234 protein-coding genes and 2 tRNA genes (1 of these 236 only partly in view) are annotated in these 230,686 nt (G+C 39.2%); 101 read left to right on the top strand and 135 right to left on the bottom strand.

Going from position 1 to position 230,686, the window contains the following annotated elements; genetic code table 11:
• The 6 genes from J4526_05455 to tadA all read left to right on the top strand — a co-directional run.
• Nucleotides 1-758, top strand: partial view of a M20 family metallopeptidase gene (locus tag J4526_05455; GenBank protein WFO74532.1) — the 3' portion only. The gene continues 463 nt to the left of window position 1, outside the view; 758 of the gene's 1,221 nt are visible here — the last part of the coding sequence; its start codon lies beyond the left edge, outside the window; it ends in the stop codon at nucleotides 756-758.
• A 30-nt stretch (nucleotides 759-788) separates the two neighbouring features.
• Nucleotides 789-1,508, top strand: coding sequence for a hypothetical protein (locus J4526_05450; GenBank protein ID WFO74531.1), 720 nt, complete (start codon nucleotides 789-791; stop codon nucleotides 1,506-1,508).
• A 127-nt stretch (nucleotides 1,509-1,635) separates the two neighbouring features.
• A complete protein-coding gene (locus J4526_05445) occupies nucleotides 1,636-3,165 on the top strand; it encodes an ATP-grasp domain-containing protein (GenBank protein ID WFO74530.1) in 1,530 nt (509 codons plus the stop codon).
• Between the two features lie 210 nt (nucleotides 3,166-3,375).
• Nucleotides 3,376-5,805, top strand: coding sequence for a phosphoenolpyruvate synthase (gene ppsA, locus J4526_05440; protein ID WFO74529.1), 2,430 nt, complete (start codon nucleotides 3,376-3,378; stop codon nucleotides 5,803-5,805).
• Between the two features lie 115 nt (nucleotides 5,806-5,920).
• Complete coding sequence (locus J4526_05435) at nucleotides 5,921-6,199, top strand: hypothetical protein (GenBank protein ID WFO74528.1); 279 nt, start codon at nucleotides 5,921-5,923, stop codon at nucleotides 6,197-6,199.
• 121 nt (nucleotides 6,200-6,320) lie between these two features.
• On the top strand, nucleotides 6,321-7,883 hold the full coding sequence (gene tadA / locus J4526_05430) for a Flp pilus assembly complex ATPase component TadA (protein WFO76346.1): 1,563 nt from the start codon (nucleotides 6,321-6,323) through the stop codon (nucleotides 7,881-7,883).
• A gap of 6 nt (nucleotides 7,884-7,889) precedes the next feature.
• Here tadA and J4526_05425 read toward each other — a convergent pair whose 3' ends face one another.
• Nucleotides 7,890-8,330, bottom strand: a complete 441-nt coding sequence (locus J4526_05425) for a Holliday junction resolvase (protein ID WFO74527.1) — start codon at nucleotides 8,328-8,330, stop codon at nucleotides 7,890-7,892.
• 178 nt (nucleotides 8,331-8,508) lie between these two features.
• On the opposite strand from J4526_05425, the gene J4526_05420 reads away from it, so the two are divergent.
• Nucleotides 8,509-9,348 (top strand): slipin family protein, encoded by an 840-nt coding sequence (locus J4526_05420; protein ID WFO74526.1) that lies wholly within the window; start codon nucleotides 8,509-8,511, stop codon nucleotides 9,346-9,348.
• Nucleotides 9,349-9,368: 20 nt separating this feature from the next.
• Entirely contained in the window at nucleotides 9,369-10,718 is a 1,350-nt protein-coding gene (locus tag J4526_05415; protein WFO74525.1) for a nodulation protein NfeD, read from the top strand.
• On the opposite strand, the gene J4526_05410 is transcribed toward J4526_05415, so the two are convergent.
• Nucleotides 10,693-11,286 (bottom strand): YfcE family phosphodiesterase, encoded by a 594-nt coding sequence (locus tag J4526_05410; GenBank protein WFO74524.1) that lies wholly within the window; start codon nucleotides 11,284-11,286, stop codon nucleotides 10,693-10,695. The genes J4526_05415 and J4526_05410 overlap by 26 nt on opposite strands.
• Nucleotides 11,287-11,367: 81 nt before the next feature.
• Nucleotides 11,368-11,982, bottom strand: a complete 615-nt coding sequence (locus J4526_05405) for a hypothetical protein (GenBank protein ID WFO74523.1) — start codon at nucleotides 11,980-11,982, stop codon at nucleotides 11,368-11,370.
• A gap of 314 nt (nucleotides 11,983-12,296) precedes the next feature.
• On the opposite strand from J4526_05405, the gene J4526_05400 reads away from it, so the two are divergent.
• Both J4526_05400 and J4526_05395 read left to right on the top strand, forming a co-directional pair.
• Entirely contained in the window at nucleotides 12,297-13,460 is a 1,164-nt protein-coding gene (locus tag J4526_05400; GenBank protein WFO76345.1) for a DUF763 domain-containing protein, read from the top strand.
• 87 nt (nucleotides 13,461-13,547) lie between these two features.
• Complete coding sequence (locus J4526_05395; GenBank protein WFO74522.1) at nucleotides 13,548-14,618, top strand: hypothetical protein; 1,071 nt, start codon at nucleotides 13,548-13,550, stop codon at nucleotides 14,616-14,618.
• A 107-nt stretch (nucleotides 14,619-14,725) separates the two neighbouring features.
• Here J4526_05395 and J4526_05390 read toward each other — a convergent pair whose 3' ends face one another.
• Nucleotides 14,726-15,706 carry an ROK family protein gene (locus J4526_05390; protein WFO74521.1) on the bottom strand — a complete coding sequence of 327 codons (981 nt, stop codon included), beginning with the start codon at nucleotides 15,704-15,706 and terminating at the stop codon, nucleotides 14,726-14,728.
• A 96-nt stretch (nucleotides 15,707-15,802) separates the two neighbouring features.
• Here J4526_05390 and J4526_05385 point away from each other — a divergent pair, with 96 nt between their 5' ends.
• The gene (locus J4526_05385; protein ID WFO76344.1) at nucleotides 15,803-16,675 is read left to right on the top strand and encodes an RsmD family RNA methyltransferase; all 873 of its coding nucleotides are present in this window, start codon (nucleotides 15,803-15,805) and stop codon (nucleotides 16,673-16,675) included.
• Here J4526_05385 and J4526_05380 read toward each other — a convergent pair.
• A complete protein-coding gene (locus J4526_05380; GenBank protein ID WFO74520.1) occupies nucleotides 16,672-17,034 on the bottom strand; it encodes a hypothetical protein in 363 nt (120 codons plus the stop codon). The genes J4526_05385 and J4526_05380 overlap by 4 nt on opposite strands.
• Nucleotides 17,022-17,999 carry an iron-sulfur cluster loop gene (locus J4526_05375; protein ID WFO74519.1) on the bottom strand — a complete coding sequence of 326 codons (978 nt, stop codon included), beginning with the start codon at nucleotides 17,997-17,999 and terminating at the stop codon, nucleotides 17,022-17,024. Before J4526_05375 ends, J4526_05380 begins: the two co-directional genes overlap by 13 nt.
• 75 nt (nucleotides 18,000-18,074) lie before the next feature.
• On the opposite strand from J4526_05375, the gene J4526_05370 reads away from it, so the two are divergent.
• The 3 genes from J4526_05370 (at nucleotide 18,075) to J4526_05360 (ending at nucleotide 20,478) form a co-directional block, all read left to right on the top strand.
• A complete protein-coding gene (locus tag J4526_05370; protein ID WFO74518.1) occupies nucleotides 18,075-18,605 on the top strand; it encodes a hypothetical protein in 531 nt (176 codons plus the stop codon).
• 345 nt (nucleotides 18,606-18,950) lie between these two features.
• Nucleotides 18,951-19,340 carry an adenosylmethionine decarboxylase gene (gene speD, locus J4526_05365; protein ID WFO74517.1) on the top strand — a complete coding sequence of 130 codons (390 nt, stop codon included), beginning with the start codon at nucleotides 18,951-18,953 and terminating at the stop codon, nucleotides 19,338-19,340.
• A gap of 4 nt (nucleotides 19,341-19,344) precedes the next feature.
• On the top strand, nucleotides 19,345-20,478 hold the full coding sequence (locus tag J4526_05360; GenBank protein ID WFO74516.1) for an NAD(P)/FAD-dependent oxidoreductase: 1,134 nt from the start codon (nucleotides 19,345-19,347) through the stop codon (nucleotides 20,476-20,478).
• On the opposite strand, the gene J4526_05355 is transcribed toward J4526_05360, so the two are convergent.
• Nucleotides 20,414-20,686 (bottom strand): 50S ribosomal protein L13e, encoded by a 273-nt coding sequence (locus J4526_05355; GenBank protein ID WFO74515.1) that lies wholly within the window; start codon nucleotides 20,684-20,686, stop codon nucleotides 20,414-20,416. The genes J4526_05360 and J4526_05355 overlap by 65 nt on opposite strands.
• A 138-nt stretch (nucleotides 20,687-20,824) precedes the next feature.
• Between J4526_05355 and J4526_05350 the strand changes: the two genes are divergently transcribed.
• Nucleotides 20,825-21,115: a DUF211 domain-containing protein gene (locus J4526_05350; protein ID WFO74514.1), complete on the top strand. Its 291-nt coding sequence runs from the start codon at nucleotides 20,825-20,827 to the stop codon at nucleotides 21,113-21,115.
• 161 nt (nucleotides 21,116-21,276) lie between these two features.
• Entirely contained in the window at nucleotides 21,277-22,014 is a 738-nt protein-coding gene (locus J4526_05345) for a hypothetical protein (GenBank protein WFO74513.1), read from the top strand.
• 11 nt (nucleotides 22,015-22,025) lie between these two features.
• On the opposite strand, the gene J4526_05340 is transcribed toward J4526_05345, so the two are convergent.
• The 8 genes from J4526_05340 to J4526_05305 form a co-directional block, all read right to left on the bottom strand.
• Nucleotides 22,026-22,859, bottom strand: a complete 834-nt coding sequence (locus tag J4526_05340; GenBank protein WFO74512.1) for a D-aminoacyl-tRNA deacylase — start codon at nucleotides 22,857-22,859, stop codon at nucleotides 22,026-22,028.
• A gap of 147 nt (nucleotides 22,860-23,006) precedes the next feature.
• Entirely contained in the window at nucleotides 23,007-23,642 is a 636-nt protein-coding gene (locus tag J4526_05335; protein ID WFO74511.1) for an HD domain-containing protein, read from the bottom strand.
• Complete coding sequence (locus tag J4526_05330; protein ID WFO74510.1) at nucleotides 23,605-23,853, bottom strand: hypothetical protein; 249 nt, start codon at nucleotides 23,851-23,853, stop codon at nucleotides 23,605-23,607. Before J4526_05330 ends, J4526_05335 begins: the two co-directional genes overlap by 38 nt.
• A gap of 5 nt (nucleotides 23,854-23,858) precedes the next feature.
• The gene (locus J4526_05325) at nucleotides 23,859-25,109 is read right to left on the bottom strand and encodes a hypothetical protein (GenBank protein ID WFO76249.1); all 1,251 of its coding nucleotides are present in this window, start codon (nucleotides 25,107-25,109) and stop codon (nucleotides 23,859-23,861) included.
• On the bottom strand, nucleotides 25,109-26,491 hold the full coding sequence (locus tag J4526_05320; GenBank protein ID WFO76248.1) for a DUF58 domain-containing protein: 1,383 nt from the start codon (nucleotides 26,489-26,491) through the stop codon (nucleotides 25,109-25,111). Before J4526_05320 ends, J4526_05325 begins: the two co-directional genes overlap by 1 nt.
• Nucleotides 26,492-26,503: 12 nt before the next feature.
• Nucleotides 26,504-27,454 carry a MoxR family ATPase gene (locus J4526_05315; GenBank protein ID WFO76343.1) on the bottom strand — a complete coding sequence of 317 codons (951 nt, stop codon included), beginning with the start codon at nucleotides 27,452-27,454 and terminating at the stop codon, nucleotides 26,504-26,506.
• A gap of 7 nt (nucleotides 27,455-27,461) precedes the next feature.
• The gene (locus J4526_05310; GenBank protein ID WFO76247.1) at nucleotides 27,462-28,991 is read right to left on the bottom strand and encodes a hypothetical protein; all 1,530 of its coding nucleotides are present in this window, start codon (nucleotides 28,989-28,991) and stop codon (nucleotides 27,462-27,464) included.
• Nucleotides 28,981-30,093, bottom strand: coding sequence for a hypothetical protein (locus J4526_05305; GenBank protein ID WFO76246.1), 1,113 nt, complete (start codon nucleotides 30,091-30,093; stop codon nucleotides 28,981-28,983). The genes J4526_05310 and J4526_05305 overlap by 11 nt, the downstream gene beginning before the upstream one ends.
• Nucleotides 30,094-30,183: 90 nt before the next feature.
• On the opposite strand from J4526_05305, the gene J4526_05300 reads away from it, so the two are divergent.
• Complete coding sequence (locus tag J4526_05300) at nucleotides 30,184-31,002, top strand: BtpA/SgcQ family protein (protein ID WFO76245.1); 819 nt, start codon at nucleotides 30,184-30,186, stop codon at nucleotides 31,000-31,002.
• A 57-nt stretch (nucleotides 31,003-31,059) separates the two neighbouring features.
• Here J4526_05300 and J4526_05295 read toward each other — a convergent pair whose 3' ends face one another.
• From J4526_05295 to thyX, 4 genes are all read right to left on the bottom strand, one after another.
• Entirely contained in the window at nucleotides 31,060-31,695 is a 636-nt protein-coding gene (locus J4526_05295) for a hypothetical protein (protein WFO76244.1), read from the bottom strand.
• Between the two features lie 41 nt (nucleotides 31,696-31,736).
• On the bottom strand, nucleotides 31,737-32,300 hold the full coding sequence (locus J4526_05290; GenBank protein ID WFO76342.1) for a YkgJ family cysteine cluster protein: 564 nt from the start codon (nucleotides 32,298-32,300) through the stop codon (nucleotides 31,737-31,739).
• Nucleotides 32,301-32,384: 84 nt separating this feature from the next.
• A complete protein-coding gene (locus tag J4526_05285; protein ID WFO76243.1) occupies nucleotides 32,385-32,921 on the bottom strand; it encodes a dCTP deaminase in 537 nt (178 codons plus the stop codon).
• A 17-nt stretch (nucleotides 32,922-32,938) separates the two neighbouring features.
• Entirely contained in the window at nucleotides 32,939-33,922 is a 984-nt protein-coding gene (thyX, locus tag J4526_05280) for an FAD-dependent thymidylate synthase (GenBank protein WFO76242.1), read from the bottom strand.
• A gap of 166 nt (nucleotides 33,923-34,088) precedes the next feature.
• Here thyX and J4526_05275 point away from each other — a divergent pair, with 166 nt between their 5' ends.
• The gene (locus J4526_05275) at nucleotides 34,089-35,372 is read left to right on the top strand and encodes a hypothetical protein (GenBank protein ID WFO76241.1); all 1,284 of its coding nucleotides are present in this window, start codon (nucleotides 34,089-34,091) and stop codon (nucleotides 35,370-35,372) included.
• On the opposite strand, the gene J4526_05270 is transcribed toward J4526_05275, so the two are convergent.
• Nucleotides 35,355-36,089 carry an anaerobic ribonucleoside-triphosphate reductase activating protein gene (locus J4526_05270; GenBank protein WFO76341.1) on the bottom strand — a complete coding sequence of 245 codons (735 nt, stop codon included), beginning with the start codon at nucleotides 36,087-36,089 and terminating at the stop codon, nucleotides 35,355-35,357. The two genes, J4526_05275 and J4526_05270, sit on opposite strands and share 18 nt — an antisense overlap.
• Nucleotides 36,090-36,239: 150 nt before the next feature.
• Entirely contained in the window at nucleotides 36,240-38,210 is a 1,971-nt protein-coding gene (locus J4526_05265) for an anaerobic ribonucleoside triphosphate reductase (GenBank protein ID WFO76240.1), read from the bottom strand.
• A 282-nt stretch (nucleotides 38,211-38,492) separates the two neighbouring features.
• Here J4526_05265 and J4526_05260 point away from each other — a divergent pair, with 282 nt between their 5' ends.
• Genes J4526_05260 through J4526_05250 form a run of 3 tightly spaced genes read left to right on the top strand, consistent with a single transcriptional unit; the run spans nucleotide 38,493 to nucleotide 41,457 of the window.
• Nucleotides 38,493-38,780 carry a hypothetical protein gene (locus tag J4526_05260; GenBank protein ID WFO76239.1) on the top strand — a complete coding sequence of 96 codons (288 nt, stop codon included), beginning with the start codon at nucleotides 38,493-38,495 and terminating at the stop codon, nucleotides 38,778-38,780.
• Between the two features lie 29 nt (nucleotides 38,781-38,809).
• Nucleotides 38,810-40,576, top strand: coding sequence for a 2-oxoacid:acceptor oxidoreductase subunit alpha (locus tag J4526_05255; protein ID WFO76238.1), 1,767 nt, complete (start codon nucleotides 38,810-38,812; stop codon nucleotides 40,574-40,576).
• Between the two features lie 2 nt (nucleotides 40,577-40,578).
• Entirely contained in the window at nucleotides 40,579-41,457 is an 879-nt protein-coding gene (locus J4526_05250; GenBank protein WFO76237.1) for a 2-oxoacid:ferredoxin oxidoreductase subunit beta, read from the top strand.
• A 121-nt stretch (nucleotides 41,458-41,578) separates the two neighbouring features.
• Here J4526_05250 and J4526_05245 read toward each other — a convergent pair whose 3' ends face one another.
• From J4526_05245 to J4526_05230, 4 genes are all read right to left on the bottom strand, one after another.
• Nucleotides 41,579-43,171, bottom strand: a complete 1,593-nt coding sequence (locus tag J4526_05245; protein ID WFO76236.1) for a radical SAM protein — start codon at nucleotides 43,169-43,171, stop codon at nucleotides 41,579-41,581.
• An 18-nt stretch (nucleotides 43,172-43,189) separates the two neighbouring features.
• Nucleotides 43,190-43,909, bottom strand: a complete 720-nt coding sequence (locus J4526_05240; protein ID WFO76235.1) for an HAD family hydrolase — start codon at nucleotides 43,907-43,909, stop codon at nucleotides 43,190-43,192.
• A 178-nt stretch (nucleotides 43,910-44,087) separates the two neighbouring features.
• Nucleotides 44,088-44,696, bottom strand: coding sequence for a 6-phospho-3-hexuloisomerase (hxlB, locus tag J4526_05235; protein WFO76234.1), 609 nt, complete (start codon nucleotides 44,694-44,696; stop codon nucleotides 44,088-44,090).
• Between the two features lie 169 nt (nucleotides 44,697-44,865).
• A complete protein-coding gene (locus J4526_05230) occupies nucleotides 44,866-46,932 on the bottom strand; it encodes a hypothetical protein (protein ID WFO76233.1) in 2,067 nt (688 codons plus the stop codon).
• 247 nt (nucleotides 46,933-47,179) lie between these two features.
• On the opposite strand from J4526_05230, the gene J4526_05225 reads away from it, so the two are divergent.
• From J4526_05225 to J4526_05210, 4 genes are all read left to right on the top strand, one after another.
• Nucleotides 47,180-50,341 (top strand): alpha-mannosidase, encoded by a 3,162-nt coding sequence (locus J4526_05225; GenBank protein ID WFO76232.1) that lies wholly within the window; start codon nucleotides 47,180-47,182, stop codon nucleotides 50,339-50,341.
• A gap of 303 nt (nucleotides 50,342-50,644) precedes the next feature.
• Nucleotides 50,645-52,423 carry an ABC transporter substrate-binding protein gene (locus J4526_05220; GenBank protein ID WFO76340.1) on the top strand — a complete coding sequence of 593 codons (1,779 nt, stop codon included), beginning with the start codon at nucleotides 50,645-50,647 and terminating at the stop codon, nucleotides 52,421-52,423.
• Between the two features lie 225 nt (nucleotides 52,424-52,648).
• On the top strand, nucleotides 52,649-54,889 hold the full coding sequence (locus J4526_05215) for an iron ABC transporter permease (protein ID WFO76231.1): 2,241 nt from the start codon (nucleotides 52,649-52,651) through the stop codon (nucleotides 54,887-54,889).
• 66 nt (nucleotides 54,890-54,955) lie between these two features.
• A complete protein-coding gene (locus J4526_05210; protein ID WFO76230.1) occupies nucleotides 54,956-56,023 on the top strand; it encodes an ABC transporter ATP-binding protein in 1,068 nt (355 codons plus the stop codon).
• Nucleotides 56,024-56,139: 116 nt separating this feature from the next.
• Here J4526_05210 and J4526_05205 read toward each other — a convergent pair whose 3' ends face one another.
• Nucleotides 56,140-58,557: a metallophosphoesterase gene (locus J4526_05205; protein WFO76229.1), complete on the bottom strand. Its 2,418-nt coding sequence runs from the start codon at nucleotides 58,555-58,557 to the stop codon at nucleotides 56,140-56,142.
• 256 nt (nucleotides 58,558-58,813) lie between these two features.
• Between J4526_05205 and J4526_05200 the strand changes: the two genes are divergently transcribed.
• Complete coding sequence (locus J4526_05200) at nucleotides 58,814-59,773, top strand: radical SAM protein (GenBank protein ID WFO76228.1); 960 nt, start codon at nucleotides 58,814-58,816, stop codon at nucleotides 59,771-59,773.
• Here J4526_05200 and J4526_05195 read toward each other — a convergent pair.
• Entirely contained in the window at nucleotides 59,750-60,115 is a 366-nt protein-coding gene (locus tag J4526_05195; protein ID WFO76227.1) for an MGMT family protein, read from the bottom strand. The genes J4526_05200 and J4526_05195 overlap by 24 nt on opposite strands.
• Nucleotides 60,116-60,328: 213 nt before the next feature.
• Here J4526_05195 and J4526_05190 point away from each other — a divergent pair, with 213 nt between their 5' ends.
• Entirely contained in the window at nucleotides 60,329-60,694 is a 366-nt protein-coding gene (locus tag J4526_05190; protein ID WFO76226.1) for a hypothetical protein, read from the top strand.
• On the opposite strand, the gene metG is transcribed toward J4526_05190, so the two are convergent.
• Nucleotides 60,681-61,025: a methionine--tRNA ligase subunit beta gene (metG, locus tag J4526_05185; GenBank protein ID WFO76225.1), complete on the bottom strand. Its 345-nt coding sequence runs from the start codon at nucleotides 61,023-61,025 to the stop codon at nucleotides 60,681-60,683. The genes J4526_05190 and metG overlap by 14 nt on opposite strands.
• A gap of 98 nt (nucleotides 61,026-61,123) precedes the next feature.
• Here metG and J4526_05180 point away from each other — a divergent pair, with 98 nt between their 5' ends.
• The 4 genes from J4526_05180 to J4526_05165 all read left to right on the top strand — a co-directional run bounded on the left by J4526_05180 (nucleotide 61,124) and on the right by J4526_05165 (nucleotide 64,830).
• Nucleotides 61,124-61,786, top strand: a complete 663-nt coding sequence (locus J4526_05180; GenBank protein ID WFO76224.1) for a hypothetical protein — start codon at nucleotides 61,124-61,126, stop codon at nucleotides 61,784-61,786.
• 152 nt (nucleotides 61,787-61,938) lie between these two features.
• Entirely contained in the window at nucleotides 61,939-63,252 is a 1,314-nt protein-coding gene (gene asnS / locus J4526_05175; protein WFO76223.1) for an asparagine--tRNA ligase, read from the top strand.
• 59 nt (nucleotides 63,253-63,311) lie between these two features.
• Nucleotides 63,312-63,959 (top strand): endonuclease III, encoded by a 648-nt coding sequence (locus J4526_05170; protein ID WFO76339.1) that lies wholly within the window; start codon nucleotides 63,312-63,314, stop codon nucleotides 63,957-63,959.
• A gap of 10 nt (nucleotides 63,960-63,969) precedes the next feature.
• Nucleotides 63,970-64,830, top strand: coding sequence for a class I SAM-dependent methyltransferase family protein (locus tag J4526_05165; GenBank protein WFO76222.1), 861 nt, complete (start codon nucleotides 63,970-63,972; stop codon nucleotides 64,828-64,830).
• On the opposite strand, the gene J4526_05160 is transcribed toward J4526_05165, so the two are convergent.
• The 3 genes from J4526_05160 to J4526_05150 all read right to left on the bottom strand — a co-directional run bounded on the left by J4526_05160 (nucleotide 64,831) and on the right by J4526_05150 (nucleotide 67,464).
• Nucleotides 64,831-65,979 (bottom strand): PhoH family protein, encoded by a 1,149-nt coding sequence (locus J4526_05160; GenBank protein ID WFO76221.1) that lies wholly within the window; start codon nucleotides 65,977-65,979, stop codon nucleotides 64,831-64,833.
• Nucleotides 65,980-66,072: 93 nt separating this feature from the next.
• The gene (locus J4526_05155) at nucleotides 66,073-66,699 is read right to left on the bottom strand and encodes a hypothetical protein (GenBank protein ID WFO76220.1); all 627 of its coding nucleotides are present in this window, start codon (nucleotides 66,697-66,699) and stop codon (nucleotides 66,073-66,075) included.
• A gap of 27 nt (nucleotides 66,700-66,726) precedes the next feature.
• Complete coding sequence (locus J4526_05150; protein WFO76338.1) at nucleotides 66,727-67,464, bottom strand: DNA polymerase sliding clamp; 738 nt, start codon at nucleotides 67,462-67,464, stop codon at nucleotides 66,727-66,729.
• 347 nt (nucleotides 67,465-67,811) lie between these two features.
• Between J4526_05150 and J4526_05145 the strand changes: the two genes are divergently transcribed.
• Both J4526_05145 and J4526_05140 read left to right on the top strand, forming a co-directional pair.
• A complete protein-coding gene (locus J4526_05145) occupies nucleotides 67,812-69,377 on the top strand; it encodes a sodium-dependent transporter (protein ID WFO76219.1) in 1,566 nt (521 codons plus the stop codon).
• Between the two features lie 118 nt (nucleotides 69,378-69,495).
• Nucleotides 69,496-70,230, top strand: a complete 735-nt coding sequence (locus J4526_05140) for a hypothetical protein (GenBank protein ID WFO76218.1) — start codon at nucleotides 69,496-69,498, stop codon at nucleotides 70,228-70,230.
• Here the strand turns inward: J4526_05140 and J4526_05135 are convergent.
• Nucleotides 70,227-70,928 carry a restriction endonuclease gene (locus J4526_05135; GenBank protein ID WFO76217.1) on the bottom strand — a complete coding sequence of 234 codons (702 nt, stop codon included), beginning with the start codon at nucleotides 70,926-70,928 and terminating at the stop codon, nucleotides 70,227-70,229. The genes J4526_05140 and J4526_05135 overlap by 4 nt on opposite strands.
• Nucleotides 70,929-71,040: 112 nt before the next feature.
• Between J4526_05135 and J4526_05130 the strand changes: the two genes are divergently transcribed.
• From J4526_05130 to J4526_05110, 5 genes are all read left to right on the top strand, one after another.
• Nucleotides 71,041-72,039 carry a deoxyhypusine synthase gene (locus tag J4526_05130; GenBank protein WFO76337.1) on the top strand — a complete coding sequence of 333 codons (999 nt, stop codon included), beginning with the start codon at nucleotides 71,041-71,043 and terminating at the stop codon, nucleotides 72,037-72,039.
• The gene (locus J4526_05125; protein WFO76216.1) at nucleotides 72,029-73,396 is read left to right on the top strand and encodes a DUF1743 domain-containing protein; all 1,368 of its coding nucleotides are present in this window, start codon (nucleotides 72,029-72,031) and stop codon (nucleotides 73,394-73,396) included. The genes J4526_05130 and J4526_05125 overlap by 11 nt, the downstream gene beginning before the upstream one ends.
• A gap of 109 nt (nucleotides 73,397-73,505) precedes the next feature.
• A complete protein-coding gene (locus J4526_05120) occupies nucleotides 73,506-76,808 on the top strand; it encodes a hypothetical protein (protein WFO76215.1) in 3,303 nt (1,100 codons plus the stop codon).
• Nucleotides 76,808-77,572, top strand: a complete 765-nt coding sequence (locus J4526_05115) for a hypothetical protein (protein ID WFO76214.1) — start codon at nucleotides 76,808-76,810, stop codon at nucleotides 77,570-77,572. Before J4526_05120 ends, J4526_05115 begins: the two co-directional genes overlap by 1 nt.
• A 231-nt stretch (nucleotides 77,573-77,803) precedes the next feature.
• A complete protein-coding gene (locus J4526_05110) occupies nucleotides 77,804-78,301 on the top strand; it encodes a metal-dependent hydrolase (GenBank protein WFO76213.1) in 498 nt (165 codons plus the stop codon).
• A gap of 39 nt (nucleotides 78,302-78,340) precedes the next feature.
• Here the strand turns inward: J4526_05110 and J4526_05105 are convergent, their stop codons facing one another.
• The gene (locus J4526_05105) at nucleotides 78,341-80,068 is read right to left on the bottom strand and encodes a hypothetical protein (GenBank protein WFO76212.1); all 1,728 of its coding nucleotides are present in this window, start codon (nucleotides 80,066-80,068) and stop codon (nucleotides 78,341-78,343) included.
• 145 nt (nucleotides 80,069-80,213) lie between these two features.
• Between J4526_05105 and J4526_05100 the strand changes: the two genes are divergently transcribed.
• The 10 genes from J4526_05100 to J4526_05055 all read left to right on the top strand — a co-directional run bounded on the left by J4526_05100 (nucleotide 80,214) and on the right by J4526_05055 (nucleotide 88,500).
• Nucleotides 80,214-81,095: an ATPase gene (locus tag J4526_05100; GenBank protein WFO76211.1), complete on the top strand. Its 882-nt coding sequence runs from the start codon at nucleotides 80,214-80,216 to the stop codon at nucleotides 81,093-81,095.
• Between the two features lie 60 nt (nucleotides 81,096-81,155).
• A complete protein-coding gene (locus J4526_05095) occupies nucleotides 81,156-82,142 on the top strand; it encodes an initiation factor 2B (GenBank protein ID WFO76210.1) in 987 nt (328 codons plus the stop codon).
• A 1-nt stretch (nucleotide 82,143) separates the two neighbouring features.
• Nucleotides 82,144-83,136: a ribose 1,5-bisphosphate isomerase gene (locus J4526_05090; protein ID WFO76209.1), complete on the top strand. Its 993-nt coding sequence runs from the start codon at nucleotides 82,144-82,146 to the stop codon at nucleotides 83,134-83,136.
• Between the two features lie 7 nt (nucleotides 83,137-83,143).
• A complete protein-coding gene (locus tag J4526_05085; protein WFO76208.1) occupies nucleotides 83,144-83,476 on the top strand; it encodes a hypothetical protein in 333 nt (110 codons plus the stop codon).
• A 61-nt stretch (nucleotides 83,477-83,537) separates the two neighbouring features.
• Complete coding sequence (locus J4526_05080) at nucleotides 83,538-84,875, top strand: serine hydroxymethyltransferase (GenBank protein WFO76207.1); 1,338 nt, start codon at nucleotides 83,538-83,540, stop codon at nucleotides 84,873-84,875.
• Nucleotides 84,876-85,053: 178 nt separating this feature from the next.
• A complete protein-coding gene (locus tag J4526_05075) occupies nucleotides 85,054-85,404 on the top strand; it encodes a DUF59 domain-containing protein (GenBank protein ID WFO76206.1) in 351 nt (116 codons plus the stop codon).
• Nucleotides 85,383-86,066: an HAD family hydrolase gene (locus J4526_05070; protein WFO76205.1), complete on the top strand. Its 684-nt coding sequence runs from the start codon at nucleotides 85,383-85,385 to the stop codon at nucleotides 86,064-86,066. Before J4526_05075 ends, J4526_05070 begins: the two co-directional genes overlap by 22 nt.
• 140 nt (nucleotides 86,067-86,206) lie before the next feature.
• Nucleotides 86,207-87,592, top strand: a complete 1,386-nt coding sequence (gene serS, locus J4526_05065) for a serine--tRNA ligase (GenBank protein ID WFO76204.1) — start codon at nucleotides 86,207-86,209, stop codon at nucleotides 87,590-87,592.
• A 215-nt stretch (nucleotides 87,593-87,807) separates the two neighbouring features.
• A complete protein-coding gene (locus J4526_05060; protein ID WFO76203.1) occupies nucleotides 87,808-88,020 on the top strand; it encodes a hypothetical protein in 213 nt (70 codons plus the stop codon).
• A 102-nt stretch (nucleotides 88,021-88,122) separates the two neighbouring features.
• The gene (locus tag J4526_05055) at nucleotides 88,123-88,500 is read left to right on the top strand and encodes a hypothetical protein (protein WFO76202.1); all 378 of its coding nucleotides are present in this window, start codon (nucleotides 88,123-88,125) and stop codon (nucleotides 88,498-88,500) included.
• Nucleotides 88,501-88,925: 425 nt separating this feature from the next.
• Here J4526_05055 and J4526_05050 read toward each other — a convergent pair whose 3' ends face one another.
• Together J4526_05050 and J4526_05045 are read right to left on the bottom strand one after the other, a co-directional pair.
• A complete protein-coding gene (locus tag J4526_05050) occupies nucleotides 88,926-89,777 on the bottom strand; it encodes a hypothetical protein (GenBank protein ID WFO76201.1) in 852 nt (283 codons plus the stop codon).
• Nucleotides 89,749-90,057 (bottom strand): hypothetical protein, encoded by a 309-nt coding sequence (locus J4526_05045; protein WFO76200.1) that lies wholly within the window; start codon nucleotides 90,055-90,057, stop codon nucleotides 89,749-89,751. The genes J4526_05050 and J4526_05045 overlap by 29 nt, the downstream gene beginning before the upstream one ends.
• A 355-nt stretch (nucleotides 90,058-90,412) precedes the next feature.
• On the opposite strand from J4526_05045, the gene J4526_05040 reads away from it, so the two are divergent.
• A complete protein-coding gene (locus J4526_05040; GenBank protein ID WFO76199.1) occupies nucleotides 90,413-91,150 on the top strand; it encodes a VTT domain-containing protein in 738 nt (245 codons plus the stop codon).
• Nucleotides 91,151-91,247: 97 nt separating this feature from the next.
• Here J4526_05040 and J4526_05035 read toward each other — a convergent pair whose 3' ends face one another.
• From J4526_05035 to J4526_05020, 4 genes are read right to left on the bottom strand one after another with little or no spacing between them, the layout of a single operon-like run.
• On the bottom strand, nucleotides 91,248-91,460 hold the full coding sequence (locus J4526_05035) for a hypothetical protein (GenBank protein ID WFO76198.1): 213 nt from the start codon (nucleotides 91,458-91,460) through the stop codon (nucleotides 91,248-91,250).
• A 36-nt stretch (nucleotides 91,461-91,496) separates the two neighbouring features.
• Nucleotides 91,497-92,150: an MBL fold metallo-hydrolase gene (locus tag J4526_05030; protein WFO76197.1), complete on the bottom strand. Its 654-nt coding sequence runs from the start codon at nucleotides 92,148-92,150 to the stop codon at nucleotides 91,497-91,499.
• A 42-nt stretch (nucleotides 92,151-92,192) separates the two neighbouring features.
• Entirely contained in the window at nucleotides 92,193-93,557 is a 1,365-nt protein-coding gene (locus J4526_05025) for a TldD/PmbA family protein (protein WFO76196.1), read from the bottom strand.
• Nucleotides 93,554-94,939, bottom strand: a complete 1,386-nt coding sequence (locus J4526_05020) for a TldD/PmbA family protein (GenBank protein WFO76195.1) — start codon at nucleotides 94,937-94,939, stop codon at nucleotides 93,554-93,556. Before J4526_05020 ends, J4526_05025 begins: the two co-directional genes overlap by 4 nt.
• 61 nt (nucleotides 94,940-95,000) lie before the next feature.
• Between J4526_05020 and J4526_05015 the strand changes: the two genes are divergently transcribed.
• Together J4526_05015 and J4526_05010 are read left to right on the top strand one after the other, a co-directional pair.
• Complete coding sequence (locus J4526_05015) at nucleotides 95,001-96,437, top strand: glycosyltransferase (protein WFO76194.1); 1,437 nt, start codon at nucleotides 95,001-95,003, stop codon at nucleotides 96,435-96,437.
• Nucleotides 96,438-96,526: 89 nt separating this feature from the next.
• Complete coding sequence (locus J4526_05010; GenBank protein ID WFO76193.1) at nucleotides 96,527-99,160, top strand: ATP-dependent helicase; 2,634 nt, start codon at nucleotides 96,527-96,529, stop codon at nucleotides 99,158-99,160.
• A gap of 18 nt (nucleotides 99,161-99,178) precedes the next feature.
• Here the strand turns inward: J4526_05010 and J4526_05005 are convergent, their stop codons facing one another.
• Nucleotides 99,179-99,907 carry a DUF2192 domain-containing protein gene (locus J4526_05005; protein ID WFO76192.1) on the bottom strand — a complete coding sequence of 243 codons (729 nt, stop codon included), beginning with the start codon at nucleotides 99,905-99,907 and terminating at the stop codon, nucleotides 99,179-99,181.
• The gene (locus tag J4526_05000) at nucleotides 99,882-100,172 is read right to left on the bottom strand and encodes a hypothetical protein (GenBank protein ID WFO76191.1); all 291 of its coding nucleotides are present in this window, start codon (nucleotides 100,170-100,172) and stop codon (nucleotides 99,882-99,884) included. Before J4526_05000 ends, J4526_05005 begins: the two co-directional genes overlap by 26 nt.
• 17 nt (nucleotides 100,173-100,189) lie before the next feature.
• Here J4526_05000 and J4526_04995 point away from each other — a divergent pair, with 17 nt between their 5' ends.
• Nucleotides 100,190-100,444: a hypothetical protein gene (locus tag J4526_04995; protein WFO76190.1), complete on the top strand. Its 255-nt coding sequence runs from the start codon at nucleotides 100,190-100,192 to the stop codon at nucleotides 100,442-100,444.
• Here J4526_04995 and J4526_04990 read toward each other — a convergent pair.
• Complete coding sequence (locus J4526_04990) at nucleotides 100,437-100,826, bottom strand: hypothetical protein (GenBank protein WFO76189.1); 390 nt, start codon at nucleotides 100,824-100,826, stop codon at nucleotides 100,437-100,439. The genes J4526_04995 and J4526_04990 overlap by 8 nt on opposite strands.
• Nucleotides 100,819-101,175, bottom strand: a complete 357-nt coding sequence (locus J4526_04985) for a DNA-binding protein (protein WFO76188.1) — start codon at nucleotides 101,173-101,175, stop codon at nucleotides 100,819-100,821. The genes J4526_04990 and J4526_04985 overlap by 8 nt, the downstream gene beginning before the upstream one ends.
• A gap of 69 nt (nucleotides 101,176-101,244) precedes the next feature.
• Here J4526_04985 and J4526_04980 point away from each other — a divergent pair, with 69 nt between their 5' ends.
• Nucleotides 101,245-102,153: a hypothetical protein gene (locus J4526_04980; GenBank protein WFO76187.1), complete on the top strand. Its 909-nt coding sequence runs from the start codon at nucleotides 101,245-101,247 to the stop codon at nucleotides 102,151-102,153.
• A gap of 14 nt (nucleotides 102,154-102,167) precedes the next feature.
• Here J4526_04980 and J4526_04975 read toward each other — a convergent pair whose 3' ends face one another.
• Entirely contained in the window at nucleotides 102,168-103,517 is a 1,350-nt protein-coding gene (locus J4526_04975; GenBank protein ID WFO76186.1) for a PLP-dependent aminotransferase family protein, read from the bottom strand.
• Between J4526_04975 and J4526_04970 the strand changes: the two genes are divergently transcribed.
• Nucleotides 103,502-105,019, top strand: coding sequence for a radical SAM protein (locus J4526_04970; protein WFO76336.1), 1,518 nt, complete (start codon nucleotides 103,502-103,504; stop codon nucleotides 105,017-105,019). The two genes, J4526_04975 and J4526_04970, sit on opposite strands and share 16 nt — an antisense overlap.
• 5 nt (nucleotides 105,020-105,024) lie before the next feature.
• Here the strand turns inward: J4526_04970 and hmgA are convergent, their stop codons facing one another.
• From hmgA to J4526_04945, 5 genes are all read right to left on the bottom strand, one after another.
• Nucleotides 105,025-106,275 carry a hydroxymethylglutaryl-CoA reductase (NADPH) gene (hmgA, locus tag J4526_04965; GenBank protein ID WFO76185.1) on the bottom strand — a complete coding sequence of 417 codons (1,251 nt, stop codon included), beginning with the start codon at nucleotides 106,273-106,275 and terminating at the stop codon, nucleotides 105,025-105,027.
• Nucleotides 106,276-106,281: 6 nt separating this feature from the next.
• On the bottom strand, nucleotides 106,282-106,695 hold the full coding sequence (locus J4526_04960; protein WFO76184.1) for a Zn-ribbon domain-containing OB-fold protein: 414 nt from the start codon (nucleotides 106,693-106,695) through the stop codon (nucleotides 106,282-106,284).
• A gap of 12 nt (nucleotides 106,696-106,707) precedes the next feature.
• Nucleotides 106,708-107,778, bottom strand: a complete 1,071-nt coding sequence (locus J4526_04955) for a hydroxymethylglutaryl-CoA synthase (protein WFO76183.1) — start codon at nucleotides 107,776-107,778, stop codon at nucleotides 106,708-106,710.
• 61 nt (nucleotides 107,779-107,839) lie between these two features.
• Nucleotides 107,840-108,958, bottom strand: a complete 1,119-nt coding sequence (locus J4526_04950) for an ABC transporter ATP-binding protein (protein ID WFO76182.1) — start codon at nucleotides 108,956-108,958, stop codon at nucleotides 107,840-107,842.
• A 17-nt stretch (nucleotides 108,959-108,975) separates the two neighbouring features.
• A complete protein-coding gene (locus J4526_04945) occupies nucleotides 108,976-109,944 on the bottom strand; it encodes an ABC transporter ATP-binding protein (protein ID WFO76181.1) in 969 nt (322 codons plus the stop codon).
• A gap of 132 nt (nucleotides 109,945-110,076) precedes the next feature.
• Between J4526_04945 and J4526_04940 the strand changes: the two genes are divergently transcribed.
• Both J4526_04940 and J4526_04935 read left to right on the top strand, forming a co-directional pair.
• On the top strand, nucleotides 110,077-110,628 hold the full coding sequence (locus J4526_04940) for a class I SAM-dependent methyltransferase (protein ID WFO76180.1): 552 nt from the start codon (nucleotides 110,077-110,079) through the stop codon (nucleotides 110,626-110,628).
• Nucleotides 110,610-111,677, top strand: coding sequence for a radical SAM protein (locus J4526_04935; GenBank protein ID WFO76179.1), 1,068 nt, complete (start codon nucleotides 110,610-110,612; stop codon nucleotides 111,675-111,677). Before J4526_04940 ends, J4526_04935 begins: the two co-directional genes overlap by 19 nt.
• A gap of 35 nt (nucleotides 111,678-111,712) precedes the next feature.
• On the opposite strand, the gene J4526_04930 is transcribed toward J4526_04935, so the two are convergent.
• The 4 genes from J4526_04930 to J4526_04915 all read right to left on the bottom strand — a co-directional run bounded on the left by J4526_04930 (nucleotide 111,713) and on the right by J4526_04915 (nucleotide 118,626).
• Nucleotides 111,713-113,269 carry an ABC transporter permease gene (locus tag J4526_04930; GenBank protein ID WFO76178.1) on the bottom strand — a complete coding sequence of 519 codons (1,557 nt, stop codon included), beginning with the start codon at nucleotides 113,267-113,269 and terminating at the stop codon, nucleotides 111,713-111,715.
• A 5-nt stretch (nucleotides 113,270-113,274) separates the two neighbouring features.
• Nucleotides 113,275-114,357 (bottom strand): ABC transporter permease, encoded by a 1,083-nt coding sequence (locus tag J4526_04925; protein ID WFO76177.1) that lies wholly within the window; start codon nucleotides 114,355-114,357, stop codon nucleotides 113,275-113,277.
• Between the two features lie 282 nt (nucleotides 114,358-114,639).
• Nucleotides 114,640-117,456 (bottom strand): ABC transporter substrate-binding protein, encoded by a 2,817-nt coding sequence (locus tag J4526_04920; GenBank protein ID WFO76176.1) that lies wholly within the window; start codon nucleotides 117,454-117,456, stop codon nucleotides 114,640-114,642.
• 198 nt (nucleotides 117,457-117,654) lie between these two features.
• Complete coding sequence (locus J4526_04915) at nucleotides 117,655-118,626, bottom strand: hypothetical protein (GenBank protein WFO76175.1); 972 nt, start codon at nucleotides 118,624-118,626, stop codon at nucleotides 117,655-117,657.
• Between the two features lie 104 nt (nucleotides 118,627-118,730).
• Between J4526_04915 and J4526_04910 the strand changes: the two genes are divergently transcribed.
• Nucleotides 118,731-119,246 (top strand): hypothetical protein, encoded by a 516-nt coding sequence (locus J4526_04910; GenBank protein ID WFO76174.1) that lies wholly within the window; start codon nucleotides 118,731-118,733, stop codon nucleotides 119,244-119,246.
• Nucleotides 119,247-119,286: 40 nt separating this feature from the next.
• Here the strand turns inward: J4526_04910 and J4526_04905 are convergent, their stop codons facing one another.
• The 6 genes from J4526_04905 to J4526_04880 all read right to left on the bottom strand — a co-directional run bounded on the left by J4526_04905 (nucleotide 119,287) and on the right by J4526_04880 (nucleotide 124,106).
• Nucleotides 119,287-119,757, bottom strand: coding sequence for a hypothetical protein (locus J4526_04905; protein WFO76173.1), 471 nt, complete (start codon nucleotides 119,755-119,757; stop codon nucleotides 119,287-119,289).
• A gap of 188 nt (nucleotides 119,758-119,945) precedes the next feature.
• A complete protein-coding gene (locus tag J4526_04900) occupies nucleotides 119,946-120,518 on the bottom strand; it encodes a TATA-box-binding protein (GenBank protein WFO76172.1) in 573 nt (190 codons plus the stop codon).
• 74 nt (nucleotides 120,519-120,592) lie between these two features.
• On the bottom strand, nucleotides 120,593-121,402 hold the full coding sequence (locus J4526_04895; protein WFO76171.1) for a metallophosphoesterase: 810 nt from the start codon (nucleotides 121,400-121,402) through the stop codon (nucleotides 120,593-120,595).
• 716 nt (nucleotides 121,403-122,118) lie between these two features.
• Nucleotides 122,119-122,325: a DUF5622 domain-containing protein gene (locus J4526_04890; GenBank protein WFO76170.1), complete on the bottom strand. Its 207-nt coding sequence runs from the start codon at nucleotides 122,323-122,325 to the stop codon at nucleotides 122,119-122,121.
• 78 nt (nucleotides 122,326-122,403) lie between these two features.
• The gene (locus tag J4526_04885) at nucleotides 122,404-123,132 is read right to left on the bottom strand and encodes a polyprenol monophosphomannose synthase (protein ID WFO76169.1); all 729 of its coding nucleotides are present in this window, start codon (nucleotides 123,130-123,132) and stop codon (nucleotides 122,404-122,406) included.
• Nucleotides 123,133-123,167: 35 nt separating this feature from the next.
• A complete protein-coding gene (locus J4526_04880) occupies nucleotides 123,168-124,106 on the bottom strand; it encodes a GtrA family protein (GenBank protein WFO76168.1) in 939 nt (312 codons plus the stop codon).
• Nucleotides 124,107-124,240: 134 nt separating this feature from the next.
• On the opposite strand from J4526_04880, the gene J4526_04875 reads away from it, so the two are divergent.
• Nucleotides 124,241-124,879 (top strand): uracil-DNA glycosylase, encoded by a 639-nt coding sequence (locus J4526_04875; protein WFO76167.1) that lies wholly within the window; start codon nucleotides 124,241-124,243, stop codon nucleotides 124,877-124,879.
• A gap of 28 nt (nucleotides 124,880-124,907) precedes the next feature.
• Here J4526_04875 and J4526_04870 read toward each other — a convergent pair whose 3' ends face one another.
• Complete coding sequence (locus tag J4526_04870; protein WFO76166.1) at nucleotides 124,908-126,701, bottom strand: hypothetical protein; 1,794 nt, start codon at nucleotides 126,699-126,701, stop codon at nucleotides 124,908-124,910.
• Nucleotides 126,702-126,847: 146 nt separating this feature from the next.
• Here J4526_04870 and J4526_04865 point away from each other — a divergent pair, with 146 nt between their 5' ends.
• Together J4526_04865 and J4526_04860 are read left to right on the top strand one after the other, a co-directional pair.
• Nucleotides 126,848-127,234, top strand: a complete 387-nt coding sequence (locus tag J4526_04865; protein WFO76165.1) for a hypothetical protein — start codon at nucleotides 126,848-126,850, stop codon at nucleotides 127,232-127,234.
• Nucleotides 127,235-127,461: 227 nt separating this feature from the next.
• Nucleotides 127,462-129,264 (top strand): ATP-dependent DNA ligase, encoded by a 1,803-nt coding sequence (locus J4526_04860; GenBank protein WFO76335.1) that lies wholly within the window; start codon nucleotides 127,462-127,464, stop codon nucleotides 129,262-129,264.
• Here J4526_04860 and J4526_04855 read toward each other — a convergent pair whose 3' ends face one another.
• Nucleotides 129,265-129,537, bottom strand: a complete 273-nt coding sequence (locus J4526_04855) for a 50S ribosomal protein L35ae (GenBank protein WFO76164.1) — start codon at nucleotides 129,535-129,537, stop codon at nucleotides 129,265-129,267.
• 86 nt (nucleotides 129,538-129,623) lie between these two features.
• On the opposite strand from J4526_04855, the gene J4526_04850 reads away from it, so the two are divergent.
• Nucleotides 129,624-130,400 (top strand): ATP/GTP-binding protein, encoded by a 777-nt coding sequence (locus tag J4526_04850; protein WFO76163.1) that lies wholly within the window; start codon nucleotides 129,624-129,626, stop codon nucleotides 130,398-130,400.
• Here J4526_04850 and J4526_04845 read toward each other — a convergent pair.
• The 8 genes from J4526_04845 to nucS all read right to left on the bottom strand — a co-directional run bounded on the left by J4526_04845 (nucleotide 130,392) and on the right by nucS (nucleotide 135,914).
• The gene (locus J4526_04845) at nucleotides 130,392-131,075 is read right to left on the bottom strand and encodes a TIGR00296 family protein (GenBank protein ID WFO76334.1); all 684 of its coding nucleotides are present in this window, start codon (nucleotides 131,073-131,075) and stop codon (nucleotides 130,392-130,394) included. The genes J4526_04850 and J4526_04845 overlap by 9 nt on opposite strands.
• Complete coding sequence (locus J4526_04840) at nucleotides 131,044-131,577, bottom strand: hypothetical protein (GenBank protein ID WFO76162.1); 534 nt, start codon at nucleotides 131,575-131,577, stop codon at nucleotides 131,044-131,046. Before J4526_04840 ends, J4526_04845 begins: the two co-directional genes overlap by 32 nt.
• A gap of 119 nt (nucleotides 131,578-131,696) precedes the next feature.
• Nucleotides 131,697-132,530 carry a CBS domain-containing protein gene (locus J4526_04835; GenBank protein ID WFO76161.1) on the bottom strand — a complete coding sequence of 278 codons (834 nt, stop codon included), beginning with the start codon at nucleotides 132,528-132,530 and terminating at the stop codon, nucleotides 131,697-131,699.
• Between the two features lie 84 nt (nucleotides 132,531-132,614).
• Nucleotides 132,615-133,568 carry a CBS domain-containing protein gene (locus tag J4526_04830; protein ID WFO76160.1) on the bottom strand — a complete coding sequence of 318 codons (954 nt, stop codon included), beginning with the start codon at nucleotides 133,566-133,568 and terminating at the stop codon, nucleotides 132,615-132,617.
• A gap of 109 nt (nucleotides 133,569-133,677) precedes the next feature.
• A complete protein-coding gene (locus tag J4526_04825) occupies nucleotides 133,678-134,088 on the bottom strand; it encodes a CBS domain-containing protein (GenBank protein ID WFO76159.1) in 411 nt (136 codons plus the stop codon).
• 80 nt (nucleotides 134,089-134,168) lie between these two features.
• The gene (locus tag J4526_04820; GenBank protein ID WFO76158.1) at nucleotides 134,169-134,459 is read right to left on the bottom strand and encodes a ribonucleoprotein; all 291 of its coding nucleotides are present in this window, start codon (nucleotides 134,457-134,459) and stop codon (nucleotides 134,169-134,171) included.
• A 104-nt stretch (nucleotides 134,460-134,563) separates the two neighbouring features.
• On the bottom strand, nucleotides 134,564-135,172 hold the full coding sequence (locus J4526_04815) for a class I SAM-dependent methyltransferase (protein ID WFO76157.1): 609 nt from the start codon (nucleotides 135,170-135,172) through the stop codon (nucleotides 134,564-134,566).
• Nucleotides 135,123-135,914 (bottom strand): endonuclease NucS, encoded by a 792-nt coding sequence (gene nucS, locus J4526_04810; protein ID WFO76156.1) that lies wholly within the window; start codon nucleotides 135,912-135,914, stop codon nucleotides 135,123-135,125. The genes J4526_04815 and nucS overlap by 50 nt, the downstream gene beginning before the upstream one ends.
• A 160-nt stretch (nucleotides 135,915-136,074) precedes the next feature.
• Here nucS and J4526_04805 point away from each other — a divergent pair, with 160 nt between their 5' ends.
• Entirely contained in the window at nucleotides 136,075-136,932 is an 858-nt protein-coding gene (locus tag J4526_04805; GenBank protein WFO76333.1) for an MBL fold metallo-hydrolase, read from the top strand.
• Nucleotides 136,911-137,531, top strand: a complete 621-nt coding sequence (locus J4526_04800; GenBank protein ID WFO76155.1) for a hypothetical protein — start codon at nucleotides 136,911-136,913, stop codon at nucleotides 137,529-137,531. Before J4526_04805 ends, J4526_04800 begins: the two co-directional genes overlap by 22 nt.
• Here the strand turns inward: J4526_04800 and J4526_04795 are convergent.
• Entirely contained in the window at nucleotides 137,520-137,849 is a 330-nt protein-coding gene (locus tag J4526_04795) for a hypothetical protein (protein ID WFO76154.1), read from the bottom strand. The genes J4526_04800 and J4526_04795 overlap by 12 nt on opposite strands.
• Before the next feature lie 194 nt (nucleotides 137,850-138,043).
• Nucleotides 138,044-138,820, bottom strand: coding sequence for a hypothetical protein (locus J4526_04790; protein ID WFO76153.1), 777 nt, complete (start codon nucleotides 138,818-138,820; stop codon nucleotides 138,044-138,046).
• Nucleotides 138,821-139,013: 193 nt separating this feature from the next.
• Here J4526_04790 and J4526_04785 point away from each other — a divergent pair, with 193 nt between their 5' ends.
• Both J4526_04785 and J4526_04780 read left to right on the top strand, forming a co-directional pair.
• Nucleotides 139,014-141,008: an NFACT family protein gene (locus J4526_04785; GenBank protein ID WFO76152.1), complete on the top strand. Its 1,995-nt coding sequence runs from the start codon at nucleotides 139,014-139,016 to the stop codon at nucleotides 141,006-141,008.
• Between the two features lie 123 nt (nucleotides 141,009-141,131).
• Entirely contained in the window at nucleotides 141,132-142,358 is a 1,227-nt protein-coding gene (locus J4526_04780) for a methionine adenosyltransferase (GenBank protein WFO76151.1), read from the top strand.
• Here J4526_04780 and J4526_04775 read toward each other — a convergent pair.
• The gene (locus J4526_04775; protein WFO76150.1) at nucleotides 142,355-144,415 is read right to left on the bottom strand and encodes a DUF460 domain-containing protein; all 2,061 of its coding nucleotides are present in this window, start codon (nucleotides 144,413-144,415) and stop codon (nucleotides 142,355-142,357) included. The two genes, J4526_04780 and J4526_04775, sit on opposite strands and share 4 nt — an antisense overlap.
• Nucleotides 144,384-145,277, bottom strand: coding sequence for a phosphotransferase (locus tag J4526_04770; GenBank protein WFO76149.1), 894 nt, complete (start codon nucleotides 145,275-145,277; stop codon nucleotides 144,384-144,386). The genes J4526_04775 and J4526_04770 overlap by 32 nt, the downstream gene beginning before the upstream one ends.
• A 261-nt stretch (nucleotides 145,278-145,538) precedes the next feature.
• Here J4526_04770 and J4526_04765 point away from each other — a divergent pair, with 261 nt between their 5' ends.
• The 3 genes from J4526_04765 to J4526_04755 all read left to right on the top strand — a co-directional run bounded on the left by J4526_04765 (nucleotide 145,539) and on the right by J4526_04755 (nucleotide 147,546).
• On the top strand, nucleotides 145,539-145,862 hold the full coding sequence (locus J4526_04765; protein WFO76148.1) for an ArsR family transcriptional regulator: 324 nt from the start codon (nucleotides 145,539-145,541) through the stop codon (nucleotides 145,860-145,862).
• A 161-nt stretch (nucleotides 145,863-146,023) separates the two neighbouring features.
• Nucleotides 146,024-146,284: a hypothetical protein gene (locus tag J4526_04760; protein WFO76147.1), complete on the top strand. Its 261-nt coding sequence runs from the start codon at nucleotides 146,024-146,026 to the stop codon at nucleotides 146,282-146,284.
• Between the two features lie 122 nt (nucleotides 146,285-146,406).
• Nucleotides 146,407-147,546 (top strand): hypothetical protein, encoded by a 1,140-nt coding sequence (locus J4526_04755; GenBank protein ID WFO76146.1) that lies wholly within the window; start codon nucleotides 146,407-146,409, stop codon nucleotides 147,544-147,546.
• A 7-nt stretch (nucleotides 147,547-147,553) separates the two neighbouring features.
• Here J4526_04755 and J4526_04750 read toward each other — a convergent pair whose 3' ends face one another.
• Nucleotides 147,554-148,915 (bottom strand): RuvB-like helicase, encoded by a 1,362-nt coding sequence (locus J4526_04750; GenBank protein WFO76145.1) that lies wholly within the window; start codon nucleotides 148,913-148,915, stop codon nucleotides 147,554-147,556.
• Between the two features lie 342 nt (nucleotides 148,916-149,257).
• Between J4526_04750 and J4526_04745 the strand changes: the two genes are divergently transcribed.
• Both J4526_04745 and J4526_04740 read left to right on the top strand, forming a co-directional pair.
• A complete protein-coding gene (locus J4526_04745; protein WFO76144.1) occupies nucleotides 149,258-150,175 on the top strand; it encodes a hypothetical protein in 918 nt (305 codons plus the stop codon).
• 17 nt (nucleotides 150,176-150,192) lie between these two features.
• Complete coding sequence (locus tag J4526_04740; GenBank protein ID WFO76143.1) at nucleotides 150,193-150,678, top strand: hypothetical protein; 486 nt, start codon at nucleotides 150,193-150,195, stop codon at nucleotides 150,676-150,678.
• A 139-nt stretch (nucleotides 150,679-150,817) separates the two neighbouring features.
• Here J4526_04740 and J4526_04735 read toward each other — a convergent pair whose 3' ends face one another.
• The 4 genes from J4526_04735 to J4526_04720 all read right to left on the bottom strand — a co-directional run bounded on the left by J4526_04735 (nucleotide 150,818) and on the right by J4526_04720 (nucleotide 153,443).
• On the bottom strand, nucleotides 150,818-151,198 hold the full coding sequence (locus J4526_04735) for a DUF2153 domain-containing protein (GenBank protein WFO76332.1): 381 nt from the start codon (nucleotides 151,196-151,198) through the stop codon (nucleotides 150,818-150,820).
• Nucleotides 151,199-151,282: 84 nt separating this feature from the next.
• On the bottom strand, nucleotides 151,283-151,672 hold the full coding sequence (locus tag J4526_04730; GenBank protein ID WFO76142.1) for a hypothetical protein: 390 nt from the start codon (nucleotides 151,670-151,672) through the stop codon (nucleotides 151,283-151,285).
• Nucleotides 151,669-153,036 carry a phosphoglucosamine mutase gene (gene glmM / locus J4526_04725; protein ID WFO76141.1) on the bottom strand — a complete coding sequence of 456 codons (1,368 nt, stop codon included), beginning with the start codon at nucleotides 153,034-153,036 and terminating at the stop codon, nucleotides 151,669-151,671. The genes J4526_04730 and glmM overlap by 4 nt, the downstream gene beginning before the upstream one ends.
• Nucleotides 153,037-153,047: 11 nt before the next feature.
• The gene (locus J4526_04720) at nucleotides 153,048-153,443 is read right to left on the bottom strand and encodes a hypothetical protein (protein ID WFO76140.1); all 396 of its coding nucleotides are present in this window, start codon (nucleotides 153,441-153,443) and stop codon (nucleotides 153,048-153,050) included.
• 114 nt (nucleotides 153,444-153,557) lie between these two features.
• Here J4526_04720 and J4526_04715 point away from each other — a divergent pair, with 114 nt between their 5' ends.
• From J4526_04715 to J4526_04700, 4 genes are all read left to right on the top strand, one after another.
• Nucleotides 153,558-154,007, top strand: coding sequence for a hypothetical protein (locus J4526_04715; GenBank protein WFO76139.1), 450 nt, complete (start codon nucleotides 153,558-153,560; stop codon nucleotides 154,005-154,007).
• A 1-nt stretch (nucleotide 154,008) separates the two neighbouring features.
• Nucleotides 154,009-154,890: a sugar phosphate isomerase/epimerase gene (locus J4526_04710; protein WFO76138.1), complete on the top strand. Its 882-nt coding sequence runs from the start codon at nucleotides 154,009-154,011 to the stop codon at nucleotides 154,888-154,890.
• Nucleotides 154,866-155,573, top strand: coding sequence for a ribonuclease HII (rnhB, locus tag J4526_04705; protein WFO76137.1), 708 nt, complete (start codon nucleotides 154,866-154,868; stop codon nucleotides 155,571-155,573). The genes J4526_04710 and rnhB overlap by 25 nt, the downstream gene beginning before the upstream one ends.
• A gap of 74 nt (nucleotides 155,574-155,647) precedes the next feature.
• Nucleotides 155,648-156,823 carry a TGS domain-containing protein gene (locus J4526_04700; protein WFO76136.1) on the top strand — a complete coding sequence of 392 codons (1,176 nt, stop codon included), beginning with the start codon at nucleotides 155,648-155,650 and terminating at the stop codon, nucleotides 156,821-156,823.
• A gap of 11 nt (nucleotides 156,824-156,834) precedes the next feature.
• Here the strand turns inward: J4526_04700 and J4526_04695 are convergent, their stop codons facing one another.
• Together J4526_04695 and J4526_04690 are read right to left on the bottom strand one after the other, a co-directional pair.
• Nucleotides 156,835-157,248: an Hsp20/alpha crystallin family protein gene (locus tag J4526_04695; protein ID WFO76135.1), complete on the bottom strand. Its 414-nt coding sequence runs from the start codon at nucleotides 157,246-157,248 to the stop codon at nucleotides 156,835-156,837.
• Nucleotides 157,249-157,261: 13 nt separating this feature from the next.
• On the bottom strand, nucleotides 157,262-158,050 hold the full coding sequence (locus J4526_04690; protein ID WFO76134.1) for a proteasome assembly chaperone family protein: 789 nt from the start codon (nucleotides 158,048-158,050) through the stop codon (nucleotides 157,262-157,264).
• A gap of 109 nt (nucleotides 158,051-158,159) precedes the next feature.
• Here J4526_04690 and J4526_04685 point away from each other — a divergent pair, with 109 nt between their 5' ends.
• Entirely contained in the window at nucleotides 158,160-159,773 is a 1,614-nt protein-coding gene (locus tag J4526_04685; GenBank protein WFO76133.1) for a hypothetical protein, read from the top strand.
• Between the two features lie 53 nt (nucleotides 159,774-159,826).
• Here the strand turns inward: J4526_04685 and J4526_04680 are convergent, their stop codons facing one another.
• From J4526_04680 to J4526_04670, 3 genes are all read right to left on the bottom strand, one after another.
• Nucleotides 159,827-160,978 carry an AAA family ATPase gene (locus J4526_04680; protein ID WFO76331.1) on the bottom strand — a complete coding sequence of 384 codons (1,152 nt, stop codon included), beginning with the start codon at nucleotides 160,976-160,978 and terminating at the stop codon, nucleotides 159,827-159,829.
• Between the two features lie 59 nt (nucleotides 160,979-161,037).
• Entirely contained in the window at nucleotides 161,038-161,859 is an 822-nt protein-coding gene (locus J4526_04675) for a hypothetical protein (GenBank protein ID WFO76132.1), read from the bottom strand.
• Nucleotides 161,860-161,961: 102 nt separating this feature from the next.
• Nucleotides 161,962-162,666, bottom strand: a complete 705-nt coding sequence (locus tag J4526_04670) for a CdvA-like protein (protein ID WFO76131.1) — start codon at nucleotides 162,664-162,666, stop codon at nucleotides 161,962-161,964.
• 253 nt (nucleotides 162,667-162,919) lie between these two features.
• Between J4526_04670 and J4526_04665 the strand changes: the two genes are divergently transcribed.
• Complete coding sequence (locus J4526_04665) at nucleotides 162,920-163,165, top strand: hypothetical protein (GenBank protein ID WFO76130.1); 246 nt, start codon at nucleotides 162,920-162,922, stop codon at nucleotides 163,163-163,165.
• A 59-nt stretch (nucleotides 163,166-163,224) separates the two neighbouring features.
• Here the strand turns inward: J4526_04665 and eno are convergent, their stop codons facing one another.
• Nucleotides 163,225-164,544 carry a phosphopyruvate hydratase gene (eno, locus tag J4526_04660; protein ID WFO76129.1) on the bottom strand — a complete coding sequence of 440 codons (1,320 nt, stop codon included), beginning with the start codon at nucleotides 164,542-164,544 and terminating at the stop codon, nucleotides 163,225-163,227.
• A gap of 38 nt (nucleotides 164,545-164,582) precedes the next feature.
• Between eno and J4526_04655 the strand changes: the two genes are divergently transcribed.
• From J4526_04655 to J4526_04645, 3 genes are all read left to right on the top strand, one after another.
• Complete coding sequence (locus tag J4526_04655; protein WFO76128.1) at nucleotides 164,583-164,945, top strand: hypothetical protein; 363 nt, start codon at nucleotides 164,583-164,585, stop codon at nucleotides 164,943-164,945.
• Between the two features lie 64 nt (nucleotides 164,946-165,009).
• Entirely contained in the window at nucleotides 165,010-165,321 is a 312-nt protein-coding gene (locus J4526_04650; GenBank protein ID WFO76127.1) for a chromatin protein Cren7, read from the top strand.
• 46 nt (nucleotides 165,322-165,367) lie between these two features.
• The gene (locus tag J4526_04645; protein ID WFO76330.1) at nucleotides 165,368-165,781 is read left to right on the top strand and encodes a signal peptidase I; all 414 of its coding nucleotides are present in this window, start codon (nucleotides 165,368-165,370) and stop codon (nucleotides 165,779-165,781) included.
• On the opposite strand, the gene J4526_04640 is transcribed toward J4526_04645, so the two are convergent.
• The 4 genes from J4526_04640 to J4526_04625 form a co-directional block, all read right to left on the bottom strand.
• Entirely contained in the window at nucleotides 165,782-167,923 is a 2,142-nt protein-coding gene (locus J4526_04640; GenBank protein WFO76126.1) for a DNA topoisomerase I, read from the bottom strand.
• A gap of 10 nt (nucleotides 167,924-167,933) precedes the next feature.
• Entirely contained in the window at nucleotides 167,934-169,115 is a 1,182-nt protein-coding gene (locus J4526_04635) for a site-2 protease family protein (protein ID WFO76125.1), read from the bottom strand.
• Nucleotides 169,024-169,326 carry a DNA-directed RNA polymerase subunit K gene (locus J4526_04630; protein WFO76124.1) on the bottom strand — a complete coding sequence of 101 codons (303 nt, stop codon included), beginning with the start codon at nucleotides 169,324-169,326 and terminating at the stop codon, nucleotides 169,024-169,026. Before J4526_04630 ends, J4526_04635 begins: the two co-directional genes overlap by 92 nt.
• Before the next feature lie 103 nt (nucleotides 169,327-169,429).
• Nucleotides 169,430-171,076, bottom strand: a complete 1,647-nt coding sequence (locus J4526_04625; GenBank protein ID WFO76123.1) for a TCP-1/cpn60 chaperonin family protein — start codon at nucleotides 171,074-171,076, stop codon at nucleotides 169,430-169,432.
• A gap of 239 nt (nucleotides 171,077-171,315) precedes the next feature.
• Here J4526_04625 and J4526_04620 point away from each other — a divergent pair, with 239 nt between their 5' ends.
• A complete protein-coding gene (locus tag J4526_04620; protein WFO76122.1) occupies nucleotides 171,316-171,654 on the top strand; it encodes a hypothetical protein in 339 nt (112 codons plus the stop codon).
• A gap of 21 nt (nucleotides 171,655-171,675) precedes the next feature.
• On the opposite strand, the gene J4526_04615 is transcribed toward J4526_04620, so the two are convergent.
• The 3 genes from J4526_04615 to J4526_04605 all read right to left on the bottom strand — a co-directional run bounded on the left by J4526_04615 (nucleotide 171,676) and on the right by J4526_04605 (nucleotide 173,417).
• The gene (locus tag J4526_04615) at nucleotides 171,676-172,026 is read right to left on the bottom strand and encodes a thioredoxin (protein WFO76121.1); all 351 of its coding nucleotides are present in this window, start codon (nucleotides 172,024-172,026) and stop codon (nucleotides 171,676-171,678) included.
• 136 nt (nucleotides 172,027-172,162) lie between these two features.
• A complete protein-coding gene (locus J4526_04610) occupies nucleotides 172,163-172,858 on the bottom strand; it encodes a hypothetical protein (GenBank protein WFO76120.1) in 696 nt (231 codons plus the stop codon).
• A 238-nt stretch (nucleotides 172,859-173,096) separates the two neighbouring features.
• A complete protein-coding gene (locus tag J4526_04605) occupies nucleotides 173,097-173,417 on the bottom strand; it encodes a hypothetical protein (GenBank protein ID WFO76119.1) in 321 nt (106 codons plus the stop codon).
• Between the two features lie 168 nt (nucleotides 173,418-173,585).
• Here J4526_04605 and J4526_04600 point away from each other — a divergent pair, with 168 nt between their 5' ends.
• On the top strand, nucleotides 173,586-173,876 hold the full coding sequence (locus J4526_04600; GenBank protein WFO76118.1) for a hypothetical protein: 291 nt from the start codon (nucleotides 173,586-173,588) through the stop codon (nucleotides 173,874-173,876).
• A 7-nt stretch (nucleotides 173,877-173,883) separates the two neighbouring features.
• Here J4526_04600 and J4526_04595 read toward each other — a convergent pair whose 3' ends face one another.
• From J4526_04595 to J4526_04565, 7 genes are all read right to left on the bottom strand, one after another.
• A complete protein-coding gene (locus tag J4526_04595) occupies nucleotides 173,884-174,810 on the bottom strand; it encodes a serine/threonine protein phosphatase (GenBank protein ID WFO76117.1) in 927 nt (308 codons plus the stop codon).
• On the bottom strand, nucleotides 174,807-176,087 hold the full coding sequence (locus J4526_04590) for a hypothetical protein (protein ID WFO76116.1): 1,281 nt from the start codon (nucleotides 176,085-176,087) through the stop codon (nucleotides 174,807-174,809). The genes J4526_04595 and J4526_04590 overlap by 4 nt, the downstream gene beginning before the upstream one ends.
• A 24-nt stretch (nucleotides 176,088-176,111) precedes the next feature.
• Nucleotides 176,112-177,026, bottom strand: a complete 915-nt coding sequence (locus J4526_04585) for a winged helix-turn-helix transcriptional regulator (GenBank protein ID WFO76115.1) — start codon at nucleotides 177,024-177,026, stop codon at nucleotides 176,112-176,114.
• A 51-nt stretch (nucleotides 177,027-177,077) separates the two neighbouring features.
• Entirely contained in the window at nucleotides 177,078-177,449 is a 372-nt protein-coding gene (locus J4526_04580; protein WFO76114.1) for a hypothetical protein, read from the bottom strand.
• A 345-nt stretch (nucleotides 177,450-177,794) separates the two neighbouring features.
• Nucleotides 177,795-179,729, bottom strand: coding sequence for a Glu-tRNA(Gln) amidotransferase subunit GatE (gene gatE / locus J4526_04575; protein ID WFO76113.1), 1,935 nt, complete (start codon nucleotides 179,727-179,729; stop codon nucleotides 177,795-177,797).
• Nucleotides 179,726-181,075: a Glu-tRNA(Gln) amidotransferase subunit GatD gene (gene gatD / locus J4526_04570; GenBank protein ID WFO76112.1), complete on the bottom strand. Its 1,350-nt coding sequence runs from the start codon at nucleotides 181,073-181,075 to the stop codon at nucleotides 179,726-179,728. The genes gatE and gatD overlap by 4 nt, the downstream gene beginning before the upstream one ends.
• 159 nt (nucleotides 181,076-181,234) lie before the next feature.
• On the bottom strand, nucleotides 181,235-181,405 hold the full coding sequence (locus J4526_04565) for a 30S ribosomal protein S30e (protein ID WFO76111.1): 171 nt from the start codon (nucleotides 181,403-181,405) through the stop codon (nucleotides 181,235-181,237).
• Between the two features lie 145 nt (nucleotides 181,406-181,550).
• On the opposite strand from J4526_04565, the gene J4526_04560 reads away from it, so the two are divergent.
• From J4526_04560 to J4526_04540, 5 genes are all read left to right on the top strand, one after another.
• The gene (locus J4526_04560; GenBank protein WFO76110.1) at nucleotides 181,551-182,789 is read left to right on the top strand and encodes a C/D box methylation guide ribonucleoprotein complex aNOP56 subunit; all 1,239 of its coding nucleotides are present in this window, start codon (nucleotides 181,551-181,553) and stop codon (nucleotides 182,787-182,789) included.
• 20 nt (nucleotides 182,790-182,809) lie between these two features.
• On the top strand, nucleotides 182,810-183,517 hold the full coding sequence (locus J4526_04555) for a fibrillarin-like rRNA/tRNA 2'-O-methyltransferase (protein ID WFO76109.1): 708 nt from the start codon (nucleotides 182,810-182,812) through the stop codon (nucleotides 183,515-183,517).
• A 74-nt stretch (nucleotides 183,518-183,591) separates the two neighbouring features.
• A complete protein-coding gene (locus J4526_04550; GenBank protein ID WFO76108.1) occupies nucleotides 183,592-184,488 on the top strand; it encodes a helix-turn-helix domain-containing protein in 897 nt (298 codons plus the stop codon).
• Nucleotides 184,489-184,567: 79 nt separating this feature from the next.
• Nucleotides 184,568-185,125 carry a nucleoside-triphosphatase gene (locus J4526_04545; GenBank protein WFO76107.1) on the top strand — a complete coding sequence of 186 codons (558 nt, stop codon included), beginning with the start codon at nucleotides 184,568-184,570 and terminating at the stop codon, nucleotides 185,123-185,125.
• A 5-nt stretch (nucleotides 185,126-185,130) separates the two neighbouring features.
• Entirely contained in the window at nucleotides 185,131-186,309 is a 1,179-nt protein-coding gene (locus J4526_04540) for a tRNA (guanine(10)-N(2))-dimethyltransferase (GenBank protein WFO76106.1), read from the top strand.
• Here the strand turns inward: J4526_04540 and J4526_04535 are convergent.
• The 6 genes from J4526_04535 to J4526_04510 form a co-directional block, all read right to left on the bottom strand.
• A complete protein-coding gene (locus tag J4526_04535; protein ID WFO76329.1) occupies nucleotides 186,306-186,701 on the bottom strand; it encodes a MarR family transcriptional regulator in 396 nt (131 codons plus the stop codon). The two genes, J4526_04540 and J4526_04535, sit on opposite strands and share 4 nt — an antisense overlap.
• Before the next feature lie 279 nt (nucleotides 186,702-186,980).
• Nucleotides 186,981-187,889: a transcription initiation factor IIB family protein gene (locus J4526_04530; GenBank protein ID WFO76105.1), complete on the bottom strand. Its 909-nt coding sequence runs from the start codon at nucleotides 187,887-187,889 to the stop codon at nucleotides 186,981-186,983.
• A gap of 18 nt (nucleotides 187,890-187,907) precedes the next feature.
• The gene (locus J4526_04525; GenBank protein WFO76104.1) at nucleotides 187,908-188,231 is read right to left on the bottom strand and encodes an RNA-binding protein; all 324 of its coding nucleotides are present in this window, start codon (nucleotides 188,229-188,231) and stop codon (nucleotides 187,908-187,910) included.
• A 191-nt stretch (nucleotides 188,232-188,422) separates the two neighbouring features.
• Entirely contained in the window at nucleotides 188,423-188,722 is a 300-nt protein-coding gene (locus J4526_04520) for a signal recognition particle protein Srp19 (protein ID WFO76103.1), read from the bottom strand.
• Nucleotides 188,723-188,807: 85 nt separating this feature from the next.
• Complete coding sequence (locus J4526_04515; GenBank protein ID WFO76102.1) at nucleotides 188,808-189,194, bottom strand: 30S ribosomal protein S8e; 387 nt, start codon at nucleotides 189,192-189,194, stop codon at nucleotides 188,808-188,810.
• A gap of 30 nt (nucleotides 189,195-189,224) precedes the next feature.
• Nucleotides 189,225-189,797 (bottom strand): DUF84 family protein, encoded by a 573-nt coding sequence (locus J4526_04510; GenBank protein WFO76101.1) that lies wholly within the window; start codon nucleotides 189,795-189,797, stop codon nucleotides 189,225-189,227.
• Nucleotides 189,798-189,911: 114 nt separating this feature from the next.
• Between J4526_04510 and uppS the strand changes: the two genes are divergently transcribed.
• Entirely contained in the window at nucleotides 189,912-190,727 is an 816-nt protein-coding gene (uppS, locus tag J4526_04505; GenBank protein ID WFO76100.1) for a di-trans,poly-cis-decaprenylcistransferase, read from the top strand.
• 9 nt (nucleotides 190,728-190,736) lie between these two features.
• On the opposite strand, the gene J4526_04500 is transcribed toward uppS, so the two are convergent.
• From J4526_04500 to amrS, 5 genes are all read right to left on the bottom strand, one after another.
• On the bottom strand, nucleotides 190,737-191,615 hold the full coding sequence (locus tag J4526_04500; protein WFO76328.1) for a hypothetical protein: 879 nt from the start codon (nucleotides 191,613-191,615) through the stop codon (nucleotides 190,737-190,739).
• 123 nt (nucleotides 191,616-191,738) lie between these two features.
• On the bottom strand, nucleotides 191,739-192,437 hold the full coding sequence (locus tag J4526_04495; protein ID WFO76099.1) for an acetate--CoA ligase family protein: 699 nt from the start codon (nucleotides 192,435-192,437) through the stop codon (nucleotides 191,739-191,741).
• Complete coding sequence (locus tag J4526_04490) at nucleotides 192,434-193,834, bottom strand: CoA-binding protein (protein ID WFO76098.1); 1,401 nt, start codon at nucleotides 193,832-193,834, stop codon at nucleotides 192,434-192,436. Before J4526_04490 ends, J4526_04495 begins: the two co-directional genes overlap by 4 nt.
• An 88-nt stretch (nucleotides 193,835-193,922) precedes the next feature.
• Complete coding sequence (locus J4526_04485; GenBank protein ID WFO76097.1) at nucleotides 193,923-194,708, bottom strand: ATP/GTP-binding protein; 786 nt, start codon at nucleotides 194,706-194,708, stop codon at nucleotides 193,923-193,925.
• Between the two features lie 76 nt (nucleotides 194,709-194,784).
• Nucleotides 194,785-195,864, bottom strand: a complete 1,080-nt coding sequence (gene amrS / locus J4526_04480; GenBank protein WFO76327.1) for an AmmeMemoRadiSam system radical SAM enzyme — start codon at nucleotides 195,862-195,864, stop codon at nucleotides 194,785-194,787.
• Nucleotides 195,865-195,987: 123 nt separating this feature from the next.
• Between amrS and J4526_04475 the strand changes: the two genes are divergently transcribed.
• Genes J4526_04475 through J4526_04465 form a run of 3 tightly spaced genes read left to right on the top strand, consistent with a single transcriptional unit; the run spans nucleotide 195,988 to nucleotide 198,700 of the window.
• The gene (locus J4526_04475; GenBank protein ID WFO76096.1) at nucleotides 195,988-196,899 is read left to right on the top strand and encodes a ribose-phosphate pyrophosphokinase; all 912 of its coding nucleotides are present in this window, start codon (nucleotides 195,988-195,990) and stop codon (nucleotides 196,897-196,899) included.
• Nucleotides 196,900-196,913: 14 nt separating this feature from the next.
• Nucleotides 196,914-197,948 carry an RNA methyltransferase gene (locus J4526_04470; protein ID WFO76095.1) on the top strand — a complete coding sequence of 345 codons (1,035 nt, stop codon included), beginning with the start codon at nucleotides 196,914-196,916 and terminating at the stop codon, nucleotides 197,946-197,948.
• Entirely contained in the window at nucleotides 197,945-198,700 is a 756-nt protein-coding gene (locus tag J4526_04465; GenBank protein ID WFO76094.1) for a ribonuclease Z, read from the top strand. The genes J4526_04470 and J4526_04465 overlap by 4 nt, the downstream gene beginning before the upstream one ends.
• Here J4526_04465 and J4526_04460 read toward each other — a convergent pair.
• Together J4526_04460 and fliE are read right to left on the bottom strand one after the other, a co-directional pair.
• Nucleotides 198,697-199,128 carry a hypothetical protein gene (locus tag J4526_04460; GenBank protein WFO76093.1) on the bottom strand — a complete coding sequence of 144 codons (432 nt, stop codon included), beginning with the start codon at nucleotides 199,126-199,128 and terminating at the stop codon, nucleotides 198,697-198,699. The two genes, J4526_04465 and J4526_04460, sit on opposite strands and share 4 nt — an antisense overlap.
• Nucleotides 199,106-199,669 carry a flagellar hook-basal body complex protein FliE gene (gene fliE, locus J4526_04455; GenBank protein WFO76092.1) on the bottom strand — a complete coding sequence of 188 codons (564 nt, stop codon included), beginning with the start codon at nucleotides 199,667-199,669 and terminating at the stop codon, nucleotides 199,106-199,108. The genes J4526_04460 and fliE overlap by 23 nt, the downstream gene beginning before the upstream one ends.
• A gap of 118 nt (nucleotides 199,670-199,787) precedes the next feature.
• Here fliE and thpR point away from each other — a divergent pair, with 118 nt between their 5' ends.
• From thpR to J4526_04435, 4 genes are all read left to right on the top strand, one after another.
• Nucleotides 199,788-200,357: an RNA 2',3'-cyclic phosphodiesterase gene (gene thpR / locus J4526_04450; protein ID WFO76326.1), complete on the top strand. Its 570-nt coding sequence runs from the start codon at nucleotides 199,788-199,790 to the stop codon at nucleotides 200,355-200,357.
• The gene (gene cca / locus J4526_04445) at nucleotides 200,357-201,790 is read left to right on the top strand and encodes a CCA tRNA nucleotidyltransferase (GenBank protein WFO76091.1); all 1,434 of its coding nucleotides are present in this window, start codon (nucleotides 200,357-200,359) and stop codon (nucleotides 201,788-201,790) included. The genes thpR and cca overlap by 1 nt, the downstream gene beginning before the upstream one ends.
• Nucleotides 201,733-202,542, top strand: coding sequence for a hypothetical protein (locus tag J4526_04440; GenBank protein ID WFO76090.1), 810 nt, complete (start codon nucleotides 201,733-201,735; stop codon nucleotides 202,540-202,542). The genes cca and J4526_04440 overlap by 58 nt, the downstream gene beginning before the upstream one ends.
• A gap of 489 nt (nucleotides 202,543-203,031) precedes the next feature.
• Nucleotides 203,032-203,136: transfer RNA gene (locus J4526_04435), tRNA-Pro, on the top strand.
• A gap of 128 nt (nucleotides 203,137-203,264) precedes the next feature.
• Here the strand turns inward: J4526_04435 and J4526_04430 are convergent.
• From J4526_04430 to J4526_04420, 3 genes are all read right to left on the bottom strand, one after another.
• Entirely contained in the window at nucleotides 203,265-203,525 is a 261-nt protein-coding gene (locus tag J4526_04430) for a hypothetical protein (protein WFO76089.1), read from the bottom strand.
• A gap of 166 nt (nucleotides 203,526-203,691) precedes the next feature.
• Nucleotides 203,692-205,797 carry a minichromosome maintenance protein MCM gene (locus J4526_04425; GenBank protein WFO76088.1) on the bottom strand — a complete coding sequence of 702 codons (2,106 nt, stop codon included), beginning with the start codon at nucleotides 205,795-205,797 and terminating at the stop codon, nucleotides 203,692-203,694.
• 46 nt (nucleotides 205,798-205,843) lie between these two features.
• On the bottom strand, nucleotides 205,844-206,440 hold the full coding sequence (locus tag J4526_04420; protein ID WFO76087.1) for a DNA replication complex GINS family protein: 597 nt from the start codon (nucleotides 206,438-206,440) through the stop codon (nucleotides 205,844-205,846).
• A gap of 92 nt (nucleotides 206,441-206,532) precedes the next feature.
• On the opposite strand from J4526_04420, the gene J4526_04415 reads away from it, so the two are divergent.
• Nucleotides 206,533-207,519: a replication factor C small subunit gene (locus J4526_04415; protein WFO76086.1), complete on the top strand. Its 987-nt coding sequence runs from the start codon at nucleotides 206,533-206,535 to the stop codon at nucleotides 207,517-207,519.
• A gap of 2 nt (nucleotides 207,520-207,521) precedes the next feature.
• Entirely contained in the window at nucleotides 207,522-208,802 is a 1,281-nt protein-coding gene (locus J4526_04410) for a replication factor C large subunit (GenBank protein WFO76085.1), read from the top strand.
• Here J4526_04410 and J4526_04405 read toward each other — a convergent pair.
• From J4526_04405 to J4526_04380, 6 genes are all read right to left on the bottom strand, one after another.
• Nucleotides 208,778-209,482 carry a hypothetical protein gene (locus tag J4526_04405; protein WFO76084.1) on the bottom strand — a complete coding sequence of 235 codons (705 nt, stop codon included), beginning with the start codon at nucleotides 209,480-209,482 and terminating at the stop codon, nucleotides 208,778-208,780. The two genes, J4526_04410 and J4526_04405, sit on opposite strands and share 25 nt — an antisense overlap.
• Entirely contained in the window at nucleotides 209,479-209,682 is a 204-nt protein-coding gene (locus tag J4526_04400; GenBank protein WFO76083.1) for a hypothetical protein, read from the bottom strand. Before J4526_04400 ends, J4526_04405 begins: the two co-directional genes overlap by 4 nt.
• 1 nt (nucleotide 209,683) lies before the next feature.
• Entirely contained in the window at nucleotides 209,684-210,919 is a 1,236-nt protein-coding gene (locus tag J4526_04395) for an ORC1-type DNA replication protein (protein WFO76082.1), read from the bottom strand.
• Nucleotides 210,920-211,004: 85 nt separating this feature from the next.
• Nucleotides 211,005-211,487: a hypothetical protein gene (locus J4526_04390; protein ID WFO76081.1), complete on the bottom strand. Its 483-nt coding sequence runs from the start codon at nucleotides 211,485-211,487 to the stop codon at nucleotides 211,005-211,007.
• Nucleotides 211,488-211,490: 3 nt separating this feature from the next.
• Nucleotides 211,491-211,754 carry a MoaD/ThiS family protein gene (locus J4526_04385; protein ID WFO76080.1) on the bottom strand — a complete coding sequence of 88 codons (264 nt, stop codon included), beginning with the start codon at nucleotides 211,752-211,754 and terminating at the stop codon, nucleotides 211,491-211,493.
• 42 nt (nucleotides 211,755-211,796) lie between these two features.
• Nucleotides 211,797-213,788 carry a hypothetical protein gene (locus J4526_04380; protein ID WFO76079.1) on the bottom strand — a complete coding sequence of 664 codons (1,992 nt, stop codon included), beginning with the start codon at nucleotides 213,786-213,788 and terminating at the stop codon, nucleotides 211,797-211,799.
• A gap of 155 nt (nucleotides 213,789-213,943) precedes the next feature.
• On the opposite strand from J4526_04380, the gene J4526_04375 reads away from it, so the two are divergent.
• The gene (locus tag J4526_04375; protein ID WFO76078.1) at nucleotides 213,944-214,315 is read left to right on the top strand and encodes a hypothetical protein; all 372 of its coding nucleotides are present in this window, start codon (nucleotides 213,944-213,946) and stop codon (nucleotides 214,313-214,315) included.
• A 44-nt stretch (nucleotides 214,316-214,359) separates the two neighbouring features.
• On the opposite strand, the gene J4526_04370 is transcribed toward J4526_04375, so the two are convergent.
• The 3 genes from J4526_04370 to J4526_04360 all read right to left on the bottom strand — a co-directional run bounded on the left by J4526_04370 (nucleotide 214,360) and on the right by J4526_04360 (nucleotide 216,694).
• The gene (locus J4526_04370; GenBank protein WFO76325.1) at nucleotides 214,360-214,806 is read right to left on the bottom strand and encodes a ferredoxin; all 447 of its coding nucleotides are present in this window, start codon (nucleotides 214,804-214,806) and stop codon (nucleotides 214,360-214,362) included.
• A gap of 124 nt (nucleotides 214,807-214,930) precedes the next feature.
• Nucleotides 214,931-215,671, bottom strand: coding sequence for a HesA/MoeB/ThiF family protein (locus tag J4526_04365; protein WFO76077.1), 741 nt, complete (start codon nucleotides 215,669-215,671; stop codon nucleotides 214,931-214,933).
• Nucleotides 215,672-215,797: 126 nt separating this feature from the next.
• Nucleotides 215,798-216,694, bottom strand: coding sequence for a winged helix-turn-helix transcriptional regulator (locus J4526_04360; protein WFO76076.1), 897 nt, complete (start codon nucleotides 216,692-216,694; stop codon nucleotides 215,798-215,800).
• 199 nt (nucleotides 216,695-216,893) lie between these two features.
• Here J4526_04360 and J4526_04355 point away from each other — a divergent pair, with 199 nt between their 5' ends.
• Nucleotides 216,894-219,326 carry a hypothetical protein gene (locus J4526_04355; GenBank protein WFO76075.1) on the top strand — a complete coding sequence of 811 codons (2,433 nt, stop codon included), beginning with the start codon at nucleotides 216,894-216,896 and terminating at the stop codon, nucleotides 219,324-219,326.
• A 22-nt stretch (nucleotides 219,327-219,348) separates the two neighbouring features.
• Here the strand turns inward: J4526_04355 and J4526_04350 are convergent, their stop codons facing one another.
• From J4526_04350 to J4526_04340, 3 genes are read right to left on the bottom strand one after another with little or no spacing between them, the layout of a single operon-like run.
• The gene (locus J4526_04350; GenBank protein ID WFO76074.1) at nucleotides 219,349-220,272 is read right to left on the bottom strand and encodes a PLP-dependent cysteine synthase family protein; all 924 of its coding nucleotides are present in this window, start codon (nucleotides 220,270-220,272) and stop codon (nucleotides 219,349-219,351) included.
• Nucleotides 220,273-220,332: 60 nt separating this feature from the next.
• Nucleotides 220,333-221,304, bottom strand: coding sequence for a TIGR00269 family protein (locus tag J4526_04345; GenBank protein ID WFO76073.1), 972 nt, complete (start codon nucleotides 221,302-221,304; stop codon nucleotides 220,333-220,335).
• Nucleotides 221,297-221,500 (bottom strand): MoaD/ThiS family protein, encoded by a 204-nt coding sequence (locus tag J4526_04340; protein WFO76072.1) that lies wholly within the window; start codon nucleotides 221,498-221,500, stop codon nucleotides 221,297-221,299. The genes J4526_04345 and J4526_04340 overlap by 8 nt, the downstream gene beginning before the upstream one ends.
• Nucleotides 221,501-221,585: 85 nt before the next feature.
• On the opposite strand from J4526_04340, the gene J4526_04335 reads away from it, so the two are divergent.
• Complete coding sequence (locus J4526_04335; protein WFO76071.1) at nucleotides 221,586-221,864, top strand: hypothetical protein; 279 nt, start codon at nucleotides 221,586-221,588, stop codon at nucleotides 221,862-221,864.
• 13 nt (nucleotides 221,865-221,877) lie between these two features.
• On the opposite strand, the gene J4526_04330 is transcribed toward J4526_04335, so the two are convergent.
• Genes J4526_04330 through J4526_04320 form a run of 3 tightly spaced genes read right to left on the bottom strand, consistent with a single transcriptional unit; the run spans nucleotide 221,878 to nucleotide 223,939 of the window.
• The gene (locus tag J4526_04330) at nucleotides 221,878-222,120 is read right to left on the bottom strand and encodes a sulfurtransferase TusA family protein (protein ID WFO76070.1); all 243 of its coding nucleotides are present in this window, start codon (nucleotides 222,118-222,120) and stop codon (nucleotides 221,878-221,880) included.
• Nucleotides 222,117-222,641 (bottom strand): iron-sulfur cluster assembly scaffold protein, encoded by a 525-nt coding sequence (locus tag J4526_04325; GenBank protein ID WFO76069.1) that lies wholly within the window; start codon nucleotides 222,639-222,641, stop codon nucleotides 222,117-222,119. The genes J4526_04330 and J4526_04325 overlap by 4 nt, the downstream gene beginning before the upstream one ends.
• 56 nt (nucleotides 222,642-222,697) lie before the next feature.
• Nucleotides 222,698-223,939, bottom strand: a complete 1,242-nt coding sequence (locus tag J4526_04320) for a cysteine desulfurase (protein ID WFO76068.1) — start codon at nucleotides 223,937-223,939, stop codon at nucleotides 222,698-222,700.
• A gap of 113 nt (nucleotides 223,940-224,052) precedes the next feature.
• Between J4526_04320 and J4526_04315 the strand changes: the two genes are divergently transcribed.
• Nucleotides 224,053-225,279 carry a cysteine desulfurase gene (locus tag J4526_04315; protein ID WFO76067.1) on the top strand — a complete coding sequence of 409 codons (1,227 nt, stop codon included), beginning with the start codon at nucleotides 224,053-224,055 and terminating at the stop codon, nucleotides 225,277-225,279.
• A gap of 13 nt (nucleotides 225,280-225,292) precedes the next feature.
• On the opposite strand, the gene cadA is transcribed toward J4526_04315, so the two are convergent.
• From cadA to J4526_04285, 6 genes are all read right to left on the bottom strand, one after another.
• The gene (cadA, locus tag J4526_04310) at nucleotides 225,293-227,248 is read right to left on the bottom strand and encodes a cadmium-translocating P-type ATPase (GenBank protein ID WFO76324.1); all 1,956 of its coding nucleotides are present in this window, start codon (nucleotides 227,246-227,248) and stop codon (nucleotides 225,293-225,295) included.
• Nucleotides 227,249-227,352: 104 nt separating this feature from the next.
• Entirely contained in the window at nucleotides 227,353-227,811 is a 459-nt protein-coding gene (locus J4526_04305; protein ID WFO76066.1) for a molybdenum cofactor biosynthesis protein MoaE, read from the bottom strand.
• Nucleotide 227,812: 1 nt separating this feature from the next.
• Nucleotides 227,813-228,064, bottom strand: coding sequence for a MoaD/ThiS family protein (locus J4526_04300; protein ID WFO76065.1), 252 nt, complete (start codon nucleotides 228,062-228,064; stop codon nucleotides 227,813-227,815).
• Nucleotides 228,065-228,123: 59 nt separating this feature from the next.
• The gene (locus J4526_04295) at nucleotides 228,124-228,483 is read right to left on the bottom strand and encodes a hypothetical protein (GenBank protein WFO76064.1); all 360 of its coding nucleotides are present in this window, start codon (nucleotides 228,481-228,483) and stop codon (nucleotides 228,124-228,126) included.
• A 151-nt stretch (nucleotides 228,484-228,634) separates the two neighbouring features.
• Nucleotides 228,635-229,291: a methyltransferase domain-containing protein gene (locus tag J4526_04290; protein ID WFO76063.1), complete on the bottom strand. Its 657-nt coding sequence runs from the start codon at nucleotides 229,289-229,291 to the stop codon at nucleotides 228,635-228,637.
• Nucleotides 229,292-229,469: 178 nt separating this feature from the next.
• The gene (locus J4526_04285; GenBank protein WFO76062.1) at nucleotides 229,470-230,180 is read right to left on the bottom strand and encodes a CPBP family intramembrane metalloprotease; all 711 of its coding nucleotides are present in this window, start codon (nucleotides 230,178-230,180) and stop codon (nucleotides 229,470-229,472) included.
• Between the two features lie 415 nt (nucleotides 230,181-230,595).
• Here J4526_04285 and J4526_04280 point away from each other — a divergent pair.
• Nucleotides 230,596-230,674: transfer RNA gene (locus J4526_04280), tRNA-Gly, on the top strand.
• Nucleotides 230,675-230,686 lie beyond the last annotated feature (12 nt).

The following is a 230,686-nucleotide window of genomic DNA, read 5'->3' as shown; positions in this document are numbered from 1 at the left end:
AGGAAATAGGTGGTGAAACTGGGACAGGATATCTTGTCGACAAGCTTGGCAGTAGACCAGACTGGGTCATCATAGCTGAGCCGAGTGGTATAGACACTATCTGGATAGGGCACAAGGGTGCCGTATGGGCTGAAGTAATAGTTAAAGGAAAACAAACACATGGCAGCACGCCTTGGCTAGGTATTAACGCGTTTGAGAAAATGGTCTATGTAGCCAAGTACCTGATAGAGGAAGTAAAACCTGTTGTCGAGTCAAGGAGAAGCAAATATACTTACGACATGCCGGAAAGCGCTAAGGCAACAATGAATCTAGGTGGTAAACTAACTGCTCCCGGAAGCATAAACATAGTACCAGGCCAGGTGTCATTCAGTATAGACAGGAGGGTTATTGTAGAGGAAAACGTTGATGATGTCGAGAAAGAGCTTATCTCTTACATTAAACAAGCTGCTTCCTATGCGAAAGCCGACGTAGATATCAAGATCGTTACAAAACTCGAGCCTGCCTTAACGGATCCCCAATCAACATTAACTAGAACACTCGAAAACACTATACAGAAAATACTCGGCAAACAACCACGGAAAGTTGTCTGTACAGGAGGACTAGATCTTCACTACTATACTTCGAAGGGAATACAAGCAGTCTCTTATGGGCCCGGTGATTCTGATGTTGCCCATCAAGTAGATGAGTATATCGTAGTAGATGACTTATACAAAGCCATAGAAGTCTATGTAGAGTTTTCTAAGAACAAACCCGGCTAAGCTTTGTTTCTAACTATGGTGAAGATGATATTGAGGGGTAAATACGATAAAGAACAAATAATTTTTGAAGACAATATTACTAAAACAATAGCCTTTTATTCAAGGCTTGTAAACTTTATTGAAGACGTTATAGACGATGCTTATTGTACAACTGTATACATTAATGAACTCGACAGCAACATGCCGTGGACAACAGAAATAGTCATAGAACCTATCAATTGTAAATATGATCCTTATGAAAGTGTCAGGATCTTCTCTGAGGAATGGAGTATTGACAATGTCGTAATAGGTAGGGGCATATATGAGTATGGGAAGCTCTATGAGATAATTGCTAGGAAATACATTGAAAGCCTTCACTATACTATGAAGTCTTATGCTAGTAGGACTCTCTTAACAAAAAGAGAGTACTACCTCGCTATATCATTCTATGGGAAAGCAGCTATTGTTGAGGGAGATCCCGAGAGAGTAAGAATTCCTGCTGTCAACCAGTGTTTCTCTGCCCATACACATCCCGCTACAAGAGCTTTCCCATCAATACAGGATATGATAACTATTTTCTCAATAATGCTGAATAGAGGCATAGGACATGCTATAGAGACAGTGGGGGACACAATGCTTTTCTATAGAACAGCGCCTTTGACTGAAGATGACATTGCTATTCTTCGTAAAATCGAGAGAGAGCATAATGCGGGAAGGGCATTTGAATTAATGAAAAGTATTCCACGGATAAAAGTAATTTATATGAGGTGATTACACTCTCATACTAAGGGTTTTTTCCATGAGAGGTAATTAATATAAGTGTCTAGGATACAGAGTACTTGTGGTCTAAGCTAAACCATGATATGAGATAATGGAACTAGCTGTATGAGGTCTTAATATGGGTAAGCGATGGAGGATATTAATCGCGAACCGTGGAGAAATAGCAATTAGAATAGCAAGAACCGTCAAAGAACTAGGGCACATACCTCTTGGAATTTACACTTCTATTGACAAAAAGAGTTTTCATAGACATTTCATGTCTGAAGACTATGAGGTTTCTAGTTACCTCAATATAAAGGATATCATAAAGGCGGCCGAGGAGCTTGGTGCTGATGCAATACATCCTGGTTATGGTTTCTTATCTGAGAATCCTGAGTTCGCGAAGAAAGTACGTGATAAAGGCTTTATCTTCATAGGGCCATCGCCTGAAGCAATGGAGCTCGCTGGAGATAAGGCGATGGCTAAGAAGAAGGCTGAAGAAGCTGATGTCCCCACACTGCCATGGGCTATAGTAAAGGATCCTGAAGATCTCAGAGATTTTGCAAGAACCCATGGCTATCCCGTGTTACTCAAGGCTGTTGCCGGCGGAGGAGGTATGGGTATAAGAATCATTAGAAGCGGGGATGATATTGAGTCGTTGTTTGAACAAGCACAAAAAGAAGCTGAGAACGCTTTTGGTGACAAGAGACTTTATGTAGAGAAGTACTTGGAGAATCCTAAACACATTGAGGTACAAATATTATCTGATGGAGATAAAGTTGTTCACCTATTCGAGAGGGATTGTAGTGTACAGAGAAGGCACCAAAAACTGCTTGAGGAGGCTCCAGCTCCTATTCTGACAAATAAAGAGAGAATGAATATAACCGAAGATGCAGTAAAGCTCATGAGATACATAGGCTATACTAATGCTGGCACCGTCGAAATGCTTTTCGACGTAAAGACACGTAAACACTATTTCATGGAAATTAATGCGAGACTTCAGGTCGAGCATCCAGTCACGGAGATGATTACTGGTATAGACATAGTTGCGAAACAAATAGAGATAGCTCTTGAAGGCAGCTTGGACTTAAAGCAAGATAATATAAGAATCAATGGACATGCTATTGAGGCTCGTGTAAATGCAGAAAATCCTCTCACAATGCTTCCAAGCCCTGGAACTATTGTAGATTATATTGAACCAAATGGGCCGGGCATAAGAGTTGACTCCGGAGTAAACAAGGGATCATTTATTCCTCCAGAGTACAACCCATTAATAGCAAAGGTTATTGCATGGGGTAGTAATAGAGAACAAGCGCTAAAAAGACTTGAGAGAGCCCTCCTGGAGTTTACTATAACAGGTGTTGAAACAAACATACTCCTACTACGTAAGATCATACAGCATCCGGTGTTTAGAAAAGGTATTCATACAACAAAGTTTATTGAGTATTATGGAAAAAGCATAACTGACAGCATACTTGAGGAAGAGAAGATACATGCCATAGCAATGGCCATAGTGACTATGAATTCCACAAATGGATTCAGAAGCGCTCTATCAAGCATCACATCTATTAACAACTCTATACTACATAGCCATAGAGTACAAGCACTTAAGAGAAGAGCTTGGGCTTACTGGACAATGCTTCGTTCAAGAGTTAAACGCCGTAAATGATGAGTGATGACGCATCTGAAAAGTGATGACGGGACTACTCTCTGAGCTCTTTCTTTTTAAACAACTCATTTTCCGCCTTGAATAATACTGGATTATATGAGCTGTTGAGACGACATTATATCCTCTGATTATAACCTAGTGGTATGGCAGCGAATTACTTATAAAGAGTATTTAACGTTAGGTTCTACCAAGAAGAGGGGTTGACCCGGTATGAGTGAAATCCCTAAAGAAAAACGGTTTATTCTATGGCTTGAAGAAGTAACTAAGGACGACGTCGTTCTTGTTGGAGGTAAAAACGCAAACCTTGGTGAAATGCTTAGAGCAGGAATACCCGTGCCACCAGGTTTTGCTGTAACAGCTTATGCCTACAAGTACTTCCTAGAAAAAACAGGGCTCGCAGAGAAAATCTACAGCATGCTTAGAGACCTTGATGTAAACAATACAGCTCTCCTACAGGAGACAACAGAGAAGATCAGGAAACTAATCAAAGAAACCCCCATGCCTCCAGAAATCGAAGCAGCTATAAGGAACGCTTACCGTGAGCTGTCCAAGAGACTTGGCATTGAGAACCCACGTGTAGCTGTTAGAAGCAGTGCTACAGCCGAGGACCTACCAGAGGCAAGCTTTGCTGGACAGCAGGAGACCTACTTGAACGTTTTTGGAGAAGACGCTGTTGTAAAGAGAGTCAAGGATTGTTGGGCTAGCCTATTCACAGCCAGAGCAGTATTCTACCGTGTACAACAAGGCATACCACACGAGAAAGCACTAATGAGCGTAACAGTACAGAAGATGGTCAACAGCAGAAGCGCTGGCGTAATGTTCACACTACACCCAGTCACAGGCGAGACCAACGTAGTAGTCATCGAGGGCGCATGGGGTCTTGGTGAAGCTGTTGTAGGAGGCAAGGTTACACCCGACGAGTGGGTTGTAGACAAGGAAACACTTGAGATCAAAGATAGAAGAATCAACAAGAAGAACATAGCCATAGTATTCAACCCAGAGAAGGGCGAAAACGAGACCATACAGCTACCAGACCCAAGGTTCCCACAGTTCCAGCCTGATGCACCATCACTAAACGATGAGGAAGTAAAGAAGCTAGCCGAACTAGGTGTTAAGATAGAGAAACACTACGGCAGAGCAATGGACATAGAGTGGGCTATCGACATGGACCTACCGTATCCACAGAACGTATTCATAGTGCAAGCCCGTGCAGAAACTGTCTGGAGCACAAAGAAGGCTAAGGAGGAAGAGAAGAAGGCCGAACTCAAAGGCTTCAAGAAAGTCGTCAAGATGAGTGAAGCAAAGGTACTAGTCAAGGGACTACCAGCAAGCCCAGGAGTAGGTGCTGGTGTAGCAAAAGTACTCTTCGACCCACACAGCAAGGAGGCCCAGGAGTTCAAGGAAGGTGAAGTACTAGTAACAAAGATGACCGACCCTGACTGGGTACCACTAATGAAGAAGGCTGCAGCCATCGTGACAGACGAAGGTGGTATGACAAGCCACGCAGCCATCGTAAGCCGTGAGCTAGGTATACCATGTATCGTTGGTACCGGAAATGCTACACAAGTCATCAAGACTGGTATGGAGGTAACCGTTGACGGCAGCAGAGGTGTAGTCTACGATGGTATTGTAGAAGAACTAGTCAAGCCTAAGGAGGAGGCAGCCAAAGCTGAAGTAGCTGTTGGTATTAGTCCAGAACAGCTACTCCCACTATACCCCGTAACAGCTACCAAGATCTACATGAACCTAGGTGAGCCAGACGCTATTGAGAAGTACAAGCACCTACCATTCGACGGTATTGGCCTAATGAGAATCGAGTTCATTATCACTGACTGGGTGCAATACCACCCACTATACTTGATCGAGCAGGGTAAGGGAGACTTCTTCGTAGACAAGCTAGCAGAGGGTATCGCCAAGGTAGCACAAGCAATCTATCCAAGACCAGTAGTAGTAAGGTTCAGTGACTTCAAGACCAACGAGTACAAGGGACTAAAAGGCGGCGAGAAGTACGAGCCCGACGAGAGGAACCCAATGATTGGATGGCGTGGTGTAAGCAGGTACATCCACCCGAAGTACGAGCCAGCATTCAGACTAGAAGTTAGAGCCATCAGGAAAGTAAGAGAAGAGATGGGTCTAACCAACGTATGGGTAATGTTCCCATTCGTCAGGACAATCTGGGAGCTAGAGAAGGCCATCAAGATCCTTGAGGAAGAGGGTCTAAAGAGGAGCAAAGACTTCAAAGTATGGGCTATGGCCGAGGTACCAAGCATAGTATTCCTAGCAGACAAGTTCGCTGAGTATGTAGACGGATTCAGCATTGGTAGCAACGACCTAACACAGCTAGTCCTAGGCGCAGACCGTGACAGCGGTCTACTAGCAGAACTAGGCTACTTCGACGAACGTGACCCAGCAGTACTAGCAGCCATAAAGATGCTAATCGAGAAAGCACACTCCAAGGGCGCAACAGTAAGTATCTGTGGACAAGCACCTAGCGTATATCCAGAGTTCACAGAATTCCTAGTAAGAGCTGGTATCGACAGCATCAGCGTTAACCCTGACGTAGTAATACAGACAAGGAGACTAGTCGCCAGCATTGAGAGAAAGGTAATGCTAGAAAAGCTAAGAGAGCTCGTAAAGTAAAGTCTCCTTCGAAATTTTTACTAAAACAAACAATGTTTTTAATAAACAAGATTTTTTACTCAATATCTACTAATCTTTCTTAATGAACTCAATAGAATACTGTAGGGAATGCTTATTGGAGCCGGCTTTTGAAAAAGAAAATATATTTGTCAAGGAGTTCCTCGGAGTAATGCTCATAATAATTGGTATAATGATTGTATTCATAGGTTTAACTATCTACGCACTAGGGTCAATTAATATCCCAGCAAATGGTACCACGATTATTATCGTACCACCATTTATTATAGTGCAAGGCGGCATCAGTCCATTGATACTACTTGCTATAATCATAGTCTTACTACTTCTACCTTTCATAATGTTCTATTGGTTTACCAGGAGTGTTGTTAACCGATAACAACTGTTATTTCTATTATTCATTGACAGCATGTTTCTTTAATAATGTAGGTTCTACATCTAGTTATATTAGGGAGTGAACCTATATTCTTGGGAGCACGACTGGGTGTATTGTGTTGGCTGTGAGTATAGGTGTTGCTGGAGAAGAAATCTATGTCCCGGACACTAGCGCGTTGATAGAGGGAGCTGTTAGTAGGCTTATTGAAGAAGGAAAGATCCGTGGTAGAATAATCATACATAAAGCCGTTCTGGCAGAACTAGAGCATCAAGCTAATCAGGGTAGAGCCACTGGTTATGCTGGTTTAAATGAGATTAAGAGAATCCGGAGCTACGCGGAGAAGGGACTCATATCAGTGGAAATTGCTGGAGAAAAGCCTCGCCCCTATGATATAAGAATGGCTGGCTTGGGAGCAATAGATGCTCTCATAAGAGACTATGCTTACGAGGTTGGTGGCACACTTATAACTGGAGACCGTGTACAAGCTCTTGTAGCCGAGGCTATGGGTTTAAAAGTAATATTCATACCACCCGAGAAAATCACTAGACTAAAGCTCGAAGAGTTCTTCGATGAGACGACAATGAGTATTCACTTAAAGGAGGACGTGCCACCCATAGCTAAGAAGGGTAGACCCGGCGATTGGGAGTATGTTGTCCTGGATAAAAGGCCTCTATCCAGAGAAGAGATTGAAGCTATTGCAAGAGAGATTATAGAAGAAGCACGTAGAAGACCTGATGGCTTCATAGAAATAGATCGTTCAGGATCAACTATAATTCAGCTTGGTAGATACAGAATAGTCATAACACGCCCACCGCTCAGCGATGGATGGGAAATCACTGCTGTCAGACCATTAAAGAAGCTTAGATTAGAAGATTACAACTTACCACCCAAACTATTAAAGAGACTTGAAGAAAAAGCCGAGGGAATACTTATTGCTGGAGCACCAGGTATGGGCAAAACCACGTTTGCCCAAGCACTAGCAGAATACTATATGGAGAAAGGAAAGATCGTTAAGACCATTGAGTCCCCTAGAGACATGCAGCTACCACCCAAAGTAACACAGTATAGTAAAAACTATGCAGACCTAGGAGAGCTCCATGACATACTCCTGCTAAGCAGACCCGATTACACAGTATTTGATGAAATGAGGAGTGACGAGGACTTCAAACTCTATGCCGATTTGAGACTAGCTGGCATAGGCATGATAGGTGTTGTACACGCTACAACACCTATAGACGCTATACAAAGATTTATAGGAAGAGTAGAACTAGGCATGATACCAAGTCTTATCGACACAGTTATTTTCATAAGAAACGGTCAAGTAGACAAAGTCTATGAAGTCAAGATGACAGTAAAGCTACCAACAGGTCTGCGTGAAGCAGACCTAGCTAGACCAGTAATAGAAGTAAGAGACTTCCTTACAGGTGAGCTCGAGTACGAGATCTATACGTTTGGTGAACAAACCGTAGTAGTGCCCGTCAAGAGGTTCAAGCCTACTGGAGCCAATGTAGATAAAGTAGCTACACTCATCCAGAAGATTCTCCCAGGAGCAGAGGTTAGCATTGAGGATTCAACAGTAGTAGTATTGATACCAAGAAACATGATAAAGTCATTTAACAAGAAAGTAAAGAGGATTAAGAAGCTGGAAGAGAAGTATGGTGTAGCCATAAAACTAAGGTTTATATAACATTACTTATATCCATTCAGTGATTTTTCTAGAGGAATCAGCCAACTTAATAAATCCTTTAAGATCGAGGGCATTGTCCAGCTCTTCTAAGGGAACTTTATAGTTTCCCCCGGGGGTCTCTACAAGTTTTTCTAATGGAATAAACCTCCATCCACGCCCATCCATTATCTTAACTGCTATGAATCCTTTTCCTCCAGCTCTTTCACTAAACTCTCTAACCTTGTCAATCTGGTGTTTCTCAATATAAATATGCCCAGGCTTGTCCTTAGTCTTAACCTCTATGACGAAAATATGCCCATTCTTCATAGCGACAATATCAGGGTACTTTACCCTCCTAGATTTCGCACCACTTGCCGGTGCTCTCATTACAGCGAATCCATGCTTCCATAGAGTTCTAACTAGTTCTCGTTCTCTACTGAACCCACGGCTCCTCCTAGTATTAGTCATTGTACCAACCCTATGTCTTCTAACCACTTACTATTTTTCCTTAAGGATAAAATATTGTTATAACATCTCGGCAAGCATTTAGAGCTGTTGTTTCAAGGTGATTAAGATTAAATATAATATCCTATAGTTACAATGATATATTTTAACGAACTAAAATGTGGGATAACTGGTGTAGAATATGAGTATAATAAACCTATTCTTAACAACACTTCTAGTTCTCCTGCAGATAACCGAGACTCTACCAGCAATCATAATCGTACTGATAATCGTACTGATATTCCTCTCGATGAGCATTAAAATTGTGAGAGAGTATGAGAGAGCAGTAATATTTAGACTTGGCAGGTTATTGGGGGCAAAAGGCCCCGGCTTATTCTTCATCATACCTTTCGCAGACAATTTCATTAAAATAGACTTACGTGTAACAGCAGTCGATGTCCCCGAGCAACAAGTTATAACCAAGGACAACGTCACAGTCAGTGTTGACGCTGTTGTTTATTACAGGGTTATAGATCCCATAAAAGCAGTGACTACCGTAGAGAACTACCACTACGCTGTATTGATGATGGCCCAGACTACTCTAAGAGATATCGTTGGCTCCGTTGAGCTAGACGACATACTTTCACGTAGAGAAGAAATCAACAAGAAAATACAGAAGATCCTAGATGAAATAACCGACCCATGGGGTATCAAGGTAACCGCTGTAACACTTAAACAAGTACGTCTTCCTGAGAGCATACTTCGAGCAATGGCTAAGCAGGCTGAGGCAGAGAGATGGAGAAGAAGCAGGATCATTGAAGCTGAAGGTGAGAAACAAGCCGCTTCAAGAATGGCTGAAGCAGCCGCCTTCTATGAGAGGCACCCAATGGCGTTGAAACTACGTGAGCTCCAGACCCTAGTCGAGGTCGCTAGAGAGAGAAACATGATCGTTATTGCACCAGTCACATTAGGGCACTTAGGAACAGATATAGGATTGGTAACAGCTTTATCTAAACAGCAAAGCAAGGGTGAGTCCAGTTAGTCTCGCAGGCGGTGACCTTGATGAAAAAGAAGTTCATATTTTTTATCACATTGCTATTTGTACTCTTATTGCTTTCAAGCACAACGTTGTCAACAACTCAACTCCAATACAATGCTAGGAAAACAAGTAATCACATCATAGTTGTTAACATAAGTGGCGGAATAGACTATGGTGTCCAGGAGCTTGTCCAAGAAGCTATTGCTAGAGCCGAAGAAGTAGACGGTATATTGATTATAGTACTTGATACCCCTGGGGGGCTTCTTGATGCAACATTCAACATTATATCATTAATAAGAACTAGTAAAGTCCCTGTTGTAGGATACGTGTACCCGCCAGGAAAAGGAGCTTGGAGTGCTGGTACACTAATATTACTGGCATGCCATGTAGCTGCTATGGCTCCCGGCACTATAATTGGATCGCTTCAACCAGTGTACTATAATCCTGCTACAGGAGAATACACTACTGTTAATGAAAGCAAGATAATAAACCCTGTACTAGAGATGGCTACTACGTTGGCGAAAGATCGTGGTAGAAATGTTTCTGCAGCACGAGCCTTTGTTTTAGAGAATCTTAATCTAGATGCGAATGATGCACTAAAATATAATGTTATAGAATTCGTTGCAAGATCTCTTGATGAGCTAATCCAAAAGTTAAATGGATATACTGTAACTTTAGATAACGGTGAAACCGTTGTATTGAATACTGAAAACGCTCACGTGGAATACTATAGTGGCAGTCTCAGAACACAAGTAATTCGTGTGTTCTCAGACCCTATAATTAATGGGCTTATAGGTACTCTTGGTATTCTGCTTCTAATAATAGGTGTCATAAGTGGGCACTACGTTATCTTACCTCTTGCCATAGGATTAATAATATTGAGTCTTCTAGGTGCTGGATATAACGCCAACTATATTAGCTTAACACTTATGCTGATAGGTGCCATAGCTTTAGCTATAGAGCTTGTTACACCCAGATTCGGTATACTCGGCTTCAGCGGCATAATACTTATAGCCTTGGGGATAGCGTTAATGCCCTACCTTAATCCATCATGGTTCGTCTCGCCAGAGTACCAAAGAATGCTCTTCTGGACAGGCATAACAACAGGAATAGTACTAGGAGCCTTCATGGGTTTTGTATTGTATAAGATAATTCAAGCTAAGAGAAAACCGCCCGTATTGAAGATAGGTATGGTCGGCCTTGAAGGTAAGTGTGTAGAACCCATTGAACCAGGGAGAGAAGGGTTTGTTTTAGTTCAGGGAGAATACTGGCGTGCACGCAGTGATGAAAAAATCGATGTCGGCGAGAAAATAGTTGTTGTAAAGAAGGATGGGCCAGTATTAATAGTTAAGAAGAAACAAGAATCCACCTAGACCCATCCCATTTATAGACATGTTTTTTCATAAGCTCTATCTCCAACCCCCTTAAGATGAATAGTCTCAACTCTAGTTCGGAGTCATAGAGATAAGCCTTAATGTATGTAGGCACCATTAATCCTCCTCCACCACCCCATACTCCCGTCAGGCTCCCTGGATTAACATGTAAGATCATATTCTCCTCATCAAGTTTGATGAATGGACTATGTGTATGACCACTGAAAAGCAGGTTAACATCCAGTTCTTTGGCTATCCTGCTTAGCTGCCTTATATTCCCTCTAGGGTAAACCCCGTCACCATGATGTACACCTATCTTTATGCCTGCTAGGACGAATTTCTGGGTCTTAGGTAAGTCTAGATAGTCCATGTTTCCTTGTACGTAATAGACATCTTTACCAAGACCTTCAACCCAAGCAACAACGTTCTCGCTAGTAAAGTCTCCCGTAAACACGACTACATCGTAAGGTTTGTCGGACTCTATATCAGATCTTATTCTCGGATCTACTGCTGACGCTCTGTCGGGTATGTGTGTATCTCCTATGACTAGTATCCTATAGACCTTCATGTTCATGCCACCTTGATAGTTCTACTGGTTGACCTGAACACCAACGTGTACTCGTTATACTAAGTGTTCTACAACTGGGTGTTATAGGTTATTTGCGATAGAGACTATATCGTTTAAATCAGCTCTACTTGCATCAACAAGCACGCCTTTCCCTACAATCTTGTACCACATTCTAGGGTTCTCTGGGTATGGAGCTATGGCTTCTATCCTTTCTTCTGCCTTCTCATGCTTGATCTTCGTTTTCTTAACCTTTATTGTGACATGCTTCTTTACAGCTATGCCCATAAACATGACTGGCTTTATAACAAGGATCATTGCTCTTCCCTTGTCCACAAATACGTAGATGAAAACTCCTCCACGAATCCTTATAGCAGCAACAATGTATCTTGTAGGTATACTCCATACGACAACTCTTTTACCTAAAAGCTTGACAAGATTCCTGACAACAGCTTTCTCTGTCTCACCAGGAGTCCTCTTATAGAAACTAACAATCCCATCTATGATCTGGCCGAATATTAATAGAGATAACATAAGTATCGCTAACTCGCTTGAGAATATATCTATTAAGTAAATCGATGCAAGAACTATTACACTAATCAGAACAAAAACCATATGTCTTCTTCTGCTATCTTTACTACTATACACATAAACAGGCTTAGGAGCCCCTTCAATAATCCACCACTTGTCTTTAGCCAATAGCTACACCTTTGAGTAAAACTACTTCTCTTAAAAACCGAAATGCCTAAAGAAACTTAATAATCTAGCGTCAGTTGGGTAACCGCTTCTTCACAGCATAGTAGCTCATTCTCCCCGAAAAATCATCATCCAGTAAATATCAAAAAGACAAAATACTTATTAAGAGTTTACATGATTACTCAGCTGGGTAAGTTTACATCATCCCTAGTCCTTGGTCTAGCCGGGAGTAATTCATCATCAATTATTTCACAAATACACTCGTCTTAATATAATATATCCTCTTAAATACACGAGTATTTATTGTGGGAGAGAGAGTGCTAGAGGGTATTGCTGATCTACCATTACATGATGGTAGAGTACCTCCATGGATAGCTAATATAATGAAGAGGCTAGCTAAGGCAATAATAGAGATTATAGTAGATGAATACGGTCCCGATACCGTCTTGGAAAAACTTTCTAACCCACTTTGGTTCCAAGCATTTAACAACGTTATTGGAATGGACTGGGATAGCAGTGGCTCTACAACAGTAACAACAGGTGTACTCAAAGAGATTACTTGGAAGAATAAGGAACTAGGGTTTCTCGTATTGGGTGGCAAGGGTGAGAAAGCCAGACGTGTTCCTACAGAACTGGTTGAGGCAACAAAGATACTTGGATTAAGCCCTGACTATGCGAGTAAGCTAGAAGAAGCATCTAGGCTTGTAGCAAAGATAGATTCTGCAATGCTGCAAGACAAGTACACACTTTATCACCACACACTTATAGTATCGAGCACTGGGAAATGGATAGTTATCCAGCAAGGAATGAATGTCTTGAAAAAGATGGCTCGCCGATACCATTGGGTAGACAATACAAGGTTTTTTGAGGAGCCTCACAAGGGTATAGCATGTAATAGAGTTGAGGAAAACGTCATAAATCTTGTAGCAAGAGAATCACGTGATACTAGAAAGACTATTCTCGACCTAGTCAATGATAATGTATCTTACATAGTTAATGACTATACTACAATATATAATGCTGCCAAGAAGCAAAAGACTTTATTTGATCTACTTGGTAAAGAACAGCCCATAGATAAAGATTCATTGAAAAGAATCAGCATATACAAACCATTGATTCACCCGAATAGTTTACGTAAGAAGTTGGAGTTGATAAAGAGGACTTGTGTACAAGAACTCAAAGAATTGTTGTTGATAAGAGGTGTTGGTGCAGATACTATACGAGCACTAGTGCTTATAAGCGACTTGATCTTCAATACACCGCCAAGTACAAAGGATCCTGTGACTCACCCAATAGAGCCTGCTGTATATGCTTATGCTATAGGAGGAAAAGACGGTGTACCCTATCCGATAAATAGGCGGCATGCCGAGGAGGTTATTACTACGCTTGAGCATTTCATTTGGAAAAGCAAGCTTGACAGCAAGTACAAGTATAAGGCTCTCAGGAACATAGCAAGACTTGCAAGAAAATATCTTATGTAAAAACTGCTTATTACAAACAATTAACTAGTCTATATAGCAATTTATTTATCTCATACATGTCTTAATCTACTTGGTAGGTGTAGAAATATGGTTGAAGGAGATATGAAACAGTATGTTAAAGAATCATTTAAGGGAGACATGATATACGTGTCGGCTACACCAAATGCATCTTTGGGAGGGCTTTCAACTATAAGAACGACTATTCCTCTTGACTTAACTCCTGTAATAGATGCAGAAGTCTCAAAAGGAATACTTGAAGTAGCTATTCGTGCCCCTCATGAAAAGTTTATGTGGCGTCTTAAGGTGAATGGTATACCCGTGGCCAGAGAGTTTAAACCACAGGTTCTCGCTAGACTCAAGAATAGTGTTTTCGCGAAACTAGTCTACGATATAACGCCTATCTTGAAGACACCAGAGAGTCTTAGAAAAAATAGAATAAACGTCACCATAAAGTATGAGGGAAGTGATAAGATATATGTTGAACACATAGGAGCATTAATCGGATACGAGAGTGATGATGCTGAAACACGCATAAGCATGCTTAGTGGTGCATTAGCTTTAGAACCCGGCGAAGAAACCCTTCTAAAAATAGATCACCCAGGCGAACTGGATGTACCGGCAGTGTTGAGAACCGTATTGATATTGCCTAGTACACAAGCCCGCATATTATTGAAATTTAACAACAATGAAGACTACATGTTGGGAGGTGTCGTTGGCGGAGAAGAAGTATCATTTAATGTCAAGTGTAATAATGGTTTAAACACTATACTTGTAAAACATTTGGAGAGTGAAACACAATATTATCCAAAAGAGCTGTTATTATCATCAATAATACTTATGCAGACAAAATACGTTGAACCATTACTTGAGATAATAGAGTTCAAAACCCCAGAGAAAATCTCTCCTGGCGAAAAACTACGCGTAAGAATAAAGAACAAGGGACAAGCTAAACCCGGACGTGCACTTCTAACAATAATTTATAGAGGACAAGCTATTCACCAACAAAAACTACCTCTCCTCGAGCCTGGCGAAGAAACAGAAGTAGAGATACCAATAAAGCTCCCGAAGGGAGAACATGACATTAACCTAAGACTTGTGTGGAGAAAATTATCAAAAACTATGTTCAAGGATAATCCAATTAAGCTAAAGATTGGATAATAAAAACATTACCTATTAATAACGGATTTAATCTATTATGTCAGGCGAAACCTCCTTCATCACGAATTACTTTTCAGTTCTGTAGGTATCTTCATCCGCTATTTCTTCTACTCCTGGAATTCTTTAAGAGTACTCGGAGTATTTACAATTAATGCGATAGCTCCTTTTAAAACAACGTCGTCGCCTAGCGGTGTCTTCATGATCTTTGGTGGTGTCGTAACTAAGTGTTTTATCACGTTTTCTATAATAGGCTTTATTATTAGTTCTTCATTGTATAATGCTACACTGCCACCGATAGTAACAACTTCTGGGTCATATACATTTATTGTATTTGCTACACCTACAATGTTAGCTTGCGACACCTTGTCTATAATGAATAAAGCAAGTTTATCACCTTTCTTGGCGTACTCAAAAATTTTCTCCGTAGTTGCTTCATTGTTCATTATGAGTTTATATAGATCTGTTTCTCTGAATTCTTCTGGTATGTTTTCTGTCTCGAGAAGGTACTTGGCGAATCTTGGTATATTCGCTCCACTGGCATATGCTTCCCAATGCCCGTATCCTCCGCATCCACACTTGAATTTCGAGTTATAATCTATAACCATGTGCCCTATTTCATGGGCATTACCTTGTTTGCCTAACAATAAAACTCCGTTGACGATAACTCCTCCACCTATACCAGTGCTAAGCGTGATATATACTATGTTCTGATACCCTTTTCCGGCGCCAAACAAGTATTCGCCCCATACAGCGGCTACACAATCATTGGCGACATAAACAGGTTTTCCCAGCCATTCCATTAATGGTTCTCTTAAATCAAATGTTCTGATGGGATTATTTGGAGCATTAACAACCATTCCTTTCTTTAAGTCTATAGGACCAATCGTTCCAATACCTATGCCAACCACTTTATCAATGTATTTCCCGTATTTTTCCATAATGGTTTTACGTATAGTATCAGCAATAGTTAATCTATCGCCTTTACTTGGTGTTCTAAACCTCACCTTATCTAGAATATCACCTTTTTGGTTAGCTAGAGCTATTCTAGTATTGGTGGCACCTACATCTACTCCTATAATGTATTTCATTGCCTTATACCCCGCAGCACAAAACTCTTTTTTGAAAAAATAGATGTATACCTGTTAATATTTAGTTATCTGGTGTTTATAGTGGAGAGCTGGAAGATAGAGTTTAAATACATTGATTTACCAAGGCTTACTAAATGGACTGTTGAGAAAATTATTGATGCTATACAAAAAGGATTAAATGAAGTTGAGGTAACTCTTGATCTAGGGTTGTCAAAAGAGAAAGTAGTTATAGAAAACAATACTGTGGTTTTCAGGGGAAAATATCGTGTTAAACTTGATTTGCTCAAGGAGATTTCTGAAAACCGCGTATATGAAGTAGTTGGAGACAACGAAATCGTTGAAATAAGCATAAGAACAGAACATATGTACAAACTGAGACCCGTATCCGAAACAGATGCCCCTACACTAGAAATCGATGGAATTCATATGCATAGAATAACAGGTATAACACCATGGGAGGATAGCAGAAGGAAAGTACTGGCCGCAAAAATAGGCAAAGGCGATATAGTTCTTGATACATGTATGGGCCTTGGATATACAGCTATCCATGCTCTTTTACGGGGAGCATCTAAAGTATACACAGTTGAAGTAGATGAGAATGTTATAGCTATAGCCCAGCGGAATCCATGGAGTAAAATGCTTTCCGACAAAAGAATAGAGATTATTCATGGCGATGTCACCGAAGTTGTACGGTATTTCCCCACAGAATACTTTGATAAAATAATACATGACCCACCAAGATTTTCGCGAAGAACAGGAAACTTGTACGGATTAAAGTTTTATCTCGAACTACATCGAGTGCTAAAACCTGGAGGAATATTATTCCATTACACAGGAGAACCTGGTAAAAGAGGTGCTCGTAAAATAGTAAAAGGAATTGGTGAAAGATTGAGTAGAGCTGGTTTCCACACGATGTACGACAGGGAAGTACAGGGGTATGTAGCGATAAAGTACGCTATTCCGTTTTAAAACAATGTTTTCCTCCATGTAGGATATTTCTTTGACTCTTTCAACTCCTCCCTTAAATGCTGTGCAAGATTATAACAACCTTCTGCATGCTCAAGAAAACCTTTCTCAACAAGCCTAGCTAGAGCCCTTGATATATTCATCTCAATAACTACATCATCTTCTTCTATATCAAGCTCCGGGTCTTTAGTATGCTTTATTATTTCCCTGAGCTCTATAACGGCAATTATTTCGCCGACACTAATGTGTTTAAGGAAATACTCCATTATAATCTTCTCTAGTTTAGGCAAATTCTCTATATCGTTCAACGTAGGTTTCTTGTTGAGAGAAGACAACTTCTCACCCAATTCTAATAGTACCATGTATCATAGTAATAGTGCTCACTAACCATATACTCCGCGTTTCTATAAGCTTTACAGAACTCCTTAAATATACATTCGTTACACCTTGGCTCCTCATCCCTGTAGCAAGCCTTTCTACCAAAAACCCATAGAAAATCATCTAGCAGGAAGGGGTCTATACCTGCCTCTAAAGATACTATCTTGTATGCTTTCCTAACACTTAGTCTCAACAATATGTCTTCTTCCCAAGATACTGGCTTATTCTCCCTTATTTTATCCCATAACACACCATACACAGAAACTATACCTGTTCTCAGCGCTATTCTAGTCAAATGATTATCTACGGGTACTTCCTTTTCCTCAATATCATTGACCTTAATTATACCTCTTGCTTCAAGGAATTTTGCTAACAAGAACAGTTTTTTCTCAACAGGATCCTCGTATGCCCTAAAAACCCGTAACAAATCGATCAAACCCGGTTTTCCGAGGCTACCTTTTAATCTATTACCACTGATCTTAATGATGTTCTCCGCATTTCCATCATATAATTTTAATAATTTTACTCCAATATCCCGTAACAACAATGTTCTAACTTCAGGATCTGGCACAGTAGCTTCTTTTACGTTAAAGTACTTGGTGAATTCATCGACTCTAAGGTTAGAGAGTACATGTGGATCATAGAAACGTGGATTCTCATCCAGTATCTTACGCGCAATTCTATATAGTAAGTCTGCTCCATGATAACATCCATCTTCTAAGCAGGCCTCATATGGTTTGCCTGGTCTACTCAGACGGTGATCCAAGGCTACGACTACTAGGAAGTATCTCAGAGTTGTTTCTAGGTCGCTAGAGGATGGAGGATAGTATCGTTCATCGAAAACATTTAATTGTTCATGCTTTATCTTTTCAATATATTTTGTCACTATGTTGGACATTGATTTTATGTATGCATGGTCTATACATACACAAGCTTCTTTATCACTCATGATCCCACTGGGTAGTATAGTCTATATCCCGGAGTATAATTATCTTTAGTTTAAGAGTAAAATGAGGAAACAGTGATGAGGCGTTTACCGAGAATAAAGACTAGCATATTTAGATGCAACGGGTACACTAGAGTTAATTCCATTGTAGCGAAATATGTTATAGTTCATGGGTTTCTAGAAGTTACTGGGAGCATTAGGTCTGATAGATTACTTGTTATAGGAGGAATTAAGGCAAAAGAAGTCTTGACAGACATTGCTGTACTAGATATCTCGGCTCCATCAACAATAATAGACCTAAAAACAAGAGTGCTAAGAGTGCATAAGAAAAATAATGGAAGACTCTACTGTAGTTGTATTACCGCTAATAATGTCTACCTAACATACACTCATGTAAATGTTATTACCGCAAAAATAATTACCCTAAACGATGGATGTGTTATAGACAAACTTACTACAAACAAGAATATCATAATTAGAGTAAATTCTCCATACTGTTCATTTAGGACAAACCCTCTAAAGAATAACGCGTCTAGGATACTAGTATTATTTAATTATCATAACATATATTCACAAGACCCATTCTCGCCGAAACGATCTTCTCCCTAAGATCGGTAAGTACTCTGTATGCTTGAAATTTCACGCCTGCTGATGCAGAAGAATTATTCGCTAGCATCATAACATACTTCATAAGTAGATCCACTAAATCTATCGACTCCTCTATATCTTTTATCACAGATTTACAGTTAGATACCATATTACATCCACCATACAACCGATTTATCTAACTAAGAATCTTCTTAAAGGTTCTCCCCCCACCCCCCTAGAGCGGGGGGTATCTCCCCCCATGTTCATTTAGACGATCTTGGCAGAGTTTATATAGCCTCCATGAAGTGATTAGGGGGGAGATTTATAAACTACGAGGGGGGCGTTAATGTGTAGGGGGTGGGGGGAATGACTGAAGTACTCGTACTTAAGGAAAAAGAGAATGAGAAAACACTAGTAGTAGGACACCACTACTACGGCGAGCTCTACGGCTGCAATCCAAATATACTGAGCGATGAAGAGAAACTGAAGAATATTGTGGTTGAGGCAGCAAAAATAGGCGGATTCCATTTGCTCGATGTAAAGGCGTGGAAGATTAACCCAGGTGTTAGTGTTATTGGCATAGTATTGGAAAGCCATATATCTATCCATACTTGGCCCGAGTATGAGTTTGCAACAGTAGATGTTTATACTTGTGGAAGCAAAGGTGATCCTTATAAAGCATTTCTATATATTGCCGACAAACTTGAGGCTAAAAGATATATTGTGAGATACAGTAACCGCAATTTCAGGGAGTAGTCTTTTGAAAATAATTGTGGTTGGTGGAGGCCCAGCTGGTTTAACTCTCGCGTCCCTAATAAAAAACAATGATGTTATAGTATTTGAAGAACATAAGAAAGTCGGTTTACCTCTTCATTGTACAAGTCTTGTTAGTAGGTTCACTAAGGATTTCTTTGTTGAACTCTTGGGCTACAAAATAGTGGAAAATTACTATAACGAAGTATATTTCTACACGCCTTATAGTGTATTACACTTAAGAACAAGAACTCCCATCGCATTTAGGCTTAAGAGACCTCTTCTTGAGGAAAAACTTATGGACAAAGTACTAAAACGAGGTCATGTTGTCTACCTTGGGGAGAGAGTTAAGAAAGTAAATCCCAAAGACATCGTGTCTACAAAAAGAAGCATGCAATATGATAAACTAGTTATTGCTGAAGGAGCCTCCAGGATATTGACTAGAAGTCTTCTAGGAACAGGTTTCAATAAAGAACGTTATATCATTGGTATACAAACTATTGTCAAATCACGCGATATCGACAAACATACTTTTTACACGTTCTTTACACACCATAATCGCTATTTCTTCTACTGGCTAGTCCCGCTAGGCGATGGAGAAAACGCATTGCTCGGCGCAGGATTCCGCCTAGGAGAACATCATATAGAGTTAGATAAAATAGTCAAATACATAAGCAAAACACTTAAAATAAACATCAAAAAGAGCAACAATATTTTCGGCGGCCTAATACCATTGCTTCCTCCACAAAAATGTTGCATAGGTCATAAGATATATTTTCTAGGAGACAGTATTCCTGCTATAAAACCTTTTACTGGTGGAGGATTGTACGGTATAGCTTTCTTAGCAAAAGCTCTTGCTGAAGAACTAGATACTGAAGCCAGAGCCTATAAAGCCAAATTTAACAAGCTGTCATTCATGCTTACAATACAATATCTAGTATATCAATTTGCTGTAAGAATTTCAGGTACATGGCTTGTCCCATATATACTAAGTGTATTACATAATAAGGGGATGGAGATTCGTGAAGGATATTATGATAGACATGAACTATTATTGATAGAAGCATTAAAGACGGTTATTTTGCAGCCTGAGTCTCTTTTCGATATCCTATTTTCTCTAAAAACTCTCTTAGCAACTTAATGTTCCACTCATGTATAGACTTTCTTCTGACATCAACATATAGCCCTAGTTTTCGTGCTTCTCTAACAGTTAAACCTACTGCTTCTATCTCTCCTTTACTAAATCCTCTTCCAACACGTAAACCAGGGTCTCTTCCACCGTATTTTATTAATCGAGGCTTTTTGACGAGTGCTTTAGGTGGTTCTATTTTCTGCTGGACCTCTGACATGTGCTGTCCACCCCACGTAGTTTCTCCATTATCTCAAAATAGGTATTGGATTTATAAGCATTATTCTATTAGTGATCATAGTGTAATGCTTATAAGCTGTGAACTATATATTGATAAATAACGTGAGGAGCCATAGCCTTGATAAAAAGAGTTGTATTAGATGTCATAATACCTAAAAAAGGTCCCTCCATAGTAGAAATCGCAGAAGGTTTATCAAAAGCTGAGGGCGTTGAAGCAGTAAATATTACCGTAAAGGAAATTGATATGGAGACAGAAAATATTATAGTTGTTATACAAGGAAACAACATTAACTTTGATGAAGTAACAAAACTCATCGAAGAAATAGGTGGTGTAATACACAGTATAGACCAAGTTGTTGCAGGCGAGAAGATAGTAGAAATCCCAAAGGAAATACTTGAAGAACTTTAGTAACCAGTACATCATGGGTTCCGTCATTATTTTATTTTCTTTGATATAAACTTTCAAATAATGCTCATAATTATTATAAAGAGGGGTTATTCATATATTACCGTAGAGAATAGACTCATGCATTACACTGATGAAAAGATTGCTGGAAGTGCTGACATAAATTGCAGAGCGTTATAGGTTCTATTGATAAATTCTTTAGCCAAACAGAAATCATTAAAATTGGTAACAAAAAATATGCCAAAAAGAAGTATACAAAGGAATTGGGTATAATAAAATGGTTTATAATAAAATCATTGTCAATACCCGTTAGTATCTATCCTTTTGTATTTAATCCACGTGAACGCATGAGGAGAGAAATTGATTTCTTTGACAATATGTACAGAAAGATCCTTGTTCCAAAAGTGATTGAGGTTAATTGGGATAAACTATATATCATAAGAGAATATGTTGAAGGACACATACTTAATTTAAGACATGATGTGAAAACATGGAGTGAGGTAGGTACTACATTACATAAAGTACACAACGAGGATTATTCTCTGGGAGACTCTAAGGTCACAAACTTTCTTGTTTCAAAAAATAATACTGTCTATATTATCGATGCAGAACAAGCCATCGCATCGTCAGCCACAAACCACAGGATATGGGATATAATAGTCTTTCTTGCTACTGTGATACATGTATACATAACCGATATAATGACTGCTTTTATGGTTCATGAAGAGGAGTTCAAAGCTAAGATAAAAGCATTTCTAGAATCTTATGCCGATTCGGGTGGTAGTGAGATCCTTGAAAAACTTAGACGGGATACCAAGTCTAAAATGCTTATACATGTTTTGATCCCGTTTCCTTATAACTTAAAGTTCCTAAGAATTATTAAAGACGCTGCACACAGGTAAATAGTTCTAATTTAAACATACTCCACAAATAACCCTAATTGCTTGGCAATATTCTCCACAAGATCCCTATGTTTCTTCTTTGTTCCTTTTTTCTCTACAATAAATCCTTTTGGCTTAGGACTAGACCTTTCCATAGCTTGAACCAGGATTTCTTCATCTAGATAATCCAATGCATACTTAGCAAATATATGGCCATAACAATATTTTGTCTCTAATGCTATTTTAGTATGTTTTCTAGGATAGTGTCCCCCACCTATTCCTATCACCGGAATACATTCATACTCATTGTTTTCAAGAAGATACTTTACAGTCTCAGCAAGCACCACATGGTTTATTTCTTGTCTCCACTCCTCTTCAGTACTCCCTATTTCAATGAAGCAAAGCGGTTTCTCTAGATCCGTAGGACCATGATGCGTTGCTTCGTAACTAATCTCGTACTCATCTATCCTGCCATGTTTCTTAGCCACAGTATACAATGTCTTTAAAAGAGTATAAGTTGTAGCTGGACTGGCAATAGCCAGTTTTCGTGGTCTCCCCCCATATAATGCTTCGGGACCTGGATTCCCCGTGTGGTGCACAGTATAGCTCTTTATCTTTGCTGCACTACTATGCCTTGATAACACGATGTACTTATCAACATTAAGCACGTTATCAAGGAAATCAAAATAAATAACATCTTCATTGAAGCCTGCAATCACAAAGTTTTCACCACAAAAACACTCTACAGCATCTTTGCATACATCACACTTAGAGGGATTCAACATCGCTATGAGTTTTCGTGCTACGCCGCTACCCGCAGGATCTTTTACGGAATATACAACACCATAGATCAGGGCCTTAGACATCCTAGTGCTCTCCTCCACGATTTTCCGTAATTCGTAAGCTAGCTTTAGTTAATAAGCTTGCAGATAGAAATTATTATCATTAATTATAGGACAACATTTTATTCTTCGTTAAAACTATACATATAGCGGGGATGTTGAGGCTCGCCGCTACGGAGCCTGGGTAAGGCGATGATGTTTTTGCGAACCCCAGTCTGAACCTATTTCATCCAGCAGTCTATCTAGTGCCCATTTAGTTGTAGCAACTAATTCTTTAGCTTTCTTTCTAGTATACTCGAAATGCATTAGCTCAGGTAACTTGAATATTTTCTCGTAGAAATGATTAATTGATTGCTCGAGGCTTCTCCTACGTTCCCACCCATAATGGAATACTCGTAGAAAACCAACTATACCGAGAGCATCGAGTTTATCTGCATCACTTAGAATCATTGCTTCCACAGTCATGGGTTTGATTCCATGCCTTCTAGCGTAGGAAAAACTGTGGTAGAGAATAGCATTCACTACTTTTTCTACACAACTACTTTCAATACCGTGTTCTAACAGATAGGCCCTGGCAAACAAGGCAGAATAGTATGCATGTGGTTCTCCGACGACACGTCCTATATCATGTAGGAGTATCGAAGCATCGAGAAGAAAAGGATCTACTTCGGCGTCAATATTATCTACGATCTCCCAGGATATTCTCCTCACACGAGCTACGTGAGGAAAACCATGACTAAAATTATCGCCTAAAACGTTTTTCGCTAGCTCACTTAGTTTTTCGAGAAGCTCCCTTTTCTTGCTCACCCTCTTTCCCCGGATATACTCTCGACAACGACCAAGTCCTTATAAGAGTCACTCCACCACTCATTGTAACAAATCCTATCAACGTAGCCAACAGGCTTGAAGCAACATCTTGTGCGGACTGCATTAACCCCAGTCCTAGATAGAACATATACAGACTAAATAGTATCAATACAAGACCTGCTATTGGAGAGACATAATCTCCTCCAGGCAACTAGTCTACCCCCACAACACTTTTATTACTGTTTTTATGATACCTATTAACCCTTTATACTCACTTGTAGCTCGTGCTATATAATTGTTGAGGTAAGGAATAGTATTTGTATTAATGTACTCAACTAATCTATTAAGAAAGTCTATAACTTCCCCGAAAATGCCTGTAGTTGTTGGCTGGGGAGGTGTCATCCCTAAAACAGTATAGATTGCATGATATACTATATCAGGATTTATGTACATTAGGAAGAATGCATAAGCTAACGTTAGTAATAGATAAAGGAACGGATCTGATTTCGGAACCCGTAGAACAAACCTTATTTCTCTCTCAACACTACGTTTGAATCTTTCTGGAGAAACCATTCCATATGCCCAATTCTTAAAGCTCCTACCGAAAACATACGATATTGGGAGTGAGACAAAGAATGCAAAGTACTTCAGTTGCTCGCTGAAACCCATCTCAACAAGGAACCCGAATACATCATATAGTAAGGGATATATAATCGACATTACTGCAAATAATAGGAAGGTTGTAACCGCACTTGTATATAGTTTTTGATGCCAAGTTTTATTCCTAAGTAATTCATCGTATTCTCTCTTAATCCAATCGGCAATCCTTTGTTTGGCATAAGATGGGTTTAGCCAAATAGTATCTGATATAAGGTCTGTTACATAATTCGTCAAGACAAAGAATACAGCGAATACTATGAATACGAACAACATTAAGCTTCCTATTCGTGTAGATAGAAATGTTGTAAAGACTATATGAGCTAGTTCACTACTGTAAATAACATTGTCTACTATACCCATGAACAGGTTAAGGACGTAGTATGCAAGAGCTATATATGAACCAACTATAATTACCGGGACTATTACTGTGAAAGGTATACCCCATAGTTTAATTCTGATCTTACGAGAACCTACACCTATTGTTATCATCTTCGATAATATATCGGCGTGAAGAATAAATATACTGTATAGAATAACATCATGAAGACCGGGTGCACCAAATATATAATTCACTTTGTATACAAGACCTGCTACAATGTAATATATTACGATTAATTCAGGCATTCCAAGTACTATTCCTATGAAAACAAGCGATAGACCGCCTAAGAGGACTGTTTGGAACAACAAGTCAAGAGCTGTAACGTACATGAGAATTCTGTACAGAGGATAGATGATGAGAATTATATAGATTGCTAAGTAAATAATCCTGTAGATACCCATTTTCTTGTCGAAAAGAATTCTAGGCATTATAGAGTCACCGACCTAAACTCCTCTATGAATGCAAGCAGTCTAGGAAGTAGTGTAGACGGGCCCACCTGGATTACCCTTATACCGTTTCTTGCAAGTATTCTTGCAGCCTCAGAGGCCTTCGCTATATTAGGATAGGCTAAGATCGTATATAGGCTTGCTTCAGGCCCTCTGATTTCTTCTAACTCATACAGTTCCGGCAATGGCGATACCACGACAACTCCATGTCTCATAGCAACAGCTTTCTTCGCTGCATCTATGAGCTCGGCAAGTTCGACTTTACCCTTATCTGATAATACATATGAGCTTATACTCGTGAACAACATGAAGAGTGTTTTTGTTCTTCTAGGCAATCTTGTTATAGAGTACTTCAACGCATCTCCAAGACTGTACCTTATTGGGGGCTCCGAGCCGGGTAGATATATCCTTATGTCAGCCATTGCATCAAGTATTCTATAGTACTGTGTTTTCCCTCTCTTTGGTGGAATGAATATTATTTCGTCAGGCATTCTTATAGTCAATCCAATCCAGTCTCCTTTCTGACTAGTAACTTGTCCAACACCAGCAATAACCCTAATTGCTTCTTCAAGCATTGTCTTGCCTAAAATACCGTGATACATAGCTGATGTCGCATCAAGTATTATTACCAGGTTAAGGCTTGCTTCTTTCTCAAACTCTTTAACGAAAGGCTTATGGTATCTAGCAAATGCTTTCCAATCAATAAACCTGTAATCATCACCCGGGACATATTCACGCAGCCCCATGAACTCTTGACCTATACCCTTCATACGAGCTTTGCTTAGACCAAGACTTGTTGAAACCCATCTGCCGAGTGCTCTTGGCGGTAATGGCATTGGTTTCGGCCTTACCTTCACAAGCTCTCTGCTCCCCGGTATTATGGCTCTATAATAGAATAATCCAAGGAGGTCTCTTGCAATAACTTCAACGCCAGTGAATTCATGAGTTCCTATCCTTGGTATCAATCGATAAGATAATTCTAGATAGCCTTTCGCCGGGATTATTCCAGAAGAAATATTTGTTCCCTTTACTTTCACGAAAGTACTAGGATAGTTGTCGCTAACTTCAACATATAGTAGGGGATAAAAAGTCGGGTTTATGATACGCGTAATGAATTGCGCTTCTTTACCTTCTATTAAAGGTTTCTCATATATTCTTTCTACTTTCAATTTATGTATAGCTCTCGCGGAGAATTCTACGATGACTCTCATAACCATTATATACGCTATTATAACGGCGACAATCAAGTATAGTTCACGAGGAATATACGGTTCATAGACTATTGTTACAGCTACAATAAAGCCTATGATAAACATCAGAGCAAAAATTCTACTAGTCATACGCACACTGGTTTCGTGCGACAAAAACAGTTACACCTACTCTACACCAGGTGTGGGCACGGGAACCTTCTTTAATACATCATCTATCACTTTATCTGTTGTATAACCTTCTAGTTCTGCTTCGGGTTTCAGGATTATTCTATGCCTCAGTATTGGTTTGGCGACAAATTTCACGTCGTCAGGTATGACATAGTCTCTTCCATCAATTAATGCCTTGGCTTTACTACATAGATACAATGATATAGCTGCTCTTGGCGAGCCTCCTAGTTTCACCATTGGATGTCTTCTTGTTTCTTCAACAATCTGTGTTATATAATCCATAATTGCATCATCTACTCTAACATAGGGTAACATACTCCTTATGGTTAACACGTCTTTGTCTGTTGCCACCGGGGTTACCTGGAATAACTGTATCGTGTGTATTCTTCGTAGTATCTCTTTAGTCTCCTCGTGGTCGGGATAATCTACAATTACCTTCATCAAAAACCTATCTAGCTGTGCTTCTGGTAGAGGGAATGTACCCTCCATTTCTATCGGGTTCATCGTGGCAATAACGAGGAATGGTTCAGGTAGTTTGAGTGTATTGCCTTCTATAGTTACTTGCCTCTCTTGCATCGCCTCGAGTAATGCTGATTGTGTTCTAGGGCTTGCTCTGTTAATCTCGTCGAATAGCACTATGTTAGCAAATATTGGTCCTTTTCTTAATTTGAACTCGCCAGACTTTGGATCATAAACAAAGGTGCCTATTATATCGCTTGGCAGTAGGTCAGGTGTTGCCTGTATTCTAGAGTACTTCATGTTAAAGCTTTTCGCAATAGTCTTAGCCATAGTTGTTTTAGCTACTCCCGGAACACCTTCTAAGAGGACATGTCCTCCAGAGTATAGTGAGATAAGTATGTGTATTAAGACATCTTTTTTACCAACTATGATCTTACTTGCTTCACGCAGTATCTTATCTGTTATCTCTTTAACATAACCCGGATTAATGCGTTTTTTAATGAAGGATTGCCTCGATTCCACGATAACCAGCCTTCCTCATAAGTGTGTAACCCATTTTTTCAAGTATTTGTTCAGAGTAGTCTATAAACTTACCTAAGCATCTTCTCCAAGAAATGATTATAGGTAATCTCCTCCTACCTTGGGCTTTAAGATACACTTTATACATCCATTCAATTCTTTTTATAAGAAGTCCCTCGTCGACCCCTAGTACACGTGCAAAAGATGCTATTTTCTCCCTACTCATAGCCACTGCTTCCAGTGGTTCTCCAAAGAATCTTCTTGTAGCCAAATCCATTATTTTCCATAGATTAATCAGAGCTTCCTTAGGCTTTGCAACCTTGGCTCCTTTTTCAAGAAAACTTTTCCTCAAAGTTGTTTCGGCTAAAACTTTTATCTCATCGACACCCTTTAGTTCAAGATATACTTCCTCTTTTATACCCAAGACACCTCTTAATACAAGAACTATTGCTGTAGCAATACCTAATGATGCGATGAAAGTCATCATTTTATTACCAGTTATAAATCCTGTAACAATATTGTCAATAGTTTTTAGCCAAAAGCCTATAAGTAGGAGGAACATAGCGGGATGGAAAGGTATGCCTATATTTTGTGGTTTAAAGTTATAATGACTATTATCAATTATTATTCTCGTACTATTAGATGGGGCTACCTCAGCCAATAATGCATCTATGAACTTATAGTATGTTCTATTTATTTGAGGGGTAGTTAATGCTTGATTAGTAAATGGAAAGCTATCAGATAATACTATTAGTTTTTTACCCTCAGTGGATGATGATAATCCTACCATAAAATACTGTCTATAGGTCGCAAAACCAAGTATGTTTAGTTCGTCTGGTTCACCATTATCATTTAAATCAATGAAAGAAGCTTCTACAGTACTGTAAACAATAATTCTATCAAATGGAGGAACACACGTTCGGTTTACAAGTATTATAGAAGCATAATTAAGTCTCATATCAATTACTTTCTTGGGTACAGCAATACTACAGATACTACATCCTGCTGATATAGGTACACATTGTTGTAAACCAAACAATACCTGCACTTGAGGATAAGGTGTAGCAGCGTATTTCCCTCCTACAAAACCAAGTTGAAACACTAAACGACCATCAATTCTCAGATTAAATAGGTCGAGTAATCTATTTGACGTAATATTTTCATCAGCAACAACTATAGATACATTGTGTGTAAGAAGAAGTGCATATAATTCAATGGCTTCTTCTTGCGTTATAGGTCTATCTGGCGCTATAATGAAAATTGTTGCATTACCTTTCGACGCCTCTTTAATAACTGTATCCCAGGTGTCCGCTACAACTACACTGTAGTTCTTTTTAATCAAGTAGTTGTAGAACATAGATGTACCCATATAGTCTATCGAGTAAGGACTCGCCGTACCTTGGTATAGTTTTACTGTGAACTGTATCACTTTAGCTGGCATACTTAGTGCAGCAACAATACCTATTATGAATAGAATGAAGATGAAGAGTTTTATCCTAGGATTCAATACTAACACCCAAATGCTTTCTCAGAATTTCAGCTACTCTTTCAATTTCATCTCTCCTAGGATACCTACCGCCATAAACACGTTCCTCGTAAATTTTTGTAACTGGTTCACCAATCTTCCTCATTGTTTCATCTGTTATCTTACTGAGGAACTCTCGTGGAGTTTCATGCCTATATTTCTTGAAGCCTTTGGCACGGGCTGCCATGTAATAAACTTTATAGATCTTCACAACAGGGTCTTTCTCGCCACGTGCAAGGAGACTTGTTAACTTAGCACTTGTCTTAGCAAGTACATCAGCCATTTTCGCTCCAAGTAACGGTTTTACACGAGTAGCAAATAACTCCGAAAGCTGTTTATGGAATATCATAAGCATTGCTGTAACAATCCCAATTATTATCAAGAACACAACAGTAGTATTTGGCGCCGTAATGGATGGAGCAGCCACACCACCACCGCTAGGCAAGAGACCTCCTTTACTACTTGGTAGTTGTGGAGGTTCAACAAGGCTTGCTGCACCGCCTGTTTCGTTAAGTAACTGGAATAAATCACCAATATTTGTTGTTTCGAAATTCGATCCGAGAACTTCGTTTAATGCCTGATCGAGCTCCATTTGTTCCTCGGGCGATAGCTCTTGTAAATTAGATAGTTTTTCTGCTAGCTCAAGGAGATCTTGATCTCCTATAGAATCACCATAAACCTCGAGGAGTTTAGATACATTAATATAAGCTCCAGTAGAGCCTATTCCTTCTGTAGCTGAAATAGCTGCTAAAGCTTTAGCCAGTTCTTCATCAGATATTGTAGCCCCTCCATACTTTTCATCAAGATAAGCTTGTAGTTCGTTAAGTAGCTTATTGGCTGTTTCATAGTCTCCTCGTTGCAATGCAGCTTCAATTTCGTCAACATAATTATTCACGGTAGTATCATTAAGTTTTCTCAAACTTTCAAGATAGTTTATCAATGTAGTATTATCTATTCTAACAAGATTTTCTACAGGCATATCAGGGTCCTGTCTTTGGGTTATGGATACTACATGGAGAGTATTAAATACGGCCACCATAACCGTTATCATTATCAGTATAACGGTTAAACGCATTACATTCAATACGTCGTCTCCTCGGAGACTGTTTAATAATATTCTGAATAAATAAATATATGTATTTCAGTAGACTTGAAAACAAGGAGGCTAAGAGTATTGATCGATGAGGGTTTCTTCTCTAAAAAGCCAGTGATTGGTGTTATACATTTACCTCCTTTACCTGGTTCGCCATGCCATAACATTGAATCGTCTATTGATTTTATTATTGATAATGCTATTAGAGATGCCAAGATCTATATTGATAACGGTGTCGATGCAATTATTCTGGAAAACTTCATGGATGCACCATTTGCTGTTAGAGTGTTGGAGCCCGAAACACTTAGCACAATGTCCATAATTGCTTGGGAGATCCAGAAGGAAATAGGTAAACCCATAGGCATTAATGTTTTACGGAATAGTGGCGTTGAAGCATTGTCGATAGCGTGTATTACGGGGCTCGATTTCATAAGAGTAAACGCGTTAGTGGAACATGTATGGGCTCCCGAGGGTTTACTGACACCTATAGCCAGAGACATTATGTTGAAAAAGAAGATGCTTCGTTGTAACGTAAAAGTGTTCGCTGATGTTAACGTGAAACATGGCTTGAGTATGTTTCCACTTGAGATGGCTATTAAAGAGACTGAAGAAAGAGGTATGGCTGATGCATTGATAGTAACTGGACAACGTACAGGTGAAGCACCATCCCCTGGATTGGTATATTATGTAAAGAAGATCTCGAAGAAACCTGTTATTATTGGAAGTGGCGTTAACTTGTTTAACATAAGACTTTACTTTAGAATTGCTGACGGGTTTATCGTAGGAACTTACTTTAAGAAAAATGGTGTCACAAAAAACCCTGTCGACCCTGCGCGCGTTAGTAACTTCATGAAGATAGTTAATGAATTAAGAAAAACACTGTCCCAGGATAAACATTAGTTCAGATACTCTACCCCTCCACACCATTAGCGTTCGGTGAGGGGATAGGTTCATCATCTACATACTCATTGATTCTCTGATCCTAGATATTATGTCTTTAGCTTTTATGCCTATGGACTCGAGGAAGTCTTCTGCATCACTTGGGTTCATACCAACTGTTTCAACAAGATATTTTACAAGTTTTTCTCTACTCCATCCTTCCTCGAAGTGTTTTGAAACAAGCCTACTTAGTTCTTCTATGAGTCTCTTATAGAGTTCTTCTTCAAAACCTGTTTCACGTGCAACAGAAATCAGTAGCGCTATTAGGAAAGCAAGAGCATCATTGAATTCTTTTTTGCCGAGGCTATGAATACTCATATCACTAGCGACGCCAATGTAGTCCTCGTCTCCGTAGAGAAGTGTTTTCGCGACTGGTATGTTGTTTAATCTTAAAAGTTTCCTGTAGATCATTACTCTATCTTTGTTGTCTAAATTAATAGTAGGTATGTTGGTTAAAATTACTGCACGTATACTTTTGGTGTCATCACTACAGAATATCGTTATTTCTATGGGGAATCTTGGGTGAATAGCTCTAACTGATTTCTCGTCAACAATCTCTACTTCCCAAGGGAAATCAACAAGGTTATCTGCATCAGGACGCCCTTCTTTAAGCCAACGAGCTATCTCGTTAACTACGTCTTTGCATTGTTGCAATCAAGTTCTCCCTCAAGAACAATTCGTCTTCAAAATAATATTTATTCCTTGTCATGTTTAAAAGAGGTACTATCTTCTTCACCACATACTTCATCAATGAGTTTCTCTAAAGCCTCAAGAGGTTCGTATCCCAGCTCAAATACTAGCTGGTACATTCTTTTGTAATGCATAGTTACTTCTTGGTAATACTTCTCCAAGTCATCCCAAGGAGGTTCTATAGGCTCACCTTTACCTACACCTGGACAATACCCATCAACATACATGATGTTCCGCTTACTAGGACTAGCTGGGAGAAATGGATAGAGTCTACATCTCATTGGCCTAGCTGGATAGATACTACATGTAGGTAACCCGTTATCATACCTAAGGAATACACAGACATCATTACCAACACTCCTAAGAGCCGGTACTGCAATCATGTCTGCAACAATAGCTATTATATACTTGCCTTTCAGTTCTCTCCAATCAACACCAAGGTACTTTGCAATACGGCAAACATCATAAGCAGTTAATGCAACATTTGGACCAGAAGTACAACAACGCCCACTTCTAATACACTGATACCTTATTTTCTCGCCCTTTCTGACTACAATATATTTCTTCAGTATACCCCGCCTCTCCTTAGTTGTTTACAGAGAGGTAGAGTTTGTAGAACTGTTTACTATAGTTTTCCCGTGTTTTCCTAAAATTTACCTTGATTTATCGGGTTTAGGTGGGGTTACTCCTTTTTGCTTCTGGTACTTTCCTTCATAAGGCTTGTATACAGGACTACTTGTTCTAGCAAATATTACATGCAAGAATCTTTGTCCAGGATACACTCTTATGGGTACACTACTACCAATAATCTCTATTGTTACCTGGCCTTTAAATCCGGAATCTATAATTGTCGGAGGTATGTACAATCCTAGTCTTGCAAAAGTGCTCCTCAGATTTACAAATCCTATGAGGTCATGTGGGATTTCTATCCATTCCTCAGTAGTGGTTAGTATGTGCTCAAGAGGATTTATTACAAAACCTTCTTCACCAACCTCAATACATTCTAAGAACTCTTCAGGTATTGGATTACGTGAGTCTACTACTATGCTACTCGTCTTCTTGAATCTACAGAACTCATTTCCAAATCTTAAATCAACACCATTTTCTCTGATCGTGTCATCATATAGTGGATTTATGACTAGTAGCTTTTTCTCAATATATATTCTTATATCCCAGTCACTTAGGATCAATGTAAACACCCGTATAATTACTGCTTTCTGCCATTGTTTTGGAGATATTCGTTAAACAATATATAATTGTCTTCCCAAGGATCCTTTAGACTGGACAATACACATTGCCTAATATTATCTCTTGGTACAAGCTCAGGGCATCTCTCAATAACGAATTCAATATTATCTTTAATGAAGCTGAGGAGACTACATGGATTGTCTCTAACACGGTTCTCATATAATACGCATCGAGGACCAGCATAGGAGAACATTGATGGATGTACTCGGAGTAATTCACGCAACATACTCCAGGCAATGTACCTTATTTCCCACTGGGCATGACTACATGTCCTTAATGGCAGAAAGTTTTCTATAAGCTCACGCGCATTCATCGTGACATAGATCCTTGTTTTAACAGCTTGTGGTAGCAGAAACCTAGCGTCCTCGGGATGATATCCGTTTGCAAGTGCCTTGTAGTATTTTTCAAGACACAGCAACAGTTCCTTGATAAACTCTTTATCGTTTTTCTTGACAACTCTAGGGGGTATAATAAATCCCTGACAAACAATATTGTATAACACATCATCATTAATCTCATCAATTCTCTCAATGATCTCATGGAGTATGGTACTATATTTATGATAGAGTTCCTGCTTACTAATCGAGCTAGGAATACTTATCTCTAAGTATTTCGCCGAGACATTGACCACACTTTTCAATAATTTATCTCCTCTTCTTTGACTCAATTGTGTATAACTTGCAATCCTATGTCTGACGATTTGGTGGCTGGCAACTCTAGAGCAAGTTATTTCGAAGCTATAGAAAGAGTGCTCCAGCGGTGAGCCATGACCTCGTCTTATAAGCTCTTTAACCCATATCTCCTTTTGTTCATCATCAATACTTGACAGTATTGTATTCATATCCTTGCTTGATAGTGTTAACTTGGCAGCACCAGCAACAATATTTTCGCCATCAACACTATACCTTATCAACACAACACTAGGTTTACAAATCTCAAACATCCTAGTTTCCCGCTTTACATGCTCCACAATAAAACCTTCTTAAATAACAGACCACAAGTTTATATCGAGGAAATTATTTAGAGAACTTGGAACAAGTAATAGGCTGTACACATATAATATCGTATGTCTGAAATAATATACAATATCTGAAAAGATGAAGGCAGCCATGCTTAATCTAAGAAAGATCCCTCCCGAATTCATTATAGGAGCAGTACTTGCAACATTGGTGTTGCTTCTAGGAATTTACAATACATTACAAGCTCAAAACATTACAGGTAGTGCAACTTATATTCAAATCCAGAACACCACTACATCGGCGATAAATAATACCACCATAATCAACGAGACCACGAATATTCCAAGATGTATCATATATGGTTTATCTACATGCCCTCATTGTAATGCCTTAAAGAGGTTTTTCGACGAAAATAATATAACCTGTGAATTCCGCGATGTATACTCTTCAAACGATTATAAAAACGATTTCATGATTATTATAATGAAAGCACGGTTAGGGCCTTATGTTCCGACAACTATAGTCTTAGACACAAATAATAGTGTTGTAGCTATTGTTCAGGGGGAGATCTCTAACATAAAGTTTTGGAGAAACCTATTGAATCGTACATCTAACGGTACAGCAACAGTATATGTAGTATCAGCTACTAAGGTTGAAAGCAAATGGATTATTGATACTAATGCTACAAAAATAATACAGGAAGCTGTATTATCATCAAGTAATGCAGGTTCATCAAGTAATGGAGGAGCCTCAAATAATATTGCTCCGGCCAATGAGGAAGAACTATTTGGTCTCATGACGAGCATGTTTGTTTTAGCGCTGGTAGACTCAGTAAACCCATGTGCTATATCTACGGCTATGATTATATCTGCTAACGCTATAGCACTTGGTTTCTCGGGTAAGAAGAAGTATTTACCGTTAGTAATGTTTGTCCTAGGCGTGTATATAGGATATTTTATTGTAGGATACTTTGCTTCAATACTTGCATATCACAATATCTTCCTATCAATCGTTATAGCTTTCGCGATAATGCTTATTGCCAGAGACATACACAGGTTCCGTGTAGGAAAAATAACTGAAGAAATAACATGTGATGAACGTGAATGTCTACCGGGATTCCTTTCTAAGGTTCCTAAATGGCTTTTCCCTACAGCACTACTTGGTTTCGGCGCGATAATATCATGGTCTTTTATGCTATGCTCAGCTGCCCCGTATATACTCTTTGTAACGCTACTCTCTAGAACAGTAACAAGCGAGGCTGTCAAAATAATACTTATAGGCGTTTACTGCTCGATAATAGTCATACCAATCATTCTTGCTGGAGTAGCATCACAATTCATATCAAAAACAATACTTAATATAAAGAAGATAACTGCGTTCAGAATAATAATATTGATAATAATTTCATTAATCGCATTAAGCTACCTGTTTTAACTCCTCTACTACATACTTAATTGAGATCTTATCAATGCCTCTACTCCTCAATATCTTGGCTATGTTATCAAGAGTAGTATTGAGCGGATTACAGTATTCACTACACCACTTACTATCTCTAGGTGATGTAATAGGATGCCCTAGAAGAGGCTGTATGATAAAGTAGTAGTTATCGTAGGAACCTAGTACCGATAACACTTCATCGATATACTTTTCCATGTATCTTAGACTAATATTTCTTGCAACAGGTATTCTCAGCTCCAAGGGTATATTATGCAGTACAACTAATTTCAGCGATTTAATGAACAGTCTCCATAACTTCATTGATGTATCTACATTAAATCCGTACAAAAGCTCTGGTGGAATCTTGATATCCGTCGCGATATGATCTACAAGATCCTTCTCTAATATCTTCTCTAAGGGTTTAAACAAAGTCAGGTTAGAGTTAATACTTATAGGAACACCAATGTTTTCTTTCACTTTCCTTAGAAACTCTATTAAATTTCTCCATTGAATTAGTGGTTCGCCTCCTGTTATATGTAAATAATCTATGAACAATCTAGCCGACTCTAGTTCGTTGAGAAGCTTTTCTTCATTAATTATTCTGCACAAGTCTTTACTCCATGTAGCTATTTTCCAGTTATGGCAGAAAGGACACTTGAGATTACATCCACATAACCATAGTGTAAACGTTACAGCCTGATAAACATCAACCATGCTTATACTTTTCCAGCCAGAACCAATCAACCCATTTTGTTTCCCACAGTATTCCACAATAAACACCGAGACAAGTTGTCATATATGTAAAATAATGTCTAAAAATTGATGAAATAAAATATGACAAGTATTTTGGAGTCGACAACTATTTTATTTAGACAAGCCATTCTTTCCATAGTGTCTTCTTGTCCAGAATTCTTTTCTACGGAACGGGTTCCAGTTCTTTAGCGGACGGTAGTAGCCTATGATTCTGCTCCAGATCTCTAGGTCTGTGTTGCCGCAAGCCGGGCACTTTGTGTATAAGCCTGTGTAGTGTCTTCCACACTTGTTACACACTGTTATTGCTGGTGTATAGCTCCAGTACACGAGATCAGTCTGGATAAGCCTCTTGGTAAGCTTTGCAAGGGCTTCTGGATCGGGTTCTTCGCCTAGGAATATATGCATCATTACGCCGCCAGTAAAGCTCTTCTGGACACGTGACTCTATCTCTATCCTATCAGCCAACTCCAATGCACCATAGTACGGTGCTATACTGGTCGAGTAGATCGGGTTCTCGGGGTCGCTGAGATACTCTATCACCTCTGGGTACTTCTTCACGTCTGCTAGAGCTAGCTTAGCGGCTGCTGATTCACCGGGTACCTCTTCAACGTTCCATGGAGTTCCTGTTTCCTCCATCCATTTCCTAGCCTTAGCCGTAGCATAATCAACGATCTTCTTCATGATCTCGGTTGCACGTAGCCAGTCTTTCTTACTGCCTTCGAACCATAAGTCTGGTTGCTGCATGTATATCGCTGCTGCCTCGGGCAACCCAAGAATGCCTATGGTGTTGAAGTGGCTTGATGGGAATTCTGTAAGGTACTCTATTATCATGCTGTAGACACTTGGGAACATCTTCATTAGTTTCATGTACCGTTGTCTGAACCAATCCTCACTTATCTTGACTAACTCTAATACATCGTCATAGATCTCCCAGAACCTTGTATCGTCTCCACGAGCTTCCAAAGCTATTCTTGGCAAGTTAACTGTTGTCACATTGATCGAGCCTGTTATGTCGGGCATAGCCCATATTCCGCCGAATCTCTTTCTCTCAATAGTCTTTAGGGTCTCTTCATGTAGTTCCCTGAGGTCTTTCTTGAGGCTGAAGCCTAGCCCTAGCCCTTTAGCTGAGTTCCTGTATGCGTGTAATAGTTCTCTCTTGTCGATACTGAGTCTACAGCACATAGCGTAGGCTGCATCTGGGTCGACTACCCTGCTGTTGAGCCAGTAGAAGCTACCACGCTTAGCAGCAGTCTTGAATATTGCCTCGTGCACCTCGGGGTCATCCCAGATCATCCTGGCTGTAGCCATTAGCGTTGGTATAGGGAAGGTGAAAGGTCTACCTATAGCATCACCCTCCATCATCACGTCGGCGAGAGCCATTATGAAGGTTTTTGCTTCTTCTAAGTATTCTCCTAGAGGAGCAACTCGTTCGCCACGATAGATAGCGTAATCTCCCTCGAGAATCTTCTTACCGGCATCAAGAACCACTGTTAAGTTCGTGAAAGGTGTCTGCATGCCTACACGGCTCGGGAAGTTAAGGTTGTAGATCATTCTTTGCACTTGTTGTTTAACATACCTGTAGTCTCTACCCTCATTTCTAATGAACGGGCCTGCATAAAGTTCAATAGCACTAAATGCTTGAGCACCTGTAAAGTAGTGCTGCAAAGTTATAAGATAGTTTGCGACATGATCCACAAAGCTATCCAAATGCCTGGCTGGTCTAGCTAGGATCGTTGGTGTCCTCAATCCTTTTTCAAGTAAACGGGCAATTGAATGGCCAGTACAATAAGGTATGTAGAGACTGTATGGCAGTTTATGGACATAAATAATTCTCTCTAAATGAGCTTTTAGCACGGTATCAGGCATTAGACTCAAGTATTTCTCCATTGCATGTTCAGTAATGTATGAGAAGAACCCCGTGGGACCCGGGTACCTATTGGCATTCTCGAGTACGTCAAGAGAGTTCCACTTAGCATACTCTTCAATTATATCACTACTTCTATGGGAATCTCTACTGGCTTCACCTTCTCTCCAACGAGAATCCACTCTATAGATCTTTTTTACAGTCACTTTAAACACCATAAAAACCTATAGAAAAAACACTAGCCACTCTGCATGAGTAATTAATGTGGTAATACTATATAGTAGACGCGAGGACATAATTTACGATAACGTATCGTCAAGTATATACAGGCACCTACCTGTAACTACGGTATTACTTGGAGTACATAGTTTACTTCCACATGCTAAAATTCTATACACTAATAGTATTACTTGAAGGAACGTACTGTTCCTACGTTGTTCGAAGAAAAAATTAATCTAGTCTAGTTTTAATCTAATGTATGTTGAGAGGTGATTATTATTTTGACTACAGAGAAACCAGTAAAGATACAGCTGAAAGCACTAAAAGACTATATTGATAGAATAGGTGGAACGATTATTATTGAAGGAGAAAACGTTGAAGTCTTCATACCTGTTGAAGTAGAGGAGGTTGCGGGAGGTATTCAGTACCATATAAAAGGAAGAATTGAGGACAACGACATAATTATTGAGACTTGTGTAGTCAATGTTGAAACGGGGAAGGTTGCTTCCATAGATATAAAGGATCTACTTCCTTGGCTAAAGTATATTTCTGAACGTTTTGGAGAATAATTCTCCTTTACACCAGGGGTGTATATGCTTTGGGGAATACACAAGAGGTAATCCAAGTTCTCATAGGCGGTTCGGCTGGAAGCGGAAGTCTTACAGCAGGAACTGTTTTAGGTAGAGCTCTTACACGACTGGGATATCATGTAGTTGGTGTAAATGAGTACCCTAGTATTATACGAGGAGGACATACAGCTTATTGGGTTAGAGCAGGTGTTGATGAAGTTTATGAGCTTGATAATTATTGTGACTACATTATAGCAATGGACCCAGATACATTTACTAGGCATGAAAAAGAGTTCAGTGACAAAACAATAGTTATTTACGATCCAGAACAAATAAAGATTAATCCTCCACGTGGCAAAGTATACAGCATTCCATTAAGAAAACTTCTACGTGAACATAACTTACAACCAATTTCAATGAACATGATATCTATTGGCGCTACAGCAGCACTATTAGGAATACCTCTCGAGTACATATACAAGGGCATAGAAGATCAGTTCAGCGGCAAACAAAAAATTATTGACATAAACAAGAAGGCTGCCACAATAGGATACGAGTACGCTTCAATGAATCCTCTTGAGAATGCACCAGGACTACTCCCACCGAAACCATGGGGAGAAAGAATCTATGTAACAGGTAATGAGGCGTTAAGCCTCGGCATGATCAAAGCCGGGGTTAAGTTCTATGCTGCATACCCGATGACCCCAGCGTCATCAATACTACATTACATGATCAGTGTTTCCCGCGAGAAGGACATAATTGTCGTACAAGCCGAGAGCGAGATAGCAGCCGCCCAAATGGTTCTCGGCGCAGCATGGGCTGGTGTGAGAGCAGCAACAGCCACCAGCGGCGGCGGATTCGCCCTCATGAACGAAACTCTCAGCATGGCTGGCATGGTAGAAGCACCAATGGTCATAATATTAGCCATGAGAGCTGGGCCGAGTACAGGCATGGCTACAATGAATGGTCAAGAGGATCTTCTCTATGCAGTATTCGCTGGTCATGGTGAGTTCACGAAACTTGTCGTGGCCCCGGAGGATCAGTACCATGCTTATAAGAGGATTATAGAAACATTCAACCTAGCCGAAAAATACCGTGTTCCCGCTATTGTACTTGAAGACAAACACATGGCTGAAAGCCATAGAAGCGTTCATGCATTCCCCGAGGACGTAATAATAGATCGTGGTCCATTGTTGTTCCCCGAAGAGGCAATGAAGAAAATCAAGGAAGGATGGGTATTCAAACCCTATGAGATAACGGAAACAGGCGTCTCCACATGGGTTATACCGGGGACTCCCGGCGCACTAGTAAAGTCAGATGGCAATGAGCACGATGAATTCGGTTATAGAACCATAGACCCTGTGATAGCCTCGAAAATGTATCTTAAGAGGATAAGGAAAGGCGAGTACTTGAGGAGAGAAATAGAGGAGAAGTATGACCCTATAAAAACATACGGATATAGTATCGATGAAGCAGACTTGATAGTATTCTCGTTCGGCAGTGCAACATGGGCTGTTCTTGAAGCAAAGAAGTATCTAGATAAGCAAGGGCTCAAGATCGCCGTTGTGCAACCAGTATATCTAGCACCATTCCCAGTAAACGTCTTTAAGAAAATAATTGGCAACAATACAAGCAAACCCATGGTTACAGTAGAGTATAATGCAACAGGTCTTCTTGGAAAACTAATAGCTCTGGAAACAGGGATCAAACCACATGGCCACATAGGTAAAGTTGATGGAAGACCTTTTAGAGCACAAGATCTTGCTCGAGAGATAGAAAAGTTCTATAAGAGGTGATCATGATGGTGTTTGCACAACCTATTTCACCTGAAACAAAACGCGTAATAACATGGTGTCCAGGCTGTGGTAACTACAGTATATTCAAGGCTTTCACCACAGCTATTAAGGAACTAGGTATTGAGCCCTGGAGAGTAGTTGTTATAACAGGTATTGGTTGCCATGGTAAATTAACAGATTACGTAGCAACAAACTCTATACACACCCTACATGGCAGAGTACCACCATTAGCTACTGCAATAAAGCTAGTCAACCCAGATCTTGTCGTTATTGGATTTGCTGGAGATGGAGATGCCTATGGTATTGGTGCTGGACACTTACCACACGTTATAAGGAGGAATGTTGACATAAAATTATTTGTTCATAACAACAAGATCTATGGTTTAACAACAGGACAGGCATCACCAACAACAGACAAGGGCCAGATAACAAGAACGACGCCATGGGGTAATATAGAAGAACCTATAAACCCAATAGCATGGGCTATTAGTCTTGGCGCAAGTTTCGTGGCAAGAGGCTTCGCTGGCGATATCGAGCACCTCAAATGGCTTATGAAGGAAGCTATTAAACATAAGGGCTTCGCAATAATAGACATACTTCAGCCCTGTGTTACATTCGATAGAATACATACCTATCAGTGGTATAGGGAGAGGATATATAAATTAGAAGAAGAAGGTCATGACCCAACAAACTGGGTTGAAGCAATGAAGAAAGCATATGAGTGGGGCGAGAGAATACCCATAGGGATATTCTATAGAGTCAGGAAACCAACATTCGAAGAGCTCATGCCAACCATAAAGGACAAGCCACCAATAGTGTTTAGACCCTTGAAAACAACAATCAGAGACCTCTTAGAGAGAAGACATAGTTTATCCAAGTAGATGTTATTTTTAACTAAATATTAACACTTAACATTAACACTTAACCTCGAGTACATGAAACTACCTATAAAAGACCTTATTAATTACTAGATTACTAGATGATGAGGCCTACGGGGCTTGATTACTGGTGATGACTCCGTGTATTGCTGATTTCTTTTTCCCCAATAATTTCTGCTAAAATAGATTTAGATGCATACTTTATTGGTTTTACACTAACTATCTTTTTCAACTCTATTTTCCCTCTTATCTTGAACACTATGGGATAACTCGCTGGTTGTCTCGCAATTGTGAATCCTTCCTGGTATGTTTCTGTAAACAAATACTTTACAATAATGTTTGGTGGAACAAGACGCTTCATCATTGGCTGATCGATTTCCTGCATAATCTTAATTCTATATGATCTATATAAGCGATCATGTTTTTTAATTAGATAGTTAACCTCATCACGTCTCGCCCACAATGGCGTGTTTTCGAGAACACTTACTTTCCTTATATTTATTCTCCTTAGGAGTAATCCTTCATCAAGTATTTTCTTCAAATACTCATAATTGATTCTGTAGGTTTCTTTAGTCTCACCGGGCAGACCATATAACAGGTTTACTCCTGGAAGAAGCTCTGGTAATCCATTCCATCCACGTCTGGCGCCTATTTCGTTTATTATTCTTATAGCAGCCAAGGCTTCTTCTGGCATTACTTTTAAGTTATTTCGTTTAATGACTTTGGGGTCAAAACTCTCTATACCAAGAGCGGCTACATCGCCAGGAGTATGATATTTTATTATAATCTTGAGGGCTTCTCGTGAAGTCTCAGGGTGATGAGCTATTGTGCCAGGGTTAACGTTATCTATGTGGAGAACTTTGAGCCCGGGGGCAACACTTCTTATTCCATGAAATAGTTTCTCCAATTCTCTGATGTTTGGTTTAGGGAATTCTTCTTTACCTGTATCAATAGCCTTGTATGCTAGTATATCAGGTTGTTTACCTATCCTGAAGTGTATTGCACCATTCTGGTATAGTGCTTCAATCTCTTTAATAACGTCCTTGGGTTCTCTAAAAAGCACATTACCGTATCTTGGCTCTATACAGAAGCTACAACCTCCCGTAACGTATCTTGGGCATCCACGGAAAGTCTCTATTTCAACTATAAGATTCCAGCCATAGTTTGGATGTTGTCTTATTATTGCCGAACCCAATCTAAATGCTTCATTAGCAATAGTATAATTTTCACGTAGTCTCCAGGGTTCCGCTCTCTCAAAACCATGTTTAAGAGCCTCGGTTATAAAGATCTCTATATCACCCGGCACAATGTGGTCAAATAGTCTTTCAAGTCTTTTTCTTGAATAAGCTTGCGAGCCTCCACCAAGACCTAATCCAAACTTCGCTGCCGGTCCAACAAGTATTCTTGTTTTCTCAGATAACAGTATTGAAAATCGTTCTATTTCTTCCAAAGTGATTGGTTTCCCACCTATGTATCTACCTGGTACTTCTGCTCCAGCAATAAAGTATATTTGATCACTTTCAAGACATTTATTTACGAATAATTCGGGATTCTTTCTTGCCTCATCTATTGTAAAGTAATGGATCCTAATACTCTTATCATGAAGCCATAGAGACCCGGCTATTAGCCTTGGGTAAGTACCTATGTATGGAGGAACCCCTAAGCCAGCTGGCTCGTCGGTATACCCGTCTAGTATTACTACACGTGATACCTTCATTTTTCTCCACAGAAAACACTAGCTTATCGTCTTTATATAATTGAATGCTCTGGACAGCTCGTTGAAGCAAGGTTCTCTCTCACATGGTTTATGCCTTGCTATCAATATAGCGCCTTTGTATCCAGCATTAATCGCTCCATCAAAATCCTTAATAGGATCATCTCCTAAATGTATTATCTCTTGCGGTTTTACTCCAAGGAGCTCGGCTGTCTTAATAAATATCACCGAGCTAGGTTTTCTATATCCAATTAGTTGTGATGAAACCACTACATCAAAATAATCTAGAAGGTTATTATATTCAAGAGCACTAACTGCAACATCATGGCTACTTCCATTGGTTATAGCAGCAACTGATAATCCGTGTTTTTTCACGTTATCAAGAAACCATCGTACATCACTATATGGACGTAGTGTTGTCTTGTATACATTAATATAAAGGCTATAGGCTTCCTCGATAATTCCTTGTTTTAATTTTATGCCAAGAATCTTGAACACGTAATAAATCATTAGTTTTGCCCAATACTCGTAGTCAACACCACTTTCTATGCCCGCTAAGTTCTTCCAAGTTTTTAGTGCTCTAAACACGTCGTCTATAGAAATATCATATCCCTTGCCTTGTAAAAACGATACAATGTTATTCCAAGCTGCGGCCATACTATCAGATGGGTATTCCCCGTAGCAAGCTGTATTGTAGAGAAGAGTGCATCCTATATCGAGAGAGATTGCTTTCAAAGACACATCGCATCACAATCCATCAGTATTTGCCGTATTCATCATAGCGGATCAGGGCACCGGCTTTTCATCACATTATTCTCTCTAAAACCACTCTCCCTAAAATAACCAACGCGATTTATGAAAACTTATAAATTGTTCTTGCCCAAAAATGGCTCGGACATCAAAAAACATAGTTGTAACACTACAACTCTATATTTGCATGAACTTGCATTAAGTCTTCTTCTGTTTTACCAAGTTTACGCATAAGCTCAACTATTACTCCATCAAGGAATACCATGAGTGTGTCTTCGAAGAGCGTGCCGAGAGGAGCTAATGGCTCATGTATACCCATGATCTGTCTCAGGAAGTAGTCTTCTTCAGTTGCAACTTTTGTTCTACCAGGGACGAGGACAAGCGTATCAGCAAGCCGTGCAAGTGGGCTATCAGCATAGCTTGTTATAGCTATTATGTGTGCACCAATGCTTTTCGCCGCCTCAGCTGCCGTAACAATAAGTCTTGTCCTACCCGAACCACTTAACGCGATAACAAGATCTTCTTTTCTTATTCTTGGAACAATTGTTTCTCCAAGCACTGCCACATTGTATCCAAGATGCAGTAGTCTCATAGCAAAAGCTTTACCTACGAGACCTGTTCTCCCCGCACCCATTACGAGTATCCGTGAGCCCTTATTGTACGCGTCAACGAGTTTGTCTATCATCTGGTTTACATGCTCGTCCTTTATTATATCAATGGATTTCCTGATAAACTCAGTTATTTCAAGCATAGCGTCTCTAATGAGACCAGATACCATCTCGTAGTTCCCTTATAGACATCTACTCATCCCTGATTTTATAAAACTATGCGACGTATTTATGACGAAAAAGTTTAACAACACTAAAATGTCCGTCAGATAAGAGCGCTCATAATAGTGTTAATATTGAGAAAAAATATTGGTTTTAAGTAAAATTATTAGTCCGCATCTAATGTCTCTTCGCTATGAATCCTATGGCTATACCTATGATTAGCAATATTACTGCAACAATACCTGTCATGGTCCAATCTGTTACTTTCTCTGTAGTTGTTTCAGTTACAGTTGACGTTGTAGTCTTTGTTGTTGTCTGTGTGGTGGTTACTGTCTCGGTTGTAGTCTCTGTAGTTGTTTCGGTCGTGGTTTCGGTTACTGTAGCTGTTACAGTCTCTGTAGCTGTTTCTGTTACAGTTTCAGTTTCTGTTTCGGTAACGGTTTCTGTCAATGTCTCTGTCCTTACAAGTGATGTAAATACATTGTATATCTTCATTAATTCGCCTGATCCTGTAGCAGCTATTGTATCGTAGTCTAATGGGCCTGCATATCCGTAGAGTATATAAGCTATAGTGCTATTGGGAGCGAGTGTTACATTGGCAAATTCAACTCTTATTACAGCTGGTTCAACCCATAAACGATATGTTGCCGTTATGTTGTCAGGTATTACTCCTAATGCGAATAGGAAGCCCTCTGTTGTATCCTTGTTGTCAACAACAGCGATTCCTCTTATAGGTTTGTAGAATTGTGTACCCCATGGTACTAGGTTCTTTAAGTCAAGATACTCTGTACCATCGTCAAATATAGCATAATAGAAGTCATTGGCAGGATCGCCTATATCTGCATTAATCTCAACCATGAAACCTGATTGTACACCCCATACTGGCCCTACTGTTAAGTTAAGTGTTTGATTACCTAGGTTTATCAGGAAGTATCCTATGAGGAATGTTGGGTCGTTAAGGTATGCTACAAATACTCTAACTACTGCTAATCCTGGATATACATCAGTGAATGGTCCTATGAGTTCGACGAACGTAATATTAGTTGGGTTATGTACGACTGCAATAACTTGTGCCCTGTATTCAGGTATTAAGCCATACCATGGGTTAGCTCCATCAGTTACTAGTTCGAAGATAGCTGCTTTATAGCCAGGTGTACCAGGTCTCTCTTTTCCTAAAACGATGTTTTCAGCCATGTTCGTTATGTCAGCTAGTACTCCACCATTGTCTAACTCAAAACCATAGATGTTCACGCCATCCTGGAATGGTATATAGGACACATAACTGAACATGTAAGTCGTATTTACTGGCATTGGTGGTGGAGTAATCTCAAAGTCGTAAGTAGCTACAGGATGATTTTCAATGATCCATACAAACCATTTGATCATGTTCGTTACAAAGCGTGGTCCATCTAGTGGTATACCGTAGTACTCCCAGGACCATGTTGGCTCGTAGTCACCGTATGGTGACTCACCGCTTACGACGATTAGGTTGCCAGTGTCATTGTGGTACTCTGCTGCTAGTAGTATGAAGGTTCTGTCTCTATAGGTCTCATCGTATAGCATTGGCTCTGGTGGGTTGTTGATACCAATCCAGGCGATTGGTGATGTCCAGACTATTCTGATTAGTCCTGGGAATGTCTCTGTTACTGGGTCGTGTGGTGTGCCATTCTCGTCGACCCAGATGACTGGGGCTGTACCGTGGTATAGTACTGGCTTCTTGACGCCGTCAACAATTATTGATGTGTTGAGTAATGGTATAGGATCGGGTGCTACGAAGCCTAGTACTCTGTAGAACCTTCTAGCATTAAAGTAGCTGTCATATGCTGAAGCATACTCTATTCTTAGCTTAGCACCAATTTGTTCTAGAAGGAAGTTACAGGCTTTCTGGCTGTCTGGACCAGAACCGTAGTCGCTGTCGCTGGCTACCCATATTACCTTGTTTCCTTGAGCTAGCCAGTCCTGTATTGCGATAAGTTCTGTTGGTGATAAGTTTGTCGTAGGCTGACCAAGAATTAGTATGTCAACATTCGATAGGATATCGGGAGTTATCTCGTCTTCAATTTTTACCCAATTGACGAATGTTATATTACCAATAATATAGTCTAGATACTTATCTCTCTCACCATGTGCTAGGTCTACAGCAACTGTTATCTCTGGTGTTTGTGCCTTTGTTATACTAGTGGTAAGGAAGAGGGGCGCGAATATACTTATAACCATTAAAAGAATTAATGCTATATGTCTCATATCAAATCACTCCCCTAACCTTAAATCTAATATTAATACGCCTAGAATTTAAAACCTACGCATAACAGATCATATCACTATATATATGAACTTATCATTCAGAATTATCAGAACTAATTATTTAATGGAGAATATAATATTGTTATACTTTAAGTGGATATTTATGCTCTCCTCCGCAAGTTTTTTATTGTCTAACAAAACACCACTTCAAAATGATGCTAGATGGCATGGAGGTACGATAGTACATATGCTTCTTAGGAAAATCAGGAGAATTGCCTTTGAATTACTTGCTGCATCTATACAAGAATTCAAGTTTGTTAAACAATGGCGTCTTAACGGGAAAACCATTACTCTACCTTATGTAGCCACAAAACATGAAGATGAATTTAGATTTACTACATCATTAAACGTACCTAACAACGGACTTTTCTGGTTTCTTAAAATTGCTACTAACGGTAATGGCTTAGTAAAAATAAATGGAACAACATGGTCTGGAATAGATGATGTACATACTTATATACCTATTAGACCAGGCCATAGCGTCGTCGAATTAATTCTCTCACCACGTAAGCTGTTTGGATACATTGATCTGTATTTTGAGTTTAAAACTGCTTTACTCATAGGTGTTGCCTGGAAACCATATATTGTTGCTAATAGAGTGCTTAGCCTTACTAAATTTATTGAATCTTTACCAGCTAATGATGAGCTGCGAGAGGAATTGACTTCACTTCTCACAGACATTATGTTAAGAACAAGAATAGTGCCAAATATAAAACAAGTAACATTAGCACTAATATTGCTGTATACACCATTGCATCTAAATGAATTTCAACGTGAGGATCTTATTACACCATCATGGGATCACAAGGCCCTTGCTGGTCTCTACGGTAAGTACATCCTTGAAAACCTCTATGAAGATCTCACTATGCCCTCTATGGAGAGCGTTGTAAATGAAGCAACTCGAATAGAAGAGGAACTCTACAAAGGACTTGAAAAGTTGCGAAAAAAGTACCCTAACCGAGGACTACTTTACATTTGTGGTCATAGTCATATAGATGCTGCATGGCTTTGGTCTTACAATGAAACAAAAAGAAAATTACTAAGGACATTTTCCACAATAGTAAGGTATCTTGAACTTTACCCCAATATAACATTTGTCCAAAGTAGTGCACAATATTATAAATGGATTGAAGATATTGATAAAGAATTATTCTCGAAGATAAGGGAGTTTATAAACAAAAATAAATGGATTCCTGTTGGAGGCATGTGGGTTGAAAGCGATGTACAACTCATAACAGGGGAATCTATCGCCAGACAGTTTCTTTATGGACAGAAGTACTTCCTAGAAAAATTCGGTAAAATAGCAAAAATAGGATGGCTCCCAGACACCTTCGGCTTCCCAGCATCGCTTCCCCAGATAATGAAGAAAAGCGGTATAGAAGTGTTTATAACACATAAGGTTATGTGGAATCAGATCAACAAATTTCCCTACCATACATTTATTTGGGAAGGAATTGATGGAACAAAAATCCCCGTGCAAATAATAATTACTAATTATAATGAAATACTGACCCCTGATAGAATATATAATTATTGGAAAAAATACAACAATAAGAATGAAGCTCCGTTCTCAATAGTATCATATGGATACGGAGATGGAGGAGGCGGTCCAACACTAGAGATGATCGAGAACATAGAGTTCATTAATAAATTACCACTTATCCCTCAGATCAAGAGCATAGACGAGGAGGAATACATCAAAAAAGTAAAGGAGATCAAAAATAGAGTTCCCATATGGACTGACGAGCTTTACCTAGAAATGCATAGGGGGACCTATACAACAAATCTTACAATCAAGAAATTAATGGCGGAAGCCGAGTCTCTCCTAAGGTCAGCCGAAATAGCATCCACCATAGCTGAGGTCTTAGGGCTTAAGCAGTACCCTATGGATAAAATTGAGTCTCTTTGGAAAAGAGTCCTCTTGCACCAATTCCATGATGTCTTACCAGGTTCATCGGTTAAGGAGACGTATGATTACGCGATAGATGATCTAAGAAAGGTTATTAATGAAGCCAAAAACATAATTGACACGTCTTTAAGCCCTGTTGCCGGAAAAGACGAGATCATTATATACAATGATCTCCCTTGGCCTAGAAGCGGTGTTATAATATTAGATCTCGATAATGTCTGCTTGGAAGATCTTAATGGCAATCCTTTGGAGTGTCAATCATTCGAAGGAAAAACCTACGTATATGTAGACAACATACCACCACTAGGGTACGTTGTCTATAGGTTAACCACTAAAAAAGCCGACAAAAAAGGTGGAGTAAGAGTATTCCATGAAGGCGATGATTTAGTTCTAGAAAACGAAAAGATAAGAGTTAAAATAAATAGTAAAGGAGAGCTTGTATCGTTATTTGATAAAGAATACTCCAGGGAAATGATCAAAGATAAAAGCAATGTACTAATAGCTCACCCAGATCGTCCTAACATCTTCGACGCATGGGATGTTGATGAAGACTTTCTCTCGTACGGCGAAGAACTCTCCGTACTTGAAAAACCAAGAATAGTATGCGATGGCCCAATAGTAGGATGTATAGAATACACGAAAGGCTTCGGAAAATCAAGAATTAAACAAAGAATATGCATTTACAAGTCTTCAAAAGTAATTGATTTCAAGAACATAATCGACTGGAAAGACAAGCTAGTACTTGTTAAAGCTTGGTTCAACATAAATGTAAACAACAAAACCGTACACTATGAAATACCATACGGAGTCATCGAGAGATCATCACAAAGGAATACCTCCTGGGAAAAAGCAAAATTCGAAGTACCAGCACTCAGATGGGCTGACGTATCCGACGGAATATATGGTGTAGCAATAATATCTCCCGCAAGACATGGATACAGTGCCATAGGATCAAAAATAGGCTTAAGCCTATTAAAATCACCAATATTCCCGAATCCATGGAGTGACCTGGGTCAAGAAGAGTTTACATATCACCTATACCCGCACCAAGGAGACTGGATGAAAGGAAAGGTGCCAAACAAAGCCCTCGAGGTATGGTCACCACTAAAAGTGATATATCCAAAGAACCACAACATTAGAGGAGAACCAATAAAGAGCTACACATTACTAGAAATAACACCTGCTTCAAACATAGAGCTTGGAACTGTAAAGAAGTCTGAAGATAAAGAAGGATACCTAATCAGGATATGTAATTTAAGCAAAGCCGAGGCATCAATACTACTAAAAATACCAGCGCCAATAGAGAAAATATTGGAAACAAACATCATAGAAACACAAATACTAGGAGAGCATGAAGTAAATGAACAAAAAATAACATTAAAACTTAAGCCATACGAAATTAAAACACTGAAACTCATTGTACGCCTTAAAAAGAATTAAACAACAAACACAAGTCAATCTTATTTTATTATTTACCTTTACCTCATAGGACTTGAATTTTGTTCTCATTAATACGTTCATTAATACGAAGTGTTGGAAAACAAGCATAGCCCATATGAGGCCATGGTAGAGTACGTTCTTTCAACAAGTCATGGACACCATAAATTGAAAGAAAATAACCATGAAGGTAACTATTATACTTAAAAAGAGTATAATAAATATATATTTTAGAGGAAACTCTGCCCTTGGGTGATTAATTTGGCTAAGCTGAAATCAGGATACATACTATGTAGCTTACTATTATTGGCAATACTTGCAAGCATACCAGCAAATATTACTTATGCATCAACTCCAACTACCATAAATACCATTAAAAACAAAACTATTTTACAGGACAACGAGTGGCCTTGGGGTAATGCTACAGAACCATTCCCCTGGCTTGACTATCTTGCCAGCTTAACTACAGAAAGAGACGTTGTATTGACGGTGATATCAAGACACGAAGCAACTATACTAGAGAAAGCAAGAGTAGAGTTTCTGCAAAGCGAGGTAGCTAAAAAGCTTGGTATAGTAGACATAGTTCTTCGAAGCGTTGGACCAGCCTTATGGATCGACACAATAAAGAAGGCTGAAGAAAGCGGTAATCCATACGATATAGCATGGGGAGGCGGCCCAACACTATTCAACATAATAGACAAAGAGGGACTCATAGAACCACTTGATCCAAACCAGAATCCGGCCTACTATGCTATCCTCTATGAGGCATCAAAAATCAATGACACCCTTGCGGGTGCACCAACAAAATCTTATGACGAAAACGGGATAATACACTGGGTCGGTGCCGCAATAAGTAGCTTCGGATTTACTGTTAACCACAAGAAACTAGAAGAATTCGGTTTAGCTGACTTCAAACCAGAAAAATGGAGCGACTTGACATCCCCATTACTGGCAAGATATCTACCCACCACACCATTAGTAGGCATAGCAGATCCCTTCATGAGCACCAGCAATACTAGAATGTATGAAATCATACTACAAGCCTATGGATGGGAGGAAGGATGGAAAGTACTAACACTAATGGCAGCCAACGCCAAGATCTATGACTCAAGTAGTGCTGTAAGAGACGGCGTAATCATAGGCGAAATAGCTATAGGCATAACAATCGACTTCTACGGTTATACAGCAATGCATCAGAACCCCGACTGTGAATACATTATACCACAAGGAGAAAGTATTGTAAACGCTGACCCAATAGCACTTCTAAAAGGTTCAAAACACAAGATACACGCAGCAGCATTCATTGCATGGGTATTAAGCGAATACGGTGGACAACAATTATGGCTTGACTCAGACATCAACAGATTACCGATTAACGAAAAAGTATTTGACACACAAGCTGGACAACAAAGACCCGATCTAAAAGCTGCATACGAAGCTGCAACAACAGCAAGCGTAATACAATTTAATGAAACACTCGCCGAACTCTGGGAAAAGGCGATGCAAACATACTTCAAAGCAACACTAGTAGATGCACACGATGACCTACAAGATGTATGGTCAGAAATAGCCAAAGCATATCTAGATGGAGAAATAACTGAAGTAGAATTCAACTTCCTTGTCAACGAGCTTGTAAAGCCTCTTGAATTCACTGACCCGATTACCGGTGAAACAGTAACATTTACTGAAGAATATGCTATAAAGATTAACCCATACCTAGGCGATGCCACTATATGGAACCAGCTCAAGAGTACATGGGAAGAGAAAGCTAGAGAAAAGTATCAACACGTATATGACTTATTACAACAAATACTTTCCGGCGAACTCGTAATAACCACCACAACTACAACCACTACAACAACTACAACCACAACCACGACGACAACAAGCCCAACAACAGAAACACCAACTACTACAACAACCACGACAACTACCACAACAACGACCACGACGACAACCACGACAACAACTACAACCACAACAACCACGACAGCCGCAGACATATCAAGGTATTATCCAGTGATAGGTGCTATAGTGTTGCTAGTGATTATTATTGCAGCATATCTATTAACTAAAAAGAAGTAGCGGTAGCATCAAAATACCGTGTTGTAGGTAGCTTTTTAACATAGGCTTCATTATAAGTTATTTTTTCTTCAACTAACCAAAATTGTCTGTTAAAATATCAATTAACATAACATAACCTAATAGACAACACTTAATACCCCTATCCACCAACTAAATTATTTTCCTAAGAGAAAGAAAGTATTTCAGTATCTTCACAAGTATATTACCTAGAGCTAGGTGATATTGATGAGCCTTTCAGAAGAAAGATACTTAAGCTTAAAAGACTTCCTAGTAGGCACACTAGTAGTATCAATAATATATTATATTGCGTATGACCTTATACCACCAGATATAATGAAGGACATCGAGATCTATTTTTGGCTAGGCATGCTAGTATGGGTATTCATAGCATACAGACTGGGCTTCGACCCATATAGACTAATATATTCCTTCTCCTGGAGCTTTGTATCAATGATCGGTATAATATACATATTTATTGTACTAATGATCGGAATACCTGGAATACCAAGAGTCATAGCATTCTTCCTACTATCAATAGTTGCAATGACCATTTGGGGTCACATAAAATCTCGTATAGATCTATACAAACAAAAACAAAAATGGATAAAAGAACGAGGAGTAAGGGCATACAAAATCATAGCTTTGCAGCGCCGTGTAAAGACAGCTACATTCAAACTAGATTACGTGCTTATATCATTCATAGTCATATCATTTGTAATACTTATAGTGTTCTTGATAGTACCATTGTTAATGATGCTAATACACGCTTTTGAAGTACCAGAAGGAAAACCATGGTACTACTGGTTTGAAGTAATATTCAAGAGCAGAACATACATAAAACTGCGTCAAATAGTACAACGAGAACCTTGGACATGGCAGCCCTATGCTAATTACTTTGACATAACAGGTATTGATTACGGTATACTGCTGAATTCACTAATAAACTCAGCAATAGTAACTTCTGTTGCCACAATATTAGGCATAATAGTCGGATTCGTTCTTGCCAGATACCAGTTCCCTGGTAGAAGAATACTTAGGATAATAGCGATAATACCATTGTTTGTAACACCATTCATTAATGCTTACGCGATAAAATTGCTCTTCGGCCTAGATGGACTCATATCACAAATAACCAGCATGCTCTTTGGGTTCAAAATAAGAATACACGAGTTAGCTGGTGTAGCACTAGCACAAATAATGGCGTTCTACCCGATAGTCTATCTCAACGCTTACTCTAGCTTTGTTAACATAGATCCTAGCATGGAGGAACAGGCCGAAAACCTTGGTGCTAAAGGATTAAAATTATTCCTGACAGTAACACTACCACTTGCATTACCAGGTATAGCAGCAGGTTCCATAATAGTATTTATATTCAGCTTGGAGGATCTAGGCGCACCAATAGTATTCCAAGAAAGAAGACTAATAAGTTACAAGATCTTTAGTAGCCTCATCAGCGAGTATGGACAAGTCTCCCCAGAAATAGCAGCGCTTGGATTCATTCTATTAGGATTAGCTGTACTAGGATTCATTACTATAAGAAGTTACGTCGGTATGAGAGCCTATGCCATGATCTCGCGTGGCGGACGCTGGAATCCACGTGAAAGAAAACTTGGATGGAAAGGTCTTCTTGCAGTGTACTTATTGATATTCCCATTAGTAATATTCACTGCCCTACCACAGATAACCGTAGCACTTATGGCACTAAACATCATCCCTGTAAGACAATTCACTCTACAATTAGATCAAGCAACACTGAAATACTTTATAGAAATATTCACCGTCTCAGATATAGCAAAATATGTTAGAAACACAATAATCTATGCTACCGTGGCAACAATAATAGCCACAATAATATCATTGATAACAACATATGCTGTAAGTAGAGCAAAGATAAAGATAATAACACCACTACTAGATACACTAATCACTATACCAATCGCTATTCCAGGACTAGTGATAGCTATTGGTTACTTCTACTTCTACTCAACATTCTTTACAGGAACACCTCTTGACCCGACTAGTGGCCCACTTAAGTTCCAGGCATGGGCAGTACTAATAACAGCATATAGTATTAGAAAGCTACCATTCGTGGCGCGTTCCGTATATGCAGGATTCCAGCAAGTACATGAAACACTTGAAGAAGCTGCTCTCAATCTTGGAGCAAAAAGACTTAAAGTCCTAGGAAGTATTGTGTTACCCCTCATAGTATTGAACATGATTAGTGGTGCCATGGTAGGCTTCATCTACATATCAACAGAAGTTAGCACAAGCATTACCATTGGTTCATTTAACCAAGAACAAGCACCGATGACGTGGTATATGATGCACATATACAAGGGCGGGACAACCGAGGGTATACCATATACTGCTGCAATGGGCTTGCTATTGATACTAATACAGTTGGCTGTCGTACTGATAATTACGCTAGGATTCAAGCAGAGATACGCATTCATAGGAGCTGCCTAGCTTTAAATGAAAGTATGTTTTATAATGTTCAAAACACATAATTAACTAAAAACTAGGTGTCCCACAATGACAAAGGTTAGGCTCGTGAATATAACGAAGGTTTATGGCGCCGTTGTAGCAGTAGACCATATAAATCTTGAAATCGAGTCTGGCGAATTGTTTACACTACTAGGTCCTAGTGGTTGTGGTAAAACAACAACACTAAGAATAATAGCTGGCTTCGAGGCGCCAGAAGAAGGACGTGTTTACTTCGATGATGAGGATGTAACGTTCAAGAAGCCCTACGAGAGAAATACTGCCATGGTTTTCCAGAACTATGCTCTATGGCCCCATATGACAGTCTATGACAACATCGCTTACGGACTCAGACTTCGTAAACTACCTGAGGAAGAGATAAGGAAAAGAGTTAAGCAAGTACTAGAGCTGGTTAGATTAGAGGGTTTAGAGAGAAGGTATCCACTACAATTATCTGGTGGTCAACAGCAACGTGTAGCACTTGCTAGAGCACTAGTAGTAGAGCCACGTGTTCTCCTACTCGACGAGCCATTATCAAACCTCGATGCCAAACTAAGAATTGAGATGAGAGAGGAGATAAAGAGAATACAAAAGAGACTAGGAATCACAACTATTTATGTTACACACGACCAGCTTGAAGCAATGAGTCTCAGCGATAGAATAGCAGTAATGAAGGATGGCAAGATATTACAAGTAGGTACACCGAAAGAAGTATACTTCTATCCAAGGTCAATGTTTGTAGCAGGATTCATTGGTAGAAGCAACATCTACAAAGGAGTTATCACCGAAAGCAAAGACATTTACGCAAAAATACACGTCGATGAACTAGGCATCGAACTAGATGGAACACTTGTCGAGCCCGGTATGAAGGGAACAGCAGCAGTTGTCATAAGACCTGAAAACATTGAAGTATCCAAACCAGCCAACTTAACAGGATATAATGTGTTGAAAGGAAAACTAGACTTCCAGATGTTTGTAGGAGAGAAAATCGAAGCAAGAATAAAAATCGGTAACGCATCCCTCATAGCATATCTGCCAAACCAATTAGAAGTTCCACTCGGCTCAGAAATAACAGTGTATATACATAGAGAAAACGTTAGAATAATTCCTTTTAAATAAAAACATAATTTTAACTTCCTTACCTTATTCAGTAAACAATATTTTACACATCCTTAACAGGGAATTTAGTTTGTATTATTAAAAAAATGTTAAAAATTACATAATTTTTCTCTACATTACTTTCTTTTTAGGTAAAGTGCTACAGCAATTATTATTATGATTATTATGATTGCTGCTGCTATTAGTCCTATGTTGACTCCTGGTGCTGGTGGTGTCGTTGTAGTTGTTGTGGTCGTGGTTGTTGTAGTTGTCGTTGTAGTGGTGGTCGTAGTCGTAGTAGTTGTTGTAGTTGTAGTGGTTGTCGTAGTAGTTGTAGTCGTGGTTGTAGTAGTGGTCGTAGTGGTTGTAGTTGTTGGTAATGGTAGTTCATGTGTTTCAAAGTATAACTGTAGAGTTATGTCACTTGTTAAGTTTATAGTTATTGATGGCTCGGTTGATTCTGTTTCTCCTACAACCCATTTAATGAAACTAAAGTTTCCTAGGAAGTCTGTTGTATTACCTTCAGTAGGTATTACCGTTATCTCGTATACTCCCTCAGGTAATTCAAGACTTAGCACAGTGCTCTCTAAGTCGTATAGTTTATAGAATGTGTTTGATGCAATAGCTATTTTCGCTAATGGTGTTTTCTCTACTCCTTCTATTGTAATGCTAATGTTTAACGTATGTGTAGACGGTGATGGAGCTTGGCCTGGTGGATAGAATGTTATAGTGAAGTTTCTTGACAGTATATTTCCTGCTGCATCTACGGCTTCTACGTGAAGTATTCCTTCAATAGGCTGGTCAGATGACGGTACACTAATTGTTACCATATACGTATCTGCACTATACTTCTTGAGGTTAACAATTGTATCTCCTAACATGAGGTATCCAGAGATTTTCACAAGACCCCATTCGCCGTCATTTACTGTCACGAAGATCATATTGGTTTTTCCTGTTTCTGGCGTACCAAAGAATAATATGTCTACGCTAGGCGGGAAGTAGTCTGGCATATTGTAGAAGACAAACTCTACCGTACTTCCATTACCTGGCAGATTAATGTCTAACAGGGCGTATAGTCTGTTACCAATTACTTTCATGTCAAGTACTTTTATGGAGCCTCCATTAGTAGCTGACAACTCTTTGGAGAATGCTGGACCAGCCCATGGTAGTGATATGATCACCTTTCTTGATACATCTATTATACTAAGGTTGTTTATTAGATCGAATCTATAGGCGTGAGGTGCCTCATATACATGTCCGAAGAAGTACTTGTCCCATTCTGGATCAAGTGATATAGAATTGTATACTCTTCTCCTATCAACGTCATCGAAACCAACAAATGTTGGCATCTTGATCGGGAATGATATGCTCCCATCGCTAGATATTTCGAATGCTATGAATCCGTTGTAGTTGGGTCTGCTTTGTGCAAATGTTGTTGTTGTGATGAAGTATGTTGTTGTACCAGTTCTTGTTGATACAAATTTTACGTATTGGTCTCTATGAATGTGTCCTGCTAGTACCAATGTTATCTTATAGTCTTCACATAATCTAAGGAACCATGTTGCTATGGTTGTGTTTGCACCCCAATAGTAGCTTAATGGGTTGTCGGGGTTCGTATGTGGGTCTGTTTGCAGGATCGGATCGCTTGAGCTTATTTCTAGTGTTCCCTGGTAGTAGAATACTGGGTGGTGCATCATTACTATTTTTATTGGTATGTCCTTGTACTCTTTCAGTATTCCTTCGAGCCATCTCATTTGGTCTTCTGTAGGATATCCTTCATCTCTAGTATCCATTCCTATGATTAGATACTTACCGCCAATAACTCTATACCATTTATCGTCACCGTAGAATCTTAGGAAGTGTTTCAATGGCCAATCATGGTTTCCTGGTACTATGAAGAATGGTATTGAGTATAGGAAGCTTGTTCTAAACCCTACACTATACTTGTACTCTGGTTCTGCGGCACCATCGGCTTCATCTCCCGTCACGAATACAGCGTCTACACCAAGCAGGTTTATGAGCATTTGTCCAGCGAATCTCTTGTACTGACCAGTAATTGTGTCTGGTTCACCTGAGCCATAATGCTGATCACTTACATGTGCTATAAAGAGCTTTGCTAGTGTTTCTTCTGTTATTACCCAGACGCTACGTGGTAATTCAACGACACTGCTCCCAACAAGTACTAGGTCATAAAGACCCGGCTCAACGTCTTCTGGTAATGTTATCGTGGTTGTGTTGGATTCTGTGTGAGCTACCACGGTTACCGTGTAGTTTCTGACAACAAGATGATCGTCTTCAGCAAAGACGCCATAGATATAACCTGTTGACGCATCGACAGGAGCTTTGAACTCTATTGTAAATGAGTCTCCAGGAAATACCACAGCTGGTTTTCCTAGAGTAACATTCTTGGCCAGTGTTTCTCCAGGCATTGAATCGAGGCCTGGTAGTTCTGGTATCGTCTCTAATTGTGTCTCTGTATGGATTACTGGCATAAATGAAGTAACTAATATGAAGACAAAGATCAATGATAGTATACTCATGTATTTCTTACTCATAACAATCAACCCCAGAATATCTTATCTTATTATTTCAACAGCGTTGCTATATAATTATTACTTAATTGATCATTGAAAAAAGAACGAACAGACCATACAACTATTAAAGGAGGAAATAACTAAAAGAAAAGAGGGGCCCCCGCCATCTCACACTCTCCCGAGACCCCCGTGTGGGGGATGAATATGAGGAGGGTCGGTCTGGCGGGGGACACCATTTTTAGCTAAAAGTTTCTGTAATCATGTGAGGAAGAGGTACATGACTTCTCTAGTTAAAGGCCATAAGATTTATGGGAATATAAGAAAGCTTAAAGTGATAAGACCATTCGATCCATGGCGTAGTCCTCTATGTACTTGTCGTCCAAAATATAGTCTGCAACCCTATACAGGTTGTAGCCATTTTTGTCTGTATTGTTATGCAACAAGCTATATCGGTCGTAAACCTAGTACGCCTAAGAAAATGCTTCTTAGGAATGTAACTCACGACATAGCGTTTATAAACAGAGAACTTGTTGTTGAAATGAGCAGCAGTTCTGATCCATATCCTCCCATTGAGAAATGGCTTTTGCTGACTAGAAAAGTCCTTGAGATCTTTTACAAGTACTCTGTAAAGACATTGATTACAACTAAATCCGATCTAGTTACTAGGGACGCTGACCTATTGTCTAAGATCCCGGCAGCCGTTATGATAACCATAACAGGTCTTGATGACTCATTAGCTAGAAGACTTGAACCTTATGCACCACCTTATACTAAACGTTTAGAAGCGATAAGGGTTTTATCGAACAGAAACATTCCCGTAGGAGTACGAATAGATCCTATCATACCCGGGCTAAACGATGATCCTGAAATGCTTCGAGAACTAGTACATCGTGTAAAAGAGTATGGAGGGAAACATATCGTAACTTCCACATATAAAGCTAGACCAGATAACATCAAACGCCTCATTGAAGAATTCCCTGATATGGCAAGCTATTGGAGAAGACTTTATCTAGAAAAAGGAACTCGGATACATGGATACTATTACTTAAACCAAGAGCTGAGAAAACAATTATTGAAACCAGTTGTAGAAGCTGCAAGAGAAGCAGGGTTATCCCATGCTGTTTGTAGAGAAGGATTTCTAGAACCAACATACTTCAATGCAGAGAGTTGCGATGGAACACACCTCATACCTAAACAACATACACAAGATATCTCAAGGGTCAAGAAGCTCTTTTAAATCAATAATACACTTCTTATCAACCACTTCACCTCGGCTAAAAACAACCCCTTCAAGCTCTAGGAGTCTTTTCTTTATTTTTACGCCGCCACGACTATATCCACCTAAATCTCCATTACTCTTTACAACTCTATGACATGGTATAACAATGGGTGATTTGTTAGCCGCCATTATTTTTCCTACAAGTCTCGGACTTATTCCAAGTAATTTCGCTATAGAACCGTATGTTGTAACTTTACCCGGTTCAACAAGACTTATTAGAGCATATATTACCTCCATGTAATCTTCTAGTCGAGCTTTTCTTACCTTGTTCTCTTCGAGCTCGAGAACATAAAGAACCATTGTTTTTACACCTAGGTTCTAAGAGAGTGTCAGGCAGCTCACCTGCTTGCTCATAACCCGTTTTACGGGTTCGCAGCGGGGAGTTTCTTCATCCACTATTACTTAAGTTTAGCAATACCATCCTTTTAAACACTCATATCGTTATGATACGGCCTCCTGTTTATAACGATACTATTAGTCTAGAGATTGCATAGTTGGGAAAGGTGGCTTTTTATGCCTAGGCGAAGAAGGAGAAAACAAAACGTTATTGATTCTATTTATTGGGAGCTTGCATCGGTAATAAGTAGTGAAGGAAAGGTCTTTCTTGAAAACAATAATATAATTATTGATGCACGAGATCCTTATGCTCTTTGGTCTAGACTCCAGGATTACTGTGAAGAAGTTGTTATAGGCGATTACCAGAGAGTAAACATGGGCGAGGATCTCTCGCTTATTGAAATCTATTGTGCGTCAAAGAAGACAAAAGTATTAGTGAGAATGAAGGGTCTTGTTAATTTACTTGCGTTCACGCCTGTTTTCCTACTTTACGATAAAAAAGCATGTATTAAAGGATTGAAGGCAGAGGTTAATGTACTTTAGCACCGGGTTTAACTGGTTTTTCGACAGTTAATAGTACTGGCACTCCCTTTTCGTCTTCAGCAGCTAAGAGCATCCCCTGGCTTACATAGCCTCTAAATTTCTTCGGCGCGAGATTCGCCACTACAATAATATATTTCCCTACAAGATCTTCAGGACTATACCATTCCCCCAATCCTGCAACAAGCTGTCTTTCTCCAAGTTCGCCTAAGTCAACAATAAGCCTTAGTAGTTTTTTCGTCCCAGGGATCCTCTCAGCCTGCTTAACAACACCAACACGTAGATCACATTTCATAAACTCTTCAAAACTTATAGTCTCCTGTCCCTGGCTCATCCGTATCCACCACTATTTACCCGTGTTTTAAACTTCTTTACTCACTAAATACACAATAAATACAGTTAATAAAATAGTTCCGACAAGAGGAAACAGCGATGCCGGTTAACCACGAGAAATGGCTTGAGAGGAAATATGATTTCTGGGAGAGGCTGTGGGAGGATCTTGAGATAGGGTATTTAGATGAGGATCTCCTGCCGATACTGATAGAGTTTTTCCTAAGACCAGAAACATATACGCTGAGCAGTTGTAGTGGCAGAATAACATTAAGCGACTCATCTAGGCCTTGGTCACGTGAAGAAACAAGCATTGTATTTAAGAAACACGAACCTATATCGCCTGATGACATCCTGGCTGTTTATAGAAAACCTGTTGTACGAAACCTATGGCTTAACGTCGTAGGCCCAATAATACACGTCTCCACTATGAGCATGCGTGAAGCCGCAAAGATACTACAAATAGCAAGACTAGCAGGATTCAAACATAGCGGGATACTATCATTCAATAAAATAAAAGGGATAATCATTGAATTAAGGACAGGTGTTCGTTTCACACAATTACTGAAAACACCCAAGGAAGACGTAGTCCCCGAGACAAAGATACACGTAGTCGTCGATATCGCTAACAAGATTCTTATGGATGGAAAGAAAAGACTAGATCTCTTGCTAAAAGTACTTAAAGAACATAGACCGGAAAAACTGGACCCAATAATTATCAATGACTTGAAGAAAAGAAGAATCCCTCCTTACAGTGATTATTGATATGCTGCCAGCAACACAATTACTTAAATATCCTAGAAAGTTATGTTGTTAACTATACTTCACTTCTCCCTAATGATTTACTACCGGGAAACATTTATGACACCAGATTTATTGTTATGCTTTAGAAAAGAGTAGAATGGCTGGTGAAAGTTTTGTCAAGGGAATCTCTAGAACGTGTCTATGTAGAGGATGTTCTGAAAGGGCTGTTTACGGGCGAACGAGTACTATTACGAGGATGGGTTTACAGACATAGAGTTGTGGGGACAAAGATATTTATTGTACTTAGGGATAGCACTGGGATTCTCCAATGTGTTGTTGATAAAGAAAATACTCCAAAAGAAGTGCATGAGACCGCTGAAAAACTAGATCTTGAGGCTAGCATTGAGGTTGCTGGTGTTGTTAGGAAAGAGCCTAGAGCACCTGGCGGCTATGAACTAACAGTCGATTACTTGAAAGTCTATGGCTGGTCAAGGGATTTCCCAATTAAAGGCGGTGAGGGAATAGAGTATCTTCTAGACAATAGGCACTTATGGATAAGAAGTAGGAAACTAACAGCAATAATGAAGATTAAACATACCGTCCTCAGAGCCGGGCGAGAATACTTTATACAAGATGGCTGGTGGGAAGTTACGCCACCAATACTAACAGCATCAGCTTGTGAGGGCGGAGCAACTCTCTTCGAAGTGAAGTATTTTGATAAAAAGGCGTATCTTAGTCAAAGTGCACAGCTTTACCTAGAAGTACTCATTTATAGTCTAGAAAAAGTATGGAGTTTAACACCTAGCTTTAGAGCAGAAAAAAGCAGAACACGTCGTCATCTAGCAGAGTACTGGCATCTCGAAGCCGAAGCTGCATGGTATGACATGGAAGATATGATGAAAGTGTGTGAAGAACTAGTATCGTATATTGTTGGCCGTGTTCTCGAAGAGAACGAGAATGAACTAAAATTCCTAGGAAGGGACATCAAAAAACTAGAGAAAGCCCTTGAGACACCATATCCTAGAATAACATATGATGAAGCCATAGAAATTCTACAGAAGAAAGGAGTAAAGATAAAGTGGGGCGACGATCTTGGAGCAGATGAGGAAAGGATCCTGACAACAGAATTTGAGACACCATTCTTCATCACCCACTTCCCCAAGGAAATCAAGTCGTTCTACATGAAGCTGGAGCCAAGTAGGCCCGAAGTGGTAAGAGGCTTTGATCTACTAGCCCCAGAGGGTTATGGCGAGATTATTGGTGGTAGCGAGAGAGAAGATGACTATGATAAGTTACTTACACGAATCAAGGAGAATGATCTAAACCCCGATGATTACAAGTGGTACCTAGACTTAAGAAGGTATGGCAGTGTTCCACATAGTGGCTTTGGACTTGGCATAGAACGTGTTGTAATGTGGATAGCTGGACTAGACCATATCAGGGATGCAATACCATTCCCGCGATTTAGAGGGAGAATATACCCGTGACAAAAAACGATAAGAACCCTGCTATTGACTCCAAGACTCTAATAAACTTGCTCAGGAAAATGCACAGCAAATACGTTGATCCATCTAGCTTTATTGTGAATTACGTTAAAGGAAGAAGCCTCTTTGAGTTCATTATAGCTGTTTTATTGAGCCAGAATACAAGCGATAAAAACGCCATCAAGGCTTTTGAGCGGCTAAGAGAAGTTACGGGCAACAGTATCAGTCCCGAGAGAATTCTTTCACTAAACATAAACGAGATAGCTGAAGCAATAAGACCTGCTGGCATGCATAAAGAGAGAGCGAAAAGGATCATTGAGATCGCGAAGCTCTTCTCAGATAAAAACTTTGTAACAAAACTAATTGATAAACTGAATAAAGTGCCAGTAGAGGATGCTAGAAGAATACTAATGGAGATCCCGGGAGTTGGCAGAAAAACTGCTGATGTAGTTTTGTTAATGTATTTTGGTAAACCAACTTTCCCCGTGGATACACATATTATGAGGATCACTAGGAGGCTTGGCTTCATTAATAAAAACGATTACGAGCAGGCTAGAAGTTTTTGGATGAAGTTCCTTGATAGCAGAGATTACCTTGAAACACACCTGCTACTAATTACTCATGGACGCAGAATATGCAAGTCAAGAAATCCTTCCTGCACCAAATGCCTCCTAGCTGAATACTGTCCCTCAAAACAGGAAACCGTCTAGGATGATCATTATGGCCAGACAAAAACCATTGCTGAGAAGAATAGCGGAAGAGGTCTATGGAGAGGAATTCGCGAACAAGATATGGAAGAGAATAGAAATAATAGGAGACATAGCGGTAATAAGAGTATCATTCAATGTAACACCCGAGGAATTAAAGCCTTTAGCCAAAGCTATTCTGGAGAAAATACCTTATGTGAAGAGTGTTTGGGCGGGACTACCTGGCGTCAAAGGCGAGTATAGACTCCGCGAGTATGTTCATTTAGCTGGCGAGAAAAGAAGTGAAACCATATACAAGGAGCATGGTTGTCTTTTTAAAACAGATATAACTAAGGTCTATATCTCCCCAAGACTAAATTATGAACATAAGAGAATAGCTAAACTTGTCAAGCCAGGCGAAGTAGTAACAAACATGTTTGCTGGTGCAGGTCTGTTTTCAATAATTATAGCGAAATATTCAAGACCAGCGAGAGTCTATAGTATCGACATAAACCCCATCGCCTACAAATACATGGTTGAGAATATTAAGTTGAATAAAGTAGAAGACATAGTTATACCATTGCTTGGCGATGCCGCAAAAGTTATTGATGAAAAGCTTGTCGATACCTCAGATAGAGTGTTAATGCCATTGCCCGAACTAGCTATAGATTATCTTCCATATGCTATCAAAGCTCTCCGCGGTAGGAAGGGTTTCATACACGTTTACGTCCATGTTAAGACCTTGCCTGGCGAATCATATATTGAGAAAGCAAAGGATCTTGTGTTAAAAAGGCTCGACGAAATAAATGTTAGTGGGAGAGTATTGTTTGCGAGAAAAGTCAGAATGGTTGGTCCTAGAAAATACCAGGTTGTACTAGACTTGCTTATAGAGTGATCATCGTTTTCTGCGCTTAGGTCTTGCTGTCTCGACTTCTATAGCTCGTACACCAACACCCATGAGTTTCTTCATAACCGCATCAACGAACTTTACATGGAATCCTTTCTGTCCAACAAATGCTCCAAATGCATCAGTCTCTACTTTTACTGCTAGTTCCGGTCCAGCGAAATCTATATCGACGATATGTCTGTGAATCCAGCTTACTGGGTGCATTGCTCTTATCAAGGGCTTGAAGTCTAGTGATAACTCTACGCCACGTAGCTTCAAGTTTGTATCAGCTTCCATTGCTTCAATTCTCTCTCCTCCTTTACCTATTAGTCTTCCTAGACTGCCTTCTTTGACTATAATTATTGCATCCGGCACATTCTCGCTCTCTATATTGAATGTTTTCTTCTCGTCAATGAACTCCACGACAGTAATAATATCGGCGTCTGGGGCATGTACTCTAGCTACATCCAGCACGTTTTTCTCTACATCATTGAGTTTACGGTTTCTCATTCTTGTCTCTATGAGTAATCTAATACCTCTTTTCGCGCCAGGCCTGACAATATCCTTTAAACCAAGATCTATTACTTTGGCGTTCTCTTCGCCAAGAAGAACTTCCCTGACAACGGTAGCTCCATCTCTCTCCATCCATGTCGTTTTCTGGAACACCGGGTCACCTGCTATTATGAACCTACTATTCCTACCAATTCTCATCATTATCTCTATACTGCTCTCGGGAGGAATACTCTGCGCATCATCGAGGAATATCACTGAGTCGTCAAAGGTCCTTCCACGTAGATAGTGTGTATCAGCAAATACTATCTTGCCAGCCTTAATGAGCTCCTCGATTTTACTCCATTCAATAAACCCCTCTAATATATCTCTTAAATAATGTATTGCTATGTCATAGTACATTTCCCCTAATTCAACTGCCGTGAGTTCTTTCCCTGTAACAACATCGACTACAGGTCTTGATATAATGAACCTCTTGTATTCTCCAGAAAGTATGGCATCAATACCATAGATTACACTGAAGAGACTCTTACCAGTACCAGTGGGGCCAAACAACCCTATAATCTCATAGTTCTTGTTTGCAAACGCTTTCTTTATCTCCTCTTGTCCCACGCTCAATGGCTTGAGTTTCTCAAATAGTTCGCCCATACTCTATCACCATACCGCATTATTGTCTCGGTAAAGAATACTCTGGAGAACCCGGTTTATATATTCTATCCATTAGATCTTATTTAGTTCTAGTTACTTACTTCCGTATTCTCCTTTACAGAAAATCTCCAAAACTTTATTGATTATTTCCTCGATCTCATAGAAAACTGATGCCCTATTCTTTATGTCTTCAACAATTTTACATATTGTATTTCGATCAATACTATATTGGATAAGCTTCTCCTTATCGATTTTGTTACTCCATAGAAGTAACAGTGTGATCCCGTCTACTGTATATGGATACTGATTTAGTTTAATTAGATAACTTACATATGCCTCTATTGAAGGAATAGTAAACACGTATCCGCGGACACTGATTTTTCTCTTTGCAGAAAGAATTCTAGTTAAGTATTCGTTTTTGGCGATAACAATATATGTTACTGGTAAGGTTACTGGGTTGACTGCTACAGATCCTTGTGTATCTAATGATTCTTTTATTCTTTCTCTGTATGTATGAAGAGAAAGGACATTTGATAACGCGTCTGCCAGTAGGTTTGTATCCCCATCTGATACAAGGATTCTTATCTCATTAATTGTCCTAGGGACTCCATAAAATATTGTTGTCATATCATTGAGTATGGCTACTTCAAAACCAAGTAGCTCAAACTCGTTTTGTAAACGAAAAATACGTTCAAGAACATACGCCGTGAAACTACTCATTTTATTTACAACCACATGAAAATACTTTTACGCTTTGGGTGCTAGTAAGAATTTCACTCTACCTTCTCCCGCTAATGCAAACTCGAGATATATTGGCGCATCATTCGAGAATTTTACTATGGTTGCTTCAGCAATCTTTGTTAACGCTACAACATTCTTAAGGTATTCTATACTATAAGCTGATTTAGCCGGCTCCTTTACTACAAGATCTATTAATGCAGGCATATCACGTGTAAGCTTAGTCTCGGCCATAGTCCCTCCTACACCCCTCATGTATAGTGCTTGGTCGTCTTTCGCTTCAAACTCAAGAGTATCTCCCACAGCTTCAGCATCCTTGATAGCATGCTTTATAGCATCAGCCAGAACTTGCGCCTCAACAGTAAATTCCAGTGAAGCCTCTGGTATCTCTGGTACTTGAACCTCTAGATTCTTAAACCTATAAGTCCTCTTTATCGCAGCATGAATAGTAACTCCAACATAGTCTTCTTCAGCAAATAACTCAAACCTATCGCCTTTCTTAAGCCTCGTCAAGAGTTTAGATAAGTTGGCCATACTTATACCGAGAGTGGTTTCCTCGTTAACCTCGTATTCAAGGAAACTAGTCGCAGGCAACATGACTTCAATTAAAGCTACTCTAGCTGGATCAAGCGCCTTAAGGAATAAACCATCATTGTTTATCGTTATTGCAACTTCATCAACTAGCTTGGCAAGAGAATCAACTATACTCTTTATACTTTTTGCCTCAGGATAAACAACTCTTGCAATCAAGACCCTGCACCTCACCAGTACTGCGACATAGTTATTTCTAGTTTAACACCTAAATAATAATCCTTTTTCCCCAAATAAATAAAAGACAAAAACCCTCAATACACTGTATTAATAAATCATAAAATACACCACTATTTCCACTAGCGTTCAATTCAAACTCTGTCATTAGTAAGCTGTAAAGTGTGTAGCATAATACATCACCATAATGGTATATTAAAACTTTTATCATTTAAAGTAAATAACAATCACTAATGGCGCTGTGATTGGAATTCACAGGATTAAATTTAAAAACTGTTGCATTATAGGTTAGTCATAACTAAGTAATTGTAAGCGGGGGGATTAACGTGGGAGAAGTTAAAAGAGAACACTGGGCCACAAAAATAGGTCTCATACTCGCAATGGCTGGAAACGCTATAGGACTAGGAAACTTCATCAGATTCCCCGCAAAAGCAGCCGCATACGGTGGAGGAGCATACCTCATACCATACTTCCTGGCTCTCGTCATACTAGGTATACCAATAATGTTTGTAGAATGGACTCTAGGACGTTATGGAGGTGCACATGGACACGGACACTTAACCCCAATGCTATTCCTAGCCGCACGTCACAGGCTCTCAACAGGTAAAGCAGCTGCTTTTGCTATACTCGGTGGTGCTATAGCCTTTGTCACAGGTGTAATGATCACAGGTTACTACACAAACATAATAGGATGGATGGGCTTCTATGCAGTATCATCTCTGAAAGGAGACTTTGCAGCACTAACTGATGCCGACGCAGCTATAGGGTTCCTCGTTAACTTCCTAGCAACACTACAATACAACCTACCAGCATGGATTATATCCCTACTAATAATAACACTAATTGTTGCAAGAGGTATAAGACGTGGAATTGAAGTAGCAGCAAAAATCATGATGCCAATACTGTTCTTAGAAGGAGTAGTACTAGTAGTAATGTCACTAACCCTCGGTGCACCAGTGAAACCCGAGTGGACTAGCCTAAAAGGATTCGAGTGGCTATGGACACCCAAACTAGATAAGCTGACAGACCCCGCTTCATTCATTGAAGGCGCTGGACAAATATTCTTCACATTAAGTATCGGTATCGCTGGAATAATACCTAACTATGCAAGCTATCTAAGAAGAGAAGACGACATACCATTAAGTGCACTAACAACCACTTCACTCAACGAGTTTGCCGAGGTAGTCATGGGTGCCAGTATAGCTATACCACTAGCATACGCGTTCGGAGGACCCGACTTAATGGCTAAAGTAGAGGCTGGAATGTCAGGCTTCGTGTTATCAGTAAGCGCTCTACCACCACTATTCGGTAGACTAGGATTCGTAGGAAACATTGCCGGATTCCTATGGTTCTCACTACTATGGTTCGCTGGCGTGACTAGCGCTATAGCATTAGTAAATGTTGTCACATCAATATTCGAAGAAGACTTTGGTATTGCAAGAAGTAAGGGTGCATGGATAGCATTTGGTCTAGTATTCCTAACAGGAGTATTCGTAAACATAGAAGGCTGGCTAAATAACGCCTCAACAGACTACCTTGACCTAGCAGACTTCTACGCAGGATCACTACTATTGCTTGTCGTAGCATTATTCGAGGTAGCAGCCGTCCTGTGGCTATGGGGTGTTGATAAGAGCTACGAAGAACTACACAAAGGAGCATACATAACCGTGCCGAAAGGTTACTGGAAGTACGTGGCAGGAGTACTCGCTCCGATATATCTAGTCATACTACTAGGATGGTTCATATACACATCATTCCTAAAGGGAGAAATAGTGGGCGCAGCTAGACCAGACAACATCTTCGGATGGATAGCAGCGGGCATGCTAGTACTAATGTTCCTAGTAGGAATCGTAATATCATACCTGTCACTAAAGAAGAGGTACCTATCTTAGGGTGATAAGCCATGGCCTTCGAAGCACTCGTGTTCCTTGCAATCGGCTGGGGAATAGTATTTCTACTGCTGGCGTTTGTTGGTATAAAATGGCTAAAAGTTTCCAAGAGGAAGAAAGAGTGAGCAAAAACCCCAATGAACTACTACTAGATACGAAGAACAGTATCCAGAAAATCATGGAAAAAATAGATTATTTTTCTAAACAAGGTCTTTTACCTCCTAAAATTTCTTTTAAAACAAAAAAGAACCTAGAAGAAGCTCTCAAATACATAGACATGTCCTTGAAGGAAATGAAGTACAGTAACGTTCTTCTAGCAGAGAAACTGCTTAAGGCATCACGTAGTATTTTAAGAGAAATAACAAAACTTGTTCAAAGACCTAGCGAACTTGCACACAGAATAAGCTTACTCCGCTCATATGCTTCCGCAGCCTATTATGATTTCTCGGGTAAGATAACTATTGTAAGAAGAGCCTATAAGAAGTACATTCTCGCATTTGTACTGGCAATAATATTGACGCCATTATTCTTCCAGGGAGCAGGAATTCTAATAGGTTTCCTACTCTTCCCAATGCTTATATCGATACATGCGTTTAGAGCTAGGAGAAAACTAGGAGCAGTAATAGCTTCAATACTTCTTCCACTCATCGTCTTCATAGACTCCATAGCTTTATACTATGTGGCCTACGCCTGTACTTCTCCAAGCGAAATCCAGGAGATAACCGAGGCATTAGGAGTCAGTCCTGTGATAGCATATCTTGTATTGGCAGGTATAGCCTTGATGGCCGGTGTAAGCTTGTATCACTCCATACACGCGTTTATAGTGCTTTACAAGAATATAGATTCATTGATTTAGAGAAGAGATTCCAGTGTCCCAGTGTTTTCTCTTGCTATAGTTTCTATACCTAATTCATCGAGAACAAGATGTATGTCTTGAAGAAAGTTATTGAACTCGCCTATATTGACTATCACAACACGTCGATCTACTGTTCTTATTTTAGGCGTGGTTAAAGTAACTATGACCGGTACGGCGTATTTTACTTTCTTTAGGAGAGGATATTTTCTTGTAATCCAGTCAATGTACTTTAGAAACTTCACTGTTCTCTCGATATGTTTTCTTCCGACATCATAGAGCATTGACGGAGATAAACCATGGATCCAGTGTTTACAATCAACAACAATAGCTCTACCAGAGCCAATATCGACGCCAACAACATCTATTTCAAGCCTAATAGGCTTGGTCATTAACACATTTGTATAAACACTATAACCATGGCTAGAGAGGATCTCTGCAGACAATTTCTCGAAGTCTCTCCAGTCAACATAACGCGAAAGCCTCTTTACAGGCAAACCCCGCTTAATACCCTCAATAACGAGTACTAACTTATTCTCCACAACAACACTGCCATTCTTTAATGAAATACCCGGAATAAGCCTTAACGCTAGTGAAACAACTTCCTTCGATATGTGAAGAGTCTTAGATAAATCATCTATGGTAACCTTGTTCCTCTTCAAAACCTCCTCAATAATCATCCTCACAGTACCAGCTTCCATACCGCTAAGTACACCACACATAATTATCCAGATTTACTATCTCCCAAACAATATTTTAATAAATAACTAACCCTAAGGTATTATGAAAACAAACAAGAAGCCCGTGATAATCATGCCGGTTGACGAAGATATCATGCTTGGCGATATACGTAAAGAACTCCTCAAGAAGCCTATCAAGGATTACATGATACATACAAATACTTGTATATGCGATCTTATAGAGTACTTTAATCAAGCCCATGGATTTATGGCAGGGCATATAATTGAAGCAGCTAAAATACTTGCCGAAATGTGGAGTGATGACAATACAACTCGCTTCCTAGCATTCACGGCAAATATTGTTGCCACTGGTCTAAGAGGGGTGTTGACACAACTTATCCGTGAAGGATTCCCCCATATAATCATAACAACATGTGGCACCATAGACCACGACATAGCCCGTGGTACTGGACGCAAATACTATAAAGGCACATTCTATGCTGATGACGCTCTGTTGAGAACTCTCGAAATACATAGACTAGGAAATATATTCATACCATTTGAAAACTATGGCATTGCAATAGAAGACTTCACTCGAGAGTTATTGAGGGAACTAGCAAACGAGAAGAAAGAATGGAGTCCACATGAGATCCTACGTAGAGTTGGAGAGAAGATCCAGGACCCGTTCTCAATACTTAGAGCTGCGGCTGAAAAGAATATACCAGTAATAGTGCCAGGTATAACGGATGGAGCTTTTGGTACACAAATAGTTATACAAAGCCAGTTTACTGGCTTAAAATTAGATGTCATAGGGGACGAAAAGCTATTAGCCGACAAGGTTTTCGAGGCAAAGAAGCTCGGCGGACTCATAATAGGTGGTGGGATAAGCAAGCACCATACCATATGGTGGTCGCAATTCAGAGACGGACTTGACTACGTGGTATACCTTACAACCGCTGTTGAATACGATGGAAGTTTAAGTGGTGCACAACCAAGAGAGGCGATATCATGGGGTAAGCTAAAGGCTGGAGGACGTAGAGCTGTAGTATATGGTGATGCTACTATCACGCTACCATTAGTTGTTGCTGGCGCTAAGTGTATAATGGAGGGCAAAATAAAACTTGACGAATAAACAGGGAGTAGTAGTTAACATAGGGTTCGACGACATAGATAGCCCTCAAGGTGGTTGTACAACACATTTTGTTTCTGAACTCATCATAAAATGGTCTAAAAAACCTTGGGTCGAGTTTATAGATTATCCAAACTTGATAAGACTAGCCCCCGGTGTCCCATGGAAGACAAGAGGTAATGGAGGACTTGTTGTTAGAGTAAGAGTGCCAGACGAAGAAAAAGCTTTCGATCTATACGAAGAAGCTGTTGTTGAAGTAGAAAACTATGTCAGAGAATTCATGCATCCAGAAAGTCATCCAGCTCTCGCTATGGTCGTAGGGTATCCTGATAAAACACTTGAATGGCTGGGGCACAAAGCAGTCCAGGATATTATTCCAAAAGATCTTCTACTAAGAGTCATCGACAAGATAACTAATCTTCATAAAGACACGAGGATACGAGGATATAGGGGTCTTGTTGGGGCATATGCATCCATAGGAGTAACGCTTAGAGATAGCGATTATACTTATGAACTAATAGCCTACAGGAAGCCAGAGTATTGGGGAAAACCAAGACTCGTAGATCCATTGAGTGTAAAGAACATGGATTTAGCCTTGAAGGGTAAGACTTTTCTTAATTATGATCATGAAGTGGACAAGCCCCTCATAACACCTCATGGACCGGATCCTGTATTGTTCGGTATACGAGGCGAAGAACCCGAGTATTTAGTAGAGGCTCTTCGAATGATACATGTACTCGAACCCATCGACATGTGGATTATATACAGGACTAATCAAGCTACAGACATGCATTTAAGGCAAATAACTAGTTTAAACGAGGCATATATTTACACAGGAATAAGAATTATTGCCACAGTATATAGCCAGCCAAGAAGGATACGTGGTGGACATGTCGTCTTCAAAATAACGGATAACACTAGAGAACTCGATGTAGCTGCTTATGAGCCTACGGGTGGATTCAGAAATATTGTTGAAAAACTAATACCGGGCGATATTGTTGAAGTATACGGCATTATAAGACCACCTAGCTCTAATCATGGCCCAACTCTTAACCTCGAAAAAATACGTATCATTAAGCTCGCTCCTAGGTACAAGTATGTAGCTCCACGATGTCCTAGATGTAGTGCACGCATGGAGTCAATGGGTAGAGGTAAAGGGTATAGATGTAAGAAATGCGGGTATAAGGATCCTAATGCCAAGAAAATAGCTATTCCTCTTCCAAGAGATGTTACACCAGGATTTTACCAGCCTCCACCTAGGAGTTTTAAACATTTAATGAAGCCCATTGAGAGATTTGGTAGGGAGAAAAAAGAACCACCTAAAAGACTATACGTCCCATGGTACTGGAAGTCTTCTTAGATACTTAGGTTCAAGAATTCATGTAATTTAGGCAAGAACAGGATATAGTTAATATGTTCTAGGGACAAGTTTATTTACAAAGTAAGATATAGTGTTCAAGATGATGAACATGTCGCAGCCTTTGACGTTTAACGTAAATATAGAAAAGCTTGTTGATCATGTAGTTTATGGTGCTGGTGCCGTTGAAGTAGCTAGGGTAAGTATTTCATTCAAATACGTCTGTACGAAAATGTTTGGAAAATGTATAGATAATTTCGATATAATTCTAAAACTTGGTAATCCGCTACATGGAATCATAGATTATAGATTATCGGAGCCTAAGTACGATGATAAAGGAAAGATACTACCAGGAAACGTGAGCAGAACATCGACACCAGAACAACTTGAAATAATCCTACCTATTACTGTAAAGAAGGGAAAAGCTGAAGATACATTCTCCATAGAAATGACGATATTCTACAGCCCCGAGACAATAGCTAAGAAAGAAAGCATCCCCATAGAAGTTAGCTATAAACTCCAAAAGGAAGAAAAAGAAAACAAGCTTTTGAGCGAAATACTAGAATTATCCATAGTCCCACCATATACTTTAGAAGCCGGTCTCAGGATTAAAGAAGGCTATGAGCAAAAGGCGTTTTTCATTGGCGATCAAGTTGATCTACGTATTGCAATAAAGCCTTACCTTAACAATAAGATTAGATTAGTCGTAAAGTACCCTGGTGAGCCCATCGTTAAAGACTACATTGTTGATGCGCATAAACCTGTATACGATAAGCTTCTTCTAAAATTTACTGAGGAAGGAGACAATATTATCGTCCACGCCATTGATGAAGTAACTGGTTATGAAGAAAAAATCACCATCCCTGTTAAAGTAGTTAAACCGCCACGGACAAAAATAGTTGATCATTGGGCTGAAGGATTACTTATCCCTGGTTCACGGGTAAAATTATTCTTTAAGATAATAAATGAAGATTTCATGTCACCTGTAAATATTAAACTATACATTAAAGCCTATGGCTCTGAATCAACAGTACAAACAACAATAGATCCCGAAGGAGAAGTTGTTGTAACTACAGAGCTTGATGTACTTAGTGATGAAAAAGGTGAAGTCGTTGTTGAAGAACAAATAGAGTCTTTCGAGCCAATAACATACAGCATAGAATTAACAAAACTCCCACCATTAACGAGACCAGAAATAAAAATAGAATTAATTGATAAAGAATTAAAAATTATTCATGGCGAAGAAGCTTCCACAGGATTACTAATAACTAATCCTACAAGTATAATACTCAAACCAGAAATAAACGCCCTAGCTCCTCCACAAGTAGATGTAGATATTGAATCTAGAGATCTTGATGCCAATAAGACTACCCCAATAAGCATAAAGATTGCTGGCTTAGAAACCGGTGTATTCACGATCCCTATAACCGTGAGAGTACTGAATAGGAACGTCGTGCTTTACGAAGATAAGTTCGAACTGAAAGTAGAAGTTATACCTCGTTTCAAGCTCCTCTCGGCCAAAATAATATCTCCTTTAGGCGGAGAGAAAGTTGTTATCGGAGAAAATGCAAGACTTTTACTTGAAGTAGTAAATAATTTCGATAAACAACTTAAAGTAGAAATAGATTCTTCTGACAATATCAGGCTACATAGCAGGGAATTATTATTAGATCCTGGTAGAAGCATCTACGAAATCCCCTGTACAGCCGAGAAACCTGGTAAAGCAACAATATTTGTCCGCGATGAAGCCTATGAAGATTCTATAGATACGATTAATGAGATAATAGAGCCTCTAGTATCAGCTGAAATAACCATTGCCGAAGACGTGTTCACAGGCATACCACTGACACTGAAAATAAGTTTTATCAATCAAACCCATATCGCGCCAAAGATTATTTACGAACTAAAAGCCATTGATAACATATTGTTCATAAGTGGAAACAAACAAGAACGTATAGTAAAAGGCTCCTTGTTCATGGAACCAGGTCTAGGAACAAGTAGTTCTGAAACATTTACCGTGATTATTCCTAGAAAAGATAGAGCTGTCGTAAGTCTAACATATACGCCAGTACACATAGTAGGAGACAAACAATATAGCGGTAGAGAAGTTGTAATCGAGAAAGAGTTTACCGCAGATTACCCGCTTCGTATAATAGTTAGTGAAAAACAAATTAACGTGAAAAACCCGTATCCCCCGGTTAAGATAGTCTTTAATGAAGAATACAATGTTAAGACTATAGATGTTAAATTATCCAATATATCACATAAACAGGTTTCTGGAATAAAACTCTCCGCAAGATCGAGAGATATCAAACCATTCTATAACACTGGCACACTACAGTCAAACGAGCTTACAGGGATCACGCTAGAAGGTAAGTACCAGACAAGATTAAGACTCGTAATTGACATACCATATAGTCTTCAAGAAAATAGAGTCGTTGAACTAACGGCATCAATACCCGGTTCTAGCGATGTAATTAAAGAGGAAATCAATGTTGCTATTGAGCCCCAGGTATTTGTTGACATATTCTATCCACCAAGGTCTTACGATTATGAATGTATAAGACAATATCCGCACACAATATTACCCAACGGCTGGGCCGAGGTATTGTTACCAATATCCGATAATCCTCTTGATTGCGGAACACCTTATGAGGCGTCAAGAATACTATACAGTATCGCAAAAGAAGCAATTGATAGTATTCATAGACGAAGAATATCTTACCCGATTGATTTCTATAGTCTCTTAGCAAAATACATTATCGAATCAATGACTCCCAATGGAAACGTAGACTATATTAAGAAGGTCATTAACGAAAGCGTGTCTAGATACGTGAGTTCGCAAAAAGACTTCATTATATTCATGGAGCTTGCTTGGGCACTCACTCTATGTCGTTACACAATGGCGTGTAGTGAACGTGACTATGATAAATTAATTGAAATTATTGAGTCAATAGAAGCCCCTCAAGCAATAATTCCGCTAAAGAGAGATAGAGTAATAATGAATCCAAGCATGATCTACTCGCAGATAAGAAAACTGCTTTTAAACCCCTATAGCGAGCCTCTATTACCAAAGGATCCGTTAATAGGAGATTTAATGGTAATGTATACATTACTTTCCGGAAAACCTATCTACAATTATGGTGCAATAGAGTATCTCATTAAAAACAAGAATATAGATAGTTTAATGTTTGCCCTAGCTGCAGGCGGCTGGAAAACTCTATTGAACATGAGGTTTGCTCCTTACCTAAGAAACATACTAAAGAACATAAGCGAGCCTAAAGCAAGTCTTGCCGCAGCCATAATAACTCGATACATTGTATATAGAGACTATAAAGCACCTGATTACTCTAAGCCTCTTTTCAAGGGCATGACAATCCATGATCTAAAAGAATTATCTAGAGGTGTAGTCTAATGACAGGCTCTAAAGATAAAAACTTGATGGCACGCATCAATGACCTAAACAGGAAAATAAACGACATAAACATGGCCTTAGCATCAATTGTACAATACCTAGAGGAGATAAAAGATAACACCAAGACAATACAGGATTTGTCACCAATAATAATGAAAACACACGATATCATAACAAGAGTATCATACATATCCGAGGAATTACGTAATGAACTATCAAGTATGTCTGATAACGTTACAAGAAGACTCGATACACTATCACAGGAACAAAAAGAAGCAATTAATAGAATAGAAGCGTCGAGACATGAAATCATTAAGAACATCAACGATAGTACTAGGAGCCTAAAGAAGGAACTAGAGAACATTCGTACCGAGCTAAAGAATTACATAGACGAGTCTTCATCAAGAATACTATACATGATTAAAGAAGCTAATTCCATTATTGCTGAAAAACTTGAAAAACAAAGCGGCGTAATAAGTTTATCTAAAGAAATGCTTCTAGGCGTGATCACTAATAGCATCATTAATGAACTCAAGAAAAAACATGGCAAGAACCCCATGGTCTTAACAAGAATAGATAATTACCCGCTTATAATTGTTGAGACAGAGAAGGAAATTATGTTGATACTTGTAACAGACGCTCCTACAGAGCAATTAACAGGTTTCCTTGATGGAATTGCGTCAAAACTAAGTTTCTACACGAACAAGAACATAAGAAAGATTATCGTAACGGGGACCACTTACAGTACTTCCATAGTACCATGATTTTTATAGTAAGTATACAAACTGGCAATTAAGGTACAAAACTCGTAAAGTGTGTCAGCAGAGGACCACTTCGTCACGCCTTCGGTCGCTTCCGGGGTATTTCTTCATCCACGTAGTCCTAGGTTTCATAGTAACTAGTTTATAAAAAATGTTTTTAATTTTTCTTTCATGGTTTCCACAACATTATTAAGTCTCCTGGAGATATATCGTATTGATAAGGTGTATCAAGAAATGAGGAGAAGCGTTCATGCCCTAATGGGCGCATCTCTAGGTGTGCTCTTGGCATGGAATAATGCTCTAGTCTTCTTTCCAAGTCTAATATTTGGTTGGATTGGAGGATACTTTCCAGACATAGACTTAAAATTTAGGCATAGAAAGAGTCTTCACAACATCTTCGCCATAGCTACAGCTACGGTAATAATATACGTTGGCGCCTATAGTTTATTCGTAAATTGGGGTACTTTAGAGCCAAAGTACATACCTCTATACAGTAAGTACATGGCACTGTCATTTCTTCTCGGTGCTCTTGCCCACGTGTTCTTTGACTCATTTACTCCAAGGGGAGTATTTATTCTATGGCCCATATCATCAGCAAGGCTTAGATTAGGAAGGATAAAGTCTGACAATAAGTTTTACAATGGATTTGGAATATTCATATCAATACTGATCTTCTTCTTATGGATGGCTTATTCAACAGGTCTTGTTAATGTTTTAAGAGAGTTTTCATAAAAACTGTTTTTGTGAAATAAATTATTGGAAATCATAACTTTATTTTGATCTACCACCTTTCGCTATACTTCTCACTATTAAACCATAAATAACTGCTATTACTACAATGCTGGCCATACCTGCTGTCAGGAACGTAGTTAGAGAACTCGTTTTCTGCTTTTCTGCTTCCAGTTCCTTCTCTAATTCAGCTAGTTTGCTAGTTAGATTTTCATAGTCGGCTCGTACATCACCAAGCTCTTTGTTTAAGTCATTGATTTGTCTTTTTAGGTCCTCTGCAGTCGCATTCAAGATATCATAATCTGTTTTGAGTTTATTGTATTCAACACTCAAACTATGATATTTTTCTAAGAGGGAGACTCCGCCGTATCCTAGGACATTTGATAAACTCATAATGTATCCAAGTACTGTATTGGAGTCAATTGTTTCAACAATGGATTTCTTGTCAATGTTTACTAGAACCAATACACCATTGCCATAGACTATTTTATTAAACGACACTTTATCACTATCTATCAGAATTATTTTCTCACCATTAATCGTTTTTATTGAGAACTCTATATTATTATTCAATAACGCATCCACTAGTGTATCATTATATTTCACTATACCTGGAGTTATTATTGAAGAAGCCTCAATATCTATTAGCGTGTCGTTTGCCTTGGTATAGGTGTACGGAGAGAATAGTACTACTAAGGTTTCATCTTTTCCTAAGTGGTTGTATATAGTTTCTACTAGATCTTCAAGGCCTTTGTAAATTATCGATGTAAGATTATTATTGAACTCCCCATCGTTACTGCTGACTAGTATCCTTTCCGCTTCTTCTATTAACGGGTAATTGATTAGCACCGTTTGTGTTAACCCTGTCTCCGTGAAAACATGACTGACTATATCTTTATAGAATTTTGTTAGTTCCCTTGCTAGGAATAAGAACTCCTCTTTCGTCAAATCATTCATTAATCCTGCTGGTATATGAGGTGTTATGGGTTTGTCGAAGCCTATAGTATTTGCTGAGAATACTTGATCTCTCCTTATAGTTCCTAGTGTAACTAATTTGTAGGTCTCATTATTTATTTTGAAGACATAGAACTTTATGTCATATAATCCTGGTTCTAAGTACTTGGAATTAGTTATATTTAGCGTTATTATCGATGATACATTGTCTTTAATATCGCTTGTCTCATTATCTATCTTAAGCTTTAATGTATTGTTCTCTGCAAAGAGATATATTGTTCCATTAATTAAGTCCCACTTTGTACTTGAGTTTATCTTTAATGTAAACAGTGCTGGTGGTATTTGCTTGTACGTTATATTGTAGTCGAAATTAACTGTATTGTTTATACGTTTAACATCTATGCCATGAATACCTATGAAAACAGTCTTCCATTGCCCCCAAGCATAGTCTACTATGCTTTGATTAACTATAACCCATGGCTCATAGGTTTTGTTCTCACCGGGAACCAAAAGGGTTTTATTGGCTAGAGGTATTCCTTGCTTTAGATCCCATGATATACCGTTGACTATTGATAGTTCATAGTATAAACTAGTGTATGGCGGGAATGGCTCTACTTCTAGTATTGATGATTTGTTCAAGTCTATAATTGATGAATTACTGTAATACTTTATGACATCGTTGTAAGAAAGCCCAGGAACTATTATTACTGCTATTCGTTTATAGGCATGTTCTACTTCATCCGATGAAAGTACTGGAGAGACGAACGTCGTTAATAGCAAAGCTATTACTAGTGCATACACAGCTACTCTATTCATGGGCTACACCCAGTGAATCAATCTAAGTAGGAATAGTAATGTAGGTTACTAAATTAAAAATTAACTTTGGGGTTTCTCTACATGATATAATTGAGGTAATATACAATATCCTATCGTGAAGAGGGATATGAGACGGTGATAGTTAATGATTATACTGGTTATAGGTTTGCTAAGGTATGACGCTGGCAAGACAACATGGGTTATGGAGTTGATCGAGTTATTAAAGGAGTACGGAGTTAAAGCAATACCTTTCAAGCCTGTTGGCGGACATAATGCATGGTATCAATACAATACATTGAAGTATAGTATTGAACTTGGTACACTAGTTGGTGAGGACGCCTATAAACTAGCAAGGGTTTCTGGTTTAACCAACATGATAGAGATACTATCCCCTATTGATATACTCTTAGCTCCTCCTGATCCATCACTTTATGAGAACGACTACAGGAGATATATTGATGATAGTAGTCTTCTAGAAAAACAGGCCGTGCTGGCCCGTATAACGCTTCCATATGGTGAGGTTTATACTACAACACATTATGTGATCGAGGACAATTATGTTAAAACAATAAAGTCCCTAAGAACTGACCTTGAAATTCTCAAGAATAAGATAAAGAACGTTATGAAAACTACTTCGCAAATATTTCTCAAACTACTTGAGTCGCCAACTATTATTAATGGCTTAGCACTAATCCAGGAAAGACTTGAGAAGGAATCAGATGTTCTTGTTATAGAGAGTTTCAATAACGTTGCATTGCCTATACCCTCTGCTATAAAGGCCGATTATGTATTTGTTGTTGCTCCCGGTAAGATATTGTTGTATAAAGGAGATGATTATAGGAGAGCTCTTGCAGTCTATGGTACGGTACCTGGTTTACTGGCATATGAGACAGCACCAGTAATAAGCCTTCTTAAGAACCCTGTACTTGTGCTTGATTGGGAGCCTCGTTTACAAGAAAAACATGTTGTCATAAAGCCTTCTGAAGCTGCTGAGAAAGCTTTATCACTAGTTTTAGAAAAGAGTTGAGCAAATACTTCTTATACACCTCTTTTGACAATAGTATAAATTAACAAGCGGTGGTCCTAAATGGATTTTATTGAAGAACTTAAGAAACATGGTTTTAATATAGGTTTTACAGCAACTGAATACTCCTTAAAGCTTCTCGATGAAATAAGGGCTTCTTTTGAGAAAACAACAGACTATAAGTCATTAGCAAGAGCTTTCATAGACATTGTCGAGAAAACAATGCTTGAAAGACCTACTTCTGCACAAGCCCATAACATATTAAGAGATCTTGGATTGATTATTGCTGAAGGCTATGAGGACAATATAATGTATGATAAGACTAGAGAAAACCTCTTTAAATCCATTGAGCTCTGGAGAAGAAAAGTTGTTGAAGAATGTAATGAAGCCGCATTAATAGCTTCACGAAGACTTCTTGACGGAGAAGTAGTCATGACTAATAGCAGGAGTATATGTGTATTAAAAGCTTTTGAATACGCTGCAAATGAGGGTAAACGATTAACAGTTTATGTTACAGAGTCTAGACCCGGGATGGAGGGTCTTATTACGGCTGAAAAAATTGCTGAGCTAGGACATAAGGTAAAATTGATTGTAGACTCTGGTGCAAGATACTTCATGAAGGATGTTGACAAAGTGTTAATGGGTTCGGAAGCAGTGGCAATAAATGGTGCTGTTATAAGCAAAGTCGGTTCAAGCCTCATAAGCTTGATTGCCTATGAGGCACGGGTAAGAGTATTCTATATTGCACCAACAACGAAGTTTAGTATTGAAACATTATTTGGAGAGCTAGTAAAACTTCCCGAAGGAGACTGGAGAAGACTCATGAGCCCTGATGTATTTGCTTCAATGCCCGAAAACTATAATGCACGAGCACCATTATTTGATGTAACACCACCAAACTATATAGATGGAATTGCTACAGAGCAAGGGCTTTTCGCTCCACAAGCCTTACCTGTTGTATTAAAGGAAGTATATGGTTCCTGGCCTCCTAGCTTGCCTAGTATAGAAGAGGTTGTAGAAAAAGTAAAACAGATTTACCAAGGTGTCTGAAATGGAGGTTCCGCCTAAGGTTCTCGAGATAGCCGAAGGAATAAAGACTATGAGAATACGTGGAGCTGGGAGAATAGCTCGAGCAGCAGCGGAGGCATTAAAAATTGCAGCACTAGAGTACAAGGGCCCTATGAATGAACAGAGCTTCCGGAAATACATGGCACGAATAGCCGACTTAATAATCTCGACGAGACCAACAGCTGTTAGTCTTCCCAATGCTGTTCTTTACGTTATGTACAGATTAATGACTGCTCGCGGGAGCGTCAAGGAGCTTATTGAAACTGTAGTTAATACTGCTGATAGATTCATACAAGAAAGCCTAGAGGCTGTAAAGAAGATTGGCGAAATAGGTGCTCGCAGAATAAAGGATGATGCAGTAGTTTTAACTCATTGCCATAGTACTGCCTCGGTATCAGTAATAGTTACAGCATACAAAATGGGCAAAATAAGGAAGGTCTATAGTACTGAGACAAGGCCATTCTATCAAGGAAGAATAACTATGCGTCATCTACTTGAAGCAGGTGTGCCAGCCACTCAGATACCTGATAGTGCCGTCCGCTACATAATGCATGAAGTAGATCAAGTAGTTGTAGGGGCTGACACTATAGCTAGTAATGGAGCGGTAGTAAACAAGATTGGTACAAGTCAAGTAGCCTTGGCAGCTCATGAAGCACGTGTAAGAGTGTTTGTCGCGGCAGAGACGTACAAATTCTCTCCAGCAACCGTAATAGGCGAGCTTGTGCCAATAGAGTTCAGACCGCCAACAGAAATAGTTAGTGAAGAGTGGATAAAGAAGCATCCAAACATAGAAGTACTCAATCCCTCATTTGATGTAACTCCTCCCGAGTACATTGACGCAATAATAACAGAGAGGGGAGTAATACCGCCACAGGCAGCTATACTGGTGCTCATGGATAGATTCGGCTGGGCTCTCAGTAAGATTAAACAAGGTGAGTTCGCTAGATTAAAGTTTGAAGAGACTATAGAGGAGTAAATCCGGCATGAAGTTTGATCGCCAAGAAGCAATAAATAGAATCATATCTTTAATCGATGAAAGCAAAGACCAATGGAGAAAAGCAGGGTTCTATGGAGACCCTGATGTGCAGAGTATACTAAACTCATTATATGAAAGATGGAACAAAAATAATAGAGAAGGCATGCCGCTTAATTATGCTACCGATGAAGAATTATCTGTTCTTGTTAAGAAGGCCGAAGAATATTCACGAATGCCCGTAGCCGCTATCCAGAGACAATTCTTATTCGGGGAACAACAGGTCACTGAAAAGAAGGAAGGCTTTCTTAAGAAGCTCAAAAAGATCTTTAGTTCTAAATAAAATACAGTAAAAAAGGTTTTATGAAATAAGTTTTTATCATCTATTTCACATATTTTAGTTCTTGAGAGGTGAGACTTTGTCTGAGATTCTTCAAAAACTCCCCTCTGACTTAGCTGAAATACTCGACATAGTTCTTAAACACAATTACTGGCGTGAACGTCAGACAATAAATCTTATTGCAAGCGAGAATAAAATGAGCCCTCTTGCCACGATATTCTATTTGACCGATATGATGCATCGTTATGCGGAAGGTAAACCGTTTAAAAGATACTATCAGGGACTTATTTATGTTGATCAAATGGAAGTAAAAGCAATGGAGCTCATGAGTAAACTCCTTGACACACCCTATGTTGATTTAAGACCTATTAGTGGAACCATAGCTAACGCAACCGCATTCTACTCGTTTGCAAAACCAGGAGATAAAGCATGTGTTGCACCTGTACAAGCCGGTGCTCATGTAAGTCATACTAGGTACGGTACCCTAGGTGCTCTAGGTATTGAACAGATAGAGCTCCCGTTTAGTCTAGAAGAATTCAATATAGATGTTGATAAAGCCGTCAAGATGATAGAAGAAGTTAAGCCAAAGATTGTAACACTTGGCGCGAGCGTATACTTGTTCCCTCACCCAACAAAAGAGCTGGCAGAGGCAGCGCATGCCGTAGGAGCAAAATTGATACACGACGTGGCCCATGTGCTAGGACTTATTGTCGGCAAAGTATGGGAGAACCCATTAAAACTTGGAGCCGATGTATTAACCTCATCCACACACAAGACATTCCCTGGTCCACAGGGAGGCCTCATTGCTACATCTAATGAAGAAGACTACAAGATCATAGCAAAAGTAGTATTCCCAAGATTCGTCTCAAACCACCATCTACATAGGCTACCAGCACTAGCTATTACGGCCTATGAGATGATGAAGTACGGTGAAGAGTATGCTAGACAAATAGTTAGGAATGCCAAAGCACTAGCACAAGCACTAGTAGAAGAAGGATTTAAGGTATTAGCCGAAGATAAAGGATTCACAACAAGCCACACAATAGTAGCTGACGTCAAAGAATTTGGTAGAGGAGCAAAAGTAGCAAAACTACTTGAAGAAGCCAATATAATAGTTAACAAGAACATGCTACCATACGATAGACCTGAAGACATCAAAGACCCAAGTGGTATCAGAATAGGAACACAAGAAGTAACTAGATGGGGTATGAAGGAAAGCGATATGAAAGAAATAGCTAGATTCTTCAGAGAAGTAGTCATAGACAAGAAAGACCCGAAAGAAGTCGGTAAGAAGGTTGCTGAATTCAGAAAAGAATTCATTAAAGTACACTACTGTATCGACATCTCCGACGAAGAAGCAACGAAGTTACTAAAACTAATGATGGATCCACAACCAGTCTAGAATCCTTCTTTTCTTTAGACATATTAACAAATTCATTTTTTAATAACTCTTAGACACATACAACAATTCAAACATACTATTCATCATGATATTAATTATAGAAGATATGTATGAAAATGAAAAACATTATTAGTCATTACATTCATGTAAAAGATTAGATGTTATAATGGTGAAATCAATGGACAATGAAGAATTAAGGAAGAAAATCATAGAAGTTCTCGAAACAATAATTGATCCGGAAATAGGAATTGATGTCTGGAACCTAGGCATGATATACGATATACTGTTTGAGGACAAGAAAAATATCAAAATAAAAATGGCGCTGACAACTCCATTCTGTCCTCTTGCAAACGTACTGCCACTAATGATCAAAGAAAAATTAGAGAAAACCCTCGGGATTAATGTTGATGTAGAAATAGTGTATGACCCCCCATGGACTCCTGAGAGAATGACAGAAAAGGGGAGAAGAATGTTTAAGGAAAGATATGGATACGACATTGTTGAGGAATGGAAACGGAGGAACGTCTAAGTACTATGATACTTTGTGATAATACAAAACTGCTCCTATTTGATCTAGATGGTACACTTGTCGATACAAAAGATGTTATCGTAAAAAGTTTTGTATTAGCCGCACAAAAGATGGGCATAAAAATCGATCCAAAAAGAGTTAGAGAACTTATCGGCTATCCTCTAATGGATGTTGTAAAGGGTTCTCTTCTAGACAACTATGATGAAGAAACTATAGACAGATTTGTCAGACTACGAAAAAGCATTATGGAGCAGCTTTGGAGAAAAGAAGCAAAATTATTTAGTGATGTTATACCTGTTCTTGAAGCGTTGTCGAAACGTAAAGATGTAGTACTTGGGATAGCATCATCTAGTATTATTGAAAGAATTATTGAGATGACAAAATACTTCGGCATTATAAAATACTTCAAAATACTATCTGGTGTGCATAAGGGTGTTAGAGGTAAACCTCACCCCGATGTATTGATATATGCCATGGAAAAGACTGGTATACAACGGGAATGTACAGTCTATATTGGTGATGCCGAAATAGATTGTATAACAGCACGTAATGCAGGAATATCGTTTATATTGATAAATCGTGACTGTTGTGACGTAAAAACATGGAAATATAAACCAGATCTAGTAATTCATTCTCTTCGCGACATACTTTCAGTTATATGAATACCTCTGAAAAACCATGTAGTGTTATTGGCGATTACATGTTTGTTAGGAGATAAAACTATTTATAAACACGAGATAATGTTTCTCCCATAGTATACAGAACCACTACCCTATCCAGTCCATGATCAAGGTGAATTATTTTGAGCTGGAGTATACTAGAACTCTTGAGAAATAACCCGGATAAACTTAAAGAATATGTGAAGAAACGCTTTATGGACCCAAGTATTGTTGATAGAGCTTACGAGCTTGATGTTAAATGGAGAAAAATGCTAACAGAAATACAGAAGCTCCGTCATAAACACAATGAGATCAGTAAAATGATACCCAAACTTAGTGGTCCTGAAAAACAAGAGAAAATCAGGGAAGCAAAAGAGCTTCTCCAAAAACTGGAAGAAATGGAGCGTGAATTAAAAGAGGTTGAAGAAGCTAGACTTAAGGCATTGTACAGCTTGCCCAATATTGTTCATGAAAGCGTGCCTATAGGCCCTGACGATACATATAATGTCCCCATAAGGTTCTTTGGAAAACCCAAAGTCTGGGAAGGACATCTTGAAGCATTCAAGGAACAAACAGAAAAGTATGGATTTAAAGTAGATTATGAGCTAATAGACTGGAAACCTGTTGGACACGCCGACATGCTTGAAAATGTTCTTCAGCTAGGCAATACTATAAAAGCAGGACAAGTTGCTGGAAGCCGTTTCTATTATCTATTCAATGATATAGTATTCCTTGATATGGCTCTACTAGCTTATGCCATAGATTACTTGACGAGCAAGGGCTATGCTCTTGTGCTACCACCATACATGCTGAGATACAAGTATATGATGGGAGTAATCGATATGGATACATTCAAAGACGCTATATACAAGATTGAGGGAGAAGATCTTTATCTAATAGCAACAGCAGAGCACCCCCTAGCAGCACTACATGCAGAAGAAGAAATACCTGAGGAAATGCTTCCACTAAAATACGTCGGGATAAGTCCTTGCTTCCGTAAAGAAGCAGGTGCTGGAAGCAGAGACCTAAAAGGAATATTTAGAGTACATCAGTTCCATAAAGTAGAGCAATTCGTCTATGCTAAACCAGAGGAAAGCTGGGATATCATGGAGGAACTAATAAGTAATGCTGAAGAATTATTTAAAGGACTAGGCTTACCGTACAGAGTCGTCAATATTGCAAGTGGAGATCTTGGAGCACCTGCCGCAAAGAAGTATGACTTAGAAACATGGATGCCTGCACAAGGAAAATACCGTGAGATGGTAAGCTGTAGTAACTGTACTGACTGGCAAGCATATAGGTTAAAGATAAGACTTATAAGAAGAAAAGGCATGGTAAAAGAGTACTTACACACACTCAACAGCACTGCAATAGCAAGTACAAGAACAATAACGGCTATCCTGGAAAACTTCCAGGAACCAGATGGAACCGTAGTTATTCCTAAGGTATTACGGAAGTATCTTGAACCATTTAGTAAAGCACCAAAAGATGCTATTCACCCTGTTAAAAAAGAAAAGCAGAATACATAAAGATATAGCCAAGAATGTTTTGATTATCCTCGTTTTCTTAACACATTCATAAATTCTCTCATTTATCGCATCCATCTCTCATTTGGTAGTAACTTATGAATTAATTGATACATAAAATTTATTGAACCGGAAAAACCTAAAGATATAAAATCAAATTTATAAACTTGTTTTGACTAGATATTAAACTAGATGTTTAAACTTAGGGTTTATATAATATGCTTTATCCACACAAGTACAAACGTACAGTCAAGAAAGCTGCAGAGATATTAAGACAGAACAAATTCTCTAACGAAATAGAAGCCTATGAGATCCTTGTTAAAAACGAGGATCAGCTAGAATTACCTGTAACATGGGATCTCGTGATTGATGCACTGAAAATAATCCGTTCAAAAGAAGAAAAAACCAGGATAAAAATTGCAACACATTGATCCATAATTGAACAAGATCAAGTAAACGTTTCTGGGATAATAAAGAATCTCACCATTTAAAAACAAATTATTTATTGTAACCAAGGAAGTGAGGGATAGCACTTGAGCACCAACGTTATCGACGTACCCAAAGTAGAGATAAAATTGACGCTAGGGTTTAACGAAGAAAGCGAAAAAGCACTAAGGACTGCATGGAAAATTGCCCAGAAGATACTCGAAGAATATGGTGTATGGGTTGAAGTAATCCCTATACATGTCTGGTACCAGGATCCTCTAGGTCTCGAGGTACCTGACTTACCTATAATTGAGGTTAACGGTAGGGTTATGAGTATAGGGAAAGCACCATCAGAAGAGGAGCTAGAAGATGTAATATTGTCTAGAATATATGCGAAAGGAAAACAGTCAACAGACTTATTTGCTCTGGCATCAATACAAAGAAATAATCCTGTTTTTGAGAATGGTGCATGGGTTGAAACATAATTCTATTATTAAATATTTGGTCTTAACCCTTTGTACGATATAATAGAACCTGTTTATTCTCAATAATATATTATCCACCTAAAGTTTATAAGTAGCAAAAACTAATATATAACATGCCGAGCGGTCCACCACCCACAGGAAACTGGAAAACAGTAATACAACAACACCCACCACCGCCTGTAATTCCATGGTCTCTGGCTATGCCCTTGGTTAGTAGGGCTAGTATGTAGGTATTTTTGCAAAGGATGCGGTTCCTGCTTATTCAGGAAGAACGCCAATTTTACTATACAATACTTGTAGCTAAACTGCTAAATTCAACTAATACAACTGCACTCCGCCGGGCGTACAGCCCGGCGGTAGCAGGTAGTAATTAAGTATACATGAAGGGCGGTGGTGGGGTAGGGTGGTGGACCGCGATGAGGCATTTACTTTTTATTAAAAACTCCTCTCAGTTTTAAAGCTATTATTTCAAGAGATTTCCTAATGGCCAATTCTAGGTCATGAGTCAATACGTAGTATATGGCCATTGTTGCCAGGAAAGTATCACCTGCACCTGTTTCATCAACTATTTTGTTTATCGCGGGTGGGTCTACTGTGTATATTTTCTTTGATACTATGATTACTATTGGGTTTTCACCATACGTTATAATCCACATCTTGTCTTTACTATGTTTTTCACAAAGATAGTCGATGGTTTTGGATATTGAATCTATATTCGCCAATGTACTGGCCTCTTTATAATCAGCATGTATGATATCGGCGAGTTCTACATACTCCCATGCAATTTCGTTGTACTTTAGCGAGATTCTAGAGTTATCATCAACAGTCCTTACAAGACCTTGTATGTCTAGTGCTATGTAGTCGGCATAACATCTAGCTTTTTTCATCAGGCTCAAATCAACATCATGATAAACAGGATTTATAATCACCAAATTATATCGGGAACTTGGAAATAGGGTATCAGGAATAACTGTTCCCGGAGATAATAGTTGTAAAAATCGTTCTTTTTCCGTGTAGTCGAGCCTAAATAAAGGTGGTTTTGTTGTTTCTAGTCCATATATTTCGTTAAAGCCTTCGCTCTCAAGAATTTTCCTTTGAACATGAGTTGAGTTGCATAATAAAGCTGGTGTAATATCCATTATTTTTAGTATTTTTGAACTATAGTATACACCACCACCTATGCTTGTCTTAACAAAGCTGCCATCAACATAAATCTCATCTATAGTAACATTACCAACAACTAATACGCTACTCTTCTTCCTCTTCTTCAACAACAACTGGTACAATAACCTTCCTCTCCTTGATCCATTGTTTTTGGTAATGAGATTTTATATGCAGAATTAAATCGCGTTCACTAAAGAAGAATGCTCCTTCTATTTCTTCTTTCTTTTTTGCATTTATTTTGTTCTCTTGATCTTTCTCTAGGCATGTCTTAATAGCATTCAAACATATTGGGCAAGCTATTATTTTTGTAACTTTATCTCTACAAGTCCAAAATCTGATGCCAGCATAATTAACTAGATATGGCTCCCATCTTGGTTCCCATGTTAACGACAATTAACTTCTACCTCTTCATACCTACTTGATATCTGTCTTAAAGGCATAAATCAAATGGGGGTCGCTCCCGGCCTGGCAGTGTCATCGGAAACCTCACTGCCATGGGGCGGGAATAGCTCATCCCCCTCTATTCCTTAGAACCTTCCTATTGGTAATTAAATCTATTGCATTTACGCAAACATAGTTTTAACCAGTGGACGAGAAAAATATTATTGATGAAGAGACCGCCAGTGTCTGAGGATCCGATGAAGAGTCTTCAGCGGATCTGATATCGCGTAGTTAGAGTTTTATTCTTTAGTAATAGATTAGTTAGGAATAAGCACGAAATAGGAGACTATACTGGTGGTGCCTCTAAGTGATATCCGGTGAAGTGTTAAACGAGTTATTACAAACATATGGTTTGCTTGGAGTATTTCTAGTGTCGCTTTTTGGAAACATGATACCTTATTCAACTATTCCTTATTTCTTCTTCATAATAATTTATGCTTCACGTGTACAGGATTGGGTTACGCAACTACTAATAGCAGTACTTGGTGGTTTAGGTGCCGCTATAGGGAAACTAGTAGTATACTATATTGGACGTACGGCTAGAGTTGTAATGAGTCCTGAAACAAGACATAACATGGAATTATTTACTAAAATAGCTGGTAAAGGAATATTTTTAGCTGTATTTATATTTGCTGCACTCCCATTACCTGATGACGTGCTCTATGTTCCCCTCGGGGTATCGGGATATAGTGTAGTAAAATTCTTCATCGCTCTTCTTCTGGGAAAAATAATCATAACAGGTATGGCTGTTTATTTAGGGCAGGCAATGAAGTGGCTTATAGAGGAACCAGCTAATTTGCCATGGTATATTTCTATACCAGTAATGCTCGTAGTCACGTTGCTCCTAACGTACATTGTGATGAGAATAGACTGGGTCAAAGCCGCTCAAATAACAGAGAAAGAGGGTCTAATTAAGGCATCAATATTCATCATAGTAGAGGCATTAAAGATAATTGCATCAATTCCAAAGCTTGTTTATGAGAAGTTCCGTGATTGGGTTGAAAAACCTAACAAGGAAGCTCAGCCGGTTGATCCTTCTTCATAAATACAGCTTATCGGGCCCTCATCATTGCATCTACTACTATAATACGACTAGAAACAACATATAATCTTTTTATTTAAAACAAAAAGCGGATAAATGATCAGGTTATTTCAGGTCTTTTGTTACTATAGATTTTTTCTCTATACCAGGAATCAACTATGTTTCTAACAAGCTTTGATAATCTAATAAGGTTACGTATGTACATCATATCAAAACCTTGCGATTTAAGGGCCTCGAGTGCTATTTTCTCTGCATCATCAAGCTCTCTCACTATATCTGTTATATGGCGGGCATATCGTTTCGGATCATGCATTTTCTTTCATTACCTCTTTAAACTCGACACTTGTATCTATGTTGGTGGCTTTAATATTATTATCTTAGGTGTCTCCATGAGTTCGTCTTCTAGTATGAAGTCATTGCCATCTTTTCTAACAACTTTGATCTTTTTGACTAAAGCAAGGAAGTCATCTATAGGATGCAACGGCAGTATTAAGCCTTTCACCCAGTAATGCATTGGAACAGTTATCTTTGGTAATGTCTTCTCAACAATACTCCATGCCTCCTGGTAGTCTATTGTATAAACACCGCCAACAGGTATCATTAGTACATCAATATCCTTTAGTTCATTAAGGACTTCTTCCGACGGAATATGTCCTAGATCTCCTAAATGAGCTATTTTATATTCTCCAATATTGACGATATATATAGTGTTTTCACCACGTCTCCTACCATTGTACTTATCATGGAAAGTCTTTATACCCTTAACTTTGATGTTGCCAAAATCTGCTTCTCCATAGAACATTTTCAATACGCGTGTAGTCTCCTTTGATACTACTTCTACAGCATTATGGTCAAAGTGATCATGAGAAACAAGTACTAAATCAGCTTTTATATCCGGTCTTGGTAGTCCAATGCTACTGCCATCATGGGGGTCTATAACAATAGTGTATCCATTGGTACTTATTGCAAAACAAGCATGTCCAAACCATCTTATGGTAACCATAATGCCACCAATTATAATTGTGTGTTTAGAGAAAAATAAAGACTAACAACGTGGTATAACATTAACTTCTTCAAGCCTTATGTAGGGAGCTACCCAGTGTCCCTTTTGTTCATAGTCCTTACTGATATACTCTAATTTCTTAAGACACTCATAGATGTTACCAGAGATCATCACGCCACGAACTGGCTTTAATACACCGTTCTCAATGTACCAGGCTGGTGTAGCTACTGCACTAAACTCGCCTGTTTCAGGGTTGCTACTATGAGCACCCTGTAGTCCATAGACTAGTAGTCCTTGTTTTGTTTCAGCAATTATCTCATGACTACTCATATCACCTGGCTTAATAACTAAGTTTGTTGGCGTGATTGCTGGAGTACTTCTATATCCTTGTCTACCAGCATTGCCTGTACTCTCGCCACCATATCTTGCTGCCCAGTATGTATCAAATAAGAAGTTCTTTACAACACCTTTCTCTATAACAATTGTTTCCTGCATAGGAACGCCTTCTCCGTCGAATATACCCGTATACCATCCATGTTTAAGGAGTCCATTATCAATAATTGTCAGCTTCTCTGAGAACACCTGTTGACCAACTTTACCTGCAAGTATGCTTCTTCCGCGAACAACATTATCTCCGCTTATAGCCTCGGCGAGAGTATACGATAGAAGCTCGTCAACAGCTATGGGATAGAGTATTACGGGCATTTTCTTCTGCTCTATTTTTATAGGCTTTAAACTATTTACAGCAAGGTCTTTGAGTTTCTCGACAAGAGGCTCTATAGGCGGTAATGAAACTCTGGATAAGTTGTAATCATAAACAACAGGCGTAACATCGCTTCCCGTTCTCGCCACAATACCTGCTCCTATAACAGCTGTTGTTGCATGCTCAACGTTTGCAACACCATTACTATTCGCAATAGCTACAGTTGACACGCCAACACTAAGACTACCCCATACAACAACTATTCTTTTATCCTCTAGGAACTTCTCAAGCATCAATTTTGTTTTCTCAATAATAGTTTCTTCACTTACCCTTGCAAGTTCAGGATTATAGATCTTTTCCGGTATTTTATAGTCAGCAGGTTGCGGAAAACCTGGCCAATGCTCATCTGGCTCACTAGCCCTAGCAATAGATATTGCTTGCTCTATAGTTTTCTCTAGACTATTTATATCAATTTTATTTGTCGATGCAAAACCTATCCTTTTACCCACAACTACTCTTATGCCAACTCCTGTTTCTGTGACCATATACGATCCAGTAATCCTATTGTTGTTTATGTCTGTGTTTATGCTCTTTGTCTTAACGATAAATACTTCCGCCTCATCGACTCCTTTTTGCATTGCTTTTCTTAATGCAACAACAGCTGTATCATAGATATTTAGTTCTCTTGATATAAGACTACTCATAAACTACCACCCACGAGTATTTTTTCTACACGAACATGTGGACCTCCATCTGAAACAAAGACCGTTTGACCTTTACCGCACCTACCATATCCTATTTCAAAGTCTTTCCCGACACCTGTTATGTGCTTAAGTGTCTCAAGAGTGTTCCCACTTATACTCATGTTTCTAACAGGCTCACCTATCTCGCCATCAATGATCTCATAGGCTTCTTGTACACCAACCTGGAATGTACCATCAAGATTTGCTTGACCGCCTCTAAAACTAACGATGTAGTACCCGTATTTTATTCCTTCAAATAATTCTTCTAAAGTCATATCGCCTGGTTTTATGTATGTTGTTCTCATTCTAATCAAAGGCGGTACATTATAGTCTTCTGCTCTAGCATTCCCCGTTGGCTTAGTGTTTAGATAATATGCGTATCTTCTATCTGTCATTAATTGTCTTAACACGCCATTAACAACTATGTTTACTGGAGTAGCCTCAATACCTTCGTCATCGTATTTAAATGTTCCAAACGCATCAGGTATTGTTGGGTCATCAACTATAGTTACTAGTTCACTTGCTACTTTCTCACCCAGCTTATCCTTTAGGACACTACCCGACATAGTCAAGTCTGCTTCAGCTAGGTGGCCAAACGCCTCATGTATAAAAACGCCGACTATTTCTGGTGCCAGAACAGCTGGGTACACTCCTCCTTTAGGCGTCTTTGCCTTAAACTGCTTCTCCATTTTATCTACAGTAACCTTAGCTAGCTCATTCATATCATATTTCTTGAACAGATAGTATCCTTTCCTAGTACCTATTTCGTGACGTACGGGCGCTAGTATGTCTCCCTCCTTGCCTGTAACCCATAGGTAAAGCCATGTATAGCACTGCTCTTGCTCGATATAGCGTTCTTCACTAGAAACGTATATTGTCTTACCTATAATGTCTGCGTAACGTATTGTTATAGCTTTGATCCTGTTGCTAAGATTTGTAATGGTCTTATTTAATTCAAGTAGATCCCTTATCTTATCGCCTATATCAACGTCTCTTGGATTTACAGCAATATCTTCTTTAACAACATCATGACGACTACTAACTCTATAGAAATTTGTTGATACATTTGCTTCACTTAGTACACGTGCCTGCCTAAGAGCTGAATCAGCAGCCAACCTAAGGCTATCATAGTCAATTTTGCTTACAGCTGAGAAACCCAATGCTCCCTTGTACAAAACCCTAATAGATGCTCCTTTAATTAACGATGTCGATGCTTTATGTACTTTACCATCCTTTATATCAATCGAGTCAACACTATAGTCTTCAACCCTGATATCAACGAAATCGGCTCCCTTGTCAACTATGTACGATACAATTTTATTGAGGATGTCCTGCATATACAACTACACCAGAGTAATAGTCTACGCTACACGTAGTTAATAACTCTAGCAAGGAGAAATTGTGATGATTGACCCTGGCATATTATCGCTAATAGCCGTGGGAATAATAGCTATACCATCCATGTTTATCCTGCTTCTCCAGGGACTGTTCTATATCTGTGGAAAAAAGTGCCCAAAGAAATCATTTAACGTAACATCTGAAGACATACTTAGAGATGAGCACTCAAATAGACCAATAGTCTCAATAATAATTCCTGTACGCAAAGAACCACTCGAGTATATAGATGATGCACTAAATAACCTCAGTGAATGGAGTATAAGAGATAAAATAGAGATCATTATAGTATCCGATGATACTAAAGACTATGCCCTACAGATACAAAACCTAGTCAATAAATGGAGACAAAAAGGATTAAACATCATTTTCCTCTGGAGAAGCGAGCCAAGAGGATTTAGAACAGGTGCTCTAAACACCGGTTTATGGGCTTCCATAGGTGAAACAGTATACATAATGGATGTTGACAGTAGAATAAACGAGAGCTTTATAATTAAAGGAGTTAAGCTCATAAGAACTAAAGCCATGGCTGTTGTTGGTAGATGGAGTGCAAAAAACAAAGATACCCGATTAAGCGAGGCACTTGCCCACACCATGGATTATATAGTTGATTCAATTTATCGCGGTAGATCTTGTTTGAAACTCCCAGTATTCCCTGTAGGTACTGGGACGATATATGATGCTGATAAGCTTAAGAAAATCTATAATGGATGGGATGAAGAACGCATACAAGACGATATGGAGCTTGGTGCTAGGATAATGTATAGAGGAGACAAGATCATTTATTTAGATGAAGAAGAAGTACTTGTTGAAGTACCTCGTAGATTCAAGTCGTTCAGAATCCAGCAGGAGAGATGGGCTTATGGTGCAATGGATGTAGTTATTTCTAGGTTTAAACACATAATATTTAGTAAACAACGTTTCTATGCACGCATAGAGGCCTTCCTGTTCTTATTACAATATCTCCCGCTGCTCCTAGCTTTAATAGGGATACCTTTGGCAGTATTCGTCTCAATAGCGTATAAAATCGATCCCTTTGCTTATGCTTGGATAATAAACGTTCTATGGAGTATAACTGCTGCCCTCTACATCAAGAACTATGCTGAATCAGCTGCAGAGACTGGGGCCTCGTTCTATAAGGCCCTGGTTAGTCTTGGCAGAATCTCTGCTGCCACGATAGCACTGACCCCCGCTGTCTCAAAGGGGATGATCCTTGCAATCCTTAGAAAGAAGTACACATACAAAAGAACCCCCAAGGGAGTTCACGAACATCTTCTAGGTACACTTAGATTCCCTACAGAATTAGTCTTAGGAATAATATTTATCATTACTTCATTCTACTTATTGTACATCGGAATACTGTTAACTGGCTTATGGCTTCTTGCTTATAGCCTAGGGTATTTATACACATTTATGAGGTGGCCTCACGATATAATCTTTAAATAATCTATATTACTGGGGGAGTATCCCCGCCCTCACCATGGATCCCTGAAAGTGTAGTATATAGCATACATGGGGAACGGTGCTAGAAGAGTATGACGATAAAAATAGTTAATGACACTCATAGTGATGAAGAAGTTTATGGTATGCTTAGACCGTATGTTAGAGAGTGGTTCAAGAGGAAATACGGAACATTTACTCCACCACAAAGAATGGCTATACCTCTTATAAAAGCAAAGAATAATGTATTAATTTCATCGCCTACTGGCACAGGTAAAACCTTAGCCGTTTTCCTTGCTATAATAGATGATTTATATGAGTATTACGAAAAACATGGTTCATTGCCTGAGGGAATACAGGTAGTTTATGTGAGTCCTCTTAGAGCACTAAACAATGATATGAGGAGGAATCTTCTTGAGCCTATCAAGGGTATACGTGAAGTAGCTAAAGAAAACGGTATAGAATTACCTGAAATAAAAGTCGCTGTAAGAACTAGTGACACAAGTCCTAGTGAAAAACAAAGAATGGTTCGAGATCCACCACACATACTGATAACAACTCCTGAAAGCCTAGGCATAATACTCAATGCACCTAGATTTAGAGAAAGACTGAAGACAACCAAGTATATTGTGATAGATGAAATCCATGAACTTGCCAGTAGTAAACGTGGTAGTCATCTAAGTTTAAGTGTTGAAAGACTCGAAGAACTTGTTGGAAGACCCCTTATTAGAATAGGTTTGAGTGCAACAATAGCTCCTCTCGAAGAAGTAGCTAAGTTTCTTGTAGGATTTACTGACGACGGTAATCCTCGTCCATGCATGATCGTTGATGCAAGATTCACGAAACCCATTGACATAAAAGTACTATGTCCCGTTAAAGATCTCGTTCATGCCAGTGCTGAGGAGATAAACAACGCTATCTATGAAACACTTATTGATCTGATAAAGAATCACCGTACAACACTAGTGTTTACGAACACAAGGAGTGCTACAGAACGCGTAGTCTACAAACTCAGAAAGCTCATGGAGAATCTGAAAATAGTTGACGTAGATGAAATAGAGGCGCATCATAGTAGCTTGAGTAGAGAACTTAGACTTGAGATTGAGGAGAAACTGAAGAGAGGAGAACTTAGAGTAATAGTTAGCTCGACAAGTCTTGAACTAGGTATAGACATAGGGTACATAGATCTTGTCGTTCTCCTAAGTAGCCCTAAGAGTGTTAGCAGATTGCTCCAGAGAATTGGTAGAGCAGGACATCATATAAGAGAAGTAAGCAAAGGAAGAATTATTGTAGTTGATAGGGACGATCTTGTCGAGTGTACTGTTTTAGCCAAAGCCGCTCTTGAGAGGAAGATAGACAAAGTAAGAATACCCAAGAACCCGCTTGACGTATTAGCGCAACATCTTGTAGGCATGGCCTTAGAGAAGAAATGGCGCATCGACGAAGCGTATCGTGTAATCAAGAGGAGTTATACCTTCCATACACTCTCCTGGGAAGACTACATGAACACGCTCAGATACCTTGCTGGAAAATACATGGACTACCTGGAGCATATGCGTGTGTACGCTAAAATATGGCTAGATGAAAAAGAGGGGGTTTTTGGTAGAAAGAAAGGAGCAAGAATGATTTACTTCTTAAACATAGGGACAATCCCTGATGAATCGAAAGCAAGGGTATTCACCATAGACGGAAAATACGTAGGCGATCTCGAAGAAGAGTTCGTGGAATACCTTGCTCCAGGAGATTTGTTCGTACTCGGTGGTAGAGTATACGAGTACTTGAGAAGCTATGGATTGAGAGTCATAGTTAAACCAGCAGATGGAGCGAAACCTACTGTACCAAGCTGGTTCAGCGAAATGCTTCCATTATCATTTGACTCAGCACTAGAAGTCGGGAAATTTAGGAGAACAATAGCTGAGATGATAAAAACACGGCCTAGAGAAGATGTAATCGATTACCTAGTTAGAGAGTATAATCTCGATAGAGATGCTGCTGAAAATATTTACCAGTATATTTGGGAGCAAATAATGTTTGCAAACGGTCTTGTCCCAAGCGACAAACTTATCTTAATAGAAATCTATGACGAGGGGATTAGGAGAAACATTATAGTACACGCGCTTTTCGGTAGAAGAGTTAACGCAGCTCTATCTAGAGCATATGCATATATTGTAGGAAATCATCTTGGTGTCAATGTCCGCGTAACAATAAATGATAATGGTTTCATGCTCACACTCCCTGGAAGATACGATGCCGACTGGATAGGATTATTCAAGGAACTAAAAAGTACCAATATAGATGAGATACTCAAGAAAGTACTTAGGAAAACCGAGATGCTTAAGAGAAGATTCAGGCATTGCGCCCAAAGAGCCTTCATGATACTGAGAAGGTATCGTGATGTAGAGCGGAGTGTACAAAAACTGCAGTTGAATGCAGAAGAGTTGTTGAGAGTCGTAGAGGAAATACCTGATTTCCCTGTGTTAAAAGAAACTTATAGAGAAATACTTGAAGACTATATGCATATAGATGCCGCAAAAACAGTGTTAGACCGTGTACATAACGGGGAGATCTGTTTAGCACAAATAGGACCGAGTACTATACCTAGCCCGTTTGCCCACAACATAGTTGTACAAGGATACAGTGATATAGTGTTGATGGAGGATAGAAAGAAGCTGTTACAGAAACTCCATAGCCAGGTAATGAAATATATTAGTATGCTTAGGAAATACTAGATAAGACCTTTACGGTTTCTACTCTTTTTCTTTCTTGGAAGTCAATATCTTCTCTAATATTTCTCTAGGAACCTTGAACACATTAACACATATTTCTCTAATGTAGTCATCTGACGGCAGAATTTTTTCTATACCAAGACGGGCTGAGAGAGCCTGCTTAAAGATCTCCTTAGCTAGTTTATCTCTGATATTACCCTTTGCTATAGCCTCAGCTGTTCTAAAGGCTATATAGTACCTCACATAGTTCCTGACAGTCCGTTCTTCTTCAGGAAAAGCTTCTTTTGCACGTTTCAATAACTCAAAGAATCTATTCTCGTCATCAAACCCAAGTATAATCTTTGTAAAAGCTATTCGGAACATCCTTGCAAGAGTATTGCTGTCTATTTCTTTTTGTGGAGATAGTTCTGATAGTATTTTTCTTGCCTCTTCGTATTCACCGTTCATCAAATGCTCAATAGCTTCATCAAATCTTATTTCTTTATCAAAGATTTTTCTGAATAATTCAGGGTAATCGTCATCAAGCCCTAGTCCATATTTTCCTACTACATATAGGCTTGCAAGTTCTTTATCAAATATATCCGGTGGATATGCTTTTCCTCTGAATGGCTCTATGTTTCTCTCGTTATAGATCTTTTCAACCATCTTGATTAACTGTTCTCGCTCGATATCCTTGAGATTTACTATATCACCTAGTATGTCGACTATGGTTTGTATTTTCTTTTTATATAGATTCTTCTTTGCTTTCACGTTCTTTCAACCTCACATGTTTCTCGTATTCTCGTTGAATTATTTTCTTTAGAGAGATCGATAGACCTTTCAGCTGGCTATAGACTCTAACCTTTATATTGTCCCGATAAATAATAACCTTAACTTTATTATTGCTTACTACCATAAATACTATGAATTTTCTTTTAGAAACTTTTATCCTCTCAACCCATGCTTCAATCCATTTTCTCCTAGCTTCCTTTAATACGTTTTCAAGTATATTATTTAAGTCATCAAGCATAAGCATGATAGGGGTACCCCGTCTTGAGCGAGTGTATAAGCATAATTATATCCCTCTGTGAGAACTGTTCTGAAAACCATATACCAGAGCATATAAAACTTTGCAAGAACTATGTTTTCATAAAGGCTCCTAATGATTCCACAGCGCTTACTAAATTAATTGAAGATATCAGTAGAAAAACTAAGACAATACTCGTCATTACTGAGAGACCGAGGGCTCAAAGTATTCACGAGATCTTATCCAAGTATTTTGAAACAATACTATACGTACTCATCTAACCCCATTACGCCAACTACGATACCCAATTATTTTCATTTGCCGGCCTGCCTCAAGCAGCCATCCAGCCATAATGTACGCTATTCTATCTCTGGCTTCTTCAGAACTCAGTTCAACACCATAAACTTCCTTAATAGCTTCCCTAGCCAAGTCAGGGTCTATACGTGTAGAGAATTTCTTTTTAAATAACTCGATTAATTCGAATAAACTCTTTCCTGCCAGTGACTCTACGACTTGTTGTAGTTCACGGAAATCTTCATTAGATAATATCGCCTTGTCAGCGAGTTCCTTCTTTACCTTACGTGCCTTTCTCCAGTAGACAAGTAATGGTCTATAGTCTTCTATTATACTACCATCAGCGAGTAGGGGTTTTTCTTCACTCATCTTCTTTGATCGCCTCCAAGACACTAATGAGCTTACTGGAAATATATTCCAGCAAATCTTTGTCGCCACTATCTTTAATCTCGTTAACAAGTATTGTAAGAGCTTCTAGAATATCTTCTACGAGGATTTGCAATACTCTTTTACGCTCATATTCTTCAACAATGTTAAGCGCGCGTGCAAGTGTTTCATCACTAGGATGTGTTTTTCTTTTTAGGTACTTGTTGATAACTGTATGAGAGACACCTAATTGCGATGCTAGTGTTCTCGCACTCCTTGTTGATACAAGTACTTCTATTATTTTGTAACGTGCATCTTTGCTAACCCATTTCGCTACATCCCCTAGGCTCAAAACCTATTCCACCAAGTAACTTATATTTACTATGTCTTCTTCTAAAAACCTAATTAAGAGGGGAGTTATTTGAAGAACCAAGTACTTATTTATGATAACAACAATATTCGTGTAAGCGAAGAACCTATAGCTATTCAACAAAAATACTACCTTGTCAAACCAATATATGTATTCGTTGACGGTGTTGAAAACTATATCATATCTGGCTATGCCCCATTGCTAAAACCTGTAGTTATTGGACACACCGGCGTAGCTAGAATTATAGAAGCAGGATTTGGTTCACCTTCAGAGTCCTCTGGCTCATTAATAGTGGTTTCACCGCTTTCCTTCATAAATAATTCCGTGCTAGGATATACTGCAAACGGTCTTTTAGCGAAATACGCTACAATACCCTACGACGCTGTTTTTACAACATTATCCAAGCATAATATTGAAGACGCTATTCTATACCATGCTGCCATAGGAGCCAAAGTTGGCGAACTTGTTGGAACAAACGATGTTCTAGTAGTCGGTTTAGGTATAGATGGGATAGCTGCACTTTATGCATTAGAGAAAGCAAGAGACGTCGCAATAGTAACTAGCTCTAAGAGAATGTATGGCTTGGCTAAGAGATTAGGGTATAATGTTTATAAATCATTCAAAGAAGTAAAAAGATGCTTTACAACAGTGTACATAAGTACATTGTCAGCATCAGTTATAGCTAAAGCACAGGAGTATGTTTGTTATAATGGAAAAATAATTGTTAATCCATTAACAGCACATATAGCAAACTCGATAGCACTGGATATACAAAAAGTAAAGCATATAACAGTAACGATCGCTTATCCAGACAAGTCTTTACTAGGAAAAATAGACCGGTTTATTGATAATGTTGTTAATGCTATTAAAGTAATAAAACCTAGGTCATTAGAAGAATTGAAGACATTGTTTCCCATTAAACCTCCTGGCGCTATTATTGATTTAACTGAGTTAAAGTAAAACTATACTCGTGTTCACTCTGGATAGTTCTTGATCATCTCGCTTAATCTTCTGATACCTTCCTTGATGGTCTCCGTATCTGGGTAACTATAGCTCAACCGCATACTATTAGCACCGCTACCGTCTGGATGGAAGCCTTGTCCAGGCACGTAGGCTACTTTATATTTTGACAATGCAATATTGAGAGCTTTCTTTGCATCAAATCCTTTCTTGAATACGTATACGAATACGAAGAAGCCACCAATGGGTCTGCTGTACCAGGTGTATTCTGGGAAGTAGTCGTCCATAGCACTAATCATTGCATCTCTTTTCTCCTTATACACTTGCTTAAGTTTCTGTATATGCTTGTAAACAAGCCCTGAGTTTACTGCTTCAGCAAACATGTACTGGTTAAGTGTTGGGGAATGAAGATCCATGTATTGCTTGAGCAACTCCAGTTTCCTTACAAGCTCTTTGGGCGGTACAATCCATCCAAGTCTAATACCTGGCGCAAGTATTTTACTCAATGTACTTATGTATATTACACGTCCTTCTTTATCTAAAGCCTTAAGCGGGGTTACATCTACGGATTCATCGAATACAAAAGCGGCATAAGGGTCATCCTCGATAACTATTAGATCATATTGACTAGCTATTTCAAGCAGGTGTTTCTTTCTATCAATAGACATCGTCACACCGCCTGGGTTATGTGCAACAGGAATCGTATAGATGAATTTGGGTTTCTTATCAGCTCTAATGAGGCTTCTGACAATATCTTCAAGCATTATTGTCCTCATTCCATTCTCGTCTATCTTGACGCCGATAACATCGGCTCCCATCAACTTAAAAGCACCAAGAGCTGCTAGGTACGATGGAGACTCCGTTATTACTTTATCACCCCATTCAATAAACGTCCTAGCGATCATATCAAGTGCTTGTTGGCTACCCGTAGTAACGATAATGTCATCGGGATCGGCTTTTATCCCTCTGATTTTCTCCATAAGCTTGGCTATGGCTTCTCTTACCTCGTATACACCTTGTGTTTCACTGTACTGAAGACTATAATCACCCATTTCCTCTATTACACGCTTAGCTATCTCTATGAGTTCTTTCCTTGGGAAATACCGGGGATCAGGTATTCCGCCAGCAAAACTAATTATATCCTTTGACTTCTTTACAAGCTTGAGGAGCTCACGTATCTCAGAGGCTTTTAGCTTCTTTACAGATTTTGATATAAGCTCGTCAAAGTTTGGATCCAAGAATTCCACCAAATAAATAATATGCGAATGGGGGAAATAAACTAAGTTGTTACGGTGGGAAACCGGTGGTTCAAGAAATAAACACCGTAAATAAGAAGCTAAGAAAGGGTATGAAGAGGATAGCATTAGTATATCCAAGTATATACGAGGCGGCTTTATCTAGTCTGGTCTTCCACATGATCTACTTTATGATAAACACTAAGTATGATGAGGTTTTTGTTGAAAGATTTGTTTTAGAGAAGCTGCATGGAGCTGAACCAGAGCCTCGTAGCCTTGAAACTAATTCCCCATTAAAGGACTTTGACGTGATAATAGCTAGTCTACACTATGAACCCGACTACGTGAACTTACTACGTATACTCCTAGCTGGAGGTATAGAAGTTGATAGAAAGAAAAGAAGGAAGCCATTATTATTTGTCGGCGGCCCAGCCCCGATGTCTAATCCCATGCCGCTAAAGAATATAGTAGATGGCGTGTTAATCGGTGAGGCAGAAGAACTCATACCCGTACTGGTCGAAGAATACCTCTCCAATGACGATAAGTCTTCTCTCCTACAAGCACTTGACTCGAAAAAAGGCTTCTACATACCAGAAATAGATAATACCACAGAAAGAGTATGGGTTAAGAACATTAACGAAACCTTTTATCCAATAACACAAATACAATCCCTAGACCGTGAACCTGTTTATGGAAGAGGATTCTTACTCGAGACAGCACGCGGGTGTCCCCGTTGGTGTAGATTCTGTCTTGAAGGAAGACTCTTTAAACCATTTAGAACAAGGAGCAAAACTGTGCTTAAAAAACTAGTTGATAAAGGCTTAAATCTTAATAATCTCAACAGAGTAATCATTTACTCACTATTCTTTCCATCAGAAAACGATGTATGGCTCCTTGAATACCTTAATGGATTAGGCGTTAAGGCATCTCTTCCGTCAATGCGGCTTGACGCTATTAACGATAATGTCCTCGAATTAATTAAGGATATTGGACAGAAAACTATTACCATAGCCCCGGAAAACGTTAGTATGAAGGGCTTGTATGCTTTTTGCAAATGCTTCCGTAACCAGGATATTTGGGATAAACCATTCACTATAATAGATAAAGGATTTGATTTGAAGATGTATTTTATACTGGGGTTTAAAGGCGAGAGTATTGACGATGTAAAAACCAATATTGATTATATAAAAAGGATAGCCAAACACGCAAAGTCACGTAAACGTGGGCTATCTGTAACAGTAAATCCTCTTGTCCCAAAACCAAAAACGCCATTCCAATGGATAGGAATGATTGATCTTGAGCGTGCCAAACAAATAATATCATATACAAGAAATGAACTAAGAGGTCTCGTGGATACAAGACCTCTTTACGTCAACTGGGCTTGGATCCAAGCTTCAATAGCTCTTGCCGATGAAAGCATAGGAAGAATACTAGTTGAGTGGGCTATTGAGGGAGGAGGTCTTGGTGGCTGGAGACGTGTTCTCCGAAGAACTGGTTATTCAACAAAATACGTTTTTACAGGAAGGAAATACGGAGAGACTTTACCCTGGGACAAAGTAGTTCTAGGTGAGTATGTCGAAGAAGTTGTAGAGAAAGAATATATTGTTCTAAAGAAGCTTCTAGGATTATAACACGATTATTTCTTTGTTCCTCCTCTTCCAAATTTTATATGTGCTTCAGCTAAATGACCGGCTGCTAATGCTGCTAGAAGATTCAGCTCACCAGCCAGTACTGTAGCTGCGACTATCTCAGCGAATTTTCTTGCATTGGTTCCCGGCGGATCGCCCCCGCCTTCTATACCAAGTATCTTTAAGGCTTCACGTTGTGTCGGGAGTCTCGTACCTCCACCAACAGTACCTACTTCTAGACTAGGGAGTGTAACTGATATATAGAGGTCTTCTCCGCGTATTTCAGCCCATGTATATCCCATACTGCTTTCAACAACCTGGGCTACATCCTGCCCTGTAGCAATGAATATCGCCGCTATTATATTTGCATAATGAGCATTATAACTTAGTGATCCTGCTCTCGCGCTCCCTAAGAGATTCTTTCTTATATTAACTTCTACTATTGCTTCGGGAGTTGTTTTAAGTACTTTATTCACTACATCTCGTTTTATGATTGCTTCAGCTACAACTGTTTTTCCTCTCCCAAACAACATGTTGAGTAACGCTGGTTTCTTGTCTACGCACATGTTTCCGCTAAGGGCTATACATCTTGTTGTTCCGGGAAAGTTTTCTTCAATAAAACGGCATGCTTTGTCAGTAGCTATTGTAACCATATTCATTCCCATAGCGTCTCCTGTCTCATAGACAAACCTAAGCCATACATTGTTACCGAGAATAAATGGCTCTATGTCCTTTAACTTTCCATGCCTAGTTGTTGACTCGGCTATTTCTTTTATTTTACTGAAGTTTTCTTTAACCCAGGAGACAAGTCTGGATGCTGTCTCTATATCGGGGGTCCAGAAGAGCGGCGCTCTAGCCATACCATCGTAGAGAACACGTGTTTTTGCACCACCACTCAACGTTATTGCTTTGCATCCCCTGTTTATACTGGCAACCAAGGCTCCCTCAGTTGTTGCTAAGGGAATGTAGTAATCTCCTTTAGCATACTCACCATTTATTTTCAGAGGACCTGCTATACCAAGCGGTATTTGTATGGCTCCTATAGGGTTCTCTATATTCTTACCCGAGATCTCAACGAAGTCTATTATAGTCGTACCTATAGCGGGAAGTACTGTCCCGGTAAGTTTCTCTATGACTTTTCGTCTTACAATTACGGCTACGTTAGCGTTGCCAACAGCCTCTTCTATTTTGTGTAATGGTATTTCGCCAGAGAGTACTTTAGCTACATATTCCTCGATTTTAGTTTTGATAGAGTTCATTATTTCTCAACCGTGCTTGGCAAGCATAGGTCTAAACTTGATACCATAGTATATAAGTCCTGATTCTCCGTCTTCGCTAACCCTTCTTAGTACAGGTTCTACAAGCATTCCCTCTTTAACTTCATTGGGCTCGATGTCGGTTAGTTGGGTTAGTATCTTTACCTTACTATTAATTAGCTCTACAATTGCTATTATTATTGGCTTGTATTCTTCGTAACCCTCAGGTGCACTGTAAATTACCGTCCAGGTTAAGACTTTCCCGGGCTCCATAAGCTCTATTTCTTCAAGCTCTTTTGAACCACAATACCTACAGACAGTTGATGGAGGATAGCTTATTTTACCGCACTTACGGCACTTAACTGCTTTTAGCCTGTAGTGTGCGTGTTTTTCTCTCCAGAATCTAGCTATAGAGAACTCCATTCGGATCACCTTCTAGATTCTTTTGATTAAACCACGATACTTAGCGTAAAGACCGTAATCAATAATCTTTTTCCTGTTGATATAGTCAATGACTTTGGGTGCTTTATCACGTTTTTCAATGACTTTTTCTGTAACAATAATACTGTACGCATCACTACCTGCGCCGCTACCGAATGGTGCTAATAGTATTCTTTGTCCAGGCTTAGCTTCTTCTAAGACCTTGGCTAAACCTATTAGTGCTGATGAGTTATAGCTGTTGCCTATGTATGGCGTTACTAGTCCGGGCAACACTTTTTCTTTAGGTATACCTAGTTTCCTTGCAACTCTTAGAGGGAAAGTACCATTTGGCTGATGGAATACAGCGTAATCGAAATCCTCTGGTTTAAGTCCTGTTTTCTCCATTAACCCTTTTACAGCACCAATTATGTGCGCGAAATAAGCTGGTTCACCGGTAAAGGCTTCTCCGTGAAGCGGGTATGGTACATGTGCTCGACGCCAAAAGTCTGGTGTGTCAGTTACGTACGTGTAACTTGCCTCGAATACTGCTGCAGCCTCTTCCGATGGCCCTATAACTAATGCTGTTGCAGCTGATGAAGCAGTGAACTCGAGTATATCACCGGGATTTGCCTGGGCTGTGTCAGACCCTATCACAAGAGTATATTTTACAAGTCCTGATGCAACAGCGCCAATACTTATCCTAACGGCTTCGCTTGCTGCTCTACAAGCGAACTCTAGATCTGTAGCCATGGTGTCTGGTGTTATACCGAGTGCTTCAGCTATTATCGTAGCAGATGGTTTTACCGCGTATGGTTTCGACTCGGTACCAAACCAGACCGCGCCTATTTCCTTAGGATTTATACCTGCTCTCAGCAACGCGTTCCTAGCTGCTTCCCATCCCATAGTTACAGCGTCTTCATCTCTACCAGCAACAGCTTTTTCAACAACATTTAGTGTCTTAGGTGTTTCTTCGCTAAAACCCCATATTCTAGCTATTTCCTTAAGCGGGATCCTGTACTTTGGTACATATGCTCCCCATCCAATTATTCCTACTTTTTCCTCAGGAAGCACGGGTTTCACCGTCATGTAGGTGAGGTATTAATTAGTTTGTGGCTAGAAGGAATCTAGTCGAAACATAGAATAAAAATTATTTCTTCGCATATAACCAGCAAGCAGCATAATGACCTGGCTCAACTTCTACTAGTGGAGGCTCTTTTCTTGTACAATACTGTTTTAACTCTGGATGCTCATCAAGAACTACACATCTTGGATGGAATCTACAGCCAGGTGGTATGAAGATTGCACTCGGTACTTCGCCTTTGATGGGTACTTTTCTCTCAGTCAGCCTATTCTTCGGGTCGGGCTCTGGTATTGCTGCCACAAGGGCTTTCGTGTATGGATGCATCGGGTTCTCGATTACTTTCCTTGTATCACCCATCTCTACAATCTTGCCGAGATACATTATCGCTATCCTATCAGTAATGTATCTGGCTACAGCTAGATCATGTGTAATGAATATATACGTTAAATTGAATTGCCTCTTGAGGTCCATTAGTAGCTCAAGTATTTCTGCTCTAATAGACACATCAAGCATTGATACAGGCTCGTCGGCTACAATGAATTTCGGCTGAAGGATAAGTGCTCTTGCAATGACCACTCTTTGTCTCTGACCACCGGAGATCATGTGTGGATAACGGAACATGAATTCTTCTGGAGGAGTAAGCTTTACCGCCTCAAGAGCCTTGGCTACGATATCGTATCTCTCCTCCTTAGTTTCACCAATACCATGGATTAGCAGTGGCTCTTCGAGAATCTTATATATAGTGAATCTGGGGTTGAGGCTACCATAGGGGTCTTGGAATATCATCTGTAGCTCTTTTCTCATGGGCTTAAGTGCTTCTTGCGGTACTTTCGCTATATCTATGTCTCCATACTCGTTAAGGATCTTGGGTTTATATCCTATTTTAGCCCATTCTTCAAGAAGTCTTTTTCTCGGCCTATAACCTATAATACCAGCAGTGGGTTCTTCGAGTCTTAGTATTGTTCTACCAGTTGTTGTTTTTCCACAACCAGACTCTCCAGCTAGTCCAAATACTTCTCCTTCTTTCACAGCAAAGGATATACCATCAACAGCTCTAACGTATTTCCGTGGACGCCTAAAGATGATTTCCGTGAGTCCCCTACGTAGGGGGAAGTATGTTTTAAGGTCTTTTACCCAGAGGACTGTATCAGGACCAGGTTTGGGCTCAAACACTTTTTCACTCATTTCCATTCATCTCCCACCTACTTCTTAGCATAAAGCCAACATTTAACAAAATGCCCTGGCTCAATCTCTATTACAGGTGGTTCTTCTTTTCCACATATATCCATTCTATACTTACATCTAGGCTCGAATCTACAGCCAGGCGGAGGATTACTTAGATCTGGCGGTACTCCTGGTATCCACTCAAGTTTCTTTATATCACCTCTAAGTCTTGGTATACTTGCAAGAAGGCCTTTAGTGTATGGGTGCTGCGGGTTATAGTATATTTGTTCGGCCGTACCAAACTCTACTAGATGTCCGGCATACATGACCGCCACTTTATCGGCTATTTCAGCAATAAGGCTTAGGTCGTGTGTAATAAGGATAATTGATATCTTTAGTTCTTTTTGAAGTCTCTTGAGAACATTCATTACCTGAGCTTGCACGACAACGTCCAAAGCTGTTGTAGGCTCGTCAGCTATCACAAGTGGTGGGTTCAATGCTAACGCCATAGCGATCATTACTCTCTGTTTCATACCACCGCTGAGCTCATGTGGATAGCTACGAGCTCTCTTGGGGTCTATTCCAACCATTGAAAGGAGCTTGTATACAACAGTATAGGCTTCTCTCTTAGTCATACCTTTGTGGAGCATAAGGACTTCAGCTATCTGGTCGCCAACAGTATATACTGGGTTAAGAGCGTTCATTGCACCTTGGAACACCATTGATATTTTCTTCCACCTAATCTCTCTACGGAATGTCTCGTCATCCATGGCAAGAATATTTCTTCCTTCAAAGAATATTTGACCACCAACTATTTTTCCTGGCGGAGGCACTAGTCTTATTATTGAGTATGCTAATGTACTCTTTCCACAACCAGACTCTCCAGCAATCCCTAGTACTTCTCCCTTGTTGAGCGTAAATGATACTCCATCGACAGCTTTGACAATACCCTTAGATGTGTAAAAGTAAGTCTTCAGATCCTTTACTTCGAGTAGTATCTCACTCAACTATTACACCTCAACCTAGGAAATAGTATATCAGCCTCTCTCCGATATAAAGATGTTGATATCGCCTGTTTTAACTTCTTTATTAAAAGTATATAAATTATTTACACCCTGTTTCTATGCCGGGAGGATGTGTTGGCCATAGTCCCATATATACCATCTCCAATGAAGGTTGTAAAAGAAGCACTTTACACTGTATCTATTGGTGAGAATGACGTACTTTACGATCTTGGTGCTGGCGATGGGCGTGTTGTTATTGAGGCAGCTAAGCAAGGTGCTTATGCTATTGCTGTCGAAATAGATCCTTACCTATGTGAAGTTATTAGAAAGAAAGCGCTTGAAGAAGGCGTTGCTGATAGAGTTAGTGTTATTGAAGCAAGTTTCTTTGATATAGATCTAAGCAATGCCACAGTAGTATATGTATATCTTTATAAGAGTATTAATGATATCCTTAAAGAGAAGTTTGAAAAAGAATTACCCATAGGCACACGTATAATAACTATTGATTTCCCTATTCCTTCATGGGTACCATTGGCTGTGAGACATACTCTAGACGAGAAAGGTATTCCCAGGACTATACACATTTATATTAAAGGTATTAGTAATCCTCTTGCACGTACAAAAAAGACTCTTGTCATAGACTACAAATTCATTGCGAGGAAAATTAAATGTATAAGATCATTATGAAACCTATTGGTAGATTCAAAGAAGATCGTATTGTATATACTATTGATTCCTCAGAGCCTCTGCTTGGTTTGTTGCCCATAGGCGTTATTGATAGAGGTACCAATGTTCTACAAGTAAGACCAACCACTATATGTCCCTTAAACTGCATATTCTGTAGCGTCGATGCAGGCCCTTTTAGTAAGCATAGGTGGGCTGAATACATAGTGTCTCCAAGAACTATTGTCGACACAGTAGAATTTGTTGCAAGACATAAAGGAGCGGGTTTAGAGGCATTAATCGATACTGTTGGTGATCCACTAACTTATCCCCATCTACCAGAACTCGTTAGAGAACTAAAGAAAATACCCCAGATAACATCGGTGGCTATAGAGACTCACGGAGCTTTGCTGACAAAGAAAATTATAGACAAGCTTGATGAGGCAGGTTTAGATAGGATTAATCTAAGCATAGATACTCTTAACGAGGATAAAGCACGTTTTCTCCAGGGTGTGAAGTGGTTTAACGTTAGGAAGGTTATGGAATTAGCCGAGTATTTGGTCAAGAATACAAGTATAGATCTCCATGTAACCCCGGTGTGGATACCAGGTATAAACGATAATGATGTTATAGAGGTTATTAAATGGGCTTTGAAAATAGGTGCTGGCAAGAAATGGCCTCCTGTTACCATACAGAAATATAATGTTCATAAATTCGGTAGACGTGTCCCTAACGTAAAGCCTATGGGGTGGCAGGAGTTTTGGAGAAAACTAGAGGATCTTGAGAAAAAACTTGGCATAAGACTTAGATGGAGTATGGAGGAATGGCGTATGAGATATATGCCTAGAGTACCTAATCCTTTGAAGAAAAAAGATATCGTTGTCGCAACAGTGATTGGGCGTGGCTGGCTTAGAGGAGAGTATCTAGGTTACGTACCGAGCAAAAAGAGGTTCTTAACAATAGTAAATTTCAGGCATAAATTAAGTAGTGTAGAGGATAGAATTAACGTATACGTAAAAATTATTGACGATAAGGATGGTGTTTTTATAGGTAGGTTTATTGGATTTGTCTAAAAATAATGTGGTTCTAAATGTAAAAGAGGTTTTCCTTAGAGAGTTCTTAGTCTTGGCTCGACTATTCTCTCTATAGCCATTCCTAGCAATACGAATGTCAACGATGTTATTGATATTAGTAAGCCTGGAGGTATAATCCACCACCATAGATACAGTTTTGCCTGAGCTCTAGCGTCAGCTAGGATCCTACCCCATGTTGGTAATCCGTGTTCGATTCCTATGACGCTAAGACCTGCTTCTGTGAGTATAGCGTTGGGCACGCTGAATACTAGTGAGGCCATGGCGTATGGTATTAGCTGTGGTATTATGTGCTTGAATATTATTCTCCTGTTGCCAGCACCTAATGCCCTGGCTGCGTCGATATATGGTTCTTCCTTAATACTTAACGTCATCGATCTTACTACGATCGCTAGTCCTCCCCATCCGAATACTATTAGTACTCCTAATATCACTGCCAGCCTCCATATTGGGTCATGTGGGAAGTTAGGCATTGAGTATGTTGCGTTTACTATTAGGATCAGTATTGGTAGCAAAGGTATACTGCCCATTACGTCTACAAGCCTCTGGATTAACTCATCTACTAAACCACCATAGTAACCACTTATGACACCAAGCATTAATCCTATTATTATTGTTACTGTAGCTGTTACAACACCTATGGTCATAGCTATTGGGAATCCGTATAGAAGTCCTTGGGCTAGGTCTCTTCCTCTGTTATCAGTACCTGATATACCGTACGCATTACCTTTTACTACAAACTTCACTTTCTCTACTGCTTCTTCTAGCCCAAAAGCTTCACGTGAGTAAACAAGCTTTAGTACGATCTTGTAGTCGCCCAGTAAAGGCTTCGTCTTTATGGTACCGTTTTCTTCATATGGCTGTCCAAACAGGAATTGCATCTCAAAGTTCTCGACATCGCTAGACTTGATTGTTAGGTTGTATTTCTTGCTAAGAGCTACTGCTAGTACTCCCCTTAATCTTGTATTATCTGGTCTCAGAACTAGAGGCAAGTCCACGTATACTCTCTTCGTACCAACTGTTATGTTGGTTCCTTCAATAGAGATCTTGTCTCTTACGAGTCTAACTTCAACACCGTCAGGTCTTATTATCAAGAATTCATATATCGGCGTCACTGGTATGTACTCTGATTTATTCTCTGGATTTTGTTTCCAGAATATTCTGATACCCCATACTTTTGCTAGTACTCCCTGTGGATAATCTTCTGCATCAAGTTTGTATGTCGTTTCATACGTTACAGTCCAGTATAGAGTTTTTGGATCACGAGTAATATTGACGGGTTTCTCCATTTCATCCATAAATTGTTTTGCATATTTTACTCCAAAGAATGATATCCAAGCTGGTGGTACTTCTTGTGGATACTCTTCCCAGTAGCTCGGGTTGCTCCATAAATCATTGTAGTTAGGCGGCATGGATATAGCAGCATATATTGTTACCGCGAGCAATATGATCAAAAGAATTAGACCTGCTTTACCTGTGCCGTAGCTCCATACTTCTTTGAAACTAGACTTAAGTGTTGAACCAAATTTAGATAAACTACTTTCTCCTATTTTCTTGACTCTAGCCCTAGCCATCCTCCTCACCTCATCCTAATTCTTGGATCAAGTAGGATGTAGAGAACTTCAAGTATGAACCTAGCGATAATATACACCATTGTCAAGACATATGTGAGCCCTAGGATAGTAGCTACATCACCACCAGTTATTGCTGCAAAATAGAGTGATCCCATTCCAGGCCAGTCGAACACCGATTCAGTAATGATGAAGCCACCGATGGAGCCGGCTAGAGCCAGGATGACATAAGTTGTTACAGGTGGGGCTAGTACACGTAGGATGTATCTTCTAGCAATAATTTTCTCCGGCAATCCCTTGGCTTTAGCTACTGTGACATAGTCTTCACGGACTATTCTCAACGTGATAGCTCTTATACTATAGAACCATCCGCCAAGGAATGATATCACGATTACTACTATTGGTAAGTATGAGTACTTTATGAGAGCGATAAAGTTGCTGATAGGGTCTTCCCAGAAGTTATTGAGTACTGGTATGATTTTTCTTCCAGCAGCAGTATCGTAGACTCCAAGCTCGTATCCGAACAGGAATAGGAATAGCATACCAAGCCACCATACTGGTATAGCGTTGAATAGTGCCGCATAAGTGACTACGGCTTTATCAAGTTTTGTACCGTGTCTATAGGCTATACGTGGCGCAAATGGCAAGGCTATGACTATACATATGATTTCCGCAACAGTAATCATCACTATGGTACGGGGCAGTGTAACAAAGATAGCCTCTTTAACAGGAGCAGGGTAAGGAATTCCAGCAACATTTGCAACCTCTGGAGACATTATTATACCTAAGTCGAAAACCAACGTACGCTGTACAAGCGGGAATACTCTCACGTACCAGGGCTGGTCAAGACCATATATCCTCGTAAGATTCTCTTCAAGCTCCTTAGCTGCTTTCTGCACCTCACTTGTAGGAACTCTCTTCTGCAAAAGTTGTTGGACATAAGCTCTGACCTGCGCCTGTATTATTGCTTTCCATACTCTTTCGGAATACCCGGTAGCCTCCATGATTACTCCTGTGAGAAATACTACTATAATTAATGCTAAACCTAATGCTATAGCTCTCCTAACAAGAATTCTGCCTACTCCAGGCAATATTTTCACCATCCAAATCCTTCTATTTATCTATGTGACTCTTATATAATTTACATAGCTTTTTCCATATATATCTTAGCGTACCCTTACACAATAATAACTTTATCCGAGAATGGCGCTGAGTAATCATAAAGACTAATACTTTAGTGTAAATAAGACGTAAAACATGAACTGTAGCATAGTTTTTTAGTTGATTTTAATTAACAATGAGTTAAAGTATATGAAGGGTTTTTAGGTGTTTAAAAAAGAGTTGTTTGTTTATATAATAACTCTATGTGAGGGTTACTTCTTGATAAATGCTGCAGCTATTCCGATGATTGATAGTACTAGTGTTACGATTACTAGTATCTCTACTAGCTGTAGTGTGCCTGCTAGCTCGTCTACTTTGCTGGCTACTTTCTCTACGTCCTCAGGTGTTGCTGGCTCGAGAGCTGATATCTTGGAGTCAATGGTGTCAACCTTGCTGCTTAGGTCTTGTAATGCTGTTCCTAGGGTCTCACCGATTAGTGTCTGTAGGAACTGTAGCTCACCCTTGCTTGGACCGGTTGGTAGTTTGGTCTTGTAGAAGTCGATCTGTGCGTACTTGACGCTCCTAGCGATGATTATTAGGTCGTAGGTGTAGTAGCTCTTGAACTCAGCGGTTGTTGTTGGGTCTAGTGTTACTCTGTACTCGGTCTCGCTGATGTTCTCAGCTGTGCCTCTGGCTACTACTGCACCTGTCTCTGGGTCTTTGATGATGTAGATTACCTCCATTGGTGGTTCTCCTTCAGCTGTCACAGTGATGTTGAAGTAGTCACCAGGTGATAGTACTTCACTGCTGAATGTTACGTCTAGGATTCTTGGCATTGTTGGCATGCCTAGGTACCAGTCACCAGGCTTGAATGGATAGGTTGGGTCTCTGAAGGCCTTTAGTACAACTTCTTGTGCGTCTTTGTCGAACTTGTCTAGGTAGTATGGTCCTTGGCTTACCCATGCGTGGTTGTGCTCGTCAATCCAGTTCTTGAGAGCTGTTACTCTCTCACTCCACTCGCTCTCGCTTAGGTAGGTTGTACCACCTACAGTTACGTATGGTTTGACTAGTGTGTTGTAGTCAACTTCGTCTAGAGCAGCCTTGACGTCGGCTGCGTGTTCTTTCAGTACTAGGCTTATCTGTGGTATCTTCTCTGCCTCTGATCTGGTGTCAGTGAATGCATAGGTCTTGTCGATTAGACATAGCTGGAACATTGCTGCGTGTAGTTCTACTGGGTTGGTGATACCGAATGATACATAGGCTGCTATTTCTGCTGGGTCGAAGTGCCAGTAGTCTACATAGATTATTATCTTGTTGTTGGCTGTGTCAAATATTATACCCTTGATTGTGTCAAACCATGGTCTGTTGCTTCTAGCATAGCTGGATTCTAGTGCTGACCATTCTGGATCGTATGCTAGGTCCCATGAGTATGCCCATGCAGCAATGACGTCAGCCCATGTGATCGTAATGCCGTGGTGCCATTTGGCTCCAATGAACTTGCTGAGGTCAAATTCTACCTTGCTTGTTGCCTGGACGCCTTCACCTACTGGTACCCACTCGTTTGTTGTAGCGTTCCAGACCACGGCATCAGCTGGTACATCTAGTTTGCCGTCAGGTCCTGCTGTCTCTACAGTGAAGTTTGCTCTGAATGGTATTGCTGAACCATCTCTTGGGTCACGCCATGTCATTGGGTCAGCTGTTGCTCTCTCAATGTCTACGCTGTATACGTCGTCAAAGCCGCCGTAGATGTTCCAGATAGTGCTGCTAGTCCATACCCATAGGTGTCCGATTCTTAGCTCGTTCTTGCCCTCAATGTACCATTCTCTTGGGTTCCATATACCTCTTAGACCAGCACCTAGGTCTAAAGTTATACCCTTAACATCTCTGAGAGCTGGGTAGATTGTTAGTGGACAGGCAATGAATATTCTTAGAGCCTCCTTAGCAATGATCTCGGTTGCCTCTCTGTAGAGTTGCTCATACTCGCTCTCGTTGTGGTATAGACCGAATGCTATCTTCTGTGTGATCTCGTCTAGTTTGTCGTTCTTGTAGTTCCAGTAGGTTGCCTCACCCCAGCCAGGCACCCATCCTAGCCATGGGGCACCCCAGAAGGCGGGGCCCCAGTTGTCGTACTTGTCTAGACCACCCTTACCCCAGCCCTCAGTGTAGATGTGCCATTCGAAGTCGGCTGGGTCAGTGAAGTATACCTTGTAGATGGCTTCACCGAATGTTAGGTACATCTTGTTGACGCTGAATCCTTGTTTCTCTAGCTCGGAGGCTAGTAGGTCGCCAAGCTCTTTTCTCTCGTCCTCTACTCTAATGATGAACTTTACAACGATTGGCTTGTCAGCGAAGTACCAGTAGCCACCGGGACCCTTGTAGGCACCTAGGTCGTATAGTACCTTGGAGATCATGTCAGCTGCCTTGGCTGGGTCGTAGGTGAAGCCTAGCTTCTCTTCAATGTCATAGACAAGCCTGTAGGTTGGGTCGTAGGGTGATACGATTAGCTTCTGTGGTACAGCGTAACCTAGGTAAATGCTGTTGATGATGAAGTCTCTGTCAACTAGGAAGTTTACAGCAAATCTGATGTCCTTGAATGCGAATGGGTTGATACCGTACTTGGGGTGAGCACCAAACTCTACGTATGTCCAGTTGCCTTCGGCGTTAATCTCGTAGTATGTTACAGCCTTCTTAACAAAGCTTACGTCCAAGCCTTCTAGCTCAGCGATTTTTGCAAATGTGGCATCCTCATCAACAGCGCCATTGGTAACGACAACAACACCAGTGTAGTTGTGTACGTAGACTGGAGCTGGGTTGAGTATGTAGTCAGTGATGGCTGAAGGTGCCGTGTATAGTACTACATTGGGGTTCTTCTTGAGGTCCTCAGCCATGCTAGGCTTTACGCCGAAGATGTATACATCAATCTGGCTTCCAAGAGCGTTGGGCACATCCTCTACTTTGACTCTCCTGTAAATCAATGTATCAGTCTTGGGCCCCTTGACTTCCTCTTGTGCGACGACTGTTGCTATTGGGGCTATGAGTCCGACAAGTAATACAGCTAGTATAACTAGTGGTATAATTTTTCCACTCATAACACCAACCCCCAAATACCAACTACAGCCACTACTCCATTTTTCCCACCAGAATATTTAAGCCTTTTTCAGTACTGGGGTGATTAGATTAAATAAGTATTTGAAAAAAATGATTGTATCCACATTCTATAAACAATACTATATATAGTAATACCTTATTTATTAAAAGTAGGTATCTAAAAACCTTAATACCATTGATTATATACGCTTTCTCTTTCGTTTATATTTACTATGTTTCCTTGCGGTTTTCTTCTTGATTTTATTCTTAAGAGAATCAATTATATTATATCTCGTGTTCACCTCATGTATTACTATAGGAGTAAATATTCCGCCAATTAGCATAACGACCGCTGCTCCAGGGTTATCACGTATATAAAACAGGAGTTCGCCACTGCTTACATTAAGACTATATTTCAGTCCATTAATGTATACATATGCTTGCTCTATTCTAATGTCTTCTACGAGCTTGTCACCATTTATGTTTATATATTTTACATAACTAGTGTTACTATCAATGTCCAGTGTTATTTCGTCATAATCACCTTTGTCGTAGATGATACGTAGATATACATCTACTTTACCGTTACCAGTGTTATTCAGCATTATCCCGATAGTGTCTTTGATGTATGTTTTAAGCTTGAGCTCTGCCGCAAACTCCGGGCCACCATACTTTCCAATAGGCCAGCGGAATACGTATGGTAGTTCACCGCCAAAGAATAGATCTGGTGTACCAATAGGGAAGGGTCCTATTAGTGTCCCTGTAATGTTGTGGAGTAGTTTTATTGTGGTTTTCTGTCCTTTACCTGCTATAACATAGATCTCTTTTTCAACAAAAATAGGTTCTAGGTATACTGGCTTTACTGCTGCAAGAAAATAACGCGTCCCATTATATTCTATGTAGAAGGCAAGACTCTTATTACCAAGTTCTGTAACGGTTTTGTTGTTATAAAATACCACATAGTCAAGGAAAACTCTGACTACATCAACAGACTTATCATCTTTTATACTAAAGTAAAAAGAAGAGTATTTTCCAGCAGAGAACGGGGGATTTATAGCAATAAGGGCTATGACTACTAATCCTATGACAAGTGACGCAATGTAGTGTTTATTCTTCTTTAAAGCCATAACCCATTGTTGTTTTATTTTCCTACCTCTTACCTCTTTAATCATTTCCACAAACCTTCTTATTCTTCTAAACCATTAAAAACTATGAGAGGTCGTGTTTAAAAATATTTTAAGGGGATAACAACTTCTTTAAACCACGGGCTAGACTGTTGGCTGGGTACTTAAGTAGGCTTTATGAAAAACACGGCTACAAGGTTCTTTTGTTGTTGGGATTATTGTTTGCATTATCAGCTATATCACTTAGCTTACTGGCACTACACACGGAAGAAAAGCCTCTGGTAGCAGAAAAACAGATAGGCCCTGAGGGAGTATTGGCACCACTATGGAGTTTCTATGATATCCCATATGGCATTATAACTAACGACTCTTACATAGAGTTTAACACTACCTGTACTGTCGATGTACTCGTGACGTTTATCGATAGATCAGGTGACTTACACAATATCACCGTAAAAGCTGGTGAAACAAAAATATACAATATTAACGACTTATCAACGATAATATGGGTAAAGCCTTCAAACTGCACTTTATCAACAAAATTACATGCAACAACTATTGAGAGAAAGTACATGTATCTTGCAATACCGTCACTAATATTGTTCATCGTCTCAACAGTATTTATGGTACTAGCTATAGTAGAGAAAGTGATGACTATACAAAGATGACGGCAAACAGTTTAGCCACAAGGAGTATGGATATTGTAAGTCAAATGCTTTCTATGATGAGCTGTCCTCCACCACGTCTTTTAGCTTTCTTTAGTAATTTCAGTGCACGAGCTCTACCAGGCGTTCCATAATAGGCTTCTCTCCTATCTCTGGCGCTTCTAGCGATCACGTAGTCTTTTATAGCAACAATAGTTATACTAGCTCCTGTTTTCTCTATTTCTCTCTTTATTTTCTCGAGATCATCAGCTACTTCACTGGGCTCGACATAAGGAATCTCTATGACTGCTTCCTCTGTCCCACGCTTATGATCTAATCCATAAATAACTACAGCACTCCATTTCCTAACAAATTCTTCGACCAGTTGGGTAAGCAGCCCCGTAACAACATTGGGTTTATACTCGCTTAAACCCTTCTCTTCAACCATTTCACCAAATTTATCAAGATCGAGAACAATAATAGTTCCTTCAACAAAACCTTTCAGTGTGAGACTAGGTTCTTCATCCCTCTTCATGGTCTAAGGCTGCCCACATCATCATCGCTAAAATACTGTTTACTAAGAACGGTAATTAACTTATCGACTATGGTCGCAAAACACAAGAAAATAGTCTATAACAATTATGTTCAAAGAACTGATCAGTAAATCAAGTATTGTTAAAAGATATACAATCTAGTATCTTGGGATACAAAATATTATTGTACCTATATTCTCGGCTTAAGACAGCCCAAGTCCTTGAGCTTCTTGGCGATCTTTACTACGGCATCCTCTACTTCCTTTTCTTCCTTGGCTCCCGTGATAACCATTTTACCACTACTAAATATCAAGAGCACTACTCTTGGATCTCTCATACGGTGAATTAGTCCGGGGAACTGCTCAGGCTCATACATACTGTCCTCAAGAAGGTAAGCAGCTCTTTCAAGATTCACTTGTGCATGTATGTCGCCAGAAGCAACAATATTCTGTACCTGTATTTTCGGTCTACCAGTAATGACTATACCGTGTTTCCTCAAAAGCTGTATGATCCTTTTAACAGCTTGGATAAGCATTTGTGTACTCTTGGCACCTGTAACAACCATTTTACCAGACTTGAAAATCAATGCCGTGGTCTTCGGTTTCTCGAGCCTAAGTATTAGTCCCGGGAACTGGTCTGGCTGATAAGTTACATTGGGGACACTGTGCTCTATAGCATTCAAATCGAGCTGCTGGTCGAGAATTACTGTTGCGACAATATTTTCTATTCTTATAGTAGGCTTTATATCGTATTCAAAACTCATACCACTTCACCTCTTTTAAAAGAGTATAAGCAGTGGTTTATAAAGCGTTTCCAATACTGTGGCAGTAGCAAATACTATAAAGAACCCGTATCACTGCCGAGAATCTCCATAAGAGTGCTTAGTTCAGGCAACTCCATGACTCCATAGTCTTTCTCTATAACGTATGGTTTCGCGTTCTCGAGAATACCGTGTTCACGAATGTAGGGGGACAAATAGCTAGCTCTGTCAAGCGTAACCCTTGTACCAGACTGGTATGCCCCCATTGACGGTAATACAATAAGCTCCGAGCCTGTATCTAACTTCATGTATAGGAAACAAGGGGCCTTAGTAACCAAGCCTAAAGAATCTATGAGAGCTATACTTGGATGTTCATGACCTATAATGATTAAATCAGCATCAACATCAACAATAACATGCCCATGCGTAAAAACGATCTTCCTCCCCCTATAGGTAACTTCATGATAAGGCATAAGCTCTATACCATAGTCTTTAGTGACTATAGGAAGGTAATTATCATGGTTGCCTCTGACTATAAGTACTCTATCAACCTTATCAAAAAGATAATCAAGCAATGCTTTTACTTCGTATTTCTCTTGCCTTGTAAGCTTATCAAATGAGTGCTTGACATCACCATTGATAAGAACAGTCTTCACACCTCTTTCTTTCAACAAAGAGAAAACCCTATCAAGAGTACTAATAATTCTTCTCAATTGAGCCCTAGGAATAAATACACCCTGTCTAGCCATCTCCTCCTCAAAACCAAGATGAGTATCGGCAAAAACAAGAAGCCCATTATCTTCAAAATACAGGGTCGGAGTAGCAGCCACAATATAAATACCATCATAAATTCTGTAAAGCTCGCTCACACTTCTACTATCACTCATAAACACACCCACTACAAAATATCAGGCATTGTCTCTATTAACAATAAGGTTTAAGTAAAGAATGGGGATGCAGCGGGCCCGCCGGGATTTGAACCCGGGACCTACGGGTTAAGAGCCTCGACCGACTACCAGCCCCCGACCCGCCATAGACTTTCTACACAATACCTATTTTTAAATCTTATCAGAGCACCGAGTAAAAATGCTAGACAAAACTTGTTGAGCCAAGGATATACGGTTACTACATGGAACACCCCAATAATTTTGCAAGATAAAGACCTTAAACATTGACATAAAATCTATATAGACATTTCTACTTCACGGTTCTAGTTTGTTCTAGATCTAGATTCGGAGGGAAGAATCCAGTAGACTATTGGTAGTGGATGGGAGTAGAAGCGGGTCGGGGGCTGGTAGTCGCCCGCCGCTCTACCAGGCTGAGCTACGGGCCCATCTTTCTTCTTTTTCATATCAATCAAGGGGTTATTAAAGCATTACTGTATTTAGGTTCAGCCAATCGACCCCTCTTCATGCTTAATCATATATGTGCTCCGTTTATGTCGGCCTCATCATCTATATTACGCTTTATGTTTAAGACCTAGATATTGTTTACTACTTAACATGATTAGATGATAAGCCTGTCTGAAGAATAGTTTACTATTGTTTATCTATTGTTGAGAAATTCAGAACGGTAAGAAGTTAAATGAATATTCGTCAATAAATTATATCTCGTATAATTTTCTCCTTACTTCCTCAGGTAATTCTTCTTCTTTGAGAATCTTGTATGTGTATGGTGGGTTCCTGGTTTTGGGTCCAACAACTATGTATTTTTCAGGGTCTGCTGGGTCTCTGCTTTTTAGTGTTCTTACTTTAACGAACCATCCGTCATTTCTTTCAACATATACATATTTACCGTGTTTACCGCCCATGGATGCCCACCAAATAATCACGTTACTACTTTACTCCACCTTAGAATCATGTAATCAGTATCCCAGTATTTATAAATTCTACTTCTGTTTTCTAATCTTGTTCTTCACAATATAGATCGCGTCGAGAAGCACCTGTATCAAGTACTCGAATATAGTTTTCTTACCGAGCTTGCTTTTACCTTTCCTACGACTGCGGAAAACATATGGTGTCTCACAGACTTTGACCGACGGGTTCTTAACTATGACTTCAATAAGGATCTTATAGCCCATAGGTCTTATATCGGGATTTAATAATAGTTCTCTACGAGCACCAAAGAAACCACTCATAGGATCACTGATTTTCCGTACTGGAGGAAGGAAAATCCTGGCAATAATTGTTGCCACCTTGCTTTCGATATACCTGAGCTTGCTCCATCCCTCAACTCCGCCACCTTTAGTATACCTTGATGCAACAACTACATCACATCCCTTATTCAATAAATCAACAATATCAGGTATTTTCTCTGGCGGATGCTGGAAATCAGCATCCATAACTACAACACATGGACAAGAAGCATTTTTAGCACCATATATTATGGCTGATGATAAGCCTCTTTCGCCTCGTCTGACGAAAACCTTTACATTATACTTGTCCTCATATTCTTTAGCGACTTCCCATGTCTTGTCAGGACTATCGTCATCAACCACTATGATCTCATATTTTATACCATTATTGTTAGCTATAGAGGCAATAAGCGGAATCAATTCCTTAACATTTTCTCTTTCATTATAAGTAGGTATTATTATTGAAACGCATTCGCACACCATTGGCTTGCATCTCCTAACAGAGTTGTTCGTAATCCTCATTCCTGTCTATTACTTGTTTCTTCTTGAGGAGACCAAGTAAATAATCTTCCGAGTATATAGTTGCCTATAAATCCAAGAAGTATACCAATGAATGCGGCTGCTGTAATACTCCACCCAAATATACCCGTAAGGACTAGTATGCTTGATACCTGCATCAATAAGCTTGCTATACTAGCAATATGGTACTTAACGAGCCTCCGAAGTATATCCAGGACTCCACGCGATATATTCATGTCGCCAAAAGTCCAAGCTTCATGGAGCACGAAATTAAACATTATACTAGCTTCAAATCCAGCTAGACCAGGCACTATCAATTGTAGGTATTTTCCGGGAGCAGCTCCCACTTGTTCAGCAACCAGCGAGACAACAACAAGATTAACTATGCTTCCAAGTAATCCCACAAATGCGAACTTTAGTATACGAAGAGGTTCTTTTACAGCAAGTAAGAGAGGATAAGGTAGTTTACTGTATATGTGGATTAAATAGTATATCAATGGGATATCGTAGGTAAACTCGATAACTCTACTCGCATTACTCATAACAATATCGATGAATTCACCAGTCTCACTACTTTTCTCAATAAGTCTCTTCCTGAACAACAATACATACCCACGTGGATGACCAGTTATTTTCTCTAGAATAGAAAGCCCTCCTATCATCTTCCATATACGCTGTAGAACTGATACTGGTCTAGCAATAATTACAACGACATCAGCACCCTTAAGTTTCTCTAAGGCTTTGGGTATGATTAAGTCTGCGAATAAGTAACTTATGTCAGGTATAACTGCCACATATTCACTACTGGACTTCAAAACACGTTCTCTTACTTCATCTAGTTCAACAAGATCCTCTGGTAAAAGCCTTACCCCAGCCTTCTCTGCCAATCCCGTTTTAACAATAATTTTCGTGACTTTCCCCTGCTCTAATAAACTCATTTCGTTAAAGTAACACCTCCATTAGTATCCAGGACGCTGAGACCCTGCTTGCCACTAGTCATTCGTCTCAGAATAATAATTTTATAACGTACTTCTTCTTATCTATTTCCAAAAAGAGAAAAAGAAAGAGATAGGTGCTTTTCTTGGAGACTGGTGAATGGGAAAAACTGATAGAAGAGATCAGGCAGTGCCGTAAATGCCCGTTGCATAAGACGAGAAAGAATCCGGTCCCAGGAGAAGGATCTATTGAAACAAAAGTCATGTTTGTAGGAGAGGCTCCAGGTGCAAGAGAAGATGAGGAAGGGAGACCTTTTGTTGGTGCTGCAGGTAAACTACTAACAGAGCTATTAGAATCAATAGGGGTTAAGAGGGAACAAGTCTACATAACAAACGTTATTAAGTGTAGACCACCGGGCAATAGAGATCCTACTGAAGAGGAAATAGCTGCTTGTCTGCCATATCTTATCAGGCAAATAAAACTACTACAACCAAGAGTCATAATCGCGTTAGGAAGACATGCCGCTAAGACATTATTTAAACTAGCTGGTCTTACGTGGAAAAACATGACTGCAATGCATGGCAGGGTACATGAAGGAGTTATTGAGGGTATCAAAGTGAAAATTGTAGCAACATATCATCCTGCTGCCGCCCTATACTACCCTAAATTAAGACCAGTTCTTGAGAATGATTTCAGAGATGTAATAAAACATCTAATAACGAGTAGTAAGGAGACTACAGGAAAGAAACAACGTTCTCTTCTCGATTACATATAGCAAAATCCTTTAGTCATTCCATAATGTACTACTCTATACTTTTCCTACCATAGATCCCTATAGCATAGCCTATAATGAAGCTTCCTAAGATGATCAATATCATACTAAATAAGACTATTTTGTCAACATACAACCAAGGTAAAGTATATTGTGCTGGCTCCAAGATTATTTGTTCTTTCATACTTGTTATCTCATGTAGTACAAGCATGTGAAGCATTGATGTAGACAGAGGTGCTACACCGTATTCTTCCGATGTAGAATAGAATTCCAGCGCAGTATAAGCTGATGGCATTATTTCACCAGAATATAAGTCAAAGTATTCCAGCATTCTTACAACACTAGTTCTTATCCCCTCTCTGACGAGACTTGATAGTACAGTGTATTGGGGTACTGATAAAAGGAAGTTACTTAGATCTCTTTCGATCCATATTATTCTCGAGAGAAGCACTATGTTATTACTCCAAAACCATTTCCTCGACAACAAGTCCTGGACATATTCACATACATCAGTAAAGCCTAGCGACTTTAGGAATAAAGCAAACGCCCTAAGAAGCCCATACTCATTCTTTATTGTCTTCTCTAGTGCTTCAGTACGTATGGTTATTACATCACTACCACGCTTAGTAAGCTCCATCCACTGTCTAGCTGTATCTATACGTGCAATGGCATACGATATATTGCTAGCAAAATAGATGAGATCATTTTCATTTCTAATACCTCGTGCCAATATACCCTTTGACAGATTATACGATTCTATTGAATCAAATAATCTTTCATAGACATTAATGAGTACATCAAGATCATACAATGATATGTTATCTACATCCTTCACATAACTTGTCAAAGTATTATTGAATTCGTTGAGTATTTCTTCATAATCTTTGATAAACATGCTGGGGTCAATATTTTCATTTACACACTTAATGTATATGTAAACAGTATTAAGCACCCAATATCCATAGAAGGCTCTACTGGCAGCCGTATAGTACAGTCCTTTTTCAACATAATCCTTGGATTCATTTATTGATATATAACCACTCTTATAGTACTTGTCTAAATCTAAACCATGTATGATACCTATGTTATCGTCAATGTAATCTAATATTTCGATTGATTTATTGTAGAAGTATCTCCAGGAGCTATAAAACATTCCATTGAGAACACTTGATTTATTTAGAAGTAGTTTCTCTAAAGCAGGATCATACTTCGGGTATAAGGGTGTTAACGCGAACACTTCATATGAATCAATTATCGATACAACAGGCTTGTAATGAGCTTTGCCCAATAGTTTAGGGTACACGGGAGTTAGGATACGCTTATACCCATACTTTACTGCAGCATCGTATTTCTCATCAATACCAGATACATTACCAACAATACCGCTCGGTGCAATAAGTCCTGTTGCCGTGGCATTCTCGTCCCAGGGGTCTCCACGGAGAAGTACTAAGAATGCAAGAGTGAATAATAATGTCGCGCTAAGCCCTTCAACACTACTAGTGTCAGTGTACTCGACATAGTAATCATAATTATCATGGTATACACCAGCTATTCTTGCCGCCATCCATGTAGAAAAGTTAAGTGATGCAACAACATCTTCTGCGAGAAGACCTTTATTACCTAGAAGGATAAGTCTTCCCTTTCCCGGTGTGACCCATAGATTAAACTCTATAATATCTCCTTCACCTTCCTTAGTGACAGCTAAGGCTCCAACATGTATTTTACGTATACCCCGTATTGTTTCGGCAGATACTAGTGGAGTAAATACTATGGCGACAACAATAAGTAATGATAGTAGACTACATATGACAGATTTCTTAATCATACCAACACCCACCACAACAACATTGCTATTTCGTGCAGGTTTTCTCTCTTAATTTCTTCGTTCACACATACTACAATTTTTAGTGTTCTGAATAAAAGAAACTAGATGACACAAAACAGTGGTTTCCCCGAGGAGGATTGATTATTGTGAGTAGTAAAGAGGTTCTCCTTGAATATCTCAGAAGGAAAGCAGATGAACTTAGAAGGGAACTAGAAATTATCGAGGAGATAATAAGAATTCTTGACTCAATCAACGTAGAAGGAGAACTAAGCGAGCCCCGGGTAATAAGAGATAGAAGCGGTGTAAGAATAACAATCCCACGTCCACTAGAACCCGGTAGTGTTGAAGCAGAATACTTGTTTGAACGATTAAACGAGGTTCTCGGCGAAAACTATGAAGTACAAAAAGACCGTAACGATAAAATAAGAGCAATCAAGATCCATATCCCTGTCGATGATAAGTTGATTAGAGAAATAAAGTCAATAATAAAAATCGTTATAGAAAGCAGTATCGAAAAGAAACCCTCAGTGTAACACTGATAAGACATACCCCCATAGGGGGTTCCTACTTGCCGGGTAACATTCATCGGGCTCTATAGCTGTAATTATATAGAAGACCTAATATGTTATTTAGTTCAAGGGCATCATACTACCAAAAAACAATCGCATTGTTATGGGCCAGTAGATGTATTAGCCTAAGTTAAGTACTAGTTATTGTAGATAAGGTGGTTTGTGTGTCTCAGGAACAGCCCCAAAAAGATATGGAGTTTATAATTCTTGCTAACACTTTCGAAAAGATAGAGGCGATCACATCTAGAACACAGATGACACTTTATCTTGTTGATTTGTTTAAGAAGACTCCTCCAGAGATCATAGACAAAGTCATTTATTTGATCCAGGGGAAGCTTTGGCCTGATTGGATGGGCATGCCTGAACTAGGTGTTGCGGAGAAGACTCTTATTAAAGCGATAGCGCTTGCAACAAATACCCGTGAATCAGAAGTACAAGCACTTTTCAAGAAATTCGGTGATCTAGGAAAAGCCGCTGAATACCTTAAACAGAAAGCTTCGAGTGCTGGGCAACAAGGGCTTCTCGCATTCGTCCCAGCAAAGAAGGCTCGATTAACAGTTACAAAGGTATACAATACACTTGCACGTATAGCCCTAGTTACTGGCGAGGGCAGTAGAGACATAAAACTGAAACTACTAGCCGGCCTCTTATCAGACGCTGAACCCAAAGAAGCAAAGTACATCGTTAGGTTCGTAGAAGGCAGGCTAAGACTTGGCGTCGGCGACGCCACTGTAATGGATGCCCTAGCAATAGTCTATGGCGGTGGAGCACATGCCAGACCCATAATCGAGAGAGCATACAATATGAGAGCAGACCTCGGTAATATAGCAAAAATACTTGCTACACAGGGAATCAACGCTATAAAGAACATAAAGCCTGAAGTAGGGACGCCCATAAGACCCATGCTCGCTGAGAGACTCAGCGACCCACTAGAGATCTTAAAGAAAACAGGCGGGAAAGCGATTGTAGAATACAAGTACGATGGAGAAAGAGCGCAAATCCACAGAAAGGGAGACAAAGTATGGATATTCTCGAGAAGACTTGAGAATATAACACGTCAGTACCCGGATGTAGTCGAATACACGTTAAAGCATTTGAAGAGCAATGAAGCTATAGTAGAGGGAGAAATAGTTGCATACGACCCAGAAACGGGTGAGCTAAGGCCTTTCCAAGAACTCATGCATAGAAAGAGGAAACATGACATACACGTAGTTATTAAGGAGTATCCCGTGAAAGTATTTCTCTTCGACCTACTCTATGCCGATGGCGAGGACTACACAAACAAGCCTATTCTTGAGAGAAGAAAGAAGCTTGAAGAAATAATTGAGCCATCGGATGTATTCAGAATAGCCGAGTACATAATAACTGACAACCCTGAGGAGCTTGAGAAATTCTTCCTTAAAGCAATAGAGGATGGAGCAGAGGGAGTTGTAGTCAAGGCCCTTCATGGCCAGGCGGTGTATCAAGCTGGTGCAAGAGGATGGCTGTGGATAAAATACAAGAGAGACTATAAGAGCGAAATGATCGACACAGTAGATCTCGTAGTAGTCGGCGCATTCTATGGTAGAGGACGTAGAGCAGGATCCTACGGGGCATTATTGATGGCAGCATACAACCCCGAGAAAGATGTCTTTGAGACCGTATGTAAGGTTGGAAGCGGTTTCACAGACGAAGACCTAGCAAAACTTCCCGATATGCTCAAACCCTACATAATAGACCATAAGCATCCCCGTGTAGTAGCGAAAATGGAGCCCGATATCTGGGTGACACCAGCTCTCGTTGCAGAAATAATTGGAGCAGAGTTAACACTGTCACCTATACACACTTGTGGCATGGATAAAATAAAGCCAGGTGTAGGCATATCGATTAGGTTCCCGAGATTCATAAGGTGGAGGCCAGATAAATCACCAGAAGATGCCACTACGACACAAGAATTGATTGAAATGTACAAGAGACAGTTGAAGAAGATAGCTACTGAAGTAAAAACACCATAGCTAATCAGGTAAAATTACGCGAACTGGAAGCCCTATCGCTTGCCCAGGTATGTTTGGCTCAAAAACTACTCTAACAACACCTTTTCTACCATGAATCTTTGTTACTTTTCCTATGAACACGTTACCGTATTTGTCCTTCAAAACAATTTTCGCGCCAATAAATCTCGATGCTTCTCTATAGTCGTTTACTCCATCTATTTTCAATAAAACCTGGTTAGGATACTGTGAGTTCGGGCCTCTCCTATATCCTAGTATCCACCCAGTCCTCTCCACGCTGTCTCACCCCCTCATTAATAACCTTAATAACTTGTTTAGGTATAACCGTTTTAACAGTTACTTCACTGGAGGAAGACAACACTATGGTAATGATCGTAGCGTTTATTGGTCCCGCTGGCAGCGGGAAGACAAGCCTTGTTAACGCTTATGGCAAGTGGGTTAAGGATAATTTGTGGCTGCGTGTTGCACAGGTAAATCTGGATCCTGGTGCCGAGATTTTACCCTATAAGCCAGTATTCGATATAAGGTCTATGTTCACAATAAGGGACATCATGGTTAAGTACAACCTAGGACCCAATGGGGCTTTCATAAAAGCAGGAGAACTAATTGCAGAAAATACTTCTTCTATAATGGAGAAAAATCCTTTCAACAATATTGATGAATGGGATATAATACTCATAGACACACCTGGCCAAATGGAGGCATTCATATTCCGCCCCAGCAGCAACATACTATTCGAGAAGCTGAGGAGTCTAGGCAGTATAATAGGGGTCTTCATAATTGATGCCACAGCAATAACTTCACTAACAGACGCACTAGTACTATGGTTCCTAGGCTTACTGACCCAAATAAAAACGGGGTTACCGATAGTACCCGTGATAAATAAAATCGATGTAGCACCCAATACTGAGTATGCTGAATTATTGATAAAAGAGCCCGAGAAACTCGTTGAGCTAGCGAAACAAGAAGAAACAGGAGAAGGATTGCTAAGCGATTTATCTCACGAACTCACACAAATAGCCCTGAAAACGAGACAAGCACTAAGACCCGTCAAAGTATCAGCAAAAGATGGAACTGGTTTAGACGAACTCCATTACTTACTGCACGAAGTTCTCTGTGCCTGCGGAGACTTAACCTAACTTACTCCTACATAACCGCTCATATTCTTTCGATAAATCAAATTCCTCGACATCACCGTATGGTTTCTTTTCTCTAAACACCCTACCCTCATATGCAAGTACTTCAGTATCTTCATGCAGCCAGCAATCCGGCGTTAAACCCGCTTTTATACATGTTTCCGCGAGAAAGGTCTCTTCATCCCAACAATACTCAATTGGAACCTGGGGCAGTAATGTACCCTGGAAGAAGCCTTTCTTCACAACAAGTCCATGTTTACCAATAATTATCTTTTTAGGTAGATCCCACCTATTTTCAACAACAATAGGCTCTGGAGTAGATAGAATAGAAACCTCGAAAGTAACTTGGCTCAACTCGCTTTTGGCTATTGGCGGAAACCTAGGATCATTAAATGCTGCCTCAATAGCGGATTTAATTACTGCCTCAACAAGAGGCTGTATTGGCGCAAGAAAACCTATACATCCACGTAGACTTCTAAGCTCTTCGCCTTTGTATGTTTCAATAGTAGTAAAACACATACCTGGTCTTTTCAGTTTCTCAGGTGTGTCCTCGGGGGGTTCGAGTATTTTGCCGCCGGAATCAAAATAGTACTCTACGGCTTTACGTGCCAGTTTGACGAGAAAAACGCCTTCATCATACGATAATTCACTGGGATGAATTGGTTTTTGTCCCGACAATTTTGATCCTCCTTTGCTCCATTTCTTCAAGTATCTCACGTGCCCGCTTAAGTGTTTCCTCTATACCTTTCCAGTGCCTTCCCATCCAATATATTTTCCCACACTTCTTACAAACCCAGAAATCACTATGCTTCTCATAAACCCGGGGTGGGACACGCCCTTTAACAACATCTTTACCTACTTTCACAAGCTCGCCATTACATATTGGGCATCTGGATTTCTCTATATCAACGTAAAGCCTAATACCAGTCTTTAAAGCCAAATAAGCGAGTCTTTCCTCCATAGTATCTTGTTCTAACAGAATGCTTTTCAACCCCTTGCTCAAGGCCCTGTGATGCAGTCCTCTATCCCTTGTAAGTATGATTCTATCTTCTTTATCGGCAATCATCAAAATTTTCCAGTCCTCAAGCTTTCTACCATAGATTACATCATAGCCTAATAGTCTCAACCATCTTGCAACATTCCCTAGCATAGTGTCAACAACAAACCTGGGTTCACTCATTGCAGAGACGCCTCCAGCTGCTACCAAGAGGAAAACAAAATATCACTTTAATATCTTGACATGAATAAGAAACCATTAACTTTTATTTAAAAACAACGAGTAAGTTGTTGAGGGTAATATCATTTACCCTGACTGATTTTTTCGTATAAATGCTCGATTATTCTATGTATTGTTACTACACCAGCAATATCACCTATTTCATCAAGAACTATAGCACCCCTTGAGTTCTTTTCAAGAATTTTTGAAGCAGCTGTAACTACGGTATCTGTTATTCTTAAGGTAGGAGGCCTAAACCTCATTATATCCTCTACAATCAAATGCATTATCCTTTCTTTCCTGAATTTAGCTGGCACTATATCTTGGAATTTGAATATAGCATATGCTACATCAAATATAGTCACGTAGCCTACTAGATCATTTTTATCATCTACTACAGGCATGAAGGAAACATCTTTCTTAAGCATTGTGTCTCTAACTTTCAGTACTCTATCAGTAGTCTTTGCTACAAAGGGTTGTGTATCCATTATGACTCTTACTTCGGTATCATCTTCTCCAAGTAATTTGAGGAGGTTTTCACGATATATCACACCAACAATATCATTATTCTCTACCACGGGGAGTATGCCATAGCCTTTTTCAACCATTATATTAAGTATGTTCACTACATCTTCACTTGGTGTAACATAGACCACTGGTGCGTTCATGAAACTTGATACATGTAAACTACTGGGTGTTGTAAGTCTTGTTCTCTGTGTAGCTAATTTCTGTACTATATCCCTGCTTGTAATAACTCCAGCAAGCCTTCTTTCTTCGCGGTGTTCTGCCACCACAACGTATTCATAAATAACCATCTTATCTACTCCATGTTTTTCCATGACTTTATATGCATGGTACAACGTTTCGTTTTTGTCTATTAGTGGAAACTCTTTTGTCATAAAGTCATTTGCTTTCATAACTACCACCCGTAAGCATGGTTTAGATCTATAGTCCGCATATATTTATTCGTGAGATGTAAATGGCTTATGAGAGGTTAAAATCTATTTTTTAGGTGTAGCCACAGCATACAGTATATCACGCTCAGTCACTATTCCAATAAGCTCATTGTTCTCATTAACAACCAACACTGAGCCAACATTCTTTTCAGCCATAAGTTTTGCCGCTTCCCCAATATCCTTATCAGGTGCTATAGCAACTACTTCACGCACCATGAGCTCATTAACAGGGGTTTTAAGTACGTCTTCTATGTCTCCCGTGGTAGTCCTCCTGAACGCTTCATGCGTTCCGAAGAATTTTATTATATCCATAGCTGTTATGATTCCCTCAACTACATTTCCTTTGGTCACAGGAAGACGACGGAACCCATATTTGGTCATTTTTTCCATTGAAGTTTTTATCGTTGCATTGGCATCAATGGTTACAACAGGAGAGGACATTACTTCAGATACTTTTACGCCAACATACGTGCTTGTTGACAAGTAGTCTAGAATATCTTTCTCTGTTATGATGCCATAGACCTCATTGTTTCTAGTTACAACAGGAATTACACCCACACCATTAACCACCATTTTCTCTAGAACATCAGGGAATTTCTCGTCAACATATGCTACAACGGGTTCTCTATTCATCAAAGTTGAAACATGTTCATTTTTTAATGCCGAGAAAATATTTCTTCCATGCCTATTCACGACAATATTATAGTATTCTCCCCCACCAAGATAGTTTATGAAATCCATTGAAACAACAAGTCCTTCAAGTAAGTTCGATCCCTTGATCACTATAAGACTCCTATATCCTCGACTCATTTTCTCTAATGCTTCAATAATAGGTGTTGAAGAAGATACTGTAGCTACAGGTTTCTTCGCAATAATTAGCAGTTCTTCTGTCTTCCTATAGATCCTATCATCGAAATTTGGTTTTCCATCACTTCTCAGCCATCTATATTTATCTCTCCAGCCAAACTTTCTTGTCTTCCTAGGTATTAATCCACCCACACTAATCACCTACTATTAGAAATTATTCTCACCCAAGCTAAGCATACACTGTACAAGGATAAAATGTTTCCCTAACTAAATTACATAAAAATAGTACAGATCGCTAGACTCATTGTTCACCGAGCTTCTTCTTAATAATATCTAAGAGATCCTTGAGGTACTCCATAAGATCCTGATCAGATATCATACCGATTATTTTACCGTTTTCCTTGACGGGTAAATGACTTATGTTATATTTAATCATTGTATTTATTATTTCTTCGATCTGTGCATCAGCATCAATAGTTATGAGAGGTTTACTCATGATCTTTTCGACAGGTTCATCAGAATTGAATTTTTCGAATAATATAGCCCTTATTATATCTCTCTTGGTTACAATACCTATTGGTGATACATTCTCGTCAACGACAATAAGACTACCTACTCCTTCACCAAGTATTCTTCGGGCAGCTTTGGCTATACTATCTTTAACATTAATATATCTTATCTCAGGAGTCATGATATATCTTGCAGTTAACACTTCTAACACCTTCAATCATTGCCAGAATTATTACGGTTTTTACATTATCTCTTTAATAGTTTGATTTAATGGTTTAAGAATTATCTTGCAGCTATTTCGGGTGCTACTTGTCCGTAGTTTATGCTGACAAACAGTATATGACTACCCCTAATTAGTACCCTGCCGTACTTCGCTGTTGGTTTTCCTTCAGGATCTATTTCCTCGCAGTCAGATAGAACAACATTCATAGTATTGTCTACAAGTTCTAGTACCCCAACATATTCTGTCCCATCTTTTAGTTTAACTAATACGATTTGGTTTATTGCTCCTCTAAGGTATTTTAGAGGAGACACAAGTTTAGGTGTGCTCGGCTGTCTTACTGTGGCTACCAAGTTTATCCCTCACAAGATCTATCCATTATCTCAAAGCTTCCATGTATCCTTGGTAAAACGATATAAATGAAGCTATATATAAACGTTTATTCCTTAAAACCATTCTAAGTTCTTGTGATCAAATAAAAACAATCTTTACCTTTGCATCCGATAAAAACACATTCTAGATCAGGCGATTCGCTACAGACATTATCTATCATCTCTATTATACCGTTTTTATTAGGGTCTTTCTCTAGGAATGAAACAAGTAGTGCTCCGTGTTTTTTAAGAACTCTTTTTGCTTCATAAAGAAAGCTCTTCTTATCAATAACATTATTTATGACAGTGAAAGAATATATTGTATCAACCATGTTACTCCTCAAAGGAATTTGTTCTCCATATCCTTGTATTATCAGTATTCTAAACTTGTCCCCACCATGTGTTTTACTTAGAACCCTAGAAAGCATACCACTACTTGGGTCGATACAGATATATTTCTCGACATTAATGTTTTCGTTTTTAAGAAATTCGTAGAAGAGACCCGTGCCACAGCCTAGGTCGAGAATCAAGGAACCAGGTAGGATGCGCTTATTGAAAATCACATACTCGTATTTCTCATATTGTTCATCTCTATATAGCTCATCGTATCGACTATATGTTGTATCATAAAGCAAAACCGTGTCTTCATGTACTGTTTTGTTTTCTAAAGAAGTCAAGTATGCTTTTTTCTCCACCTATGCCCACCCGTTTCTTCTCTTTCTTCATTTTCCAGAGCTTCTGGATATTGACAACCTTATACTCGAGCCCAAGTTTCTCAGCTGTCTCGATAGCTTTCTGTGTTAACGAGGGAGCTACAAGTATTCCACGAGGTTTTACACCATAGTTTCTAGCGTAAGACTCTACGTACTTGTATAATTGCAGTACTGCATCACGTGAAGCTGTTACGCGTTTGATCTCGATGATAACGGGCTTACCACTACTATCATATCCAAATAAATCAATACTGCCTACAGGCAGTTTCTTCTCCTTTTCAATAATTTTAAGCCCTTCCTCAACAATCCATGGTTCCTCGTAAATCAAATCCCTTATTTCATGTTCATCAAGATATATTATGAACTCTCCTGTATCAACAAGTTTCCCCATAACAACAGCCTTTACATCACTAAAGAATACTCTAACAATTTCCCTTGGGCTACTACGTATAGCAGTGACAACAAGCATGTCATCAGCATGCTCGACCCTAATAGCTGAAGTATTTGGTTGCCAGTTGACCGGGGCATAACCAGTAGGTCTATGTACTATAAAAGCACCATCCTCCTTAATTATAACCAGTCTCTCTCCCTCAGATAACCGTGATTCACTACGTCCTTCGTATTCAATACTACAACGGCCTATAATGATCACAACATTTTTATTCTGAATACCCTTCTTTATGGCCTCACCTGCTTCTCTCAAATCCTTTGGTTGAACAACCATGATACCCAAGGCTGGGTACCGCACCCTCTCGATTAGATAGTTTTCTAGCACTTTTTTATTACCCGCTATGATAAAAATATCAAACGAAAAGCATAGAGCTGCTAACGGGTAAGCAAGTCCTTTGAGGAATTATAAAATTAAACTAATAGGCTTCGACAGTATGGGCACAAGGGCTATGGCTACAGTAATTGACATGAGCGGGACGAAAATCTTCATTGACCCCGGCGTGAGCTTTGCGCCAAAACGATACGGCCTACCTCCCCATCCAAAAGAGCTTGAGAGATTCGAGAAACACCTAGACGAAGTCCATAAGGAGGTCGTGGATAGCGACTATATTATCATAACACATTACCATAGAGACCACTATCTATACCGAGATGGAGAGGAGGAATACTATAGAGGTAAGCACCTCTATATAAAACATCCTGAAGAAAACATTAATCCAAGCCAGAAAATCAGAGCATACGTACTCTTAAAGAAAAAGAATGTCGAAAACCTCGTAAAATCCCTAAATATAGCTGACGGCAATAGGTTTACAATAGATGACAACATAATACTAGAGTTTTCGGACCCCGTTCCCCATGGATGTGATGGAACAAAACTAGGATATGTTGTAATGGTGTATATTTCATGCGAAGACATCAGTATACTCCATGCAAGTGATGTCCAGGGTCCAATGAATACTAAAGCTAAGAACTTTATTATAGAAAAGGATCCAGACATACTAATAATATCCGGGCCACCAACATACATGGAAGGACACAAAATAAGTAATGAGAATATTGAGACGGCATTAGCGAACATGAAAGAAATTATTGGTAACACAGTAAACCTTAACACAATTATTCTCGATCATCATCTTTTGAGAGACCTTGACTACAAGGAGAGGATACGGGATTTACTTGTTGCCGCGGAAAAGAATAATATTAGAGTTTTGACAGCTGCCGAATACTGTGGTAAACCTATAGAACAGTTAGAGGCGTTGAGGAAGAAACTATGGGAAGAAGACCGAAAATAGCTATAGAACATTTAGAAGATACCGTGGGGGTATGGTTATTTCTTGAGTATAGACATTCGTGTATTATCGCCGGCTGTAATAATATATTGATAACCAATCTCCCTGAAAAATATCATCCACTTTTCAAAAAATACTGCTGTACAACATATTCGGAGAGTGTCTTAGAACTTTATCCTCAAGAAAGAATACTCATACTAGACCCCCAGGCTCCACTGACTCTTACAAAAAATGATCTTGAAAAAGTTGATGTAATAGTTATTGGAGGTATTCTCGGTGATCATCCACCTCGTGGTAGAACAAAAGAACTACTGTCGTCAAGGGCCCCCCGTGCCCTCAAGAGAAATATTGGCAGCGGCCAGTATAGTATCGATGGAGCTACTTATGTAGTAAACAAATTTATTGAAACAGGCTCATTATCTTCAATAAAATACGTTGATAACGTCGTGATTAAAGGAGAAGTTAATGGAGTTGTAAGGGAAATAAAATTACCGTTTAGGTACCCTGTTGTCAATAATGAGCCCTTACTAGCACCTGGACTACGTGAATACCTACTGTATGGCAAGATACCAGATAGTATAAGAAAAGAATTATCCGAATAAGTCAAACAGTATAAAAGCTACAATAATCCATGTCAAGAAAAATGTCAGCAATCCCCTAATAAATAATAGAAACAACGTCTTTTCTCTAATAACTCTATCAACAATGAAACCACTAGTTAAATACACTATGAAGGAAAAGAACCATATTGTGTAAGAGTTGTCGACTATAATTGTTATGTTGAACCTATACATGGTATATGCGATGAATCCATAGATTAAACCAATAATAAATCGTACAAGAACAACACGATCCTCTTCATCTAGCTTGCTATAAAAATCACGAATGATTTCACGCAATTGTTCTGTCATCATCTTCACTACAAACACCATAATATTAGAGCATTTCGAGCATTTATTAATGCTATTTTCTTAGATAGCACAAACTCCACAAGATACTGTTATCTACCCTATAAATCCCTCCCTCTAATTCTGATATTTCACAAAAAATACTTTGCTTTACTGTTTTGGAATTCTATATTATAAATCCATAGAATATTGTGTCTGGCTAGATGTTACTTTGATAGCATCTTTACAAGCTCTTTTACAAGTTTCTCCTCACTAAGTTTCTTGACCATATCATCTATGTTATTAAGTGCGTCATTTACTTCAATAAACAAGTTTTTAACACTCTTTAACGATATGTCAAAAGGCATTGATGATGGGCTAAGTTTTGTTGTAATTAATGTTATTGTGCTATAATGTTCTTTCGGTAATCCAAGTTTTTCTGTTCTAATGCTATGTGTTATTCTAGCTAAATCATAAAGATGTTCAAATGTTTTTAGAACAGAGTCTTTAAGTTTAAGAATACGTGCTAGCTCGTTAAGTCTTATTTCAAGTTGATTGAACAACATATATACTTTATAGAATTCGGTATACGGAATTCTGATCTTCCTGAATACGCCAAAGCTTACAACCAAGGGTTCTATTACTATTTTATCACGATGCCCTTGTTTCCACTCGTAACATTCATTGAGAAACTTTATGGCTTTCATATATTTTTCTAGTTCATTTAAGCGCCCTTCAACTTCTTTTATATCGAGCCCAACTAGGTCTTCAAATGCCCTACTTCTATAGATCTTATCCAGTACTTCAAGGAATTTTGTGAAATGTTCAGGTTCACTACTCTTTTTTAACTCTGCGAATCTTTTTTGTGCTTCCTCAATTAATGGATATATTTCACTAAGTCCACGGGATCTAGTAGAACACCAGTTATGAAGATTATTTAATGCGTCACGTAATGCAACTAATTCAAAAAGTGCTCTTTTTATATCGGAACTACTACATACCAATTAATCCACCTATTAGTTGGCATCTGTTATATTATATTTTTCCTAGAATAATAATATTTTTATCATTGATCATATAATAGTTTAATGATAATCATAAAAACATGTTATAAAAATAATCTCAATAAGAACCTGTATCAGTATCAGTAATTCATAAGTGATGCATTACAATTTACTTTACTGAGATGATGATACCATGCTCAAAAAATCAATGAATATTTTGGATATACTGGCATGGGTTAGAGAGAACAAAAATGCTGTTGTTGGTGCAAGGATTTCAAATATTTATAAGGCTACGAACTATTGGTACATGAAAATACATGGAAAATCAAGATTATTATTGAAAATAGAGCCAGGCAGAAGAATACACTTTTCCAGCGTAGAGCCTTCAGCTAAATCTATTGATAAACTAACAGCTGTACTAAGAAAACATACTAGAGGAGGCATAATTATTGATTGCAATAACATAGGTTTCGAGAGAATCATAAAATTAACTATATCTGCACACAAAACAACATACAATCTATACGTAGAGCTTCTACCTCGAGGCACACTAGTACTCACAAATGATAAGAACGTGATAATTTATGCAAGCCAGTTCATTGAAATGAAGGATAGAAGCATAAAGCCAAGAATTGAATACAAGCTTCCTCCATCTTCACTAGATCTACTAGAAATAGACGAGAAAACTATAGTGAACAGAATCAGAATGGGAAGGGATTTAGTGAGGGGTGTTGCTAGAGGGCTAATGCTTCCAGGTGAAGTAGCTGAAGAGGTATTGTATAGAGCAGGTCTTTATGAATTAAAAACAATTGACCCTAAGGCCATCAGCGAAAACGATTTATTAAGAATATTTGACGAACTAAAGAATCTAATTAATGAATCAAGTGGGGGTAAAGGTTTTCTTGTAAGAAACAGCAACATGGATATACCCGTATCATTCACGCCATATTATCCTAGTGTCTATAAAGAAATCCATGGACTCGACGTCATAGAGACAAATACGTTTAATGATGCTGTAGATGCCTATTTTACTTATATTGAGAAGATTGAGGAGGAGAATAGAAGAAAGAAGATTCTTGAAGAAGAGATGAAGAAACTCAATAAGACTATTGAAGCACAGAAAAAACTTGTCATTGAATACGAAGAGAAGATCAAAGATCTCGAGAAAAAAGCCTTGCTATTATCTATGAAGGCCTATGAGGTTCAAGAGATACTGAACTGTGTTAATAAGATCAGGAATAGCCTTGGCTGGGAGAAAGTAACTGAGTGCAACAATGTTAAAAGCTACAATAAGAAGCAAGGTCTGGTCTGTATTAATGTTGACGAGGAGATTATTTGTCTTGACATAAGGAAGGATGTGTGGACAACTATTAAAGAACTGTATAAACGAATTGGCGAACTTAAACACAAGTATAAGAAGGCCTTGGAGGTACTTGAAGAGCTTGAGAAAAAACGTAGAGAAATAGAGGCAGAAAGAGTGGCTAGAGCTAAGGAGGCTAGATTCTTAATCAAACCAAGGATGTGGTATGAACGATATCACTGGCTTATAACTAGTGAAGGCTACTTAGTAGTTGCCGGTAGGGATGCAAGCCAAAACGAGTCATTGGTAAGAAAATATCTCGAACCAAACGATATTTTCCTGCACGCCGATATCCATGGTGCACCTGCCACCATACTCAAGACGAGGGGGATGCAACCCAGTGAACAAAGTATACGTGAAGCAGCAGTGATCGCTGCCTGCTACTCAAAAGCCTGGAAAGCAGGGTTCGCCGCTATCGATGTATTCTGGGTAAAAGGCGAGCAAGTATCAAAGACTCCTCCTTCAGGAGAATACTTGGGTAAAGGAGCATTTATGATATACGGGAAGAAGAACTACGTCAAGAATGTTGAACTTAAACTCGCAATCGGGATAGAGCCCGTACACGACGAGATATATGGTTTCTACCAAAGAGTAATTGTTGGCCCCCCAGAGCTTGTCAAAAAGAGGAGTCTAGTCTACACGATTCTAATACCTGGCGACCAAAAACCTGCTACATTATCGAAAGACATTATATCTAGGTTCAAGAAAATTCTTGGCGAGGAATTGTTTGTAAATGATAATGATGTTCTCGAGAGGATACCCGGCCCATCGAGAATCCTAGGCTTCTACAAAGGTGAAGCAGTCCTTGAATCCCAAGAGAATACATAGTTTTATTTAATATACACGAGTTAACTCTTTTACTCAGCTATTAACACTCACTACCACAGGCATTAATATTTAAAGATTCCACTTTTAATTAGAGATACTAAACAACAAAGCCAGGTGAATACTATGAGCGGTATTGAGAGAAACATAGTCGTTGAACCAATAAAGTTCACGCCAATGGATGAAGTTGATGTAGAGCTTGTAGAGAGAAAAGGGCTCGGACACCCTGATTACATTGCTGACTCGGCTGCAGAGGCTGCTAGCAGAGCTCTTTGTGAATACTACATTAAGAACTTCGGCACCATTCTTCACCACAACCTTGACAAAGTACTACTTGTTGGAGGACAGGCGAAACCTCGGTTTGGGGGAGGTGAAGTACTTCACCCGATCTTTATCCTTGTCTCCGGTAGGGCGACAACGGATGTCATAGTCAATGGGCGTATAGAGCCTGTTCCCGTGGGTAAACTCGTTGTCAAAGCTGTAAAGGATTGGATACGCAACAACTTCAGGTTCCTTGACCCCGATATCCATGTTATCGTTGATTATAGAATAGGTAAGGGTTCAGCAGACTTAGTAGAAGTATTCAAAGCAAAAGGCAAAGCACCTCTAGCCAACGATACCAGTATTGGAGTAGGTTTCGCACCCCTATCAACACTTGAAAAACTTGTATTTGAAACAGAGAGACTACTGAACTCAAAAGAGTTTAAGAGCAAAGTTCCAGCAGTAGGCGAAGACATCAAAGTCATGGGACTAAGAAATAGATCGAAAATCGATTTGACGATCGCGGCTGCCATAGTTTCTAGCCAAGTACACGATATTGATGAGTACGTGAATGTTAAAGAAGAAATAAAGAACGCTGTTCTCGACCTTGCTTCTAAACTAGCACCAAATCATGATGTCCATGTCCATGTAAATACCGCTGATATGATCGAGAAGGGTGTTGTGTATTTAACTGTTACTGGTACATCTGCTGAACACGGTGACGACGGGGCTACAGGTAGAGGCAATAGAGCCAATGGTTTGATAACTCCTATGAGACCAATGAGTCTAGAGGCAACAGCTGGAAAGAATCCTGTAAACCATGTCGGTAAAATCTACAATGTAGCCGCATCAATTATCGCTAACAGAATATACCGCGAAGTCAAGGGAGTACGTGAAGTGTATGTAAAACTGTTAAGCCAGATAGGTAAACCTATTGACCAGCCACTTATTGCAGACGTAAAAGTTGTTCCAGAAGGAAACGAGTTACCAGCACATATCATAAGCGATATAAGAGGAATTGTTGACGACGAATTAGCCCGCATAACTAGGTTAACAGACTTGATCCTGAGGGGAGAAGCATTACTGTACTAAAGTCGTGAGAGCTCTCCCTTTAAACCAAGCTTCTTTTTTCTCATCTCCTGATATTCCTCGATAAGCTTCAAGATTCTCTCATACTCGTCTTCCTTCTTCTTTTCTTCAATAATATTCCAGAGCTCATCTACAACACCTATAATGCTTGGTTCAACGAATATTATGTCGTCAACGATATAATGTTTGAACTTCTTCAAAGACACCACAGGTATTCTATCATCCAATAGTTCGTTGTCCACATCTTGTCCCACAATAAGCGCAACACGGTTTTCTTCTAGGTATTTAAGCACCTCGCAACAAAGCCTTCCTATATCGCTAACATATATTGCCTTCAATAAGCCCACATTATTCTCTACAGATTTAATCACATTACTTAGTGTCGGGCTTTTAACAACTGGAACAGGTATATAGTTTTCGTAGGCAACAATTCGAAGTAGCTGTTTAAGTGTTTTGTTCTCGTTTACGAGTTGCTCAATAGTATTCTTTAACTTAGTTACTTCATCCTTCAGCGATTTGTTTTCAAGACGGAGTTTCTCAATTTCTCTCAACGTCTCTTGGTCTGCTTCTTTAACTGATTTTAATGTTCTCAGTTCTATTTCTAGTGCCTCTAGTCTCTGACTTAAATCCCTGATTTGTTGACTAAGCCTCTTCTTTTCAGCCTCGAGGGCTTTTATCCTTGAGTCTATTCTTTTACTTGTATCATGTTTCTTTTCAGCTGTAGTACTCTTCTTGTCATCTATAGGTACTGTAGTATCTTGTGTAAAACCTATGTCTTGTTCCATAATTCTCTCTAATTCTTCCTCAATGGCTTCAGCAAGAGTCTTTCCCTTTATGATTGCAACCTTGATCCTATCTTCATCGAGACTTATACCGTATTTTCTCAGGTTCTTTTCGATCTGACGGAATTTATCCTCAAGACTCTGATAAGCCTTATAAGCAGCAGCCAAAGCATCTCTCTCATGACTATCCTCTACGTCAAGCCATGGATACTTCTTTGTAAGCATACTAACGATCTCTATTTTCTCAACAGTAGACAAGTTACGAGGTGGAACAAATAATTGTGCTTTTACTGTAGCAGCGAGCTTCTTTACTGCATCAGGAGCCTCCGCCACGTCTGTTGCAATAATAACAGGGTATCCTATAGACGAGATCATGTTTATTATGTCGTTTCTATCGATATTCTTTGAACTATAGAGGAAGAGTGGTACGCCGTTAAGATCTATTACTGCTATACCAGTACTTACACCAGGATCTATTCCTACGATGACTGGTTTCCCGCTTTTTCTAAGATCCTCTCCAACAACTACTTTGTTTTTATAAACAGGTTTTATAATCACCCTGACGCTCTTCGTGTTGATTGGCTTGATTAAACCATAGAGTTTCTCACGGGGTGCATACACTATGAATACTGCTCTCTCAAGGCCTCCCTTGGCTTTCTTAAATAATAGATCGTAGTCGAAACCATTTCTGTCAAGTATTTTCTTAATCTCCTTGGCTACAGCAAGTATGCCTGAGCGAATACTCCTGACATACCTATTATAGCTCATACCACCATGGCTTACGCTTCTTCCCCGAACAACTATGATCTTAGTCTTTTCCTCGAGAAGTTTTACTTTATATCCATATCCTTTCCACGCTATTAACGCCGAGAGAATAGCTGTTTTTAGAGGAGATAACTTCCCATCAACATTTATCCCTATGCTCTTTGCCATACTCTTTATATTGAGTGCATCAGGCCCCCAACCCGTTACCTGGACAATACTTGTACCGGGAGGTAACAAGACAAAGAGTTTAGCCAGTTTATGCTCGGAGGGAGCAAGTTCATAGACGTTGTCTATGGCTATAATACTCGGCTTGTATTCCCATATGAGGCGTAAGAGTCTCGACAAGGAAATATCTTCATACTTATCAATAATTTTACCATCTTTTAGAACAGCCATTGCGTAATGGGGCTGTTTACTAGAAGACGGGCTATGACCTGGAAGAATATCTACCCCTATGATTACATCACTAGTAGCCCCGGATTCACCAGGGCTCTTCACGTTCTCCTCTGACATAGGCTAAAGCCCTTTTTGTGTCTATGCTTATCTTGTAATTTTTATTGAAAAACCTGACTATATACTCTACATCTCGTTCCAACAAAAAATCACTACTCGGGTTATCTTTCTCTACATATTGAGGCCAGTCTATAATGACGGGATCCCCTGTCCTTACATCAATTAATACATTATATTCACTTAAGTCACCATGAACAATGCCTACCTCTAGGTAAGCTTTCCTTATTGTTTCAAGTATCACCCTAAGCACTTCACTAGGATTCTCAAGAGCAGGTTTACGATAAAGCTCAATTCCCTCAATATAATCAAGCACTATAGCATGTCTATTGTATGCAAGGGGCTTCGGTATATTTGCACCAGCATAATATAGTTCCCTTAATGCCTTGAACTCTCTTTCAGCAGCAATTTTAGATTGCTTATACCAGTCTAGATGAGGGTCAACGGCAAATACTCTTAATCTCCTCGTACCCCTAAAACTGGGTCGACCGATTCTAAGCAATTTCACAACAATCATTTTATTGCCTGGCGCAAGTGCTCTATAGATTTCACTCTCCTTACCTACAGCCATACGGTCACCAATAGCTTCAAGCACACCCTTGTTTACAAGTGTTCTCAACGCAAGCATATCGAGACCCAAATACGTGAGACGGTATCCTTTGTACATCATGAATTGTCTCTTCACAAGCTTCAATCTATGAAGTTTCGTTAAAGAAAGCTCCACGTGACTTTCCGGCATACGAGTATACTTCTCGATCACTTCAAGAGGTACATACTCATATTTAGCCATACCTTTCTCAATAGCGTTAAGTACCTTGAAATCCCTCTCTGTCAGCTTCCTATAGATCTCACCGATCTTCGGCATTATAATCACTATACCAGTCTTTTACGCAACACCTCTTTCTCTCAAATCCTTATTAACTTGACAATATTATATTTCCATCCAGACTCTTTGATAAGTGTCACACGGAGAAGAAGTTGTCCCATCAATATAAACTTTATTCTAAAAACTTTATTATCTCGCTCTACTGCTTAAACAATTCATTGTAGAGTAAAACTAATAAGTAGTTTCTAACAATCTAGTAGCACAAGAAGATACTAATAATAGGAAAAGGGGGCGGTATTAATGGAATCTAGTCAGCCTTTGAAAAAAGAGGGAATCTATGAAGAAAACGGAATACTATTCGTAAGAGGAGCTGACTATATAGAAAGAATAGCTTCAGCCCTCGCCTCTAAAACCAGGCTGGAAATACTAAAACTAGTTCGCGAAAAAGAACTTGACATAGGCGAGATCGCTGAAAAAATAGGACAAAGCAAAGCCAACGCAAGTGCACAAGTAAAAAGACTTGAAGACGCTGGCCTCGTAAAAACAGGCTATAAACCAGGTCAAAGAGGCGTAAAGAAGGTCTGCTGGTCTAATATAAGAGAAGTAAGGATCATTCTCGAGTAAACTCTTGGTGTAAAACATTTAGGAATACAAGTAACAACAGAGTAATACCATAATATTTTGCCCCTATAGATAATACCCTACTATTACATATAGTAGCCCTTTAAAAACAATCCATTAGTCAATTATCACTACAGAAGATAATTTCAGAGAGGAGTATAGTATTGGACATGCTGAGTTTACTAATAATAACAGTATACTTAGGATTATCATTAATTCCAATAATGTACAACCACTTAAGAATAGGATCAAAGGACTTAACAAACAAGACCACGAAAAATGTTGCAGCTTCAACACCCCGTCTTCAACACAATATAGTAATTGTATTAAATAACGTTGATGAAAAAGACTTAAAGACAATTCTCTATGAAATAGAGAAGCTCACGAAAAGACTAAGTCATAGAAATAATATGAATCAAAATTAAATAATAGAATTCATTTATGAACATTTGTTCAGAATCTTCTTAAGTTTACTCTGCATAAAATGCGACACGTCCTTTCATTTATAATCCATGTTTAATATTGAGTCCTAAGACAGGGTAGACTATTGAGATTACTAAAGACCTTAGGACCTGGATTCATAGCTGCACTCACTGGATTTGAAATAACGAACATAGTAGTGTTTATGAAGCTTGGCGCGGTTTATGGTTTCTCTGGGTTCATAATAGCAGCGTTAATGATACTCCCTTTGACTTATCTTCAACAGGTCATTCTCCTTGCAATAAACACGCCCAATGAAAACATCCTTATGTTCCTAAAGAAACATAGACTATTGTCACTGGTCTTTTGCTATACTATCTCTTCAGCAGGGTTGTTTACCGCTTATGCAAACCTTATCGGTATATCAATAATATTATCAATAGTTTATGGCTCATACTGGATTCATTATGCAATATTATTCATAGCTATCGTATGGCTTATATTGTCGAAGACAACACTAACGAGCAAAATACTCAGAATACTATCGTTTGCATCCCTATTCTTGCTCGTGTATGTAGTCTTGTTTATACTGAGCGCTAATGAATTGATTAAGAAGCCGCTAGTCTTTGAGCCAATAGAATATTTTGATCTCTTGGCCCTCTGGGGCGCGTCAGCTGCACCATATTCTATAATAATACAAATGGTTGATAAAGAAAGCAATTATGAAAGCATCTATGCTGGCGCGTTAACTACTGCGATTATAAGCATATCCGTAGCTTCAATAGGATTTATTTATCTATATCCTGTTCATACATTCGTTGTAGCTGATTCGCTTAAGCCAATATTCTTTTTCGGTAGACTAACCCTCACAGTATACAGTATAGGATTGTGTTCAGTTGTCTTCCTGACGCTTACAAGCATATATACAGCCTCAAGAATTATGACCGAAGAAATAAGCTGTACAAAAACCATAGGAATGGACACTATTTTTAACTACATGTTGTTACTGGGGGTTTTCTTAACTTTCATTATAGAACACGCCACCCTTGTACGTGAAGAAGAAGTTCTCTATACATCCCTTATAATATCATCTTCTGCGATAATAGGTGTACTATTTACAGGTCCATTAATCGTGATAACATTATTTTACGTAATATCGTGGTTGAAATATAGAGAAAACGTTTACTTTATAAATATGATTTATCTTCTAGTACTTACAATATTTTCAACAATAATAGGAGTAATGGGTTTAATTGATTTAATTTAAAACATTGTCACTTCAGGAATTTTTCTTCAAACTTACGTAGATACTCAACACTTTGCTTAACATCTATGAATAAACTCCTAGCCCTTCTCACGTCATCAGCTGTAATTGTATCTCTTCCTTCTTCTGAAGCAATAATTTTTGCTGGTTCAAGTAGTTGTACCGCGTATCTCAAACTTGTTTCGGTACCTATCTTCACGAGTTCTTCGAGTGCTTCATCTGTTAGGACGATTTCTTCTTCGTCAGCCCTGATCTTTATTATTTCTCTAATTTCCTCCGGCTTGTATGGTCTTGTTGGGATAATTAGTAGTCTATCTAGTAGGTCGAGAGGCATCCCGTGAGGCGACTCTATGTCTGTTCCACGGATTTTTGCGATGCCTCTATTTGTCGCAAGTATTATTATTGGAGCCAAATCACTCTCCATTGCACGTGACAAGAAGCTAAACGCTTCAATATCGAGCATATGAGCATCATCTATAAACAACACTCCTGGAACAATCTCCGCCTTCTTCTCCTCCAACCATTTCTTAACTTGGGCATCAACATCTTTTCTCACATCAGGGGGTATCTCCTTCTCAACACCGAGACCGAGAAGAGCAGTTATTGTTGCTCTCTGTGCTGCATAATACACATCAAGATCATGTAATGATAGCGTGTGGACTATCTCTTTTTCTTTCTTTACAGGGCCTTTGGGCATTTCAACATACTTTACTGCTTCAACATCATAGTACTTTGCTTTTTCAACGCCTTTAACACGCCCTACTCTGTGAACACGTCCTGTCTCAGCATCAATCCATATGTAGTCTCCACGTTTTACACCGAGCTGGAGTAGTTGGACAGTGATTTCTTCTCCAACATTGAGTGTCAATTGATCATCTTTTGTAGCCAACGTAATCCTGGCTTCCCTAGGTACAAGAACATATGGGTTAAATGGATGTCTTACTCTCCTAATTTTAAGTTCTTTGACAACTCCCTCATAGACTAATCTTCTCTCCTTTATTCTCACACCAATAGCTTTCCTTAGAGCTTGCATCAACACTTCTGTTTTAGATAACTCTGATGTATAGATCTCTGAGCCAGATAAAGCCATGAATGGAGTGTCTTCACCTAGTTCTCTCGCTATAGCGACCGCCAACGCTGTTTTACCAGTACCTGGTGGACCAACTAGTAGTATTCCCCTACCAGCAATGCGTCCTTCTCTAATCATCTTGACAACTATGCCAGCTGCCTCACGCGCTTCTATTTGGCCGACGAGACCATCTGCGACAGGGATTGCTTTACCTTTTTCATCAAGACCTAGACCTCTTATATGACTGTGTGCACCAATCCTCTTTATCGCCTTAACACCCTTAATTTCCTCGATCACAGGCACCGCTCTTCACCCTAAAATGATAGATATAATAGAGGATTCTTAAGAATTAATTATTCATATATCAATAAATTGTTTAGAATCTCAATACACTGTATCAAGATTATTAAGTGAAGAAATGATCAGGCGCCGCTGAAGTCCTCATAGACCCCAACCCCTAAGGCCTCGGGCAAACATACTCTCTATCATCACATCACAGTTTAATTCATACTAAAAACCGTAAAAAACCTAGATGCCCAAGAACATTTGCTTACCCTATTTTAGAAAAATTAACTGGCTATACGATATAGTTATTAAATGAAAACATTCTCCTAGTAATCGGAAAGTGATACCAGGTGTCTCAGAGTGAATCCCAATAAAGTTGTTGAAGAGAATATATTGAAGACGCTGAAATCTATTCTTGATAAGCTCTCGAAAAAACACGATCCAATGATCAATACCATTACCAAACAGATAAGAGATACTATAAACGTACTCGAGAATACCCCGAGACCCCCGATACCCACAAGAAGGTATATTGATGCATTAAGTCTTCTACTCAAATATATTATCAAGTTAAAAGGTATTGTCGAAGATTATATCAATGGCAAGCTAATGACCGAGGACTTGTATAAAGCCGTCAAAGAATATGAGGATAAAGTGTATTTGTATAGTAAAATAAGTGCCAAGGAAAGAATGAAGACTCATTTATCAATGCTAATGCCTACAATAATCATAGGGCTTACACTATTATACGCTGCAACATTACCTATAATATTATTTGATATAGTAACCATAAATATTGTTTTAGTGCTCTTGATTACAAGCATTGTACTACTACGCTATAACACAACAATAGCTAATAGTCTGACCGCATTAGCATCACTTGCATTACTCTTATCGATTATAGAAAAAGGTGTTGAACTAACCAATGTAGACATACTTTTCCTTACGGCAGTTTATGTTATAATATTGGCAGCATCGTTATCTTATGCTCACATAAGCCATATCACTACATCAAGAGCCTACTTAAGGAGGCTAGATGAAACACTAAAGCAGTTACTTGAAGAAAAACCCCCTGTTACACTAGAAACACCTAAGATTACAGAGATCGAGAAGTCGCTAAAAGATATTTACAGGAAACTATATGGAGATAAAGGCGACGAATACTTAAGCTATAGATTAACAGTATTAATGATAACAAAGAACATGAAGAAAGAGGAAGCGTTAAAAAAACTATATGATGAAGTAAAAGAAATTAGAGTTAATCAGGAGAAAAAATAAGTGATAGGTGGGAAATTATGTCCTCAAAACAATCAAGTACATCAGGTAAATCAAAGGAATTAAAGATTATAACAAAACATGTAATAACAATAGACGACATAAAGAACGATCCACGTAAAATAAAGCTCTTATACATGATAAATATTCTCGGAGGCATTTCAGAGAAGGCTTTACAACACCTAATATACTATATGAAGGAAAAAGACTATGATCTTGGATATAACTTTATAATGCTTGGCACAACACCATCAAGCAAGGATTTACACAATGACCTTGTAGCATTACTATATGTGGGACTGCTAGAAACAGATCCTAGGAGAAAACTTGTTGTAACAAGTATGGGCAGAGAGTTTCTACAGAATAATGAAAACGCTATTAGTGATGAAGAAAAAGAAAAAATAAAGAATTTAATTGACGAGCTTAGAATAAAGATTGCACCAATAGATACAGAAGTAGAACTTGCATCCCGTACTAGAAGGGCAAGAAGAAGGAGACTATTTTAGCAAATATTCCCAAATCTAAACAAAAACATATTCAAGACATCTTCTCTTCTCAATTATAATCTATAAAATTTTAGTCTATAATAAAAGAAGAACTAATACTCCCTATCTTACTGGCGTTGATGTAACGATACCCAGCTATTTATGTTGATAACGAAATTCTTCTTGGCACTTCCTTTGGCGATACCAGAATCGGGTTCAGCTTCCCTTCCTTAGCCAATTTTTCAATATACTCCTTAAAGCCGCTTGTATGTCTTATATCAAGTTCAAGCAACTCATTTAGGATCTTCCTGACTGTATTCCATACGTCTTCAAGCATTTCTTTCGGCATATGACTTATAACAAATGGTTCCTGTAACCATTGGTCAAAAGCTGTAATTGTTCTAATCATGTGCTGAAATGCCGTCCTAGATAGAACTATCAAGTCTAGTCGATCTGGATTCTTGTTTGATTCCTCAGCTTTACGGAAGCTTTCGAGTACTTCTTTTTGTTTTCTAACCCATGCATCAAGATTTGACAACATTGCAGACAATTCTCCTACAGCCTCGCTGCATAGATTTTTTATGTGATATTATTCCTTAGACCCCTATTAAACTAACCTAGTTGTTCACCCTGATGACAAGTTAACAGGTTTACCCTCGTTCAATATCTTCTCTGGGATCTTATCTTTGTATTTCTTAAGAAACTCTATATCATTTTTCCTGTTTCTCTTGTTATTAGGTAACATTATCAATATACCATTTTTTATCGGGTACCAATGTAGACATTTAGGGCAATAAACTAATCCTTCCGTAATCTCTATTTTCAGACATTCAACACAAGGATACTCTTTGTCCTTTTTTATCTCTTCTTTAAGGTACCCACAATATGTTTGACAATACGGTACAGGAATATCTTTTACCTCAATATTTTCTTCTTCTTTATTGAAAACTATTAGTTCAAGTGGATAATGTTTATCATATAGACAAGCAATTACATCAAGAGCCCAGTACCTCATCTACGAAGCACCTCTTCAGCAATACTCTTTACTGTTCTAAGTATTTCTTCTGCTTTTTCTTTGTCTTTAGCTTCAAGCATTATCCTGAGTAACGGCTCTGTACCACTAGGCCTTACTAGAACCCAAAAGTCATTACCAATAACTTTGACGCCATCAATTGTTATCTGCCTGTAATCCTTAAATACTTCTTTAACTCTCTCAACGACTTCAAGCGCTTTTTCTCTAGGCATAGGGATCTTTGTCTTGATGCCATAGTATTGAGGTAGTTCATCGAATAACTCAGATAATTTACGTCTCTCTTCAGCTAAAAGCTGGAGAAGAAGCGCAAAAGTCATTGCACCATCACGGACAGGGTGATGTAGCGGGTACATGAATCCTCCATTCTCCTCGAAACCACATATACCTCCTCTTTTTACTAATTCTCTGGAGATCCCTATACTACCTACTTTTAGCCACACTACTTCTATCCCAAGAGGCTTCATTATATCCTCGATGAGCGTACTTGAAGAAACTGCTGTAAAGACTCTTCTCGGAAGATCCTTGTGTTTTTCTGCGATGAATCGTGCTAGAATAACTGCTGTTTTATCTCCCCATTGGACTCTACCTTTATCATCAATTACTATGGCTCTATCGGCATCACCATCATGAGCTATCCCGAAATCGGCGTTAAGTGATTTAACGACTGTAGCAGTGTCAGCCAGAGTCTCCACGGTAGGCTCGGGAGGTCTACCGGGAAAAGATGGGTCCAGATTTCCGTTTATAGTAATAACCTTAACTCCTAGTTCACGTGCAACCCAAGGAGTAGTTATCGATCCAACGCTATTAGCGGGATCGACTACTACCCTGAAACCTCTCTTCCTAATAACTTCTTTATCAACATGAGAAACAATTGCCTTTACGTACTTTTCATTAACATAAGGGTATGGTTTAGGGTCTGTTAACAATGATGACCACGATGTTCTATGTACTTTCCCTGTAAAGTAAAGCTCTTCTATTTCTTGTTCTTTCTCGCGAGGAGCTTCAATACCATCACTATCAATGACCTTGATTCCATTATACTCGGGGGGATTATGGCTTGCTGTAATCATAACTCCTCCATCAAACCCATCAGTTTTAACAACGTATTGTAGTGCAGGAGTAGGCACTAGATCTGCGTCATAAACTTTTACACCAGCACTAAGAAGACCAGCTATAACAGCTTGTTTAATCATGTAACCGCCTGCTCTTATATCTCTACCAACAAGAATTCTAGAGCCCTCGCCAAAGACTGTTCCAATAGCTTGTCCTAGCCTAAGCGCCATCTCGGGTGTAAGATCCCTGTTGGTAACACCTCTTACTCCATCCGTACCAAATAACCTGCCCACACTACCCACCTTTACTCTTCTTCCACGCCAACAACTTCCTCATACTCTTCGATAATATCCTCCATCAAATCCCTTACATCGCTTTCTCCTTCACGTATGTTTACTGAAACCTTGTATCCTCGTGACTCAAGGATTCGGGATAACTCTATTGCTATATCACGTATTTCCGATAGCACCTCATCGACTATGGATCGAAGATCCTCACCTGATTCAACGAGTTCATTCATGACATCCTCCAAGTCTTCAAGAGCTCTTAGCTCTATTGTAGCTCTATTATTGTCTTCATCTATAGCTATGACTATGGCTATAGGAAGAGTTCCATGAACGCCTTGTAGCTCTCCATCCCTAACCTCGACATCAAGCTCATGGTCTTCAAGGATCTCTCTAAGCTCATCTAAAACACTCATTACATACCACCCTTGATTCAATCACTACTTAACCACTCTTATAAGAAGGAATAAAAACTATTTTAAAAGCTACTAAACTAACTACACACCCCGGTAAATCACGGTGTGATAACTATGACGGAAAAGAAGCGACTACTGTTAATCCCAGGGACTAGCAGAGATTCTATAAGAGAACTCATAGCATTCATAAACTCTCTAATACATGTAAATAGCAGAATAAACAGGATATATATTGTTGGAATCAAGGAGACCATTGAAGTTGTTGGCAAGAGCCTTCCCAGAGATGTTCTTAGAGAGAAAAAAGTCATACTCTACAGGCTCATCGAACAAAAGGACTGGGGAGCACAAGTACTAAGAATATTTGTTAATACATTACCCGATGTAATAGTATATTTTCTAAGAAGTATGAAGGATGACGAGGTTTTTGATACAAAATATTTTTACCTAATAGGCATTAAAGGAGGCTCTAAAATAATATCATACGCAGTCGATAACAGGCACGTATGTCTTGGAGACAAATATACGAGCTTAAGTGAACTAGAAAAAGCCATTGAGGAAAACTAGTATGGCATTGCCGAAAATTGGCTTGCCACTCTGGTTTGGCACAATCGAAAGAAACCATGAACGGCTCCGTGAAATAATCACGTTCTTCATTGACTATGGTGTGAAGTATGTTGAGCTAAGCATAGATTATCCTTGGCCATATAAGCATAATGATTCTCTTCAAGAGATGATAAAAGAAATAACAAGTGAAGGCATTGGGATAGCTATTCATGCACCTTGGAGAGACATCCATCTCGCATCACCTGTGGAGAGAATAAGAAAAGCGTCTGTAGACGAGGTAATCAATGCCATTGAGGCTGTTTTGTCTATAGAAACAAAACTGGAATATATTGTGCTCCATGTAAACACTATGCAAAAACTCACAATAGCAGATAATAGAAGAGAGACAATAAAGGCTGCTAAGAATAGTGTCACGGAGATCTTGGAGAAGCTCCGCGAAAAACTTGATACACTACCACTTTTGTGTATAGAGAATTTATCCAACTTATTCACAAGCGATATACAGGATCTTCCAGAAGTAATTAGCGACGAAAACCTATGTTTAGTATTAGATGTCGCACATGCATACATATCCTATATAAGGAGTTACAAAGACTACTACCGTGACTTTCAATCATTCCTACAAGATCTCATAAATATTGTTGGCGCTGAAAAAATTAATGTAATACATTTCCATGATGTCTCCGATAAGAAGAAGGAGCACATTATACCAGGACAAGGTATCATAGATTATAGAGAGGTACTTAAGGTATTAAGAAAAACTAATGCCACATACTTGCTCATAGAGGCCTATTTAGACAAAGAGCATAAACACTTGTCCTTAAAGGAAGTATTAGAGTATAGTAGGGAGTTCATGACATGGGCGAAAATTTATCTTGCGTAATAGGAATAGATGAAGCAGGCAGGGGTCCTTTACTTGGAGATATGGTTATTGCATGTGTCGTTGTTAGTAAAGAGAATTTAGAAAAAATGGTCCGTATAGGAGTAAAGGATAGTAAAAACCTAACTCCTCTAGAACGAGCCACTCTTTTAAAACACATTATAGAAAACTCCCTCATTATACTTACAACATACGTGAACCCTTACGAGATTGATGAATATAATCTCAATGAGCTTACTCTCAAGAAAATAAAGGAGATGCTAAGTGGGATATCTCGGTTACTTCCAGAGAATACCCGTATAGAACGCATAACAGTAGATATGGTCAAGGGATACCAGAAGTTCATTCCAGTGCTTGAGAGTATTTTCCCTGAAGCCAAGATTATGTTTGTAGAAAAGGCTGATGTATATTATCCCGAAGTATCGGCTGCCAGCATAGTCGCTAAAGTCTATAGGGATGTAAACCTGTATTCATTTAAGAAGATCTATGGAGACTTTGGCTCAGGATACCCTACAGACCCAAAGACTATTAGTTGGTTAAAAACACTCTATTTACAACAAGATAGCCCGCCCCCTATTCTTAGACGGACATGGGGTATTCTAGAGAGAATAACTCCACATTGGTATGTCAAGAAGCGGAAACAACGAACTAAACCGGAGAATAGGAGTATTCTTGATTTTATTTAAGCGAAAAATCTAATGAAATATAGTACTGGAAAACTACTACGTTCCTTCTGGACTGGAGCAAATGGTGACCGGCTATGGTAACTAATCTGCCAGCTGAAGCTAGGGCCAAATGGCTAAAAGTAATGGAAGCTAAGACTCCCGAGGAAAAGATACGTGCTTTAGAAGAATTTCTATCAGCTGTACCAAAGCATAAGGGGACAGCAAATCTTAGACTATGGGCAACCCGTAGGCTTGCCGAGCTTAGAGAAGAAGTTGAGGAAAGGAAGCGAAGAAGAGGAGGAAGAGGGCCACGTATATTCATTGAAAAAGAAGGGGCAGCACAAGTTGTTGTAACAGGGATGCCTAATTCTGGTAAAAGCAGTATTGTCAACATGCTTACTGGCGCTCGTACAGTAATTGCTGATTACCCGTTTTCGACAACAGAACCTGTGCCGGGTATGTATCGTTATGAAGACATTTTCTTCCAGCTAATAGATACGCCGCCACTTGTTCCTGGAAAGAGATGGCTGTGGAATACAAGAGTGATAGGGTTAATAAGGAACGCCGATGCCATAATTCTCGTCCTAGATAACGCCGATGATCCCGTCACACAATTCAAAGAGTTATCGAGAGAGCTTGAGGAGTCTGGTATACTGTTATACAAGCCAGAAGGCAGGGTTGTTATAGAGAGGCAAAGAAGCGGTAAAACAGGTATAAGAGTCACTATCATGGGGAAACTAGTTGATTGTACTCCCGACGACATAAGGAAACTTCTTGAAAGCTACAGGATATACAATGCACACGTCAAAATCTATGGAAAAGTAGACCTTGATATGGTAGAACAAGCTATTCTCGAGACGAAAATGTATAAACCAGCTGTTATAATAATCAATAAAGCAGATCTTGACCTAAAGAAGGCTGTTGATTCTGGAAAAAGGATATACGAAATGACTAAGAAGATTATACCAGTTATAATAGCATCAGCGAAATTAAAGAAGGGGTTTGAGGAACTTGGAAAGATTCTTTTCCAAAACCTAGAGCTGATAAGAATCTATACTAAGCAGCCGAATAGTGAACCGTCACCAAAACCCCTTATTCTAAAGAAAGGTGCGACAATACTTGATGTAGCTAAGGCTATCCACAAAAAATTCGTTGAAACATTCTTATATGCAAAGATATGGGGTCCTTCAGCTAAATATCCTGGCGAGCGTGTAGGTCTCGACCACGTTGTTGAGGATGGAGATATAGTTGAAATCCACACTAAAATATAATTGAAAATTGATTAGAGAGGTCTCCTAGGAACCCTTATCCTCACTATCTTCCTATTCTCATCTTTCTCAATAACAGCCTTACTTGTATCAGCATCTTCAGGCAATTCTATTTCAGTATAATATCTATCGAACACTGTTTCCCTGGATACGGTCCATCTATCAAATCTTACTCCACGAGATAATCTGCACTCAACTCTTATTCTCCTACCTCTAAACTCGATAGACAGTGATTTTAGATCAGCATACGGCAAGTCAACAAGGATTACATAACTATCATGACGCTCCTCACGTGATACAAGAGGTTCAAGTCTACCAGTGGTATCCCACATAGGCCTTTCTTCTAGTTCTCTTAATGCTTCTTCAAATTCTCTCCACATTTTCTTTATTTCTTTCCTGACTTTCTCGAAAAGCTCGTCAAAAGACATAGTACCACCCCCGTTATGTATACATGAGCGGCATCTGCATCTCGTAATTCTTCTGCATTTGCATCATTGCCTTCTTGGTTTGCTTCATTAGCTCTCTTGCCTGTAGTTTTATTAACTCAGCTTCTTCAAGAAGCTTACTTACATCAATAGTAACCCCTGTTATAGACGATAATGCTTTGAGAGCCTCAGCTGAGGCCTCGGGATCAGGGAAATCAAGAAATGACTCAACAAATATTGCTATGTTCCTCAAGCCTTTCCTTTTAGCTTCTTTTAAGATAACCGCATAAGGACCTACGACAAAACCTTCATTCAGTGTTTCAAGCCCGGTTTTCTTCATAAGTTCCGCCGCATCATCCGTTGTTGCAATCCAATATGCTTTCGGTTTCTCTATTTCCAGTCTATTTGGTGCAGCTATTCCCGACAATGATATAATATAGTCAACACCTAGGAGACTCGCATATTCGACAATTGTCTTCGCTACAGGATAAACCGAGGGTACAGGTAATGGAGCTTCAGCAACCAAGGCTAAGACATTACCATCGTTGTTAATGTATATACGGAAGGGGCTCATAGGAGACGCGTTATGTATAACCGATACTGGCTGGAAGTATTTTGACGAATCTATTTCGGCAAACATTTTTGTCTCGATTTTAGTAGTCAGGTACTTTGTAGCAAGAGCACCAACAAGTCCTGCGTCAGGTAATCCAAGAACAAGATAAGCTGGATGCTTCAGCCTTGGCTCAACATATTCATAGATCTCTATATCATTTAGTACATGCTTTCTTATAGGATGACTCACCATCACATATTCACCTACAGAATAATCTCTCCAAGAAATATCTACTACATTACAACACTATAAAGTATTAGTTACACTATTACGGTTATTTGATAATTTAGGTAACCACCAATTGCTAAAGAACAAAAACAGGGTATCAGCCAACAAAGAATGTGGTAAGAGAATCATGAATAAACTCGTGGGCCCCAAGGCTGTCTCGCTAAGCTATCTCGATGGTATTGAGTTACTAACTGAGCTCATATACTGGAAAATGATCTATGGGAAATATAAAGGAGCTTTATTAATTGGTTCAATAGAAAACAGTATTCTTCACTACTTAGGCAAAATACTAGAATTAAAAAAAGGTGTTCTCAAGTCAATAAATACTATCCCCGATCAAGACCATGAAGATAATATATTCTCTCATGAGGAACCCCTTTATCCAATAATATTTTTGACAAGAAATATTGATGCCAAAAACAAGTTACTCTTTATCCTTAACAAGTTTCATGAAATAGCCATAGTTACCGATTATAAAGATCTTGATGATTTAATACAACTATTAGGTAAGACAAATAATTTAGAAAAAACCATTGTTCTCGCTCGTTTTCCATGGAAGAAGAGTTACCGATATGTAGTGCTTGTATTTAACGGAGATACCATAAACATAAAGCATTTACCAGGACCGTTTATCATTCTAGAAGGAAAAAGAATAGAGTTATACAAAAAACATTCAGTAAGAGCCGAGCGGTCAAAAACTATAGCGATTGTACATGATTTCTCGTTTTTATATAATCTTCTAAAAAGATATGCTTCCCAGGAAGAAATACAGAAAATTAATTTCGAACTAACACGTTTTGTCGATGAAGAGTGTTTTACTATACGGAAACCAAGCTATAATACACAAAAACATTGTAGGAGAGCTGACATAGAAGGTTTTTTCGAAGATAAAACAGGATTAAAGAATTGTGTACTGCTTAAAACACCGTTTCATGCATATTATACCGTATTCTCGAGAATAAACAAAAAGAATGTGGTGATGCCTGAATCGAACTGGCCGGGAACGATGTCCATAGCTAGTTTCTTTAAAGAAATCACTATACTACATGCTGATATCAATATTGTTGACAAACGTATCAACGAGAAAATATACTATCCACCTGAATGGAAAAGCCGGAAAAATAGTAACGGCCGTGCTATAGTCATCTCTATTCCAAGTATTCTTGGAACAAATTTACTGGATATGCTAGAGGATAATGGCTCTGAGATAGTAATAGATTCAATGACGTTTTCACGTAGATTACTTAAAGGCGACTACATAGTCTTTATTTTACGTAAAATAGTTCCTGTTGACGATCTATCTGCTACAATTGTCTGTAGTGACTATCATATCCAAGTACGTGAAGAATTTCTATTGAGCACCGATCTAGATATACTAGGATTCTTTGTAGAAAACTTCAATTATATTATGAAAAGAAGAGATGAACTTATAGAACAATATATCAATGCAGTGAACAGTATTGTTGACGCACTTAATCCGCCAATACCATATTCGGGATATATAGTGTTGTTTAAGAGGGACTGCCGTGTAAGAACGATTTTTCATAAGAACATATATGGTAAGATGAAAGGTCTTTATGGAATACTATTGAGTGGTCTTGAAGAACAGTCGTTTTTAGAAAACAGCATAAGGGAACTTGTGTGCGGGGACTCCGCTACCCCAGGGGTTAAGTCATCAAATCTATAGGCATGACTTTCTTCATAGCCCCCGCACACAAGATAATCATCGGGGTCTCCGGTTTATATCGACATATATGCTTTACTCCATTCCATTATCATTGCCAGCTGTTTTCTATCAATACTTGGTTTAACCAATTGTATTACTTTGACGAAGTCACTCATGGTTATAGGTCTTGGAGCAAGTGTTTCTCCTGTACCCGCTTTCTCTAGGATTTCTCCGGCTACATTATTCTGTACTTCAGTCACTATCTGCTTTATGTCGAAACTTGAATATCCTTCAGTTAGTTCAGCTAGCTTCTCCGTGTCAACACTCGGATCAAGTTTGTAGACCCTCATCAGCTTACTTATGTAATATTCGAATAGTTTCTTTCTCGTAGCTTTGTCAGGCGGTGGAATGTATACTCTCTTCTGGAATCTACGTATGAAACCAGGGTCAAGAAGCCAAGGCTTATTTGTTGCTCCTATTACGAATAATGGGAGTTCTTCATCACTCTTACTGATCAAGCCATCCATTTCTATTAGGAACTGGTTTCTAGCTCTGACTTCTCCACCTACTTCACTGCTATAGCTTCTCAAGAGACCATCTACTTCATCTACAAATACTATGACAGGTATGCCCTTTAGCGCGATATCCCTGGCTGTGTTGAAGAGTCTTTTAACATTCTTCTCGGCTACACCAAGCCATTTAGACATAATGTCTGCCATTGTAACTGAAATAAGAACCGCGTTTGCCTCATTAGCCAAAGCGAGAGTTATGTATGTTTTGCCACAGCCTGGGGGGCCGAATAATAGTATTCCACGGGGCCATCCCAAGGGGTAGAGTTCAGGTTTACGTAGAGGATAAATGACTATTTTCTTTAGAAGATTCTTAACATGATCTAGTCCAACTACATCTTTAAATGTAATATTTACCCGCTCACCAGGGTACAGAATACTGAAATCGTGTGTATCACCAGGTACTGTGTCACGTCCTCCTTGAGGTAGTGCACTTAACTGTTTTTCGAGAACCTCTATTCTCTTGCTGTATTTTTCAGCTAGCACCCTGTATAGTGGAGTAAATGGTGCATCGGGGTAAAGGCTTATTATCTTATTGAATAGCTCTACAGCTCTCTTATAGTTTTTTAATGCTTCTTCATAATCACCTCTCCTATCAGCTAAAACTGCTCTTTTGGCGTATCTTCTTGCATGCTCTTCCAGTGGGTTTATTGTCAGAACTACGTCACCTCATAATATTGGTGAGTATAAACTTAAATGAAAATCATGGAGTTAAGTTATTTCTTGAAGACTATTTTTCCTTCTTCATAGAGTTTATTTAATGCCTTGAGTACTGTTGTTTTATCGACGCCATATTTTCTTATGAATGCCTCGATGTCTAGGAAGCCGTTTGTAAGCATGATTTCATCTAACAACCACTTCTTTACTACATCGATTCCGACATTGTTTTTCGTAGTATTTCTTGCATTTTCTTGCTTGTACCAGCTACCGCCATATCCGATTATTTGGGGCGTTGGTGTGTTCTGTGGCGGTAGGAGATCCTTTAATTCCTCAGTTGCATCAGTTCCCACGTCAACATTCTTGGGCTTAACTTTACCATATATTGGCGGGATTGTTGTTGAGGCCATTATGCTTGATACTTCTTTCTCTAGTTCAGCCATTTTCTCCATGAGCTCGGGCGTTACTTTAGCAAGCATCGGCTTTAGGTTGCTTATTACGTTCATTATTTCTGGTAGCTGGTCGAACGTGTTGCCCATCTCAAGCATTGTCTCAAGACGTAGCTGGATCTGATACACACTCTTCTTAGCGTGCTCCATTAATGCAATAAGCTTGCCTACTTCATCCATTTCTATAAGCAGTATCTTGTGATGATCGCGATCACCCTTAAGTGCTGCTTCTTTAGCCTTCTTTGCTAGATCATTGTAACGATCTTCCATTCTTCTTCTCGTAATCTCTATTTCCTCAAGCACCTTGGCTATGATGTGAAGTGTTTTTAGTATAGCTGGCGATCTCTCGTCTTTTCTTGAACTAAATAGCCTGGTGAACCACCCAAACCAGCTCAGCGGCCCCCCTGACCCATAGCCAGCAGAGATACTCACTTAATCCACCTCATATACATGTTCATATACATAATCACAATGAATAAGGTTTAAAACACATTATGTTTAGTATTACCAGGATAATACATTAATAAAACCATGTTATGTTGAGTCAATAACTACTACAGGCATAGGCTGTTCTTGACTAGGTATGTTATCCTTCTCCTCTTCCTCTTCCTCAGTGTTCACAGTCTGTATAGGTAGAGGCTGTGTCTCAAGACCCTCCATCTTGTCAATGAATCTCTTCACATCCTCTTTCTCATGAATCGCGTATTCTAGGTACTTTCTTATCTGGTCAGCCACAGCTTTGTATGTCTTGTCGGATATTTCTCCTGCTATGTAGCTCATCTTTACTGATGTAAATGCTTTATCTAATTCTACTATGGTATCCTCTAGTTCGGCAACTTTCTTTCTGAGCATCTCTTTGACCTTCTTGGCGTCCTCTTTTGCCTTTACAAATTCGTCTTCAAGTTTCTTCTTGAATAGCTCATATGAGTGTCTTGGAATCTCTTTCTTAGCATAAAGGTCTTCTAGGGCATAGAGCCTCTTCCTAAGGATCTCTAGTCTCTTAACTATCTTCTCGGCTTCAAACTGCCAGTCGGGTATCAGTATAATGCTATCCTGTACAAACCTGACTTGCTCAATTGGTACTTGGAGATAGTTCTTCTCGCCTAGACAAACCTCTACAGCATCAACATTACCATCTGCATCGCTGAAGAAGCTTATGAGCGTGCCTAGGATCCTGCCATAGGGATCTTTAACATGTTTACCAAGGTATTTTTCAACAAAGTTTATAGATATACCCATCCCGGAGACCCCTCATGCATAGGTTCTAACCAGTAGCTCGACAATACTAGCTTTATAAAAGAAGAGACACATCATTAGCAAAGATACAGTATTATGGTGCGAGGTTAAATCAGCAGCCTGGTTCCTGGCATCGCCCCGGCCTAAGAGGACCGGGCTACCACGCTTTTAACCCTCATCACACCCATATAGTGTTATGTATCCTGGGTTTTATCTACTCTTCTCAAAACACACTAATCCAATGAGGTGGAAAATAATGGGACTCGAGTCTTTGAGTAACGCCTTATCAGCGATAGGAAGCATATTTGGTGGAGCACAAGGAATAGGTACTGCCTTCGTGTTAGCTGGTATTCTGATACTATTAGGTATTGGACTAGGGTTTGCTGTATGGTTCTTAGTGAATATCATAAAGCAGCTACCCAAGATGACTCCTAGCGAGTTCCTGAAATTCATAGTATTCCTAGCAGTATCGCTAATAATAGTTGGTATAGTCTTACCCTAACATTCCAATACATAAAACATGATGTGTTAAAAAGACAATGTTTTTAATGTGTAAAGAGCCTACTTTGGTTTCCTTGGAAATACTGTAAACCCTGGATAGAACGGGTCATCGAGTTCTTCTTCTATAGCCAGTAATCTGTTGTACTTGGCTGTTCTTTCTCCTCTAGCAGGTGCTCCTGTTTTTATCAACCCTGTTCCGAAAGCTACAGCAAGATCTGCTATGGTCGTATCTTCTGTCTCTCCACTTCTGTGACTTATTATTGCCTTGTAGCTGCTTTGTCTCGCTATCTCAATTACATCCATTGTCTCGGTGAGTGTACCAACCTGGTTCACTTTAACTAGAATAGCGTTGGCTGCACCTATTTCTACTCCTTTTCTGAGTCTAGCAGGGTTTGTTGTAAACAAGTCGTCTCCTACAATCAATATCTTATTACCTAGCTCTTTTGTGATCTCTTTGAATGCCTCGAAGTCCTCCTCATAGAATGGGTCTTCGATACTGACTATAGGATACTCGTCTACAAGAGCTTTGTATAGGTCGAGTAGCTCGTTCCACGTATACTTCTTGCCCTCTAGTACGTACACTTTTTCTTTCTCGTCATAGAACTGGCTTGAAGCAACGTCTAGAGCTAGTGCTATGTCTGTTCCAGGACTGTATCCAGCAGCCTTTATGGCGTTGATTAGGGCGTCTAGTGCTTCACGTATATTCTCCATTGGCGGCGCGAAACCGCCCTCATCGCCAACATTTATTGCCAGTAAACCATACTTTTCCTTCAAGAGCTTCTTTAACTCATGGTATGTCTCTACAGCTGCTTTTATTGCTTCAGAGAAACTGCTGAAGCCTGCTGGGACTATCATGAATTCCTGGAAATCAAGCTTGTTACCTGCGTGAACACCTCCATTGATAATGTTCATTAGCGGTACAGGTAATGTTCTAGCACTAGCTCCACCAAGATACATGTATAAAGGCATATCATAGGTTGATGCAGCCGCTTTAGCTACAGCTAGACTTGTTGCAACAATAGCGTTTCCTCCCAGTTTACTCTTATTGGGGGTTCCATCAAGGTTTATCATTTTTCTGTCTATACTTCTCTGTCTCCTACTATCCATGCCCTTAATGGCTGGAGCTATCACATTGTTAACATTGTAGACAGCTTTAGAGACGCCTTTACCATGATAATCTTTTCCACCGTCACGAACTTCTACAGCCTCGTGGGTCCCTGTTGAGGCGCCTGATGGTGCTGCCGCGATACCTACTCCTCCACCTTCTGTAGCTACTATGACCTGTACCGTCGGGTTTCCACGTGAATCTAATATTTGCCGGGCGCGAACATCTTTTATACGGAACATCTCGTCCGCAACAAGCACATGTACGTACTGCATATACTTCACCTAACCCTAGTAGAGAGCGGAGGATGTATATGAGTATTAATGGTGCTGAATCATTACATAAAATCTCGTTAGCATTAATAGCCGTGTTCATGCTAGCTTATCCTTTGCTCTATATCTTTCTTACCAAGAATATGAAGAGCCGTCCTCTATACTCCGCATTTATTTATGGCTTGCTTTTACCACCATTCTATACGCTGTACCAATTTTACCAGGGGCTTTGCCTTATTTTTTCAATACTTGTCCTAGCTCTATGGATTACGTCACTGGTAGCGATCAAGCACTCTTTGCTACAAAAGTATCTAAATACTAGGCTTAGTGATATCATACACATCATAGTAGTTGAAATCATGTTGTCTATGATTGTATGGTACTACTCTACATTGTTGTCATAGAGGAAGAGTTTATATCATACAATACCATACACTATTGTCTAGTTAAAATAGAGAAACGGTGTTGATGTTGCCTAGGAAAAAGAAGATTACCTGTCCTAGGTGCGGTACCGAAGTAGAAGAACCCGTTAAGACATGGCAATTAGTTGCACCAATACCTGATAGGAAAGGCAGAATAACAATTACCATAATGGGTAGCTTCGAGTGCCCAAAATGCGGACATAAATGGAGGGGTGTAGTCAGTAAGATCAAAGTAGGCGGGTCCAGTATCGAAGTAGGCGGTAAGGAGATCAAAGAAGAGGAAGAAGAAAAACGCCCACCAAAAATCATCGAGCTCGATTTAAGCGATCTTGATGAACTTGATGAAGAAGAAATATAACAAGGGTGTATAAGCTACATTGTTAAAGAAGAAACACTTAGAGTACATGTTTTTTATAGCAATAGTAATCATCATACTCGCTACCAGGTTTATCATATTACCAGCGGTAACAGGAACCGATGTCCCAATAGCTGTTGTTGAAGGAAAAAGCATGTTTCCTCTATTAAGAGAAGGCGATATAGTATTTATTAAAAAAGTTTCCCCAGAAGACATTCATGTTGGAGACGTAATTGTTTACGAGTATAGAGGCAAGTACATCATACATAGAGTAATTAAGGTGATCCATCAAAACGGAAAAACATACTATGTAACGAAAGGAGACAACAATTTTGTCATAGATCCGTATTATGAGCCGGGCGTCCCTTATGATAAAGTGAAGGGAAAAGTCGTTGAAATAGGGGATAACACAGTACTAAAAATACCCTATATAGGCTATTACACTCTTTGGATAAACAAGTGATCAAATTTTTCTCATTATAATCTCTTTAATTACTTCGCGAACCCACTTACCGGTTGATTTAAGTTTAGCTAGTTCCCTAACGTACTGTTCCCAGTTGACTCCCTCACGTCTCCTCCATTCACTATACATCTCCTTGAGCGCCTCAAGCGCCTTAAAATGATATATACAAAGGTTTTCTCTATACACTTCCCTATTACACAACAAACATTTCTCCGGAGGATCCATTATACCTAGTCTCCAAGCAAGTTTTAGACCGACTTCTTTCTTCTTTTCATCAAATCTCCTAAGTAGTTCCAAAAGAGTCTTCTTAGCTTCATTTATTACCTCCTCTCTTCTACGCTTCATAATCCTTATTTCTTCTAAGTAGTTCTCGAACTTCCTGGTAAGCTCTACACTTGTTAACTCACTGAAGTACTCCGTCAAAACCTCTATAACACCTTGTCCAAGACTTGTTGCTTCCGTTGCACCACCCGTGCTCTTGAGATATTTTCGTTTGAACAACAACTCTATTATTCGTGCTCTAGTCGCCTCAGTACCAATATTATTAGACTCCATCCATCTAAGGATCTTAATACGCGATAGCTTCTCAGGAGGTTTTGTGAAGACTCTTCTTATAGAGACTGATAGTATTCTCACTTTTTCGCCGACTTCAAGTGTAGGAGCCCCTTGTTCAGATGGTTTATGGAAGTAATAGTATCTTAGCCATCCTAAATACACTATTTTTTGGCCAGTTAATTGAAAACTTATATTACCATTGATCGTCAGAGGCTTCAAGACAATAGTTTTATGAGCTATTCTTGCAGGTGGTGCAAAAACCGCTAAGAACCTCCTGACGATCAAATCATATATCTTCTGTTCATCAGAACTCAATTTTTGGGGTATTATACCGGTGGGATATATTGCTGGATGAGCCGGGTCCTCCTTGGGTCCCTGGACGGGTTTTAATACACCACGTGTCTCCTGCAAGAGCGTTTTCACAAGAGCATTGTATTGATAAATTTTTGCAAGATTATCAAGTATGCCTCTATAATCTAGTGTTGGAGGAAGTTTTTGGCTGTTTGTCCTCGGGTAGCTTATGTATGCACTAAGATATAGTTTCTCTGCTATAGATTGTGTTTTATATGGACTAAACTTATAGATCTTTGCCGCTTCTTCTTGGAGGTCACCAAGGTTGAATGGGGGAGGTGGGTTAAGTTTTCTTACATCTTCCCTATAATCCTCTACAACAAGTACTCTTGACTCTCTTAGTTTGTCTCGTATATACTCGGCTTGCCTCCTAGTCTCAATAAGAGGGCCTTTGTATTCCAGTTGATACTTCATATCGCCAACAAGTATTGATACAGATATAGTGTATTGTGGTAATGGTATGAACAAGTTTCTAGCAATATTGTTTTCGACAACATATCTTAACGTCGGCGTCTGTACGCGTCCAGCACTAAGAACTATTCTTTTCCCCGAAACACTATACACACTATCCATCAGTGCTCTACTAACATTAATACCCCATATCCAGTCAAGTTCATGGCGGCATAAACCTGCTTCAACCATATTCCAGTCGAGACTAGTAAGATTGTTGAATGCTTGTCTTAGCTCTGTTTTTGTTAGACTAGAGAATTTTGCTCTATAGCATTTATTTACATCACCGAAGTTTTTTATCACCATGAAACCTATTACCGATCCCTCTATGTCGTAGTCGCAAGCATTGATGTAGTAGTCTCCGTTGCTACAAATCTTCCTTAATAATTCAATAAACTTCCTTGTATGTGATGCATCCTTTTCAATCATGTAAAGTGGTTTCCATACATATGTGAATACAGGGTATCCTCTTTCATCGGTATCTAATCCAAATAAATGACCTGCCGCAGGCGTTATCGTTATTGTAAGTACTCCTTTTTTGATAACCCAGTACGGTATATTACTGTACCTATAGACCTTTCCATAGCCCAGGTATGATAGTGCTTCATAGATTTTCTTGGCAGCCTTGGGTTTCTCCGCGATAACAACAATATTGCCCTTCAAATCGAGTATACTAACTCGTTTTACAATAGCTTGACGATATACTGTTTTCTCTTTCTCTATCTTACTCTCCTGCGCTTTTCTTAAGTAATCTAATAGTGTTGCTGCAAAACGTGTTTTTGACATAGCTTTATGTTCACCAACCTGCTATAGGCAGAGGTAGCGTCAATACTACTAATAGTACATATAGAAGCAATAAAGCATAGTCCTTTTTACTTATATTTGAAAGCATGTTGGCAGGGCCCGGATGGGGTTTCGAGCCAACCACTATTTTGAGTACCAGCAAGATACCCGCCATGAATAAATAGGCGTACCCACCAATATTGAATGTTAAAATACCCGCAATAATCAACAACATTATTACTATGTATCCAGCTAGCTCATGAGTTTTAGGTGAAGAAAACCCCCTAATTACATGGCCTCCATCAAGTTGCCCTATCGGCATAAGGTTAAGAAATGTCACAATAAACACTATAAATCCAGCAAATGCAAGTGGATGAAGTACTAGTACATATCCCTCTTTAACACTAGTAAACAACATCATTAAGACCATTATCAAGGGCATATATGGAAATGCAGTAATTTCCCCTTCTTCAAATAACTGCATAGCTTTATCAACAGGCATGGTGATAGATAACGTTATCCCTATCCAGGAGATAACAATTGCTCCTATGAACCCTGCTATGGGTCCCGATAGCCCCAAGAGTATAAGACTTCTTCTACTTGGCGGCAGGTTTTTCATACTAATTACCGAGCCTAGTGTACCAATGAATCCTAGCTGAGCCGGTGGAGCAGGTATAAAGTAGGGTCCCGCTATCGGCACAGCGTATCTCTTCGAAACAATAATATGCCCATACTCATGCATTGCAAGTACTCCTAAGAATGCTAGTGTATATATGAGACCCCATATGAAGGGATCTTCTAAGGCCGTACTATAACCAAGAACTCTCTTGAGTTCAACAAAGCCTAGTGTAAGCCAGTATCCAGTAAGCCATACTGTTACAAGTGTTAACCCTAATAATATCATCTTCTTCAAGAGATCACTTTTTTCCTCGTATCTAGTCACACGAAGGACAGGGCCTTCAGCAGTAACGAATTGAAACACGATAAATTTTCTCTTCGATAACTCTCTGTATACTTTTTCAAATAATGTATCATCACAAGGCTTGTCTATAATAAAATCAATAATCACGTTGCCTTTAGAAGACATATAGGTTCTTGATTCTCTAATATAGATTCCAGCTCTTGAGAGTACGGCGTATAAACTCTCTAGATCCCGGGAGTAGCTTTCTGAGGGGTACACGTCGGCTTGAGCCATCTGATCTCATCCTGTGTATCGTTATAGGTAATACACCCTCTTCAAGCTCTACTAAAGCTATTGCTACAGGATCCCTCGCAGGAGCTTTAGACACGTCTACTAAAGGGGGTGCTCCGAGTGATAACTGTAGCGCTCTCGCACCAACTATTCTAGCGATCTCGAATCGTGTAAGCTTTGGAGGCCCTATTATTGTTTCTTCGCGACCGCTCATGTATTAAAACACCTTGCATCTCTCCATGCCTAGAAAACTATACTAGAAAGGAAATGTAATATAAGGTTTAAAAAACTAATCTAGTTCACACTATTTTATTTCATTAAAACTTGAACTTGCCTGGAGTTTCTTCTTCGCCTTTCTTTTCTTTCTCTTTCTTGAGTGGTGATGCAGCGATTATGTCGTCGATCTTTAGTATTGTTGTTGCTGCCTCTGTAGCGCTCTTTAGTACTTGTTTCTTGACTATTGCTGGCTCGACAACATTGATCTTGATCATGTCTTCCTCTACTTTTGATTCAAGTACGTTGATGCCAGCATTGATCTTTCCTTCACTGTGTAACTGCCTTAGCTTCATGAGTGTCTCGAGTGGGTCTAGACCTGCTGTTTCAGCTAGTATCATTGGTATCTCCTCGATAGCATTAGCGAATGCCTCAATAGCTAGCTGTTCTTTACCACCTACTTTCTGGGCAAACTCTCTTAGCCTCATAGCAAGCTCTACTTCTGGTGCACCGCCACCAGGTAGTATCTTTGGCTCTCTAAGCACGTTCCTTAGTACATGTAGTGCATCCTGGAGGCTTCTCTCAACCTCATCTAGAACCATGTCGTTTGCTCCTCTTAGTAGAATTGTTACTGCCTTGGGGTTCTTGCAGCCCTCAATGAACACCATTTTGTCGTTGCCTACACGTCTCTCTTCAACAAGCTCAGCATAACCAAGGTCTTCTGGTTTGAGGTCTCTTACGCTGGAGACTATCTTTCCTCCTGTTGCTCTTTCTAGTTTCTCCATGTCTGATCTCTTTACTCTTCTTACTGCTAGTATGCCCTTCTTGGCTAGGAAGTGCTGAGCAACCTCATCAATACCCTTCTGACAAATCACAACATTAGCACCAACACCAGCAATCTTCTCAACCATGTCCTTGAGTATCTTGGCTTCTTCATCTAGGAACTTCTTTATCAAGTCTGGGCTGGTGATGTTGATCTTTGCGGTGATCTCTGGTTTCTCTACTTCTAGTGGTGCGTCTAGCAGTGCAATCTTGGCTTTCTCAACTCTCCTAGGCATGCCAGGGTGGACAACTTCTTTGTCAAGAACGATACCGTAGACTAGCTGAGTATCAAGTAAGCTTCCACCCTTCTTCTTCTCAATCTTTATGTCGTCTAGTCTAACCTTGTATGTACCATCGGGTTGTTTCTCTGCAACAGTTAATATGGCGTCGATAGCCATGTTTGCCAGTTTATCCTCAATAGCACCACTTCCAATGTACTTGCTTGAAACAGCTGTATCTACTACCTTCCTTAGAACGGTTCTGTCTTCAGGATTGACTTTAATGCTGATTTCATCAATTATCTTTAACGCTTCTCTCATAGCCTTTACATATCCTTCAATTATGATTGTTGGGTGGATATTCTGGTCAAGAAGCTCCTCAGCTTTTTCGAGGAGTGTACCGGCTAGTACAACAGCTGTTGTTGTACCATCACCTACCTCTGCGTCCTGAGCCTTAGCTACTTCTACTAGTAGCTTTGCTGCTGGATGCTGTACCTCCATCTCCTTGACAATTGCTGCACCATCATTCGTAACTGTGATGTCGCCGAAACTGTCTACAAGCATCTTGTCTAGTCCACGTGGACCAAGACTTGTCTTTAGTACTTCAGCGAGAGCTCTGGCAGCCATGATGTTTGTTCTTAGTGCGTCTCTACCAGAGGTTCTCTGAGTACCCTCTTTGAGTATGAGCACAGGAACACCATAAAGGGCCATGTTTTCCAACACCTCCTTTTTCGCTCCACAATCACCTTCCGTTTTGGTTTTTGATTAAACCGCTTCTATATAAGCTTAACTCATATAAAAGCATAGTCGCTCCACCACATCTAACCAGAAGCACAAGTATTCAACTTAAATATCATAGAGAATAACCAGCTTTAAGAGAAGCTCCAAAAACTATACATGGTAAAAGATAGAGACGTGTATAAACATAAGAGTTGTCACGGTGGTAAAGCATGACGAGAGTTGATGATGTCGTCGCAAAGATAAAGAAAGTATTCTCAAAATATATCGACGAAGACCTTGATGTCTATATGGGGAACAGATATCTTTTAGCAGCAATTGAAACCCTTATCCACGAGTATCGTGCAGGTCTTTATACTGGTGATGAACTCAAAGAGATAGCCATGAGGCTTAGAGATACTTTAATCGAGGGCCCAGGGAACGTTAATCCCTTTGTAATGGAGATACTGGGTATACTTGAAGAAGATGTTAATGAAGAGAATGTCAAGGAAGCCCTTGAAATTGCAAGAAGGTTATGGCGAGAAGATAAGTTTGACAAGCTAGAAGTCTAATTTTGGTATACAATTTGTTTTTTAAATCCTAAATGCTACATTCAGACTTCTTAATGTATGCCTTATACTTCTCCTAAGAACCGTTAAATCGAGTTCCCTATTACCAAATCCACCCTGCTGTTCAAACACTAGTTTACCATTAAGATACACTCTTAGACAAGGAATAGTCTTTACATCGCTAGCAAGCTCTGGATGTTCTTTTGTGGACACACGAAGTATAATACCGTCGGGATCAAGGTGTTTTTGAAGCATTTTTACTGCTTTGGAGAACTCACGACTCACCTCATCATCAGGATCATAATACTCGATAATAACAACTTTATAGAAGTTCAAAGCTCTTTTCAGCTCAACTACATCCCTAATCTCTATCATAGCCCTCTCCTCAAGAAACCATTTTCCTCTTATAACTCCTTATATAGAATCATGCTATATATACTGAAATTATGCCTTTGACTCATTATCTAGGATGAATAAGATCTATTTTAAACATGTCTAGAAGGATAGTATACTAGACGGGTATTTTACGATTCGAAATTTCTTCAAGAATAAGAGACACGTCTCTTGGCTTCAAGTATATTTGGTAGAAGAATTCACGACTAGGATCAATTCTTTCCTTGGGGCTTTTGATACACGTTTCTGATAATAATACAAATCCTATATCGAGTACTTCTCTTAGCTCGGCAACACTTGCACTCTTTATATACTCCATGAACTTCGTATCAAAATCAAGTTTTTCCCTCACATAATCCTCTTTAACTACATAACCACACACTAAACAAGATAAGTCAGGCATTACCGACCTAAAACCACATTTTGGGCAAGCAATAGGTGATGGTCTACCATATTTCTCCCAAATATATTGAAGCATTGAAACTAAGTCATCCCTATTATTTGCTACAGCAACCTTATACAGCTCATCAATATAGGGTATCAAAACTTCTTCTCCATAGTTAATCACGAATTCCAGTTGTTGCATAGACATTTTTTTCACTGGTATATTTTCAAGCATATTATAGACTATGATCTTGTACAATTGTTTCTTATGCCTCTCTATTCTCTTCAGTATAACATCTAGTGACGGTTTATAGCTGGTTGACGTTACAACAGCATCCATAAGATCTTTAACAATACGTTCAATAACACGTTCATCAAGACCAAGAAAATCGAGACCAAGAGCCTCGACAATATGATCTTTATACTGCATAGCAAGTGCTGAAATATCTATTTGTTTTCTTTTCCTACTGCGTCTCCTCCTAGTTGTCTTCGTTTTCTTCTCTTCTACAGTTTCCTGTGCCTGTGCATCTACTTGCTGTTCCTCTTTTTTCTTTTTCCTTCTACCTCGTTTCTTTGAAGAAGGTATTTCTCACCATCCCCCCAGAGATTAATTGAATTAAATACACTCCGAGTAATGATATAACAGGCGAGATAAAGATTATACAAAATTACTCGTTTTCTTCCCTAGTAGAGGAAATGTACTGGCTTATTAGATAACTTATGACATTCATTAACTTCGTTCTATTGCTCCTACCAACAAGTCTCCTTAGCTTACTCTCATAAGCTGATGGGTCAGGTGTTGATTCTTTCCCAAACAAGCCCTCAATCATTTTACTGCTTATGAATTCAAGTAGTTCACCATATTCATCTGATAGATCTAGCTCGCTATAGAATCTCGTGACAACATCTTCTATTAGATCGCCGAGATAAGAATCTGTTATATCAATGAAGTCCATGTATATTAAATCGGTTTCCTTCTTCACACCCATGCATCCTCCAGCCAATACTATTGCCTTCTATTCCCTGTTTTGTCCCTATTATAACTAGAGGTATTTATAAACTGACCTTTATAACCGCTGAACAACCGGGTGTATTTGGTCAATGAAAAGTATTTTAGTGTTTTAAATACAATTATTTTACACAGGGGAATAGTTTCGATGCAGTCTCAGGGCCCATCGTTACAGTGGACTGATGTAATGCCTTGCGAGATTGTAGAGAAAGGATTTAGGAAGATGAGAATTCTCGTGTTTACTGGCCCTATAGAGGAAGATTCATTAAGAATTATTGTTAGGTCGAAGAAACTACACGTTTACGCTACCAGTATTGAAAATGAAAAATGCATGTTTTGCACCATTCCAATAGGATTTAAACCTAAAGAAATTAATTATACTTATAAGAATGGTGTACTTACAATAGATTTGAAGAAGAAGATATTCTTCTTGTTCTAATATTCACTCAAATTCTTCTAACGTAAAACGGTATTCTACTCTGGTCAATACTATCTCCTGTTATCACAAGATACGCTACTTGCCCTGATCCATATACTTTACTTGTGAAAATAGTTAACACACTACCCTCATGATCTATCTTGAAGCCTCCTATAACTGGCTCATGAGCTCTCATGATAACCTTTGTGTTTGTTAACTCAAGTGCTTTTTCAACAATTCTTCGTCCATACAATATACCAGCTCCCCTATATGACAGTGTGTAGTCAACATTTTTCTCTTCCAGCGGATCACTCCAAAGGATCTCTTCAATAATGATATCATCAGGTAATGGAGTCGTTAAGCCTAGTGCTTCTAAGTACGTCCTTGCTTTAAGGAAAGTTTTTGGTGGACCACCATGTACAAAGAATATTTCGCCAGGAAGTATTGCAAACAATGGTAGTTTCTGGAAAGACATCATAAAGTACTTGTATACTCTACGCCATTCACCACCATATTTTGTAAACAATACATCAGGGAAATCATGAGGATAAGGTACTAGGTCAGGTGGAGGCTCATGGTTTCCTCTAAGTAAGACTACGTTACCTGGATACATTGCTTTAAGTAAGTATACCCCTAGTATCGTTTCGAGCTGCATATAACCTCTATCAATATAGTCGCCTAGAAAGACCAAAAGCATATCATTTATTTTCTCAAAAACTTTTTCTCTATCAAGTATCTTTAGTAGAGAATTAAAGTCTCCGTGAAGATCGCCTACTACAACGAGTTTCTTAAAACCTTTCCTTAAGATTACTCCCTGGGCAAACCTACGTTCAATAAAGCCCGTTGATTCTCTGTTCTTCTGCACAAACATAGCAATTGTATTAATTACTTCATTACTATCCGTAACTACAGACCTTATCTTATCAACAAAATCTCCTGTACTCTTGATATTCAACCTATACTACCTCGTATAAACAACATATACTTAAGTGTTCTAATAGGTATTTTCCTAAACACAATACTTACTAATGCTACCTCCCATGGCCTTAAAGTTATTCTAGCAAGATTAGGTTTTACATAGACTGGCTCATACCCCTCTGGAAACCATGCATTACGTATAGTTATTTTCTCAAAAGGAAATACAGCATAATACTCAATAAGCGTGGTGTTTTCGTGAGGATTAAAAATAGTGAATACTATCCCGTCTTCACCAAACACAAGATCGCCTACAAGAGCTTTCGAAGGATACATACGTATTAAGTATTTGTTATATGCAACAAAATTCTTCTCCAGTATGATACAGTTATTGCTATTAATTAAAGAGGATAAATAATAGTTATGTACAAAACCATAATTCTTTCCATCCATGGGTAAGAGCAAATATTCTCCTTTCTCTAAAACAATATTCTTACCTATCTCGATAATCTTGTTCCGAGGATTCACAATACCAAGAACATGAGGCTCTTCGATAAGAAGCCATCCCACACTACTTTTGACGAGAACATTATTGTCAATAAACATTGTAGCGACATAGTATGGGTTTAAGAAAGCTAATTGGTAACTCTTTAAATTACCTTCAAGAGTCAAGTCATCCATAGTATTTACGTAAATTACATTGTGTCGATTGTTTACCGCAATGACTACACTATCGCTTTTCATAATGTACACGTTATTGATTTCATCATAAAAAGTGCTCATATAACCAGTATTAATTCTATAGAAGGTCCCTATAGGGCTTGAAAGCAGTAGTTCTCCACGATCTATACGTAGTCGCCAATTACTTGTGAAAACTATTTCGCTAAATTGTTTCTCAGTAATGTCTGTTTCTAGTCTTCTAGCAGAGAAAGCTTCCATACAAAATAATGTATTGTCATATGGAATACATGTGCTAGAGAATAATGGATTAAATATTGCTAATGTCTTCTTTTCTTCTAGAACACCATGCTTAGTTAAAAAATTCTCTAGTTCAGCTAATGATATATACGGTTTCCAAGCACACGTAAGAATACCTTTTTTCGAGTAAACAGTGTTCACACCATCATCTTTACAGTATTTTACTCCTCCAACTCCTATAATACACGATACCTCATCATTCTCTATAGATAACTTAGATCTAGTTAACTGGAGTATTTGTGGAAGTATTGGTACAGAGTCTATTTCACTATTGTTTACAACTATTTCATCTCCACTTCTTAAACTAACGATATTCAAATCACAATACTTTATTTTCATTGCCCAAACCTCAATATAATATCATTAATACGACCTACCAAAAACACTGTATATCTTAGCATCATCGATTAGTCCGACATTGAATAACTCCTCAACATCTCTCAACAAATTAATCACATTGCCATGCATTTCAACGTATGCAACCACAGGATTTGTCGTATTTATCAAGTATATACTGTCGATATAGTCTATAGTACCATTGGCGTATAATATATTGAGCATTTTTAGCAGAGACTCGATGTTGTTTGTAACGAACTCTCCTATTACATTTACTTGCTTACGTAAAACATACACTTTCGTGTAGATGATTCTTTTAACATGTTCTCTGTAATGATATCTTACCGTCGACACTGAGATATGGTATCTATTAGATATCTCATTTATTGTATCTATGCCTCTTATCAATCCATCAACGATTATAGTATCTATCCCATCAAATTCGAGCCTAGGGCAATTATAGTTCCCTACTTCAATACATACCTTTTTACTGCCATAGTATAGTCTGGGGATTATTATGTGGTTTGTAGATATACTTTCAATAGGCTCAAAATAATCACTCAACAGTTTTGTATAAGCTTCGTTTATTAGCATACATTCTTCTTCATTACGATAGAAGTGTTTGACAATAATTGTTCTTGAAGGCGAGTACGTCACATATACTGAATCAATAGTATCTCTAAGAATGCCGTTGCTCAGCATAATGTTGGTGTTTATACCTACGCCCAACGGTAAAAGAAACCATATTGAGACACCATAGCCTATACACCATGTTTTTATGCCGTATTTCTTTACTAATCCGTTTTTCTTCAGCAGTCCCAGTCTTCTGTAAAGAGTTGCTCTTGAAATGCCTAGAATTGACGCCAACTCATCAAGACTCTTATCACGATACTCATTTAGGTAGTCGATGAAAACTGCATCGACATCAGATTTCTTTTCCAAAGTATTTCTTTCACCACATACAGTTATTGATTGATAAAGCAGTATCTTACATCAAGTTTTAAGTACATCAACTAACCTGGTAACAATCCTATAAGCATCATCGAGACTTGTTTGAGTGGAAGCAGTAATTCCTTTATCATCAACACTTACTGAAAAACCTAGCGACTCCAGTTCATCAACAAGGTCTTCCAAGTCACCAGATCTCTTAGCGTAATAGACATGTATCCTAGATTCTAACGCCTTCCCTATTCTCACAGAAAGGACGAAACCCATGTCTTTTGATACAGCTCTAACAAGTTCAAACTCCGTAACTTCATTAAATAAGTTCTTTTCTCTAATAGAACGGACACTAACATTGAATCCTTTTTCTCCAAGAAGTCTAGCTATTTTCTCTATACCACTAAGTAGTTCAGTGGCTACCATTTTCTTCACCGCCTTATAATCAGTCCCAACATGGGCTCAGCAGCGGCCAAAATCTTCATCTTTCACAAATATACATTAATAGCAAATAGAATAAATAGTTACTCTCATCAGCACGCTCGTTGCCCACTCATCCCACGAGGTCGTACCGGGCGCTTCATCACAATATAGAATGATATAAGTAACAGATGACTCGGCCAAATGCCTTCTAATCACCATTCATTGTCGGGAGTATTCCTCATCGTCCGATATCTATGATTGTATTTTTCAGTAAATAAGCTTTTTACAACTGATTAGTTCTTAACCATCCCATGTCTAGACATGTTTAGAAAAATTGTTTTGTTTTCCTCATTTTGTTTCGGTCGACAATATTTTCGAGATTTTTTCTTTAACTATCGATGCCACAAGTTTACCATCGGCTTTACCACGTACTTTGGCCATAACTCTGCCCATAATTGTCCCGAAAGCTCTTTCTTTCTTCTCCTTTATAACGGCAATGTTTTGCTTAATTACTTCATCTACGATAGACTCTAATTGTTCACGTGATATAGTTGTGAACCCTAGCTCCTTTACTGCTTCCTCGGCTTTTCTATCAGGGTTCTTGGCAAGGTATGCTAGTATTTCTGGTATAGCCTCCTTAGCTATTACTCCTCTTGCAAGCAGGTCGAGCGTTTCCTCAATATGTTCATCACTAATGTTTTCAACGGGTACACCATCGCTCTTCAAGCTCTTCAAGGTATTTTCTATTGTTGCAGCAATTATTGTTGGCTGTATTTTACCAGAATATTTTACGACAAGTTTCTCGAATAAGTCAAGTCTTATATTGTTGAGTAACGCCTTGGCAAGCTCATGACTAAGACCGTATTCTTCAACATATCTCTTAAGCTTCTTATCAAATGGTTCAGGGACAAGCTTCTCGGCTTCACTTAATAGCTCCTCGGTTATCTCTACAGGAGGTATATCTGTCTCCGGATACATTCTTGCTGCTCCTGGTCTAGGTCTCATGTATCTTGTTGTACCATCAGGATTCGCGGCACGAGTCTCTGGGGGAACTCCCTTGAATGCATACTTAGCTCTATCAACAACAGCTTCTAGAGCCTTGTATGCTTTCTCCTTCTTATCAGCAACAAGAACAATAGCGTCCTTCTCGGGGTCAGCATTAAGTACTCTATAAAGCTCTGCTACCTCCTCACTAGAGATACCATATGCTGGTAGCTCATCTGTATGAAATAGCCCTCCTACACCGCCCCAGACGCGTGCATAATCCGCTAGTTCCGTACCAAATCTTCTACCTGGTTGTACTTCTCGTCCAAGAATTCCTTTGAAGCCGGGCAACACTAATGCGTAGACTCCATAGCCTTTCCTACCAAGAATTCTCCGTATGATCTTCGACTTGGTGTTCTTAAACACCTCAGATACATCATATACCTTAAATTCTATATCATCAGGTTTTAGCCCTCTTCTCAGAAGCTCCTCTTTTATTTCAAGCAGTCTTACTTGACGTAATGCTTCATACTCTATGACTTTAGATATAAGGTAGAGGTGTTGTACACCCTTGATTTCTATCTTCTCACCACCTTTTATTGAGACGTTGAGATCCTGCCTAATTGTACCTAATCCCCGTTTCGCCTTACCAGTAAGCCTGACAAGCTGACCTATCTTAAATGCCACGCGTTGTGCCTGCTCAGGAGTTCTTAGATCGGGTGCTGTGGCTATCTCTATCAATGGTATGCCCATTCTATCGAGCTTGTAGCCAACCTTGTCTTTCTCCTCAAATAGCTTACGTGCAGCATCTTCCTCTAGACATATGGTCTGTATACCGACTCTACCTTCTTCGTCTTCTATGTAGCCTCCTAACGCTATGATTGACGTCCTCTGGAAACCTGTGGTATTTGATCCATCAATAACTATTTTCCTCATAACATGGACTTCATCAACAATCATAGAGTTAAGCGCCTTGGCAACGGCAAGAGCCGTAACAAGAGCTTCTCTATTAAGCTCGTGAGGTGGTTCCTCATCTGCTTCTACTAGACAAGACGATTCTCTTGGGGCATGGTACTCGTACTTACGTTCTTTCTTCCACTCAAGCATAGCAGCCACATCGACTTCGCCGAGCTCGCTTTTCGCAGGCCTTAACTCCCTAACAAATACGTCTTCATCGCCTTCCTCGACCAGCTTTGTTGGACAGTCACAGAATAGTTTATACTTTGTATCAAGCTGTATATGGATCTCGAGTCCAGCTTTTAGACCTAATTGCTTGTAATCAAGAGAACCCTCCTTCATAGAGGCCACCTCGGGTAGAGATCAACTGTATGTCTATCATTGATCTCGCCGGCGATATTGGTTAGCATGAGCCTCCTAACCTCGTTTAAGTCACGTGTCTGCCCTAGTATCCATGAGAGTTTCACATAAGCTGTTTCAGGCAACATATCAGAACCAGGTATGACCCCTGCTGCCAATAGTTTTCTTCCAGTACTGTAGACATGCATATTTATACGGCCGAAGAGACACTGGCTAGTCATTACGACAGGTATTCCTTCCTCGACCGCCCTCTTGATTGAGTCGATGAGTCTCTGTGGTGTATGGCCAAGACCAGTACCTTCAAGCACTATTCCGTGATACTTTTTGTCAACAAAGAAGTCTATGATCTCGGGCTCCATACCAGGATACGTCTTTAACAATACAACTTTATCATCAAATTTATTCATTAATATCGGTTCTTTGTCTTTGCCACGATATTCAATAATCTTATTGATTATCTTGATCTCCATTTTATCAGGGTATATTATTGCGAGAGGCTTATCGTTTATTGACTGAAACGCATCACGCCTACTAGTATGCATTTTCCTAACTTTTGTTCCACGATGAGCTAGAGCATAAGTATCTCCAGTCTCACCATGCATTACTACCACTGACTCAGCAAAAGGAGCCCTTGCAGCCGTCAGGAAAGCCGCTTTGAGGTTAAATGCTGAATCCGTACTAGGTCTATCACTACTCCTCTGTGAGCCCACGAGTACTATTGGTGTTCTCTTGTTTCTTATTGCAAACGCCAATGCCGCAGCAGTATATCCCATTGTATCAGTGCCATGCGCTATAACAACTCCATCATACCCATCGATCATGTACTTGTAGACTTTTTCAGCGATAAACCCCCACATACTAGGCGTCATGTCTTCACTAAAGATCCTAGCAACTTCAACCATATCTATATACGCGATGTCACCAATTTCAGGTATCCATTCGAGAAGCTCTGCCGTTGATAAAGCTGGCTTCACGGCACCTGTTTCATAGTCAACTTTTGATACAATGGTTCCTCCAGTACTAACCATTATAACCTTAGGCAAGTTCTCGCGAAGCTTGACACGGGTTTCAGTAACAGGAGCTATAGATTTCTTCTTTGATATAATCTCGATTACAGTCTTTTCATTTACACGAATACCAACATTATACCCGTTATCAAGTTTTATGACGAGTATTGGCTTCTCTCCATAAAGTCTTTCACGAGGCATTAGAATTCCTTCAAAAACACGATCTCCCCTGATAACCCTGATACGATCACCTATTCTCGCACCAGCTTTCTCAAGCAACTCTTTAACTACACCAGTATAGCCAAACAACTCCTCAGACAAACATAATCATCCTCGCCAATGGAGGGTCTAATCAATACCAAATGTATCTATTGGAGACTATTTAACTTAATTGCTTATGAAGACACAAAACAATCTAATATATCCATAAAGCGAATAACATTAAGAATGGCTTTATGGACAGAACCCGAGAAAACTTTGTTATCTTCTAAAACCACGTGCTTGTGGCTGTTGAGCTGCCAGAATAACTCTTCTAATGTATTCTTTCCTGTTCCTAAGCCTTGGCGCTAGGTTCTTCTTGGGCTTAGGCGGTATCTTTGGTGTCTGGCTTCTTACCTTACCAGCTTTTGTCAGTGAACCGTGGGAAGGCATACTTCTACCCCTCGTAACAAAGATAATGTATAAGGTGTTTTTAAATGTTTCATATACATCAACGTCTTCATTACCTCACATTTTTATATAACCCACTTTAAATATTGTTTTGAACAAGTGTATAGAATGGGTATGGTGGGATCTGATGAAAGCATATCTAGTTGACACCGTAATAGGGGTTTTTGCGTTAGATGATGAAGGAAAAGTTGTTGCATACTCATTAGCGCCCAAGGACCTCGATGAAAACGTCGAGTATCTATTGAAAATAGAGTCGGGTGAAGAAACCCCGCAGTTGAAAGAAACACTTGAGAAACTAAAGGAAGCAAACGTCAAAACAGTTATCGTTGAGACCGAGACCGACGCAAAATATGCTTCTGCCGCTGGTTTTGAAGTTGAAATAAAGCCTGGCAATGAGATGGCTTTACTCGTTAGAGACAAGCTAATGAACTATGCTCTTGAATACGAGTTCGTCAAATCTGAAGAAGAATACCATGAGTTCCTCCATACAGCACTCCTTGAGCTAACTAGAAGGAAGCTTAGGAGAGCTGCTGAGAAAAGAGACATGCTAGCAGTACAGGCCATAAGAGCTATCGATGATATAGACAAGACCATAAACTTGTTCGTGGCTAGACTAAGGGAATGGTATAGCCTACACTTCCCAGAACTAGACGACCTCATTAGGGAGCACCCAGACTACGTCAAAGTTGTTGCTGAACTAGGGCATAGAGACAATATAACCAAGGAGAACCTTGTGAAACTAGGCTTCAGCGAAGCTAAAGCCGAGAAAATAGCTGAAGCAGCCAAGAAGAGTATTGGAGCCGACCTAAGCGACTTCGACATAATCAAGATCCAGACTCTCGCAAGGATAATCGATCAACTCTACAAACTAAGGAGCGAACTAGCAGACTACATCGAAGCCGTAATGAAGGAGGTAGCACCCAACATAACAGCACTAGTAGGACCACTACTTGGAGCAAGATTGCTGAGCCTAGCTGGAGGACTTGAGAGCTTAGCAAGACTACCAGCAAGCACAATACAAGTACTTGGCGCCGAGAAAGCATTATTCCGTGCTCTAAGAACAGGCGGTAAACCACCGAAACACGGCGTAATATTCCAGTTCCCTGCAATACACAGGTCGCCTAGATGGCAGAGAGGTAAAATCGCTAGGGCACTAGCAGCAAAACTCGCTATCGCAGCCAAGATTGATTTCTTCACTGGTAGGTTTATTGGAGACAAGCTTAGAGAAGAACTAGACAAGAGAATTGAGGAGATCAAGAAACTATACGCTAAGCCGCCAGCCCGGAAGAGAGAAGAGAGACCAAGAGAGAGACCAAGACCACGTGGCAAGAGGAGAGGAAGAGGTAAGAAGGGTAGAAGAAAATAAACATAGGAGGTGGATGAAGAGTGTCCCAGCCGGTCTCCATAAAACCTCATGAGAAGTATAAGGGTGTCTACATAGTAGAGCTTGAAGACGGTTCAGTGAGGCTTGCAACAAAGAATCTTGTCCCAGGACACAGAGTGTATGGTGAGAGGCTATACAAATGGGAGAACGAAGAGTATAGAGAATGGAATGCTTATAGAAGTAAGCTTGCGGCCGCACTATTCAAGGGACTTGAAGAACTCCCTATAAAAGAAGGTGATAGAATACTCTACCTTGGAGCCGCTACTGGTACGACAGCAAGTCATGTATCAGACATTGTTGGCCCGAAGGGCAAGGTTTTCGGCATAGAGTTTGCCCCAAGAGTAATGAGAGAATTCGTACTAGTAGCCGAGGTTAGGAAGAACATTTACCCAATACTAGGCGATGCGAGAAAACCACATGAATACAGACACATAGTAGAATTAGTAGACGGGATCTATGCTGATGTAGCACAACCCGAGCAAGCAAGTCTTGTTGCAGATAATGCTGACTACTTCCTCAAGGATGGGGGCTACTTACTATTAGCAATAAAAGCTAGAAGTATAGACGTAACAAAAGAGCCCAGCGAGGTATATAAGAAAGAGATCGAGACACTCAGAAACCGTGGATTCGAAATTGTTGACGTGGTACACCTAGAGCCCTTTGATAGAGACCACGCAATGGTTTACGCTAGATTCCATAGAAAGAAGTAAAGAAACTTTTTCCCTAATCAACAAGGAATATTAAGTTCTTTAAACTTATTTCTATCACGGGGCCTAGGAGAGTAATGCCCCGTAGAGCGATATCAGGAGAAGTACAGGAACTAGTGGATAACGTGTACTCTGTTTTGAGGCGGATGGGTGGGAGAGTCGATATTATCGAGTATCCAAGTACACAGAATAGAGCAATAGACCTTGTGTCAGGGAAAGGGGAACGAAGAATTTTCGCGAGAGTAGTACTTGACATAGGTTATATTGAAAGGAAAGACGTGGAGGAACTAAAGGCGTCAGCGAGCCTGCTCGGTGCATCACCAATTATAGTTGGTAGGTATGTCTACGGATACGCGATCGAGGAATCTGTTGCTTACGAAAAACATGGCATACACGCAGTCAACGTGGAGACACTAGAGTCAGTGCTATGCCGGGGCGAGAGAATTTACGTATACAATACCAGAGGAATATTCCTGGTGAAAATCAATAGAGAGAAATTTAGAGAACGAAGAAGAGAACTAGGGTTAAGTCTTGGAGAATTAGCAAGATTAACGGGTGTATCAAGAAAAGCTATTTACGAGTATGAAAGAGGTACAATGGATCTCTCCATCGATAAAGCTATAAAAATAGCTGAAATCCTTGGCTACGATGTTCTAGATGAAATAAACATACTCGAGCCCCCATCAACCATTCCCGAGAATAAAGACCTCAAAAACCCCGATACTCACGTAGAAAAAGAAGCCATGGATAAACTGGAGAAAAAAGGCTTCAAAGTAATACACTTAAAGAGGACGCCAATAGATCTTCTTGCACGCAAAGGAAGAGAGACCATCGCTATAATAGTAAAACACTTCATTAGCGACAAGAAGTTTAAGCAAAAAATAAACGAAGCCGAGAAGATCGTGTCGCTTACTGAATCAAAGGAAATTGTTTTAGAGAAAGAAGATGATATAGAAAACATAATCAAGTCATAACGTACATATTACATTTCTTTTGTTCGAGAAGAAAGGCAATTTTATCCTCTCTCAAAATCATTCCACTTAGGTGCATAAATTGGAGCCTCCAAGACTAGTAATCACTGGAAGACCCGGCATTGGCAAAACCACGTTGTTTAACAAGATAATAAACACACTACGTGAAAACGGGTTCAAAATAGGAGGTATTATCGCACCCGAGGTAAGGTCGAGAGGTGTTAGAGTAGGGTTCAGAATCGTTGATTTGTATAGTGGAGTAGAAGGATGGCTTGCTAAGAAAAACTATATTTCACCAATAAGAATTGGTAGATACGGACTTGTCGTCGACGAAGCTCTTAGTGTTTGGCGCAAAGCTATTGAAGGAATAAAAGTAGCAGACGTTATCGGTATTGATGAAGTCGGTCCAATGGAGCTTAAGTTACCTGGTTTCAAAAAAGATCTCATAGAATTTGTTCTCAAGTCAACCAAGCCATTTGTCTTAGTCGTACATTACAGACTCAATGACCCCGATATACTTGGCTTACTTGAGAAGACAAAAAGGATAGTTGTTGAGCTCAGTAACAGAGATGCTCTTGGAATAGAAATACCACCCTATTTCCTTAATGAAGTCAAGAAATTCTATTCACAAGGGGATTAGCCGGAATGAAGATACACTCATGGGAAACAATAATAACTGAAGGCAAGGCAAAAATAATAATCCCAAAACCTGATCTCTTCAAAAGACCTGATGGTGTATACGAGCCTGCCTGGGCGCCAATATTCTATAATCCAAGAGCTATCTTCAATAGAGATGTGGCAGTAGTGTTTACCAGGACTGTGTTTAACAGGGAATTCTTTTTCGTGGAACCATTAGCTGGCAGCGGAGTAAGGAGTATCAGGTACGTTTTAGAGTCAAATGGCAACGGCATAGCAAACGATATAGATCCAGCGTCTTTCTACTACATAAGGAGAAATATAGAACTCAATAACATCGATGAAAAACTCATTGCATACAATAACGAAGCAAATATTCTCCTGAACACTCTTCGGGCAGAAGGTGTTGTAATAGATTACATCGATATAGACCCATATGGGACGCCTATCCCTTTTGTTGACTCAAGCATTTACGCTATAAGTCGTGGAGGATACCTAGCTTTCACAGCAACAGACACAGGTCCTCTAAACTGTAGTCATTCAAATGTATGTCTGAGAAGATATGGGGCATATTGTATAAAAGCAGATTTCTCCAAGGAAATGGGGCTAAGAATACTAATAGGCTCTATTATCCGTAGAGCAGCATCACATGATGTAGGGCTTGAAGTTGTTCTGTCCTACTACCATGATTACTATTATAGAGTCTACTTCAAAGCATATAAGTCTGCCAAGAAAGCTGATGAAGTTCTCTCGCAAATAGGATACATTGCATACAACAGCAATACTCTAGAAAGGAAACTAATTAAACAAGATGAATTACAAGAACACGTCAAACAAGGATATGTACTCATAGGACCATTATGGATCGGAGAGCTGGCAAGTAAAGAGTTCCTGGAAAAAGCTATTGCAACAACAGAAAAATTGGTTTCAACACAAGAATACGATTACCTGAAGAAAACCTTGGATTTCTTGAAAAACCTCTATAACGAATATACTGTAAACAAGGTGTATTACAGGTATGATAAACTATTTGGGCTGTTGAAAAAGAATCAACCCCCAATAAGTTTGTTCATAGAGAAGATCAGAGAAAAAGGATACAATGCTTTCAGAACTCACTTCGATCCACGTGGAGTGAAAACAGATATGCCCCACGAAGATTTAATTAGACTTATAGAACACGAGTTCTAACGTTTCTTCTCCATCAAGGATATCTCGTTCATCAACCACTCGTCCATAAACGGACATTTTATTGGATCATAAAATCCTCCACTATAACACTTATTTATGTAAGGACAACGCATACACGGTATATCAAGAAACGGATCTACATCAATTTTTGTCTCCAGTTTCTCCTTCTTAATCTTTACAACACGTTTTCTTCTCTCAGTAATTGGTATAAGCAAGTATGTCTTACGGCCTCTATTAATGGCTGGCTTCCTTGTTATAAGACCTTTTTTTAAGAGCTTGTTTACAATTCTTGATGCTTCTCTACTATTAATTCCAAGCTGCTTCCATAAATCATTCTGATAAATTCCTTTTTTGCCATGCTTTAGTATTAGCTCGTATGCCTTTCGCTCTATATCGCTGAGTTCCTCAAATAGTAGTGCTTCTTCAACCAAGGCCCTAGCATCAACCCCTCGCTTCTAGTCATTCACTCATCATCAATCTCTTGACATACCAGTTAAACTATTAGTGTGGAAGAAATTTAATCTTACTCAACACTCTTTATTAATCAGTTCGTTTACATATTTTTGTGGGGGAGTTTTTGTAAAAAGAGCCCTGACGTTTAAACCGCCACTTAAAAAATATTCATACAACACCTTTTCTCATGTACGCGATTTACAAGCCAAAGAATTTATTTAGAGTCTGACTTCGATATCAAAATTCTCTATGATGTCACTGTAACGGTTTCTTATCGTAACATCTGTTATATTACATGCTGAAGCTACTTCTTGTTGAGTTCTCTTTTCGTCAAGAAGAATTGATGCAACATACACTGAAGCTGCTGCAAGTCCAATAGGCCCCCTGCCGCTTGCGAGTTCTTTCTTCTTTGCAAGATAGGTTAGATACGCTGCTAGGTACTGTACTTTCGCCGACAATTTTAGTGTGCTAACAAGATAGGGTATGAATCCCTTAGGGTCAGGCATCTTTACATTAATCCTCTTTACAGCACTAATTATCCTCTTTTCTGCATGCCATATCTCCTTCTCAGTCATCCCAAGCTCTTTCGCTATAAGCCTAAGGGTTTTAGGTAACCCATGTGCTTTTGATGCTAAAAGTATTGCTGCAGCAGCCATGGCTTTTATTGTCTTCTCTTTTGCATTTATTTCTTCAAGAGCTTTCTGTAGAATCATGGCAGCATGTTCACGTACATAATTAGGTAGCTCAAGTTTTGTGACAAACTCATTAAGGTACTTTAAACCTGTAACAATATGTTTCTCCTTTTTGCTAATCCTCATTTTCGTTTGTATTCTCTTCATCTCTCTTAGTTTCTTCCTCATTGTCTTAGATACTCCTTTACCGCCCACAGAGAATGTTGTTGTCAGCCCTTTGTCATGAATAGCGTTGGTTAACGATCTTCCCGTTCTAGATTTACTATTTACATCAGAGAACTGGAATATACGCCATTCTCTTCCTACATCAACTATTTTATCGCTGACAACCGTACCACAGTGTCCACAGACATACTCTCCTCTCATAGGGTCAAATATTATGTTTCTAGAGTTACAAACAGGACATACAAGATTTTCTCCATGCTCGTAAACCAAATACATCACCATAAGTCATTATTTTGTTTCCCTACGCCTCCTCCCTCCGGCCCCCCGTTTCTTACTCGGTTTCTTCTTCTTTTCACCAAACCTTCGCTTCTTTCTTTCAACGAAATAGTATACTGGACCAGGCTCTATAACAGCAATGATATCCTTGGATTCTGGCTTTACAATAACGTATGGTGAGTCAGTACGCCCAATTACGTCGACTATACGTCCAATTCTCTTCATATCTCTATCATACACTATGGAACCCACAAGTTTCCTTGGGTCTTTGAGTGCTGATTTTACTACTAGCAATCCATCTTTTGTTGCGTGTAGCAGCTCACCGAGCCTCCTCATTACTTAGCACCTTACAAGGGGGGCCTTCATCAGTATTACCAATGGTTAGACATACTACTTAAGGTATCTACCTCTTGAACCCACTGGTGCACGTGTACTACCGCTAGTAATACTTTAATCAATTATTAAAAGATCTATTGGTATTACGCTTGTATTACAACGCGTATTATTGTAATAGGGCAGAAAAGTTTTCATCTTTTCTCACGCCTTATCTCTTTTATTTTTTCAGCAATCTTCCTCAAAACTTGTTGCTTTGAACCTATTTTATCAACTACAACACGTTGTTTATACTTCCACCAAGCCCTAGGGTATGGAGAGTCTTCAACAACAGGGTTTAACCCAAGCTGTGAAGCTGCTTCAACAATTTCTTCTACTGTAGGGTTAGGTACCGCTATCGAGCGAGGTACTCGTCTACCCATTTTTCTCGACATAGTAGCATCTATGTATGCTGGCCATACAACTACTCTTTTTTCCCGGTAATCCCTGCTCAAGATTCAGCCCTTCACAATAAAATTATTCTTATCTTCAAGAATTAAAGAATTTAGAGAGCAAATTCTGTTTAAGATAAAATCGCTTTTATTGACCTATGAGAACAGCGTTTATTACACCATCCTGACCAGGTCTTGATACTACTTTAGCTAGCCCTATTTCAGTCCTTATGATGGCTCCTTTAACTATTATTCCTCTTCTCGCGTACTCAGTATTAGCTGGTGTTTCGACAACGCCTATTATCTTGACTTTCTGGAACTTCTTCTCAGAAGGGATGTATACATTTGCGTAGGCTGCTTTCTTTAACCTAACTTTGTAGTTACCTCCTCTAACCCTGATCAATACTCTTTCATCGACTGGAGCAACCTTGGTTTCTGTTGGCGGCCTACCTAGTTCGTATTTTCGTTTCATCCTATGTCTTCTCTTTTTTCCACCACTTGGTTTCTTCAAGTCATTGCCTTGATAGTAGGACAACCCCACGACCCCCTCTATTTATGCTGGATATTATTGGGTATCTAACCTAGTTTTTAATATTTTCTTCAAATAATTTATATCGATCAGTTCTTTATACAAATGAGTATTAAGGAATGGTAGAATAGCTGTAAGCACAGCTTGATAACTTAGCTCAACTCTTGTTATAAAACCTTGTGTCAGATATCCTATGGCCCCATATTTCTCTCCAATTCTCTTGATACCTGTTACTTCATACATAGCTTCTTCTAGAGTCTTCCCACCAGATAATTTCTCTTTAAAGGAGATAGGCAATGGAAATAAACTGCTGAACCCTACAGATGCTTTTCCTTGTTTATCAACAATTATCGCGATTTGCCCCTCAATAAGATACCCTATATCATGGATTATACCTCCTTCTATAGAAACATAATAATCGGCATTAACACGATTTATAACGTTCTCTATTCTTTTGATAGCTGCTGAAAGCGTTTGCTCAAACGATAAAGGTTGTTCTATTCCTGTGCTCACGGGAACAGAAGTGATGTCTTTTACACCAAGAAGTTTTAAGGCCTTGGCAGCGCCGAGTATTTTTGCTTTATTAGTAGATGTCAGTACTGCCTTCAAGTTCTCAACGCCTCCACGCTATTTATTGATGTAAAAGCTCACAAATATATAGGAGCATCGAGGTTTGATAAAAATAGAGTAAAACAAGTGTCTTCTAATTTAAGGGATTAAATTATGGTCAACGCAAGAAGAATTATTTACAGGAAAGTATATAGGTTCATAAGACTTGTCCTAAAGCCAGTTTATAGAGTATACGAGAAATGGCTATGGCTGCAAATAAGAAACGGTCCTTTCCCTGTTCATGTAGGTATAATACCAGATGGCAACAGACGATGGGCTCGCATGTATAATTTAGAAGCATGGAAAGGACATGAAGAAGGCTACCGTAGAATAAAAGAAGTACTACATTGGATATGGGAGCTGGGAATAAAAGCAGCAACAGTATATGCGATGTCTACAGAGAACTGTACTAAAAGACCACCAGCAGAAAGGCAACATTTGTTTGAATTAGCGAAAAAAGGTCTAGAAGAGCTTTTGACTAACAAGGATATATGGGAATACAAAGTAAGAGTACGTGTTATTGGAAACCTGGATCTAGTTCCAGAGGAGATTAGAGCACTAGCAAAGAAAGTCGAAGATGCAACCGCGAAAAACAACGAAAGAGTTCTTAATATAGCACTATGTTATGGTGGCCGACAAGAAATAATAGATGCAGTAAAGAAGATCGCCGAGGATGTAAAGAAAGGACATATCAGCCCTGAAGATATAAACGAGGAAATGTTTAGGAAATATCTTTACACAAATAATCTCCCAGACCCGGACCTGGTAATAAGGACTTCAGGCGAGGTTAGAATAAGTAATTTCCTGTTATGGCAACTTGCTTACTCAGAACTATACTTCTGTGAAGCATATTGGCCCGAGTTTAGAAAGATTGATTTCTGGAGAGCAATAAGGTCATTCCAGCATAGAGAAAGAAGATTTGGTAAATAACAACGTTTTCTACTGTTCCTCAACAAAATCTTCTACATCACCATAAAGTATCTTGAGCTCTTCGAGAGTAAGCCTCTTTTCGCCACGCTTGAGCTTCTCTTCAACACGTTTCTTCTTCTCGCTTAGAATCACACTAATTCTCTGTTTCTCAAGTTCTTTCTGTAGTTCAGCATACTTGTTTCTAAGCTCGCTAAGCTTGTTAGTAAGCTCCTTGATCTCCTCAATAATGTTCGTTAATCTTTCTTGCCTATCATTGATTTCCTGTGTGAGCTCGTCTATTTTACTTCTTAGCTCTGATATCTTTTGCCGCAACAATCCTCTTTTCTCATCAATACTAGATATTTTCTGGCTTATTTCATTAATTTTCTTGTTTAATTCAGAAACTTCAACACGGAGCCTTAGAAGTTCTGCTCTAAGCTCAGTTATAGTCTTCTTCTCATCCTTGATCTTCATTGCTTTCTCAAGCATTTCTTCAAGTCTAGCAATTTCCTTGATAATTCTATTTTCTTCCTCTAGAGTGAGGACTCTCGTCTGCTGTATCCATTCAAGCCTTTCTATTTCTCTCCTTATTGCCGTAATGGATAATCTGGCGTTTTTACCCATTTCTTCTAATGCTTTTCTCTTCATTGAAATCTGGTTAACTATCTCCTTGATTCTACTAATTTTCTCACGACGTTCTGCACGTAGTTTTCTTATTTCTTCAACAAGACCTGCTCTTTTTTCTTTTATGTTCCTGTATTCATTAGAAATATTCCTGACTTCATCAATTAGTTTTCTTCTTTCATTTCTGAGCTCCCTGAGTTCTGCTATTAGAATCGCACGTTCATTTTTTAGTTCACGTATTCTATTTCTCGTGTTAGCTATTTCCTGCGAAATCTCGGAGAGCATTCTCTCTATATCTACAACCTGTATGCCTGCTTCACCCCTAGTGCTGCCATCCAAGATAGTTCCCTAAGAATATTGTTCTCTATAGTTTTAATAAAGGAACTTGGAGGAAGAAAATAACCTTTACTACTTTTTCTTCAATATCACACGTGCATCAACAACAAGTGCTCCGTCTTGGTAGGCTATTACAGGGTTTAGATCTAGCGAATCTACTTCAGGGTTTTCTTCGAGTAGCTTAGCTGCTGCAATAATTACTTTAGCAAGTGCTTTCTTGTCAACTGGTGGCACATTCCTATAGCCTTCAAGTATCTTAGAAGCCTTTATTTCCTTCATCATCTCTATCGCTTCTTCTTCTGATATAGGTGCTATACGGAATGATACATCCCTAAGTACTTCTACAAAGATACCGCCGAGTCCGAACATCACCACCGGGCCGAAAACGCTGTCCCGGAGGCCACCAACAATTACTTCGAGACCAGGCTTAGCTTGTTTCTGGACAAGTATTCCTGATACCCTTGCTCCAGGTGCTTTCTGTGAGACATTCTCTAGGATCTTTCTGGCTTTCTCAATAGCTTCTTCCTTACTATTAACACCAACAATTACGCCGCCTACATCACTTTTATGGCTTATATCGGGCGAGACTATCTTGAGGACTACGGGGAACCCTATTTTCTCTGCAAGTTCTCCAGCTTCTTCAGGTGTTTTCGCGAGTAGTGCCTCGGCAACAGGGGCTCCATAGTATTTTATTATCTCTATTGCTTCATGTTCAAGAAGTTTTGTCCTGTTTTCTTCAAGAGCTTTTGCTATTATTTCTCGGGGGTTCATTGCGACCACCTTTTTCTATACATGGAGTATAAGTAAAGTGCTTTCAGTGCACGTGCCGCGCGTTCGGGCGATTCATATACGGGTATACCCTTATTCTCTAATTCAACTTTAAATTTCTCTGCTTCCTCGCTACCGATATTAATGATGATCATTGGTTTACCGTATTTCTTCAACTCAACGAAATAGTCTACAATCTTCTTTGTCATACCTGGTATTTGTGGTAGTGCACCAACAACTACTGCATCAACATATGGCTTGGGGAGTATTTTCTCGAGAACTATCCTGTATCGATCGTCGTCAGCATCTCCTGTTAAGTCTATTGGGTTCTCGACTATACAGTGTGGTGGGAGTACCTCTCTGAGCTCTTTCTTTAGATCGTCTGGTGTTGGAGGTAGCTCGAAGCCTTCTTTAGTTAGGGCATCTGTTAGCATAACACCTATCCCGCCAGCATCAGTTACAACGAATACACGGTTGCCGTTCATTAAAGGCTGTGTTAACAATACCTTAGCAAAATCCATTATCTCGTCGAAGGAAAGCGCCTCTATTATCCCTGCTTGCTTGAATGCTGCCTGGTATATAGAATAGTTGCCAGCAAGAGCTGCTGTATGGCTCGCGGCTGCACGGCTTCCCCTAGCTGTCTTGCCTGCCTTGAATACAACAATAGGTTTTTTCTTAGCGATCTCACGGGCTTTTTCTAGGAATAATTTTCCTCTACCAGTCTTTATTCCCTCAATGTACATGACTATGATTCCGGTTTTATCGTCTTTACCAAGGAACTCTATTAGATCGACATCATCTACATCTACTTTGTTACCATAACTTATTGCTCTCGATATCCCGATGTTGTTGTAGGCCATCCAATCCAGTAAAGCTGACGCAAACGCACCACTCTGACTGATGAAGCTTATTAGTCCTCTCTTTGGCCTCTTCATTTTCTCGTCTGGAAGGAAGAACGTGTCAACACCAGTCCAGTTATCGTATATACCTAGACAATTAGGCCCAATTATTCTTATTCCATACTTCTTAGCTATCTCAACAACTTTTTCCTCAAGAGCTCTTCCCTCTTCGGTGCCGGTCTCCCTAAACCCTCCGCTTATTATGATTGCTCCTTTGACTCCTTTTTCTCCGGCATCCTCTAGAACTTTGGGTACACTTGGTGCTGGAATACTTATGACTACAAGGTCTACGGGTTCAGGAATATCTTTGACTGTCGGATAGCACTTTAATCCAAGTATTTCATTGTATTTGGGATTGACTGGAAAGATCTTGCCTTTAAATCTCTTTATGAAGTTTTCAAGAATTATTCTACCAACCTTGCCTTCTTTTGGTGTAGCACCAACTATGGCAACACTCTTTGGGTTAAAGAATGCTTCGAGACCAGCTGAACCAGCCGCCAAGACTTAGTCAACCTCCATTTAGAAAGAATAGCAGATGGCATATATTTGTTAAACGGTCAGATAATATTTTAGATCCTGTTGAAAAATGTTAGAGTATAGGTGAAGGCTCTTCTGTATAGTAATCTTCTCCTCCGGCAACAATCCGCTGAATCATAGCGTAGAGTTCATCGAATCCTTCACGTGTGACAGAGGAAACAGGTATAAGCTCCTGGCTTATTATCTTCGGTAGAATGAATTCTAGATCTCCTCTACTCCATAAGGCTGTTACTGTTTTGTCCATAGACAGATCATTGATAAACTTCTCGTTGTCTTCTATATAATCCATTATTTTCTCGACAACATCCTTTGATACAAGATCTATTTTCGTCAATACATTAATTTGTGGTTTACCCAGCCTCACATTAATAGATGCTGCAAGCAGGAAAGCTGATAGAAGACTTGCTGGCCTATAGCTAAAGACTATATCTATGAGGAATAATGCTACTGCCTTGGATTCCCCTATAATAGTATTTAATATGAGAGGTCCCGATTCTCTGAAAGCAAATACTTCAAGTTGACCTGGCGTATCTATTATAACATAATTAGATCTCAAAGCATTCACTTCATCATATATCTCGTCAAGTTTTGTTACCATAAGATCTGTTGATGCTATTAGTGTTCCATTGGGACCAAGCTTATATTTTTCCATAACTTCTCTTGCATCAACATACTCACGTACATCAACATCAGGCTTGTATGGTAACCACTCAGCAGCAGGATCAAGATTCACTACTGCAACATCAAACCCGTAGTCTTCAAGCCATCCCTGTAAAGTACCGGTCAAATGGGTTTTTCCAGAGCCAGCAGTCCCTAAAACTATAATATAGTACGTCATCTATGTACACCAGCCACAAAAAGTATTACTTGATAAATACCAAATTCTACTGCACTATATAAATCAAGTTCCTTAATTAAAGAAGGAATCTTGGTCTTGGCGGTCTATGGTATTTCCCCTTTATGTTTAACTTGTATCCGCATTTGGGGCATCTATTGTCCTCGGTAAGTTTCCACTCCTCGACGTAGAATCCATATCTTCTTATAACCAGCTCGCCGCAATTTGGACAGTATGTGTGTTCTTTAGGATGACCCCATAGATTACCTATATAGACGTGTTTTAGACCTTCATCTTCAGCTATTTTGGCTAGTTTTTCTAGGGTTTCACGTGGTGTAGGAGGAAGGTCTTGTAGCAGGTACTCGGGATGAAATCTCAGTAGGTGGAATGGAGTTTCTTCCCCAAGATTCTCTACAATCCATCTAGCAAGTCTTCTCATATCATCTTCCTTATCACCGTACTTTGGTACGACAAGGTTAGTTATTTCTATCCACCAGCCTTGTTCTTTCATAGCTAGTATTGAATCAAATATTTTCTCAGGGTCATCTACACCTATGAATTTCTTGTAGAACTCCTTGTTACCTGCACCTTTGAAGTCAACTGTTGCTGCATCCATGTAGTGGCCTAGCTCTTTAATTGCTTCTTCGCTCATATACCCGTTTGTAACCATGGTGTTGAATAATCCTTTTTGCTTCGCTATTTTCGCTGTATCGTACATGAATTCGAAGAATATTGTTGGCTCATTGTACGTGTAGCTTATTCCCTGGCATCCAGTCATTATAGCTTGTTCAACAACTTCCTCGGGAGTATAGAGCTCGCCAAACAATTTATCCCTACGCGTCTGGCTTAGAACCCAGTTTTGGCAGAATCTACAGAAGAAATTACAGCCCGCAGTAGAGATCGAGAATACGTTTGAGCCTGGGTTGAAATGCATGAGAGGTTTTTTCTCTATGGGGTCGGGATTTGCCGCAGTCAAAAGCCCGTAGACAAGAGTGTATAATCGTCCATTGTAGTTATACCTGACCCCGCAGGCACCATATGTACCGGATGGTATGACGCATTTCCTATGACAAAGTAAACATCTTATTTTTCCTTCACCGAGATCCTCCCATAGTCTTGCTTCAGCTACTCCAGGTCTTTTCAATAATTCTCTCTCCATCATATAGAATACCTTCCCTCGTTTCTACGAATACTATGTCTACTAGACCATTATTATTTTTTGAACAAAAACTCTATAGCACAGATGAACACTTGTCTAAACATTGTAAAGAGGTGCCAGTGTATGTCAGCTGGTAGAACAGTTGTAATAGCTGGTCCCAGTGACCCAGGTTTAGCTAAACCTATTTCGGAGAAACTTGGCGCACAATTAGTTACTGTACAGGAAAAGATTTTCCCTGACGGCGAACTCTATGTCAGAATAAGTGAGCCCGACATAGTAAGGAATTCATGCGCTATACTCGTGAATACCCTCTACCCTGAGCAAAACAAGTCTTGGATAGAAACACTATTTCTCACAAATGCTCTCAGAAACACTGGTGCATCAATGGTTATCGTTGTTATACCTTATCTCGCTTATAGCAGGCAAGACAAAGTGTTTCTTGAAGGCGAGCCTGTTAGTATAAACGTGATGCTTAAGGCATTGAGGAATGCTGGCGCCGATTGTCTGCTAACCATCGATGTTCATAACCCTCTTAGTCTCAGAGAATTCAATGGCTGTGCTATAAACATAATGGTATCAGATGTGCTGGCAAAGAAGGCTGCAGAGTATACTGAGTCTCCAATAGTGCTTGCACCAGATAAAGGTGCTTTAGAAAGAGCTAGAATAGCCGCGGAAGCAATTGGTGCTAAATACGATTACTTGATCAAGAAGAGAGATCGTGTAACAGGCGAAGTATCCGTTGAGCCCAAGGAGTTGAGTGTCGAAGGAAAAGATGTCATCATAATCGATGACATAATAAGTACAGGAGGCACCATAGCTCTTGCCGCCAAGAAAAGCCTTGAAAACGGGGCAAAAAGTGTTGTTCTCGCCGCATCACATTCCCTACTCGTAGGCAACGCCATGGATAAGATCAAGAGCTCTGGTGCTAAGAAGCTGGTTACAGCAAATACTCTGAATAAAAAGTTCACTGAAAGCATCATAGAAGTAGTCGATATAAGCAATAAAATAGTAGATATGATTAAAACCATTATCTGAGTGAATACGCGATAATGAAGGAGAAAACATACTACTTTATACTATCAGGAACATACTACGGCTTATCGGAAGGAGAACTCAATGCTCTCTTTGAAATATATGATATAGATATTTCAAAAGAAACAAGTTTGTCCCAATTGAGAATAATTAAAATAAAAGATTGTGATAACATAATAGCGGAGATCATCAGGAGAGCTGGCTCAATAAAAGAAGCTGGTGAAATAGTAAGCATTTACAGTATGGATGAAAGTAGTTTAGAAGAAAAAATAGTCTCTGACGCCATGAGTTTTTTCAACGAGCTTCTTGACGAGTGTTGGGTTGATTCCAAGAGCATAAAAGGTTTTGGAAAAGAATACATTGATAAGATGAGATTAAGTATTGCGAGAAGAATCTGCCGCAAAATCCATAGCAGGGCCAGGACTAGACTGTCATTAGTTGCAACAGATGGAGTCATACTATTGGGTCGTGTAATAGGTAAGCTTGATACCAAGAGCTTTATGGAGAGAAAACCTTCATTAAGACCCTTCTTTAGAAGTATAGCCATGCCTGTCCAGTTATCGAGAATTCTAGTCAACTTATCGAGACTAAGACCTGGAGAGGTTTTCCTGGATCCATTCTGTGGCACTGGAAGTATAGTTATAGAAGCATACCTAGTAGGCGGGAAGCCTATAGGTATTGATATTAACTGGGATATAGTTAAAGGCGCAAGGCTTAATCTAAAACACTACCACATGCTTGGCTCTGAAATAATATTATCTGATGCACGTGCCGCTAAATTGAAACATGTTCATGCCATAGCAACCGATCCTCCCTATGGTAGGTCTGCTAGTACTTATGGTGAAGACGTGAAGAAGCTTTACATGGATTTTATAAGTAATGCTAGCAATATTCTTTTGAGTAAAAGATACATGGTGTTCATGGCTCCCGTATGGCTTGAAAAGTATATTGATGAAGTGCTATGTGATAAAGGGTTTATTCTACGGAGGAAATACTACATGTACGTACATAGTGCTCTAACGAGAATAGTGTATGAGGCAATGAAGATATGAGAACAAGACTATACTTCTTGGGAACAGGTGCGGCTGTACCATTGAATAGAGGTCTCCCATGTATTGCGTTAAGGCATAATAGTAGTGTATACTTGCTTGATTCAGGAGAAGGATGCCAAGCAAGATTATTTAAGGTAGGACTTGGAGTCGTGAAAATAAAAGCTATATTGATAACGCATCTTCACGGCGACCATTTCCTAGGTCTTTTTGGGATGCTCCAGTCAATGCACATGCTTAACCGTAAAGACGAACTGGTAGTCGTGGGTCCGAGTAAACTCAAAGAAATACTTGCGAAAATGGTTAAGGAGAGTACGGGAGGATTACGATTCCCTATAAAGTACTATGAGATAAAACCTCACGAGCTGGTTTACGAGGATAATAACGTGAAGGTAACCGCATTCCCAGTTGACCACGGAATTGAAGCATATGGGTTCAAGATTGATGTAAAGAACAAAACTATTGTCTATACTGGAGACACCAGACCAACTGATACAGTTATCGAATACTCACGTAATGCAGATATTTTAATCCATGAAGCAACATTTGATAGTTCTATGGCGAGGGAAGCACATGAACAAGGCCATTCTACCTCGGCTGACGCCGCTAAAACCGCGTCGGCGGCTAACGTGAAACGCCTTGTCTTAACCCATATTAGTGCTAGATACGATGATACCGATCTCTTGTTTTATGACTCCTATAGGTTCTTTAGAAATGTTGTAGTAGCAAATGATTACATGATCTTAATGGTCTAGTCTTCAGGCATACTAATTTCCCATAAAGGTTTACCCATACTAGTCTTTGGTGCAAGCCAATCTATCAATTTCTCTGGGTCACTTGTTTCTATATAGAATAATATTGGACCCAAAGGAGACTCGTTGTCATAATCTATAAACGAGAGCTTGTTGGCAAGCGCTGCTTGCTTATGTAGTTTAAACACAATAGTATTATAGCTCATTCCTTTTTGCAGCTTCTTCCTTGCAGCATCCATTATCCTTTGTATTCTAATCAACTCATAGATCTTTATGAGTGAGCGTGCACTATAGCTCTCTCCTTCAACAACACGGTATCCATTCCCTTTATCAACTACTCTTATCTTACCGGAAAACACATTACGTACAGCTTGTTTTACCTTCTCTACATCTTCTGTAGGTCTTACTTCAGCTTCTACCTTCACGTACATGTCTCTGGAGCCCCTCTAGTATTTCTCTAGCTCTCTTATAAGCTTCTTCAATGGTTCCTTCATTGACGATCATATAGTCTGCTAAAGCAATCACATTCCCTATGCCAAACTTGAGTTCAGTCAAATCTCTTTCTCTAAATTCCTCCCATGACGTGGGATCTCCAGGTCTTTTTCTCTCAAGTATTCTCCTGAATCTTGTTTTTGGGCTGGCATGTATTGCTATTATTATTACATCACCATGCTGCATGAAGACATTTACTTCATCAAGACTCCTAACTCCATCGATCACAACAAAGCCATTATGCTTATCCTTCTTTATTCTTTCTATGGTCCTCAAAGCAATTACTTGAGGTCCGTACTCTTTTCTCAGCTCTATACTTGTCTTCCGCATCAACTCTGGCGTTATCTTACCATATCTTCTCATAGTCTCTTCTCTGACGACATCCCCCATATTGTAGACAGGAATCCCCAGGTCTCTTGCTGCCTTAGCAATTATGCTCTTTCCGCTACCAGGCATTCCAACTATACAGGCCATAATCAATATCGTTCACACCTCGCCCAAAACCACCTTACATAGATCATGACAAGGGGAGAAAAGTATTTTGGGAGAACCGTTTGTTTCTATTCACCATAGAAAATAGTATGGTGGACTATAAGTGATGAATCTCGTTAGAACATTCATTGCCGTTGATATAGATGATAATAATGTTTTATCCAAGCTAGCTGAAGTAAGAGACTATCTTGTAGGAACAAAAGCTGATCTCAAACCAGTAGCCACCGAGAACATACACGTCACACTGCGATTCATAGGAGAAATACCGATGACCAAGGTACAGGAGATATGCGATGCACTAACTAATACACTCAAATTCAAGCCGTTTACAATAAAGATCGAGGGATTAGGTGTCTTCCCCAATATAAGGAGACCAAGAGTCATATGGGCGGGAGTATCAAGAGGTACTGAAGAGCTAGTTAAACTACATGATATAATAGAGAAGACCCTAAGGTCTTTAGGTATCCCTCCAGTAAGAGAGAAATTCGTGCCACACATAACTCTTGCCAGAGTTAAATCATCAAAGAACCTGCAGTCACTGATCAAGGCGATAGAACAATTTATGAATACCGAGTTTGGCGAGTTAGTTGTTGATAAAGTGAAAGTTAAGAGAAGTATACTGACCAGAAGCGGTCCAATATACAACGATATATGTGTTATCAAGGCTGTCGAGTAATGTCTGCCGAAGAATTAAGCGAGTTAGAGAAAAACATTCTAAAGAAGATAAAGCCTTCACTAGAAGAATACAAGAAAATACATAGTATTTACGATAAAATAAAGTCTATTCTAGAGGAAACCCTCAGAGAACATGGTGTCGAAGCAGAGCCTTCTCTTCAAGGCAGTATCGCTAAAGACACTTGGCTCAGCGGTGAACGTGATCTTGATGTCTTTGTATTATTTCCCAGCAATTGGAGTAGAGAAGATATTGAAGAGAAGGGGTTTACCATACTACTCGAGGCCGCAAAGAAGATAGGTTCCTATCAAGTCCGTTATGCTGAACATCCTTATGTACGTGTTTTCATTGACGACGTAGAAGCCGATATTGTCCCAGCAATCAAGATAACTGATACCAAGGATATACGAACAGCCGTAGATAGAACGCCCTTCCACACAAAATACGTTCTAGAGAATTTACCGCCAGACAAAAGAGATCATGTCCGTCTCCTGAAGAAGTTCATGAAGAACATAGGTGTCTATGGTGCTGAAGTTAAGGTAAAAGGTTTCTCTGGATACTTCACAGAAATCCTAGTCATAACATATGGTAGTTTCAGGAAAGTACTCGAAGCCGCATCAAAGTGGAGACCCCCCGTATTCATAAACACTATTGGAAAAACTAATGGTCAAGACATTAAAAAGATCTTTTCTAGACTAAAGAGGAAATATCCTGACGCAGTAATTTACGCACCTGATCCTGTTGATCCTGAAAGAAATGTTGCCGCATCTGTATCACTTAAGTCGCTAGCTATATTCTCTCTAGCCTCTCGTTGCTACTTAATGAACCCTAGTGAAGAGTTCTTTTTCGAAAAACAAGATACTGTTCCATATAGTGATCTCATAGTGGAGCTGGATAGCAGTGAAAGGGAATTGCTGTTTTTACTATTTCCTATTACAAAGGATCTTCCTCCAGATGTTTTGTGGGGTGAAATAGATAGGATTAGGGATAGACTAGTCAAGCTCCTTGAAAACTATGGATTTGAAGTAATTTATTCTTCTACCTGGAGTAACGAGAAGAACCTCGCAATAATAGGTGTTGAACTAGAGAGAATACGTGCCCCACTACTTAAGTACTACGAAGGGCCGCCATACCATATTACTAATAGAGCCGAGAGCTTCATACGAAAACACCTAAACAAAGCCGTAGCAGGTCCATGGATTACTGAAGACGGAATTCTTGCTGCCCTGTCTCCCCGTAGATACTCTTATGTCCTAGACATACTTGTGGAGAGAATTATGGAGTACAATGTTGCACCTGATTTCAAGAAGACCATGCCAATCATAACAACGATTGAAGGATTATATGTTCTAGCATCAAGAGACAAGGGTGTATTGAAATGGTTGACAAAGATTGTTCTACGGAAAAGCAACTGGATGAAGTACTGCATACTCTAGATGAAAATAATGAGTTCATAAAAACGATAATATGCTATCCCCTACGGGATTATACCACGAAAGAATGTAGTGAAAGAATTATTTTGATCACTAGTCTTCTTAGGAGAATTGGTGTTGATGGAGTTTACGAAGTCGGACGTAAGAAAATAAGTGGATTCAGGGTTCTAGGAAAAGGCTGGAGTAGCGTTGTTGTTCTAGTTAAATTGGGTAAAAGAAAAGCAGTAGCCAAGATAAGGAGGCTTGATTCTAGAAGAAAAACACTAGAACATGAAGCAATTATTTTAGAATACTTAAAACCATACGATATAGCCCCAGAGCCTTATTTCTGGTCACGCGACATACTAATTATGGAGTACATTGATGGCACAGGTTTTACTGAGTATTTACAACAGGTTATTGACACCGGTAATTTCCTAGTATTCGTTAAAAAATTATTTACTCGAGCATGGCTTCTCGATACTCTCCGTATAGACCACACAGAACTTAATAGACCGTCTTCTCACGTTATTGTAAAAAACTCTACTAACATGCCTTACTTCATAGATTTCGAATCAGCTAAATATCGTAGTAAACCCCATAATGCTACTTCTCTTGCATCATACCTATTCTTTAGATCACCTTTACCTGTTAGACAATATGTAGACAAGGATTTTGTTGTTAAGAAACTTCGGCAGTATAAGGAGACTTTGTCCCTGGAATACTTGTTGGAGCTTGTTGATTACCTCCGGGTATTGTTTCATAGACTTCCCTAGGCTGTTCAGGCAAACTAGCACCTCTTACCGTTATTGTTATGTCTCTTAAAGTTGGTTTGCTTAACTCTCTCTTGCACCTAGGGCAAATACCACCATAGAAAGCTATTATCTCGCTTGGAGAAGGCAAGCCATAACAGTCTTGGCCAACATGCTTGAATTCCCATAATAAATACCCACAGTGCTTACATACGTACCTTACTGGCATTCTCCACAACCACCAACGGTATTACCTATTTGCAGAAACCTAGTTAAAGACAGGTCTAAGTAGTACCTTTAAACAACAGCGAAACCCTCCTTATAGGACTACAATAAACTCTGGTAATACAGTTGTAGTATTTGTAATAATTGATAAAAGGTATTACCATAGAAAGAGTTAAAAGCATTCTATAAATAACTGGCATCAAAACATGCTAATCAACACATATAAATAGTCGATAGAGAGTTAGCATTATAAGTCCTCACTTAATATTAGTGAAGGCAGAACAAGAAGGGGCCGTCGTCTAGCCTGGCAGGATGCGGGCCTGGGGGGATTCCCCGCTGCCAGGCGGGTTCCCGGATCGCCCGTGGCCCGGGGTTCAAATCCCCGCGGCCCCATACCCACTCTTCTAAATTATGCTTCCTGTAGCTTCTTCACTGTAATTAAAACTAGAGTATCTTGATGTTAAACATTAAACCCAAGTTATAGAGCATGGAGATAATCTGGAATTTGTTGAGAAGAGAACCTAGGCTTCTTGGCTTGCTTCTTTTTCTTTTATCCATTTTATACGGTATTTCCATAGACTTGGGGGTGTCCATATAATCCATGCTGGTACTTTCTTTATGAACTCGTAGGCTTCGTCCCAGCTATCGAGACCAAGTTTTTCTGCTAATTCTTCGAGACTCATTGGTGTGTGTAAATATTGTCTTATGATCTTGAGTGTTTCTTCATTAATTTCTATCTCCTTTTCACCCACTTTGACAACATACTTTACTTCTTCTGACATATTCTCCACCAGCCTGTTTATGGTGTCTCGTAGTGTTTAAGAGAGGTGTTTACCTATTAAATTTATCTGGTACTAGATGAAGAAGCGTTCCAGCAACGAGCATTATGCGATGAAGAAAACTTCTTTCGCCCCACTGATCACTATTTTTACCGATCTCTAGACTATATCAGCTTACCTTAGCTATATAACCTGGTTCTGGTTCATAGAGTTCTCCTGTCCTAAGCATTCTTTTCACAATCTTTAGCACGAAGTCTGGAGGTAATCCTTTCTCTTTCGCCTCTGCAACAAGCTCTTTGATCTTTACTCTTCCGTCGGGGCTACTCTTGGCCAGTTCATCAAAGATCTCCATGAATAGCTTCATTTTTTCTTGCTGACTCCTAGGTTTGCCAACCATTAATGTATCGATATCGATTCTACCCGTCTCAACATCAATGCCAACGGTACTAAGCATCTTACTCATAAGCCTTATGGCTTCTTCAGCATCCTCTAGAGTCACAACAGGCTTTAACGCCATTTTAGCATGGGCTTCAGCTAGACGCACCAGTGCCTCTAGTTGTCTAGCTGTAATAGGTATTGGTGATTTACTACCGCCACTTCTCCTCATCATAACATAGAAGTCTTCTAGAAGCTTCCTAGCTTCCTCCGTGAGTCTTGGCCTAACATATCTCCTTGCATAACTAATGTATTTCCTGAGCATCTCCGGCGGAATAACGGGCTTCACTTTCTCAACATCTTTATGCACGCCAAGTATGTGACGAGCCATTCTCCTATCCTGCTCAACATCAGGGACATCCCTCATGATAAATATGAGGTCGAAACGTGATAGAATCGTTGGAGGCAAATTGATGTTATCAGCAATAGTCTTCTCAAAATCATACCTACCATACTTGGGATTACCAGCCGCGAGAACAGCTGCTCTAGCATTAAGTCTAGCAACAATACCGGCCTTAGCAATACTGATGGTCTGCTGCTCCATCGCTTCGTGAATGGCTACTCTGTCTTCTGGCCTCATTTTATCGATCTCATCGATTACTGCTAGTCCTCCATCAGCTATTACTAGGGCTCCTGCTTCGAGATAGTATTCTCCTGTTTGTTTGTCTCTCAGTACTGCTGCTGTTATACCTGCTGCAGTCGTGCCTTTACCGCTAGTATAGACCGCTCTAGGCGCTATTCTTGCAGCATACTGGAGTAGCATAGACTTACCTATACCTGGATCTCCTACCAATAATACGTGAATATCTCCTCTGATCCTAGTACCGTCTTCAAGTATTTTTGGTACACCACCGAAGAGCTGGAGAGCTATTGCCTCTTTTATATCCCAGTTCCCATAGATGAACGGTGCTATGCTAGCAATTATTTTCTCTCTTATCCATGGGTCTCTAGCCATTTCTTTTATCTTCTCTTCATCCTCCCTGGTGATCTCTATCTCCTCGAGGACTTTCTGCTGGACATCAATATAGTTGGCATCTATATAGAGCTCGAAAACAGCTTTCCCACTACCTTTACTCGATGCCGCCGTCGGGAGGACTCTCAGTATACCAATTACAGTAGCTCTATCACCCGGTCTAACAGAGTCAACTAGATCACCTGTCAATATAATCTCTATGCTACGTGGCATTTGACCAGCAGGAATCTCTTCAGGCTTTTCCTGTACAACAATTTTCTGCCAATCAATAAACCTTGATTTCTCCATCAACAACTGGAACTTTCCTGTTTTACCACATATAGGGCACATAGGTGGTTTCTCAATACGTTCGCCAAGTTCACCAAATGGAGGCCAATCAAACTCGTTGCCACACTCAGGGTCGACATGCTTGAATCTCGCTTTAATCATTTTTGCTTCGACACGAGTCATACGTACAACAATTCCCTCGATAGCCACAAGCTTACCAATATACTCGCTACCAAGATCTCTTATCCTAATGGTCTTCGGTAAACCCCTAAATCTAGGATAGAACTTCTCTACAGTCTCAGCGTAATCAGGGTGTTCTTTTAGTAACAGTTCTTTTATTGCTTGACTAGCTGCTTCAATAGCTGTATCGGGATAAAGTTCTACTATACGTGCAAGCTCCATATCGTATACAACTAGGTCATCAAAATCTATGACTAGACTCCTTTGGCTCATAACTGCCATGGTATTTAGTCTCTCACGATACTTGAACACACCTGTTCTACGGTCTATGAAGGAGTTGAAGAATTCCTTAAACTTCTCTTTTATGTCTTCTATACGCAAACCCTCGACTTGAGCTACAGTAGTCTCCCCTATTTCCATTACAATATGCCCCAGACTAGGGTTCTCTAACCGAGATAGTAAGAAGCTAAGTACCCTTTTCTATTCTTAGGCTAATCAACCACTTCATCAACAAGTCCTTAAGCATTCTATAAAGCATTACTTCTTCTTCAGACAACTTGTTCATAAGGTCTTGAGGAGGCTTTATGAGAAGAAGATTTATGAGCTTCCTAACCCTAATCCTCCCAATCTTAGATAAGTATTCTTCGTATCTGTTTATATCAGCCAAAATCATTGGTTTCTTCTCTTCCTCTAGAACTCTATACAAACTCTCTATCTCATCTTTGACCATGTGGTAAAAGTAGGGATGTAGTTTCTCAAACGCCATTCTCCTAGTGGTAGTTTCCTCACCATAAGTGATTTTCGCAAGTCTCTCCAACCCAATACCATCATCTTTTACTTCAACAAGACCTCTTCTAGCAAGCTCTCTTGCAACCCATCTCGGTATGGAGTATTCGCTCCCCTTAACAAGCTCTACAACTCCTTCCGGTAAGAATATCTTGCCTATGTCTTCTACAATAATAGCCCTCACATACTCCTCCTCGTATTCACGAAAGAGAATCCTCAACCCAATATTCATTAAGCGAGACACAAGATTTTCCTGTCCTTCCACTATGGACACCATGCCCGAGCACATAGTATCTAGGGCCATAGAGTATAAAGACTTGTCTCCTTTTAATCTAGATATAGCTATAGCCTAATAGGTGTGTAACCGTCATGAGCTCTCGTGAAGTTTTAGCTGAACTTCTTTGGGCTGAAAAGTATCGTCCCAGGACACTTGATGAAATAGTTAATCAAGACGAGATTGTTGCTAGGCTTAAGAAGTTTGTTGAAGAAAAGAATATGCCCCATCTCCTCTTTGCAGGCCCACCGGGTACAGGGAAGACTACTGCTGCACATTGTCTAGCACACGACCTCTATGGTGAAGACTATCAGAGATATATGCTAGAGCTTAACGCTAGTGACGAGCGTGGTATAGATGTTATTAGAAGCAAGGTAAAAGAGTTCGCAAGAACAAGAGTGCCCGGTAACATACCATTCAAAATCGTACTGCTCGACGAAGCCGATAACATGACTGCTGATGCACAACAAGCCCTCAGAAGACTCATGGAAATGTACACTGCGTCAACAAGATTCATTCTCATAGCCAACTATCCAAGCAAAATCATAGAACCTATTCAAAGTAGATGTGCCGTATTTAGATTCACGCCACTCAAGAAAGAAGATGTTATAGCTAGGCTGAAGTGGATAGCCGACCAAGAGAATGTCGAGTACGATGAGAAAGCTCTCGAGTCAATATACGAGGTAAGCGAAGGCGATATGAGAAGGGCAATCAATGTACTGCAAGCAGCCGCTGCATTAGGTAGAATAACTGTTGAAGCTGTATACAAAGTCGTAGGTCTTGCGCACCCTAGAGAAGTCAGAGAAATGCTTAAGCTTGCACTCGCAGGCGAGTTCGAGGCAGCAAGAAACAAGCTCCGCGAGCTAATGATAAACTATGGTTTATCGGGACTAGACGTGATAAAACAAATACATAGAGAGATCTTTAGCGATGAGATAAAACTACCTGAACAATACAAGGTAATGATAGCCGATTACGCTGGCGAAATACAGTTCCGTCTAGTAGAAGGAGCTGATGACGAAATACAGTTGAGCGCGTTCCTTGCAAGACTAGCCTTTATCGGTAAGAAATTCAAGGTGTAACAATGCCTCCTCCAACAAGAATACCGTGGATAATAAAGTATAGGCCAAAGAAAATAGCTGACGTAGTGAACCAAGATAAAGCCAAGGAACAATTCATTGCCTGGCTCAAATCATGGCTAGCAGGGAAACCATCGAAAAAAGCAGCACTATTATACGGTCCAGCAGGATGTGGTAAAACAAGTCTTGTTGAAGCAGCAGCTCATGAATTCAACTTAGAGCTTGTTGAAATGAATGCAAGTGATTTCAGGAGGAAGCAGGATATCGAGAGAATAGCTGGAATAGCTGCAAGACAGAGAAGCCTCTTTGCTAGAGGAAAAATAATTCTCTTAGACGAGGTAGACGGCATATCCGGTACAGCTGATCGTGGTGCATTAGATGCAATACTGTATCTCATAGAGACATCGAAGTTCCCTATAGTAATGACGGCAAACGATCCATGGGACCCGAAGTTAAAACCTCTACGTGACGTAGCATTGCTAATAGCATTCAATAGACTAAGTGAGACTCATGTGTATAGAGTACTGAAGAAGATTTGTGCGATGGAGAAACTAGAGTGTGAAGACGAGGCACTAAGATTCATAGCCAAGAGGAGTGAAGGAGACCTGAGAAGCGCTATCAACGATCTTCAGGCTGTGGGAGAAGGCTATGGTAAAGTAACTCTCCAGCTTGTACAAAACCTAGTCACATATAGAAACAGGGAATACAATCCATTCGAAGCTCTCCGCAACTTATTCAATGCAAGATACTTATGGCAAGCAAAAGCCGCTGTTTCCCAGGCGAATCTAGACTATGAAACATTACTTGAGTGGATAAACGAGAATATCCCGAAGTACTACAGTGACCCCGAGGAAATCTGGAAAGCATTCGAGGCACTAAGCAGAGCAGACGTTTACCTAGGAAGAATAAGGAAGAGTGGAAGCTGGGACTTATTATCATACGTATTCGATTTAGCTGGTCCCGGTGTGGCTTTTGCTAGAACAACATACAAGTATAAATGGGCTAAGTTCAGTTTCCCACAAAAAATAACGCTACTAGCCAAGACCAAGAAGGCACGTGAAGTAAGAGAGGGATTAGCGAGAGCACTCGCATCAAGACTACATACATCGAGGGCTACAGTAAAATCTGATGTAATACCATTCCTACACGTAATCTTTCAAAACAACCCAGAGTACGCGGCTAGAATAGCTCTAGGCTATGACTTAACAGAGGATATGGTAAAATACCTCGCCGGACCACGTGCAACAGAGGTATTGAGATACTATAGAAAATACAAGAGAAGCTGATCCAGGAACTGCTTGTTTTCTAGAAGAAACCTAAAAATTTTAACTTCACTGTTTTCCTTTAGAAACTCCACAAGATATTCATGATACAATACTGTTTTGAAAGGATAGCCCACGTAAACGAGACACAGATTTCCGGGAATGAACCCTCGTTTACCAGTAAGACAGTTAATGATATGCTTTATTTCACTACGTTTGAAACCAAATGACTTGAATAGCAGTACAGAGGAGTTGCCGAAAACTAGTTGCCGTGGGACAACGGATAGTCTTCTATCATAATCAATACATGACACAATATCCTCTCGGCCAAAAAATCTTTTTCCAAGATAATAGAGGTATACCCTTGCTTTAGCCCAGTGTCTAGCATTAAAATCCCATGGAACATCATCGAGATAACCCCATGCAGTTATCCTTGGTGAAAGCATTCTATTAATTATCTCGATGACTTTGCTTGGTTCTTTGAATGAATTAAACGATATTACTTGGTAAACAGCATGAACTCCTCTATCTGTTCTTCCAGAACTACTGTAATCAACTTCTTCATCTGAAAAACCACTTGGTATAACGTTGTTTTCTACGAGAACCTGCTCGATACTATTCTCTACCGTTTCGCCATGGGGTTGTCTCTGAAAACCCTTATAGAGAGAGCCGTTGTATGCTATAATCAGGGCTATTTTCTTCATAATAGTTTACCCTTTATTCTGAAAAGCCTGAGTCTACCGAATCTCCGTTCTTCAACAATACCCATTTCTACTAGTTCTGAAAGTTTCTTAGAAGCTATCCTGTAGTGTAGTCCAGCTAGCCTAGCTATTTTCGTGGCGTTTATTTCTCCATATCTGCTCAAAACATCGAGTATGGCTTTATGCTTTTCATCAAGTTCCATTTTAGCCACCCTTGGACTCTATTTTTCTCTTCCTAATAAGATCCTCTACAAAGCGTTCCAGTGCATCTAGGGGACCATACCTTATGCTTATCAGTGTTGTTCTTCCTCTCTGTCCTTTGCCGCTGGTCCTCGCCTCAATAATAGATGCTCTCTTCAAATTCATTATGTACTCGTATACTTGTGTATGCTTTCTCGGGGTTTCGCCAAGCATTTCACATAACATAATATATTCACGTTCTACATCACCGATCTTAACATAGGGCTTCTTGGTATTCTTTAGAAGCCTCACAATAGCCCACAGTAGGATTAGCTCGTGTAATGGCAGATAGAGAATTGCCTCTGAGACCATGGTTACTTCTGGTGATATACTTGAAAACGCTTTCCTCACATGATCTATGGTTACTTTGAGCGAGCCCTCATTTTCTGCTGCTTCACCAGCAAGCATCAGAAGCTCAAGAGCAAATCTAGCATTACCCCTGCCACCCTTATCAACGCCTTCTATCTCAGCGATAAACCTTAGAACTTCATCGTCGACAACACCCTCGTAAAACGCTTGTTGTGCTCTATATGATAATATATCGTAGAGTTCTTTGCTTGTATAAGGCTTGAACCTAATTATGTGCTTAAGCAAGTAGCTCTCGGTTGCACTATCGAGTAATGACAAACTCGATGTACTTCTAGTTATGAATATGAAGTTTAGTCTCTTCATGAAATCACTGTATTCATCATACGTTCTTACAAGGAAGTATACTGAATCACTTCCAGCGATACTAGCGAAGTAATCAAATTCGTCCAGCGTCACAATAACATAAGTATTTTGCTCATCCAAATAACTCAGTATAGCCGAGTACATCTCCTGTACAGATAACCCACGAGCTGGCAATGGAACCTCTAGTTGGCGAGCCATTTCGAGAATAACATTATATAATGTTCTATTCCTGTGACAATTGACATGAACATACCTAAGGTCTATGTGTCTTTTCCTAGCAAGTCTCGTAAAGTCTCTTCCGAAAATACGTGCCGTAGCTGTTTTCCCTGTACCAACACTACCCACGAGGAGTACTTTTTGTGAAAAACTACCAGGACTCGTAACTAGGTGTTTGAAACTGTTGACGAGTTCCCTTAATTGCTCTTCTCTATGCGGTAGCTTATCAGGTAGAAACTCGGGAGCAAGACTCTCCTTACCCTTAAAGACAGATGGTTTCTCAAGTTCTTTCTCTATAATCTCCCAAGCCATACTTTCGACCCACTAGTTACTGCAGCCTATTTAAACTGTGTTGAAATGAAATGTATAAAATAATTACTACTCTATAATCCACAAACTAGGAAGGCCAACAGTCAACAAAACCTATACCCACAAGCTCATCTACAGACTCTATGTATATACACTTCTTTGCATTTCTATCAATAATTACACCGATTGCTGCTAGTTCTCTCTTCAATTTATTCCAGAGAATATTACTGAGCCCACGTATGCCGCGAAATACTATCTGAAGTCTAACAGGCCCCTTGTATCCTTGTTTTTCAACAAGCTCTTTGACAAGAGCAGTAATTTCGTTTACATCAGGTCTCGTCACTATATGGAATGGGATTACTCTTTTAACAAAACCATATTCTCTTGAAATAAGCATCCTATACGCTTTATCGACATCAATTTTTGTCTCAACAATAAGCACGCCCTTGTACTTAGTACGCTTAATATTGATTTCAGGGTCTAGAATATAGAGTACATTACCTACTTCTTCTTCACACCACTCTTCATTACCGGCTTTGCATGTAACCAAGATGTAGTTCTTTTTACTCAATTTTCAACCTCCCGATACAGGGGGGAGAACTATTACTTTGTCACCGTCTTTAAGCACATAATTACTTGGCACCGTTCTCCCGTTAACCAACGTAATTAATCCCGTTCCGCCGTGGTCTCCCATAATATTTTTCAATACACTATATTTACTCACAAGTTCCGTGACAAGATCAGCAAGAGTGCTTCCAGGAGACAGTTCCAGCTCCTCATACTCTTTACCAATTTTTTCTCTAAGCCACATCTTATACTCAACAATAATTCTCGGCATATTTGCTTCCCCGATCTATTTGTTGCAATACTATATGAATACCTATAACACTCTCTTGTATAACATAGCTATAAAATACCAAGTTAACCCTATCGCTATGAGGATAAATGCAGCCAATACCTGAACTACATAGACTCTATTGCTCATAGCCGTATTCATGGATTCTAGTTTACTCGTGACATTATCTCGTAACTCTAGGACACTTATAGTTAAATCACCCATCTGAGTCCTTATAGTCACGACATCCTTTCCTATAGAAACTATCCTTCCATAAAGTGTCTCATTAGTCTTAAACAATACTTTGACAAAAGTATCGTTAACTCTAATAATCGAGTCTATTATTTCATCAGTTTTGACCGCGAGATCGCCTATAGAGGTATTCAATATAGTAACATTACCATTTATACGATCGATTTTAGCATTCAAGATTCCAAGGTAATCAAGTATCTCCTTTGTACCAGCAATATCATTTAGACTGATCTGTTCTGTTTCCTCGAGAAAACCGAGAGATGCGTGTATGGTAATGATTATACTTCCACTATCTATACCACTAGGGGTTGCATTGTTTATCGATACAAGATATATGCCCTCATTAACTCTATTACAACTACGAGTAGAAAGTACCGTAACGCTACCATTGCTATTGATTTTCTCAATAATTACATCAATTTTCTCCACATCGACATATCTGCCATTAATTGTTGTAGAGATCAAGATAAACGGTTTATTGTCTATAAATACTGGCGAGTAATCTATATGCAGATCCAGCTTGTTCCCAGCTACATATGTGTAGTATGTATTAAGGAAGTCGCTCCACTGCAGAAGTAAACTAGTTTCGTTAATACTCTTCTCGTACCATACTTTATTAGCATAGTAATCAATAGGATCCCTTGGGAAATACATCGATAACCCTAGGCAATCATCATAGAGGAAATATGCACCAAACGCTATACGGGACTCCAATAGTGTTCTATATAACACCTCTACAGAATTCTTAAGGAGAATCATCTTATTGTCTCTTAATGTATTATTCAATTCTTTAAGGAATACCCCCATGTCGTAGAATATAACTGACGGATAGTATAACGATATATAGTACACTGGAGTTCTTTCAATAGCATTATTGAGAATCTTAGTTATTTCTTCAGGATATATTGCCATAAACTGCGACAACATCATTGGCATTATGTAGCTAAAAGTTTCTTTCTTAAATGCAGCAAGAACAAAACCCGGGTTTCCATGTTGTTTTGATGAAGTAGTGTTTACGATTAATTCAGCAAGTTCTCCCGGAGTTACTTCATTGATATCTAGTCTAATACTAAGCTCTCTCAATATATCGCCGTACTCTATACTACATGGTGTTAAAGGAGATCCTATTAAGAACTCGATATTAGTGTTCATGAATATGCTCGCATAAACTTCAAATGATAAATAATGATCTACATCGAATACTATGATACTTATTTCATCGTATTTTCTTAATACTGATGTTATCTCATTTAAAGTTAAATAATCCATTAAGGAGTTAGTACCTGTATGCTCATCATAGGCTATTGGATGAACGTGTTTGAAATCTTTGCCAATCCACGCATTAGAGTGGTCAATTATTATTAAACCATAGTATTCAGCGGGGAACCTTGTGATAGAATAATTAATAAATTTATCTAAGACCCGGGGATCACCTGTATTACACTCACCTAAGCTGATCAATGGCACTAGAAGTGCTCCTCCATTTACACTAGTGTTTATTTCGTAAATCTGACCTTGCCTGTCATACTCATCAATAAATATCACTACCTTTAACTTATCCGTCAAATTAACGCTTTTTATTTTGTTAATAACTTCACTAACATACTTGTCACCTAGACTATTATCGGCTGGTATAAAGAACATTAGAACCCATTTATACAATGCATCATTTTCCCTATATTGATTCACATTAATGGAATATACTATGTAGGATTGTATGATAGATACAAGTATGAGAGCAATAGCCATTACTGATAGGCAGTATTTTTTATTAACCATAAGCATTACAGATCAATCCTCTTCGTCTTTTAGATTTTTCAAATAACTATGTTCAGTACTTATCCAAATAAAAAGCTGGGTTTTTACCACAAAGAGGATTATCGGATACCAGAGTTATTAAGGAAAATATGGATAACATTATTATCGTGAGGCGGTATATCGTGGAAGAACTTAAGAGAATACTTTCTTCTAGAGAAGGAGAAGAACTATTAATGGGCGATGTCTTGAGGGTTCTTGCCCTGTTTAGGAAGCTCTGGAGTGGCGAAATACGTAGTGAAATAACTTCAATGAGACTCACATTGAATGAACAGCCAGTATCCCATGATGAAGTATGGAATGCTATTAATAAGCTTAGGGAACTAGGACTAGTCGAAGTTGAAGAGAGGTATCGTTCAGATCCCACGGGAAGAAGTGTTAAAGATCTACTCGTGTCACTCAAACTTAGCGACGAAGAAATCTTTAACATATATCATGACGAACGATTACGAGAATACCAGCAAAAACGCTATGAAGCTTTTGCTTCCACGTTATAATAGCAAGAAATAAAACAACTATGTTTTTAAGCATTATTATTTAGCTACTTCCATTTCCTGTCAAAGTAAATGTTTTTACTAGTCGCACTCAATGGTATCCCGATTATCACATCGGCATCAATAAGTCTTAGATTTTTTGCTGCAACTCCAACAGTATACATGATTCTGTTGTCAACGTTATGTATGGATGCTGTTTTTACAGCAGAACCAATTGCTATTCCAAGGTTTATCAGACTTAAGACTAGGTTTACATCGTATTTATATTCATTTGGTTTCTTAACACCTATATCAATGATTTTACAGCCTATCAAGACAACAGCTTGTGATCTTCTAATATTATCTGCGTCCCGTCTAAAGAACTCGCCATAGGATTCAGCTAGTTCCTCCATTTTCTTGGCTAGTTTTTCGAGCTCGTCTTTCTCATGTATAATTGCGACAACGATGTTATCGATCCCTTTAGCCTTAGGTGCTGTTATAGCTGATACAACCATTAACTTAGCTACGTCGAGAATAGCTTCTTTAATAATATTTTCACGAGAACACGGCACAGGAACTCACCTTTTTAACTATTATAATATAAATAGTTCCTGGGTTTTGTAGTTTTATTCAAGACTATTACTGCTCTTTAATATGACCGCAAACAGGGCATTTAGGGTTCCTCTTTACCTTGATTTCTGTAAATACATTGTTTTTACCATCAAATAGGAGGAGCCTGCCTACCAACGGTTCTCCATAACCAGTGATAATTTTTATTACCTCAAGGGCCTCCATAGCCCCAAGTATACCTGGTGTTGGCCCTAGTATTGGGAATGGTCTTTCTTCTTTTATCTTGGAAGGAAACACGCATTGAAGACACGGTCCTTTCCCCGGCATTATGACTAGAAGCTGGCCATAGGCTTCACGTACTCCAGCGTGTACTAGTGGTTTTCTGTATTTTACACAAATCTTGTTAAGCACTATTCTTGTATCCCAGTTATCCAGAGCATCTACTACAACATCTACTTGCGGGACGACTTCGTCTCCAAGTTTTTCATCAAAATATTTCTTGATGCCAATAACTTCGACGTGAGGGTTAAGCGCCTTTAGCTTCTCTTTGGCCGATACTACTTTTTCTTTTCCAATATCATGCGTAAAATGTATTATTTGTCTATTCAGATTACTTAACTCTACATTCTCTGGATCAACAACTATTATCTTTCCAACACCTGCAGCCGCAAGATAGTATAGAACAGCTGAACCAAGCCCGCCTGCACCGACGACAAGTACACTTGAATTCTTAAGTTTCTTCTGCCCGTTAATACCGAATACTCTTATCTGTCGATCATAACGTTCTATTTCTTCAGGATTAAGGTTCAAGACTAAGAGACACCATCACTCTTTATTACCGTTAATACTTTCATATCACATTACTTAATAAAAATTTTACAGTAAATTCCGTTCTAGCTTCATATTAAAAACAATCAAATATCTTATTTTAAGATGCTAAGGCTTCTTCTTAAGAACAAGTTTGTTTATCCGCCCTTCTTTAACTATTTCTAAAAAACCTAATTGGGCGAGTTTATATACATGGCGCCATAAAGTTGCTTTGGGTAGATTCAGTTTTCTTTGAAGTTCGCTTTGATATAATGATCCTCCAGATTCTTTTAAACATTGGAGTATACTTCTGTCAATATTATCGAGAATACTGCTAACGTAGGAGCTTCTGCTTTCAACGAGTTTTCTCTTGTACTTTAGAGCAATAATACCTAGTACAACAATTGTTACGGCGGCTATTAATACGATCAATAAATTGTTATCAAAGGGTAGACTAGGGCCTATAGGTGTTTCCGTAGAAGTTGCCGGATATGACTCACCTTCTTTAATGGTATCAACTGTTGTAACAACATACTTTATTACTGCAGACCCACTAAACGTTATTTCAACAACGCCATCAACCGTCTTAACTGATTCTATATTGCTAGGCATTGTAAGTAACACAACATTTGGTTCAACAACAAGTTTTATACTAATACCCACATCATAAACCTGAAAACTTGCTACACCTTGTACAGTAGTTACATTAGCAATGTATCTAATGTAAACTATACCATCGATAGTTGAGGGGATGTATATTGTTCTATTCATATACATAGTAGCAACTTGCGTATTGTTGATATAAGCTCTCAAGGAAACCAAAACAGGTTCTACAGGGGCTTTATACTCATTAATGCCGACCACAGCATTACCTTTGATCTCGACCACAACAACACCTGTATCCTTTATTGTTATGGTGATTGAGTTTATGCTTTGGGCTTCTGCTACACCGGTATCAGTAATCATTGTCGATATTGCTACCAAAAACAACACGATGTATAGTATCATACTATTTATCTCTCTCATATATACACCCGTTATACTTGGTACCACAAAATGCCGAGCTACATTACAATTATAATTAATGATTACTTAAAACATTAACGCTGTTTCACTGGTTTCACAAGAAGTTTCATAGTGTCTCTTAAAAAGCACCATAACAAAATTGTCTATCAGGTGAGGAAAGGTGCACCCGACTACAGGGAATTTATATAAAGTGATCGCTGTGCTGATGCTTATAATGCTGACTTTATCGAACATACCAGTAACAGCCTTCCAAACAGACCTCCATAAAACTAGTCTTGTACTAGAGCAAAACAAAAATGACGAAGTAAAATCCATGATAAAAGCCTATAGAGAACTTATTAGAAGAGAACTAGAAATAGTGCCATTATCTCGACTTCCAGACGAACTAAGGATAGAAGTGGAATCCATACTAAACTTAACTAATGAAGAAATAGATGCTCTTACAAGTGAAGAAGCAGAAAGTATTCTTGATAAAGCCATTGACGTCTATGAGAAAGTCTCTTCATACGTAGAAGAAAGTATTCCATCTAACATGACAAAAGTTATCAAAAAAGAAATATTAAAGGAAATAATGGACATCCTAGAAGAATTAGAAGAATTAAATGATACTGAGGTGCAAACACTTATACAGAATATTACAAAACATATTAATGAAGGGCAGATAGAGGAAGCAATAAAATTACTAAAACAAATAGAAAAGAAGACGAAAATCAAGAAAACAGAAGAGTTTTCAACTGAACTAACAAAACTTGTAGTACTATACATTACTACTATAGAAAATACTACAAGCATCGAAGTAGCCATTACTAACATCAATAACTCTATTAAGGCATTAAATAAATCTATTGAAATATTAACTTATGTAACAATGTTACTAAGAAAACTAAATGTATCCGGAGAAGCAATTGACGCAATAGAAGAAGCTTTAACAAGCGTTGAAGAAGCTAAAAAGATTCTTGAATACACTTCAAGTATACTTACAATATATGTTTCATTTAACATAACAGTAACCAATTCAACAAAAAAGATTATAGTAAAGAGCCTAAACTTTACTCTTGAAAGGATTCTTGAAAGGATACAAGAACTTAATCAAACAATAAGTAAATTAAAAGAAAGAGCACTAGCAGAGAATGATACAAAGACATTGAAAACAATCGAAAAAGTAAACAAAATAATTAATGAAATAGAAATCCTCTTAGATGAAGCACTGTTATTAATAAGCAATGGAGAAACTATTGAGGCTTTAAAGATACTGAGCAAAATCGATAAATTAATAGACAAGGCATGGGATATTCTTGAAGAAGAACTTGAAGAAAAAATGGAAGTACTTTATGATCTAAGTGAGTTAGAAGAAGAAATATCAAAACTTCAAGATAGAATATCTTCTTTAAAAGAAGTTGTTGCAAAGCTAAATAATAGTAAAGCTATAGAACTAGTTTCCAAGGCTGAAGAAAAATACAGTATCTTAATTGAAAAATTCAATGAACTACAATTAATGATTAAGCAGGAGAACGTATCCAAGAAAGACATTGAAGCGCTCATAGAGGATATTGAAAAACTCATAGATGACATAGACGAGCTATTGGACGTTGTTGAAGACATTATTGAAGAATATAAGGAGATTACTAGCGAGATAAAGGAAATTATTGAAGAATTACAAGAAAAACTCATAGAATACAATGAGACAATAATCTTATTAATTGAAAAAGCTGAAGCATTGAATCATTCTGATATACTAACTCTCCTATATAATGCAAAAGAAGTCCTCAATAACATACCCACCTTAATGAACGAGTTAGAAAAAGCTCTTGAAGAAGAAGATTATATTAAAGTCAGTAAGCTATTGCAAGATATAAAGATCTTATTCAAAGAAGTAAAGAAGATTATAGAACAAGTGGAAGACATGCTTGAACACATCTCAGAAGAAGAAAAAGAAGAGGAAACAGAAGGGAAAACAAAGACTGAAGTCACTGAGGAGGATTACGAAGAGTTATTAAATAAAATTAAAGAGCTAAATCAAACACTTTCCTCATTAAAAGAAAGACTTGAGATAATTGAGAATAAATCCTCTCTACTTAATTCCACCGAATTACTTAGCTTAATAAATGAAACAAAGTCATTAATTAGGCTTGCTGAAGAACTACTAAATAAGTCTCATACAGCATTAATAAATGGAAACTATACTCAGGCAAAAACTCTTATTGAGGAATTGAGAGAGTTAATTGATGAAATAAAGAGTTTGCTGAAATACGCAGAGCAACTAGTAGAAGAAAATTCATCCACCAAGCAAAGAATAGCTGAAGAAGTTGAAAAAGCTAGAAATAAGTTAATTGAACTAAACAATACACTAATGGATATAGAAAGTAAGCTAAGCAATACAAGCACTAATATTACTAGTTTAATTATTGAAGCAAAGAAGCTTATAGTAAATGCAACTATATTGCTTGAACAAGTAGAAGAAGCACTCAACAATGGAAATACTTCGCAGGCCCAAGAATTATTAGATATTGTATGGAGTTTAATAAATAAAATTGAAGACATTATTGACCAAATTAAAGAACTACTTGGACATGAAAATAGTGAAATAGCTTTTTCAAAAGCCTATTTCATCTACTTCAATAAATATTATTGAGCTTAAATATTTTTAAATAAGACTACAAATATTTTTCAATTGTTTCAATATATTTAAACGAGTCATCTGGATACACTAGTACATAAACACCCTCTCCTATATCATTACGAACTATTTCATATGCTCTTGTTACTGCACCTGAACTTAAACCTATCAATATACCTTCTCTTCTAGCCACCTCAATAGCCATCTTTGCAGCTTCTTCTTTAGTTACCTCGACAACATCATCTATTTTTACTTGAAAGATCCATTTAGGTCTTGTTTCAATTCTTTTTATCCCCGGTATGCTCTCTCCTTTAGCAGGAATAACACCTATTATCTTAACTTTATCACCATATTTTTCTTTGAAGTATTTAGAAATGGCTGCTATATGTCCTGATGTACCTATTCCAGCGATTATAGCTCTTGGAGGACTTCGTTCGACAGCTTTTAGTTGCTCATCAAGTTCTCTTGCAGTATACTTATAATGAACTTCGAAATTATCATCATTCACAAACTGGTTTAGGTTTAAGGCTGATTCTTTACGTGCTATTTCCTCAACCATCTTTACCATTTCAGGTGAAATCGTTTCATAATCAGTTTTTATAACTTCTGCACCAAGCATTTTTAATAAGGTCTCTGTTAGTTTGGGTGTGGGCTTTGGTATGTATGCTCTAAATTTTATACCAAGAGCATTTGATATACAAGCCATAGCGATGCCAACGTTACCCGATGTAGCTTCATATAATTTACCACATTCAACACATTCTTTCAAGGCCTTGACAATCATGTTCCACACAGGTCTATCTTTTATACTATGACTAAATGGATTGAAATATTCCAGTTTAGCCCATGCCTCATAACCGTTTTCAGAAAATGTTCTCAGTCTAACTAGTGGTGTCGGCCATATATGAGGCAGCATTTCAAGAGTGTTCATGAATACTTTTAGCTTTAGCCTTTCTTCCATAACTTTCACCTATTCCTCATGCATAACCTAGTTATAGTTGAGTGGTCTATTTATTTTTTCCTATGCGGAACCCCACTTATCTATTTTATCCAAAATGCCAAGTTCCATTTTGAACCTACATGCCCTACATATTTCATGCGAAGAAGGACTACCACATATTTTACACGTCATTATTTCTTCTTTCCCATAGGTTTCCTGGCCTCTATTAAGTATGTTAATAATTGTCAATAATGACCTCAAAAGGGAATATTTTGTACCTGGGTACTTCTCTTCCATCTCGTTAATGTATTTCCTAATGATCCATCTCATACTATATTGTGCATAAGGGCATTCTGTGAACTTTGGGTACAGGTTATTAAGTATGGAGTATAGAGTGGTTTCTTTTTCGAGTATTTCGTAAAATGGTTTTACTCTTCTAATAAAACCAGGATGTTTCCTGTTATCCAGGACAGGAGATAGTCTTGCTACTCTATCCCAATTGTTCTGGATAATATTCATGATGTAGGTTTGCACAATATCATCAAGATTATGCGCTGTTGCTAGAACAGTTCCACCCATTTCCCGCGCTGCCTTATTGAGGAGATATCGCCTGAAAACCCCACAGTAACTACATGGTAGATAAGGTAGCTTCTTCTCCTTACCTATTTTAACCATTTCATCAAGTGTATAACCTATTTCGTCTTTAAACCTAACAATCCTATACTCAACACCAAGCTCGTTTACTACACGCAGGAAATCCTTTATTGTTTCTTCGCGGTAACCAGCTATACCTTCGTTTATAAGGAGAGCAGAAATCTTCCACCCAGGTACTCTTTTTGAAAGTCTTACGAGATAATGAAGAAGAGATAGTGAGTCCTTGCCCCCGGATACGGCAACAATAATGTGTTCTTTTTCACCAAACATTCTATACTTTCTTATTGTACGCCGTACTTTCTTGTCGAAATATTCGAGAAAATGTTTCATACAATAAGCTTTACCGCCCACCCTAGAGATGTATACAGCTGGTTTACCACATATACTACAGTTAACCACCTGATACCACCGGGTATAATACTATTTCATCGCCGTCACGTACTATATCATCCTCTGTTACAACCTGGTTGTTCTTAACGACAACATATTCCTCAACAAGCAAACCAAGTTTCTTCAACAATGCACCGACAGTTATACCATCTGCATCAATCTCCTTAACAAACGAGTTGTCGACAGTCCTTATCTTCACCGCCATGGTCGACTCCGGGTTCTACATAAAGTCATAAAAACCTTATTAAATACTATCCAACGATAGGTGACCGCTGAAAGAGGAAACTACAATGGATATAGGCGTACTTATCATCCGCCTTAAGGGAATAGGGTGTGCTAGCTGTATAGCTCCTTCAAAAATACATTTACTCAGTGTTCACGGTGTAAAAGGCGTTCATATACGTGGCAGCGAAGTAATAGTATTCTATGATCATAAGACCCTAACGCCAGAAGAGATCCTAGACAAGAGCAAGCTAAGAGACTACTACAAGATCGTGTATATGAAGGCAGAAGTAATCGATTACAAAGACATGGATAAGTACATCAAGAAGTATACATACAGGGTTTAGTAGTAGTCTATAACTACTCTTTCCTAAGAACTATTTCGTATACATTATTGTTCTTACCAATTATCTCCACTTTCAACTCATTCTTCCTCGCAATAATCTCTATTGTCCTCAAAGGTATTGTTGTTGTATCAGTAATTACTTTAATGGACTCGCCTTTCTTCATTCTTCTTATAGTATTCTTCAATCTTATCAATGGATGTTCTTTACATCCTTTAGGCTGTTTCCTCAAGTCTATTAGGTTCTCCACTGAATTCAATGTTTCCCGCCTTCACCACCACTAGGTTTTTGTATACCGAATCTACGGTACATGTACTCAATCATTTTCTCTTCTTCAAGTACTTGTAGTTCTTCTTTTGTCTGTTTTTCAGGAAGCCAATCTGGTTTCTTTTTTCCTTTATAGTACTCTCTAATAGCTCTCTTTAGCGCGCCAACTGCAAGAATACTACAATGATACTTAATTACCGGGAGACCACCTAATTCGTCTGATAATTCTTTCCAAGATATACGCCATGCTTCTTCTAATGTTTTCCCCTTGATTACCTCCGTTAGCATACTTGCTACAGCAATATTAGCTGCACAACCATAACTTTCAAATGTAGCTTTTATTATCTTTTCATTTTTCTCATCGATCTTCAGATATATTGTTATCATATCGCCACAAGCTGGACTACCTGCTGTCGCTTTCACAGTAGCATCAGGCATGGGACCAGCGTTCTTCGGGTTCCTAAATAATTCGAGTACTTTAGGACTATATGGTAGGGGGATACGTGTACTCATGCCAAAACACACTCCATGTATAACACATGTTATCTAAGGGTCTTATACTTACTGTTTTATAACCCGTTGATTATAGACTTGATCACCTCGATGAACTTGTCTATTTCTTCAAAAGTATTGTAGAGATAGAAACTTGCCCTAACACTACCTCGAGTAAACCCTAGTCTCTCATGAAGTGGTTGGGCACAGTGGAACCCGCTTCTAACAGCAATTCCTTCTTCATCAAATAACATTGCTGTTGCATGTGGGTCAAGATCTTTTATTGTAAATGCTATTATCCCGCCTTTCTCCATGGGTTCATGTGGTCCAATGATGTTGATTTTATCAACTAGGTCTTCTTCTGTTATTCTCTTAAAGAAGTACTTGACGAGCTCTACTTCATGTGCATGAATGTTCTCCATCCCTATTTTCATTAGGTATTTTGCTGCTTCGGCGAGACCTATCGCACCAGCAATATTAGGTGTACCTGCCTCAAACCTCCAAGGCAAATCATGCCAAACAATTTTCAATTCACCATTATAGTGCACTTCTTTTATGGTATCGCCGCCCACCATAAAGGTGTCTAGTTTCTCTTGAATATCCTCGTTAACATAGAGGACTCCTGTCCCTGTTGGTCCAAGCATTTTGTGTCCACTGAACGCCAGGAAATCCACCCCAAGTTCACGTACATCAGTCGGCATATGAGGAACTCTCTGAGCACCATCAGCAACAACAATAGCACCAACTTCATGTGCTATCTTAGTAACCCGCTTTACATCATTAATAACGCCAGTAACATTACTCATACACGACAGGGCAACAATTTTTGTTCTCTTACTAATCGCTTCCTCTAGTTCACTATACTTCAGCCTCCCATATCTATCCACATCAATAACCTTGACACAAGCTTTCTTCAATGAAGCTATTTTAAACCAGGGAATGAAATTACTATGATGCTCCATTATGGTAACTATTATCTCATCTCCTTCCTTCAAGTTCTTTAGACCCCATGCATAGGCTACAAGATTCAATGCCTCAGTGGTATTCTTTACGAATATGATCTCATGACGCCCCCGTGCATTTATGAACTTAGCAATAACATCATGTGCTTCTTCATACATTTCACTAGCTTCCTGGCTTAACGTATGGAGTCCACGATGAATATTAGCATTGTATTTCTTGTAGAATTCAGTAATAGCGTTAATAACTTGGATAGGTTTCTGAGAAGTAGCAGCATTGTCGAAATAAATGAGAGTCTTGCCGTCAATCTTTCTGCTGAGTACTGGAAAATCTCTTCTAATAGCATATGGGTTAAGCATCTTGTACACCAAGACTCTAATATAGTGCTACATGTGGTTTCCAAGAATAACAATATTTATATCACTGTTATATATGTATCCTCTACATAGGAAGGCGATATAGGTGCAATAGTTTGTCAAACGAGCTTGAGAAAGTACGTAATCTATTGAAAGCCCATGGAAAACCTCCTAGAGAAGTTTATTTTGACCTCGAAAACAGCGGGTTTGTACCAAAGGAAGTTGTTGAGGAAATGCTACCCTACTTCAATAAGTACGGATATGGACATCCATCAATAACTAATAAGCCTGGTTGGGAGGCCCTGGAAGCTGTTCTTGAGGCACAAGAGTATATTGCTAAAACACTAAACGCTTCACCCAACGAGATAGTCTTTGTCCATAGTGGCACTGAAGCAAATAACCTAGCAATACTAGGCTCTATACTAGCCAACAAGAATAAGGGCAAGAAGATTATTATATCAGCAATAGAGCATTATAGCGTACTCATACCAGTCAATGAACTCGGGAAGCAGGGGTTCAATGTTCTTCAAATTCCAGTCGATGAAGAAGGGTTTATTGATCTCGATATTCTCGATAGTCTTGTCGATAAAGAAACAGTACTAGTAAGTATACAAACAGTAAACCACGAGATAGGTACTATTCAACCATTGAAAGAAGCTATAGAGATAATTAGAGACCATAACCCGGACGCAATTATACATACAGATGCCGTTGATGCATACGCTAGGATACCTATAGACGTGAAAAAACTTGATGTAGACTTGCTTTCTATAAGTAGCCATAAGATCTTGGGACCAAAAGGTGCAGCCGCTCTATACGTACGCGAAGGAGTAAAGCTAGACAGGATAATACATGGTGCTCTTAGTACACAATCCTATTGGCCTGGCGTAGAAAACGTTCCAGCTATCGTTGGTTTCCGCAAAGCCGCCCAACTGGCTTTCACTGATTTCGAGGAGAAAATAAGGTATGTTAGAGAGCTAAGAGATAAACTTCTCAACGGAATAATGGATGGTGTACCTAATGTACTACTCAATGGCCCTAGAGGCGATAAAAGAGCACCAGATAACGTCAATATAAGCTTCCTATATGTTGAAGGAGAAGCACTAACTGTTGAACTAAGTTTGAGAGGAATCTATGTATCCAGCGGGAGTGCATGTACAAGTAGGGTACTAGAGCCAAGTCATGTCCTTCTTGCAATAGGGAGGAAACACGAGGAAGCCCATGGAAGCATATTGTTTAAGATATCAAGATATCATAGCATAGACGATATCGACTATGTTCTCAAGCAAATACCTGAAGCAGTTGAAAGACTTAGAATATTAAGCTCTATAAAACCTGCCTAGGATATCTTTGATGTTATTTTAGTAGGCTTGCATTAATTGCAACGATTACTGTACTTAGAGACATTAAGAGAGCACCAAGTGCTGGTGGTAGAAGGAATCCGAAACCGTAGAACACCCCTGCTGCAGCGGGTATAGCAAAAGCATTGTATCCTGTTGCCCATAACAGGTTCTCTTTTATCTTTCTATACGTTTTCTTCGACAAGACTATAGCCTTAACAACATCTCTTGGATCACTTCTTGACAACACTATATCAGCTGATTCAATAGCTATATCGGTTCCAGCACCAATAGCTATCCCTACGTCAGCTTCCATTAAAGCTGGTGCATCGTTTATGCCGTCACCAACCATGGCTACAACATATCCTTTCTCTTTAAACCTCTTGACAATCTCGACTTTCTCGTGAGGAAGAACCTCTGCATAAAACTCATCTATACCTAGTTCTTCAGCTACTTTCTTCGCTACAGCCCTATTGTCTCCAGTAATCATAACAGTCTTGATACCCATTTTCTTCAATTCACTAATTGCTTCATATGATTCCTTTTTCACAATGTCCGATAAGGTGATCGCTCCTACTACAGTATTATCAACAACTACAAATACTACAGTCCCTTCACCAGCATTTGGAATACTCTCCACAGGTATTTTAGCAGACTTGATATAACTTGGTCCTACAACCCTTACTATAGTACCATCAACCCTACCTTCAACACCAATACCAGGATAAGATTTGAAGCCATCTACCTTACCGGGTTTTACACCATTGTTTTTAGCGTACTCCACAATACTTTTCGCTATAGGGTGACCACTATGTTGTTCCACTGAAGCAGCAAGATACAGCAACTTCTCTTTATCGTAATTCTTGTCTAGAATAATTACATCTCGCACCCCTAGGATTCCATGAGTCAAAGTACCTGTTTTATCAAATACAACAAGGTTAACACTCTTTGTTTTCTCAAAAGCAATCCTATTTCTAATAAGTATTCCATTGCTTGCAGAAAGAGCTGTTGAACGAGCAATAACAAGCGGTATAGCTAGCCCTAGTGCGTGAGGACAAGTAATCACCATTACTGTTACCGCTCTTTCCAAAGCAAAAACGAGATCATATCCCATTAGGAGCCAAGCATTAAATGTTATGAAGCCGCTTGACAGCGCTATTATTGTGAGCCATTTAGCCGCCCTATTGGCTAGATCCTGAACTCTTGATTTGCTCATCTGTATTTTCTTTACGAGCTCAACTACTTGAGCTAGATATGTTTCTTTACCAACACTAACCGCCTTGACAACAATGGAGCCATCGAGATTAATTGTTCCAGCTATTACCTTATCTCCAGGCTTCTTGGATACTGGAAGTGATTCCCCTGTAACAATTGATTCATCAACACTCGTAGTACCCTCGACAACAACTCCATCAACAGGTATTTTCTCACCAGGTTTCACGATTACTTTATCACCAGGCTTTAATGTAGAAACATCCACATCAACAATACTACCATCATCCCTGACTAGATGTGCCTTCGTGGGCAATGCCTTGACTAGCTTCTCTAATGCTTTAGAAGCACCTGCAACAACTTTCATTTCAATCCAGTGCCCAAGAAGCATTATATCAATAAGTGTGGCAAGTTCCCAGAAGAACATCTTACCTGGTATAAGGAATACGACCATAGAGCTGTAGAAATACGCTACAGAAATAGCTACACCAATTAGTGTCATCATGCCAGGCATTTTGTTTCTTAATTCTAAGACGAGTCCTTTTAGAAACGGGTATCCGCCATACAGATATACTATTGATGCTAGTAACCATAGTATAGTATTCTGCCATGGTATAATAATACCTATACCTGTAATAGATCTTATGCTTGGTGATAATAGTATTATTGGAATAGTGAGAGCAACTGATACGATCAGTCTCTTTTTATACTCCTCGGCCATGCCTTCATGTTTACCGACATGTTGTTCTTCATGGTGCATATGTTTTTTCTCATCATGACTAGCATCAATATGATGAGGATCCAACACCTTACGTCTCCCAATCAAATGTATAACTTTGTTATATATTTGGGTGATAAAATATTTTACTTTTTCTCTTTCTTTTCTCTCTTGACTCTATTTTTATCGCCTAGAACCCAGTATTCGCCATCGTCTCTTTTTTCGAGCTTAAATATGGGGACTTCATGTTTTACTCTTTCCAGTATTCTCCTTGCTTTTTCGAATGCTTTCGTTCTGTCAAGAGCTGATACGAATACGTAGATGGTTGGTTCACCCGGCTTTAAATCACCTACTCTATGATAAACAACAATACTCAAAACGCCATCCTCTTTTTCTTCATTAATAATTTCTTGTAGTTTCTTCGTGGCATACGGTTCGTAAGCTTGGTAATCAAGTTCGTTAACAGTATGTCCTTCAACAACTCCTTTAACATAACCTATGAAAACTACTAGTGCTCCAGCACCTTCACCATATGTTCTAGCAATTATGTTTTTTACAACTTTATTGATGTCTATTTCTTCTTTAACTATTCTTCCTTCGAACATGTCATCCACCCGATGCAGGGGGCATAAAAGCTACTTCATCACCATCATTAATTATTTGTCCGGGCTCCGCTTTCACCCCATTTATTAAGACCACTATAGGAAACCTCTTTTCTAGATCTCTTAGCTTAGGATATTTACTATAAACAATCTCCTTGAAATCATTAAGTTTAATAGGTGAAGAAACCTCTACAAAATCCTCGTCAACACCAACAATATCGGCAACCAATGCAAGAAACTTTACCTTAACTCCCATTATACAATAACCTCGGGGGGCTTGATTAATAGACAAGATATCATAATCACTCTAGGGTTTTAGTAAAGTTTTTTCTTGAATATCTTCTCTTCAATAAACTTCATTATTTCTTCATCACTTCTGATAGCTGAACAAAGACTGCAGAAGTCCTTATAGATCATCTCAGTATTATCCTCACGATAAATCTTATCAGCTATCTCTTCGACGAGCTTCATGATTTTCTCATTACTACGAAGAATATCGAGTGCTTGCTTCCCGCGTTTCGAGTGAAGATAATAACTTATTGCAGGTTGTGTAATACCTAGTTTCCTGGCTACATCAACTTGTGTCATCTTATATTTCTCAATAAGAATAGAAGCTATCAACGCTCTTAAAGACGGTATTAACGTCTTTGAAGCAATTTCGCAAAACGTACGCAATATATGCACACCCATTTTCTACTCTACTAATAACTTCTATAGCACATACACATTAATAACACTATTTATAATTTAGGTTACTACAAATATTTATAACAAACATTGTAACTAACCAACTTATTGGCAAAATACAGATTAGCTATATGGTTATTCATAACTTTTTCCTAAATATAAGCAAGTAGTGCAATAGGTGCCCGTATTTGTTGACTAGTCTAAAACCTGTCTTCGCACACCATTTGATCACTGTTTTTCTTCTCGGGCAATCAGGGTCTGGCAGGAACTCGCCTATCGCCAACAAACCTTCATCCTTTATAACCCTCTTAATTTCAAGTAATGCTTTCTCTTTATTAGGTAATTCACCAAAAACAGCAACCATAAAAACTCTATCAAATACCCTTTCTCTAAACGGAAGATCTAGTGCCGAACCAACTATTGGTTCTACATTGAATATATTATTCCTTCTGAGTTTATCGCGAAGTTTAAAGATCATAATAGGCTCTATATCAATTGCAACAATTCTCCCATTTGATCCAGCACGTTTAGCTGCTTCGATAGTAAAGGTACCAGGGCCAGGTCCTATCTCCAGAGCAAGCATACCATTCTTTATATCGATCCAGCCAACAACTTTTGAAGGGGACTGTATTCTTCTCCTAATAGGATTATCGATAAAACGCCCGATGAACACGGGAACAGGGAAGTGAATATAGTGACGCAGAATCCTGATAATAACCTCAACAAAAACAATCCAGATAATTATGATAGCAAAAATCCATAAAAGAATAGACATAATCAGAGAGAACTCAAGCATATTTTGCACCATTGCATTCAATTAGCTGTAGTTTCTCTTCTGCAGAAAACACTTGGTTCTAGATCTTATTTTTCCCTATTCTTATTTTATGATTAGTGTTTAAGACTAGTATATCATTCATGATATAGATCTACCATTTGATGAAGTACTTTTACTACCATAATAGTCTCATTGGAGGCTAGTATGGTTGTAGCAGTGCTGGGATGATCATGTAGGCGAAGATATTATTGAGGGCATGCATTAAGATGGCAGGATATAGGCTACCTGTTCTGAGATATAGATAAGACGGTATTAGAGACCATAGGAAGATGAATATCATTGCCCCCGGTCCTATGAGGGCATGAATGCTAGCGAATACTAGCGAAGATATACAGATAGCTAATGGCACACTCCCTATTCTCTCTAAGAACGCAGTCAGTAAGTAGCCGCGGAAAAACAGTTCCTCGACTATAGGAGCCAGTAGGACGGCGACAATTATTACCAGGCACCAGTCCATCAACGAGGAATACACGAATCTCTCTTCACTCCACCAAAACATCCCAATACCAACCACCCTAGTAATAGCCTCAATGGCTGGGTACAAGAGCATGGCTACAACGAACCCAGCGACTGCGTATGCAATCCATGTCGCTTTGAGACCACCCTTCATCCCCAAGTCTGATATCTTTACACCTCTTTTCGACAAGAGGTGTATAGTAACAACCAACCCAAGTAGTAGTCCAATTTCATGCATCGTCATGGCGAATACATCGACACTAATACCCCACTTCTTTAGTAAGAGACAGGGATCACCCCTAACTATGGACCCTAAGATCGCGAATACAATGACTGTAAGGACTAGTCCCGACCAAGCAAAAGGCAAGTATTTAAGGGTCAAGCGTTTTGACATAACGCCCACCACATAGACAGTACAAGTATATCACAGTATATCATATATTTTACATTCATATTTTGTTTATAGTTTATGTTATTCACACAACCATAAAACCATCCCTAGTGAACTAAAAGACTAGAGAAGTAAAATGACCTAAGTTACTGCTCTTAAAGCCTTAGGTAGCTTTTATGAATATGCCATACCCATACAAGAAGTAATACACACAATAGAAAAAGTCTATACCTACTAAGTCTGCGTCCACAAAATTTATTGATAGACACATATCATGCTTTGTGATCAGCACTCAAGACCCATTTCATCGGCTATTTGCCTCATCTTCGCCGAGCTCATCACCCGATTTTATTCATTCTTCTTTAAGCCTTAATAAAACATATAAATCCTTGGAGAAGAGAGTGTTTACCGGGTCTGTGCGGCGGTCGTCTAGCCTGGACTAGGACGCCGGCCCTCCAAGCCGGAGATCCCGGGTTCAAATCCCGGCCGCCGCACCAATTATCGCATGC

This window comes from Desulfurococcaceae archaeon MEX13E-LK6-19 (assembly GCA_029637525.1).
Classification (GTDB): domain Archaea; phylum Thermoproteota; class Thermoprotei_A; order Sulfolobales; family Desulfurococcaceae; genus MEX13ELK6-19.
This window is presented reverse-complemented; position numbering and strand designations above follow the sequence as displayed.

Excerpts from the sequence above, each read along its gene's own strand:
- J4526_05010 (WFO76193.1), top strand. The coding sequence starts at position 96,527 with ATGACGATAAAAATAGTTAATGACACTCATAGTGATGAAGAAGTTTAT.
- J4526_04850 (WFO76163.1), top strand. The coding sequence starts at position 129,624 with ATGGTAATGATCGTAGCGTTTATTGGTCCCGCTGGCAGCGGGAAGACA.
- J4526_04765 (WFO76148.1), top strand. The coding sequence starts at position 145,539 with ATGGAATCTAGTCAGCCTTTGAAAAAAGAGGGAATCTATGAAGAAAAC.
- J4526_05210 (WFO76230.1), top strand. The coding sequence starts at position 54,956 with ATGACAAAGGTTAGGCTCGTGAATATAACGAAGGTTTATGGCGCCGTT.
- J4526_04690 (WFO76134.1), bottom strand. The coding sequence starts at position 158,050 with ATGGTGAGTCATCCTATAAGAAAGCATGTACTAAATGATATAGAGATC.
- J4526_04300 (WFO76065.1), bottom strand. The coding sequence starts at position 228,064 with ATGGGAGTTAAGGTAAAGTTTCTTGCATTGGTTGCCGATATTGTTGGT.
- J4526_05135 (WFO76217.1), bottom strand. The coding sequence starts at position 70,928 with ATGGAAGCTGGTACTGTGAGGATGATTATTGAGGAGGTTTTGAAGAGG.
- J4526_04605 (WFO76119.1), bottom strand. The coding sequence starts at position 173,417 with ATGGGTGTGAAGAAGGAAACCGATTTAATATACATGGACTTCATTGAT.
- J4526_05445 (WFO74530.1), top strand. The coding sequence starts at position 1,636 with ATGGGTAAGCGATGGAGGATATTAATCGCGAACCGTGGAGAAATAGCA.
- speD (WFO74517.1), top strand. The coding sequence starts at position 18,951 with ATGACTGAAGTACTCGTACTTAAGGAAAAAGAGAATGAGAAAACACTA.
- J4526_04325 (WFO76069.1), bottom strand. The coding sequence starts at position 222,641 with ATGAGTACACGTATCCCCCTACCATATAGTCCTAAAGTACTCGAATTA.
- J4526_04615 (WFO76121.1), bottom strand. The coding sequence starts at position 172,026 with ATGATAGAGATTAGGGATGTAGTTGAGCTGAAAAGAGCTTTGAACTTC.
- J4526_05250 (WFO76237.1), top strand. The coding sequence starts at position 40,579 with ATGATGGTGTTTGCACAACCTATTTCACCTGAAACAAAACGCGTAATA.
- J4526_04975 (WFO76186.1), bottom strand. The coding sequence starts at position 103,517 with ATGCTATCCTCTTCATACCCTTTCTTAGCTTCTTATTTACGGTGTTTA.
- J4526_05100 (WFO76211.1), top strand. The coding sequence starts at position 80,214 with ATGATTATACTGGTTATAGGTTTGCTAAGGTATGACGCTGGCAAGACA.
- J4526_04635 (WFO76125.1), bottom strand. The coding sequence starts at position 169,115 with ATGGCTCAAGCCGACGTGTACCCCTCAGAAAGCTACTCCCGGGATCTA.
- J4526_05370 (WFO74518.1), top strand. The coding sequence starts at position 18,075 with ATGAGGCGTTTACCGAGAATAAAGACTAGCATATTTAGATGCAACGGG.
- J4526_05375 (WFO74519.1), bottom strand. The coding sequence starts at position 17,999 with ATGAGTGATAAAGAAGCTTGTGTATGTATAGACCATGCATACATAAAA.
- J4526_04915 (WFO76175.1), bottom strand. The coding sequence starts at position 118,626 with ATGATTAAAGAGGTAAGAGGTAGGAAAATAAAACAACAATGGGTTATG.
- J4526_04990 (WFO76189.1), bottom strand. The coding sequence starts at position 100,826 with ATGAGTGAAGAAAAACCCCTACTCGCTGATGGTAGTATAATAGAAGAC.
- thyX (WFO76242.1), bottom strand. The coding sequence starts at position 33,922 with ATGTTTGAGATTTGTAAACCTAGTGTTGTGTTGATAAGGTATAGTGTT.
- J4526_04710 (WFO76138.1), top strand. The coding sequence starts at position 154,009 with ATGGCATTGCCGAAAATTGGCTTGCCACTCTGGTTTGGCACAATCGAA.
- J4526_05325 (WFO76249.1), bottom strand. The coding sequence starts at position 25,109 with ATGCCTAGAATTCTTTTCGACAAGAAAATGGGTATCTACAGGATTATT.
- J4526_05130 (WFO76337.1), top strand. The coding sequence starts at position 71,041 with ATGCCGGTTGACGAAGATATCATGCTTGGCGATATACGTAAAGAACTC.
- J4526_05225 (WFO76232.1), top strand. The coding sequence starts at position 47,180 with ATGCTTCTTAGGAAAATCAGGAGAATTGCCTTTGAATTACTTGCTGCA.
- J4526_05025 (WFO76196.1), bottom strand. The coding sequence starts at position 93,557 with ATGAGTAGTCTTATATCAAGAGAACTAAATATCTATGATACAGCTGTT.
- J4526_05155 (WFO76220.1), bottom strand. The coding sequence starts at position 66,699 with ATGAGTAGTTTCACGGCGTATGTTCTTGAACGTATTTTTCGTTTACAA.
- J4526_04525 (WFO76104.1), bottom strand. The coding sequence starts at position 188,231 with ATGAGGAGGCTCGGTGAGCTGCTACACGCAACAAAAGATGGATTGCTA.
- J4526_04565 (WFO76111.1), bottom strand. The coding sequence starts at position 181,405 with ATGCCTTCCCACGGTTCACTGACAAAAGCTGGTAAGGTAAGAAGCCAG.
- J4526_05095 (WFO76210.1), top strand. The coding sequence starts at position 81,156 with ATGGATTTTATTGAAGAACTTAAGAAACATGGTTTTAATATAGGTTTT.
- J4526_05075 (WFO76206.1), top strand. The coding sequence starts at position 85,054 with ATGGACAATGAAGAATTAAGGAAGAAAATCATAGAAGTTCTCGAAACA.
- J4526_04610 (WFO76120.1), bottom strand. The coding sequence starts at position 172,858 with ATGCAGTATAAAGATCATATTGTCGAGGCTCTTGGTCTCGATTTTCTT.
- J4526_04460 (WFO76093.1), bottom strand. The coding sequence starts at position 199,128 with ATGTACGTGAAGGTAGAAGCTGAAGTAAGACCTACAGAAGATGTAGAG.
- J4526_05085 (WFO76208.1), top strand. The coding sequence starts at position 83,144 with ATGAAGTTTGATCGCCAAGAAGCAATAAATAGAATCATATCTTTAATC.
- J4526_05190 (WFO76226.1), top strand. The coding sequence starts at position 60,329 with ATGCCTAGGCGAAGAAGGAGAAAACAAAACGTTATTGATTCTATTTAT.
- J4526_05275 (WFO76241.1), top strand. The coding sequence starts at position 34,089 with ATGCTTAATCTAAGAAAGATCCCTCCCGAATTCATTATAGGAGCAGTA.
- J4526_04930 (WFO76178.1), bottom strand. The coding sequence starts at position 113,269 with ATGGCTAGGGCTAGAGTCAAGAAAATAGGAGAAAGTAGTTTATCTAAA.
- J4526_04720 (WFO76140.1), bottom strand. The coding sequence starts at position 153,443 with ATGAGTGTTTTAGATGAGCTTAGAGAGATCCTTGAAGACCATGAGCTT.
- J4526_04495 (WFO76099.1), bottom strand. The coding sequence starts at position 192,437 with ATGAACCCCCGAGAAATAATAGCAAAAGCTCTTGAAGAAAACAGGACA.
- J4526_04805 (WFO76333.1), top strand. The coding sequence starts at position 136,075 with ATGGGCACAAGGGCTATGGCTACAGTAATTGACATGAGCGGGACGAAA.
- J4526_04970 (WFO76336.1), top strand. The coding sequence starts at position 103,502 with ATGAAGAGGATAGCATTAGTATATCCAAGTATATACGAGGCGGCTTTA.
- J4526_04885 (WFO76169.1), bottom strand. The coding sequence starts at position 123,132 with ATGGTGTGCGAATGCGTTTCAATAATAATACCTACTTATAATGAAAGA.
- J4526_04385 (WFO76080.1), bottom strand. The coding sequence starts at position 211,754 with ATGCCGAGAATTATTGTTGAGTATAAGATGTGGCTTAGAGAAAAAATT.
- J4526_04770 (WFO76149.1), bottom strand. The coding sequence starts at position 145,277 with ATGCCGAAGATCGGTGAGATCTATAGGAAGCTGACAGAGAGGGATTTC.
- J4526_04470 (WFO76095.1), top strand. The coding sequence starts at position 196,914 with ATGAAGGAGAAAACATACTACTTTATACTATCAGGAACATACTACGGC.
- thpR (WFO76326.1), top strand. The coding sequence starts at position 199,788 with ATGAATCTCGTTAGAACATTCATTGCCGTTGATATAGATGATAATAAT.
- J4526_05120 (WFO76215.1), top strand. The coding sequence starts at position 73,506 with ATGTCGCAGCCTTTGACGTTTAACGTAAATATAGAAAAGCTTGTTGAT.
- ppsA (WFO74529.1), top strand. The coding sequence starts at position 3,376 with ATGAGTGAAATCCCTAAAGAAAAACGGTTTATTCTATGGCTTGAAGAA.
- J4526_04465 (WFO76094.1), top strand. The coding sequence starts at position 197,945 with ATGAGAACAAGACTATACTTCTTGGGAACAGGTGCGGCTGTACCATTG.
- J4526_04905 (WFO76173.1), bottom strand. The coding sequence starts at position 119,757 with ATGAAGAGGGATGAAGAACCTAGTCTCACACTGAAAGGTTTTGTTGAA.
- J4526_04695 (WFO76135.1), bottom strand. The coding sequence starts at position 157,248 with ATGTCTTTTGACGAGCTTTTCGAGAAAGTCAGGAAAGAAATAAAGAAA.
- J4526_04775 (WFO76150.1), bottom strand. The coding sequence starts at position 144,415 with ATGTCAGAGGAGAACGTGAAGAGCCCTGGTGAATCCGGGGCTACTAGT.
- J4526_04870 (WFO76166.1), bottom strand. The coding sequence starts at position 126,701 with ATGATTAAGAAATCTGTCATATGTAGTCTACTATCATTACTTATTGTT.
- J4526_04835 (WFO76161.1), bottom strand. The coding sequence starts at position 132,530 with ATGAAAGCAAATGACTTTATGACAAAAGAGTTTCCACTAATAGACAAA.
- J4526_05415 (WFO74525.1), top strand. The coding sequence starts at position 9,369 with ATGAAAAAGAAGTTCATATTTTTTATCACATTGCTATTTGTACTCTTA.
- J4526_05390 (WFO74521.1), bottom strand. The coding sequence starts at position 15,706 with ATGAAATACATTATAGGAGTAGATGTAGGTGCCACCAATACTAGAATA.
- J4526_05270 (WFO76341.1), bottom strand. The coding sequence starts at position 36,089 with ATGGTTGATGTTTATCAGGCTGTAACGTTTACACTATGGTTATGTGGA.
- J4526_04350 (WFO76074.1), bottom strand. The coding sequence starts at position 220,272 with ATGGAAGAAAGGCTAAAGCTAAAAGTATTCATGAACACTCTTGAAATG.
- J4526_05105 (WFO76212.1), bottom strand. The coding sequence starts at position 80,068 with ATGAATAGAGTAGCTGTGTATGCACTAGTAATAGCTTTGCTATTAACG.
- J4526_04485 (WFO76097.1), bottom strand. The coding sequence starts at position 194,708 with ATGACGTACTATATTATAGTTTTAGGGACTGCTGGCTCTGGAAAAACC.
- J4526_05380 (WFO74520.1), bottom strand. The coding sequence starts at position 17,034 with ATGGTACTATTAGAATTGGGTGAGAAGTTGTCTTCTCTCAACAAGAAA.
- J4526_04880 (WFO76168.1), bottom strand. The coding sequence starts at position 124,106 with ATGAGTTTATTAGAGCAGGGGAAAGTCACGAAAATTATTGTTAAAACG.
- J4526_04920 (WFO76176.1), bottom strand. The coding sequence starts at position 117,456 with ATGAGTGGAAAAATTATACCACTAGTTATACTAGCTGTATTACTTGTC.
- J4526_04415 (WFO76086.1), top strand. The coding sequence starts at position 206,533 with ATGAGCTCTCGTGAAGTTTTAGCTGAACTTCTTTGGGCTGAAAAGTAT.
- J4526_05410 (WFO74524.1), bottom strand. The coding sequence starts at position 11,286 with ATGAAGGTCTATAGGATACTAGTCATAGGAGATACACACATACCCGAC.
- J4526_04950 (WFO76182.1), bottom strand. The coding sequence starts at position 108,958 with ATGAGTGAAAAAGTGTTTGAGCCCAAACCTGGTCCTGATACAGTCCTC.
- J4526_04500 (WFO76328.1), bottom strand. The coding sequence starts at position 191,615 with ATGCTCTCCGAGATTTCGCAGGAAATAGCTAACACGAGAAATAGAATA.
- J4526_04285 (WFO76062.1), bottom strand. The coding sequence starts at position 230,180 with ATGTCAAAACGCTTGACCCTTAAATACTTGCCTTTTGCTTGGTCGGGA.
- J4526_04785 (WFO76152.1), top strand. The coding sequence starts at position 139,014 with ATGCTCAAAAAATCAATGAATATTTTGGATATACTGGCATGGGTTAGA.
- J4526_05115 (WFO76214.1), top strand. The coding sequence starts at position 76,808 with ATGACAGGCTCTAAAGATAAAAACTTGATGGCACGCATCAATGACCTA.
- amrS (WFO76327.1), bottom strand. The coding sequence starts at position 195,864 with ATGGAGAGAGAATTATTGAAAAGACCTGGAGTAGCTGAAGCAAGACTA.
- J4526_04550 (WFO76108.1), top strand. The coding sequence starts at position 183,592 with ATGCCCCGTAGAGCGATATCAGGAGAAGTACAGGAACTAGTGGATAAC.
- uppS (WFO76100.1), top strand. The coding sequence starts at position 189,912 with ATGGTCAACGCAAGAAGAATTATTTACAGGAAAGTATATAGGTTCATA.
- J4526_05160 (WFO76221.1), bottom strand. The coding sequence starts at position 65,979 with ATGGGCGAACTATTTGAGAAACTCAAGCCATTGAGCGTGGGACAAGAG.
- J4526_04590 (WFO76116.1), bottom strand. The coding sequence starts at position 176,087 with ATGAAAATAAAGTATTGTGATTTGAATATCGTTAGTTTAAGAAGTGGA.
- J4526_04440 (WFO76090.1), top strand. The coding sequence starts at position 201,733 with ATGGTTGACAAAGATTGTTCTACGGAAAAGCAACTGGATGAAGTACTG.
- metG (WFO76225.1), bottom strand. The coding sequence starts at position 61,025 with ATGAGCCAGGGACAGGAGACTATAAGTTTTGAAGAGTTTATGAAATGT.
- J4526_04405 (WFO76084.1), bottom strand. The coding sequence starts at position 209,482 with ATGAAGAAAATAGCCCTGATTATAGCATACAACGGCTCTCTCTATAAG.
- cadA (WFO76324.1), bottom strand. The coding sequence starts at position 227,248 with ATGCACCATGAAGAACAACATGTCGGTAAACATGAAGGCATGGCCGAG.
- J4526_04340 (WFO76072.1), bottom strand. The coding sequence starts at position 221,500 with ATGGCGGTGAAGATAAGGACTGTCGACAACTCGTTTGTTAAGGAGATT.
- J4526_04935 (WFO76179.1), top strand. The coding sequence starts at position 110,610 with ATGTATAAGATCATTATGAAACCTATTGGTAGATTCAAAGAAGATCGT.
- rnhB (WFO76137.1), top strand. The coding sequence starts at position 154,866 with ATGGGCGAAAATTTATCTTGCGTAATAGGAATAGATGAAGCAGGCAGG.
- J4526_05015 (WFO76194.1), top strand. The coding sequence starts at position 95,001 with ATGATTGACCCTGGCATATTATCGCTAATAGCCGTGGGAATAATAGCT.
- J4526_04620 (WFO76122.1), top strand. The coding sequence starts at position 171,316 with ATGACGAGAGTTGATGATGTCGTCGCAAAGATAAAGAAAGTATTCTCA.
- J4526_04735 (WFO76332.1), bottom strand. The coding sequence starts at position 151,198 with ATGTTGTCAAATCTTGATGCATGGGTTAGAAAACAAAAAGAAGTACTC.
- J4526_05000 (WFO76191.1), bottom strand. The coding sequence starts at position 100,172 with ATGCTTATGCTTGATGACTTAAATAATATACTTGAAAACGTATTAAAG.
- J4526_04600 (WFO76118.1), top strand. The coding sequence starts at position 173,586 with ATGCAGTCTCAGGGCCCATCGTTACAGTGGACTGATGTAATGCCTTGC.
- J4526_04425 (WFO76088.1), bottom strand. The coding sequence starts at position 205,797 with ATGGAAATAGGGGAGACTACTGTAGCTCAAGTCGAGGGTTTGCGTATA.
- J4526_04580 (WFO76114.1), bottom strand. The coding sequence starts at position 177,449 with ATGGTAGCCACTGAACTACTTAGTGGTATAGAGAAAATAGCTAGACTT.
- J4526_04540 (WFO76106.1), top strand. The coding sequence starts at position 185,131 with ATGAAGATACACTCATGGGAAACAATAATAACTGAAGGCAAGGCAAAA.
- J4526_04655 (WFO76128.1), top strand. The coding sequence starts at position 164,583 with ATGAGTATTAATGGTGCTGAATCATTACATAAAATCTCGTTAGCATTA.
- cca (WFO76091.1), top strand. The coding sequence starts at position 200,357 with ATGTCTGCCGAAGAATTAAGCGAGTTAGAGAAAAACATTCTAAAGAAG.
- J4526_05215 (WFO76231.1), top strand. The coding sequence starts at position 52,649 with ATGAGCCTTTCAGAAGAAAGATACTTAAGCTTAAAAGACTTCCTAGTA.
- J4526_05180 (WFO76224.1), top strand. The coding sequence starts at position 61,124 with ATGCCGGTTAACCACGAGAAATGGCTTGAGAGGAAATATGATTTCTGG.
- J4526_04380 (WFO76079.1), bottom strand. The coding sequence starts at position 213,788 with ATGCTTATGGTTAATAAAAAATACTGCCTATCAGTAATGGCTATTGCT.
- J4526_05205 (WFO76229.1), bottom strand. The coding sequence starts at position 58,557 with ATGAGTAAGAAATACATGAGTATACTATCATTGATCTTTGTCTTCATA.
- J4526_04900 (WFO76172.1), bottom strand. The coding sequence starts at position 120,518 with ATGAGTTTTGAATACGATATAAAGCCTACTATAAGAATAGAAAATATT.
- J4526_04670 (WFO76131.1), bottom strand. The coding sequence starts at position 162,666 with ATGGGTATATCTATAAACTTTGTTGAAAAATACCTTGGTAAACATGTT.
- J4526_04630 (WFO76124.1), bottom strand. The coding sequence starts at position 169,326 with ATGAGCGGTCGCGAAGAAACAATAATAGGGCCTCCAAAGCTTACACGA.
- gatE (WFO76113.1), bottom strand. The coding sequence starts at position 179,729 with ATGAAGGAGGGTTCTCTTGATTACAAGCAATTAGGTCTAAAAGCTGGA.
- J4526_05035 (WFO76198.1), bottom strand. The coding sequence starts at position 91,460 with ATGCATGATCCGAAACGATATGCCCGCCATATAACAGATATAGTGAGA.
- J4526_05245 (WFO76236.1), bottom strand. The coding sequence starts at position 43,171 with ATGAAGGTATCACGTGTAGTAATACTAGACGGGTATACCGACGAGCCA.
- J4526_05200 (WFO76228.1), top strand. The coding sequence starts at position 58,814 with ATGACTTCTCTAGTTAAAGGCCATAAGATTTATGGGAATATAAGAAAG.
- J4526_04715 (WFO76139.1), top strand. The coding sequence starts at position 153,558 with ATGACGGAAAAGAAGCGACTACTGTTAATCCCAGGGACTAGCAGAGAT.
- J4526_04290 (WFO76063.1), bottom strand. The coding sequence starts at position 229,291 with ATGCTTGAGTTCTCTCTGATTATGTCTATTCTTTTATGGATTTTTGCT.
- J4526_04890 (WFO76170.1), bottom strand. The coding sequence starts at position 122,325 with ATGGGCGGTAAACACGGTAAATATGTATATGTTGAAAGAAATGACGGA.
- J4526_05395 (WFO74522.1), top strand. The coding sequence starts at position 13,548 with ATGGTTGAAGGAGATATGAAACAGTATGTTAAAGAATCATTTAAGGGA.
- J4526_05340 (WFO74512.1), bottom strand. The coding sequence starts at position 22,859 with ATGTCTAAGGCCCTGATCTATGGTGTTGTATATTCCGTAAAAGATCCT.
- J4526_05070 (WFO76205.1), top strand. The coding sequence starts at position 85,383 with ATGGAAACGGAGGAACGTCTAAGTACTATGATACTTTGTGATAATACA.
- J4526_04700 (WFO76136.1), top strand. The coding sequence starts at position 155,648 with ATGGTAACTAATCTGCCAGCTGAAGCTAGGGCCAAATGGCTAAAAGTA.
- J4526_05030 (WFO76197.1), bottom strand. The coding sequence starts at position 92,150 with ATGGTTACCATAAGATGGTTTGGACATGCTTGTTTTGCAATAAGTACC.
- J4526_04645 (WFO76330.1), top strand. The coding sequence starts at position 165,368 with ATGTTTTTTATAGCAATAGTAATCATCATACTCGCTACCAGGTTTATC.
- J4526_05110 (WFO76213.1), top strand. The coding sequence starts at position 77,804 with ATGAGGAGAAGCGTTCATGCCCTAATGGGCGCATCTCTAGGTGTGCTC.
- J4526_04420 (WFO76087.1), bottom strand. The coding sequence starts at position 206,440 with ATGGTGTCCATAGTGGAAGGACAGGAAAATCTTGTGTCTCGCTTAATG.
- nucS (WFO76156.1), bottom strand. The coding sequence starts at position 135,914 with ATGGTTGTTCAACCAAAGGATTTGAGAGAAGCAGGTGAGGCCATAAAG.
- J4526_04800 (WFO76155.1), top strand. The coding sequence starts at position 136,911 with ATGGGAAGAAGACCGAAAATAGCTATAGAACATTTAGAAGATACCGTG.
- J4526_04410 (WFO76085.1), top strand. The coding sequence starts at position 207,522 with ATGCCTCCTCCAACAAGAATACCGTGGATAATAAAGTATAGGCCAAAG.
- J4526_05090 (WFO76209.1), top strand. The coding sequence starts at position 82,144 with ATGGAGGTTCCGCCTAAGGTTCTCGAGATAGCCGAAGGAATAAAGACT.
- J4526_04740 (WFO76143.1), top strand. The coding sequence starts at position 150,193 with ATGTCCTCAAAACAATCAAGTACATCAGGTAAATCAAAGGAATTAAAG.
- J4526_04960 (WFO76184.1), bottom strand. The coding sequence starts at position 106,695 with ATGGAGTTCTCTATAGCTAGATTCTGGAGAGAAAAACACGCACACTAC.
- J4526_04475 (WFO76096.1), top strand. The coding sequence starts at position 195,988 with ATGTCAGCTGGTAGAACAGTTGTAATAGCTGGTCCCAGTGACCCAGGT.
- J4526_04780 (WFO76151.1), top strand. The coding sequence starts at position 141,132 with ATGAGCGGTATTGAGAGAAACATAGTCGTTGAACCAATAAAGTTCACG.
- hxlB (WFO76234.1), bottom strand. The coding sequence starts at position 44,696 with ATGGTATCTGGTCTCATTAGAGACGCTATGCTTGAAATAACTGAGTTT.
- J4526_05420 (WFO74526.1), top strand. The coding sequence starts at position 8,509 with ATGAGTATAATAAACCTATTCTTAACAACACTTCTAGTTCTCCTGCAG.
- J4526_04650 (WFO76127.1), top strand. The coding sequence starts at position 165,010 with ATGTTGCCTAGGAAAAAGAAGATTACCTGTCCTAGGTGCGGTACCGAA.
- J4526_04400 (WFO76083.1), bottom strand. The coding sequence starts at position 209,682 with ATGGAACTTGATGAAAAGCATAAAGCCATACTCGATGTTTTGAGCAGA.
- J4526_04305 (WFO76066.1), bottom strand. The coding sequence starts at position 227,811 with ATGTTCGAAGGAAGAATAGTTAAAGAAGAAATAGACATCAATAAAGTT.
- J4526_04335 (WFO76071.1), top strand. The coding sequence starts at position 221,586 with ATGGATATAGGCGTACTTATCATCCGCCTTAAGGGAATAGGGTGTGCT.
- J4526_04640 (WFO76126.1), bottom strand. The coding sequence starts at position 167,923 with ATGTCAAAAACACGTTTTGCAGCAACACTATTAGATTACTTAAGAAAA.
- eno (WFO76129.1), bottom strand. The coding sequence starts at position 164,544 with ATGCAGTACGTACATGTGCTTGTTGCGGACGAGATGTTCCGTATAAAA.
- J4526_04895 (WFO76171.1), bottom strand. The coding sequence starts at position 121,402 with ATGAGTGATAGTAGAAGTGTGAGCGAGCTTTACAGAATTTATGATGGT.
- J4526_04860 (WFO76335.1), top strand. The coding sequence starts at position 127,462 with ATGGAGTTTATAATTCTTGCTAACACTTTCGAAAAGATAGAGGCGATC.
- J4526_04560 (WFO76110.1), top strand. The coding sequence starts at position 181,551 with ATGAAAGCATATCTAGTTGACACCGTAATAGGGGTTTTTGCGTTAGAT.
- J4526_05230 (WFO76233.1), bottom strand. The coding sequence starts at position 46,932 with ATGAGACATATAGCATTAATTCTTTTAATGGTTATAAGTATATTCGCG.
- J4526_04430 (WFO76089.1), bottom strand. The coding sequence starts at position 203,525 with ATGTCAGAAGAAGTAAAGTATGTTGTCAAAGTGGGTGAAAAGGAGATA.
- J4526_05165 (WFO76222.1), top strand. The coding sequence starts at position 63,970 with ATGGCCAGACAAAAACCATTGCTGAGAAGAATAGCGGAAGAGGTCTAT.
- J4526_04730 (WFO76142.1), bottom strand. The coding sequence starts at position 151,672 with ATGAGGTACTGGGCTCTTGATGTAATTGCTTGTCTATATGATAAACAT.
- J4526_04665 (WFO76130.1), top strand. The coding sequence starts at position 162,920 with ATGGGACTCGAGTCTTTGAGTAACGCCTTATCAGCGATAGGAAGCATA.
- J4526_04955 (WFO76183.1), bottom strand. The coding sequence starts at position 107,778 with ATGACGGTGAAACCCGTGCTTCCTGAGGAAAAAGTAGGAATAATTGGA.
- J4526_05355 (WFO74515.1), bottom strand. The coding sequence starts at position 20,686 with ATGTCAGAGGTCCAGCAGAAAATAGAACCACCTAAAGCACTCGTCAAA.
- J4526_05425 (WFO74527.1), bottom strand. The coding sequence starts at position 8,330 with ATGACTAATACTAGGAGGAGCCGTGGGTTCAGTAGAGAACGAGAACTA.
- J4526_05265 (WFO76240.1), bottom strand. The coding sequence starts at position 38,210 with ATGGTGTTTAAAGTGACTGTAAAAAAGATCTATAGAGTGGATTCTCGT.
- J4526_05195 (WFO76227.1), bottom strand. The coding sequence starts at position 60,115 with ATGGTTCTTTATGTTCTCGAGCTCGAAGAGAACAAGGTAAGAAAAGCT.
- J4526_04625 (WFO76123.1), bottom strand. The coding sequence starts at position 171,076 with ATGGCCCTTTATGGTGTTCCTGTGCTCATACTCAAAGAGGGTACTCAG.
- J4526_04370 (WFO76325.1), bottom strand. The coding sequence starts at position 214,806 with ATGGTTGTATCAGCTATAACAGCACCTAAGGCTAAAGGGATCGATAAC.
- J4526_04395 (WFO76082.1), bottom strand. The coding sequence starts at position 210,919 with ATGGCTTGGGAGATTATAGAGAAAGAACTTGAGAAACCATCTGTCTTT.
- J4526_04840 (WFO76162.1), bottom strand. The coding sequence starts at position 131,577 with ATGAGTGAACCCAGGTTTGTTGTTGACACTATGCTAGGGAATGTTGCA.
- J4526_04360 (WFO76076.1), bottom strand. The coding sequence starts at position 216,694 with ATGAGAGAGATAAATAGTATGATACTATACATCGTGTTGTTTTTGGTA.
- J4526_04320 (WFO76068.1), bottom strand. The coding sequence starts at position 223,939 with ATGCTTAACCCATATGCTATTAGAAGAGATTTTCCAGTACTCAGCAGA.
- hmgA (WFO76185.1), bottom strand. The coding sequence starts at position 106,275 with ATGAACTCTATCAAAACTAAAATCGAGGAATATGTAGCTAAAGTACTC.
- J4526_05170 (WFO76339.1), top strand. The coding sequence starts at position 63,312 with ATGCACAGCAAATACGTTGATCCATCTAGCTTTATTGTGAATTACGTT.
- J4526_05060 (WFO76203.1), top strand. The coding sequence starts at position 87,808 with ATGCTTTATCCACACAAGTACAAACGTACAGTCAAGAAAGCTGCAGAG.